211 protein-coding genes (2 of these 211 cut by a window edge) are annotated in these 227,919 nt (G+C 62.4%); 100 read left to right on the forward strand and 111 right to left on the reverse strand.

The genetic code is table 11. From position 1 onward, the window contains the following. The 8 genes from ACWTU8_RS19290 to ACWTU8_RS19325 all read left to right on the forward strand — a co-directional run. Window positions 1-468, forward strand: partial view of a cupin domain-containing protein gene (locus tag ACWTU8_RS19290; RefSeq protein WP_455849416.1) — the 3' portion only. It extends 144 nt beyond the left edge of the window; only the last 468 of its 612 coding nucleotides appear in the window; the start codon falls outside the window, past its left edge; its stop codon occupies window positions 466-468. A gap of 119 nt (window positions 469-587) precedes the next feature. Next, window positions 588-1,526: an ABC transporter substrate-binding protein gene (locus ACWTU8_RS19295; protein ID WP_029355684.1), complete on the forward strand. Its 939-nt coding sequence runs from the start codon at window positions 588-590 to the stop codon at window positions 1,524-1,526. A gap of 75 nt (window positions 1,527-1,601) precedes the next feature. Continuing rightward, on the forward strand, window positions 1,602-2,399 hold the full coding sequence (locus ACWTU8_RS19300; RefSeq protein WP_455839137.1) for an ATP-binding cassette domain-containing protein: 798 nt from the start codon (window positions 1,602-1,604) through the stop codon (window positions 2,397-2,399). Next, the gene (locus tag ACWTU8_RS19305) at window positions 2,396-3,406 is read left to right on the forward strand and encodes an ABC transporter permease (protein ID WP_029355682.1); all 1,011 of its coding nucleotides are present in this window, start codon (window positions 2,396-2,398) and stop codon (window positions 3,404-3,406) included. Before ACWTU8_RS19300 ends, ACWTU8_RS19305 begins: the two co-directional genes overlap by 4 nt. A 4-nt stretch (window positions 3,407-3,410) precedes the next feature. Then, the gene (locus tag ACWTU8_RS19310; protein ID WP_455839135.1) at window positions 3,411-4,502 is read left to right on the forward strand and encodes a phosphotriesterase family protein; all 1,092 of its coding nucleotides are present in this window, start codon (window positions 3,411-3,413) and stop codon (window positions 4,500-4,502) included. Window positions 4,503-4,519: 17 nt separating this feature from the next. Further along, on the forward strand, window positions 4,520-5,290 hold the full coding sequence (locus ACWTU8_RS19315; protein ID WP_455849417.1) for a glutamine amidotransferase: 771 nt from the start codon (window positions 4,520-4,522) through the stop codon (window positions 5,288-5,290). Window positions 5,291-5,293: 3 nt separating this feature from the next. Continuing rightward, window positions 5,294-6,202 (forward strand): PfkB family carbohydrate kinase, encoded by a 909-nt coding sequence (locus ACWTU8_RS19320; RefSeq protein WP_455849418.1) that lies wholly within the window; start codon window positions 5,294-5,296, stop codon window positions 6,200-6,202. Next, entirely contained in the window at window positions 6,199-7,029 is an 831-nt protein-coding gene (locus ACWTU8_RS19325) for a BtpA/SgcQ family protein (protein WP_287330909.1), read from the forward strand. The genes ACWTU8_RS19320 and ACWTU8_RS19325 overlap by 4 nt, the downstream gene beginning before the upstream one ends. 96 nt (window positions 7,030-7,125) lie before the next feature. Here ACWTU8_RS19325 and ACWTU8_RS19330 read toward each other — a convergent pair whose 3' ends face one another. From ACWTU8_RS19330 to ACWTU8_RS19345, 4 genes are all read right to left on the reverse strand, one after another. Then, entirely contained in the window at window positions 7,126-8,112 is a 987-nt protein-coding gene (locus ACWTU8_RS19330) for an NAD-dependent epimerase/dehydratase family protein (RefSeq protein ID WP_455849419.1), read from the reverse strand. Window positions 8,113-8,259: 147 nt separating this feature from the next. After that, window positions 8,260-11,718, reverse strand: coding sequence for a chromosome segregation protein SMC (smc, locus tag ACWTU8_RS19335; RefSeq protein ID WP_455849420.1), 3,459 nt, complete (start codon window positions 11,716-11,718; stop codon window positions 8,260-8,262). A 114-nt stretch (window positions 11,719-11,832) separates the two neighbouring features. Next, window positions 11,833-12,561, reverse strand: coding sequence for a DsbA family protein (locus ACWTU8_RS19340; protein WP_029355674.1), 729 nt, complete (start codon window positions 12,559-12,561; stop codon window positions 11,833-11,835). Window positions 12,562-12,748: 187 nt separating this feature from the next. Beyond that, window positions 12,749-13,249, reverse strand: coding sequence for a DUF721 domain-containing protein (locus ACWTU8_RS19345; RefSeq protein WP_455849421.1), 501 nt, complete (start codon window positions 13,247-13,249; stop codon window positions 12,749-12,751). A gap of 55 nt (window positions 13,250-13,304) precedes the next feature. Here ACWTU8_RS19345 and mutY point away from each other — a divergent pair, with 55 nt between their 5' ends. Further along, complete coding sequence (gene mutY, locus ACWTU8_RS19350) at window positions 13,305-14,441, forward strand: A/G-specific adenine glycosylase (RefSeq protein ID WP_455849422.1); 1,137 nt, start codon at window positions 13,305-13,307, stop codon at window positions 14,439-14,441. 45 nt (window positions 14,442-14,486) lie between these two features. Then, window positions 14,487-15,098 (forward strand): HAD family hydrolase, encoded by a 612-nt coding sequence (locus ACWTU8_RS19355; protein WP_029355668.1) that lies wholly within the window; start codon window positions 14,487-14,489, stop codon window positions 15,096-15,098. Window positions 15,099-15,164: 66 nt separating this feature from the next. On the opposite strand, the gene ACWTU8_RS19360 is transcribed toward ACWTU8_RS19355, so the two are convergent. After that, entirely contained in the window at window positions 15,165-16,298 is a 1,134-nt protein-coding gene (locus ACWTU8_RS19360; protein ID WP_455849423.1) for a DNA methyltransferase, read from the reverse strand. Between the two features lie 174 nt (window positions 16,299-16,472). Here ACWTU8_RS19360 and ACWTU8_RS19365 point away from each other — a divergent pair, with 174 nt between their 5' ends. Continuing rightward, window positions 16,473-17,162 (forward strand): HAD family hydrolase, encoded by a 690-nt coding sequence (locus ACWTU8_RS19365; protein WP_029355665.1) that lies wholly within the window; start codon window positions 16,473-16,475, stop codon window positions 17,160-17,162. Window positions 17,163-17,201: 39 nt separating this feature from the next. Here the strand turns inward: ACWTU8_RS19365 and ACWTU8_RS19370 are convergent, their stop codons facing one another. Beyond that, the gene (locus ACWTU8_RS19370; RefSeq protein WP_455849424.1) at window positions 17,202-17,876 is read right to left on the reverse strand and encodes a hypothetical protein; all 675 of its coding nucleotides are present in this window, start codon (window positions 17,874-17,876) and stop codon (window positions 17,202-17,204) included. 127 nt (window positions 17,877-18,003) lie between these two features. Here ACWTU8_RS19370 and thrC point away from each other — a divergent pair, with 127 nt between their 5' ends. From thrC to ACWTU8_RS19390, 4 genes are read left to right on the forward strand one after another with little or no spacing between them, the layout of a single operon-like run. After that, window positions 18,004-19,401, forward strand: a complete 1,398-nt coding sequence (thrC, locus tag ACWTU8_RS19375) for a threonine synthase (RefSeq protein WP_455849425.1) — start codon at window positions 18,004-18,006, stop codon at window positions 19,399-19,401. Between the two features lie 14 nt (window positions 19,402-19,415). Then, window positions 19,416-20,708, forward strand: a complete 1,293-nt coding sequence (locus ACWTU8_RS19380) for a M16 family metallopeptidase (protein WP_029355661.1) — start codon at window positions 19,416-19,418, stop codon at window positions 20,706-20,708. A 16-nt stretch (window positions 20,709-20,724) separates the two neighbouring features. Next, window positions 20,725-21,321 carry a GNAT family N-acetyltransferase gene (locus ACWTU8_RS19385; protein WP_029355659.1) on the forward strand — a complete coding sequence of 199 codons (597 nt, stop codon included), beginning with the start codon at window positions 20,725-20,727 and terminating at the stop codon, window positions 21,319-21,321. A gap of 2 nt (window positions 21,322-21,323) precedes the next feature. Beyond that, complete coding sequence (locus tag ACWTU8_RS19390) at window positions 21,324-24,212, forward strand: EAL domain-containing protein (protein WP_455849426.1); 2,889 nt, start codon at window positions 21,324-21,326, stop codon at window positions 24,210-24,212. Window positions 24,213-24,379: 167 nt separating this feature from the next. Here the strand turns inward: ACWTU8_RS19390 and ACWTU8_RS19395 are convergent, their stop codons facing one another. Further along, entirely contained in the window at window positions 24,380-25,306 is a 927-nt protein-coding gene (locus ACWTU8_RS19395) for an oxygenase MpaB family protein (protein ID WP_455849427.1), read from the reverse strand. A 174-nt stretch (window positions 25,307-25,480) separates the two neighbouring features. Next, window positions 25,481-25,813, reverse strand: a complete 333-nt coding sequence (locus ACWTU8_RS19400) for a DUF4242 domain-containing protein (RefSeq protein ID WP_455849428.1) — start codon at window positions 25,811-25,813, stop codon at window positions 25,481-25,483. An 82-nt stretch (window positions 25,814-25,895) separates the two neighbouring features. On the opposite strand from ACWTU8_RS19400, the gene ACWTU8_RS19405 reads away from it, so the two are divergent. Then, on the forward strand, window positions 25,896-26,774 hold the full coding sequence (locus ACWTU8_RS19405) for a LysR family transcriptional regulator (protein WP_165778383.1): 879 nt from the start codon (window positions 25,896-25,898) through the stop codon (window positions 26,772-26,774). Window positions 26,775-26,852: 78 nt separating this feature from the next. On the opposite strand, the gene ACWTU8_RS19410 is transcribed toward ACWTU8_RS19405, so the two are convergent. After that, window positions 26,853-27,107 (reverse strand): helix-turn-helix domain-containing protein, encoded by a 255-nt coding sequence (locus tag ACWTU8_RS19410; protein WP_455849429.1) that lies wholly within the window; start codon window positions 27,105-27,107, stop codon window positions 26,853-26,855. A gap of 110 nt (window positions 27,108-27,217) precedes the next feature. Here ACWTU8_RS19410 and ACWTU8_RS19415 point away from each other — a divergent pair, with 110 nt between their 5' ends. Both ACWTU8_RS19415 and ACWTU8_RS19420 read left to right on the forward strand, forming a co-directional pair. Next, entirely contained in the window at window positions 27,218-28,027 is an 810-nt protein-coding gene (locus ACWTU8_RS19415) for a class I SAM-dependent methyltransferase (RefSeq protein WP_455849430.1), read from the forward strand. Between the two features lie 326 nt (window positions 28,028-28,353). Further along, a complete protein-coding gene (locus tag ACWTU8_RS19420) occupies window positions 28,354-29,352 on the forward strand; it encodes a transglycosylase SLT domain-containing protein (protein WP_455849431.1) in 999 nt (332 codons plus the stop codon). Window positions 29,353-29,377: 25 nt separating this feature from the next. On the opposite strand, the gene ACWTU8_RS19425 is transcribed toward ACWTU8_RS19420, so the two are convergent. Further along, window positions 29,378-29,986 (reverse strand): YqgE/AlgH family protein, encoded by a 609-nt coding sequence (locus ACWTU8_RS19425; protein WP_023799312.1) that lies wholly within the window; start codon window positions 29,984-29,986, stop codon window positions 29,378-29,380. Between the two features lie 170 nt (window positions 29,987-30,156). Here ACWTU8_RS19425 and ACWTU8_RS19430 point away from each other — a divergent pair, with 170 nt between their 5' ends. From ACWTU8_RS19430 to ACWTU8_RS19440, 3 genes are all read left to right on the forward strand, one after another. Continuing rightward, window positions 30,157-30,963, forward strand: a complete 807-nt coding sequence (locus ACWTU8_RS19430; RefSeq protein WP_455849432.1) for a protein-disulfide reductase DsbD domain-containing protein — start codon at window positions 30,157-30,159, stop codon at window positions 30,961-30,963. A 120-nt stretch (window positions 30,964-31,083) separates the two neighbouring features. Then, on the forward strand, window positions 31,084-31,584 hold the full coding sequence (locus ACWTU8_RS19435) for a redoxin family protein (protein ID WP_455849433.1): 501 nt from the start codon (window positions 31,084-31,086) through the stop codon (window positions 31,582-31,584). Between the two features lie 178 nt (window positions 31,585-31,762). Next, entirely contained in the window at window positions 31,763-32,242 is a 480-nt protein-coding gene (locus tag ACWTU8_RS19440; protein WP_455849625.1) for a DUF2938 domain-containing protein, read from the forward strand. A gap of 19 nt (window positions 32,243-32,261) precedes the next feature. On the opposite strand, the gene rnhA is transcribed toward ACWTU8_RS19440, so the two are convergent. The 11 genes from rnhA to coxB form a co-directional block, all read right to left on the reverse strand. Further along, on the reverse strand, window positions 32,262-32,795 hold the full coding sequence (gene rnhA, locus ACWTU8_RS19445) for a ribonuclease HI (protein WP_455849434.1): 534 nt from the start codon (window positions 32,793-32,795) through the stop codon (window positions 32,262-32,264). After that, window positions 32,792-33,754: a homoserine kinase gene (locus tag ACWTU8_RS19450; RefSeq protein WP_455849435.1), complete on the reverse strand. Its 963-nt coding sequence runs from the start codon at window positions 33,752-33,754 to the stop codon at window positions 32,792-32,794. Before ACWTU8_RS19450 ends, rnhA begins: the two co-directional genes overlap by 4 nt. Window positions 33,755-33,761: 7 nt before the next feature. Continuing rightward, window positions 33,762-34,772, reverse strand: coding sequence for a 4-hydroxy-3-methylbut-2-enyl diphosphate reductase (gene ispH, locus ACWTU8_RS19455; protein ID WP_029355631.1), 1,011 nt, complete (start codon window positions 34,770-34,772; stop codon window positions 33,762-33,764). 154 nt (window positions 34,773-34,926) lie between these two features. Beyond that, the gene (locus ACWTU8_RS19460; RefSeq protein WP_455849436.1) at window positions 34,927-35,724 is read right to left on the reverse strand and encodes an SURF1 family protein; all 798 of its coding nucleotides are present in this window, start codon (window positions 35,722-35,724) and stop codon (window positions 34,927-34,929) included. Continuing rightward, entirely contained in the window at window positions 35,721-36,107 is a 387-nt protein-coding gene (locus tag ACWTU8_RS19465; protein WP_455849437.1) for a DUF983 domain-containing protein, read from the reverse strand. Before ACWTU8_RS19465 ends, ACWTU8_RS19460 begins: the two co-directional genes overlap by 4 nt. A gap of 82 nt (window positions 36,108-36,189) precedes the next feature. Continuing rightward, complete coding sequence (locus ACWTU8_RS19470; protein ID WP_029355624.1) at window positions 36,190-37,071, reverse strand: cytochrome c oxidase subunit 3; 882 nt, start codon at window positions 37,069-37,071, stop codon at window positions 36,190-36,192. Between the two features lies 1 nt (window position 37,072). Further along, on the reverse strand, window positions 37,073-37,714 hold the full coding sequence (locus ACWTU8_RS19475; protein ID WP_455849438.1) for a cytochrome c oxidase assembly protein: 642 nt from the start codon (window positions 37,712-37,714) through the stop codon (window positions 37,073-37,075). Window positions 37,715-37,722: 8 nt separating this feature from the next. Next, window positions 37,723-37,884 carry a hypothetical protein gene (locus ACWTU8_RS19480; RefSeq protein WP_077381685.1) on the reverse strand — a complete coding sequence of 54 codons (162 nt, stop codon included), beginning with the start codon at window positions 37,882-37,884 and terminating at the stop codon, window positions 37,723-37,725. 2 nt (window positions 37,885-37,886) lie between these two features. After that, on the reverse strand, window positions 37,887-38,831 hold the full coding sequence (locus tag ACWTU8_RS19485) for a heme o synthase (RefSeq protein ID WP_287350499.1): 945 nt from the start codon (window positions 38,829-38,831) through the stop codon (window positions 37,887-37,889). Between the two features lie 77 nt (window positions 38,832-38,908). Next, entirely contained in the window at window positions 38,909-40,561 is a 1,653-nt protein-coding gene (gene ctaD, locus ACWTU8_RS19490) for a cytochrome c oxidase subunit I (protein WP_455849439.1), read from the reverse strand. 37 nt (window positions 40,562-40,598) lie between these two features. Continuing rightward, entirely contained in the window at window positions 40,599-41,483 is an 885-nt protein-coding gene (gene coxB / locus ACWTU8_RS19495; RefSeq protein WP_029355617.1) for a cytochrome c oxidase subunit II, read from the reverse strand. A 374-nt stretch (window positions 41,484-41,857) separates the two neighbouring features. Here coxB and ACWTU8_RS19500 point away from each other — a divergent pair, with 374 nt between their 5' ends. After that, window positions 41,858-42,442, forward strand: coding sequence for an invasion associated locus B family protein (locus ACWTU8_RS19500; protein WP_455849440.1), 585 nt, complete (start codon window positions 41,858-41,860; stop codon window positions 42,440-42,442). A 143-nt stretch (window positions 42,443-42,585) separates the two neighbouring features. Continuing rightward, the gene (gene tldD / locus ACWTU8_RS19505) at window positions 42,586-43,998 is read left to right on the forward strand and encodes a metalloprotease TldD (RefSeq protein WP_287368807.1); all 1,413 of its coding nucleotides are present in this window, start codon (window positions 42,586-42,588) and stop codon (window positions 43,996-43,998) included. Window positions 43,999-44,150: 152 nt separating this feature from the next. Here tldD and ACWTU8_RS19510 read toward each other — a convergent pair whose 3' ends face one another. The 4 genes from ACWTU8_RS19510 to ACWTU8_RS19525 all read right to left on the reverse strand — a co-directional run bounded on the left by ACWTU8_RS19510 (window position 44,151) and on the right by ACWTU8_RS19525 (window position 47,140). Beyond that, the gene (locus ACWTU8_RS19510; protein ID WP_455849441.1) at window positions 44,151-44,657 is read right to left on the reverse strand and encodes an RES family NAD+ phosphorylase; all 507 of its coding nucleotides are present in this window, start codon (window positions 44,655-44,657) and stop codon (window positions 44,151-44,153) included. Further along, complete coding sequence (locus ACWTU8_RS19515; RefSeq protein WP_029355607.1) at window positions 44,650-45,021, reverse strand: antitoxin Xre/MbcA/ParS toxin-binding domain-containing protein; 372 nt, start codon at window positions 45,019-45,021, stop codon at window positions 44,650-44,652. Before ACWTU8_RS19515 ends, ACWTU8_RS19510 begins: the two co-directional genes overlap by 8 nt. A gap of 86 nt (window positions 45,022-45,107) precedes the next feature. Then, complete coding sequence (locus ACWTU8_RS19520) at window positions 45,108-46,349, reverse strand: class I SAM-dependent RNA methyltransferase (RefSeq protein WP_455849442.1); 1,242 nt, start codon at window positions 46,347-46,349, stop codon at window positions 45,108-45,110. Beyond that, complete coding sequence (locus ACWTU8_RS19525; RefSeq protein WP_455849443.1) at window positions 46,346-47,140, reverse strand: TlyA family RNA methyltransferase; 795 nt, start codon at window positions 47,138-47,140, stop codon at window positions 46,346-46,348. The genes ACWTU8_RS19520 and ACWTU8_RS19525 overlap by 4 nt, the downstream gene beginning before the upstream one ends. Window positions 47,141-47,301: 161 nt before the next feature. Here ACWTU8_RS19525 and ACWTU8_RS19530 point away from each other — a divergent pair, with 161 nt between their 5' ends. Together ACWTU8_RS19530 and ACWTU8_RS19535 are read left to right on the forward strand one after the other, a co-directional pair. Then, complete coding sequence (locus tag ACWTU8_RS19530) at window positions 47,302-47,703, forward strand: GFA family protein (RefSeq protein WP_455849626.1); 402 nt, start codon at window positions 47,302-47,304, stop codon at window positions 47,701-47,703. A gap of 280 nt (window positions 47,704-47,983) precedes the next feature. Next, the gene (locus ACWTU8_RS19535; RefSeq protein WP_455849444.1) at window positions 47,984-50,173 is read left to right on the forward strand and encodes an adenylate/guanylate cyclase domain-containing protein; all 2,190 of its coding nucleotides are present in this window, start codon (window positions 47,984-47,986) and stop codon (window positions 50,171-50,173) included. Window positions 50,174-50,311: 138 nt separating this feature from the next. On the opposite strand, the gene ACWTU8_RS19540 is transcribed toward ACWTU8_RS19535, so the two are convergent. The 7 genes from ACWTU8_RS19540 to ACWTU8_RS19570 form a co-directional block, all read right to left on the reverse strand. Continuing rightward, the gene (locus ACWTU8_RS19540) at window positions 50,312-51,910 is read right to left on the reverse strand and encodes an ABC transporter substrate-binding protein (protein WP_455849445.1); all 1,599 of its coding nucleotides are present in this window, start codon (window positions 51,908-51,910) and stop codon (window positions 50,312-50,314) included. A gap of 609 nt (window positions 51,911-52,519) precedes the next feature. Continuing rightward, entirely contained in the window at window positions 52,520-54,433 is a 1,914-nt protein-coding gene (gene dxs / locus ACWTU8_RS19545; RefSeq protein ID WP_455849446.1) for a 1-deoxy-D-xylulose-5-phosphate synthase, read from the reverse strand. 132 nt (window positions 54,434-54,565) lie between these two features. Next, the gene (locus tag ACWTU8_RS19550) at window positions 54,566-55,486 is read right to left on the reverse strand and encodes a pirin family protein (protein ID WP_455849447.1); all 921 of its coding nucleotides are present in this window, start codon (window positions 55,484-55,486) and stop codon (window positions 54,566-54,568) included. Between the two features lie 10 nt (window positions 55,487-55,496). After that, window positions 55,497-55,763: a DUF2277 domain-containing protein gene (locus ACWTU8_RS19555; RefSeq protein ID WP_023716908.1), complete on the reverse strand. Its 267-nt coding sequence runs from the start codon at window positions 55,761-55,763 to the stop codon at window positions 55,497-55,499. Between the two features lie 111 nt (window positions 55,764-55,874). Then, a complete protein-coding gene (locus ACWTU8_RS19560; RefSeq protein ID WP_455849448.1) occupies window positions 55,875-56,126 on the reverse strand; it encodes an exodeoxyribonuclease VII small subunit in 252 nt (83 codons plus the stop codon). Window positions 56,127-56,129: 3 nt separating this feature from the next. After that, window positions 56,130-57,056: a histone deacetylase family protein gene (locus tag ACWTU8_RS19565; RefSeq protein ID WP_029355589.1), complete on the reverse strand. Its 927-nt coding sequence runs from the start codon at window positions 57,054-57,056 to the stop codon at window positions 56,130-56,132. Between the two features lie 148 nt (window positions 57,057-57,204). Next, entirely contained in the window at window positions 57,205-57,849 is a 645-nt protein-coding gene (locus ACWTU8_RS19570) for a TetR/AcrR family transcriptional regulator (protein ID WP_455849449.1), read from the reverse strand. A gap of 118 nt (window positions 57,850-57,967) precedes the next feature. Between ACWTU8_RS19570 and ACWTU8_RS19575 the strand changes: the two genes are divergently transcribed. Then, the gene (locus ACWTU8_RS19575; protein ID WP_095518287.1) at window positions 57,968-59,191 is read left to right on the forward strand and encodes an MFS transporter; all 1,224 of its coding nucleotides are present in this window, start codon (window positions 57,968-57,970) and stop codon (window positions 59,189-59,191) included. A gap of 56 nt (window positions 59,192-59,247) precedes the next feature. Here the strand turns inward: ACWTU8_RS19575 and ribB are convergent, their stop codons facing one another. Together ribB and aroC are read right to left on the reverse strand one after the other, a co-directional pair. After that, a complete protein-coding gene (gene ribB, locus ACWTU8_RS19580) occupies window positions 59,248-60,348 on the reverse strand; it encodes a 3,4-dihydroxy-2-butanone-4-phosphate synthase (protein WP_455849450.1) in 1,101 nt (366 codons plus the stop codon). Window positions 60,349-60,461: 113 nt separating this feature from the next. Continuing rightward, window positions 60,462-61,562, reverse strand: coding sequence for a chorismate synthase (aroC, locus tag ACWTU8_RS19585; RefSeq protein WP_455849451.1), 1,101 nt, complete (start codon window positions 61,560-61,562; stop codon window positions 60,462-60,464). 278 nt (window positions 61,563-61,840) lie between these two features. Here aroC and ACWTU8_RS19590 point away from each other — a divergent pair, with 278 nt between their 5' ends. Beyond that, a complete protein-coding gene (locus ACWTU8_RS19590) occupies window positions 61,841-62,098 on the forward strand; it encodes a DUF1344 domain-containing protein (protein ID WP_029355578.1) in 258 nt (85 codons plus the stop codon). 420 nt (window positions 62,099-62,518) lie between these two features. Here ACWTU8_RS19590 and ACWTU8_RS19595 read toward each other — a convergent pair whose 3' ends face one another. The 4 genes from ACWTU8_RS19595 to ACWTU8_RS19610 all read right to left on the reverse strand — a co-directional run bounded on the left by ACWTU8_RS19595 (window position 62,519) and on the right by ACWTU8_RS19610 (window position 65,662). Continuing rightward, a complete protein-coding gene (locus ACWTU8_RS19595; protein ID WP_455849452.1) occupies window positions 62,519-63,106 on the reverse strand; it encodes a histidine phosphatase family protein in 588 nt (195 codons plus the stop codon). 57 nt (window positions 63,107-63,163) lie between these two features. Beyond that, a complete protein-coding gene (fabI, locus tag ACWTU8_RS19600; RefSeq protein WP_455849453.1) occupies window positions 63,164-63,982 on the reverse strand; it encodes an enoyl-ACP reductase FabI in 819 nt (272 codons plus the stop codon). 186 nt (window positions 63,983-64,168) lie between these two features. Then, on the reverse strand, window positions 64,169-65,089 hold the full coding sequence (locus ACWTU8_RS19605) for a DnaJ C-terminal domain-containing protein (protein WP_455849454.1): 921 nt from the start codon (window positions 65,087-65,089) through the stop codon (window positions 64,169-64,171). A 99-nt stretch (window positions 65,090-65,188) separates the two neighbouring features. After that, window positions 65,189-65,662, reverse strand: coding sequence for an RT0821/Lpp0805 family surface protein (locus tag ACWTU8_RS19610; protein ID WP_455849455.1), 474 nt, complete (start codon window positions 65,660-65,662; stop codon window positions 65,189-65,191). 40 nt (window positions 65,663-65,702) lie between these two features. Between ACWTU8_RS19610 and pdxH the strand changes: the two genes are divergently transcribed. Further along, window positions 65,703-66,320: a pyridoxamine 5'-phosphate oxidase gene (gene pdxH, locus ACWTU8_RS19615; protein ID WP_029355567.1), complete on the forward strand. Its 618-nt coding sequence runs from the start codon at window positions 65,703-65,705 to the stop codon at window positions 66,318-66,320. 86 nt (window positions 66,321-66,406) lie between these two features. Here pdxH and ACWTU8_RS19620 read toward each other — a convergent pair whose 3' ends face one another. Continuing rightward, window positions 66,407-67,156 (reverse strand): crotonase/enoyl-CoA hydratase family protein, encoded by a 750-nt coding sequence (locus ACWTU8_RS19620; RefSeq protein ID WP_455849456.1) that lies wholly within the window; start codon window positions 67,154-67,156, stop codon window positions 66,407-66,409. A 53-nt stretch (window positions 67,157-67,209) separates the two neighbouring features. Then, a complete protein-coding gene (locus ACWTU8_RS19625) occupies window positions 67,210-68,979 on the reverse strand; it encodes an acyl-CoA dehydrogenase (protein WP_455849457.1) in 1,770 nt (589 codons plus the stop codon). Between the two features lie 210 nt (window positions 68,980-69,189). Between ACWTU8_RS19625 and ACWTU8_RS19630 the strand changes: the two genes are divergently transcribed. Together ACWTU8_RS19630 and ACWTU8_RS19635 are read left to right on the forward strand one after the other, a co-directional pair. Beyond that, the gene (locus ACWTU8_RS19630; protein ID WP_127210006.1) at window positions 69,190-69,426 is read left to right on the forward strand and encodes a hypothetical protein; all 237 of its coding nucleotides are present in this window, start codon (window positions 69,190-69,192) and stop codon (window positions 69,424-69,426) included. Window positions 69,427-69,598: 172 nt separating this feature from the next. Next, the gene (locus ACWTU8_RS19635) at window positions 69,599-70,696 is read left to right on the forward strand and encodes a glycoside hydrolase family 25 protein (protein ID WP_455849458.1); all 1,098 of its coding nucleotides are present in this window, start codon (window positions 69,599-69,601) and stop codon (window positions 70,694-70,696) included. A gap of 20 nt (window positions 70,697-70,716) precedes the next feature. On the opposite strand, the gene purD is transcribed toward ACWTU8_RS19635, so the two are convergent. Continuing rightward, complete coding sequence (purD, locus tag ACWTU8_RS19640) at window positions 70,717-71,994, reverse strand: phosphoribosylamine--glycine ligase (RefSeq protein WP_455849459.1); 1,278 nt, start codon at window positions 71,992-71,994, stop codon at window positions 70,717-70,719. A gap of 160 nt (window positions 71,995-72,154) precedes the next feature. Between purD and ubiA the strand changes: the two genes are divergently transcribed. Then, a complete protein-coding gene (gene ubiA, locus ACWTU8_RS19645; protein WP_455849627.1) occupies window positions 72,155-73,138 on the forward strand; it encodes a 4-hydroxybenzoate octaprenyltransferase in 984 nt (327 codons plus the stop codon). On the opposite strand, the gene ACWTU8_RS19650 is transcribed toward ubiA, so the two are convergent. The 3 genes from ACWTU8_RS19650 to ACWTU8_RS19660 form a co-directional block, all read right to left on the reverse strand. After that, entirely contained in the window at window positions 73,139-73,705 is a 567-nt protein-coding gene (locus tag ACWTU8_RS19650) for a DUF6101 family protein (RefSeq protein ID WP_455849460.1), read from the reverse strand. It lies immediately after the preceding gene. Between the two features lie 184 nt (window positions 73,706-73,889). Further along, on the reverse strand, window positions 73,890-75,320 hold the full coding sequence (locus ACWTU8_RS19655; RefSeq protein WP_455849461.1) for an FAD-binding oxidoreductase: 1,431 nt from the start codon (window positions 75,318-75,320) through the stop codon (window positions 73,890-73,892). 9 nt (window positions 75,321-75,329) lie between these two features. Beyond that, window positions 75,330-76,301, reverse strand: coding sequence for an L-threonylcarbamoyladenylate synthase (locus tag ACWTU8_RS19660; protein WP_455849462.1), 972 nt, complete (start codon window positions 76,299-76,301; stop codon window positions 75,330-75,332). 191 nt (window positions 76,302-76,492) lie between these two features. Here ACWTU8_RS19660 and ACWTU8_RS19665 point away from each other — a divergent pair, with 191 nt between their 5' ends. Next, window positions 76,493-76,948 carry a hypothetical protein gene (locus ACWTU8_RS19665; protein WP_455849463.1) on the forward strand — a complete coding sequence of 152 codons (456 nt, stop codon included), beginning with the start codon at window positions 76,493-76,495 and terminating at the stop codon, window positions 76,946-76,948. A gap of 28 nt (window positions 76,949-76,976) precedes the next feature. Here ACWTU8_RS19665 and glyS read toward each other — a convergent pair whose 3' ends face one another. The 5 genes from glyS to ACWTU8_RS19690 form a co-directional block, all read right to left on the reverse strand. Beyond that, on the reverse strand, window positions 76,977-79,562 hold the full coding sequence (glyS, locus tag ACWTU8_RS19670) for a glycine--tRNA ligase subunit beta (protein WP_455849464.1): 2,586 nt from the start codon (window positions 79,560-79,562) through the stop codon (window positions 76,977-76,979). A 196-nt stretch (window positions 79,563-79,758) separates the two neighbouring features. Then, on the reverse strand, window positions 79,759-80,034 hold the full coding sequence (locus tag ACWTU8_RS19675) for an endonuclease domain-containing protein (RefSeq protein WP_455849465.1): 276 nt from the start codon (window positions 80,032-80,034) through the stop codon (window positions 79,759-79,761). A 431-nt stretch (window positions 80,035-80,465) separates the two neighbouring features. After that, window positions 80,466-81,413, reverse strand: coding sequence for a glycine--tRNA ligase subunit alpha (locus ACWTU8_RS19680; protein ID WP_455849466.1), 948 nt, complete (start codon window positions 81,411-81,413; stop codon window positions 80,466-80,468). Window positions 81,414-81,538: 125 nt separating this feature from the next. Continuing rightward, window positions 81,539-83,314: a tetratricopeptide repeat protein gene (locus tag ACWTU8_RS19685; protein ID WP_455849628.1), complete on the reverse strand. Its 1,776-nt coding sequence runs from the start codon at window positions 83,312-83,314 to the stop codon at window positions 81,539-81,541. 273 nt (window positions 83,315-83,587) lie between these two features. Further along, window positions 83,588-84,193 (reverse strand): TetR/AcrR family transcriptional regulator, encoded by a 606-nt coding sequence (locus ACWTU8_RS19690; protein WP_455849467.1) that lies wholly within the window; start codon window positions 84,191-84,193, stop codon window positions 83,588-83,590. A gap of 103 nt (window positions 84,194-84,296) precedes the next feature. Here ACWTU8_RS19690 and ACWTU8_RS19695 point away from each other — a divergent pair, with 103 nt between their 5' ends. Beyond that, window positions 84,297-85,730, forward strand: a complete 1,434-nt coding sequence (locus ACWTU8_RS19695; RefSeq protein ID WP_455849468.1) for an MFS transporter — start codon at window positions 84,297-84,299, stop codon at window positions 85,728-85,730. Window positions 85,731-85,769: 39 nt separating this feature from the next. On the opposite strand, the gene ACWTU8_RS19700 is transcribed toward ACWTU8_RS19695, so the two are convergent. Next, window positions 85,770-86,786 carry a polyprenyl synthetase family protein gene (locus ACWTU8_RS19700; protein WP_029355543.1) on the reverse strand — a complete coding sequence of 339 codons (1,017 nt, stop codon included), beginning with the start codon at window positions 86,784-86,786 and terminating at the stop codon, window positions 85,770-85,772. A gap of 166 nt (window positions 86,787-86,952) precedes the next feature. Here ACWTU8_RS19700 and ACWTU8_RS19705 point away from each other — a divergent pair, with 166 nt between their 5' ends. The 6 genes from ACWTU8_RS19705 to moaB all read left to right on the forward strand — a co-directional run bounded on the left by ACWTU8_RS19705 (window position 86,953) and on the right by moaB (window position 90,668). Then, window positions 86,953-87,177: a putative signal transducing protein gene (locus ACWTU8_RS19705; protein ID WP_029355541.1), complete on the forward strand. Its 225-nt coding sequence runs from the start codon at window positions 86,953-86,955 to the stop codon at window positions 87,175-87,177. Next, a complete protein-coding gene (locus ACWTU8_RS19710; RefSeq protein ID WP_455849469.1) occupies window positions 87,177-87,977 on the forward strand; it encodes a tRNA1(Val) (adenine(37)-N6)-methyltransferase in 801 nt (266 codons plus the stop codon). Before ACWTU8_RS19705 ends, ACWTU8_RS19710 begins: the two co-directional genes overlap by 1 nt. Before the next feature lie 84 nt (window positions 87,978-88,061). Then, window positions 88,062-88,928, forward strand: a complete 867-nt coding sequence (locus ACWTU8_RS19715; RefSeq protein ID WP_065006299.1) for a S49 family peptidase — start codon at window positions 88,062-88,064, stop codon at window positions 88,926-88,928. A gap of 82 nt (window positions 88,929-89,010) precedes the next feature. Further along, window positions 89,011-89,196, forward strand: a complete 186-nt coding sequence (locus ACWTU8_RS19720) for a hypothetical protein (RefSeq protein WP_065006190.1) — start codon at window positions 89,011-89,013, stop codon at window positions 89,194-89,196. A 25-nt stretch (window positions 89,197-89,221) separates the two neighbouring features. Continuing rightward, complete coding sequence (locus ACWTU8_RS19725) at window positions 89,222-90,124, forward strand: 4-(cytidine 5'-diphospho)-2-C-methyl-D-erythritol kinase (protein WP_455849470.1); 903 nt, start codon at window positions 89,222-89,224, stop codon at window positions 90,122-90,124. Further along, the gene (moaB, locus tag ACWTU8_RS19730) at window positions 90,111-90,668 is read left to right on the forward strand and encodes a molybdenum cofactor biosynthesis protein B (protein WP_455849471.1); all 558 of its coding nucleotides are present in this window, start codon (window positions 90,111-90,113) and stop codon (window positions 90,666-90,668) included. The genes ACWTU8_RS19725 and moaB overlap by 14 nt, the downstream gene beginning before the upstream one ends. Before the next feature lie 32 nt (window positions 90,669-90,700). Here moaB and ACWTU8_RS19735 read toward each other — a convergent pair whose 3' ends face one another. The 4 genes from ACWTU8_RS19735 to ACWTU8_RS19750 form a co-directional block, all read right to left on the reverse strand. After that, window positions 90,701-91,675 (reverse strand): phytanoyl-CoA dioxygenase family protein, encoded by a 975-nt coding sequence (locus tag ACWTU8_RS19735; protein ID WP_128344930.1) that lies wholly within the window; start codon window positions 91,673-91,675, stop codon window positions 90,701-90,703. A gap of 257 nt (window positions 91,676-91,932) precedes the next feature. After that, the gene (locus tag ACWTU8_RS19740; protein ID WP_455849472.1) at window positions 91,933-92,751 is read right to left on the reverse strand and encodes an MBL fold metallo-hydrolase; all 819 of its coding nucleotides are present in this window, start codon (window positions 92,749-92,751) and stop codon (window positions 91,933-91,935) included. A 194-nt stretch (window positions 92,752-92,945) separates the two neighbouring features. After that, window positions 92,946-93,881, reverse strand: a complete 936-nt coding sequence (locus tag ACWTU8_RS19745; protein ID WP_455849473.1) for a cyclase family protein — start codon at window positions 93,879-93,881, stop codon at window positions 92,946-92,948. A 189-nt stretch (window positions 93,882-94,070) separates the two neighbouring features. Beyond that, on the reverse strand, window positions 94,071-94,577 hold the full coding sequence (locus tag ACWTU8_RS19750; RefSeq protein WP_455849629.1) for a glycosyltransferase: 507 nt from the start codon (window positions 94,575-94,577) through the stop codon (window positions 94,071-94,073). Between the two features lie 151 nt (window positions 94,578-94,728). On the opposite strand from ACWTU8_RS19750, the gene ACWTU8_RS19755 reads away from it, so the two are divergent. Both ACWTU8_RS19755 and ACWTU8_RS19760 read left to right on the forward strand, forming a co-directional pair. Next, window positions 94,729-95,883 (forward strand): PA0069 family radical SAM protein, encoded by a 1,155-nt coding sequence (locus ACWTU8_RS19755; protein WP_455849474.1) that lies wholly within the window; start codon window positions 94,729-94,731, stop codon window positions 95,881-95,883. 153 nt (window positions 95,884-96,036) lie between these two features. After that, window positions 96,037-96,732, forward strand: a complete 696-nt coding sequence (locus ACWTU8_RS19760; RefSeq protein ID WP_029355520.1) for a ribonuclease HII — start codon at window positions 96,037-96,039, stop codon at window positions 96,730-96,732. Window positions 96,733-96,995: 263 nt separating this feature from the next. Here the strand turns inward: ACWTU8_RS19760 and ACWTU8_RS19765 are convergent, their stop codons facing one another. The 13 genes from ACWTU8_RS19765 to ACWTU8_RS19825 form a co-directional block, all read right to left on the reverse strand. Next, complete coding sequence (locus ACWTU8_RS19765) at window positions 96,996-97,487, reverse strand: F0F1 ATP synthase subunit B (RefSeq protein WP_127314363.1); 492 nt, start codon at window positions 97,485-97,487, stop codon at window positions 96,996-96,998. Between the two features lie 10 nt (window positions 97,488-97,497). Then, the gene (locus ACWTU8_RS19770) at window positions 97,498-98,097 is read right to left on the reverse strand and encodes a F0F1 ATP synthase subunit B (protein ID WP_287336425.1); all 600 of its coding nucleotides are present in this window, start codon (window positions 98,095-98,097) and stop codon (window positions 97,498-97,500) included. 76 nt (window positions 98,098-98,173) lie between these two features. Then, entirely contained in the window at window positions 98,174-98,398 is a 225-nt protein-coding gene (locus ACWTU8_RS19775; RefSeq protein WP_023799397.1) for a F0F1 ATP synthase subunit C, read from the reverse strand. Window positions 98,399-98,476: 78 nt separating this feature from the next. Beyond that, window positions 98,477-99,235, reverse strand: coding sequence for a F0F1 ATP synthase subunit A (locus tag ACWTU8_RS19780; protein ID WP_029355511.1), 759 nt, complete (start codon window positions 99,233-99,235; stop codon window positions 98,477-98,479). A gap of 71 nt (window positions 99,236-99,306) precedes the next feature. Then, window positions 99,307-99,705, reverse strand: coding sequence for an AtpZ/AtpI family protein (locus ACWTU8_RS19785; RefSeq protein ID WP_455849475.1), 399 nt, complete (start codon window positions 99,703-99,705; stop codon window positions 99,307-99,309). Window positions 99,706-99,947: 242 nt separating this feature from the next. Next, complete coding sequence (locus tag ACWTU8_RS19790; RefSeq protein ID WP_455849476.1) at window positions 99,948-101,132, reverse strand: cell wall hydrolase; 1,185 nt, start codon at window positions 101,130-101,132, stop codon at window positions 99,948-99,950. Window positions 101,133-101,411: 279 nt separating this feature from the next. After that, the gene (locus tag ACWTU8_RS19795; protein ID WP_455849477.1) at window positions 101,412-101,750 is read right to left on the reverse strand and encodes a hypothetical protein; all 339 of its coding nucleotides are present in this window, start codon (window positions 101,748-101,750) and stop codon (window positions 101,412-101,414) included. Further along, the gene (locus ACWTU8_RS19800) at window positions 101,660-102,550 is read right to left on the reverse strand and encodes an SDR family NAD(P)-dependent oxidoreductase (protein ID WP_455849478.1); all 891 of its coding nucleotides are present in this window, start codon (window positions 102,548-102,550) and stop codon (window positions 101,660-101,662) included. Before ACWTU8_RS19800 ends, ACWTU8_RS19795 begins: the two co-directional genes overlap by 91 nt. Beyond that, window positions 102,547-103,326, reverse strand: a complete 780-nt coding sequence (locus ACWTU8_RS19805; RefSeq protein WP_455849479.1) for a hypothetical protein — start codon at window positions 103,324-103,326, stop codon at window positions 102,547-102,549. The genes ACWTU8_RS19800 and ACWTU8_RS19805 overlap by 4 nt, the downstream gene beginning before the upstream one ends. A gap of 10 nt (window positions 103,327-103,336) precedes the next feature. After that, on the reverse strand, window positions 103,337-103,924 hold the full coding sequence (locus tag ACWTU8_RS19810; protein WP_455849630.1) for a protein-S-isoprenylcysteine O-methyltransferase: 588 nt from the start codon (window positions 103,922-103,924) through the stop codon (window positions 103,337-103,339). A gap of 159 nt (window positions 103,925-104,083) precedes the next feature. After that, window positions 104,084-104,668: a hypothetical protein gene (locus tag ACWTU8_RS19815; RefSeq protein WP_455849480.1), complete on the reverse strand. Its 585-nt coding sequence runs from the start codon at window positions 104,666-104,668 to the stop codon at window positions 104,084-104,086. Between the two features lie 142 nt (window positions 104,669-104,810). Further along, complete coding sequence (locus ACWTU8_RS19820; RefSeq protein ID WP_084831507.1) at window positions 104,811-104,948, reverse strand: ABC transporter; 138 nt, start codon at window positions 104,946-104,948, stop codon at window positions 104,811-104,813. 200 nt (window positions 104,949-105,148) lie between these two features. After that, entirely contained in the window at window positions 105,149-105,745 is a 597-nt protein-coding gene (locus tag ACWTU8_RS19825; RefSeq protein ID WP_455849481.1) for a L,D-transpeptidase, read from the reverse strand. A gap of 188 nt (window positions 105,746-105,933) precedes the next feature. Between ACWTU8_RS19825 and ACWTU8_RS19830 the strand changes: the two genes are divergently transcribed. Further along, window positions 105,934-106,689, forward strand: coding sequence for an SDR family NAD(P)-dependent oxidoreductase (locus tag ACWTU8_RS19830; protein WP_455849482.1), 756 nt, complete (start codon window positions 105,934-105,936; stop codon window positions 106,687-106,689). A gap of 252 nt (window positions 106,690-106,941) precedes the next feature. Here the strand turns inward: ACWTU8_RS19830 and der are convergent, their stop codons facing one another. Next, on the reverse strand, window positions 106,942-108,375 hold the full coding sequence (gene der, locus ACWTU8_RS19835; RefSeq protein WP_455849483.1) for a ribosome biogenesis GTPase Der: 1,434 nt from the start codon (window positions 108,373-108,375) through the stop codon (window positions 106,942-106,944). Between the two features lie 3 nt (window positions 108,376-108,378). Beyond that, window positions 108,379-109,044, reverse strand: a complete 666-nt coding sequence (locus ACWTU8_RS19840; protein ID WP_455849484.1) for a tetratricopeptide repeat protein — start codon at window positions 109,042-109,044, stop codon at window positions 108,379-108,381. A 206-nt stretch (window positions 109,045-109,250) separates the two neighbouring features. Between ACWTU8_RS19840 and ACWTU8_RS19845 the strand changes: the two genes are divergently transcribed. Beyond that, the gene (locus ACWTU8_RS19845) at window positions 109,251-110,255 is read left to right on the forward strand and encodes a polysaccharide deacetylase (protein WP_455849485.1); all 1,005 of its coding nucleotides are present in this window, start codon (window positions 109,251-109,253) and stop codon (window positions 110,253-110,255) included. Between the two features lie 27 nt (window positions 110,256-110,282). On the opposite strand, the gene sbmA is transcribed toward ACWTU8_RS19845, so the two are convergent. From sbmA to ACWTU8_RS19860, 3 genes are all read right to left on the reverse strand, one after another. Next, on the reverse strand, window positions 110,283-111,560 hold the full coding sequence (gene sbmA, locus ACWTU8_RS19850; protein ID WP_455849631.1) for a peptide antibiotic transporter SbmA: 1,278 nt from the start codon (window positions 111,558-111,560) through the stop codon (window positions 110,283-110,285). Window positions 111,561-111,681: 121 nt separating this feature from the next. Continuing rightward, window positions 111,682-112,797 (reverse strand): YbfB/YjiJ family MFS transporter, encoded by a 1,116-nt coding sequence (locus ACWTU8_RS19855; protein WP_455849632.1) that lies wholly within the window; start codon window positions 112,795-112,797, stop codon window positions 111,682-111,684. A gap of 150 nt (window positions 112,798-112,947) precedes the next feature. Then, window positions 112,948-113,172, reverse strand: a complete 225-nt coding sequence (locus ACWTU8_RS19860) for a hypothetical protein (RefSeq protein ID WP_095518247.1) — start codon at window positions 113,170-113,172, stop codon at window positions 112,948-112,950. 97 nt (window positions 113,173-113,269) lie between these two features. On the opposite strand from ACWTU8_RS19860, the gene ACWTU8_RS19865 reads away from it, so the two are divergent. From ACWTU8_RS19865 to ACWTU8_RS19875, 3 genes are all read left to right on the forward strand, one after another. Continuing rightward, complete coding sequence (locus tag ACWTU8_RS19865) at window positions 113,270-114,184, forward strand: LysR substrate-binding domain-containing protein (protein ID WP_455849486.1); 915 nt, start codon at window positions 113,270-113,272, stop codon at window positions 114,182-114,184. An 83-nt stretch (window positions 114,185-114,267) separates the two neighbouring features. After that, a complete protein-coding gene (locus tag ACWTU8_RS19870; RefSeq protein WP_455849487.1) occupies window positions 114,268-115,524 on the forward strand; it encodes an aminopeptidase in 1,257 nt (418 codons plus the stop codon). Window positions 115,525-115,569: 45 nt separating this feature from the next. Beyond that, on the forward strand, window positions 115,570-115,926 hold the full coding sequence (locus tag ACWTU8_RS19875; RefSeq protein ID WP_127209595.1) for a DUF488 domain-containing protein: 357 nt from the start codon (window positions 115,570-115,572) through the stop codon (window positions 115,924-115,926). Window positions 115,927-115,975: 49 nt separating this feature from the next. Here ACWTU8_RS19875 and ACWTU8_RS19880 read toward each other — a convergent pair whose 3' ends face one another. The 5 genes from ACWTU8_RS19880 to ACWTU8_RS19900 form a co-directional block, all read right to left on the reverse strand. Beyond that, on the reverse strand, window positions 115,976-117,043 hold the full coding sequence (locus ACWTU8_RS19880) for an ABC transporter ATP-binding protein (protein ID WP_455849488.1): 1,068 nt from the start codon (window positions 117,041-117,043) through the stop codon (window positions 115,976-115,978). Window positions 117,044-117,074: 31 nt separating this feature from the next. Next, complete coding sequence (locus ACWTU8_RS19885; RefSeq protein ID WP_455849489.1) at window positions 117,075-117,800, reverse strand: SDR family oxidoreductase; 726 nt, start codon at window positions 117,798-117,800, stop codon at window positions 117,075-117,077. Window positions 117,801-117,864: 64 nt separating this feature from the next. After that, window positions 117,865-119,370, reverse strand: a complete 1,506-nt coding sequence (locus ACWTU8_RS19890; protein WP_029355472.1) for an ABC transporter substrate-binding protein — start codon at window positions 119,368-119,370, stop codon at window positions 117,865-117,867. A gap of 59 nt (window positions 119,371-119,429) precedes the next feature. Next, window positions 119,430-120,302 (reverse strand): carbohydrate ABC transporter permease, encoded by an 873-nt coding sequence (locus ACWTU8_RS19895; protein ID WP_029355470.1) that lies wholly within the window; start codon window positions 120,300-120,302, stop codon window positions 119,430-119,432. Between the two features lies 1 nt (window position 120,303). Next, window positions 120,304-121,191: an ABC transporter permease subunit gene (locus ACWTU8_RS19900; RefSeq protein ID WP_192362545.1), complete on the reverse strand. Its 888-nt coding sequence runs from the start codon at window positions 121,189-121,191 to the stop codon at window positions 120,304-120,306. A gap of 155 nt (window positions 121,192-121,346) precedes the next feature. Between ACWTU8_RS19900 and ACWTU8_RS19905 the strand changes: the two genes are divergently transcribed. Next, complete coding sequence (locus ACWTU8_RS19905; protein ID WP_455849490.1) at window positions 121,347-122,267, forward strand: sugar-binding transcriptional regulator; 921 nt, start codon at window positions 121,347-121,349, stop codon at window positions 122,265-122,267. A 182-nt stretch (window positions 122,268-122,449) separates the two neighbouring features. On the opposite strand, the gene ACWTU8_RS19910 is transcribed toward ACWTU8_RS19905, so the two are convergent. Next, window positions 122,450-123,259 (reverse strand): HAD-IIB family hydrolase, encoded by an 810-nt coding sequence (locus tag ACWTU8_RS19910; protein ID WP_455849633.1) that lies wholly within the window; start codon window positions 123,257-123,259, stop codon window positions 122,450-122,452. Between the two features lie 4 nt (window positions 123,260-123,263). After that, entirely contained in the window at window positions 123,264-124,592 is a 1,329-nt protein-coding gene (locus ACWTU8_RS19915) for a sn-glycerol-1-phosphate dehydrogenase (protein ID WP_455849491.1), read from the reverse strand. 140 nt (window positions 124,593-124,732) lie between these two features. Here ACWTU8_RS19915 and ACWTU8_RS19920 point away from each other — a divergent pair, with 140 nt between their 5' ends. Together ACWTU8_RS19920 and ACWTU8_RS19925 are read left to right on the forward strand one after the other, a co-directional pair. Continuing rightward, on the forward strand, window positions 124,733-125,716 hold the full coding sequence (locus ACWTU8_RS19920) for a sugar-binding transcriptional regulator (RefSeq protein WP_065010108.1): 984 nt from the start codon (window positions 124,733-124,735) through the stop codon (window positions 125,714-125,716). Between the two features lie 54 nt (window positions 125,717-125,770). Continuing rightward, window positions 125,771-127,267, forward strand: coding sequence for a xylulokinase (locus tag ACWTU8_RS19925; protein ID WP_455849492.1), 1,497 nt, complete (start codon window positions 125,771-125,773; stop codon window positions 127,265-127,267). A gap of 54 nt (window positions 127,268-127,321) precedes the next feature. Here ACWTU8_RS19925 and ACWTU8_RS19930 read toward each other — a convergent pair whose 3' ends face one another. After that, window positions 127,322-127,678, reverse strand: a complete 357-nt coding sequence (locus ACWTU8_RS19930) for an ArsC family reductase (RefSeq protein ID WP_455849493.1) — start codon at window positions 127,676-127,678, stop codon at window positions 127,322-127,324. Window positions 127,679-127,854: 176 nt separating this feature from the next. Between ACWTU8_RS19930 and ACWTU8_RS19935 the strand changes: the two genes are divergently transcribed. The 3 genes from ACWTU8_RS19935 (at window position 127,855) to ACWTU8_RS19945 (ending at window position 129,001) form a co-directional block, all read left to right on the forward strand. Continuing rightward, window positions 127,855-128,220 carry an ArsR/SmtB family transcription factor gene (locus ACWTU8_RS19935; RefSeq protein WP_095518237.1) on the forward strand — a complete coding sequence of 122 codons (366 nt, stop codon included), beginning with the start codon at window positions 127,855-127,857 and terminating at the stop codon, window positions 128,218-128,220. Then, complete coding sequence (locus ACWTU8_RS19940) at window positions 128,217-128,702, forward strand: SRPBCC family protein (protein ID WP_287350477.1); 486 nt, start codon at window positions 128,217-128,219, stop codon at window positions 128,700-128,702. Before ACWTU8_RS19935 ends, ACWTU8_RS19940 begins: the two co-directional genes overlap by 4 nt. Window positions 128,703-128,824: 122 nt before the next feature. Then, window positions 128,825-129,001, forward strand: coding sequence for a hypothetical protein (locus ACWTU8_RS19945; protein WP_455849494.1), 177 nt, complete (start codon window positions 128,825-128,827; stop codon window positions 128,999-129,001). A gap of 210 nt (window positions 129,002-129,211) precedes the next feature. Here ACWTU8_RS19945 and ACWTU8_RS19950 read toward each other — a convergent pair whose 3' ends face one another. Genes ACWTU8_RS19950 through ACWTU8_RS19980 form a run of 7 tightly spaced genes read right to left on the reverse strand, consistent with a single transcriptional unit; the run spans window position 129,212 to window position 135,838 of the window. Next, window positions 129,212-130,195, reverse strand: a complete 984-nt coding sequence (locus tag ACWTU8_RS19950) for a 2-dehydropantoate 2-reductase (protein WP_455849495.1) — start codon at window positions 130,193-130,195, stop codon at window positions 129,212-129,214. Further along, entirely contained in the window at window positions 130,192-131,742 is a 1,551-nt protein-coding gene (locus ACWTU8_RS19955; protein WP_455849496.1) for an acyl--CoA ligase, read from the reverse strand. The genes ACWTU8_RS19950 and ACWTU8_RS19955 overlap by 4 nt, the downstream gene beginning before the upstream one ends. Next, a complete protein-coding gene (locus tag ACWTU8_RS19960; protein ID WP_455849634.1) occupies window positions 131,735-132,433 on the reverse strand; it encodes a fumarylacetoacetate hydrolase family protein in 699 nt (232 codons plus the stop codon). Before ACWTU8_RS19960 ends, ACWTU8_RS19955 begins: the two co-directional genes overlap by 8 nt. 2 nt (window positions 132,434-132,435) lie before the next feature. Next, window positions 132,436-133,191 (reverse strand): ABC transporter permease, encoded by a 756-nt coding sequence (locus ACWTU8_RS19965; RefSeq protein ID WP_065010101.1) that lies wholly within the window; start codon window positions 133,189-133,191, stop codon window positions 132,436-132,438. 6 nt (window positions 133,192-133,197) lie between these two features. Then, complete coding sequence (locus ACWTU8_RS19970; RefSeq protein ID WP_455849635.1) at window positions 133,198-134,001, reverse strand: ABC transporter ATP-binding protein; 804 nt, start codon at window positions 133,999-134,001, stop codon at window positions 133,198-133,200. Window position 134,002: 1 nt separating this feature from the next. Beyond that, window positions 134,003-134,830, reverse strand: coding sequence for an ABC transporter permease (locus ACWTU8_RS19975; protein ID WP_455849497.1), 828 nt, complete (start codon window positions 134,828-134,830; stop codon window positions 134,003-134,005). Between the two features lie 12 nt (window positions 134,831-134,842). Further along, window positions 134,843-135,838 carry an ABC transporter substrate-binding protein gene (locus tag ACWTU8_RS19980; protein WP_455849498.1) on the reverse strand — a complete coding sequence of 332 codons (996 nt, stop codon included), beginning with the start codon at window positions 135,836-135,838 and terminating at the stop codon, window positions 134,843-134,845. Between the two features lie 176 nt (window positions 135,839-136,014). Here ACWTU8_RS19980 and ACWTU8_RS19985 point away from each other — a divergent pair, with 176 nt between their 5' ends. Continuing rightward, complete coding sequence (locus ACWTU8_RS19985; RefSeq protein WP_065010097.1) at window positions 136,015-136,707, forward strand: FadR/GntR family transcriptional regulator; 693 nt, start codon at window positions 136,015-136,017, stop codon at window positions 136,705-136,707. 66 nt (window positions 136,708-136,773) lie between these two features. Here the strand turns inward: ACWTU8_RS19985 and ACWTU8_RS19990 are convergent, their stop codons facing one another. The 7 genes from ACWTU8_RS19990 to ACWTU8_RS20020 all read right to left on the reverse strand — a co-directional run bounded on the left by ACWTU8_RS19990 (window position 136,774) and on the right by ACWTU8_RS20020 (window position 144,288). Then, complete coding sequence (locus ACWTU8_RS19990) at window positions 136,774-138,201, reverse strand: aldehyde dehydrogenase family protein (protein WP_455849499.1); 1,428 nt, start codon at window positions 138,199-138,201, stop codon at window positions 136,774-136,776. A 37-nt stretch (window positions 138,202-138,238) separates the two neighbouring features. Then, window positions 138,239-139,324 (reverse strand): ABC transporter ATP-binding protein, encoded by a 1,086-nt coding sequence (locus ACWTU8_RS19995; protein WP_455849500.1) that lies wholly within the window; start codon window positions 139,322-139,324, stop codon window positions 138,239-138,241. After that, the gene (locus tag ACWTU8_RS20000) at window positions 139,314-139,922 is read right to left on the reverse strand and encodes a cupin domain-containing protein (RefSeq protein ID WP_095518226.1); all 609 of its coding nucleotides are present in this window, start codon (window positions 139,920-139,922) and stop codon (window positions 139,314-139,316) included. The genes ACWTU8_RS19995 and ACWTU8_RS20000 overlap by 11 nt, the downstream gene beginning before the upstream one ends. A gap of 186 nt (window positions 139,923-140,108) precedes the next feature. Further along, entirely contained in the window at window positions 140,109-141,179 is a 1,071-nt protein-coding gene (locus tag ACWTU8_RS20005) for an ABC transporter substrate-binding protein (RefSeq protein WP_455849501.1), read from the reverse strand. Then, the gene (locus ACWTU8_RS20010) at window positions 141,164-142,039 is read right to left on the reverse strand and encodes an ABC transporter permease (RefSeq protein ID WP_455849502.1); all 876 of its coding nucleotides are present in this window, start codon (window positions 142,037-142,039) and stop codon (window positions 141,164-141,166) included. The genes ACWTU8_RS20005 and ACWTU8_RS20010 overlap by 16 nt, the downstream gene beginning before the upstream one ends. Beyond that, entirely contained in the window at window positions 142,036-142,923 is an 888-nt protein-coding gene (locus ACWTU8_RS20015) for an ABC transporter permease (RefSeq protein WP_455849503.1), read from the reverse strand. The genes ACWTU8_RS20010 and ACWTU8_RS20015 overlap by 4 nt, the downstream gene beginning before the upstream one ends. 84 nt (window positions 142,924-143,007) lie before the next feature. Further along, on the reverse strand, window positions 143,008-144,288 hold the full coding sequence (locus ACWTU8_RS20020; RefSeq protein WP_455849504.1) for an NAD(P)/FAD-dependent oxidoreductase: 1,281 nt from the start codon (window positions 144,286-144,288) through the stop codon (window positions 143,008-143,010). A 276-nt stretch (window positions 144,289-144,564) separates the two neighbouring features. Here ACWTU8_RS20020 and ACWTU8_RS20025 point away from each other — a divergent pair, with 276 nt between their 5' ends. The 5 genes from ACWTU8_RS20025 to ACWTU8_RS20045 all read left to right on the forward strand — a co-directional run bounded on the left by ACWTU8_RS20025 (window position 144,565) and on the right by ACWTU8_RS20045 (window position 149,916). Then, complete coding sequence (locus ACWTU8_RS20025) at window positions 144,565-145,722, forward strand: fumarylacetoacetate hydrolase family protein (protein ID WP_455849505.1); 1,158 nt, start codon at window positions 144,565-144,567, stop codon at window positions 145,720-145,722. A gap of 265 nt (window positions 145,723-145,987) precedes the next feature. Then, window positions 145,988-146,920 (forward strand): substrate-binding domain-containing protein, encoded by a 933-nt coding sequence (locus ACWTU8_RS20030; protein ID WP_065010089.1) that lies wholly within the window; start codon window positions 145,988-145,990, stop codon window positions 146,918-146,920. A 119-nt stretch (window positions 146,921-147,039) separates the two neighbouring features. Further along, window positions 147,040-148,026 (forward strand): ABC transporter permease, encoded by a 987-nt coding sequence (locus ACWTU8_RS20035; protein ID WP_027152255.1) that lies wholly within the window; start codon window positions 147,040-147,042, stop codon window positions 148,024-148,026. Between the two features lie 3 nt (window positions 148,027-148,029). Continuing rightward, window positions 148,030-148,824, forward strand: coding sequence for an ATP-binding cassette domain-containing protein (locus ACWTU8_RS20040; protein ID WP_029355412.1), 795 nt, complete (start codon window positions 148,030-148,032; stop codon window positions 148,822-148,824). A 69-nt stretch (window positions 148,825-148,893) separates the two neighbouring features. Next, entirely contained in the window at window positions 148,894-149,916 is a 1,023-nt protein-coding gene (locus tag ACWTU8_RS20045) for a LacI family DNA-binding transcriptional regulator (RefSeq protein WP_455849506.1), read from the forward strand. 620 nt (window positions 149,917-150,536) lie between these two features. Here ACWTU8_RS20045 and ACWTU8_RS20050 read toward each other — a convergent pair. Beyond that, a complete protein-coding gene (locus tag ACWTU8_RS20050) occupies window positions 150,537-151,127 on the reverse strand; it encodes a TetR/AcrR family transcriptional regulator (RefSeq protein WP_065010087.1) in 591 nt (196 codons plus the stop codon). 257 nt (window positions 151,128-151,384) lie between these two features. Here ACWTU8_RS20050 and ACWTU8_RS20055 point away from each other — a divergent pair, with 257 nt between their 5' ends. The 8 genes from ACWTU8_RS20055 (at window position 151,385) to ACWTU8_RS20090 (ending at window position 161,319) form a co-directional block, all read left to right on the forward strand. After that, on the forward strand, window positions 151,385-151,642 hold the full coding sequence (locus ACWTU8_RS20055; RefSeq protein ID WP_065010086.1) for a hypothetical protein: 258 nt from the start codon (window positions 151,385-151,387) through the stop codon (window positions 151,640-151,642). Continuing rightward, entirely contained in the window at window positions 151,636-154,812 is a 3,177-nt protein-coding gene (locus ACWTU8_RS20060; RefSeq protein WP_455849507.1) for an efflux RND transporter permease subunit, read from the forward strand. Before ACWTU8_RS20055 ends, ACWTU8_RS20060 begins: the two co-directional genes overlap by 7 nt. A gap of 16 nt (window positions 154,813-154,828) precedes the next feature. After that, complete coding sequence (locus ACWTU8_RS20065) at window positions 154,829-155,983, forward strand: efflux RND transporter periplasmic adaptor subunit (protein ID WP_455849508.1); 1,155 nt, start codon at window positions 154,829-154,831, stop codon at window positions 155,981-155,983. A 237-nt stretch (window positions 155,984-156,220) separates the two neighbouring features. Beyond that, window positions 156,221-156,958 (forward strand): GntR family transcriptional regulator, encoded by a 738-nt coding sequence (locus ACWTU8_RS20070; RefSeq protein WP_455849509.1) that lies wholly within the window; start codon window positions 156,221-156,223, stop codon window positions 156,956-156,958. Between the two features lie 60 nt (window positions 156,959-157,018). Beyond that, window positions 157,019-158,125, forward strand: a complete 1,107-nt coding sequence (locus tag ACWTU8_RS20075) for a mandelate racemase/muconate lactonizing enzyme family protein (RefSeq protein WP_455849510.1) — start codon at window positions 157,019-157,021, stop codon at window positions 158,123-158,125. Window positions 158,126-158,216: 91 nt separating this feature from the next. Next, window positions 158,217-158,534 carry a hypothetical protein gene (locus ACWTU8_RS20080; protein ID WP_455849511.1) on the forward strand — a complete coding sequence of 106 codons (318 nt, stop codon included), beginning with the start codon at window positions 158,217-158,219 and terminating at the stop codon, window positions 158,532-158,534. Continuing rightward, window positions 158,474-159,796: an NAD(P)H-dependent oxidoreductase gene (locus ACWTU8_RS20085; protein ID WP_455849512.1), complete on the forward strand. Its 1,323-nt coding sequence runs from the start codon at window positions 158,474-158,476 to the stop codon at window positions 159,794-159,796. Before ACWTU8_RS20080 ends, ACWTU8_RS20085 begins: the two co-directional genes overlap by 61 nt. Window positions 159,797-159,816: 20 nt before the next feature. After that, window positions 159,817-161,319, forward strand: coding sequence for a xylulokinase (locus ACWTU8_RS20090; protein WP_455849513.1), 1,503 nt, complete (start codon window positions 159,817-159,819; stop codon window positions 161,317-161,319). Here ACWTU8_RS20090 and ACWTU8_RS20095 read toward each other — a convergent pair. After that, window positions 161,309-162,271, reverse strand: a complete 963-nt coding sequence (locus tag ACWTU8_RS20095; protein WP_455849514.1) for a sugar-binding transcriptional regulator — start codon at window positions 162,269-162,271, stop codon at window positions 161,309-161,311. The two genes, ACWTU8_RS20090 and ACWTU8_RS20095, sit on opposite strands and share 11 nt — an antisense overlap. A 433-nt stretch (window positions 162,272-162,704) precedes the next feature. On the opposite strand from ACWTU8_RS20095, the gene ACWTU8_RS20100 reads away from it, so the two are divergent. From ACWTU8_RS20100 to ACWTU8_RS20140, 9 genes are all read left to right on the forward strand, one after another. Further along, window positions 162,705-163,715 (forward strand): ABC transporter permease, encoded by a 1,011-nt coding sequence (locus ACWTU8_RS20100; protein WP_455849515.1) that lies wholly within the window; start codon window positions 162,705-162,707, stop codon window positions 163,713-163,715. A gap of 117 nt (window positions 163,716-163,832) precedes the next feature. Next, a complete protein-coding gene (locus ACWTU8_RS20105) occupies window positions 163,833-164,771 on the forward strand; it encodes a sugar ABC transporter substrate-binding protein (protein ID WP_095518213.1) in 939 nt (312 codons plus the stop codon). A 23-nt stretch (window positions 164,772-164,794) separates the two neighbouring features. After that, a complete protein-coding gene (locus ACWTU8_RS20110) occupies window positions 164,795-166,297 on the forward strand; it encodes a sugar ABC transporter ATP-binding protein (protein ID WP_455849516.1) in 1,503 nt (500 codons plus the stop codon). Window positions 166,298-166,436: 139 nt separating this feature from the next. Continuing rightward, the gene (locus tag ACWTU8_RS20115) at window positions 166,437-167,201 is read left to right on the forward strand and encodes an SDR family oxidoreductase (protein ID WP_455849517.1); all 765 of its coding nucleotides are present in this window, start codon (window positions 166,437-166,439) and stop codon (window positions 167,199-167,201) included. An 8-nt stretch (window positions 167,202-167,209) separates the two neighbouring features. Then, window positions 167,210-167,995 (forward strand): SDR family oxidoreductase, encoded by a 786-nt coding sequence (locus ACWTU8_RS20120; RefSeq protein WP_455849518.1) that lies wholly within the window; start codon window positions 167,210-167,212, stop codon window positions 167,993-167,995. Window positions 167,996-168,514: 519 nt separating this feature from the next. After that, entirely contained in the window at window positions 168,515-169,489 is a 975-nt protein-coding gene (locus ACWTU8_RS20125) for an ABC transporter substrate-binding protein (RefSeq protein ID WP_455849519.1), read from the forward strand. Between the two features lie 75 nt (window positions 169,490-169,564). After that, window positions 169,565-170,650, forward strand: coding sequence for a quaternary amine ABC transporter ATP-binding protein (locus tag ACWTU8_RS20130; protein ID WP_455849520.1), 1,086 nt, complete (start codon window positions 169,565-169,567; stop codon window positions 170,648-170,650). Next, window positions 170,647-172,629, forward strand: coding sequence for an ABC transporter permease (locus ACWTU8_RS20135; RefSeq protein WP_455849521.1), 1,983 nt, complete (start codon window positions 170,647-170,649; stop codon window positions 172,627-172,629). Before ACWTU8_RS20130 ends, ACWTU8_RS20135 begins: the two co-directional genes overlap by 4 nt. 735 nt (window positions 172,630-173,364) lie before the next feature. After that, window positions 173,365-174,318 carry a hypothetical protein gene (locus tag ACWTU8_RS20140; RefSeq protein WP_455849522.1) on the forward strand — a complete coding sequence of 318 codons (954 nt, stop codon included), beginning with the start codon at window positions 173,365-173,367 and terminating at the stop codon, window positions 174,316-174,318. 35 nt (window positions 174,319-174,353) lie between these two features. On the opposite strand, the gene ACWTU8_RS20145 is transcribed toward ACWTU8_RS20140, so the two are convergent. Then, window positions 174,354-177,491 (reverse strand): ATP-binding protein, encoded by a 3,138-nt coding sequence (locus tag ACWTU8_RS20145; RefSeq protein WP_455849523.1) that lies wholly within the window; start codon window positions 177,489-177,491, stop codon window positions 174,354-174,356. 339 nt (window positions 177,492-177,830) lie between these two features. On the opposite strand from ACWTU8_RS20145, the gene ACWTU8_RS20150 reads away from it, so the two are divergent. Together ACWTU8_RS20150 and ACWTU8_RS20155 are read left to right on the forward strand one after the other, a co-directional pair. Next, window positions 177,831-178,907: a vanadium-dependent haloperoxidase gene (locus tag ACWTU8_RS20150; protein ID WP_455849524.1), complete on the forward strand. Its 1,077-nt coding sequence runs from the start codon at window positions 177,831-177,833 to the stop codon at window positions 178,905-178,907. 563 nt (window positions 178,908-179,470) lie between these two features. Beyond that, window positions 179,471-180,496 carry a serine hydrolase domain-containing protein gene (locus tag ACWTU8_RS20155; RefSeq protein ID WP_455849525.1) on the forward strand — a complete coding sequence of 342 codons (1,026 nt, stop codon included), beginning with the start codon at window positions 179,471-179,473 and terminating at the stop codon, window positions 180,494-180,496. Between the two features lie 185 nt (window positions 180,497-180,681). Here ACWTU8_RS20155 and ACWTU8_RS20160 read toward each other — a convergent pair whose 3' ends face one another. Continuing rightward, window positions 180,682-182,040 carry an NAD(P)-binding domain-containing protein gene (locus ACWTU8_RS20160; protein WP_455849526.1) on the reverse strand — a complete coding sequence of 453 codons (1,359 nt, stop codon included), beginning with the start codon at window positions 182,038-182,040 and terminating at the stop codon, window positions 180,682-180,684. A 256-nt stretch (window positions 182,041-182,296) separates the two neighbouring features. Here ACWTU8_RS20160 and ACWTU8_RS20165 point away from each other — a divergent pair, with 256 nt between their 5' ends. After that, entirely contained in the window at window positions 182,297-183,004 is a 708-nt protein-coding gene (locus ACWTU8_RS20165; protein ID WP_455849527.1) for a helix-turn-helix domain-containing protein, read from the forward strand. A gap of 90 nt (window positions 183,005-183,094) precedes the next feature. Here ACWTU8_RS20165 and ACWTU8_RS20170 read toward each other — a convergent pair whose 3' ends face one another. Genes ACWTU8_RS20170 through ACWTU8_RS20185 form a run of 4 tightly spaced genes read right to left on the reverse strand, consistent with a single transcriptional unit; the run spans window position 183,095 to window position 186,851 of the window. Continuing rightward, window positions 183,095-184,135, reverse strand: a complete 1,041-nt coding sequence (locus tag ACWTU8_RS20170) for a heme-dependent oxidative N-demethylase family protein (protein ID WP_292074552.1) — start codon at window positions 184,133-184,135, stop codon at window positions 183,095-183,097. Between the two features lie 9 nt (window positions 184,136-184,144). Continuing rightward, window positions 184,145-185,110 carry a PDR/VanB family oxidoreductase gene (locus tag ACWTU8_RS20175; RefSeq protein ID WP_455849528.1) on the reverse strand — a complete coding sequence of 322 codons (966 nt, stop codon included), beginning with the start codon at window positions 185,108-185,110 and terminating at the stop codon, window positions 184,145-184,147. Continuing rightward, window positions 185,107-185,703, reverse strand: coding sequence for a dimethylamine monooxygenase subunit DmmA family protein (locus ACWTU8_RS20180; RefSeq protein ID WP_455849529.1), 597 nt, complete (start codon window positions 185,701-185,703; stop codon window positions 185,107-185,109). Before ACWTU8_RS20180 ends, ACWTU8_RS20175 begins: the two co-directional genes overlap by 4 nt. A 14-nt stretch (window positions 185,704-185,717) precedes the next feature. Further along, window positions 185,718-186,851: an aminomethyltransferase family protein gene (locus tag ACWTU8_RS20185; RefSeq protein WP_455849530.1), complete on the reverse strand. Its 1,134-nt coding sequence runs from the start codon at window positions 186,849-186,851 to the stop codon at window positions 185,718-185,720. 167 nt (window positions 186,852-187,018) lie between these two features. On the opposite strand from ACWTU8_RS20185, the gene ACWTU8_RS20190 reads away from it, so the two are divergent. The 12 genes from ACWTU8_RS20190 (at window position 187,019) to ACWTU8_RS20245 (ending at window position 202,936) form a co-directional block, all read left to right on the forward strand. Continuing rightward, the gene (locus tag ACWTU8_RS20190; RefSeq protein WP_455849531.1) at window positions 187,019-188,416 is read left to right on the forward strand and encodes an ammonium transporter; all 1,398 of its coding nucleotides are present in this window, start codon (window positions 187,019-187,021) and stop codon (window positions 188,414-188,416) included. A gap of 22 nt (window positions 188,417-188,438) precedes the next feature. Then, window positions 188,439-188,657 (forward strand): hypothetical protein, encoded by a 219-nt coding sequence (locus ACWTU8_RS20195; protein WP_455849532.1) that lies wholly within the window; start codon window positions 188,439-188,441, stop codon window positions 188,655-188,657. A 131-nt stretch (window positions 188,658-188,788) separates the two neighbouring features. Beyond that, on the forward strand, window positions 188,789-189,685 hold the full coding sequence (locus tag ACWTU8_RS20200) for a class II glutamine amidotransferase (protein WP_029355349.1): 897 nt from the start codon (window positions 188,789-188,791) through the stop codon (window positions 189,683-189,685). 4 nt (window positions 189,686-189,689) lie between these two features. Then, complete coding sequence (locus ACWTU8_RS20205; RefSeq protein ID WP_455849533.1) at window positions 189,690-190,436, forward strand: GltB/FmdC/FwdC-like GXGXG domain-containing protein; 747 nt, start codon at window positions 189,690-189,692, stop codon at window positions 190,434-190,436. A 6-nt stretch (window positions 190,437-190,442) separates the two neighbouring features. Continuing rightward, on the forward strand, window positions 190,443-191,771 hold the full coding sequence (locus ACWTU8_RS20210) for an FMN-binding glutamate synthase family protein (RefSeq protein WP_455849534.1): 1,329 nt from the start codon (window positions 190,443-190,445) through the stop codon (window positions 191,769-191,771). A 42-nt stretch (window positions 191,772-191,813) separates the two neighbouring features. Further along, on the forward strand, window positions 191,814-193,121 hold the full coding sequence (gene glnT, locus ACWTU8_RS20215; RefSeq protein ID WP_455849535.1) for a type III glutamate--ammonia ligase: 1,308 nt from the start codon (window positions 191,814-191,816) through the stop codon (window positions 193,119-193,121). Between the two features lie 92 nt (window positions 193,122-193,213). Then, entirely contained in the window at window positions 193,214-194,467 is a 1,254-nt protein-coding gene (locus ACWTU8_RS20220) for a sarcosine oxidase subunit beta family protein (RefSeq protein ID WP_455849536.1), read from the forward strand. Between the two features lie 16 nt (window positions 194,468-194,483). Next, window positions 194,484-194,759: a sarcosine oxidase subunit delta gene (locus ACWTU8_RS20225; RefSeq protein WP_455849537.1), complete on the forward strand. Its 276-nt coding sequence runs from the start codon at window positions 194,484-194,486 to the stop codon at window positions 194,757-194,759. After that, window positions 194,759-197,743, forward strand: coding sequence for a sarcosine oxidase subunit alpha (locus tag ACWTU8_RS20230; RefSeq protein WP_455849538.1), 2,985 nt, complete (start codon window positions 194,759-194,761; stop codon window positions 197,741-197,743). Before ACWTU8_RS20225 ends, ACWTU8_RS20230 begins: the two co-directional genes overlap by 1 nt. After that, on the forward strand, window positions 197,736-198,365 hold the full coding sequence (locus ACWTU8_RS20235; RefSeq protein ID WP_455849539.1) for a sarcosine oxidase subunit gamma: 630 nt from the start codon (window positions 197,736-197,738) through the stop codon (window positions 198,363-198,365). The genes ACWTU8_RS20230 and ACWTU8_RS20235 overlap by 8 nt, the downstream gene beginning before the upstream one ends. 126 nt (window positions 198,366-198,491) lie before the next feature. Continuing rightward, on the forward strand, window positions 198,492-200,861 hold the full coding sequence (locus tag ACWTU8_RS20240; protein WP_455849540.1) for a DUF1989 domain-containing protein: 2,370 nt from the start codon (window positions 198,492-198,494) through the stop codon (window positions 200,859-200,861). A 365-nt stretch (window positions 200,862-201,226) separates the two neighbouring features. After that, complete coding sequence (locus ACWTU8_RS20245; protein WP_455849541.1) at window positions 201,227-202,936, forward strand: APC family permease; 1,710 nt, start codon at window positions 201,227-201,229, stop codon at window positions 202,934-202,936. Window positions 202,937-203,102: 166 nt separating this feature from the next. Here the strand turns inward: ACWTU8_RS20245 and ACWTU8_RS20250 are convergent, their stop codons facing one another. From ACWTU8_RS20250 to ACWTU8_RS20265, 4 genes are all read right to left on the reverse strand, one after another. Next, the gene (locus ACWTU8_RS20250) at window positions 203,103-204,596 is read right to left on the reverse strand and encodes an aldehyde dehydrogenase family protein (protein ID WP_455849542.1); all 1,494 of its coding nucleotides are present in this window, start codon (window positions 204,594-204,596) and stop codon (window positions 203,103-203,105) included. A 67-nt stretch (window positions 204,597-204,663) separates the two neighbouring features. Beyond that, on the reverse strand, window positions 204,664-207,810 hold the full coding sequence (locus ACWTU8_RS20255; RefSeq protein WP_455849543.1) for an efflux RND transporter permease subunit: 3,147 nt from the start codon (window positions 207,808-207,810) through the stop codon (window positions 204,664-204,666). Window positions 207,811-208,058: 248 nt separating this feature from the next. Then, entirely contained in the window at window positions 208,059-209,198 is a 1,140-nt protein-coding gene (locus tag ACWTU8_RS20260) for an efflux RND transporter periplasmic adaptor subunit (RefSeq protein ID WP_455849636.1), read from the reverse strand. A 74-nt stretch (window positions 209,199-209,272) separates the two neighbouring features. After that, window positions 209,273-209,878: a TetR family transcriptional regulator gene (locus tag ACWTU8_RS20265; RefSeq protein ID WP_287380659.1), complete on the reverse strand. Its 606-nt coding sequence runs from the start codon at window positions 209,876-209,878 to the stop codon at window positions 209,273-209,275. Between the two features lie 272 nt (window positions 209,879-210,150). Here ACWTU8_RS20265 and ACWTU8_RS20270 point away from each other — a divergent pair, with 272 nt between their 5' ends. Further along, window positions 210,151-210,504 (forward strand): VOC family protein, encoded by a 354-nt coding sequence (locus tag ACWTU8_RS20270; protein WP_287092117.1) that lies wholly within the window; start codon window positions 210,151-210,153, stop codon window positions 210,502-210,504. A gap of 185 nt (window positions 210,505-210,689) precedes the next feature. Then, window positions 210,690-211,583 (forward strand): PhzF family phenazine biosynthesis protein, encoded by an 894-nt coding sequence (locus tag ACWTU8_RS20275; protein ID WP_455849544.1) that lies wholly within the window; start codon window positions 210,690-210,692, stop codon window positions 211,581-211,583. 123 nt (window positions 211,584-211,706) lie between these two features. On the opposite strand, the gene ACWTU8_RS20280 is transcribed toward ACWTU8_RS20275, so the two are convergent. Together ACWTU8_RS20280 and ACWTU8_RS20285 are read right to left on the reverse strand one after the other, a co-directional pair. Next, window positions 211,707-212,162 carry a DUF417 family protein gene (locus tag ACWTU8_RS20280; protein WP_455849545.1) on the reverse strand — a complete coding sequence of 152 codons (456 nt, stop codon included), beginning with the start codon at window positions 212,160-212,162 and terminating at the stop codon, window positions 211,707-211,709. A 160-nt stretch (window positions 212,163-212,322) separates the two neighbouring features. Beyond that, a complete protein-coding gene (locus ACWTU8_RS20285; protein WP_455849546.1) occupies window positions 212,323-213,960 on the reverse strand; it encodes an acyl-CoA synthetase in 1,638 nt (545 codons plus the stop codon). A 188-nt stretch (window positions 213,961-214,148) separates the two neighbouring features. Here ACWTU8_RS20285 and ACWTU8_RS20290 point away from each other — a divergent pair, with 188 nt between their 5' ends. After that, window positions 214,149-215,114, forward strand: a complete 966-nt coding sequence (locus ACWTU8_RS20290) for a sugar-binding transcriptional regulator (RefSeq protein WP_029355313.1) — start codon at window positions 214,149-214,151, stop codon at window positions 215,112-215,114. A gap of 87 nt (window positions 215,115-215,201) precedes the next feature. Next, a complete protein-coding gene (locus ACWTU8_RS20295; RefSeq protein WP_455849547.1) occupies window positions 215,202-217,256 on the forward strand; it encodes a bifunctional aldolase/short-chain dehydrogenase in 2,055 nt (684 codons plus the stop codon). A 69-nt stretch (window positions 217,257-217,325) separates the two neighbouring features. Here ACWTU8_RS20295 and ACWTU8_RS20300 read toward each other — a convergent pair whose 3' ends face one another. The 3 genes from ACWTU8_RS20300 to ACWTU8_RS20310 form a co-directional block, all read right to left on the reverse strand. After that, window positions 217,326-218,381 carry a substrate-binding domain-containing protein gene (locus tag ACWTU8_RS20300; protein ID WP_065008346.1) on the reverse strand — a complete coding sequence of 352 codons (1,056 nt, stop codon included), beginning with the start codon at window positions 218,379-218,381 and terminating at the stop codon, window positions 217,326-217,328. A gap of 61 nt (window positions 218,382-218,442) precedes the next feature. Further along, window positions 218,443-219,462: an ABC transporter permease gene (locus tag ACWTU8_RS20305; RefSeq protein ID WP_455849548.1), complete on the reverse strand. Its 1,020-nt coding sequence runs from the start codon at window positions 219,460-219,462 to the stop codon at window positions 218,443-218,445. A gap of 36 nt (window positions 219,463-219,498) precedes the next feature. Further along, entirely contained in the window at window positions 219,499-221,025 is a 1,527-nt protein-coding gene (locus ACWTU8_RS20310) for a sugar ABC transporter ATP-binding protein (RefSeq protein WP_455849549.1), read from the reverse strand. Window positions 221,026-221,161: 136 nt separating this feature from the next. On the opposite strand from ACWTU8_RS20310, the gene mtnK reads away from it, so the two are divergent. The 6 genes from mtnK to ACWTU8_RS20340 all read left to right on the forward strand — a co-directional run. After that, window positions 221,162-222,433, forward strand: a complete 1,272-nt coding sequence (gene mtnK, locus ACWTU8_RS20315; RefSeq protein WP_455849550.1) for an S-methyl-5-thioribose kinase — start codon at window positions 221,162-221,164, stop codon at window positions 222,431-222,433. Further along, window positions 222,430-223,521 (forward strand): S-methyl-5-thioribose-1-phosphate isomerase, encoded by a 1,092-nt coding sequence (mtnA, locus tag ACWTU8_RS20320; RefSeq protein ID WP_095518180.1) that lies wholly within the window; start codon window positions 222,430-222,432, stop codon window positions 223,519-223,521. Before mtnK ends, mtnA begins: the two co-directional genes overlap by 4 nt. 363 nt (window positions 223,522-223,884) lie before the next feature. Continuing rightward, window positions 223,885-224,712, forward strand: a complete 828-nt coding sequence (locus ACWTU8_RS20325; protein WP_127209653.1) for a phosphogluconate dehydrogenase C-terminal domain-containing protein — start codon at window positions 223,885-223,887, stop codon at window positions 224,710-224,712. A 268-nt stretch (window positions 224,713-224,980) separates the two neighbouring features. After that, complete coding sequence (locus ACWTU8_RS20330; protein ID WP_455849551.1) at window positions 224,981-225,922, forward strand: substrate-binding domain-containing protein; 942 nt, start codon at window positions 224,981-224,983, stop codon at window positions 225,920-225,922. Window positions 225,923-225,998: 76 nt separating this feature from the next. Further along, window positions 225,999-226,658, forward strand: coding sequence for a DUF2291 family protein (locus ACWTU8_RS20335; protein ID WP_036267447.1), 660 nt, complete (start codon window positions 225,999-226,001; stop codon window positions 226,656-226,658). Continuing rightward, window positions 226,655-227,919: the 5' portion of a sugar ABC transporter ATP-binding protein gene (locus ACWTU8_RS20340; RefSeq protein WP_455849552.1), read on the forward strand. The gene runs 292 nt beyond the window's last position; only the first 1,265 of its 1,557 coding nucleotides appear in the window; its start codon is at window positions 226,655-226,657; its stop codon lies off the right edge, out of view. Before ACWTU8_RS20335 ends, ACWTU8_RS20340 begins: the two co-directional genes overlap by 4 nt.

Below are 227,919 nucleotides of genomic sequence, written 5' to 3' on the forward strand. Positions count from 1 at the left end.
AGCCTTTTGTCCAAGATCGAGAACGGCAAGGCTTCGCCATCCCTGCCCATGCTTCACCGCCTGGTCGAAGTTCTAGGGACCAATATCGGCTGGATGTTCGAACAGGTCGACGACGACGAGGCGATCGTGTTCCGCGCCGGCGCGCGGCCATTGATCTCGCTCGACGCGCTGAGGCGCGGCGAGGGCATTTCGCTTGAGCGCATCATTCCGTATTCGCCCGGTCACCTGCTGCAGTGCAATATCCATCATATCGAGGCGGAGGGCGAGAGCGAAGGTCCCATCCAGCATGTCGGCGAGGAAGTCGGCTATGTGCTCGCTGGCCGGATCAAGCTGATCGTCGATGGCAAGAGCCATGATCTCGCCACTGGCGATGCGTTCGTGTTCAGGTCGGAGCTGCCGCACCATTACCGCAACATCGGCAAGGAGAGAGCCAGCATTTTCTGGGTCAACACGCCGGCGACGTTCTGACGGCGCTCAGAGATCAAATTCGTTGACAAATATTCAAGTCTCTTGAATGTTTGCCTCGTGCCTGTAGCACCAATGGGACCAGCCGAACAGGTTTGGCCCGCAAGCAAGGGGAACCGTAAATGCGTCCGTTCAAACTTCTCTTCCGTTGCGCCGCCGTCATCGCCATTTGCTCGACCGCGATGGGATCGGCGTTCGCCGATACGTTCGCTCTCGTAAACATCAACCAGCAGGCCCTGTTCTTCAACCAGATCAATGAGGGCGCGCAGAAGGCCGCCGACGCCGCAGGCGCCAAGCTGGTCATCTTCAATGCCAACAACGTGCCGAGCGCGCAAAATGACGCGATCGAGAACTACATCACACAGAAAGTCGACGGCATCATTTTAGTCGCCATCGACGTGAACGGCGTCAAGCCTGCAATCACCGCCGCGAAGGCGGCCGGCATCCCCGTGATCGCCATCGACGCGCAGATTCCCGACGGCGACAACGTTGCGTTCATCGGTGTCGACAACGCCAAGGCTGGCGAGGATATCGGCAAATTCTACGCGGACTATGTCAAGTCGGAGATGGGCGGCACTGCCAAGATCGGCATTGTCGGCGCGCTTAATTCGTTCATCCAGAACCAGCGGCTCGACGGTTTCAAGAAGGCGGTCACTGACAGCGGCTTGGCGATCACCTTCCTCGACACGGTCGACGGCCAGAATGTTCAGGAGACCGCAATGAGCGCTTCGGAGAATTTGATGACCGCCAATCCGGACATGACGACGCTATATGCGACCGGCGAGCCGGCGTTGCTCGGGGCTGTTTCGGCCGTAACCAGCCAAGGCCGCACCGGCGACGTCAAGGTGTTCGGCTGGGACCTGACCAAGCAGGTCATTCAGGGCATTGACGATGGTTGGGTGGTGGCGGTCGTCCAGCAGGACCCTGCCGGCGAAGGCAAGGCCGCTGTCGAAGCATTGACCAAGCTCAAGAAGGGCGAAACGGTCGAGCCGATCATCAATATTCCGGTGACGATCGTGACCAAGGAGAATGTCGAGCAATACCGCGCGATGTTCCAGTAAACGGCGTCGATGACCGGTCCGCGGCGCCGCTTGAGGCTGCGCCGCGGACGCTTTGCAAATCCCGTGGGATCCAAGATGAGCAGTAGCGAGACCTATCGGGTGCGGATGAGCGGCATCTCAAAGCGCTACAACGCCATCCAGACGCTCGATGATGTGTCGCTGGTGCTGAAGCCGGGCGAGGTCCTGGGACTGGTCGGCGACAATGGCGCGGGAAAGTCGACATTGAGCAAGGTGCTGTCGGGGGCGGTGGTTCCCGATGCCGGCACGATCGAGATCGATGGCATGCCGGTGACCTTCAACTCGCCGGCGGATTCGCGTGCAGCGCGCGTCGAGATGGTCTATCAGGATCTGTCGCTCTGCGACACGGTCGATGTCGCCGGCAATCTCTTTCTCGGCCGCGAGCCGCGCCGCCGCATCGCCGGCATTTCCTTTCTCGACAAGAAGCGCATGCACGAACAGACGCGCCAGATGCTCGATCGACTCGGCATCGTTATCGCCGACACGCGGCTCAAGGTCGAGAACCTGTCCGGCGGACAGCGGCAGTCGATCGCGATCGGCCGCGCCGCCTCGTTCGAGCCGTCCGTGCTGATTATGGATGAGCCGACGGCAGCGCTTGCCGTCGCCGAGGTCGAGGCTGTGCTCGATCTGATCCGCGCAGTGAGCGCCCGCGGCGTCAGCGTTATTCTGATCACCCACCGCCTTCAGGATCTGTTCCTCGTATGCGACCGCATTCAGGTCATGTACGAAGGACGCAACGTCGCCGAGCGGCTGATCGGCGAAACCAATATCGAAGATGTCGTCAACCTGATCGTGGGCCGCAAATTCAGCGCTCGTTCGGCCACCAGCGCCTATCGCGATGGAGCGCCAGCATGAGCGACGTGAGTTCGACCCACTCCGCTCAGTCTCGAAGGGTTCGCGAAGGCACATGGCGAGATGCGGTGCTCGCCAATGGCAGTGTCGTGTCGATCGCGTTGTTCTTTCTTGTGGTTTGCGTCATCTTCTCGGTGACGACGGACGCCTTTCTGACGTCGCCCAACCTGCTGAACATCCTGCGGCAGTCGGCCCCGCTGCTGATCGTCGCCGCAGCGATGACCTTCGTCATCACCACGGGCGGCATCGACCTTTCTGTCGGCTCCGTGCTGGCGCTGGTGGCAACGTTGTCGGCGACACTGCTGCAGCTGGGCCTGCCATGGCCGGCGGTCATCCTGGCCATGCTTGCGCTGGGTGCCTTGCTTGGCGCGGTGCAAGGCTATTTCGTTGCTTATGAGGGCATCCCGGCCTTCATCGTCACGCTTGCCGGGCTTTCGGTGATCCGTGGCGTGGCGCTGCTGATCACCGGCGGCTACTCGATCCCCATCGAGCCGGGAAGCCCTTTCACGGTGCTGGGCCGCGCCTGGTTTCTTGGCGTGCCGGCGCCTGCGCTGATCGCGCTGGCGATCCTTGCGATCGCCTATATCGCCTTCAACGAGACGCCGTTCGGCCGCTACGTGACCGGCATCGGAGCCAACGCCGAAGCGGTCAGGCGCGCCGGCGTCAACACGCGGCTGACGACGCTTTTCGTTTACGTGATTTCCGCCGCCGCGGCAGCACTTGCGGGGATCATCATTGCGGCCCGGCTCGGATCCGGATCGTCGAATGCCGGGCAAGGCTTTGAGCTCGAAGTGATCGCTGCGGTCGTGCTTGGCGGCACCAGCCTGTTCGGCGGCCGCGGAACGATTATCGGCACGGTGCTCGGCGCGCTTACCGTGGCCGTCATCGGCAACGGCCTGATCCTGGCGCATCTGTCGCCCTTCCTGACGCCGATCGTGACCGGAACGATCATCCTGGTCGCCATCTGGCTGAACTTCCGCCTGTTCCGCGGCGCCGTACGGAGCCGTTGAGCCTATGAGTGATCTCTTCGATGACGCAGCTCCCAGGCAGCGGCTGGCGATCGGGGTCGAAACCGGCCAGGTGATGACCGTGCTCGGCCCCGTTCCGGTCGAAGAAATGGGCGTGACGCTGATGCACGAGCACATCCTGCTCGACGGCGCGCGCACCTGGAAATGCCCCTGTCATCCCGACGACATGGCGCTCGCCGAGCAGCCCGTGAACATCGAGATCATCGGCGAACTGCGCATGAACCCTTACGTCAACCGCGACAATGTTTCGCTCGACGACAGCGACCTGGCGCTGTCTGAGCTGCAACGCTATCGCGCGCTCGGCGGCCACACCGTCGTCGACGCGACCAATATCGGCATCGGCCGTGAAGCGGAAAAGCTCGCCCGCATCAGCCGCATGTCCGGCCTGAAGATCGTCATGGGCACCGGCTTCTATCTGGAGCACACCCATCCCGAATGGCTGAAGACCATGGATGTCGATGCGGTGACCGAATTCATCGTCAACGATGTCGGCGGCGGCGAGATGCAGCCGACGATCCTGGCCGGTCTGATCGGCGAGGTCGGCGTCAGCAAGGACTTCACCTCCGAGGAACGAAAGTCACTGCGAGCTTCGGCGCGGGCCTCGCGCATCACGGGCGTGCCGCTGTCGATCCATTTGCCCGGCTGGGAGCGGCTGGCGCACGAGGTGCTCGATGTAGTCGAGGCAGAGGGCGCCGATCTTCGCCACACCGTGCTCTGCCATATGAACCCCAGCCACAACGATCTCGACTATCAGACAAGCCTCGCCCGGCGCGGCGCTTTCCTGGAATACGACATGATCGGCATGGACTATTATTATGCCGATCAGGACGCGCAATCGCCTTCCGATGAAGAGAATGCACGGGCAATTGCGGCACTTATCGACGCCGGCTTCGGCGACCGCCTGCTGCTGTCGCAGGATGTGTTCCTCAAGATCATGCTGACCCGCTTCGGCGGTTTCGGCTACGGCTATATCCTCAAGCATTTCGTACCGCGCCTGAAACGGCATGGCGTCGAGCAACCGGCCATCGACCGCATGCTGGTCGCCAATCCGAGGGCTGTGTTCTCGCGGCGGAACTGACTTACGACGGAGTTCAAATGTCCAAGAAAAAGATTCTGCTAGCCGGTGAATCCTGGGTGTCGACCGCGACCCACATCAAAGGCTTCGATCAGTTTCCGACGGTCACCTACCACACCGGCGCCGACGAATTGCTGACGGCGCTGAAGGCGACCGACTTGGATGTGACCTTCATGCCGGCGCATGAGGCGCAGCGCAGCTTTCCGCAAACAATGGAGGCGCTTTCGGCCTATGATGCGGTGGTGCTCTCCGACATCGGCGCCAACACGCTGCTTCTGCATCCCGACACTTGGGTTCACTCGAAGCCGACGCCGAACCGTTTGCGCCTGCTGCGCGATTATGTGCGCGACGGCGGCGGGCTTTTGATGTTTGGCGGCTATTATAGCTTCCAGGGCATTAATGGCGGCGCGCGCTATCGCAAGACGCCGGTCGAGGAGGTGCTGCCGGTGAACTGCCTCGCCTTCGACGACCGCGTCGAGGTGCCGGAAGGGTTTTCGCCTGTTCTGAAAGGCTCCTCGGACCACCCGATCTTGAAGGGTCTCGGTTCGGCTTGGCCAATCCTGCTCGGCTTCAACGAGGTGACGCTGAAAGACGGGGCGGAAGTTCTGGCAACCGTGTCATCGGATTACGGATCGCTGCCGCTGCTCGTCGCCGGCCACTATGGCAAGGGCCGCACTGTGGCCTGGACATCCGATGTCGGGCCGCATTGGCTGCCACCGGAGTTCATCGCCTGGAAAGGCTACAAAACCCTGTTCGAACAGATGCTGAGCTGGGCGACCGGTGAGAGCTGAGCGATGCATGTCCATGTCGTGGGCAATGCCTGCGTAGACACGATGTTTCGCGTCGGCCGCTTCCCCGCCGCCGGCGAGACTTTGAACGCCAGCAGCTACGCCGACGGCCTCGGCGGCAAAGGCGCAAACCAGGCCGTTGCGGCCGCGCGCACGGGTGCTGCGGTGACGTTTTGGACGGCGCTCGGCAAGGACCGCGCAGGCGCATGGATCCGAGCCTCTCTCGACAGGGAGTTGTCCAACCTCGAGGTGAGCGAATTCGACCTGCCGAGCGACCGCTCGACCATCGTCATTGAGGCCGGCGGCGAGAACTTCATCGTCAGCGGTGTCGCCTGCAGCGAAGCGTTCGATCCGATCGCGCAAACGGCACTTGCGCGACGGATCGCGTTCGGCGACATCGTCGTCTGTCAGGGAAACCTGCGAGGCGCCGCGATAAATGCCTGCCTGCGGGCAGCACAGGAAAATGGCGCGCGCACCGTCCTGAACGCCAGTCCTATCAATGCGGCGGCTTTGCCTGACTTCGGTCTGGCGCAGCTGTTGGTCGTGAACCAATCCGAGGCGAAAGCACTGACCGGCGAGGGTGATATGGCAGCTGCGGCCGACGCGCTCGCGGCCAAAGGCGCCGGAACAGTCGTGATCACACTTGGCGCGGAAGGTTGTCTCGTGCTTGGCCCGGACCAGGAAGCAGCGCTTCGTTTGCCGGCGCCCCGCGTCGAAGCGCTCGACACCAGCGGCGCCGGCGATGTGTTTTGCGGCTGTCTGGCCGGCGGGCTTTCCAAAGGAATGTCGGTTACCTCAGCGCTGAAGTTCGCGCTCGCGGCCGCGGCAATTGCGGTGACTCGCCCGGGCACATTGATATCCTGTCCTTCCGCGCCTGAAATGGCGGCGCTCATCGATGAAACGGAGCTCTTATGACCCAACTCGGCCAATCAGGCGCCGACGCGCTCGTAGAACTTTTCGGCCGCACCAAGGTGGTGATCGGTGTCGTTCATCTTGCGCCGCTTCCTGGCTCGCCGCGCTTTGACGGCGAGGCGGTCGAGGCGATCTATCAGCGGGGTCTCGATGATGCGAGGTCCTATCTCGACGGCGGATGTGACGGCGTGATCGTCGAGAATCATGGCGACATCCCCTTTGCAAAACCTGACGATATCGGACCGGAGACAGCGGCCTATATGGCGGTCGTTTCCGACCGTATCCGCCGCGAACTCGGCAAGCCGGTCGGCATCAATGTGCTCGCTAACGCCGCGATCCCTGCCCTTGCGATCGCCAGTGCCGCCGGCGCGGGTTTCATCCGCGTCAATCAATGGGCGAATGCCTATGTCGCCAACGAGGGTTTTGTCGAGGGCGAGTCGGGTCGCGCGGCGCGCTACCGCGCCAAGCTTCGCGCCAACGGCATCCGCGTTTTCGCCGATGCTCATGTCAAGCATGGCGCACACGCCATCGTTGCCGACCGGCCAGTGGAGGAACTCGTCAAGGATCTGGTCTTCTTCGACGCCGACGCCATCATTGCGACCGGTCAGCGCACCGGGCACGCTGCGGATCTGAGCTACATCCGCATGATCAAGGAGGCCGCCGGCCTACCGACGCTGGTCGGCAGCGGCGTGACGCCCGACAATGCTAACGATATCCTTGGCATCGTCGATGGCGTCATCATCGCCAGCGCACTGAAGCATGACGGCGTCTGGTGGAACCAGGTCGACCCTGCCAGAGTAAAGACCTTCATGGCCGGGCTGAGGCGATGATCGAGCGGCAATGATGCCATTCTGTTTGTGGCCGGAGCGAAGTCGCGGGGCCGCAAACGCGGATGCCAACAGGCAACGATGACACTCAGGCCGCAGTCACCTTGTCGTTGATCCTGCAACCCATTCGGACCGGTACCAGTCGACGAATTTCTTCAGACCATCTTCGATCGAAACGCTCGGCTTGAAGCCGAAATCGCGCTCCAGTGCCGTCATGTCGGCATAGGTCCGCTCGACGTCGCTGCTCTGCATCGGCTCGCTGTGGCGGATCGCCTTTACACCGAGCAGTCTTTCCAGAGTGTCGATGAAATCGCCCAGCCGCACCGGCCGGTTGTTGCCGACATTGTAAATCCTGCTGGGTGGGGCCTCGGCCATGGGCGGCTTGTCGAGCACGGCAACGACCGCCCGCACCACATCGTCGACATACGTGAAATCCCGCCACATCTCGCCATTGTTGAATACCCGGATCGGCTTGCCCTCGAGGATCGCCTTGGTGAATATCCAATAGGCCATGTCGGGCCGGCCCCAAGGGCCGTAGACGGTGAAAAACCGCAAGCCGGTTTGCGGCACCCCGAAGAGATGGGCATAGGTGTGGCTCATCAATTCATCTGACTTCTTGGTAGCAGCGTAGAGCGAGACGGGCCTGTCGACCTGATCGGTCTCGCTGAACGGCACCTTGCGGTTGCCGCCATAGACCGAGCTCGACGAGGCATAGACCAGATGCTCGAATGCGGGCTGCGCGCGACAGAATTCGAGCACTTCGAGATGGCCGACGACATTGGAACGGACATAGAGCCTCGGATTGTCGAGTGAATGGCGCACACCCGCCTGCGCGGCGAGATGGACAATCCTGGTTATGCCTTGTCCGGCCAAAGCGGTAGCGAGCGCGCCCTGTTCGGCGATCTCGATCTCATGAAATGAAAAATTCTTGTGGGGCTGAAGGCGGGCGAGCCGCCCCTCTTTAAGCGCCAGGTCGTAATAGTCGTTCATATTGTCGACGCCGACGACTGCTTCCCCCCTGCTCAAGAGGTGGTGGCAAACGTAGCTGCCAATGAATCCCGCGGCTCCAGTGACAAGTATAGGCAACAAGGTTCTCCATGCACATGATCGCGAAATCGAGATCGATTTCCGAAACGACCATGTGCAACATCAAAATGCTACATCCGAATGAAGGACCGTCTCAGCTCGTGCTATAGCCGATAGGCGCTACCGACAAGCTGTGCTGTCGACGCGTCAGCTCGCCTCGCGCAGAGCCTCGGCCGCCTGCAGATCGACCGACACGAGCTGGCTAACGCCCTGCTCAGCCATGGTCACCCCGAACAGCCGGTTCATGCGGGCCATGGTGATCGGGTTGTGCGTGATGATGACGAAGCGCGTCTCGGTGGTGGCGGCCATTTCGTCCATCAGATTGCAGAAACGCTCGACATTGTGATCGTCGAGCGGTGCGTCGACTTCGTCGAGCACGCAGATCGGCGCGGGATTGGTCAGGAACACGGCGAAGATCAGAGACATCGCCGTCAACGCCTGTTCGCCGCCGGAAAGCAGCGTCATCGTCTGCGGCTTCTTGCCGGGCGGCCGCGCAAGGATTTCGAGACCGGCCTCGAGCGGATCGTCGGACTCGATCAGTTGCAGTTCCGCCGTCCCGCCGCCGAACAGATGCGAAAACAGCCGCTGGAAATGACCGTTTACCACGTCGAAGGCAGCCAGCAGCCGTTCGCGGCCTTCGCGGTTCAGGCTCTGGATCGCCTGCCGCAGCTTGCGGATGGCCTCGATGATGTCCTCGCGTTCGGAAACGATGGTCTCGAGCCGATCGGACAGTTCCTTCTGCTCTTCCTCGGCGCGCAGATTGACGGCGCCCAGGCGCTCGCGCTCGATCTTCAGCCGGTCGAGTTGACGCTCGATCTCAGTCATCTCCGGCATCGGGCTGTCGGCCTCCAGGCCGGTGTGGCGGATGACCAGATGCGGCGGCGTGTTGAGCGTTTCCTGAATGCGCGCCTCGACCTCCAGCCGTCTTTCGTCGGCAGCGGTCAGCCGCTCTTCGGCGCGGACGCGCGTTTCGCGCGCCTCGGCCAACGACTGGATTGCTGATGTCGCGGCCTTGTCCAGTTCGGACTGCTTGTTCTCCGCCTCCTGCAACCGGTCGCCGGCTGCCTGGCGCAGGCTTTCGGCTTCGGCAAGCTGCGACAGCAAGGCGCGCCGCTTGGCGTCGATCTCGTCGGGTGCGTCGGCCAGTCTTTCGCGCTCGGCCTCGGCCTCGGCCTTGCGTTCGCCGAGTGCCGCGATCTGCGTCGAGGCGTTTTCGGCGCGCTCCAGCCAGTTGCGGCGTTCCTGGCCGATGGCGTCGAGGCGGCGCGTTCGCGCTTCGGCTTCCCGCCTCAAGCCTTCGTGGACGGCGCGGGCATCGGCAAGGGTGGCGCGGTCGCGAGCGACGTTGGCGGCCGACTGTTCGAGCTGCAACTGCAGATCACCGAGGTCGGGAGCGCTTTGCAGCAGCATCTCCGCCTCGACGAATGCCGCCGCCGTCTCTTCATGGCTGTCGACGATACGCGCGCGGGCCTCGTCAAGTGCGGCGCGTCGGCTCGACAGCTCGCCGCCGGCCTTCTCGGCCTCGGCCAGCGCGTTGCGGGCGGCGTCCAGCCCATGCTGGGCATCACGCCCGGCTTGACGGGCGTAGCGCTCGGCCTCGCTCGCCCGGGCAAGCGCCTGCTCGGCATGGGCAAGAGCCTCTTCGGCCTGGCGCAGGATGCGGGTCGCGTGGACCGCCTCGGCGTCGAGCTCGGCCAGCCGGTTTTTCTGCGCCAGCCGCTGCGCGGCCGCGGTCGGCGCGTCGGCGCTGGCGGTGAACCCGTCCCAACGCCACAGCGCCCCTTCGCGGCTGACCAGCCGCTGCCCGGGAGCAAGCAGCGCCTGCAGCCGCTTTCCGTCGCCGGCCTCGACGATGCCGATCTGCGCCAATCGGCGGGCCAGTTGCGCCGGCGCTCGGACCACGCTGGCAAGGCTCGCGATGCCTTCGGGTAGAGCGGCGTCGCCGGGCTGGACCTCGCTTTGGCCCCAATGAACCGGCGCGCTGCGGTCGAGTGGGACGTCGAGATCCTCGCCAAGGGCCGCGCCCAGCGCCGTCTCGTAGCCGCGTTCGACGCTGATCTGCTCCAGGACAGAGGGGAAGAGGTCGCCGCTCGCGGCATTCAGGATCTTGGCCAGTGTACGGGCCTCAGTTTCAATCCGCGCCAGCTCGGCCTTTGCATCCTGAACCGGCGGGCGGGCAGCGCTTTCCGCCGCGCGCGCATCGACGACAGCCTGTTCGGCGGCAATCGCTGCGGCTTCGGTCTCCTCCAGCAGCGCCAGCGCCTGTTCGACCAGCAGCCGCTTCTCGGCGGGATCGGGCAGGCCGGCGACCCTCGAAACGATGTCGGACAATTCCCGGTCGACATCGGCGAGCTGGCGGGCGAAACGGTCGCGGCGCTCGGCGGTATCGCGCAGCGTTCGTTCGATCTGGTTGCGGGAGGCGGCGGCCTCCGCCCGTTCGGCCGTGAGGCCAGCGAGTTTGGCTTCACTCGCGGCAAGCGTCGACGCCGCCTGTTCGAACGCCGCTCGGGTGCTGGCCTCGCGCTCGGCGGCGCCGGCGTTCTCAGTGTTGAGCACGGCTTCTTCGGCGGCGAGGCGCTCAAGAATATCCGCATTGTCGCGGACCATCCGCTCCTCGCGGGCGATGTCGCCGTCGAGCTGCTGGAGCCGGCGGTCGAGTTCCGCTTGGCGGGCGTGGATGCGGCCCGCTTCCTCTTCGATCTGCGTCTTGGCGATCGACAGGCGCTGGAAGGCGGCAGCAGCGGCGGCTTCCGCATCGCGCAGTTCCGGCAACCGATGCGCGCTGATCCCTTGCTCCCTGGCGGCAGCCATCTGGGCGGCGGCGCGGTCGCCAACCAGTGCCGTAGCAATCGCCAGCGCCGAGCGCGCCTCGCCTTCTTGTGTTTTGGCCAACGTCCAGCGCAGATGCAGCAGCGTCGCCTCGGCCTTGCGGATGTCGGCCGACAGGTTCTTGAAGCGCGACGCCTGGCGGGCCTGGCGCTTCAGGCTTTCGATCTGGCTTTCCAGCTCGCCGACGACGTCGTCCAGCCGTTCCAGATTCTGTTCGGCCGCCTTCAGACGCAGCTCCGCCTCGTGGCGCCGTGTGTGCAGACCCGAAATTCCGGCCGCCTCTTCCAGCAGCGCGCGGCGCGCCTGCGGCTTTGCCTGAATCAGCTCGCCGATGCGGCCTTGCCCGACCATCGAGGGCGAGCGCGCGCCGGTCGACTGGTCGGCGAAAAGCAGTTGCACGTCCTTGGCGCGGGCTTCCTTTCCGTTGATACGGTAGAGCGAACCCGCCTCGCGCTCGATGCGCCGTGAAACCTGCAGTTCGTCTGCGTCGTTGAAGGCGGAGGGCGCGCTACGGTCGCTGTTGTCGAGGAAAAGCGTGACTTCGGCGGTGTTGCGGGCAGGACGCGTTCCCGAACCGGAAAAAATCACGTCGTCCATGCCGGACGCACGCATGTTCTTGTACGAGCTTTCGCCCATCACCCAGCGCAGCGCCTCGACAAGGTTCGACTTGCCGCAGCCGTTCGGCCCGACGATGCCGGTCAGGCCGCGTTCGATGACGAACTCGCCGGGTTCGACGAAGGACTTGAAACCGAGCAGGCGAAGGCGCGAAAACTTCATTCGCGCCCCATAGCCAAGTTCTGCAAAAGTGTTCCGCGGTGTTGCGAACAGAATCCGCGGCACAACAAAAAATCGCGCACGCCGAAGCGCAGCCGCTTCGGCGCCGCCGAAATGTCAGAGCAGAGGGTCGATAATGGCCGAGATTTCCTCAATCGACAGCGCCCCCTTGTAGGTCTTCCCGTTGATAAAGAAGGTCGGCGTCGAGTCGACCTTGAATTCATCGGCGCCGCGCTTTTGGACCGATCTCACATCGTCCAGAAGTTTCTGGTCCGTCAAGCAGGCCTCGAACGACTCCTGTGTAAAACCGGCCATCTTGGAGATTTGCAGCAGGGCGTCCTTGGTATTGGCAACACCTGCCCAGTTCGCCTGCTGCCTGAACAGAACGTCCACCATCGGGAAATAATTGTCCTTGGAGCAGCGTGCCAGCATGAAACCGGCCTCGGCGCTGGGGTCGAACGGAAATTCGCGCAGGATAAGGCGGGCCTTGCCGGTGTCGATATATTTCGTTTTCAGCTCAGGCAGGGTAGTTTCGTGGAAATGCGCGCAGTGCGGGCAGGTCATCGAGGCATATTCGACAATGGTGACCTTCGCGTCATCCTTGCCCAGTTGCTCGTCGGGCAGTGCGCCGGGTTTCAGCAGAGCCGCCATGTCCACCGTGCCCTGGGCCTCAGGCGCCTTGGCCGCGGCAGGAGTGGCCGGCTTCATCGCATCGGCGGGAGCCGCAGGCTTTGCATCCTGCGCCACGGCTTTCTCGCCCGAGTCGCTGCATGCGGCGAGCAGAGCCACGGCCGGAATGGCGGCCAGCGACGACAAGAGGTTTCTGCGGGACAAAAGACGGGCCATACGAATCACCTGACAATGGTTGGATTTTGCAATGCAAAGGCTAGAAAAGGCGAGAGTTGGCGCGAATTAAGGCATCGCCGTCCCCATTCCAATCGCCAAATCTTGTGTGCGCGATCACGAAAGCGCGAGATCAATGCTGGTCGCCCAAAAGTGCGCAGCGGTTTTGGGAGGACGACATGCATAAAAATCAAGTCTTCCTTTGACCGAGAATGGTGGCGCCGAGCCGCTCCAGCGCAGCGCGCAGTCCGTCATCCTCGATCATCCCGACCGTGCCTGACAACTTCGCCTTCTCGGCCGGGGTCAGCGGTCGGAAGCTTGGTTTAGGCCGCCCTTTGTCCGCCGTCACCGGCTTTTGCACGATTCTGATCCGGCCGATAGCATTGAAGCCGAGGAAGGCGTTGACCCTGTTAATGATCTCGCCGGTCTCGTGCTGCAGATGGAGCGCGGCCACGCCTTCGCAGGCGATGACCAGAACCGCCGGCTCGAACGGATCATCTTCATGCATGCGGCGCGGCCACTGGATCTTTTCAGGGCGCGAACGGCTGGCGAGCCGCGGCCCGGCAATCTCCTCCCAGGACTGGACGAGCCCGATCGACATGCCGGCCCGCTTCCGCAACACCGGATCGAGAATCTGGGTTGCGAGATCACTCACCGGAACGGGATTGCCGAAGGGCCTTTTCCCTGCCATGTGCGTTCTCCAGTCACGACCTTCACCACGCATCGGTTAGGCCAGTCCTCGATCAATGGCACTGCACGACCAGACCCGCAAGACCGCATCCGGAGACACCGGCAGAGCCGCCTCTGGAGAAAGCGGCGAGATCGCGTCCCGCCTGCTCGCCTGGTACGACGCGTATCACCGCGACTTGCCGTGGCGCGTTGCGCCGCGCGAGTTGGCAAGCGGCATACGGCCCGATCCATACCGCGTCTGGCTTTCCGAAGTCATGCTGCAGCAGACCACGGTCGAAGCGGTAAAATCCTATTTCCGGGCCTTTGTCCAGAAATGGCCTGATGTTGAGGCGTTGGCTGCGGCACAGGCCGAAGATGTCATGAAAGCCTGGGCCGGGCTCGGCTATTATTCCCGCGCGCGCAATCTCAAGGCCTGCGCCGATCTCGTCGCACGTCAAGGCGGCAGGTTTCCGGACACGCAGACTGCCTTGAGAGAGCTGCCCGGCATCGGCGCCTACACGGCGGCGGCGATCGCGGCGATCGCCTTCGACCAGCCGGCCGCGGTCGTCGACGGCAATGTCGAGCGGGTCGTTTCCCGGCTGTTCTCGATTGCCACGCCGCTGAGCGAAGCCAAGGGAGACATACGCGCCTATGTCGAGCGCATGGTTCCAGCGACCAGACCGGGCGATTTCGCCCAGGCGATGATGGATTTGGGCGCGACGATCTGCACGCCGCGCCGGCCCGGTTGCATGCTGTGCCCGCTGCGAGAGGATTGCAGCGCCACTGTTTCAAGCGATCCCGAGCGCTTTCCTGTCCGCCTGCCGAAGGGCGAGAAACCGTTGCGGCGCGGGGCTGCCTTCGTTGCCGTACGTGACGATGGCGCCATTCTTTTGCGCAAACGTGCGGATAAAGGCCTGCTCGGCGGCATGACCGAAGTACCGACGACCGGCTGGACCGCGCGGATCGACGGCGCCATCACGGACGCGGCAGCGCCCTTCCCCGGCAACTGGCGGCCAGCCGGCCGGATTGGCCATGTCTTCACCCATTTCGCGCTCGAACTCGACGTCTTCAAAGCGATGACCGATGGCACCGCCCCGGCGGGGCATTTCTGGTCGCTGGCCCACGAAATTTCCGGCGAAGCGCTGCCCACCGTCATGAAAAAGGTAATCGAAGCGGCGATACCGGGGGCGACGAAGAAGCAGCGCGCACATTGAATGGCCTACATCACCCCACATAAATTGCATTGAACGAGGACTGGAATGACCGAAATCCGCCACATCGTTTTCGACATCGGCAAAGTGCTGATCCACTACGATCCGAACTTGCCCTTCAGCCGATTGATCCCCGACGCCGACGAGCGGAAATGGTTCTTCGACAATGTCTGCACGCATGACTGGAACATCGAGCAGGACCGGGGCCGGACCTGGGAAGAGGCCGAGGCGCTGCTGATCGCCGAACACCCGGACCACGCCGAAAACATCCGCAACTTCCGCCGCCTCTGGCACGAGATGGTGCCGCACGCTTATGACGACAGCGTCCAGATCATGGAGAAGCTGATCGAGAGCGGCCACGACGTCACCATGCTGACCAATTTCGCCGCCGACACGCTGGCTGAAGCCCGGCAGCGTTTCGACTTTCTCAACCGTCCGCGCGGTGTGACCATTTCGGGCGAGATCGGCATGATCAAGCCGGATCGCGGCATTTACGACCATCATGTGACCGCGTTCGGCCTCGAGCCCGCGGCCACGCTGTTCATCGACGACAGCCCGAAAAACGTCGACGGTGCCAAGGCGGCCGGCTGGCAGTCGGTGCTGTTCACTGATGCAAAGACGCTCGAGGCGGACCTCAGAGGGCTGGGGGTCAGAGTGTGATTTGAATCACTTCGGCAAGCCGATTGATAATCCGCTTTAACATGGCAGACACATACGATCCGTTCGTCAGGCCCCTGCCCGCTCCATGCCGAGTCGGGCGATACGGCGAAGCTCGTCGATCGGGGTCAGGCCGCCGCTGCGCTCATAATGCCAGAAGGTCCAGCCGTTGCAGGCATCCAGCCCCTGAACTTCCGCGCCGATCTTGTGGATCGATCCGGCGCTGTCGCCGACCGCCACCGTGCCGTCGGCGCGCACCCTGGCGGCCCAGCGCTTCTTGGCGTCATAGAGTGTGGCACCCGGCAGCATCAGCCCGGTGTCGATGAGGCTGACGAAAGCAACGCGCGGCTCGGCGCGCTTGCCGGTGAGCACGGTGAGATCAGCGCGGTCCAGCGGCCGGATTGCATCGATGCGCTCGTTGGCGGCGTCGATATAGGCCTGCTCACGCTCGATGCCGACGAAATGGCGGCCGAGGCGCTTGGCCACCGCGCCGGTGGTGCCGGAGCCGAAGAAGGGATCGAGCACGATATCGCCGGGCTTCGTCGATGCCATCATGATGCGGGCGAGCAGCGCTTCGGGCTTCTGCGTCGGATGCAGCTTGTCGCCATTTTCGTTCTTCAGGCGCTCGCCGCCGGTGCAGATCGGAAACAGCCAGTCGGAACGCATCTGGATGTCGTCGTTCGACGCCTTCAGCGCTTCGTAGTTGAAGGTGTAGCCCTTGCCCTTCTGGTCGCGCGAGGCCCAGATCATCGTCTCATGGGCATTCTGGAAGCGGCGCCCGCGGAAATTCGGCATCGGATTGGTCTTGCGCCACACGACATCGTTGAGGATCCAGAACCCCAGATCCTGCATCTTGGCGCCGACCCTGAAAATGTTGTGGTAGGAGCCGATGACCCAGATGGTGCCGTTGGGCTTCAGCACGCGGCGCGCCGCCAGCAGCCAGGCCCGGGTGAAGGCGTCGTAGACCTCAAAACTGGCGAACTGGTCCCAGTCGTCGTCGACGGCATCGACCTTGGACTGGTCGGGACGATGCAGATCGCCGTCGAGCTGCAGATTGTAGGGCGGATCGGCAAAGATCACGTCGATGGATTTTTCGGGCAGCCGGTCGAGCGCGGCGACGCAATCGCCCTTCAGGATCGTATCCAGCCATTCGGATTGCTGGGGAGCATGGGAAAGCTCGTCGAGAAGACGCACGGCAGACATTGTGACACCCAAAGCACGCGTTACTGTTTACTCCCTGTTATGGTTACCGATCAGCGTAAATATTCGATGAAGGCCGACGGTGCGGAGCCCAGGTAATTTGCGAAAAACGGTCTGTTGGTGTATGCCGCGCCGCCTGAACCGTCTCAGCCCCTCCCTCCCGCTTTCCGGATCGCTATGCCCCAGCCAGACCTTGTCATCTTCGATTGCGACGGCGTGCTCGTCGATTCCGAAATCATTGCCGCGCGCATCGAAGCCGAGCTTTTGACGTCGGCCGGTTACGAGATATCGGCCGAGGAGCTTTCTGAAACCTATGCCGGGCTGACCTTCAAGGACATCATGATGCGTGTCGAAGAGAAGTCTCGCATCCCGTTCCAGGCCTCGCTGATCGATCGTGCCGAAGAGCTGGTCGACCGCCGGCTGCGCGCCGACGTGCGCGCCGTCGACGGGGTGCACGAGGCAGTCGCCGCGGTGACAGCCCCGCGCTGCATCTGCTCGAATTCGCGCACCGAGCGGATCGAATTCATGTTGGAGAAGGTGCGTCTGCTGCCGTTTTTCACTGGGCACATTTTTTCCTCGCTGGAAACGCCGAGCGGAAAATCCAAGCCGGCGCCCGACGTGTTTCTCTTTGCCGCGGAAAAACTCAAGGCCGACCCGGCGAACACCTTCGTCATCGAGGATTCCGTGCACGGTGTGACCGGCGCCAGGACAGCCGGCATGCGTGTGATCGGCTTCACCGGAGCGGCGCACAGCTATCCCGGACATGCCGACGCGCTGACCGAGGCCGGCGCCGAAACGGTCATCCGCCGCTGGGCGGAGCTGAAAAGCGTGATCGCCGCCCTGTCGGAATGGTCGGCGGATGCGTGATGCATGCGCCTCCGACCGTAGGCGGCTCCAACGCCGCCGCTATTCGGCCGCGGCAATCCTTTTGTCGGTCTTCTTCGGCGGGCCTTCGTCATAGCCGGCGAACGCCTGATAGTCCCGCGCGGTGGGCTCGGGAACGACAACGTTCGAATCGGTGAAGACGAACTGGGTGGCACTCGAGGGATTGGTAACCTGGACCTGATGTTGGTGAAGCTGCGAGTAAAGGACCTCGGTGCCATGCATCACAGCGATACGGATCGGCATGGTGATGGTACCCGGGCTGAACATCGGTCCCGGAACGACCTTGCCGGCGACGGCTATCTTCATCGTCAGCGAGCCGTTGGCACGGTTGCAGTCGCGGGTCACATCGGTGATCGAGGCCTGATAGATGATCTTCGCGGAATCGTCCTGCTGGTCGCTGCTCGCGTCAAGCGCGGCAGCTTCGGCGTCCTGAGCGGCGGCTTTTTTCTTGGGCTTTTGGCTGCCCTTGGCATAGGTGTTGAAGAAGGCGGTGCCGTCGCGCAGCGTCACTTTCGGACAATAGGCCTGCAATTGGCTGGCGAGAACCTTGGGGTCCGGCGGTGGTGGCGGTGTTGTGTCCGTCTTTCCGAAGCCCAGGATGCCATTGCCGCCTGATTGGCAGCCGGCGGCGGTAAGCATAAAGCCAGTGAGCGCCAGACCCGCGACAAAACGACTGTTGAACGTATGAAACGCCATGAACTGCACTTCCCTCTCGCAAAGCGGGTGACGTATATCAACCGCGCGGCAAAAATGCGACTGAACAAGTACGGAAATTAACCACTTTGCCGCGGACGAAACCGCCCGGCAGCAATGGAACATGACGATGCAATATGTGAGTACCCGCGGGGAAGCGCCCGTGCTTGGATTTTCCGACGCGGTGCTGGCGGGCTTGGCGCGCGATGGCGGTCTTTATGTGCCTGATACCTGGCCGCAGTTTTCGGCGGCAGAGATCCGCGCCATGCGCGGCCTTGCCTATCCCGACCTCGCCATCCGCGTGCTGTCGCCGTTTGTCGGCGGCGAGATCGCGATGCCGGTGTTCGAACGCCTGGTGCGCGAAGCCTATGCGACCTTCCGTCACGAGGCGGTCTGCCCGCTGTTGCAGACCGGCTCGAACATGTTCGTACTGGAACTCTTCCATGGCCCGACGCTTGCCTTCAAGGACGTGGCCATGCAGCTTCTCGCCCGGCTGATGGACCATGTGCTTGCCGAACGCGACCAGCGCGCCACCATTGTCGGCGCCACGTCCGGCGACACCGGCGGGGCCGCCATCGATGCCTTCGCCGGGCGCAACCGCACCGACATCTTCGTTCTTTTCCCGCACGGCCGGGTCTCGCCGGTGCAGCAGCGGCAGATGACGACGTCCTCTGCCGCAAATGTCCATGCAATCGCGGTCGAAGGCAATTTCGACGATTGCCAGGGGCTGGTGAAGGACATGTTCAACGATCACGCTTTTCGCGACCGGGTATCGCTGTCCGGGGTCAATTCGATCAACTGGGCCCGCATCATGGCCCAGATCGTCTATTATTTCTCATCAGCGCTGTCGCTCGGCGCGCCCGACCGGCCGGTTTCCTACACTGTACCAACCGGCAATTTCGGCGACATCTTCGCCGGCTACGCCGCCAAGAAGATGGGGCTGCCGATCGAGCGGCTGATCATCGCGACCAACGACAACGACATTCTGGCGCGCACGCTGTCGAGCGGCGAATATCGCACGAAAGGCGTCTTTTCGACCACGTCGCCGTCTATGGACATCCAGGTTTCTTCGAATTTCGAGCGCTTGCTGTTCGAGGCGGCCGGCCGCGACGCCTCGACCGTGCGGCGCTACATGAGCGGCCTCAAGCAGTCCGGCGCCTTCACCATCGAAGCGGGCGAGATCGCCAGGATCCGCTCCGAATTCGATGCCGGCCGTTCGACCGTGGACGAAGTCGCCGCTACGATCCGCTCGACGCTCGCAGCCAGCGACTATCTGCTCGACCCGCATACGGCCGCGGCCATGCATGTTGCGGCTGCGAAGGCAACCAATGCCGTGCCGATGGTGGTGCTGGGCACCGCCCATCCGGCAAAGTTCCCGGCCGCCGTCGAAGCCGCCAGCGGCGTGTCGCCGACCCTGCCCGCATGGCTAGGCGGGTTGATGACATCAGCGGAAAAATACACGGTACTTCCATCCGACCTGAAAATGGTGGAAGATTATGTTAGCCGCCACACGCGGGCGGCAAGTTAGGGAGTATCAGCTATATGGGTGTTGAGGTAAGCCGTCTGTCGAACGGCCTGACAGTCGCCACCGAAACCCTTCCAAGCCTCGAATCCGTCGCTCTTGGTGCCTGGCTCAAATCAGGCGCCCGCAACGAGCGTAGCGAAGAGCACGGAATGGCCCACTTGCTTGAACATATGGCGTTCAAGGGAACCAGAAGGCGAAGCGCCTTCGAGATCGCCTCGGAAATCGAGGATGTCGGCGGCGAGATCAATGCCGCTACCAGTGTCGAGACCACCTCCTATTATGCCAGGGTGCTGAGCGACGACGTGCCCCTGGCCGTCGATATCCTCTCCGACATCTTGCAGGAATCCGAGTTCGACCCGCAGGAGCTGGAGCGCGAACAGCATGTGATCCTGCAGGAGATCGGCGCCGCTCACGATACGCCCGACGACATCGTCTTCGACCGCTTCACCGAGACGGCTTTCCGCCACCAGACGATCGGCCGCTCAATCCTCGGCACGCCGGAAACCGTCAAATCCTTCACCTCGAAGCAATTGCACAAATTCATCGAACGGCAATATGGCGCCGAGCGCATGGTGGTCGTCGCCGCCGGCGACATCAAGCACGACAATTTCGTGCGCGAGGTCGAGAAGCACCTTGGCGGTTTCCGCAGCAAGTCCGACAACACGATGCCGCAATTTGCGCAATATGTCGGCGGCGATTTCCGCGAGGACCGCGACCTGATGGACGCGCAGATCGTGCTGGGGTTCGAGGGCCGCGCCTATCATGTACGCGACTTCTACGCCTCGCAGGTCCTGTCGATGATCCTTGGCGGCGGCATGTCGTCGCGTCTTTTCCAGGAGGTCCGCGAAAAGCGCGGGCTGTGCTATTCGGTCTATGCCTTCCACTGGGGTTTTTCCGATACCGGCATATTCGGCGTCCATGCCGCGACCGGGCAGAGCGACATCGCCGAGTTGGTGCCGGTAGTCATCGACGAGTTGCAGAAGGTCGGCGAGAACATCCTGCAGGAGGAACTCGACCGGGCACGCGCCCAGTACCGTGCAGGCCTGATCATGTCCGCCGAAAGCCCGGCCAGCCGCGCCTCCCAGATCGCCCGGCAAATGCTGCTGTTCGGCCGGCCGATCGCCAAAGAAGAGCTGATGGAACGGCTGTCGGCGCTAACGGTCGAGCGGCTGACGGACCTGTCGTCACGGCTGTTTTCGACCAAGCCGACGCTGACTGCCGTCGGACCAGTGGGTACGCTCGCTCCCTATGAGGCGGTCCTCGAATCGCTTTCGGGCACGCAGACCACGGCCCGAAAGCTCGCCGGCTAAAGTCCATCAAAGCGTCATGTTCGCGCTCCCTTTCTTTCGCCGTGACCTGCCGGCACTGAAGGGTGACCGGGTCACGCTGCGCGTGCCGCTGACCAACGACTACCGCGAATGGTCGGTGCTGCGCGGGGAAAGCCGCGCCTTCCTGGAGCCGTGGGAGCCGCGGTGGAACCCCGACGAGCTCGACCGCACGGCCTGGCGGCATCGCCTCAGCCGCTATCGCGAAGACTATGCGCAGGGAACGGCGATAGCCTTCTTCATCTTCGAGAAAGGCAGCGGCAAGCTTGTCGGAGGAATCACCCTCGGCAACATCCGCCACGGCGTCGCGCAAAGCGGCCATATCGGCTACTGGATCGGCGAGCGCTACAGCGGCCGTGGTCTGATGACCGACGCGGTCAAGGTCGTGACGCGCTTCGCCTTCGATACGCTGAGGTTGCACCGGATCGAAGCTGCCTGTATTCCCGACAATGCCCGGTCGATCCGCGTGCTTGAAAAAGCCGGATTCCGGCGCGAAGGACTTCTGCGATCCTATCTCAGGATCAATGGCATCTGGCAGGACCACTACCTCTACGCCCGGATCGAAGACGATCCGCCGGGCGCGGGAACGAAGGACTAATTTTGACGAATTTCCTGCGAATCGGGTCGTTGTTCGCCTTTGTGCTGACGGCAATCGTCATGCTCTGCGCGGCGTCCTCGGCCTTCGCCGTCGAGCCGATCAAGATCGCCCGCGACGACGTGGCGCTCGACCTTTCGGGCGCCGTCGAAATCTACCGCAACCAGGGCGAGAACTTTCAGGTGTCGACCGCTCCAGGCCCGGACGGCATCGTGCGGCGCATCGAGGTCGAGGCCAATGATGCGCGCTCGACCGGCGACTGGGCGGTGTTCGCGCTTGCCAACACCACCGACCAGCAGCTCGACAGGCTGATTGTCGCACCGCATTTCCGGCTGGTGAATTCCGGCATCTTCTGGCCGGATCTCGGCTCGACCCGCATTGCCGCGATCACGCCCAGCGAGGGCTTCGCGCTTGACCGCCAGAGCAGCCCCGACGCCGATGTGTTCCGGGTGACGCTGAACCCCGGAACGGTGATCACCTTTATTGCCGAACTTGCCTCGCCCAAACTGCCGCAGGTCTATCTATGGGATCCGGAATCCTACAAGGACTCGGTCAATTCCTACACGCTGTTTCGCGGCATCGTCATCGGCATCGCCGGCCTTCTGGCGCTGTTCCTGACCATCCTTTTCGTGGTCAAGGGGACCTCGATGTTCCCGGCAACCGCAGCACTCGCCTGGGCGGTGCTCGCCTATATCTGCATCGATTTCGGCTTTCTCAACAAGGTCCTGGAAATATCGCCCGGCAACGAGCAGATGTGGCGAGCCGGAACGGAGGTGGCGCTTGCGGCGACCTTCGTGGTGTTCCTGTTCGCCTATCTCAACCTCAACCGATGGCACGGCCATTTCAGTTACGGCGCGCTGGTTTGGATTCTGGGGCTGCTGCTGATCGCTGGCGTTGCGATCGTCGATCCGGCGGTCGCCGCCGGCATCGCCAGGCTGTCCTTCGCCGCCACCGCGCTGACCGGCCTCGGCCTGATCATCTTCCTCGGCATACGCGGCTACGACCGTGCCATCATGCTGGTGCCCAGTTGGGTCATGGTCCTGTTGTGGTTATGCGGGTCGTGGATGGCGATCACCGGCATGCTCGACAACGACATCGCCCAGCCGGCACTGGGCGGCGGGCTGATCCTCATCATCCTGCTGATCGGCTTCACCGTCATGCAGCACGCCTTTGCCGGCGGCGCACTGCATCAGGGCCTGTTCTCCGATCTCGAACGGCAGGCGCTGGCCGTCGCCGGATCGGGCGACACGGTGTGGGACTGGGACGTGATGCGCGACCGCGTCGTCACCAAGCCGGATGTCAGCATCCAGCTTGGCCTTGCGCCCGACAGCCTGGGCGGAGCTGCTCGCAACTGGCTGCCGGTACTTCATGCCGACGACCGCGACACGTTCCGTACCACGCTCGACGTGGTGCTCGAACACCGGCGCGGCCGGGTGTCGCAGAATTTCCGCCTGCGCGGCGCCGACGGGCACTATCACTGGTTTTCGCTGCGCGCACGGCCGGTGATCGGATCGGACGGCGAGGTCATCCGCTGCGTCGGCACCATGGTCGACGTGACGGAGCAGAAAAAGTCCGAGGAGAGGCTGCTGCACGATGCCGTGCATGACAATCTGACTGGCCTGCCGAACCGGGAATTGCTGATGAATCGGCTGGAGGCGATCATTTCGATCGCGCGCACGGAAGAGAAAGTGCGTCCGACCGTCTTCGTGATCGACATCGACCGGTTCAAGCAGGTCAATGACGGGCTCGGCATCTCGGCCGGCGATACCATCCTGCTGACCGTTGCGCGCCGGCTGCACCGGTTGCTCAAGCCGAAGGATTCGCTGTCGCGCTTTGCCGGCGACCAGTTCGCGCTGATGCTGCTTTCCGAACAGGACCCGGCCCGCATCGCAGCCGTTGCCGACGCCATCAAGCATGCGATCAACAATCCGATCACCTTTGCCAAGCGCGAGATCGTGCTGACCGCCTCGATCGGGCTGGTCACCTGGACCTCGGCGCAGAGTTCGGCCGAGGACATGGTCAAGGACGCCGAGCTTGCCATGCACCAGGCCAAACGTTTTGGCGGCGACAGGATCGAGCCGTTCCGCCCCGCCTTCCGGACCGTCGGCACCGACCGGCTGCAGTTCGAGTCCGACCTGCGCCGCGCCATCGAACGGCGCGAATTCACACTCGCCTACCAGCCCATCGTGCGGCTGGAAGACGGCAGTGTTGCCGGCTTCGAGGCGCTTTTGCGCTGGGACCATCCGCGCCGCGGCATGATCCCGCCGGGCGATTTCATCCCGGTCGCCGAGAGCTGCGGCCTGATCGTGCAGCTTGGCCTGTTCGCTATGCAACAGGCCGCCGAAGATTTGGCGGGATGGCAAAAGCAGATCGGCGACGCGCCGCTGTCGGTTTCGGTCAATCTGTCCAGCCGTCAGCTCATCCGCCGCGATCTGGTCAGCGACGTCCGCTCGGTGATCGCGCGGGCCAACCTGAAGCCGCGCTGCTTCCGGCTCGAACTCACCGAATCGCTGGTGATGGACAATCCCGAGCAGACAGCCCATGTGCTGAACAAGCTGAAGAAGCTTGGCATCGGCCTGTCGCTGGACGATTTCGGCACCGGCTATTCCTCGCTGGCCTATCTGACGCGTTTTCCCTTCGACACGATCAAAATCGACAAGAGCTTTGTCGACGACGCGACACCGAAGCGCGCAGTGCTGCTCAAATCCATGGTCAACATGGCGCATGAACTCGGCCTTTCGGTCGTGGCCGAGGGCATTTCGGATGAAAGCGATGCGCTCGAACTGCGCCAGATGGGCTGCGAATATGTGCAGAGCTTCATGTTCGGCGCGCCGATGCCCGGCGATCAGGTGCTGAAGACGCTGAAGGAACAGTATCCGCTGGCTCAGGCTTGATTTTGTGCATGTCGGTTGTCCCAAGACCGCTGCGCACCTTTGGGCGACGTGCCGGGGGGTCCGCTTCCCGGCGCTCGGAGGTCGCAAGTCAACCGTCCTGGTCACCAAGTATTGAAAGTTTTAGTCTCCTCCCCGTGGCGGGCCCCATCAATGTTGGAAAGCCTGAATCAACGGCGGCGATAGAGATAGCTCTCGGAAAGGCCGAGGCGACGGCACGATTGAACGGCCGGGGATGAAGGAAGCACGATGCTCTCGCAGATTGCCGCCGTAGTCTTCACAAAAGCACGCTCCCACGGCGTCAGGGTCCAGCGGTCGCCGAGTGCCAAGCGCTTGCGCACCCAGCGCGGTAGGATCTCGACGGCCGCCTTCAGAAATGGCCGCTGAAGCGGTTGAGCCACTCCCGGCAAGGCGGGAACGTCTTCCATGATCTCCAGGAATTCCAAGACGATCGGCGACGCGACGAGTCTTTGCCTCATCGCGTCGAACAGCGCGTAAAGCTCGGCCTGTGACGTGGGCGAGCCGGCCGCACCATAGAGAAGTGCGACGGGGCGAGCCTCAGCAAACACCGCGTCCCGTTCGAAAAAATGCAGACGATGCACATAGACGTGATACGCCTCCATGAAACCAAACCCGGCCGTAGCTTGCACCCAGTCCAGCAACTCCGGGTCGGTGGCGTGGTATGGCTCACCTTCGCTGGTTCGACCTGAAACGCGCCCATGCATCCTGACCACACCTTCAATCATGGCCTTAGCCTTGGTTCGAGGGCCGTAGACCGTAACCAAGGCAGCGAGGCCCGTACGCTGTAATCGTCGGAGCGCGTGCGAGCGGAATGTGCTGTGCTGCCAAATGGCGTCGCGAACCCGCGGCTCCGCCAATTCGAGCAGCACCGCAGTAACCCCGCCGATGAAGAGCGCAACAGGGTTCTTGAAAATACGCCAGGACATCGAGGTGGGCGGTAACAGCGCCGGCTCGCCTTCCGGGGTCGAGAAGTCCATCTGAGATCCGAGCCGCTGGCGCATGAACGACTGCGCAAGAGTATCCACACGACGCTCAAGTGGGCGAGGCAGAGGGATGATGCCCGAATTGCCAAACATGGGTACGCCTCCGATTCCTGGGAACAACAAGTGTCGAACCAGTGCCTAGCGGATGCAGTATGCACACGAACGTCTTGGTCTTTCCGTCGTTCCAAATGATCAGCCTGGCGCGCTGCGCATGATCCGCAAGAACACCGGGCCCGGATGGTCATCACGAGCCCGGTCGTGCTGGCCTTATGGCGTAAGATCGAGCGCCGGCACGATTCTGTGGTAGGGCAGGCCTGCATCGTCGTTTAGACGCTTCACGTCGGCATCGGAGACAGCATCAAACAGGCACATGCAGCGCCCGTCCTCCGGGGCGAAGGTCGAGCGCAGATAGCTGATGTCGGTGCCCTTGGACGTCATCTCGGCGGCCTGGCTGATCGCCGCCTTCTGCGCATCTCCCAGAGCTTCCATGCTGATGCCCTTGAGGTCGCGTTCCACCATGTAGACAGTCATTTCCAGATCTCCTCCTGTGAACAGTGACCACAGGAGTTGAATGCAGCGGCGGGCGAAAGAGAACGACATTTTTTCTATCGATCGATAGCCGACAGTTATCGATGAAAGGGCTACAATGTCGTTTCGTGGAACCGCCTCGGGAGGGCTCGCCATGGAGATGTTTCAGGTCCGCTACGTGCTTGCTGCCGCGAAGATGCTGAATTTCACCAAGGCCGCCACCGATTGCAATGTGTCTCAGCCGGCGCTCACCAAAGCGGTCAAGACGCTTGAGGATGAGCTTGGCGCGCCCTTGTTCCACCGCGAGGGAAAGCGCGTCCTCCTGAGTGAGTTCGGGCGCTCCATTCTGCCGCATCTTCAGCAGATCATGCAGGAGGCCCACGCAACCAGGACGCTTGCCGACAATTTCAGGCTGCTCAACCAGGTGCCGATCCGCCTCGGCGTCATGTCGACCATCGGCCATGTGAAGCTCGCCCGGTTCCTGGCAAAGTTCCAGCGCGACTATCATGGCGTCGAGCTTGAAGTCAGCGAGGCGAGCGTTCAGGAACTGAAAAACAGGCTTGAGCAAGGCGATCTCGATCTGGCCGTCCTCAATCCGCTGGAGGGACTGGGAGCGGCTTTCCGCGTCCATGATCTCTACAGTGAGCGCTACGTCGTCGTATTCGCGCCGGATCACCGGCTTGCGAGCCTCAATGCAATCAAGTTGGTCGATCTCTCTCAAGAACCCTATGTCGATCGTCTGTCCTGCGAAATGCGGGACCTGGTGATGGGTGTGTGCCGGGAAAGAAACGTCAGCCTTTATGCCCGCTTTCGTTCCGAGCGCGAGGATTGGGTCCAATCAATGGTGCTGGCGCGGATCGGCTTCGCCTTCATGCCTGAATATTCGGTGACATCGCCTGAACTTCTGCAGCGTCCGCTGATCGAACCCGCGGTGGCACGCACCGTGTCCCTGGCTAGCGTTCCGGGCCGGCCCTATAGCCCGGCGACGGCGGCGATGGTCCGAGCTGCCCAGAGCTTCGATTGGCCAGGCTAGGCGTTTGTTGCTGAGCCTGATTTTAGATGCGTTCTGCCGCCCTGGCGGTCCTTGGACCGGTACCGACCCTATCCAGGATTACCGACACTCAATCGCTGCGCATTTTGGGCGATGTGGCTGCATGAGACGCGCAAAGTCGGTGAGATGGCCATGGCTATGCTCGCGGTGGGAGAGATGCCCTCCAAGCTCGGCCTCAAGCTTCTGGATAGCGCGGGTCAGCGCCGGCTGGGTCACGCAGCAGCGACGCTGCCCGGAATTAGCGGATTTCGTGTATCTCCATGGATCGCCCTTTCCCGATGACAGCCTTGCATCGGCGCGATGAAATATTAGCATTCTTTTTCTCCGAAACGACTGCAACTTTCTTGCTTCGTTGGAATCCGTTCGCCGAAGGAGCGCGGGAGAAGGCTCACAATGGCCGGATGGAAATTTGAGGGAGGACAATCATGACCTTGCCCAGTTACGCAATGAACCAGGCAAGTTTCCCGCAGATGTACGAGCGGTGGCTGGTCGGCCCTCTCTTCCGTCCATGGGCCGAGATGGCTCTTGACGAGCTGGAATTGTCTTCGGGCGATCGCCTACTCGATATCGCCTGTGGAACAGGAATAGTGGCGCGCGTTGCAAGAGAGCGGCTCGGTGAAGCCGGATATATCGTCGGCGTCGACATCAGCCCGGACATGCTTGCCGTGGCGCGGGCTGTAGAACCAGCCATTGACTGGCGCCAGGGCAATGCCGGCGAGCTGCCTCTGCGTAACGGTGAGACGTTCGACGTGGTCGTCTGCCAGCAAGGGCTGCAGTTCTTTCCTGACAGACCCGCGGCGGTGGCGCAGATGCGTCGCGCGCTGGCGAAGGGTGGCAGGCTGGCGATCGCCATGTGGCGCCCGGACGACGAAATCCCGTTCTTTCGCGAACTGCGCCGCGTCGCGGAGCGCCATCTGGGCGCCATCGCCGATCAACGGTACAGCTTCGGGGAAGCGGCTCCACTTGAGGCGCTGCTGCGAGACGCCGGCTTCCACGAGGTCCGATCAAGGATTATTTCGCGCACCATCCACTTCGGGGAAGGCGCACCTTTCCTGCATTTGAATACGATGGCACTGGTCGGAATGAGTTCTTTAGCCAAGGAAATGGGCGATCAGGAACGCAAGCGCGTCGTGGAGGAGATCGTGAGCGAGAGTGCGCCCGTGCTGCAACCGTATGGCAATGGATCGGGATTAGCCTTCGAGCTCAGCGCCAATCTGGCGACGGCCAAAGGCTAAAAGATCTCTCTTCACAAGCAACGCATCGCCTACGCAACGCTCGATAAAATCATCTTATTGTACATTACGAACTGCCCTCGCCGCATTGCGGCCATTGTGCCGCCACGATCCATGACTAGCTAGAGCAAGCACTGACCGTTCTTCTTGTCTTTTTCGACGTTGACGGCTCAACGTTGAAATAGATCTGCCCCAAAGCTATCTGGGCGGCTAGACAAGGAACGGAGGGGGACCTGGCGTCACTCCAAAGAACACGTGAATTCTTTGCTTGCGCAGACGTCATCCTTTCGGGCGGACGGCCTTTGTCGAAAAGGATCGCGGGGATTGGCTTGGCGGCGACAGTGGCGGCCATGCCATGGCCGGTCTATTCGGGAGTCTTGGTCAACGGAGTGACCGAAGCCGCGGTTGCCACTGCTGTTCCGTCCTCCGCTCTGAGTTTCCCCTCGGCTGCGCCCGAGTTCGACATCATCGATCCGGGCACCACGTTGACCTCCCGACACAAGGGAGAAGGCATACTGGCCGACGTATTGAAGGGTACCGTGGCCATCCTTTCCGAAGGCGCGGAACAGATCGTCATCGGCATGTCGGTGCACGAGTTCGGCGAATACAAGGTGTCGCAGTACATTGCCAGCGAGATTCTGCGTGCCGCCAAGGACACCCAATTTCCTGCCGACACCCTTTTCGCGATCGCCGAGAAGGAGTCCTCCTTCGACCTCAACAATCGCCCGCCTAAAGGGTCGGCACTTGGTCTTATGCAGTTCCTCGACCAGACATGGCTCGAGGCGGTGAAGAAGTACGGTGCAGAGTTCGGTCTGGGCGACGAAGCGGAACTGATCCGGATCCGCTTAGAGGGCAAGCGCAAACACCATTTCGTCGACGACAAGGCCGATGAACAGCGCATTCTTGAATTCAGGCGCGATCCCTATCTGTCGGCAGCACTTGCGGCCAAGAACCTTCTCGCGGCCAAGGAACGCATCGAAGCCCGTCTCGAGAAGGCCATGGACGAAAGGGATCTTTACCTCCCCCATTTCCTTGGCACCAGCGGCGCAGCACAGCTCCTGTCAAACGCCGACGAGACGCCCAATGCCACGGCCAGCAAAATCTTCCCCAAGGCGGCGCGCTTCAATACCGCGATGTTCAGGGCCGAGGGAAAACAGCTCACCGTCGGCCAGTTCCACCAGCGCCTGCGCTCCTTCTTAGAAGCCCGCATCGGCAAATACAGCGATGTCGAAAGCCGCGTGAAAGAGGCTGACCTGTCCTGGACAGCCGGTATCGAGAATCTCGTCTACGATTTGGGCAAACGGCTGGCGTCGGCAATGCAGCGGTAGCCAGCCAGATATCGGGTTTTCACCACTAGGCGTGACCGGCCGCCAGGCTGAGATGCGCGAGGTCGATACCGATCGAGGCGAGAATCCGGTCGTATTTGCGCTCGATGTCGGTATCGAACAGAAGCTCCGCATTTGCCGGGCAGGTCAGCCAACCGTTCTCGGCGATTTCGCTTTCCAGCTGACCGGCGCCCCAGCCCGAATAGCCGAGCGCCATCAGCGCGTGTCGGGGCCCACGGCCCGACGAAATGGCGCGCAATATGTCGACGGTCGCGGTCAGGCAAATGTCGTCGGAGACGGCGAGCGACGATTCCACGCGGTAGTCGCCCGAATGCAGGACGAAGCCGCGGCTGCGGTCCACCGGTCCGCCGTTGCGCACGACGAAGTCGCGGGCCTGCGCGGGCAAGCGGATCGCCTCCTGTTCGTTCATGATGCCGAGCTGCACGAGCAGATCCGGAAACAGCATCTGCTGCGTCTGGTTGATGACCAGGCCCATCGCGCCTTCGTCGCTGTGCGCGCAAATGTAGATGACGGAGCGCGTAAAGCGGTCGTCCTTCATGCCGGGCATGGCAATCAGGAACTGGTCGTCGAGAAAGCCGCGTCCCGCAGCCATCTTCTTGTGGCGCAACAAGTCCATGAGAGGAGCGTAACGCGTTTCTGAAGCGCCGAAAAGATGCGCCGCGCGCGATTTGGTCGCGGATGTGCAGCTAAGGTCACGCAAAAGCTGTGCCCGAGGTCACGCAAATATGATAACAGCGACGCCATGAAGTCATTGCGCAGCCATGAACGGACGCTCAAATCACCGTCATGCAAAGCTTGAAAGTCCTGCTGCTCAGCGCCGCTGTTGGATGTGGAACCGGCCTCACTGCCGCAGCCTCCTCGTCGGCCTGGTACAATAGCGAAGGCGGCAGAGTGCGGCTTGTGACCAGCGGCAAGCCCGACGAAGCCGGGCGCATCCATGGCGTCCTCGATATTGCGCTCAAGCCTGGCTGGAAAACCTACTGGCGCGATCCGGGCGACGCGGGCGTGCCGCCGCAAATCGATATCTCGGCCAGCACCAACATTGCCAACGCGACGTTTTCGTTTCCGCCGCCCCAGCGCCACGACGACGGTTACGGCAAATGGGCCGGCTACGACCATCCGGTTTCGCTGCCGGTGACATTCACGCTGTCGGCGCCGAACGAGCCGGCCGTCATCAATGCCGATATCTTTCTCGGCATTTGCGAGACGATCTGCATCCCGGTGCAGACGAAGCTGACCATCGATCCGGGCTCCGATCCGGACAATGCCGAAGACGCCGCTTTGGTGAAGGCGGCCCTTGCAACGCTGCCTGCGCCCGCAAGACCCGATTTCGGCGTCAATATCCTGCCGGGCGACCGCGAGACACTGATTGTCGAGGCGAGCTTTCCGGGCAGTCCCGAAGCGGCGGATTTCTTCGTCGCCGGTGAGCGGGATTACATGTTCGGCGTGCCGGCCCGCAGCGAAAAGAATGGCAAGCTGGTGTTTGCCGTGCCGATCCTCGACAGGCCGACGACGACACCGACGGATGGCGGACTTTACTACACGCTGACAACCGGGGCCGGCGCCGTCGAAGGCCTGCTGCCGTTTCCTTGATCCCGAGCAAAGGATGTTCAGGTCGAACATCCTTTGCCCAGCCTCCCCAACGGTTGCGGGGAACGGCTGAATTCGCTATCGCAAGGACACTTCCCTTCCATCTCTCAAGTGAGGACCTCGATGATGATTGCCGTTGGCGACAAGCTGCCCCAAGCGACCTTCAAGACGATGACTGCCGACGGCGCAAAAGCGATCACGACGGCCGAGATCTTCTCGGGAAAGAAGGTGGTGCTGTTCGCCGTTCCCGGCGCTTTCACGCCGACCTGCTCCAACAATCATCTGCCCGGCTATCTGGACAATTACGACGCCATCCTGGCGCGCGGCGTCGACACCATCGCCGTCGTCGCCGTCAACGACGTTCATGTGATGGGCGCCTGGGCCCGCTTCAGCGGCGGTGAAGGCAAGCTCCTCTATCTAGCCGACGGCAATGGCGATTTCGTCAAGTCGATCGGCCTTGACGCCGATCTTTCCAGCGGCGGCATGGGGCTGCGCTCGAAGCGGTTTTCGATGATCGTCGACGACGGCAAGGTCACCGCGCTCAATGTCGAGACAAAGCCTGGCGTCGATGAATCCGGTGCGGCTCACATTCTCGGACAGCTTTCCGTTTTGGCGACAACATAGGCCAAGGTTTGCCACGGTTCTTTTGGCCTGACGATCACGCTTAGTCGAGCGCTGAGTGTCCAACTGGGCGGACGCTCCAAGACTTCTGGGCCGCATGATCCCCAAACAAAAACCGGTACCGGTTTTCGGGCTCGTGCGCTAGCTGTTCGGAGTTGCTTGCTTTTGGGGGACCTCAATGATGTTTGACCACTTCTGGCGCGCTGTGGTGATCGGCATCGGCGCCACGGCGCTCATGGACCTCTGGGCGATTTTCCTGAACATGGTATTTGCTCAGCCGCGGCCGAACTGGGGACTGGTTGGCCGCTGGGTCTGGCATCTCAAAGACGGCAAGGTATTCCACGACGATATCGGCGAGGCAGCACCCTACGCGCATGAATCGGCGCTGGGCTGGGCCTTCCACTACTTTGTCGGCGTCGTCTACGGCATCATTCTGGCCGTTTTGGCGGGAGCGGCGTGGCTGGCCGCGCCGACCTTCCTGCCGGCCTTGATCCTCGGCATCGTCACCGTGGGCGCCGGCTGGTTCCTGCTGGCGCCCGGCATGGGCGCCGGCTGGGCCGCATCAAAGCGCCCCAACCCGATGCAGATCCGCGCCCTCAACCTCGTGTCGCATACTGTGTTCGCGCTCGGACTTTTCGGCACGGCGCTGCTGATCCGTTGAATACGGCGGACCAGACTGGTTAGTAGCTCTGGGTCGAGCGGCGCACTTTCTTGCCAGCCGGCTGCTTAGCTTGAGTGCTTTCCCTAGATGAAACGGGCGCGGGCCTGGCCATCTTGTTCTTGAACGGCGCCATGCCGAGCCGCGCCAGTTCGTCGGCACGTTCGTTCTCCGGATGGCCGGCGTGGCCCTTGACCCAGTGCCAGACGACCTGATGGCGGTTGCGCGCCTCGTCGAGTGCCTGCCACAGTTCGGAATTCTTCACTGGTTGCCTGGCAGCGGTCTTCCAGCCGTTGCGCTTCCAGCCGTCGATCCAGCTGAAAATGCCGTCCTTGACATAGTTGCTGTCGGTATAAAGATCGACGGCACAGGGTTCTTTCAGCGCATTGAGCGCCGAGATGGCCGCCAAAAGTTCCATGCGGTTGTTGGTGGTAGCAGCCTCGCCGCCCGACAGTTCTTTCGTGACGCCGTTGAAGCGCAGGACCGCCCCCCAGCCGCCAGGCCCCGGATTGCCCGAACAGGCACCATCGGTGAAGATTTCAACGCGCTTGGTCATGTCAGTCCATATTCGGAAGGAGATTTGATCGCCCGGTGAAAACGCATCCGCCTGATATATTCGGTCGGATCGCGTTTCACGACCAGCCCGCCATTGGCAACGGTCAGCCAGTCGTAAAGCCGGGTCAGCATGAAACGCAGCGCCGAGCCGCGTGCCAGGATAGGCAGCGCAGCTCTCTCCTCGCCGCTCAAGGGCCGCACGCTTTGGTAGCCGGCAAGTAGCGCCGTGCCCTTGGTCAGGTTGAAGGAAAAATCCTTCTCGAAACACCAGGCGTTGAGGCAGGTAGCGACATCATAGGCGTAGAGATCGTTGCAGGCGAAATAGAAGTCGATCAGCCCGGACAGTTTCTCGCCGAGGAAGAAGACATTGTCCGGGAAAAGATCGGCATGGATGATGCCCTCCGGCAGGTCTTTGGGCCAGTTCCGCTCGAAATCGGCGAAGTCGGCATCGACCTCGGCCGCCAGTCCCGGCTCGACCTCGTCGGCGCGAAGGCGAGCGGCGCTCCACAGCTTGCGCCAGCCATCGATTGCAAGGGCATTCGGACGGGTCATAGGAAAGTCGGCGCCGGCAAGATGCAGTGCCGCCAGCGCCTTGCCGACCTCGCCGCAATGCGCTGATGTCGGCCGCCGCAGCGAAAGGCCTTCGAGGAAGGTGATGATGACCGCCGGCCGGCCGGCAAGCGTTCCGATGACGTCGCCATCATGCGCGGTCACCGGAAGCGGGCAGGAAATGCCCTTTCTGGCGAGATGGCCCATGAGCCCCAGGAAGAACGGCAAGTCGGCCTTGTCGACGCGCTTTTCGTAGAGCGTCAGGATGTAAGAGCCGCTGGTTGTATGCAGCAGGAAATTCGAGTTCTCGGTGCCTTCGGCGATGCCCTTGTAGGACAAGAGATCGCCGACCGGATAGGCCTTCAGGAACGCGCCGAGCTCGCCTTCGTTGACGTCGGTGTAGACCGCCATGGGCTCTTCACGCGGCTCCGTTGACGAAGGCCATGTCGGCCGCCGTCAGTTCGACATCACGCAGGACCCGCATCACCGGAAAATCCTCGGTCTCTGTCGCCGTCACCGCCAGCTCGATCGTCACGTTGAAGCGCTGCCGGAATGCATCGATGATCTCGTCGACGATGATTTCCGGCGCCGACGCGCCTGCCGACAGACCGAGCGTCGAGATGCCGGCAATGTCAGTCCACGGGATTTCGGAGGCGCGCTGCACGAGAAGCGACATCGAGGCGCCGGCGCGCTCGGCCACTTCGACGAGACGCCGCGAATTGGAGGAGTTCGGGGCGCCGACGATCAGGAAGAGATCGGAGCCCGCGGCGGTCTCCTTGACCGCTTCCTGGCGATTGGTGGTGGCGTAGCAGATCGATTCCGCTGCCGCCGCATGCAAATCGGGAAAACGATCCTTAAGCACCCGAATAATGCCGGCTGTGTCCTCGACCGACAGCGTCGTCTGGGTGACGAAACCGAGCGCCTGCGCGTCTGCGGGCACCAAATTCGCCGCGTCGGCTTCGGTCTCGATCAAGGTGACGGCGCCGTCCGGCAATTGCCCCATCGTGCCGATCACTTCCGGGTGGCCGGCATGGCCGATCAGAAGCACATGGCGGCCGAGCCGCTGGTGGCGCATCGCTTGCTTGTGGACCTTCGACACCAACGGGCAGGTGGCGTCGAGATAGAAGAGGTTGCGGGCCTGGGCGTCCGCCGGTACCGACTTCGGCACGCCATGGGCCGAAAAGACGACCGGGCTCTGGCGATGCTCCGCCGGTATCTCGGAGAGCTCCTCGATGAACACCGCACCGAGGCTTTGCAGCCCCTCGACGACGTAGCGATTGTGTACGATCTCGTGGCGGACATAGACCGGCGCGCCGTATTTCTTCAGCGCCAGCACGACAATCTGAATGGCGCGGTCGACGCCAGCGCAGAAGCCCCGCGGCTGGCAGAGCCTTATCGTCAGCGGTGGCTTTGTGGTCGTGTGAAGCATGATTACCGGCCGGTTGGTCGTAGCATGAACTCAAGTCTTGAACTCAAGGCGCGAAATGAGGTGCGCACCCCTGCCCTGTCAAGGGCGCCGGTGCCGATCATTAGAGCGACGTGCGTCGATTTGGACGCACAAAGTACGCTCTAACACTTTTTATCTACGCATCGTGCTTTCCGAAAATCGATTCCGATTTTCGGGCCGATGCGTCTTTCGCCGGGCGGCGAAGCATGAAGATGAGGACGCCGGCAAGGGCAGCGGCAAGGCCGTACCAGGTTACGGCATATTGCAAATGGCTGTTCGGCAGGTCGATGATGGTAACGCCGCCGACCGGCAGCCCACCCGGGTTCGGCGTGGCGTCCGCGTCGATGAAGAATGGCACCAGCCCCGCGCCAGCCGGCAGACCGGCGCTGGCCGCCATGGCGTCGCGATCCTTCCAGTAGAAGATGTTCTTCTGCGGATCATTGTCGGGAAGCATCATCGAGGGCTTTGCCGGCAACGGATTGCGGGCGAGCCCCGTCACCGTCACCTGGCCCGCACCCTGGCTTTGCGGGCGCTTGGCCGCGTCCTTGAGATCGTACGGTACGAAGCCGCGATTGATCAGAACAACGCGGCCGTCCTCCAGTTGCAAGGGCGTGAAAACATCGAAACCCGACTGGCCTTCCCAGGTCGCGAAGAAATGTCGCTCGCCTTGATGCAGGAAAGTGCCTGATACCGTCACCGGCGTGTAGTCGACGTCGCCGGTGGAGGTGAACCGCTTTTCGACCTCGGCCAAAGGCACAGGTGCAAAGTGCGTGCGCTGGTCGATAGTCTGAATAAGACCCTCTTTCCAGTAGAGGCGCTGCACCTGCCAGGTGCCTAGCCCAAGCAAAATGAAGAACAGCACGAGGCCTAGGCCAAGCAGCAATGCCGTCTTTGGTCGCGAAAGGCCTGCCACTGAACCGGATGTCGTGCTCATTCGCCGAGGTCCAGCCTGCCCTCCGCCGCCTTGTTGCGGTATTGCAGCGTCAAGAGCACACCCTTGATCAGCCTGAGCGCGCCCAGGCAAAGCACCAGCGTTAGCGGTATCCACAACACGAGATGCAGCCAGAGCGGCGGGTTCAGCGTCACCTCCATCCACAGCGCCAGCCCGACGACGATGAAGCCGATGATCAGGATGACGAACACCGCCGGCCCGTCGCCGGCATCGGCGTAGGAATAGTCGAGGCCGCAATTGGCGCAGCGTTTGCCGACCGTGAGGAAGCCGGAAAACAGCGGTCCCTTGCCACAGCGCGGGCAGCGGCCGTGCAGGCCAGCCGAAATCGGATCGGTTAGTGGCCAGATCGCCTTGTCGTCGCTCATTGCGATACCTTATTGCCCTTCGCCCCAAAAGATAAGGCGGCCACGTCGCCGCAGCCGCCTCGTCGATTTCCTCAAGAAGATGTCAGTGGCCTTCAATGACCGCGCCGCTCGAGGCCCAGACATAGATCGACGCGAACAGGAACAACCAGACCACGTCGACGAAGTGCCAGTACCAGGCGGCCGCCTCGAAGCCGAAATGCTGCTTGGGCGTGAAATCGCCCTTCATCGCACGGACCAGGCAGACCAGCAGGAAGATCGTGCCGATGATGACATGGAAGCCGTGGAAGCCGGTCGCCATGAAGAAAGTGGCGCCGTAGATCGAATCCCTGAAGCCGAACGGGGCGTGAATGTACTCGTAAGCCTGCACCATGGTGAACAGCATGCCGAGACCGACGGTCAGCACCAGGCCGTTGATCAGCCCCTTGCGGTCGCCATGAATGAGCGCGTGGTGCGCCCAGGTCACCGTAGTGCCCGACAAAAGCAGGATGACGGTGTTGTAGAGCGGCAGGTGGAAGGGGTCGAGAACCTCGAGGCCCTTCGGCGGCCATACACCGCCGGTGAAGGCGGCGCGGGCGTATTGCTGTGCCTCGCCGGGAAACAGGCTGGCGTCGAAGAAAGCCCAGAACCAGGCGACGAAGAACATCACCTCGGAAGCGATGAACATGATCATGCCGTAGCGTAGATGCAGCGACACGACACGCGTGTGGTGGCCTTCATGCGCTTCCTTGATGGTATCCGACCACCAGGCGTACATCGTGTAGATAACGATCAAAAGGCCGATGAAGAACAGCCACGGATTGGCGATGTTGAAGCCGAAAATCGGGAAATCGCCGCCCTTGAGATACTGCATGTAACAGACGCCGCCGATCGCGGTGACCAGCGCGCCGACTGAGCCAAGGAACGGCCACGGGCTCGGGTCGACGAGATGGTAGTCATGTTGTGGTTTTGCGTGCGCGTCTGCCATATCAACCCCCGAGGCTTCGTTCGGTATGTGAAACTTTGTTGCTTGTGCCTTCGGCCGACGCCGACGACGCGACCGGTTTGTTCTTCTCATTCTTCTCGACCGGGAACATCGTGTAGGACAGGGTAATCGTCTTCAGGTCCTTCAGCTCCGGCGCGTTGACGATGTCGGGATCTACATAGAACACGACCGGCATGTCCAGCGTCTCGCCAGGCTTCAACGTCGTGTCGGTAAAGCAGAAACACTCGACCTTGTTGAAATAAGATCCCGCCAGTTCCGGCTGCACGTTGAAGGTCGCGCGGCCGGTAGTCGCCCGGACGAACTTGTTGGTCGCGCTATAATGCGCCTGCGCCGTCTCGCCTATCTTGATGGTGATCGAGCGGTCGACTGGCTCAAACTGCCATGGCACGCCGACTGTGTTGGCGTCGAAGCGGATGGTGATATCGCGATCGAGCACGCGGTCGGCATATTGCTGCGTTGCGCGTTTCACGGTGCCGCCGTAACCGGTCGCCTGGCAGAACATCGCGTAGAGCGGCACCGCAGCATATGCCATGCCGATCATGCCGCCGAAAAAGGCGATGCAGACGCCGGCGACGATGCGGTTGGTGTTCCTCTTTTGAGGATGGGTTACTGTTTTGCGGTTCATCTTGAGCCTCACATCGTTCCGGTGAGGTTGTGACCGAACTTCACGACGGTAGCGATATAGAAGATGACGACAAGCACCGCCAGCGCCAGGCCGATGGCTACCGAACGGTTGCGCCGGGCCTTCTGCTGGCGCTCGGTCAGCGTGACGAGTTCAAGTTTCTTATCGGCCATGGTCATGCTCCGCCCATGGCCAGCACGCGCGCGACAACGCAGTCGGCAAGGTAGATGGCGAAGATGGCGAAGAGGTAGAGCAGTGAGTAGCCGAACAATGCCTTGGCCGGCTTCATCACATGGTCGTCGTCCGCCATCTGCAGCACCTTCCACGCATACCAGACAAAGCCGGCACCGAGCAGCACCGCAAAGACCCCATAGGCGGGCGTGGTGAACCCGAGCGCCCATGGCAGCACGCCAACCGGCGCGAGGATCAGCGCGTAGGCAAAGATCTGGCGTCGGGTCGAAGCCTGGCCGGCGACATTCGGCATCATCGGGATGCCGGCCCTGGCATAGTCCTCGGACTTGAAGAGAGCGAGCGCCCAGAAATGCGGCGGCGTCCACAGGAAGATGATCAGGAACAGGACGACGCTTTCCAGGCTGACCGTTCCGGTCACCGCGGCCCAGCCGATCACCGGCGGAATGGCGCCGGCAGCACCGCCGATGACAATGTTCTGCGGCGTCCAGCGCTTCAGCCACATCGTGTAGACGACCGCATAGAAGAAGATGGTGAAGGCCAGCAGTGTCGCCGACAGCCAGTTGACAAGCACGCCGAGCGTCATCACCGACAGCACCGACAGCACCAGGCCAAAACTCAACGCCTCGCCGGGCCGGATGCGGCCGGCCGGCACAGGACGGCCGGCGGTCCTGGTCATCACCGCATCGATATCGGCGTCATACCACATGTTGAGCGCGCCGGACGCGCCAGCACCAATGGCAATAGCCAGGATGGCGATCACCGCCAGAAGCGGGTTGATGGTCACGGGGGCCGCGACCAGACCGACAAAGGCGGTGAACACCACCAGCGACATGACACGCGGCTTCAACAGGGCGAAGAAATCGCCCGCCGTTGCTTCCGACATGCGAAAGCCCGGTTCGTCAGTCAATGTGTCGTCGACAAGGGCCATGCGTACTTAAAGTCCATCATTCCGTTGGCCAAAACCGCCGGGCGGACCGGCGGTTCCGTATTCGCCCAGGCAGCCGCCTATTTGATCTTCGGCAGCTGTTCCCACTGGTGGAAGGGCGGCGGCGAAGGCAGCTGCCATTCGAGCGTCGTTGCACCCTCGCCCCATGGATTGGCGCCAGCTACCCGCTTCTTCTGGAACGCCTCGAACACGCCGTAGAGGAAGATGACCACGCCGACGGCGGAAATATACGAGCCGTAGGACGACACCATGTTCCAGCCGGCAAACGCATCCGGATAGTCGATGTAGCGGCGCGGCATGCCGGACAGGCCGAGGAAATGCTGCGGGAAGAAGACGAGGTTGACGCCGACGAAGGTGATCCAGAAGTGGGTGTTGGCGATGACAGGCGAATACATGTAGCCGGTCATCTTCGGGAACCAGTAGTACCAGCCGGCGAAGATGGCAAAGACCGCGCCCAGCGACAGCACATAATGGAAATGCGCGACCACGTAGTAGGTGTCATGCAGCGGGCGGTCGAGACCGGCATTGGCGAGCTGGACGCCGGTAACGCCGCCGACAGTGAACAGGAAGATGAAGCCAATCGCCCATAGCATCGGGGTTTTGAGCGAAATCGACCCGCCCCACATGGTGGCAATCCACGAGAATATCTTCACCCCCGTCGGCACCGCGATAACCATGGTGGCGAAGACGAAATAGCGCTGCGTGTCGAGCGACAGGCCGGTCGTGTACATGTGATGCGCCCAGACGACGAAGCCGACCGCACCGATCGCGACCATGGCATAGGCCATGCCGAGATAGCCGAAGATGGGCTTCTTCGAGAAAGTCGAGACGATGTGGCTGACGATGCCGAAGCCCGGCAGGATCAGGATGTAGACTTCCGGATGCCCGAAGAACCAGAACAGGTGCTGGAACAGGATCGGGTCGCCGCCGCCATCCGGCGCGAAGAAGGTGGTGCCGAAGTTGCGATCGGTCAAAAGCATGGTGATGCCGCCGGCCAGAACCGGAAGCGACAACAGCAGCAGGAAAGCGGTGATCAGCACCGACCAGGCGAACAGCGGCATCTTGTGCAGCGTCATGCCAGGCGCGCGCATGTTGAAAATCGTGGTGATGAAATTGATGGCGCCGAGGATCGAGGACGCGCCGGCGATGTGCAGCGACAGGATCGCAAGGTCCATCGCCGGTCCCGGCTGGCCCGACGTCGATAGCGGCGGATAGATCGTCCAGCCGCCGCCGACGCCGTAGGCGCCAGGCGCGCTCGGCACGAAGGCCGAAATGATCAACAGGATGAAAGCCGGTGGCAGCAGCCAGAACGAGACGTTGTTCATGCGCGGGAAAGCCATGTCGGGCGCACCGATCATGATCGGCACCATCCAGTTGGCGAAACCGCCGATCAGCGCCGGCATGACCATAAAGAAGATCATGATCAGCGCATGCGCAGTGGTGAAGGCATTGTACATGCTCTTGCCGCCATCGAGCGCGGCGTCGGCATTCAAGCCGTAGACCATCTGCGCCAGGCCGGTGAAAATCTGGATTCCCGGCTCCTGCAGTTCCATGCGCATGACGACCGAAAGGGCACCGCCAACGCAGCCCGCCATGATCGCGAAGATCAGATAGAGCGTACCGATATCCTTGTGGTTGGTCGAATACACCCACCGGACCCAGCCATGATACGGCTTATGGTCGTGATCGTCGTGAGCTGCAGCGTCTGCCATGTTCGGCTCCGTTCCCTGATCTTTTCTGGTCGCGGCATCAGTTGCCGGCGGCCGCTACCTTGTCTTTGCTGTCGACCTCGGCCATCAGCGCCTTGTTGGCGCCGGGAAGGTCGGTGCCGGCTGCCGCCAGCCAGGTCTTGTACTGGGCGTCGGAGACGACGCGGATCGCGATGGGCATGAAGGCGTGGTCCTTGCCGCAGAGCTCCGAACACTGGCCGTAATAGAGGCCTTCCTTTTCCGCCTTGAACCAGACCTCGTTGATGCGGCCCGGAACCGCGTCGGTCTTGATGCCGAAGGATGGCATGGCAAAGGCGTGGATCACGTCCGCCGCCGTCACCAGCACCCGGGTCATGGTGTTGACCGGCACCACCATCTCGTTGTCGACGGCGAGCAGGCGCGGATAAACGCCGCGATCCTCCTTGCCAGCCGCCGCGCGGTCAGAATCCGCCAGGATCGCGGAGTTGAAGGAAAGCGTGTTTTCGGTCTGGTATTCGTAGTCCCAGTTCCACTGGTTGCCGGTCGCTTTAATGGTCAGCTTGGCTTCTTCCGGCGGTGTGTATTGCGCGGTCAGGAGCTGAAACGAAGGGATGGCGAGACAGAGCAGCACGACGACCGGCCCAACCGTCCAGATCACCTCGATCAGCGTGTTATGGCTGGTGCGCGACGGGATCGAGTTGACGCTGGCACGGAATTTCAAGATGCAATAGGCGATAAGAGCGAGCACGAATAGGGTGATCGGCACGATGAACCATAGCGTGTAGTGCTCGAACCAGGCGATCTGCCGCATCATGTCGGTGGCGGCGGGCTGGAAGGTCATTTCCCACGGCGCAGGCTGGGCCGCATGGGCGGATGCGCCGGTGAACAATGTGGCGGCAGCCCAAGCGCTCGCTAGGAGTTTGGCGCCTGCTAGGAATTTTCTCATTGCCGTCATTATCTCCCAGTTCCTCGCGATCGGACCGCAAGAATATCGAACAACGCCGGGACGGGAATCCCGGACAGTCCCGAGGCTGGTTCAAACCATACTCTATTTGCCTCCGCAAGAAAGGAGCGGAGGAAACCGTGCGGCATTTTTGCGCGCAAGCGCGGCTGCGCATTTTGGCGGCGGCCGCGGCGGTGGCGGATCGCGGAAGCCCGAGCGGCGGACTGTCCTGGCAAAATGCGCCGGGCTGTCGCAATTCGGGCGAATTTGGCACGGAAAAGCGCACAATTGCCTTGGTCGAGGCAGGCCGGCAGTGGTCTCATCCTTTACTTGCCCTTGGCGCGGCTTAAAGTGCCGTGATTCGCATTGGAGCCGTCATGAACTATTGGCTTTGGGAACTTGGGCTTTCGAGACTTCGGGTTTCGCGATTGGGGCTTTCGAGAACCTTGGCGAACGTCATCTTTCTCGCCGCGGTGTCTAGCGTTGGCTTGTCTGGCGTTGGCCTGTCCAGCCAGGCCAATGCTGCACAGCCAAGCGGCAAGGTGCGGTCGACGCATGGCGCGTGGTCGATCATCTGCGACACGCCGGCCGGCGCCACATCGGAACAATGCGTGATGATGCAGAACGTCGTCGCCGAGGACCGTCCAGAGATGGGGCTTTCCGTCGTCGTGCTGCGCACCGCCGACAATAAGGCCGAAATCCTGCGCGTGCTGGCGCCGCTCGGCGTGCTGCTGCCCAACGGGCTCGGCCTCAATGTCGACGGCAAGGATATCGGCCGGGCCTATTTCGTGCGCTGCTTCCAGGACGGCTGCTATGCCGAGGTCATTCTCGAAAAGCCGCTGCTCGACACGCTGAAGACCGGAACGTCAGCCACCTTCATCGTTTTCCAGACGCCGGAGGAAGGCATCGGCATTCCGGTCGAGCTCAAGGGGTTCGCCGACGGTTTCGCCGCCCTGCCTTGAAACCGGGTCAGAATCCCAAAATCCTACTGACGAAAAAGCGATTGTGACTGGCCTTTGGCGATGACAATGGCCATTGCCGATTGTCTGGGCGCACCTTCGCGCCTACATCGTGAGGACAATCTCTTTCCACGGACGGACCTGCCATGAACAGCCTGATCGGCCAATTCGATATTTCCGACGATCGCATCAAGCAGATCGTCGCCGAGACCATCAACGGCGCCGACGATGGCGAGTTGTTCCTCGAATACAGCGAAAGCGAAGCGCTGATGTTCGACAATGGCCGGCTGAAGACCGCCAATTTCAATACCGACCAGGGTTTTGGTCTGCGTGCCGTCGCCGGGGAAGCGAGCGGCTACGCGCATTCCAGCGATCTTTCCGAAGCGTCGCTGCTGCGCGCGGCCGACGCCGTCTCGACGGTGAAGGGAGGTTATTCCGGCACGCTTGCCGCGGCACCCGCCCGCACCAACCGCCACCTCTATGGCGACGAGAATCCGATCCCCTCGCCCTCCTTCGAGGCCAAGGCCAAGCTGCTTCAGGAAATCGATGCGTGGCTACGAGCCGAGGATCCGCGCGTGCGACAGGTGACGGCTTCGCTCGCCGCCTCCTGGCAGCATGTCGAGATCGTGCGTGCCGACGGCCAGATGGTGCGCGACATCCGCCCGCTGGTCAGGATCAACGTGTCGGTGGTGGTCGGCAACGGCGACCGCCAGGAGAGCGGCTCCTACGGCATGGGCGGACGCAAGGCGTTTGGCGAATTCCTGGTCGAGGAGAGCTGGAAGCACGCGGCCAAGGAGGCGCTGCGGCAGGCGCTGGTCAACCTCGAAGCGGTCCCGGCGCCCGCCGGCACCTTTGACATCGTGCTGTCGAGCGGCTGGCCGGGCGTCATGCTGCACGAAGCCGTCGGCCACGGGCTGGAAGGCGACTTCAACCGCAAGAAGACATCGGCCTTCGCCGGACTGATGGGCCAGCAGGTGGCCGCGAAGGGTGTCACCGTCGTCGACGACGGCACCATGGCCGAACGGCGTGGGTCGCTGACCGTCGATGACGAAGGCACGCCGTCGGCCCGCAACGTGCTGATCGACGACGGCAAGCTTGTCGGCTATATGCAGGACCGCCAGAACGCCCGGCTGATGGGCATGGAGGCCACCGGCAACGGACGGCGCGAAGGCTATGCGCACCAGCCGATGCCGCGCATGACCAACACCTACATGACCTCAGGCGATATGCAGCCGGACGAAATCATCGCGTCGGTCAAGAACGGCATCTATGCCGTCTCCTTCGGCGGCGGCCAGGTCGACATCACTTCGGGCAAGTTCGTGTTCGGCTGCACCGAGGCCTACATGATCGAGAATGGTAAGGTAACGCAGCCGATCAAGGGCGCCATGCTGATCGGCAACGGGCCGGATGCCATGCATCGGGTTTCGATGATCGGCAACGACATGAAGCTCGACACCGGCATCGGCATGTGCGGCAAGGCCGGCCAGGGCGTGCCGGTCGGCGTCGGCCAGCCGCATCTCAGGATGAACCAGATGACGGTCGGTGGCACACGGGTTTGATAGACCGGCCGCGCCAGCTATTGTGGTCGCGAAAACCGGTCCCTCTCAGCCGCTGCCGCCCGCGATCCTTGGCAAGTGACTGTAAGGGTGGCGGGAACCGCCAGAGCGGCGTGCAAGAAGCATAGCCGTCTGCCGGCCAGTTTCGAACTGCCCTACAGCCACGAAGCCGGGGTTTTCGGCAAACGATGGTCGGGATCGATGACCTTCAGACGCGGTGCGTTGTTCTCGTTCCATCGCCAGAGGGCGACGCATGTGCCCCCCGGCGACATGAAGGACGGGTAGATCACGCCGTGCTGCCCATCGGCAATCAGGCGATCTCTCAGCGTGTGCGTCTCAGGCACCAGGCCTTGATCCATGATGTCGCGCCATTCGCATCGGTGAATGTCTGCCGTCACGCCGAGCTTGGTCAGCACATCAGCGTCCGTCAGGTCGGCCAGCCGCGCGCCTGAAAGTTCGAGCTGCGCAATCACCGCCGGATGCTGGACAAAGCCCTGGTTGTACTCCGCCCAAGCGGTGGATAATTCCCGCGCAGCATAGATGGTCGGGGTGCCCATCGGATTCCAGCGCCCGCCAAAGCGGGCCGCTCCTTCGCCGGAAAGCGGGAGATGCGCCCAACGCGGCACGAAGGCACGCCATAGGCTCAGCCTGCTGTCAGGCATAGATGCCGGAGCGGACTGCCTCCAGATAGGCAAGCACCTTGTCCGTCTTGCCCTCTCGAACGAGATCGTAGGCGGTCTTTCCAGCCCAGCCGGGGATCGGCTGATGCTTGAACCAGATCGCCGCACGCTGTTCATCGCCGGCCATCTCGCCTGCCATCGCCAGGATACGGACAATCGGACTCAATGCGGCGTCCACCTTGCGCGCGCCGGTCTTGGCGGCAAGCGTGTTGCGCGCGACGCCGATCAGGCCCGCCAGTTCGGTCAGATTGACGCCCAGCAATTCAGCCACCCGTCTTGCCGAAAGAAATGGCGTCCGTTCCTCGCCAAAGCGCGATGCTCGAATTTCGAGAGCTGCGGCATTCATAGCATCATCCTAGCACGTTTTGAACAGCGTGTGATAAAAATATGCTCATTTTACGCACAATTCAAGCTCAAACAAATGCAAACCTGTTACCGCCGTCGTTTCGGCTTCTCCAAAAGCGCAACGGCTTCGACATGCGGCGACCACAGGAACTGATCGATCGGCGTCACGCTTTTCAGGGCGTAGCCGCCATCGATGAGGATGCGCAGGTCGCGTGCCAACGTCACCGGATTGCAGGAAATCGCGGCGACAAGCGGCACGTCGGACCGGGCAATCTGCTTCGACTGGTCTTCGGCGCCGGCGCGAGGCGGATCGAACACAACGCCGTCGAACGTATTCAACTCCTTGAATGTAAGCGGCCGCCGGAACAGATCGCGGCGTTCGCTGGTGACCCGCTTCAGACCGCTGGCGAAACGGAACGCGCGGTCTAGCGCCGAAAGCGCTGCCGCATCGCCCTCCACCGCATGGACTTCCGACTTTGCGGCGAGACGTAGCGCAAAGCTGCCGCAGCCGGCGAAGAGATCGGCGACCTTTTTGGCGCGCACCAAATGCCGGCCGACGATGTCCGCCATCGCCTGCTCGGCCGCCTCGGTGGCCTGCAGGAAAGCACCCGGCGGCACCGCGACAGCCACGCCGCCGAACATGACAACAGGCTTTTTGGGCTCGATGATGACTTCGCCGTCGATCGAAAGCCTTGCCAGCCCCCGAGCGATGACGAAGTTGGAGGCGACGCGGCGCTGGTTTTCGCCGAGCTTGCCGGAATCGTGAACCGCGACATCGAGGCCGGAACCGGTCACCGTGACCGTCATGCGGAACGATTTCGTCGTTGCGCAAACCAGTTCGGCGAGTGCTTTCAGACGGTCGAGCTTTGCGACGATCTCCGGCAGCGAGATCGGGCATTCCTCGATGGAAATGATTTCGGACGACAGCGCGCGAACAAAGCCGAGCCGCATGCCGGCCTCGCTCCGTCGGGCGGTGAACACGACGCGCCGACGCGTCTGCGGCGCGCACGGCACCAGCGCGTCAATGTCGCAGGTGATGCCCTTGCTGTTCAGCGCATGCGCAACCTTGTCGCGCTTCCACCGATGATAAGCTTCGGCCTCAAGATGCTGGATGGCGCAGCCGCCGCATTCGGTGAAATGCCGGCAGGCGGGATCGATACGAAGCGGCGAAGCCTCCAGCACGGACATAAGCGTGGCGCGATCTTTTTCGCGCGCGGCGGTGACGGTTTCACCGGGCAACGTGAACGGAATGAAAAGCTCGCCGGTTTGCGTCTCGGCGATGCCGTCGCCCTGGGATCCCAGTCGTGTGATCGTGAAGCGCGCGTTCATCGGCTTCCGATCCCCCTGTTCTCGACTCCGGCATCCTTGATCCCGGCGAGCAGGAACTCGCGGTTGCCGTCGCTGCCTTCGATCGGCGACAGATGCAATCCCAGCGAGCGCCAACCGGGGACGCCGTCGAGCCAGTCCTGCAGAAGGCCGGCAACCCGCGCCGCATCGTATGGGTCCTTCAGCAAGCCGCCCTTGCCGATCGCCTCGCGGCCCGCCTCGAATTGCGGCTTGACCAGAAATACTGCTCTGGCGCCGCTGCTGGCAATGGCGAGCGCCGGCGGCAGCGCCAGTTTCAACGAGATGAAGCTGACATCAGAGACGATAAAATCCGGAATGCGGTCGGCAAGATCGGCGGCGGAAAGATCACGGGCGTTCAATCCCTCGATCACCGTCACACGCGGATCGCCAGCGATATCCGGATGTATCTGGCCATGCCCGACATCGATAGCCGTGACATGTGCCGCGCCGCGTTCAAGCAAGACCTGAGTGAAGCCTCCGGTCGAGGCGCCGACGTCCAGCGCTTCGCTGCCGGCGGGATCGAGACCGAAATGATCGAGCCCGGCGATCAGCTTCAGCGCAGCACGCGACACGTAACCCAGCGCCGGATCATCGACGGCTATGAGGCAATCAGCCAGGACGGTCTGGCCGGGCTTGCGGGCGATGACGCCATCGGCCGTCACCGTACCGCGCTCGATCGCGTCGCGGGCGCGAGAGCGGCTGGGAAACAGGCCGCGCGCGACGAGAAGTTCGTCGAGCCGCTGGCGTCGGCTGGCTGGCAAAGGGGAGTTCATCGGCCTTCATGGCGAAAGCCCGTCACGAAGGCAAGGATATTGGCAAGAACAACGAACATCTTGGGGGAAAGCAGGCCGCGCCACAACTTGTTGAATATCGCACCAGGTCCGGCACAATGTTGGGATATGCCGTTTTGCTGCCAAAACGTGAAGGAGGACGGATGCTGACCGGAACCTGCCATTGTGGCGCGGCCCACTGGACGTTGGAGGGCGATCCCGGCTCGATCACAGCCTGCAATTGCACGCTGTGCCGCCGCTATGGCGCACTGTGGGCTTACGATTATGTGGACGAACGCATTCGCGTTGCGGGATCGACAAGGTCTTATACGCGCGCCGGAAAAGATACCCCGTCGCTCGAGATTCTGTTCTGTCCGACATGCGCCTGCGTTCTGGCCTGGCGTGGTTTGCGATCCAGTGCCGACGGTCCCACTCGGATCGCCGTCAATGTGAGGCTTGCGCCGCCTGACGCCGTCGCTAACCTCCCAATCGACCATTTCGATGGTCTCCATACTTTCGAGGACCTGCCGCGCGATGGTCGCTGCGTGCGCGATATGTGGTTCTAGTGGAAAAATCTGACACTCAGTACCGGTGCGGAAGGGCAGAAGATGACCCTTGGCGGTGGTTCGTTCGCGACCGGCCGCATTTACGCCCATGACCCTGAGCTGACCTTCATCAGCCCATTTCGCTGCCCCATGGCCGACGCTCACCCCAACCAGCGTTCCTGCCCCATGGCCGACGCTCGCCCCAACCAGCGTTCCTGACCCAAAGCAGACCAGAGCAGGTCTAGGCTCCGAAGCGATACTCTATTATCATGGAAACAGTTGCCCAGCGCCGGAAACCTCCATGGAGCGCAGGCTTGCGGCGATACTTGCCGCCGATATCGTTGGCTACAGCCGCCTTATGGAAGCCGATGAGGCGGATACCCTCGCGCGCCTGAAGAGTACCCGCGAGAACTTGATCGATCCGAAGATCGCCGCTCATAAGGGGCGCATCGTGAAGCTCATGGGCGACGGCGCCCTGATAGAATTCTCCAGCGTGGTCGACGCGGTCGGTTGCGCCGTGGAAATCCAGCGGACCATGGCGGAGTGCAACGCCGAACTGCCGAAGGAAAGACAGCTCGAATTCCGCATTGGCGTAAACCTTGGCGATGTGATTGTCGAAGGGCAGGACATCTATGGCGACGGCGTGAATGTCGCGGGGAGACTGGAAGGATTGGCCGAACCCGGGGGCGTCCTGATTTCTGGAACGGCATTCGATCAGGTCGAGAGAAAGCTGGATTTTGAGTTCGAGTTTTTGGGTGAACAACAACTCAAGAACATCGAAAAACCTGTTCGCCTGTATCGGGTGAGCCCGCGGACACGCGCCGCGTCCGGGGCAGTTCCAGCAAAACGCAAACGTCATATCGAATGGCGCCGGCTGACAGTCGCGGCGACGGCGCTGATCCTGATCGCCGGAGGTGTAGCGATTTGGAACGTGCTCGGCGACGGTTCAGGTCCGCCGGTCGAAGTGGCCTCGAAGGCAAGAATGGTGCTCCCGCTGCCTGAGAAGCCATCCATCGCTGTGTTGCCGTTCACCAATATGTCCAACGAGGCGGGGCAAGAGACCTTTACTGATGGCATGACCGATGACCTGATTACCGACCTTTCCAAGGTTTCCGGCCTCTTCGTAATCGCGCGAAACTCGACATTCGCTTATCGCGGCAAGCCGGTGAAAATCAGCCAGGTCGCCGAGGAACTTGGCGTGCGCTACGTTCTCGAGGGGAGCGTACGGCGCGCCGGCGAGCAGGTGCGAGTCAACGCCCAGCTCATCGATACCCTCTCCGGCGGGCATGTGTGGGCGGACAGGTTCGATGGAAACGTCGCCGATATTTTTGCGGTCCAGGACGTTTTTGTCGCAAAGATCGTCGAAGCGTTGAAGGTCAATCTCACCACCACCGAAAAAACGGAAATTGCCCGCGCCAAGCCGGACAACATTGCAGCCAAGGAAGCTTTCGAAGAGGGCTGGAGCCTTTATCTCCGTTACAACGCAAAGGACACAGCTGCCGCCATCACTTCCTTGAAAAAAGCAACCGAAATTGATCCCGAATATGGGCGAGCTTATGCCGCCCTGGCGCTGGCCTATTTCCGCGTCGTTGACTCACTTTGGGGTAAAGAACTCGGTAGGGACGAACCATATTTCTGGTGGGGAGCTCACGATTACGTAGAGCTGGCCAAGAAATATCCAACGTCACTGTCCTATACAGTCGAGGCATTGCGGGACGTTTTTCAAGGTCTGGCCGAAGACGCACGCAGGAATGCCGGTCGAGCGATTGCATTGGACCCCAACGACCCCGAGGCACACATCGCAACGGCTTGGGCGCTGACGATCTCAGGCGAACCTGCAGAGGCGCTGAATTTCGTCGCGACCGCCATGCGGCTCAACCCGAACTATCCAAGCCACTACGTTCTCGCGCGTGGATTGGCGCTTTTTGCAATGGGCGATCTGAAACAAGCGGCTGAGGTGTTCGGAGAAGGCGTCAGGCGAAACCCAGACGCAACTGCGCTCTTTCTACCTTTCAGTTCCGTCCTGGCGCAACTCGGTCGCCGGGAAGAAGCGAGACAGATGCTACTGAGGTTCCGACCGGGTTTAGACCAGAAAGGGCTCGAAAACCTTCCCGACACTTTACACCTCTCGTTCAAATGGGATTATGAACACGCAAGTGTCCGGGAGCGCCTGAATGACGGTGTCCGTGTCGCTGCGCTGCCGCTGGACGTCACCGTGATGAGCCTGGAAGCAGAGCTTGAGACCGGAAATCCCTTTTCCCAGCAATATGCAGCAAAGCGACTAGGCTGGTTTGGCGCAGCGGCAGCACAAGCCGTTCCGGCTCTGGTTGAAGCGCTCCAGGTTGAATATCTCCGCCGGGAAGCCATCGCGGCACTGGGAAAGATCGGGCCTTCGGCACGAACTGCGATTCCTGCGCTCGTGGCACTCCAAAATGAGGCTCTGGTTGGCGCTTACGCAAAGGACGCGCTGTTCAAAATCAGAGGCAATTGATGGACCTGGACGCGCGCCAGGGATTTCCGCTTGTGGCCCCAACTCGGACCTGCTGCGATGTCCGCTCCGGAGCCGCTGTTGGGGGACAAGGAGACATCAAACGCGTCCGGTCCGCCATCCCAATTATGAGTACACGGCCTAGGCGAACCACCAGCGTTCGGCGATCTTCTGCCCGTCCATCGGCCAGTTCGAGGCCACCTCGCCATGGGCGAGAGCCTTGGTGTGAGCATCGACATAGGAGTTGAAGACCAGGTTCACCAGCCCGCCGTCGTCATGCAGCAATTGCTGCATTTCAGCATACATGCCGGCACGCTTGGTATCGTCGGTCTCCGAGCGGGCGGCGACGAGCAGCTCATTAAAGCGCGGATTTTTCCAGAACGTTTCGTTCCACACCGCTTCCGCCGCATAGGCGACGGTGAACATCCAGTCGCACGTCGGCCGGCCGGCCCAGTAAGAGGCGAGGAACGGCTTCTTGAGCCAGACATTGTCCCAGTAGCCGTCATTGGGCTCCCTGATCACATTCAGGTTGAGCCCGGCCGCCTGGGCATGCTCCTGCCAGAGGAGAGCGGAGTCGGTCGCACCCGTGAAGGCGGCATCCGCGACCGACAGGTCGAACTGGGTGTTCTCGGCCCCCGCCTTCTTGAGGAGGCTCTTGACCATGTCGGGGTCGTAGACGTGCTTCGGCTGCGGATCGGTCGCGAACTTGACGGTCGGTGAGATCGGATTGTCGTTGCCGACTGCCCCGTGGCCAAGGAACACCTTCTGCACGATCTCGTCGCGATTGAGCGAGTACTTGATCGCATTGCGCACATCGGGATTGTCGAAGGGCGCTTTCTGGGCGTTCATGACATAGACGTAGTGGCCGTAGCCCGTCGTCTCCGAGATCACGAGATCGGGGTTCTGCTTCAGAATGTCGAGCGTCTTCAGATCGCAGCGATCCATGTAGTGGACCTCGCCGGTGTAGAGCGCATTGGTGCGCGCCGTTACATCATTGATCGCCAGGCATTCGACACGGTCGAACCAGCCCTTGTCGGATTTGAAGTAGTTCGGGTTCTTGTTAAAGGTGGCGATGACGCCGGGCTCGAATTTCTCGAGCATATAGGGGCCGGTGCGGATGCCCGACTCCCAGTCGACGCCGCCCTCTTTCGCCGGCATTACCGGGATGTCCGACATGATGTAGGGGAAGTCGGCATTGCCGCCGTCGAGCTCAAAGACGACCGTCTCGGCGCCATCGGTGACGACGTTCTTGACCGAACCCAAGAGCGATTTCACCACCGATTTCGAGCCCTCGACGTTGTGATGCCTGACCGAGGCCACGACATCGTCGGCGGTGACCGTCTTGCCATTGTGAAAGGTGGCGCCTTTCCTCAGTTTGAACACCCACTTCTTGGCGCCGTCTGACGGCTCAAAGCTCTCGGCGAGGTCGGGGACCACGTTGCCCTTGGAATCGATCTCGGTCAGGCTGTTCGACAAGGTTCCAAATAGCGCGGTGCCGGTGAACGGGTTGGCATTGGTACTACCCGGGTCCAGTGAATCGGTGGCGGCGGCTTCGCCGATGCCGATCTTCAAGGTGCCGCCCTTCTTGGGTTCGGCGCGCACCGCCTGCACGAACATCGCATTGGCGGCCGTGGCGGTAAGGCCGGCGGCGAGCGCCAGCTGAACAAACTCACGGCGCGAAACCCTGCCTTTCGCGGCAAGCTTGGCGGCCGACTGCAGTTTCGTTTCAAATTCCGTCACAGATGCTCTCTCCCTCGAACGGAAGATCATGCGAGACCCTCGGCGGCCCGAGAGACTTTAGGACGTTAGCACAACAGGCATTCCCGAGCTAACGAGGACCTCCGGCAGCGCACGGTCGGACTCGTGTCCTCTCGCTTGCTCCCGCGCGGACTTGGGCCTCGCCCGGGGCGGATGGATCGGTCGATATCCAGTTCGTTGGCTGTGACGGAAAGATTGCCAACTGTATTTCGATTACACCAGGCTGGAGTTACTGGGTCCGCTTCTATCACCCGCGCACGCAAATTTCAGATCGCACGTGGGTATTCCCGGAGCCGAAGCTGATGAATTGATATGAGGATATCGAATGTCCGCTCTTCCAAAGCTGCCCTGGAATCGCTTTCGCTAATGTCCGTTTCTGGCGCTGGTTGCTCATTTCCAGTCGACAATCGAACGGCACGAAACCACCCATTTCTGCCCTTCACACACGGTAGCAAGCGTCAGGATTTCACTCTGCTTCTGAGAAGATTGGCCGCGAGACCAGAGACACCGTAGGCGAATGCCAAATAACAACACAAGTAGTCAGTTACGACCGCGCGTCGGGAAGCTGATCCAAGCCGTTGAGACTTTGATTCAGGCGCTTTGCGCGCTGGCGGTGCGTCCTAGCGCCACGAAGACGGTGCGCACGATGCCTGCGGCGTCCAGCCCGGCGTCGGCGTACATCTTTTCGGGCTTGGCGTGATCTGTGAATGCGTCCGGCAACACAAGCGGGCGTACCTTCAGGCCGTTTTCCAGCAGCCCTTCATGGGCCAGGAATTGCAGCACATGGCTGGCGAAGCCTCCGATCGCGCCCTCTTCTACCGTCACCAGCACCTCGTGCGAGCGCGCCAGCCGCCTGATCAGGTCCTCGTCGAGCGGCTTGGCGAAACGAGCATCGGCGACCGTGGTGGAAAGCCCTGCCGCGCCGAGCTCCTCGGCCGCAGCCAGGCAATCCTGCAACCGCGTGCCGAAGGAAAGCAGCGCAACCTTGCTGCCCTCCCTGACGATACGGCCCTTGCCGATTTCGAGAACCGAGCCACGCTCCGGCAGGTCGACGCCGACACCGTTGCCGCGCGGGTAGCGGAAGGCAATGGGGCCTTCATCGTAGCTTGCCGCCGTGCGCACCATATGGCGCAGTTCCGCCTCGTCCGCCGCGGCCATGACGACGAAACCGGGCAGCGTCGCCAAAAAAGTCGTATCGAAGGCGCCGCAATGGGTCGCCCCATCGGCACCGACGAAGCCGGCGCGATCGATCGGAAAGCGCACCGGCAGTTTTTGGATCGCGACGTCATGAACGACCTGGTCGTAGGCGCGCTGCAGGAAGGTCGAATAGATCGCAGCGAAAGGTTTGAAGCCTTCCGTGGCAAGGCCGGCGGCAAAAGTCACCGCATGTTGCTCGGCGATACCCACATCGAAGGTTCTCGACGGGAACGCCTCGCCGAAGAGGTCGAGGCCGGTGCCGTTCGGCATGGCGGCGGTGATGGCGACGATGCGATCATCTTCGCGGCCTTCCTGGATCAGGCTTTCGGCAAAGACCTTCGTGTAGCTCGGCGCGTTGGCCGGCGCCTTGGCCTGCGCGCCGGTGATGACGTCGAATTTGTTGACGCCGTGATATTTGTCGGCGGCGGCCTCGGCCGGTCCATAGCCCTTGCCCTTCTGGGTTACGACATGGATCAGCACCGGGCCGTCGGCATTGTCGCGGACGTTCTTCAGCACCGGGATCAGGTGCTCGAGATTATGACCGTCGATCGGGCCGATGTGATAGAAACCCATTTCCTCGAACAGCGTGCCGCCGGTGACGTAGCCGCGCGCATGCTCGACCGCCCGCTTGATGGCGCGATCTGCGCGTTCGCCGAGATAGGACGTCAGCTTCTTGCCGAAATCACGCAAGCCCAGATAGGCCTTGCCCGACGCAAGGCGGGCCAGATAGGCGCTCATTGCGCCGGTCGGCGGAGCGATCGACATGTCGTTGTCGTTGAGGATGACGATCAGACGGGCATCGAGCGCGCCAGCATTGTTCATCGCCTCATAGGCCATGCCGGCCGACATGGCGCCGTCGCCGATAACGGCAATGACATTGTTGCGGCCACCGGAGAGATCGCGTGCCATTGCCATGCCGAGGCCGGCGGAAATAGAGGTCGAGGAGTGGGCGGCGCCGAACGGATCGTATTCGCTCTCGGCGCGCTGGGTGAAACCGGACAGGCCGCCCTCTTGCCGCAGCGTGCGGATACGGTCGCGGCGGCCGGTCAGGATCTTGTGCGGATAGGCCTGGTGGCCGACGTCCCAGATCAGCCGGTCGTCTGGCGTGTTGAAGACATAGTGCAATGCCACCGTCAGTTCGACCACGCCAAGGCCAGCACCGAGATGTCCGCCGGTGTGGGACACGGCGTCGATCAACTCGGTGCGAAGCTCCGACGCCAACTGCGGCAGATCACCTGCGTCAAGCGTCCTGAGGTCGGCCGGGATGCGGACCTTGTCGAGAAGTGGCGTGTGGAGCTTTGCGTTCACTGGTGCTAGGGCCTGCTTTTATCCACGTGCGAAATAGGCCGCTGGCCGGCGAATGTAAATGCGTGCGAGTGACGCGGCGTAGATTCAAAGTGTTAGGGTTTCCTTTACGCGTCCAAAAGGACGCGCGGCGGTCTAATTGTCCGGCAGCGGAATGAACTCTTCTTCATCTCCAGGAACGATATCGAAGCGGCCTGTCTTCCACTCTTCTTTCGCCTGTTCGATGCGTTCCTTCGACGATGACACGAAATTCCACCAGATGTAGCGCTTGGAGCCGAGCGAGGCGCCGCCGAACAGCATGAAATGCGCTCCACCTTCCGAGGACACGACGATCTCGTCGCCGGGCCGGAACACCAGCAGCCGCTCTGCCGGAAAGCGGTCGCCGGAGATCGAAACCTCGCCTTCCAACGTATAGATGGCGCGCTCCTCGGCATCGGCAGGGATTTTCACGCTGGCCCCGGGCGCCAGGCTGAGGTCAGCATAGAGCGTGTCCGAAGCAGTCGCGACCGGAGACCGCAGCCCGGAAAACGCACCGATGACGACGCGCCCGCTGACGCCTTCGGCGTCGATCTCGGGCAGACGCATGGCCGCCGTATTCTCGAAGATCGGATCGACCTCCTCCTTGTCGTCGGGCAGCGCCAGCCATGTCTGCAGGCCGGACACCGACATCGGTGCGCCGCGCAGCTCCTGTGGCGTACGCTCGGAATGGACGATACCGCGGCCGGCGGTCATCAAATTCACGTCACCGGGCTGGATTACCATTTCGGTGCCGAGCGAATCGCGATGCCTGATCTTGCCGTCGAACAGGTAAGTGACCGTCGACAGGCCGATATGCGGATGCGGACGGACATCGAGCGCCTGGCCGGCCCGCAAAATCGCCGGGCCCATGCGATCGAAGAAGATGAAGGGACCTACCAGCCGGCGCCTGGCGGTTGGCAAGGCACGGTGAACCTGAAAGCCGCCAATATCCTTGGCGTTCGGAATGACCATCAGTTCGATCTGGTCGCTGGCGAAGGCGTCACCGGGCAGAGGGTCGTTTGCGGGGAAGAAGCTCATGCGGTCTTCCTCAGGCGAAGCGGAGTGCAGACTTGGCTTTCGCCTTGGCCGCCACCTCTTCGCGATTGCGCGGATGCTGTGTCGTCTCGAGGCTGTCTAGCAATTCGCGCGCCGACGCGGCTATGGCCTCGACGGCGTGGTCGAACGCATGCTGGTTCTGTTTCGACGGCCGCGTCGTTCCGCTCAGCTTGCGGACAAACTGGAGCGCGGCATCGCGGACCTCGTCATTGGTTGCCGGCGGATCGAAATTGAACAGGGTCTTGATGTTTCTGCACATCGTTCGCGATCTCCTCTCGTCCTGGAGCCGTTTTCAAACGGGATGAATTTTATCCTCAATCATGATCATATCCAAAAGCCGCGAGGCGAAATTGTCGTTCGAGATTGTGCTTTACTCCGCGTCCAGCGGCTCTGTCCCCACCGGCTTACCGTCGCGCGAAACCCTGATCTTTTCGACCTTGTCCTCGGCCGCCTTGAGCAGCCGATCGCAATGGACCTTCAGTGCCTCGCCGCGCTCATAGATGCGGATCGACTGGTCGAGCGGCACGTCACCGCGCTCCAGATCATCGACGATTTTCTCCAGCGCGTCGAGCGCCTGCTCGAAGCTCATTGCCTTAACGTCTTCGTTGGTCTCACCAGCCATCGTCTATCCTTTCATCAGTCGTCCGACATGGGCGGCGACCGAAAATGCCAATCCCTGCAGATCGTAGCCGCCCTCGAGCAGGCTGACGAGCCGGTTGTCGCTGTGGCGACCGGCGCGCTGCATCAACTGGCCGGTTGCCCAGTCGAAATCGCCCTCGGTCAGGTTGATCTCGGCCAGCGGATCGCGGTGGTGCGCATCGAAGCCGGCGGAAATTATGATGAGGTCGGGCGCGAAACTGTCGAGCGCCGGCAAGATGCGCGACAGGAAAGCGTCGCGGAAAACCTCGCTGCCGGTTTGCGGCGCCAGCGGCGCGTTGACAATGTTGCCGGCGCCGGTTTCGCTCACGGCCCCGGTCCCTGGGTAAAGCGGCATCTGGTGCGTCGAGCAGTAGAGCACCGACGGATCGTCCCAGAAAATATCCTGTGTGCCATTGCCGTGGTGGACGTCCCAGTCGACGATAGCGACGCGCTCGGCCTGGTGCTGCCTTTGCGCGTGGCGCGCCGCGATCGCCGCGGTGTTGAACAGGCAGAAGCCCATGGACGTCGTCTTTTCGGCATGATGGCCGGGCGGCCGGGCGGCGACGAAGACATTGGTGGCGTTGCCCCGAAAAACATCGTCGACGGCCGCGTTGGCGGCACCGATCGCCGTCACAGCCGCCTGCCAGCTTTTCGGGCTGGCGGTGGTGTCGGCATCGACGCGAGCGATACCGGTGTCCGGTATCGTAGCGCGGACCCGCTCGACGAATTCCTGCGGATGTGCGTAGAGGATTGTGGCCTCGTCGCCTTCCGGCGCCTCGGCACGATCAAGGGCCGCAAAGGCCTCGTCGTCGAGCGCGCGTTCGATGGCGCGCAGGCGGTCGGGCCGCTCCGGATGACCGGGCGGCGTTATGTGTTCGAGAAAGACCGGGTGGGTATAAAGCCTTGTGACCATGCCCCCGATATAGGCGCGTCCGGCGGCTTTGACCATGTTCTGGCACCACCAAAGCAAGACGTTCAACAGGGTTTAGATGTTGGGGTGCTGGTTGGGTCCAGCGCGAGCCATTGCCGCGCGCCTTGGCTTCGAAGGTCTTGAAACAGACTCAGGCCAGCGATTTGTCAATCTCAGCCGGTGCTTGCGGACGGCCAATCCTGCGGCCTTGCTTGAGCAGCCCCTCCAAAAGCACGTTGAATGCCTGCACCGCCTTTTTCGACGTCGCTTCGGGATCCTCCGAATTTGCGATCCACTGCGCGGCATGTAGCGAGGCGCCGCTGATCAACCTTGCTGCGGCTTCGGGATTAACAGCAACGATGGTTCCCTCGTCCCTTAGCTTTTGAAGGTTCTCGCTCATCGAGCGGATGCACTCATTCTGGCTCGGCCATTGCGAAGGATCGCCGAGCACCGCCGGTCCATCGCGAAGGACAATACGCTGGATCTCCGGCTCCAGCGCCATCTCGATATACGCGGTGCATTCGTCGACAAAGCCCTGCCAGAGAGTGTCCGCCCTGGCCGAAACGATCTTCAGCCGGGCCAACATTTCCGCGTCGATCTCGGCGATGACCGCTTGGAGAAGGCCCTTCTTGTCGCCGAAGTGATGATAAAGCGCGCCACGCGTCAGCCCGGCCGATGCGGTGAAGTCGTCCATCGACGCTTCGGCATAGCCGACAGTGCCAAAGGCATGGCGCGCGGCCGCGACCAATTTGGCGCGGGTCTCGGCGATCATCTCCTTGCGTGGTTTGTGCCCCATTCGCTCATTCCTTCACATACGTCTCGTATATTAATTGACATACGCGTCGTATGTCATTATCTGATTGCATACGCCACGTATATAAGTGGCTCGACCTCAAGAATCCAGGAGTGTTCTCATGCCCAATCCCTATCGCGAAATCTTCAAGGCAAGGGGAGCCAAGGGCTTCGCCGCAGCCGGCTTCGTTGCCCGGATGCCGATGGCCATGGCTCCGATCGGGATCGTCGCGATGCTGTCGCAGACGCACGGCGAGTACTGGCTGGCCGGCGCCGTCTCAGCGACATATGCGCTGGCCAATGCTTTCGTCGCGCCGCAGATATCGCGGCTGGTGGACCGCCTCGGCCAGGCGCGGATTGTGGTGCCCACCACTGTGATTTCCGTGCTCGCTTTCGTGGTGCTGGTTGCGGCGGCCAATCAGGACTGGCCGATATGGACACTGTTCGTGTCAGCGCTGCTGGCCGCCGCAATGCCCAGCATCCCCGCAATGGTGCGCGCGCGCTGGACAGAGCTCTTCCGGGATCGCCCCGAGATGAACACCGCGTTCGCCTTCGAGTCGGCGGCCGACGAGCTGGTCTACATCGCCGGGGCATCGCTATCGGTGGGCCTGAGCGTGGCCCTTTTCCCGGAAGCGGGAATGTTGGCGAGCACGTTGTTCCTCGCCTTCGGCTCGACAGCATTCATCCTGCAGCGCTCGACCGAGCCGCGAGTGCGACCGGTCGACCAGGGCTCGCGCGGCTCGGCAATCCGCCTGCGGCCGGTCCAAATCATCACCTTGGCCCTGATCTTCATTGGCGCGACCTTCGCAACCACGGAGGTGAGCACCGTGGCAATCACCAAAGAGCTCGGCCAGCCGGGCGCCGCCAGCCTCGTCATCGGCGTCTACGCCCTCGGATCGTTCGTCGTCGGCATCATCATCGGCGCCCTGAACCTGAAAACACCGCTGCAAATTCAGCTTGCCATCGCGATCGCCATCATCGCGCTTACCACGCTGCCGCTGCTCGTCGCCGACACGGTGCCTCTTCTGGCGCTGGCCGTCTTCGTTAGCGGTGTGGCGATCTCGCCGACCTTCATCACGGCATTCGGCCTGATCGAGCGGCGCGTGCCGGAGGCGATGCTGACCGAGGGCGTTACCTGGGTCATGACCGGCATAGGCATCGGCATGGCGCTCGGCTCCTTCGCCGCCGGATGGGTGGTGGACGCCTTCGGCGCACAGAGCGGGTTCCTGGTGTCGGTGGCGGCGGGCGCAATCGCACTCGTCATCGTGCTGCTCGGCATGCGCAGCCTTGCCACGGCGGATTGCGACACCTCCGCATGCGACGCAGCCGCGGTTCCTGCCGAATAGGCTCCTATGCGTCCGGTCCTGAGCGGCCGGACCCATGCGAGCGCCGCTAGGCCAGGTTAAAGAATCTCGGTGTTGGCGATGTGGATGCCAAAACCTTCGAGGCCGACATAGTGGCGTTCCCGCGAGGCGATCAGGTTGATCGACGAAATGCCTAGGTCTTTGAGGATTTGCGCGCCAAGACCGATCTCGCGCCATTCGCTTTCGCGCCGGCGCGCCTCTTCATGGTCCTCGCGGTCGCCGGCAGGTGGCCGGTTGCGCTCCTGATGTGCGACGCCGACGGAGCCTTCGCGCAGATAGACAATGACGCCGCGCCGGCGCTCGCCCATCGATTTCATGATGCCGTCCAGCCTGTGGCTGGTACCGAAGACGTCCGTCACAACGTCCTCGGAATGCAGCCGCACCGGCACTTCCTCGCCGTCGCGGATGTCGCCGAAGACGATCGCCACATGGTGCATAGAATCCCACGGCAGCGTGTAGGTAAAGACCTGCGCCTTGCCGCCAGGCGTGTCGATGGCAGAACAGGCAACACGCTCGACCAGCGTTTCCTTGCGCTGGCGGTAGGCAATGAGGTCGGCGACCGAAATCTGCTTCAAACCGTTCTTTTCGGCGAAGGCCTGCACCTGGGGGCCACGCATCACGGTGCCGTCATCATTGACCAGCTCGGAAATCACGCCGACCGGCGGCAGGCCGGCAAGCTTGCACAAATCGACCGCGGCTTCGGTATGGCCCGAACGCATCAGCACGCCGCCTTCGCGCGCAATCAGCGGAAAGATGTGGCCGGGGCGGACGAAATCAGACGCGCCGACATTGCCATTGGCAAGATTGCGCACGGTCAATGTGCGGTCGTCGGCCGAAATGCCCGTCGTCGTGCCGTGCTTGAAATCGACGCTGACGGTGAAGGCGGTGGTGTGGGCCGAGTCATTGTCGGCGACCATCGGCGAAAGATTCAGGCGCTTGGCTTCCTCGCGTGGCATCGGCGTGCAGACGATGCCGGAGGTGTTGCGGACGATGAACGCCATCTTCTCCGGCGTGCAATGGACGGCGGCGACGATCAGGTCACCCTCGTTCTCGCGCCCGTCATCGTCCATGACGACGACGATTTCGCCGCGTTCGAACGCACGCAGGGCTTCTACGATCTTCTTCTGGTCGTAAGGCATAAGTGCTCGTTTCACTCGCAGGGGAGTAGGGGAATAGGGCAGTAAGGGAGTAGGGAAAAGGAAAATTTCTGTCGCGGGAGCTACATAACATACTCGCCTACTGCCTTACTCCCCTACTGCCTTCCCGTTTGTCCTCGATGACGCAGATAGTGATCGGCAATCGCGCAGGCAACCATCGCCTCGCCGATCGGTACCGCGCGGATACCGACACACGGATCGTGCCGGCCCTTGGTCATGATCTCGACGTCGTTGCCGTCCTTGTCGATTGACTTTCGCGGGGTCAGGATCGACGAGGTCGGCTTGACGGCAAAGCGCGCGACGATCGCCTGGCCGGTCGAGATGCCGCCGAGGATGCCACCCGCATTATTGGAGAGGAAGACCGGCTTGCCGTCATTGCCCACGCGAATCTCGTCGGCATTCTCTTCGCCGGTAATGCGGGCGGCCTCGAAGCCGTTGCCGATCTCGACACCCTTGACGGCATTGATCGACATCAGGCCCGAGGCAATGTCCTGGTCGAGCTTGGCGTAGATCGGCGCGCCGAGGCCTGCCGGAACGCCATCGGCGATGATCTCGATTACCGCGCCGACCGAGGAACCCGCCTTGCGGATGCCGTCAAGATACGCGGTGAAGGTGGCGACCGATGCCGGGTCGGGCGTGAAGAACGGATTTTCGGCGTCGCCAACGAAATTCCAGTTCCAGTTGGCGCGGTCGATCGATTTCTCTCCCATCGAGACCAGCGCACCGCGCACGACCATGCCGGGCACGACCTTGCGGGCCAAGGCTCCGGCCGCCACTCGCGCCGCCGTCTCACGGGCCGAAGACCGGCCGCCACCGCGATGATCTCGCAGGCCGTATTTGGCATGGTAGGTGTAATCGGCATGACCAGGCCGGTACTGGCGGGCGATCTCGCCATAGTCCTTGGAGCGCTGGTCGATATTCTCGATCAGCATCGACACCGGCGTTCCGGTGGTGATCATGGTCTCACCGTCCTCATCCAGGATGAAGCCGGACAAGATCTTGACCTCGTCGGGTTCGCGACGCTGCGTCACAAAACGCGATTGACCCGGACGGCGCTTGTCGAGGTCGGCCTGGACCTCCGCGCGCGTGAAGCGGATGCCGGGCGGACAGCCGTCGACCACGCAGCCGAGCGCTGCGCCATGGCTTTCGCCCCAGGTGGTGACGCGGAAAAGGTGGCCAAACGTATTGTGAGACATGAAAACCAGCCCTGCCGGCATCGGAGCCGGCTTAGCGTATGACCGCGAAAATCGGAGCGATTTTCGGGGTCATGCGCATAATCAAAGTGCTACAGCGTCCTGCGCGCGTCCAACGGGACGCGCGGCGCTGTAGCCTGCGTTCTATTGGCGTTTTCGGCAGCGGTCAAACTGTGATCTGGCGGATTTAGTTTTGACACATTCGGTTGGTTTCTGCTTCCTTCGATCCGTCTGTTGAACACCCGCCGCCACCGTGCCGGCGCAATGATAAGAGGACGATGATGCGTATCCTACTCGGCGCCGTTGCCGCCATGTTGCTGATTTCCACCGCCGCCTTCGCCGGCCAAACCGAAGGCCTGATCAAAGAGATCGATAAGGACACGCTGACGCTGACACTCGACGACGGCAAATCCTACAAGCTGAACGCCGAAACCGATCTCGAAGCGCTGAAACCCGGCATGGATATCGTGATCGCCTACGACGAGACAAACGGCGAGAACGTCATCACCGACATGCAATTGCCGGATTCAACCGAATAGTGTCTTTCCGGCTGACCTGTCCCGAAAGCCGGGATGAAGGTCGTGTGACCTACCATCTTGTCCGAACCCCCGGTTCGGGGTCACGGTCTTGGTCAAAACTCATTCAGCCGACTTCAGGCCTTCGTTCACGACACACTCTGTCGGACAGCGCACCACGCCTGCTCGGCAATGGGCGGCTCCATCGTCGAAATGGCCGGTGAAGAGTTCCGGCTAGATCTCGGTCTGACTCATGCCGGAGCTCCATCGAGCCAGAGCTTGTTCGCAGCCCTCGACCGGATCGGGGGCCGCGATGATCGTCGCCACGGCCTCAGGATCGGCAGGTGTCCTCAATGTCAGCATGTCGGACGGCTTTGCCGGCCGGTGTGAAGCGACGGCGAGAGGGGCTGAACACGGTCGTTCAGAGTGATTGGGTTTCGACCCTTAGAGCCACTCCAGGAGTCGTCCCTCTAGCCTGAGCAAGCGATCCTGCGGCACATTCAGGGTTGCGGCTTCTTTCTCGGGCATTCCCAGCACCATGCGGAACAGGGCGCGCACGACGCCGCCATGGGTCACGCAGACCGTCTGGCGGTCCAGCGCATCGAACCACGGCTTTATCCGTTCGAGCAGCATTTGATAGCTTTCGGCGCCCTCGCCGGGCGGCAGGAAATTCCATTTATCGAAGCGCCTCTCCCTGGCTGAGCCCAAATGCCGGGCCTCGAGTTCGGGAAAGGTGAAACCCTGCCAGTCGCCGAAACTCATTTCGACAAGGCGAGGATCGGTACGATAGGCATGCGGATCGAGCTTCATCGCCGCGCGCAGGCGCTCCATGGTCTCGCGCGTGCGCCGCATCGGGCTGGCGACAAAGTCGAAATCCTGGGGGTTATGGACAAATTCGGCCAGCCGGCGCCCGTTGCGGCTAGCCTGCTCGCGGCCGAGCGCATTGAGATCGGTGTCGGCCTGCCCCTGCAACCGCGACTCGGCGTTCCACTTCGTCTGGCCGTGGCGTGCGATGTAGACGAGCGGATACATCAGGTCTTCCGGAAGAGATCGGGAGCAGACAGGCAGGATTGGTGTTCGTGGAAGGAACTAGTCCTTGACGGTCGAAATGTCGGGTGCGTCGACGGCCTTCATGCCTACGACATGGTAACCGGAATCGACATGGTGGATCTCGCCGGTGACGCCGCGTGAAAGGTTGGACAGGAAATAGACGGCTGAATCGCCGACTTCCTCCTGAGTGACCGTCTGCTTCAGCGGCGAATTGTATTCGTTCCACTTCAGGATGTAGCGGAAATCGCCGATGCCGGAGGCCGCAAGCGTCTTGATCGGCCCGGCCGAGATGGCGTTGACGCGGATCTTCCTGGCGCCAAGGTCGACGGCCAGATAGCGCACGCTGGCTTCGAGCGCCGCCTTGGCGACGCCCATTACGTTGTAGTGCGGCATCACCTTTTCCGCGCCATAATAGGTCAGCGTCAGCAGCGAGCCGCCCTCGCTCATCAGCGCCTCGGCGCGCTTGGCGATGGTGGTGAAAGAATACACCGAAATGTCCATGGTGCGCAGGAAATTGTCGCGCGTCGTCTCGACATAGCGGCCTGTCAGTTCGTCCTTGTCGGAAAAGGCGATGGCGTGGACGAGGAAATCGAGCTTGCCCCAATGCTTTGCGATGTCGTCGAACACTGCATCCAGCGTTGCCGGATCGGTCACATCGCAATGGCCGGCGACATGGGCGTTGAGTTCCGCCGCCAGCGGCTCGACGCGCTTCTTGAACGCCTCACCCTGATAGGTCAGCGCAATCTCGGCGCCGTGGTCGACGCAAGCCTTGGCTATGCCATAGGCGATCGACCGATTGTTCGCGACGCCAAGGACAAGCCCGCGCTTGCCGGCCATCATGCCTTGTCCACCCGCCATGTGAGCGCTCTCCGCAATATCTTCTGCTTTGTGGAGTGGCTATCGCACAGGCACAGAGCCCCTTCAAGCGCTCAACACGGACAGTTCAGGGGACAAAAGCATCGCCCACAGCGCCGCGCGTCCCTTTGGACGCACAAAGGACGTTGTAGCACCTAACCTTGCGCATCGATTTTAGGGGGTCATGCGCTAGCGTTTCCGGTTGCGCATCAGCGCTTCGAGATCGCTGTCGCCCCCTTCGGGAAGCATCAGCCGCACATGCGCGTAGAGATCACCGTGTCCGCCAACTTTTTCCGGCAAGCCCCTGCCCTTCAGCCGCAGGACCTTGTCCGAGCTCGACCAGGCGGGAACATTGACCGCAACCTTGCCGGTCGGCGTTTCGACCGCCACCTTGGCTCCCAGCACGGCATCCGCCAGTGCAACCGGCAGGTCGGCGTGGAGGTCCCGGCCTTCGACACGATAGCGCGGGTGCCGCCGGAAGCGGATCTTGACCAGCGCGTCGCCCGGCTGCCCCGGCCCTTGCTCGCCCTGGCCTTTCAGCCGGATGGTCTGGCCGTCCTCGACATAGGCTGGCAGCTTGACGGCGACCTTGCGCCCGTCCGGGAACATCGCCGTTACCTTCTCCGCAGTCGCCGCTTCCTCGATGGTGATGTCGAGCGTCACGTTAAGGTCGGCGCCGGACGGCGCCTGCCGGCCGGCGCCCATGCCGGCACCGCGAGAGAAGGTCTCGCCGAATATCTGGCTGAAGATGTCGCTGTTGCCGTCGAACGGATCGCCGCCCGGACGGCTTGAGCGAAACTCGAAACGTGAGCCGCCCGGCCCTTGCTGCCGGCGAAAACCGGCGAACGGATCGGCGCCGCCGGCGGCACCCTCGAAACCTTGAAAGCGCGGCTTGCCCTCGGCGTCAATCTCGCCGCGATCGAAAGCCGTACGGTTCTTCTCGTCGCCGACGATTTCGTAAGCCTGGTTGGCTGCGGCAAACCGCTCCTTCGCCTTGGGATCCGGATTCTGGTCCGGATGGTACTTCTTGGCGAGTTTGCGGTATGCCGATTTTATGTCCTTGGCCGATGCGTTCTTGGCAACGCCCAGCACCTCATAGGGGTCGCGCATGCTTCCTGCCCTGGAGAAGAAGTGAGTCCACGATTGCCATCTATATGCGCTCGCATAGGAAGAAATTCCAGTGGCGCGCGGTCATATGATGGTGGAAAATCAGAGCGCTTTGAAGTCCTGCATCCGCCAGGCGCCGGCGCCGGCCAGGCACACCTCGCCCTTGAACAGGGCTACGCCGTCGAAGCTTTCGCGCGACGCGGTGAAGCGGCGGCAAAGCTGGCCGTTGTCTCTGGACTCCGCCAGTTCGGTGATCGAGCCGCGCGAACCGGTATCGGAATTCGCCCAGGGAACGGCCTGCCCGCCAAGTTCGTGGATATCGGCGGAAGACACCGCGTTGCGGATCGTCGCTTGGTCCGAGGCGCGATCCTGATCGATCGGCGAGGCAGCAGCAGGCGTGCTGCTGGTCAGGATCGTACGGTCGACCTCCGCCTGCTCCAAACTGAAGCCGCCGGCACCGCAGGCCGCAAGCGGCAAGGCGACCAGCACGATCGCGACCTTGACCGCAGCCTGGGCGCTGGCCGAAGCAATAAGGCTCCATTGCCTGCTGTCAAAAGGTTGCGCGATGCGCGACAATCGGCAATCTCCCCGGCCGGCAATAGAATTTGGGAAAACTATGAGCGAAACTGAGTTAACAAGCGGTGACTTTACCGAGGCTGCCGAGCCATTCCGCCTGTTTGCCGCATGGCTCGACGACGCGACGAAAAGTGAGATCAACGATCCCAACGGCGTGGCGCTGGCGACCGTCGATGCCGAGGGCATGCCGAATGTGCGGATGGTGTTGCTCAAGGGGTTCGATGAAAGCGGATTTGTCTTCTATACGAATTTCGAGAGCGCCAAAGGCCGCGAGATTCTTGGCAGCATGAAGGCGGCAATGTGCTTTCACTGGAAATCGCTGCGGCGGCAGGTGCGCGCACGCGGGCCGGTGGAAATCGTTACCGAGGCGGAAGCGGACGCCTATTACGCTACGCGTCCGCGCGGCAGCCGCATCGGCGCTTGGGCCTCGAAACAATCGCGGCCGCTGGAGAGCCGCTTCGCACTGGAAAAAGCCGTTGCCGAATACACGGCGCGCCATGCGATCGGCGAGATCCCACGGCCGAAACACTGGTCGGGCTTCCGTATCGTGCCGCAGACGATCGAGTTCTGGCACGATCGGCCTTTCCGGCTGCACGACCGCCTCGTCTTTTCCCGCAACGCGGAGGGCGGCTGGGACAAGACGAGGCTTTATCCCTAACATTCAGGCCATCAACTTCTTCGGGAAACGATCGGGATGAAAATGCCCATTATCGGATTGAAGAGTTTTGATCGCAGAACGCTAGGTTATTTCTTCCTGGTCATGAAGGCCATCAAGGCGGCGCGGGCCTCGTCGGACTTGAGCCGCTCGCGGAAATGCTCGCTTTCCTGGCCAATACGGGCAACAAGGTCTTCACGCGAGCCGCGCATTAGGTCACGCGCGATCTTCAGCGCTTGCGGCGGCTTGGCCGCGATTTGACTGGCCGCTGCCAGGACGGAGGCTTCGAGCTCGTTATCCTCGACCACCGCGTAGATCAGTCCGGCAGCTTTCGCCCGCTCGGCAGAAAAACCTTCACCGAGGCCAAGCAGCGCGAAGGCCCCTTGCCGGCCGAGAATCTGCGGCGCAAGCAGGCTCGACCCCGCCTCGGGGACCAAGCCGAGATCGACGAAGGGCGTGCGGAATAGTGTGCGCGGCGTGGCGAAGGTCAGGTCGCAATGCAGGTTGAGCGTGGTGCCGATGCCGACCGCGATGCCATCGACGCCGGAAACCATGGGCTTTTCCGTCCTGGCGAGTGCCATCAGGAAATCCCAGACCTCGGTGCCGCCCTCGCCGCCGGTGGCGACGACCATAAAATCGGCAAGGTCGTTGCCGGACGAGAAGGCGCCTGAAACACCGAAGAAGACATGGACGCGGATCGCCGGATCGGCGTCGCCCTCGGCAAGCGCCGCCGACATTCTCGCATACATGGCGCGCGTCAGCGCGTTCTTCTTGTCCGGACGGTTCATGCGGATGATCTGGATGGCGCCCTGGCGCTCGACGAGGATGTGGTCTGTCACGGGTGATCCTTTGTGAACGTCAGCCTTTTCGTGAAACGGCAACCTTGTGGATGTCAGGCAGAAATCAGTGTCTTGCCCGCAGCGGCAAGGCTTTCGGCGCCGCCGATGACGCGCTCCTTCAGCGCGCCCGCCTCGCCAAGCAGGTTTTCGGCGAAGAAACGGCAAAGGGCGACGCGGCTTTGGTCGGCAAGCGCGCCGCGTGCCAGATAGGCGCCGCCCGCCGCAAGCGAGATCAGCCGCAGATACGACGTAGCACCGGCCAGCGCCTCGTCCGAGCGCCCGTCGGCAAGCAGCCCTTGCAGGAAACGCGTCGCCTTGCCGAGGTCGTCGAGCGCCTGGTCGAGAGCATCGGCGGTGCGGCCAAAACCCTTGGGATTTGAGGTCCGCACTTCATTGGCAACCGCTTTTAGTTCGGCGATGTAACCATGCACATGCTCGCCACCGCCAAACGGCAGCTTACGCGCCACTAGGTCGATCGCCTGGATGCCGTTGGTGCCTTCGTAGATCGGCGCGATGCGCGCGTCGCGATAAAGTGCTGCCGCACCCGTCTCCTCGATGTATCCCATGCCGCCATGAACCTGCAGCCCGAGCGAGGCGACCTCGACGCCGACATCGGTGGAAAAGGCCTTGGCCAATGGCGTCAACAGATTGGCACGTTCCTGCCAATGGATGGCTTCATCGCCGACGGATACGCGCGCGTAGTCAATGGCATGCGCGCAGGAATAGCTGATGGCGCGTGCAATCTGGGTCAGCACCTTCATGGTCAGGAGGTTGCGCTGCACGTCGGGGTGATGGACGATCGGCGCCATGCCGTTGCCATCATAGCTCGCGGCCTTACCTTGCCGGCGGTCATTGGCATAGGCGAGCGCCTTCTGCGTGGCCGTTTCGGCGACCGCCACGCCCTGCATGCCGACGGCGAGCCGCGCATTGTTCATCATGGTGAACATGCAGGCGAGGCCCTTGTTTTCCTCGCCGATCAGCCAGCCGATCGCACCAGGCGCCATCCCTTCGAAACCGTCGCCATAGATCATGGTGCAGGTCGGCGAGGCGTGGATGCCCAATTTGTGCTCCAGCCCGGAACAGAAGACATCGTTGCGTGCGCCCAGCGCGCCATCCTCGCCGACAAGGAATTTCGGCACCAGGAACAACGAAAGGCCACGTGTGCCGGCCGGCGCATCCGGCAGCCGCGCCAGCACTAGGTGGACGATGTTGTCGGTGAAATCGTGCTCGCCATAGGTGATGAAGATTTTTTGCCCGAAGATGCGGTAGGTGCCGTCGCCGGACGGCTCGGCGCGGGCGCGCAACGCATTCAGGTCCGAGCCCGCCTGCGGCTCGGTCAGGTTCATCGTGCCCATCCATTGGCCGGAGACGAGCTTTTTCAAGTATTTGGCCTTCAGCGCCGGTGAGGCGTGCTTGTCGAGCGCTTCGACCGCGCCCATGGTCAGCGTCGGGCCGATGCCGAAGGCCATGGCGGCGGAGTTCCACATTTCGAGCGCAGCGACGCCCAGCATGGTCGGCAGCGCCTGGCCGCCGAATTCCTCCGGTGCCGACAGCGCGTTCCAGCCGCCGTCGATCCAGCGGCGGTAGAGCGCCTTCCAGCCGGGCGGCATGGTGACGGCAGCGCCGCTCAGCACCGCGCCTAGTTCATCGCCGATCTTGTAGAGCGGCGCGACCTCCTCTGTGGCGAAGCGGCCGGCTTCCGCCAGAATGGCGTCGACGAGGTCTTCGCCAAGCTCGCCAAAGGAGCCGGCGGCGAGCACCGGCTTCAGGCCGGCCACATACTTCAGCGTGAAGGCGATCTCCTCGACCGGTGCCCGATACATGCCGCTCGCTCCTCCTCTGTCCGGCAGGGAAACTTATGATCCGTGCGGACACAAAACCATTCGCTTTTGGGTCGCCGCTCCCGCCTTCTTTTTACGTAAACGTCAAATTTTGTCACGCGGATTTTGCATTTGGAGCTGTTCAGGCTAAAATCGGCAAAAAGCCGGACAAGCCGACCGGCGACAGACCAAGAATACTGGATCGGACCGCACGTGCTCGCCAGACCTGACGCCTATCGCTGCATCGAATGCGGCCTGCCCTATCGAGCGGCAGGTTTTTGGCACCATCGGGGCAAGATCGAGGTCGGCTCCGCCTATTGGTCGGATCGCGGCATTCTGTGTTCGCCGAAATGCTCGCTGGCCCATCATCGCAAACGCGAGGCTGAGGGAACGCTGCCGCAGGCGCCGGCGCCCGACCTGTTCCAGATCCAGCCGCTCTCCCCTCGTTGATGGCCAGCAAAACCATAACCGGCCGAATTGCGGCATCCGCCACGGACCGCCGAAAGCATTTCCTTAACCATGGCGGTTCAGGATCAGGCTTTGGCCAGCAAGGATCTGCTGTTTGAAGCCGCCGGCGCACCCTCTCCGCCGCCTAGGACTCCTCGTCGCGACCGCGATGATAATGGCGTTGGGGCCGGCACAAGCCTCGGATTTCTCCGAGCCGTGGAAGGCCGACCGGGCGCTGGTGATCGACGCCTACGAATACAATTCCATCGATTGGGCTGAACTTGCGACCGACAAGCGGATCGTCGGTTTCATCAACAAGGCGTCCGATGGGATGCCGCCAGCCTATTTCTGTTTCGGCGACGAGACCGAGACGCGGCTCTGCAAGGCGCTGTGGAAGCGCCATGCGGTGGCACAGGAACTGTTCCAGACGCGCAAGGTGGTGGCCAAGGCGCTCGGCCTGAAATGGGGCGCTTACCACCTCGCCCGCCCCGGCAATCCCGTGGGACAGGCCAATAATTTCATCAACTTCGCGAAACCTGGTCCGGATGACCTGCTCGCCCTCGACATCGAGGATGACGACCCCACGAAATGGATGTCGCTCGAGGATGCAGAGGAATTCGTCCGCCATGTGCATCGGCGGCTGGGCCGCTTTCCGGTGCTCTACACCAACGGCAAGACCGCCAGGCACATCGCCGACAACAAGTACAAATACCGGCTCCTGTCGCGGCTGCCGCTCTGGTATGCGCGCTACAAGCCGGACATCGGCGTGCATTTTCCGATGGGCAACTGGCAAGGCTACGCACTCTGGCAGTTCTCGGCAAAAGCCAATTGCGGCCGGTTCCGCTGTCCTTACCGGGTGGCCGGCACGCCGAACGATATCGACGTCAATGTCGCACCGATGGATGCCGCCACATTGCGCGCGCAATGGCCCTTCGGCGGCCTGATCGACGTGCAGCCGGACTACCTTGCCTCGATACCGGTGCCTCTCTCGCGCGAGGCCGGCCTTGCGGGCAATGCCATCACCTACGCCACCGTGGTGGCACCATCGACCTTCACCGAAATCACCGCCATGTTCAGCGCCCGCTGGGCCAAGTTCCGCAGCAGCTTTCAAATGCCTGCTGTGAAGACGTTGCTGCGCCTTCCGCGCGGGATTGCCGAATATGTGGCCTGGACGCGGAACGAAAAGCACTCGGCATCAGCGGTTGAAGCCACGCCCGCCGCCGGCGATCCGGTCAGCACCGCATCAACCGAGTTCGACCATGGCCAGCGCTAAAAGCTGAAAGCCGTTCGGCGTCAGCGCGCCTGCTCGCGCGCGACGGCCTGCCAGCCGATGTCGCGGCGGCAAAAACCTTGCGGCCAATCGATCTGGTCGAGTGTGGCATAGGCTCGTCTCTGCGCCTCTCCGACCGTACCGCCGACAGCCGTGACGTCGAGCACACGGCCGCCATTGGCGATCAGCGCGCCGCTGTTGATGGCGGTACCGGCGTGAAAGATCTCGACGCCATCGCCAGCGGCCTCTTCGAGGCCGCGGATCACCGAGCCCTTTTCCGGCGTGCCGGGGTAACCCCTTGCCGCCATCACCACGGTGAGCGCCGCCTCGTCGCGCCAGCGCACGGAGGTATGTGCAAGCTGGCCGTCGGCAGAAGCGTTGAGCAGGACCAGGAGATCGTCCTTCAGCCGCATCATCAGCACCTGGCATTCCGGGTCGCCGAAACGGGTGTTGTATTCGATCAGCTTCGGCCCCTCGCCTGATATCATCAGCCCGGCAAACAGCACGCCGGAAAACGGTGCGCCAAGTTCGGCCATGCCGCGCATGGTTGGCTCGACGATCTCGCGCATGGTCCGGTCGATGATCTCCGGCGTCATCACCGGAGCCGGCGAATAAGCCCCCATACCGCCGGTGTTCGGGCCGATGTCGCCGTCACTGAGGCGCTTGTGATCCTGTGCGGTGCCGAACGGCAACGCGGTGGCGCCGTCGCACAGGCAAAAGAAACTCGCCTCCTCGCCGGTGAGAAACTCCTCGACCACCACCTCGGCGCCGGCCTGTCCGAAGGACCCGTCGAAACAGGCATCGAGTGCGGCCAGCGCCTCGGCCAACGTCATGGCGACGGTGACGCCCTTGCCGGCGGCGAGGCCGTCGGCCTTGATGACGATCGGCGCGCCCATCTTTTCGACATAGGCCCTGGCCGAGGCCAAGTCGCCGAAGCGGCCATAGGCGGCGGTCGGGATATCGTATTTCGCACAGAGGTCCTTGGTGAAGCCTTTCGAACCTTCCAGCCGCGCCGCCGCCCGGGATGGGCCGAAGACGCGAATGTTCGCGGCGCGGAGGTCGTCGGCAATGCCGGCAACCAGCGGCCCTTCCGGCCCGACCACGACGAGGTCGATGTTTTTCTCCGTGCAGAACCGGGCCACCGCCGCATGATCGGCAATGTCTAACGTCACCAGTTCGGCTTCGTGGCCGATGCCCGGGTTGCCGGGGGCCGCGTAAAGCTTCGTCAGCAGCGGCGAGGCCGCGATCTTCCAGGCCAGCGCATGCTCGCGGCCGCCGGACCCGATCAACAAAACACGCATGCCCAGATCCCTTGCCATTCCACGATCAGGACTGCGCTATTGCGCCCCGGACGATGGGTCAAGACATTTGGGAGAGTTTGAAGCAATTCCACACGGGAACGAGAATGGGTCGGCCTGCTTGATGCTTGACGGCGTTCGCCACTGCTGCCACTCCAACACTATGGAACCCATCCAATCGAAAGCCAACCAGGGCCGCGTCGCCGATGCGCCGAGCGGCCACTGGGTCTACCGCATTCTGCCGCGCTGGCTGTGGCCTTATGCGCAGCTTGCCCGGTGGGACCGGCCGATCGGCTGGCAGTTGCTGCTGTGGCCGTGCTGGTGGTCGGCAGCCCTTGCCGCGAGTGCCTATTCACGCCCTACCGATACGCTGCTCTCGCTGCTGCCGACACCTTTGTACCTGCTGCTGTTCCTGATTGGCGCCATCGCCATGCGCGGCGCCGGCTGCACCTATAACGATCTGGTCGACCAGGATATCGACAACCAGGTGGAACGTACGCGCTCACGGCCGCTGCCGGCGGGAAAGGTCACGCGCCGGCAGGCCTGGGCGTTTCTCGTTATCCAGGCACTGATTGGACTCGCTGTGCTTGTGCAGTTCAACGGCTTTGCCATCCTGCTCGGCATCTGCTCGCTCGCCGTAGTCGCCATCTACCCATTCATGAAGCGGTACACCAACTGGCCGCAACTGGTTCTCGGCCTTGCTTTTTCCTGGGGTGCGCTGATGGGATGGGCGGTCGAGTTCGGCGATCTCGACGGCCCGCCCGTCATGCTCTATATCGGCTCGATCCTGTGGGTGATCGGCTATGATACGATCTATGCGCATCAGGACAAGGAGGACGACGCCATCGTCGGCGTGCGCTCGACCGCACGCCTGTTCGGCGACAACACCAAGACCTGGCTCGTCGGGCTTTATGGCGGGGCGCTGGTCTGCTTCGCCATCGCCTTCGCGTCGGCGCAGGCGCCCGTGCCGGCGCTGGCCGGACTGATCGCCGCCGGAGCGCATATGGCGCGGCAAATCGCAGTGCTGGACATCGACGATCCGGACCAGTGCATGCTCTTGTTCAGATCGAACAACCAGGTCGGCTGGCTGATCTTCCTTGGCCTGATCGGCGGCGCGCTGTGGGTGGCGTTGAAGCCGCTGGTGTAGCTATCCGCGCGAAATGATCTCCTGGCCGCCAATCACCAGCCTGAGGCCGAGATCGCCGGCCCTGCGACGGGCGAGGAAGCGCGGACGACGCGTGGTCGAAACCCGACCCTTGCGGCGGTTCTGCGCCGGCAATGTCTTGATGGCGGCGCCAAGCGATTCCTCCAGCGTGCGGGCGATGCCGTCTGATTCGATCAGAAGCATCGGCAGACGGTAGGCATCGGCCCAGGCACGCCAGTCGGCGGCGACATCCTCGAGATCGTCGGCCACTAGCAGCGGCACCGACAGCATCGGATCATTGTGCAGAAGCTCCAGCGTCACCGTGACATTGCCATCCGGATCCTCCATCGCGCGGGCGGCCACGCCACGAAACGCGTTGGCGGGCAGAGCGATGAACGCCGGCACGCCGCTCATCTCCAGCATGCGGCGAATGACGGCGCCACGGTGGTCGATGGTGAAGGTAACGTCGCCATAATCGTCGCGCGTGGCGTAGCTCACCACGTGCGGCAGGCGGAATGGGTCGAGGCGCATGTTGCGCCCGGCCCAGACTGGCTTCAGTCCAGTGTTCATATTGTGCCTTTCCTGTCTCTCCTGAGAGCCGGTCTTCCGGTTCTCCGGGCCGGTTTTTCCAGCCTCGTTGTGGAGAAACATTAGCGCGGGCTTCTTATCGCAGCGCTTAAGAAAGTCGGTTAAATTTTGCTGATCTCGAGGGGATGGTTATCGGAATGCAACCATTCACAAGACGTCGAAAGGATCAGATAACCTTACCGGGATTCATGATGCCGGCCGGGTCGAAGGCCGCCTTCACCCTGCGCATCAAATCGATCGCCATCGGCGGCGCTGTCGCGATCAATTCATCCCGCTTCAGCTGGCCAATACCGTGCTCGGCCGAGATCGAGCCGTGAAAGCTGCGCACGACATCGTGCACGGCCTTGTTCATGGCGTGATAGAGCCCGAGAAACGCTTCGTCATCGCCGCCGACCGGCCGGGAGATATTGTAGTGGAGATTGCCGTCGCCCATATGGCCGAAACACACCTCGCGCGCACCGGGGCTGACCGATTGAACGGCGCCGGCCGCTTTTTCGATGAATTGCGGGATGGCCGCCACCGGCACAGAGATGTCGTGCTTGATCGAGGCGCCTTCGGGCTTCTGCGCCTCGGGCAGCACCTCGCGGAAATTCCAGAAGGCATCGCCCTGCGCGATGCTCGCCGCAATCACTGCATCGCCGACGATCCCCTGCTCGAGGCCGGCTGAGAGCACCTCCTCGATCAGGGCCATCGCATCCTCCGCCGAGCGCCCCGACGAGATCTGCATCAGCACATACCACGGCCAATCCCCGGACAGCGGCCGCACGACGCCTGGCGCGTGCAGAAGCGTAAAATCGTAGGGTCTCTGGCCGATCAGTTCGAAAGCGGTGAGTGCAGCGCCGGCGCGATCCATCGCCAGGCTGAACAGGGACAGTGCCGCCTCCGGCGAGGACAGGCCGGCAAAGGCCACCTCGCGCCCCGTGGGCTTGGGGAAAAGCTTGAGCACGGCGGCGGTGATGACGCCGAGCGTGCCTTCAGCGCCGACAAACAGGTTCTTCAGATCGTAGCCGGTGTTGTCCTTCTTCAGCTTGCGCAGATCGTCGAACACCTCGCCGGTCGGCAGCACCACTTCCACGCCGAGGCAGAGCTCACGCGCATTGCCATAGGCAAGCACGCCGGTGCCACCGGCATTGGAAGAGAGATTGCCGCCGATCTGGCAGGAGCCCTGCGCGGCAAGCGACAGCGGAAACAGCCGGTCGGCGGCGTCGGCCGCTTCCTGCAGCGTCTGCAGGATGACACCGGCCTCGACGGTGACGGTGTTGGAGAGGAGGTCGATCTCACGGATGCGGTTCAGCCGCGACAGCGACAGCACGATCTCGCGGCCGGACATATCCGGCACCTGCGCGCCGACCAGCCCGGTGTTGCCGCTTTGCGGCACGACCGGCGTTCCCGTCTCGGTCGCCAGCCGCATGATGCGGCTAACCTCGTCGACGCTGCCCGGCCTCAGCACCAGCGCCGTTCGGCCATGCCAAAGGCCGCGCCTTTCTATGAGATAAGGCGCGATATCCTGCTGGTCCCGAAGCGCGTATTTGTCGCCGACGATTGCCGCAAAGCGGTCGATGAGGGCGAGGTCGATATCCCGGGATATGTCGTTCATAGGTGGAAACTATGGTGCCCAATCGATCTTGTCACGAGGGGCGGCAGCGCGCGAAAGCCGGTCGTTGATCGCCTCGCCCAGCCCGTCGAACGGAATCGGCTCGACGGCGATTGTCTTGGCGCCGCTGCGATCGAGATCCTGCATGTGGGAAAAGAGGTTGGCCGCGGCTTCGCGCAGGTCGCCGGTCTCCGAAAGGTTGCGCAAAGCGGCAGCACCTTGCCAGCCTTCGGCACGGCGGGGGCCGAACGCCAGCAAGGCTTCGCCCTTTGCGACTTTTGCGGCGTTGACCCGCACCGCAGCACCCGGCGCGTAATGCGAAGCGAGCATGCCCGGCGCCTCGATGCCCGTCGCACCGCGCGACAGCGTCGTGCCGGCGACCGCTTCAATCTCCTCGGCGGCAATGCCTCCCGGTCGCAGCAGCCGCAGCTTTCCGCCCTCGATCTTGACGATCGTCGATTCGAGCCCGACGGACGTTGCGCCGCCATCGACCACCAGCTTGATTTTTGCACCGAGATCCGCCGCCACTGCCTTGGCTGTCGTGGCGCTGATCTTGCCTGAGGAATTGGCGCTGGGCGCTGCGAGCGGGCGTCCGAGCCTGGCGATCAGTTCGCCGCCAAAGCCTTTCGGCATGCGCAGCGCGATCGTATCCAGCCCGGCGGTGACCAGCGGATGAATGCCGCTGCCGGGCCGCTGCGGCAGCACCATCGTCAGCGGTCCCGGCCAGAATGTCTGCGCCAGTCTTTTCGAGAGGAAATCGAACAGCGCGATGTCCTCGGCCATCGCCAGATCGGCAACATGGGCGATCAGCGGGTTGAAGCGCGGCCGGCCCTTGACCTCGAAGATGCGCGCCACGCCGACGCCATTGGTGGCGTCGGCGGCCAGCCCGTAGACGGTTTCCGTCGGAATGGCGACGACATCACCGCCTTCGACCAGCGCCAGCGCCCGCTCCATCGCCTCGCCGGCGGCAAGTATCTCAGCCACTCTCATCACCTTACAGAAGCAGGACCTCACAGATGTGGGACCTCACAGATGTGGGTGCGTAATACGGTGACGTTTACGGGGCAAGTCCGGGCGTTAGCGAATTACCAGATCGCTAAAATGCTAGCTTTCCTCGCAAGCCCGCATCAATTCCCGGACGGTATGTTGACTGCCTGTTGGGCAGGGGATCTATCATGGTCTGGGTGCGTATCCTGGGAGCGCTTGGTCTCACTCTGGCGGCGGGCGGAGCACACGCTTCGTCCTTCGTTGTTCTCGGTGCACCATCCTCGACGCCGTCCGTCGTCAAGCTCGGCGCGCCTGAACCGGTGAAGGTGGCTGGGATCTCCTCGACGCCATCGATCGTGGCGCTCGGCGAACCAGTGCCTGATGTCACCTATGAAAAAGTTGCTGCGATCCCGAGCCAGCCCAAGCCCAAGCATGATTTCATGCAAAGCCCGATGATCATTCGCGGCGGCATCGTCGGCGATGCCTTCGCAAAGCCGGCCCCGAGCGCCGTACCTGCCGCGACAACCGCTGCAGCACCTGGGGCGGCCACCAGATCCGACAAAAAGATAACGGCAACGAACAGCCCGCCTGAGCCGGCAACGCCGCAACCGACGCCCATTCCCGAGATCGAGCAGGCCAGATAGCCGTTCGAGGCTATGACGACGCTCGCGCTCAGCCGGCGATCTTCGAGAAATCCGCAACCTGGTCGGTCGCTGCCCGGATGCGCGCCAGCAGTGCCAGACGATTGGCACGAACGGCCTGGTCCTCATCATTCACAAGAACGCGTTCAAAGAATGAATCAACCGGTTCACGCAACGCGCTGAGCGCCAGCATGGCGGCGGAAAAGTCTTCATTGTGAATCGCTTGGCCGGCTTCCTTCTCGGCCTGATTCACCGCGGCAAACAGCGCTTTTTCGGCATCTTCCCGGAATAGACCCGGCTCAACACGTTCGGCAACCGTCGTTTTCTTCTTCTCCTCGGCGGCCAGGATGTTGGCCGCACGCTTGGTGCCGGCAAGCAGGTTTTTGCCGTCCTCGGTGTCGAGGAAGGAGCCAAGTGCTTGGACGCGGCGGACGATTTGGAGGAGATCGTCGTTGGACGATTGGCCAATCTCCCCCCTTGAGGGGGAGATGCCCGGCAGGGCAGAGGGGGTCGTCTCGCGTGGGTCGGCGACCCCCTCTGTCGCCTTCGGCGACATCTCCCCCTCAAGGGGGGAGATCAGGCGCGAGCCCGCTGACAACACCGCATCTATCAAATCATGCCGCGCACCCTGGTCGCGCAAATAGACTTTTAGGCGATCGTGGAAGAAGGAGATGAGGTCGGCAATTATTTCAACCGCAGAATGGTCTGGGGGTTCTACGCCACGTACCTCCGAGGACAACAAACCTGCTCGCTCACTGAGCAGATCATCGGCCGATCCAACGCCAGTAGTGAAATCACCGCCGTCATCCGCTCGCCAGACCACCGAAAAACGATTACCGCCATTGTAGGTAAGTCCGAACAGTGCGTTAAGAAACTGGCGCTGGACCGGTAGCCTCACGCCATTCTCGACCAAGATCCTGATCACCCCTAGCGCTGCTCTTCTCAGCGCATAGGGATCCTTTGACCCCGTCGGCTTTTCGTCAATCGCCCAGAAGCCGACCAGCGTGTCGAGCTTGTCGGCGAGCGCTACGGCCACCGATACCGGGTCGGTCGGAACACGGTCGGACGGGCCCTGCGGCCTATAATGTTCCTCAATCGCGGCGGCGACCGAGGGATGCTCTCCCTGTAGCAGCGCGTATTTGCGGCCCATGGCGCCCTGCAATTCCGGGAATTCGCCGACCACTTCGGTGGTGAGATCGGCCTTGGCCAAGACGGCAGCGCGACGTGCGAGCGCGGTAATCTCCCCCCTTGAGGGGGAGATGTCGCCGAAGGCGACAGAGGGGGTCGGCACGTCCTGACGCGACGCCCTATCGCGGACAGAGGATGCCGGCGTTTCACGCGCAGCCACCCCCTCTGGCCTGCCGGCCATCTCCCCCTCAAAAGGGGAGATTGAACTCGCTACGATCGGCGCCAACTCCTCAGCAAGCCGTACAATCCGCTCCACCCGCTCACCTTGGGTGCCGAGTTTGGCATGGAAGGTGACGCCGAGATGGTCGAGGCGGGCCATGCGCTGGTCGAGCGGCTTTTTGAGATCGAGCCCGAACATTTCCGCCGATGCCTGCAACTGGTCGAGATCAGGCAGGTCGCCCTGGTCGGTCTTCCAGAAATAGAGCGCGTCGGACAGCCGCGCGCGCACCACCTTGCCGTTGCCGTAGGCGATCTCCTTGCCGCCATCCTTGGCTTCGATATTGGCGGTCAGGATGAAGCGGTTGGAAAGCTCTTCACCGACGCCCTGCGGCCGCGCGACGAAACACTTCTGGTTGGCGCGGATGGTCAGCCGGATTACCTCGGCCGGAATGGCGAGAAAGTCTTGCTCGAACTCGCCCATCAGCACCACAGGCCACTCGACCAAGCCTGACACTTCCTCAAGCAGCCCCTCGTCCTCGACAAGGTCGAGCCTGTTGGCGAAAGCGAGATTCCTGGCGTCGGAAAGGATGATCTCCTTTCGCCGGTCGGCGTCGAGCACGACCTTCGCCGCCTCCAGCTTGGCGGCATAGTCGTCGAAGCGGCGCACGGTGATCGCGCCCGGGGCGTGAAAACGGTGGCCGTAGGTTACGTTGCCCGAGCGGATGCCGTCGATCTCGAAATCGACGACCACCGGCTCCTCGGTCTCAGGGCCGAAGGTGCAGAGGATGGATTGCAGCGGCCGCACCCAGCGCAACGATCCGGGTTTCGCCGAGGCCGGCCCCCAGCGCATCGATTTCGGCCATGGAAAATCGCGGATGACGCCTGGAACCAACTCGGCAATGATTTCCTCCGCCGCCCGGCCCGGCTTCGCAATATGGGCGACATAGAAGTCTCCCTTCTTCGGATCGGCATGGATATGCGCCTCGGCGATCGAGGAGAGACCGGCCTTGCGCAGAAAACCCTGGACCGCTTGTTCGGGAGCCTTGGTCGAAGGCCCCTTGATCTCCTCGCTGATGTCCTTCGAGCGCGCGGTCACGCCGCGAATGTCGAGCGCCAACCGGCGCGGCGTCCAATATTCGCGCGCCGCCTCATAGGTCAGTCCGGCCTCGACCAAACCGTCCGTCATCATCTTCTTCAGGTCGCCCGCCGCCTTGCGCTGCATGCGCGCGGGAATCTCTTCCGAACGGAGTTCTAAAAGCAGGTCGGGCATAAATTAGCTCCTCACCCTCCCCTTGATGGGGAGGGTCGGCGCGTCAGCGCCGGGGTGGGGTGGCGGCGTCTCGGTCACCAGCGTCCTCTGCGTTATCTCTCGGGGCGAAGGTGTGATTTCCGTTCTTCCACCGCCGCATAGATCGTATCAAGCACGGAATCCAGTTCGTTTTTTTCTTCATGGTTCCAGAAGCGGATCACGCGTTAGCACTGGATTCGAACCACTTCGTTCGAACCTCATCATGGCGCTGCTGGTCATCAAAGCTGTGGTGGGCACCGTCGACCTCGATGATCAATTTCAGCCGATGGGACATGAAGTCCGGAAAGTAAATCCCGACGGATGCTTGTTTACGGAAGTGCGTGCCTTCCATGGGGATTCGCCAGAGATGCCGCCACAAGATGCGTTCCTCATCGGTCATTGCCGCCCGAAGCCGTTGCGCAGACTGCAGCTTGAACCGGTCAAGCTTCGGCATTGGCAAATCGCCCCGGCACCCCACCCGCGGCGACCTCCCCCATCGAGGGGGAGGTAAAGAGGGCATAGCAACTCGGCTGGCTGCTGTCAGCCTTCCCCATGCAATCGGCATGTTTACCGACGATTTCCAAAAATATTCCGCTGCCTGTCGGGTCGAAGCGGGGCTATCCGTCCTTGGATCACAGATTTCCATGAACCGAACGCAGCGCTGAAGCGACCAACGCTCAGGCAGAGGACTATTGGCTGAACCACCATGAAGACGGCATCGACATTCCTGCAGATCCTCGCGCTCAGCGCCTGTTTCGCGGCGCAGGCTCATGGCACGTTCACGATGCCTGGTGTTAGACAGGCGTTGCGGACGATGGCTGGTTCCAGCGGCCAAGGCGTACTGCCAATCAGCGCTTCAGTCGAAATCGCAAATTGCCTCTGGAGCTAAGCCGCCAGCCCACCTGCCTGCGTCAGCAAAAACGCCTCGCCGCAGGCTTTCGCCAGATTGCGCACCCGCAAGATGTAGCTCTGCCGCTCGGTGACGGAAATCACGCCGCGCGCGTCGAGCAAGTTGAAGACGTGGCTGGCCTTGATGCACTGGTCGTAGGCGGGGAATACCATCCGGTGGTTCCCCTCCCCCTTGAGGGGGGAGAAAGGCGCGCCGGCTTCGAGCAACGCCTTGCACTCGGCTTCGGCGTCCTCGAAATGCCGAAGCAGCATCGCGGTGTTGGCGAATTCGAAATTGTGCCGCGAATATTCCTGCTCGGCCTGCAGGAAGACGTCGCCATAGGTCACCTTGTCGGCGCCGTCGCGGCCGTTGAAGTTGAGGTCGTAGACATTGTCGACGCCCTGTACATACATGGCCAGCCGCTCCAGCCCGTAGGTAAGCTCGCCCGCCACCGGCGCGCATTCGATGCCGCAGACCTGTTGGAAATAGGTGAACTGTGACACTTCCATGCCGTCGCACCAGCACTCCCAGCCCAGCCCCCAGGCGCCGAGCGTCGGGCTTTCCCAGTCGTCCTCGACGAAGCGGATGTCATGCAGAAGCGGATCGACGCCGATCGCCGCCAGCGAGCCGAGATAAAGCTCCTGCAGATTAGGCGGGTTCGGCTTCAGGATCACCTGGTATTGGTAATAGTGCTGCAGCCGGTTCGGGTTCTTGCCGTAGCGCCCGTCCTTGGGCCGGCGCGAAGGCTGCACATAGGCCGCGTTCCAGCGCTTTGGCCCGAGCGCGCGCAGTGTCGTCGCCGGGTGGAACGTGCCAGCGCCGACTTCCATGTCATAGGGCTGGAGAACGACGCAGCCATAGTCGGCCCAGTAGTTATGCAAGGTCAGGATCAGCCCCTGGAACGACCGGCTGGGATGCATATGGGCTGGGATATCAACGGTCACGGCGGCCTCACGGAGCGGCGGGATGCGGCACCTGTTGGATGAGACCGCATGATCTTGTCCGAAAAGTCTGCAACTTTTCGGGATCAGGCTCTAGAGCGCCGCCCGCCAAGCGTCAAGGCGAAGGCTCAGCCCTTCGGCGCGGGCGCCGGTTCGGGCTTGACCTTCGGGGTTTCCTGCGCCGTGTTGGATTCGATCGGCGGCAGGCCCTTCAGCAGTTTCTGCTGTAACGCGGCGAGCACGTCGGGATCCGGCTTCAGGTCGCGGGCCTGGTTCCACTGGAAGGTGGCTTCCAGCCTGCGGCCGACGCGCCAATAGGCATCGCCGAGGTGATCGTTCAGCACCGGATCTTCCGGCTTCAGCGACACGGCACGCTCCATTTCGCGCACAGCGTCTTCAAACCTGCCCAGGCGGAAATAGGCCCAGCCCAGCGAATCGACGATGTAGCCGTCGCTCGGCCTGAGGTCGACGGCCTTCTGGATCATCTGAAGGCCTTCCTCGAGGTTGATGTTCATGTCCACCCAGGAATAGCCGAGATAGTTCAGAACCTGCGGCTGGTCGGGGAACAATTCCAGCGCCTTGCGGAAATTCGGCTCGGCCTTCGGCCACTCCTTCAGCCGCTCATAGGCGATGCCGCGCTGGTAGAAAATGTTCCAGTCGGCGCGGGTCGGGGTCTTCAGCATCGCTACCGCCTTGTCATAGAGACCGGCCGCGGAGCGGAAATCCTCCTTCGAGGCATAGACGCCACCGAGCGCCTGATAGGCGCGCATGTCGTCGGGATGCGCTTCGACGAGGGCCTTCAGATGGGCGATGGCCTCGTCATAGCGGTCGAGATCGGCAAGGTTGAGACCTAGCTGCAGTTCCGAAAGCGGCTTCAGCGGCGAACTGGCCGGGATGCGGCGATAGAAGGCGATGGCGCCCTCGCCGTCCTTCAACTGCTCGGAAACGGCGGCGAGTTGGACAAGGGCCGCGTCGCTGTCGGGCCGCAGTGCCAGGGCATATTGCAGATAGAGGCGGACGAACGGCTCGCCGCCACCGCGATTGAGCGCGGTGGCGAGATCGAGCAGTATTTCCGAGGCGCCGTCGGACGGGCCGGCAACGAAGGGTTCGACCTTCTCGCCCTTGGTGATCCTGTCGCGAAGCGCTGATATCTCGACCTTGCCGGGTGCAAATGCCTCGGCCTGATCGAGCACGGACAGCGCCTTGTCCTTGTCGCCCTTGCGGGCAAGGAAGGAGGCATAGGCCTGCGCATTCCGCATCCAGGTTTCGGGCGCGGCGCTACCGGTCGCGGTGTCCTGCAAGGTGGCGGCGTAGATCGCGTCCGCCTTTTCGGGCAGGCCCGACGCATCGGCGATCAGCGCGCGATGGAAGGATTTGAAGAGGCCGAACCAGTCCGGACCCTGCAGCCTGTCGATGGAGGCTATGGCCTCGCTGGCGTCGCCGGCGCCCTGCTTGGCCCAGCCGGTCATAACGCCGGAGATCAGCCGGTCGAGGTCGGATTCGAGCGAAAGCTCGAGCCAGTACTCGGCCTTGGTGAAATCCTTTTTGTGAAAGGAACCGACGGCCAGCGCCAGGCGCGAGAACCGCTCGACGTCGGGAACCGTCTTGAGCTTGTCGGCATAGACCAGCGATTCTTCGAAGCGCCCTTGCGCGATCAGCGACAGCATCAGGCTTTGCTGCAACGAGGTATCACCGGGAGCGAAGGCGAGCGCCTGCTTGTAGTAGGCGATGGCACTGTCGAGATCATTGTCGCCTTCGGCGACCCGCGCGGCAAGATAGGCGCCCGAGAACGACGTGATATTGACTGGCTCGGTGGTCTCTTTGGCATAGGCAGGCAAACCGGAGATCGCCATGCCCGTCACAATTGCCAGCCCTGTCAGCCAGCGCGCACGTCCTTGCCGCATCGTATCCCTTTCAGTCAAAGCCATGCCCGCGTCAGCGGGATCGCCGTAGACTCGATCTTTTTCAGGCAAAGCATGGCCTTTTTGGGGTCATGCTTCAACCCGGCCGAATTCACAATCGGGTCATGCGATCAAAAACCACGCTAGGTGCACCAACTGCGACCGTCCAGCGCGCTTCGTTGAAGATTTCTGCGGCAGGCCGGATTTCTGTATACAGGCATCCCCATATCCGCTTGAACGCGCTGCACAGGCCGGCCCATCCACGATGCGTGAAATTCACGGTTTCCCCGAAGGTCTTGCCTCCAGCGACTGCATCGCCACGGTAATCAGAGCGTGCAGCCGCTCTTTAGGCACACCGTCGCGTGCCTGCACCGAGAGACCAAACAGAACCGTGGTGTAGTAATCACCCAGGACCTCCGGGTCCGTGTCCGGTTTGAGTTCCCCGTCCCGAATGCCCTTTCTCAGGCGTTCGACAATGAGTGTATTGCGCGCCCGGCGACGCTCAGCCAGCCAGCGCAGCACACCATCGTTTTCAACGGCACAGTTGGTCGCCGCCGAGACTACCATGCAGCCCCGCGGCAAATCCGGCCTGGTATAGACTTCGATTGCATCGCGCAGCAACCGCTCGACAAACCGCCGAGCGGTCGGCTCCTCGGCAAGCGCCCGGGTGGCGAAGCTTCCTTCCCTGGTTTCGTAAAGAACGACAGCTTCCCGAAACAGGTTCTCCTTCGAGCCGAAGGCGGCATAGATACGCGGCGAGGCCAGACCAAGCGCCGACACGAGATCGGCCATCGAGGTGCCCTCATAGCCGCGCGTCCAGAAGGCGTCGCGGGCCTTCTCGAGCGCCTGGTCCCGATCGAACTCCCTTGGCCTTCCCGCCATTGCGGCCTCCATTTTTTATCAATCAACAAATAATCCGCTTGACTTCGGATTGCAAACTTAATTCTTTGTCGATCGATAAAGAATCATCAGCATGGAGATTGACATGAGTTCACTCGATCAAGGCGCACCGTTCGGCGCCGCGGCAACAGGAGGAGTCGGCGCGAAGCGCGGCGCCACGCTGGCATTGCTCGCCTTCGCGCAGCTTATCATCGCGCTCGACCTCAACATCGTCTTCGTGGCGTTGCCGGAAATCGGCGCGGGGCTAGGCTTTTCGGGCCAGACCCTGCAATGGGTGGTCAGCGCCTACACCGTATTCACCGGCGGCTTCCTGCTGTTCGGCGGCCGCGCCGCCGACCTGATCGGCCAGCGCCGGATCTTTATCTTCGCGCTCTGGCTCTATGCGCTTTCGTCCCTGGTCGGCGGCTTCGCCTGGTCGCCGGAAATCGTCATCGCGGCCCGTGCGGTGCAAGGCATCGGCGCCGCGTTCCTGTTCCCGGCCACGCTCTCACTGATCAATCGCCTGTTTGCCGAGGGGCCGGAACGCAACCGGGCGCTTGCGGTCTGGGGCGGCGCCGGAGCGAGTGGCCTGACGCTCGGCTCGCTGGCGGGAGGGCTTCTCACCAGCGCGTTCGGCTGGCCATCCGTCTTCTATGTCAACGTGTTTTTGGCTGGGATCGCCATCATCGCGGCTTTCGCCATCATTCCGCGTGACGGCAAGCGGCATGAACATCGCAGCTTCGATCTGCCGGGCGCGCTAACCGTCACTGCCGGTGCGACCCTGCTTGTCTTCACGCTGGTTCAGGGGCCCGAATATGGCTGGGGGTCGGCCGCCATCGTCTTCAGCGCTGCACTGGCGGCATTCTTCCTGATCGCCTTCGCAGCGATAGAGGCAAGGAGCGCCGACCCGCTGATGCCGCTGCGCCTGTTCCACAACCGCAGCCTCGTCGCCGGCATGACGATCACCTTCCTCTTCATGGGGACTTTCGGTGCCCTGCCCTACTTCCTCACCGTGCTTTTACAGAACGTGCATGGCTTCACCGCCTTGCAGGCCGGCCTGGCGTTCCTGGTGCCATCAGTCGCCATCGCGGCCGGCACGCAGGTCGGCGAACGTCTGGCAACGCGTTTTTCGACGCGCGCCACGCTGGTTGGCGGCATGGTCATCGGCGCGATCGGGACGGCCTTGATGGTATCAGGTGCAAACGCCGACAGCAGCTATCTATCCCTCGTACCCGGCCTGATCATCTCCGGAGTCGGACAAGGCATCGTCTGGACCGCGATGTGGATCGCCGCCGCTTCGGGTGTTTCCCATGACGAGCAGGGTGTCGCGTCGGGGATGGCCTCCACCATGCTCAATGTCGGCAATGCGATCGGCATGGCGGTGTTGATCGCGATTGCCAACCGCAATGTCGGCGGATTGTCGGATGATGCCTTGAAGATCGCTGTCGCCGACGGCATCCAGGTCGCCTTCTGGCTCGCTGCGGCAGGCATCGTTTTCAGCCTGCTCGCTGGAATGGTCCTTCCGGGGAAACCAAAATGACGTGCGGACGCCGTGCCGGCCAAATATCGGCGATGCCTCTCAGTTCACCCGGCTGATGCAGAAATCGATGACGTCGATCAGCGCCGATTTCTGCGGCGTCGCTTCGAGCGGCGCCAGCGCGTCGCGGGCGATCTCGCCGAAATGGCCGGCGCGCCCGATCGTGTCGGCGATCGCGCCGTGGCGGGTCATCAATCCGATCGCCTTCTCCAGCCCGGTGTCGTCGGTGACATTGTCCTCGATGGCGCGCTTCCAGAAGGAGCGTTCCGCCTTGGTGCCGCGCCGGTAGGCGAGGATCACCGGCAGCGTCACCTTGCCTTCGCGAAAGTCGTCGCCGACATTCTTGCCCAGATCCTTGCTGGTGCCGCCATAATCCAGCGCATCGTCGATCAGCTGGAAGGCAAGGCCGAGATTCATGCCGTAGGAACGCAGCGCCGCGCGATCGTTGCGCGTCGCCTGGGCGATGACCGGACCGACCTCGGCGGCGGCCGAGAACAGGGCCGCGGTCTTGGCCTTGATCACCGCGAAATGCTCATCCTCCGTGGTTTCGAGGTTCTTGGCGGCGGCGAGCTGCATCACCTCGCCCTCAGCAATGATCGAGGCGGCGCTGGACAGGATGTCGAGCGCTTCCAGCGAACCGACATCGACCATCATGCGGAAAGCCTGGCCAAGCAGGAAATCGCCGACCAGGACGCTCGCCTGGTTGCCCCAGATCATACGGGCGGTCTTCTTGCCGCGCCGCATGCCGCTCTCGTCGACGACATCGTCGTGGAGGAGCGTGGCGGTGTGCATGAACTCGACTGATGTAGCGAGCTTGACGTGGCCCTCGCCGGAATAGCCGAACATCTGGGCCGAGGCGAGCGTCAGCATCGGCCTCAGCCGCTTGCCACCGGAAGAGATCAGGTGGTTGGCAATCTCCGGGATCATCTCGACGTCGGAACCGGCCTTCGACAGGATCAATTTGTTGACACGCCCCATATCGGTCGACGTCAGGTCGATGAGATCCTTTATGGAGGCGGCTTCGCGCTTCCCGTTTTCGATGTTGAGAACGACACCCACCACAAACACTCCCGTCCAGAAGTCACGCGCACGACGGCACCCCGATCCCGCGGCAGACTCTAGGGCGGTACCCACGGGCACGGCAAGAGGCGAATTGGCGCGGTCGAGGCTGGCGTCCGGAGCCACCCACATTTACATAAACGCTGCAACCTGCGAGTTTCGCCCGATGATAGAGCTTATCCGCACCAACGATGCCGTGATCATTTCCTTTGTCGAATCGCTGATGCGCGATGCCGGCATCGGCTGTTTCGTCGCCGACCAGAACATGAGCGTGCTCGACGGTTCGATCGGCATTCTGCCCAGGCGCATCCTGGTCGACGCCGACCAGGCCGATGCGGCGCGGCGCATCCTGACGGATGCCGGCATCGCCAACGAGATCCGCCAGACATAATGTCCGCGGCGCGCGCCACCCTTGTCCAGGACACGCCGGCCCATACGGTCGATGCCTTCCATCGCGGGCGGTTCTGGCTGGTGCAGCCGAAACAAGCCGGCCATCGCGCCGGCATGGACGCCATGATGCTGGCCGCTGCCGTGCCGTCCTCCTTCGCCGGGCGCCTTGCCGATTTCGGCGCGGGCGCTGGCGCCGCAGGCCTGGCCGTGCTGTCGCGCTGTCCTGATGCCGAGGCCGTGCTCATCGAACGGTCTCCGGAAATGGCAGGCTTCGCCGCAACGACGCTTGCCCATCCCGGCAATGCGCATCTCAACGACCGCGCCTCGGTGCTCGCCGCGGACGTTGCCCTGTCGGGCCAAGCGCGAACAGCCACTGGGCTTGCCGACAACTCCTTCGATTTCGTCATCATGAACCCGCCCTTCAACGCCGCCGAGGATCGCGCCACGCCCGACCCGCTCAGGAAGGCGGCGCATGTCATGGAGGATCGGCTGTTCGACAGCTGGATCCGAAGTGCGGCTGCCGTGGTCAGGCCGCGCGGCGGTCTTGCCGTGATTGCCAGGCCCGATCAGCTCGGCGCCATCCTCGATGCGATATCAGGCCGCTTCGGCGACGCCGAGATGCTGGCCGTCCACCCTCGCCCCGAAGCAGCGGCGATCCGCATCGTCGTCAGGGCAATACTCGGCTCACGCGGAAAACTGTCGATCCGCCCGCCGCTGATGCTGCATGCGCAATCGGGCGACGGACCAACGGAGCGGACCGAGATGATCAATAACGGGCTGGCTTCGCTGTTCGGCGACTGAGCCTTTTCTACCAGCAAGCGGCGCGGGCATTGCCGTTGGCCGGCGAATCCCTACATGCCTTCAAGCCAATTGACCGGAGACCCCGTGAAACGCTTCCTAAACCGCCTGCTGCCGAAATCCTGGCGCTCCGACATCGTCGTTATTCCTGTTATCCGGCTGCACGGTACGATCATGCCCGGCGGCGGCCAGTTCCGGCCGAGCCTGTCGCTCGCGTCCACTGCCGGCCCTATCGAGAAGGCGTTTTCCTTCGATGCGCCCGTGGTCGCCATTTCGATCAATTCGCCAGGCGGCTCGCCAGTGCAGTCGCGGCTGATCTTCAGACGCATCCGCGATCTGGCGACCGAGAAGAACAAAAAGGTTCTGGTCTTCGTCGAGGACGTGGCGGCTTCGGGCGGCTACATGATAGCGATTGCCGGCGACGAGATCTTTGCCGATCCATCCTCCATCGTCGGTTCGATCGGCGTGGTGTCGGCCTCGTTCGGCTTTCCCGAGCTGTTGAAGAAGATCGGCGTCGAGCGCCGCGTCCATACTGCCGGCCAGAACAAGGCGGTGCTCGATCCGTTCAAGCCCGAGAAGAAGGAAGATATCGAACGGCTGAAGGCGCTGCAGCTCGATGTCCACGAGACCTTCATCGATCTCGTCAAGGACCGGCGCGGCCCTAAGCTCAAGGACGACCCGGACCTGTTCACCGGCCTGTTCTGGACCGGTAAGAAGGGGCTGGAGCTCGGCCTTGTCGATGCGCTCGGCGATATGCGCAGCGTGCTGAAGACCCGTTTCGGGCCAAAGACCCAGCTCAAACTGATCACGGCGCCGCGCGGCCTGTTCGGCCGGTTCGGCTGGTTCGGCTCGAGCAGAGCGGGTTTTTCGGCGCCCGAGATCGCCGCGGCTGCCGCAAGCAGCGTGATCGATGCGGCGGAAGAGCGCGCATTATGGGCGCGCTTCGGGCTTTGAAAAGCCGGTAAAAGCGTTTAGCTTGAAAGCTTGACCGACCCGACCGGCCGCCGCAGTCGGCCTTGTGAGGGAGGAGTTTGACATGCCACAGATCATTTTCTTCATCACCGTCGGCCTGCTCGCCTATTTCGGCTATCGCTCCTTCGTCAGGGAAGCCGAGCGCGTGACGGCCAAGATACGGCGCACCGAAAAGCAGGCTACCAACGGCACAATGGGCACGTTGGTCAAGGATCCGAAGACCGGCGAATACCGGCTGGCCAAGGACTGACATCATCCCCCTCGCGACTGACCCCGTGGAATCCGGCATCACTGTCCGGGCGTGGCATGCGCACGCCAAGATAAATCTCGCGCTGCACGTCACCGGCAGGCGCGCCGACGGCTATCACATGATCGAGAGCCTAGCGGTGTTCACGCGCTTCGGCGACAGGATCGAGATCGAACTTGCCGACAGCGACGGGTTTTCCGCGTCGGGCCGATACGTCTCCGCGGTCCCGCTCGACGACAGCAACCTAGCCGTCAAAGCGCGCGACGCGCTGCGAAAGCAGGCCGGTCCGGCGCAAACGCCGCCGGTCGCCATCAGGCTCGAAAAGAACCTGCCGGTCGCATCCGGCGTCGGCGGCGGGTCGAGCGACGCCGCAACGGTGTTGCGCGGGCTCGCTGAGATATGGAGGCTGGATCTCGACGACGCCGAACTGGCGCGGATCGGCCTCTCGCTGGGCGCCGACGTTCCCATGTGCCTTGCGGCAAAGCCGCTGATCGCGCTCGGCATTGGCGAAGAGTTGTCGGCCGTGCCGGGCTTTCCGGCACTCGGGCTGGTCCTCGTCAATCCCGGCACCGCCGTCTCCACGGCCGAGGTGTTCAATGCCCTTTCTGATCGCCACAATGAGGGCCTGCCGCCGCTGCCGCGCGACCTCGACTTCCACAGCATCCGCAACTGGCTGGAGATTACGCGCAACGATCTCGAGCCCGCGGCGCGGGCAATCCAACCCGCCATCAGCAAGGCGCTTTCGGTGCTCAACAAGGCTGGAGCGGGTTTCACCCGGATGTCGGGTTCCGGCGCGACCTGCTTCGGGCTGTTTGAGACTGGCAATATCGCCAAGCGCGCGGCCGTCGATATCCGCAGCCGCCATCCCGACTGGTTCGTCGCCGCAACGCGAACCATGACATCTGAGGCTGACACGCATGGCCAGGATTGACGAGAGCCGTTCCTTCATCCCCGTGCGCATCGCGGTGCTGACCGTTTCCGATACGCGCAGCCTCGCCGACGACAAATCCGGCCAGACGCTGGCCGACCGCATCGTGGAGACCGGCCATTTACTCGCCGCTCGCGACATCGTCACCGACGACCGCGAGAAAATTCGAGACAAGGTTCTGGGCTGGTCGAGGGACAAAGCGATCGATGTCGTCATCACCACCGGCGGCACCGGCTTTACCGGTCGCGATGTGACGCCGGAGGCGCTGGAGCCGATCTTCGAAAAGCGCATGGACGGCTTTTCCGAAGTGTTCCACCGCATTTCCTACGACAAGATCGGCACTTCGACGATCCAGAGTCGGGCGACCGGCGGCGTCGTCAACGCGACCTTCGTTTTCGTGCTGCCGGGTTCGCCCGGCGCCTGCAAGGACGCCTGGGACGGCATTTTGAAGCCGCAGCTCGACTACCGGCACATGCCCTGCAACTTCGTCGAGATCATGCCGCGCTTGGACGAACATCTGCGGCGCGGCGGGACCAAGACAAGTTAGGCCAAGCTCCCAAGGCTGTTTCGGGGCCAAAATCAGCGAATAACCGGCTCGCCGTGGAACCGCCGGCGCGAGGGCGGCGAAACGCCGAAGCCGACTTCCATCATCAGCCGCGGCTTGCGCGTCGGCACTGTGCCCATGTGGAAGCCGAAGGGATCCTCGACAAAGCCCAAACCTGCCTCGCCGGTCAGCGTAATCGGGCTCTGCGCGCCGTAGACGTTCAGAACCTCTTCCGCGGGATGGCCGACGAGGAGCGTCAATTGGTGCCTGAGGGCGCGGCGGTTGTGGCTGCCGCGGACATAGACATGCGGACCAGTCTCGGCATCGACCGGATTGAGATAGAAGAAGAATTTCAGCATCCGCCAATCGTCGAGATCGAAGTGGTATTTGCCAAGCGACGCCAGGTTCTTTTCGGCGTCGGAGACGGAGCTCGTCGGAAAGCTCCACCAGACGCGCGTGGTGATCAGCTTCGCCTGGCTGCCGAGATAATGGGCGGCGATGTCGAGAAGCAGCGGGTCGCGCTGCACGGTAAGCGCAGCATTGCAGTCGAGGACCCGCTCGAAAAAGTGGCCGCTGAGCAAGGGACGGCCGAAGTGCTTCTCGGCGTCGGCGTGCTCGGCCGGCAGGAACTCCAGCCGTCGGTCGAAATTGCCGAAGCAAGGCGTGCGCTGCGCAAAGCTGGCGATCTCCTGGTAGACCGACGACGGCAGGGCAAGCCCGGAAAAGAGGCCGTCCGAGCGGAGCGCGCCGACCACGGCATCACGATCGACGCCGGTGAACATCGTCTCCTCAGCTTTTTGTGCCGGTCGAACCGGTTTTGCGCCACGCCAATGCAACCGCCGCCCTGGCATGGTGCGCGCCAGCATGAACATCGGCAGCCATGCCGGATTCTCGCGAAGATCCGACAGATAGGTTGGAATCCGCACGGCAATGCGGCGCAGCAGGCTGCCGTTTCGAGCGATCGACTCGAGGCTTGCAGCACCGGATTTGTCAGGGCTTGAAAGGGCCATCAGGATCCTCAGCTATGAGGGCAGCGTCGACGAAGCGTCGGCCGCTCACCGCTCAGGCGTTACCCATAACCGATCCGCCGCATCAAAGGAATGGTACCCCCCGGTCAGGTTTTGTGCAATGCACAATGAAAGGAGCTGTCGCAAACTTTCCGGCAAGCTTGACAGAGCATTAAGGCTCGTTGAATTTCGCGACAGCGAGTGTTTCGAGCGAGGTGGAACGGAGGCCGCGCGCGGCGGAGAAGATCGCGACGAAGCGATCAAACCCCGTCGAGAATGATGATCGTCGGCCGGTCGGGCAGGGTCTTCAGCGAAACCGTCAGCGACCGGCCGGAGAGGAACTCCACCGCGAAATCGTCGCCCATCCTGCCTGTGAATTCGCTGATCGCGGTGGCATGGCGATGCATCGGCAGGATCATCGAGGAATAGAGCCGCGCGGTGATTTCGGTCATCCGGTCAAGCGACAGCGTCATGCCGCCGTCGATAGGCACCATAAGGATATCGAGCCGGCCGATGGCGCCGTAATGCGCATCCTCCAGCCGGTGGTGCAGATGGCCGAGATGGCCGATGCAGAGTCCCGCCACTTCGAAAATGAATATGGAATTGCCGTCCTTGCCGAGATCGCCGCCATTGCGGATATCCGTGGGCACGTTGCGGATGTAGACATCGTCCACGACAACGGCGTGGCGCGCCGGACCGCCCTCTGGATTCCAACCGCGCAGCACATATTCGATGGCGGGATCCGGATGGTCCGAATAATGGGTGCGGTGGGCCTTGTTCATGGTCACCACGCGCGGCAGCGGGTCAGCGCCATAGACGCCGGAAAAGTCGGTGGCGATCCTGACGCCAGCGGGCGTCTCGATGATGTAGGTCGAATGGCCGGCATAGGTGATCGTAACGTCGCCGTCGACGAAAGCCTCGGCCAGCAGAGGCGTCTGCGCTGTGAAGCTGGCATAGGTGGCCGACGGCAGCGCTTCGGCGATCGCAACGCATCTCGATGGCGGCGGCTCTTCCTGGGCCGACGCGGCGAACGGCCAGAAAGCCAGGGTCAGCAGAACGGCAGCAGATGGGCGGAGCATGACTGCCTCCCGTGGCAGGATCGGCGCTCATGCTACGATAACGCTAGCAATTGTGATGGCTATCGTCGGGACAGTCACGTTTTCGCGAGCGCCGGAGGGGTTGGTAGTCCGGGCCTTTTGTCCCGACTTGCGCGACAAATCGCGCGGAATGGAACGCGCCATGGCCCCGGCCTCCCGACTGACATCGCCAGTGATCAGGGCGTCGGACGGAAGACGCCGTTCTCGTCGCGCTTGAGCGGTGCGGTTTGCCGGGAAAGCGGCACGCCGGGCGCTTCGATGACCGAAACGCCCTCCGTCCAGTCGGCGGGTGCAATCGCGACGTAACGCGCATATCCGCCTGACCCGCCGAGCGGCTTGGCAAAGCCGATTGTGACCAACGCCCCGGCCTCTGGCACCTTGTCGAGATTTGCAACGCCTTCTGCCTGAGTGAAATCGTTGTGAAGCAGCCAATGTTCGCCTTCGAGATTGGGCGTGGTGTCGGTGTCGAGCGGCTCATGACCATGAAACAGAATCCTCCGCTCCAGATGCAGGAACTTCAGCGCGTCCAAACTGACGCCTGGAAACGGCTTCTGGTTGAAACGGGCGGCATCGGACCATTTCTTGTGCCAATCCGAACGCACGAAGACGACCGAACCCTCCGGTATGCGGCCGTGCTCCTTTTCCCATTCTTCGATGTCAGCGACCTGGAGGTGATAGCCTTCGTCAGTCTGCACCTTGCCGCTGATGTCGATCACGACGAGCGGCCGCACGGCATAAGTGGCCGGCAGGTCGCTGATCGTTGCACCGAGTGGGTTCCAGTGGGAGGGCGGATCGAGCTGCGTGCCATACTGGTCTGTCGTCAACTCGTAGGCGCTCGCGACGAACAAATGCTTGTCGTAGGTGAACTCTTCGCCGGCCTTGACGTAGCCCTCGATATCCTTGCCGGCGACAGCCGGTTTGAACTTGGCATTTGCGAAGCCTGGCCATACGGGCTGCACCGGCTCGAAGGCATGGGTCAGATCGATGTACTTGGCCGATTTGAGCGTGTTCTCATAAACCGACCAAAGGGACGATTCCTGCGCCACCGCGATCGCCGGCACTGACCAAGCGGCTCCGAGTAAGGCGATACGAACGAATTGAGATACATTCATCTGCAATCTCCCCTAGACGTCGCCGAGTATCGCGAGTTTCCCGCAGGACGACAAGCATATGCATTCCTCGCAGGAGTGTCGCGCCAATACGGCTTCCACCAAGCCGCTTTCCGCCCACGGCTTGAGCGCCGCCTCATCCCAGCGGAGGACGCGCTATTCCCTCGCCCGCTTACCGGAGAGGGACGCCCTTCACTTCACCGGCGCCACCCAGATCTCGGCGTCGAGCCTCTTGGTCGCGAGGCGGCGCGCGATGGCTTCGGCGCTGCGGGCGTTTTTCGACATGGCCGCGGCCTGACGCTTGCTGATCACCAGTCCTTCGGCCAGTGCTCGGTTTTCCGAAAACACCCGCGACAGGAACGGCACGCGGCTGCCGCGCGCCCGCGAGAACCGCGCCGGCATGGTTTGCCTGGCGGTGTGGGCGACGACCTCGTCGATCCAGCCCTCCGCCAGCCGTGCGCCCGGCTCCAGCAGCAGCAGCCAGTCGCCCTTGGCCTGCCTGATGCCGGCAGCAATGCCACCGCTCGCCACATAAAGGCAACCGGCATGTTCGGCAACGCGGTGGGTCTGATCGGTCGAGCCGGTGTCGCAGACGATGACATCGCGCACCACGCCCTCGACCGCGCCGCCGATCAGCGAGGCGAGCGTGCGGGCAAGTCTTTCCTCGTCATTCAGGGTCTGGATGAGAACGCTGAGCATCGTTAGCCGAATAGCGGAAAGCCGGGCGCAGCGCCAGTTTTTGCGTCGCATCATAAAATTGTTCTTGATTTGTTCTAGAAAACGAAATAGGAATAATTTCATGAACAGAGCGATTCGACAGCCAGCCGACAGTCCCTGGGAGAGGGCGAAAATGGAACAGATCGTGCGTGCCGACATTGCAGCCTTTGGAGCAGGACGAGCCGAGATGGCCAATGCGATGATCGAACAGAGCGGGATGCGCGTGCGTCCGGAGCGCAATCGCGGTCGTTCCGCGGGCATCAATCCGTCCGGGCGGTTCGAGCCGGTCAGCCGGCATGTCTTCGACGACGGCTGGAATTCGCTGGAGGAGTTGCCGCCGTTCAAGACGGAGGTGCAGGTCGAGAAGCCGCGCACCATCATCACCCGCAACGAATCACCCGATATTTCCTTCGACCGCTCGATCAACCCCTATCGCGGCTGCGAACATGGCTGCGTCTACTGTTTCGCCAGGCCTACGCATGCCTTCATGGGCCTGTCGCCGGGGCTGGATTTCGAATCGAAGCTGTTCGCCAAGCCGGATGCGGCGCGCATGCTCGACAAGGAACTGTCGAAGGACGGCTACCAGCCGCGCACCATCGCCATCGGCACCAACACCGATCCCTATCAGCCCATCGAGAAGCAGTACCGGATCATGCGCGAGATCCTCGAAGTGCTGGAGGCGCGCGGCCACCCGGTCGGCATCGTCACCAAATCCGCGCTGGTGACGCGCGACATCGACATCCTGTCGCGCATGGCCGAGCGCGGACTGGCCAAGGTGGCGCTGTCGGTGACGACGCTCGAGCGCATGCTGGCGCGCACCATGGAACCCCGCGCCTCGACGCCCAGCAAGCGGCTGGAGGCGATCAGGCAGCTTTCGGATGCCGGCATTCCGGCCTCTGTCATGGTCGCACCGATCGTCCCTGGCCTGACAGACCAGGAGATGGAGCGCATCCTCGATTCGGCCTACGCGGCGGGCGCGCGTGAGGCGGGCTACGTCCTGCTGCGGCTACCGCTGGAGGTCGCGCCTATCTTCAAGGATTGGCTGCTGCGCCATTATCCCGACCGCTACCGTCACGTGATGTCGCTGATCCGCTCGATGCGCGACGGCAAGGATTACGATTCGGAATGGGGCAAGCGGATGAAAGGCTCTGGCCCGTATGCCTGGCAGATCGGCCGGCGCTTCGAGATCGCCGCCAAACGGCTTGGTCTCAATGCCGAGCGGCGGTCGCTCAGGACCGACCAGTTCGTCGCTGCGGCCAAGGCAACCGAGCAACTGATGCTGCTTTGAATACATCGTGTGCCGCCGCTGCCGGCGGCACATGGAAAAATCCGTCCGGCCTGTCCTGTCCCCGGGCTTGCAGACGGTGCCCTCCGGGTCCGGTGCCTCACCGACCCGGAGGGGCTTGCGGAGAATCGGAGCCGATGCGAACCTCGCCGCAACATGGCTCGCGCGCGTTCTGATTCTCCGCTTCTCTTCGAAATCGTCGAGAGACCCGATTTCTCCTTCGAGACGAAGGCGATGGCCGAAGGCCTGTGGCCGGTGGCGGGAATGGACGAGGCCGGCCGCGGCCCGCTCGCCGGGCCGGTCGTCGCGGCAGCGGTGGTACTCGATCCCGCCAACATTCCCGATGGTCTCGACGATTCCAAGCGCCTCAGCCATCTGCAGCGCGAGGCGCTGTTCCTGAAAATCCTCGGCTCCGCTCTTGGCGTGTCGATGGCCTCGGTCAGCGCGGAAGGCATCGATGGCAGCAATATTCTCAAGGCCAGCCTCGAGGCGATGCGCCGCGCTCTGGTCGGGCTCTCGGTGCAGCCAAAGCTGGCCTTGGCCGACGGCCGAGACGTGCCACCCGGACTGCCATGCGAAGGAAGAGCGCTGATCAAGGGCGATCAACGCTCGCAGTCGATCGCCGCCGCCTCGATCGTCGCCAAGGTGATGCGCGACCGCATGATGTGCGGCTGCGGCAGCCATCACGCGCATTACGGGTTCGAACTGCATATGGGCTACGCCACGGTCCGCCACCGCACCGCAATTGAGATGCATGGACCGGTGGCGCGGCTGCACCGCGCGTCCTTCGCACCGTTCCGGCTTGGCGGAACCGAAGTGCTCGATGAAGAGAGCCTTTCCGGCCTGGATTGAGCGATTCGGTCGATCCTCGCGGCGAATGCAGCTGAGCGCGTAATCTCCCTCCTTTGAGGGGGAGATGTCGCCGAAGGCGACAGAGGGGGGTCGCCTCGGCTGGCGCTACGCATGTAAGACGAAAAAAGAAGGTTGGCGATTCACGCGCAGCTACCCCCTCTGGCCTGCCGGCCATCTCCCCTCGAGGGGGAGATTATCCTCGCCATAACAAAAAAGCCGCCAGGTTTCCCGGGCGGCTTTCGATGACTTCTGGATGAAGTCGCTTAATTCAGCTTGGACTTCACGTCCTGAAGCGAGGCCTTGAACAGGTCGGCGCCGGCCTTTGCGTCAATCTTGCCGGCGAGCAGCGTGCGGGCGGCTTCGACGGCGATATCGACGGCGCTGGCGCGCACCTCGCTGATCGCCTCGCGCTCGGCCTGACCGATCTTCTGTTCGGCAAGCGCGGTGCGCCGGGCGACATAGTCCTCGGTCTTCTTGTGCGCCTCGGCAGCCAGCATGTCGGCCTCGCGCTTGGCGGCGGCGACGATGTCGGCGGCCTCCTGCTCGGCTTCCTTGCGCTTGCGCTGGTATTGACCGAGCAATTGCTGGGCCTCCTCGCGCAGCCGGCGCGCTTCTTCAAGCTCGTTGCTGATCTTGTCGGCGCGGGCGTCGAGCGCCTTGGCGATCAGCCTCGGCACCTTGATGTAGACGGCAATGGCCAGGAAAATGACGAGGGCAACGGTGGCCCAAAGCGTCGCGAGTGATGTGGCGTCCATGATGCGCTCCTCACCGGGCCACGGATTTGACGGCTGCCGCGATCTCGGCCTTGCTGGCCTTGCCGCCGACAAGCGCCTCGACGATGGCCGAAGCAGTGTCCTCGGCGATCGTGCCGACTTCCTTCATGGCATTGGCCTTGATGGACGAAATGCGAGCCTCGGCTTCGCCAAGCTTCTGGTCAAGCGCTGCCTCGACCTTCTTGCGGGCGGCTTCGACTTCCGCCTTGGCGGAATCGTTGGCCTGCTGACCGATCGCATTGGCCTTGGCCTTGGCCTCCGCCAGCTCCTGCTCATAAGCGGCAACGGCGGCATCGGCCTCGCCCTTCAGTCTGGCGGCATGATCGAGATCTTGGGTGATGCGGTCGTTGCGGACATCGATGATGCCGCCGACACGCGGCATCACCACCTTCTTCAGGAAGAGGTAGAACAGCCCGAAGGTGATCGCCAGCCACAGAAGCTGCGACGGGAATGTCGCCGGATCGAATGGCGGGAACACGCCGTGCGCCTCGGCAGGCACGCCGGTCCCGGAATGCGTATCGCCTTCCGTGCCGGTATGGCCGCCTTCGACGGCTGGTGCGGACTCTTGCGCAAAGGCAGATGTCACGAACATGGACTATCCCCTGATATCAGGCCTGCCGCCGATTGCGGCCGGCCCGTCCAATTCCCAATCTTAGCCGAACAGGGGCTCAGCCGAACAGGGCCAGAAGCGCGATGAGAAGGGAGAAGATGCCCAGCGCTTCAGTCACGGCGAAGCCGAAGATCAGGCGGCCGAACTGGCCATCCGCAGCCGACGGGTTGCGCAGCGCGCCCGCCAGATAGCTGCCGAAGATGTTGCCGAGGCCAATACCGGCGCCACCCATGCCGAGGCATGCGATGCCGGCGCCGATGAACTTTGCTGCTTCTGCTTCCATTTGTTCAACTCCTTTGGATCTAAAATTCCGTTGCAATTCCATCCGGCAGCAATGCCGGAAACTCTTGGCCAGCCTGGGTCAGTGCCCGGGATGCAGGGCGTCGTTCAAATACATGCAGGTCAGCACGGCAAAGACGTAGGCCTGCAGGAAGGCGACCAGCAATTCCAGCGCCGTCAGCGCCACGGCCATCGCCAGCGGCAGGACCGATCCGGCAACGCCGAGCGTGCCAAGCGCGCTCAAGCTCACCACGAAGCCCGAGAACACCTTCAGCGTGATGTGGCCGGCCAGCATATTGGCAAACAGACGAACCGAGAGGCTGACCGGGCGCGAGACGAAGGAAATCACCTCGATCAGCACCACCAGCGGCAGCAGATAAATCGGCACGCCATGAGGGACGAACAGTTTCAGGAAACCGAGGCCGTGCTTCATGAAGCCGTAGACGACGACGGTTCCGATCACCAGGGCGGCAAGGCCGAAAGTGACGATGATGTGGCTGGTGACGGTGAAGAAATACGGAAAAAGACCGAGCAGATTGGCAACGAGCACGAACATGAACAGCGAAAATACCAAGGGGAAGAACTTCATGCCTTGCGTTCCGGCCGCGTCCCTCAGCATGTTGCCGACGAATTCGTAGGCCATTTCCGAGACCGACTGAAGACGGGTGGGAACGAGGCTGCGGCTCGAGGTGGTGAGATAGAGGAACGCCGATGCGACGGCGACGGTCGCGACCATGAAGAGCGCCGAATTGGTGAAGGACAGGTCGTAGCCGCCGATCTCGATCGGAATCAGCTTGTTGATATGGAACTGGTGGATCGGATCGACCTTGTCAGCAGCCACTTTAAATCCCCATCAAAGCCGCACGCGGCTTTAGTGTCCTGTTCACTGCGCCGGCAAGCGGCGCCTCAAGTTCATTCTTTCGGATCGCGCGTTTTGTCGCCCTGTCCGAATTCCGCCATAAGCCCCGCGGAACGCAGGACGTTGAGCACGCCGGCGCCAAAACCCAGCAGCAAAAAAACGATCAGACCCCATGGCGAGGTTCCCGCCAGACGGTCGATGATCCAGCCGAGACCAGCGCCAACCACTATCCCGGCGATGAACTCGCTGGATAGCTTGAGCGCCTGGCCATATCCGGCTGCACTGCCCGCTTTCGCGTCGTCTTTCCCCTCGAGCCGGCCCGGCCGCCTTGTCGCAAGCGATGCTTCAAGGTTGCGCCGGCGGCGCTCAAGATCGTCGTCGCGGATGTCGGCTTGACGCTGTTTGCCGCGGCCGGTTTCTCCGGTTCCGTCTGGCCCGTTCTTGTCGGCCATCGCAACCCCCTTGCCCGGTCAGATCGTCGCCGTCCGTCCGCTCTTAAGTCGCCGGCAACATAGTTAGAGGGTCCGCGCCCGTCAAGCCACGGGCGGGACTTCAGCCTTAAGTATTTTCTCTATTTAAATCAAGCGCTTGCCAGGGTGCGACATCGTGCCCGCTACCGTCGTTGGCGTGCCGCGACCGAATCCCTCCGGCAACGGGTCGTCGATCGGCCGCGCCCGGGGCCTTGCCGGAGCGCTCAACTCCAGCCGCCGCCATAGGTGCGGTAAAAGATATGCAGGCCGATCTTGGTCATTTTTTTCATCGTTCGCGCCCAACCCGGGTTGACGTAGTTGGCGTAGTAATGGGTCGACGATCCGACTTCCGGGATGAAGATCTTGCCGGCAGTGACCGCCATGGCGATATCCTGCGCGGTCTTGTAGTGGGAGGGGCTCTGGATGCGCTTCTTCCTGCCGTCGCAAGCGAAGGAAAACTGGCAACGGTTGAACCATTTGTCGTTCTGATAGACGACGCCGCAGATCGAGTTCGGATAGGCCGGATTGCGAACGCGATTGAGGATGACCTGGGCGACGGCGGCCTGGCCGCGCACGGATTCACCGCGCGCCTCGAAATAGATGCCGTTGGCGAGGCAAGTCTGTTCCGGCTTGGAGAAGACGCTCGCCGGCAGCGGAGTTTGCATCCACGAATGATCGCCCTTGACCACCGGCGGAATGAAACGGCCATCGTTCGGCTTCTCGTCCTTAAGCAAGGCCTCGAAGGGCGAAGCCTGCGCATAGTCGGGCGCGGCCGCTGCGTAGGCGGTTGCCAAGACGTCGGGGCGGTCGTTGTTGACCAGTGCGGCCAGCATGGCCGGCACCCCAGGATCCGGCTTCTTGTCGACGCGCCTATGAAACGCGGCGGCAATCTGGATTTCCTTGCCTTTGATCTCGGGCTTGGCGAAAGCCATCTTCAGGCCGCTGTCCATGCTCGGGCGAAGCAGCGAGGAGGTGCGCTCGAAAATCGAGCCGGCGTTGAAGTTCTTCGGCGGCGCGACCGGCGAGACGATGATGATGCGGCCCTTCTTGCCGGCACGCATGATGCGGTCCTCGTCGGGCGTCGTGCTGGCCACGCTGCCCTTGCCGCGAAACGACACGGCGCCGACGCCGGGCAACCGTACGCCGGAACCGGAGATCGAGCCGGTGGTGTCGGAATCGAGGAAAGGCATTTCGGCGGCATGGACCGAGCCGGCGACGGATTTCTCGACATAGGCTTTCCAGCGGGCATTTGGCGCCTTGAGGCCCGAAATCAGGCTCGTCATGTCTTGGTAGGCAATGACATTGGGAAAGCCGACCCAGATGCCAAGTCCAATGACCAGAGGAGACAGAAAGGAACGTTTTTTCTCACCGGCGACAGCGACAAGCCGCTTCAGAACACGTCGATGCACGGAACTCTCCAGAAACGCAACTGACCCCACTGGAGAGGCACAATGATGCATTAACCTTGATGGGGCGTTAACAGGTTGGATCGTGTTTTCCCTGTCGATCCCCCTGTCGATCTGAAGTCAGGCGCTTTTGCGGCCATGTTCGGGCCGAAGAAAGATCGGCCAGGCGATCAGCGCGCAATAAGCCGCAGCCAGCCAGACGCCGGTCACGACCAGATGACGACAAGCCCGAAAATGCGAGGCATGAAAGCTGAAGAACGTGGCTTGAGGACGAGACAGCGCTCAGCGGCGTTTTTTCGCCTTGCCGGCGAACGGAATTTCCGAGGTGCGCAAGGCGATGCGGATCGGCACACCTGGCATGTCGAAGGCTTCGCGCAGGCTGTTCGAGAGATAGCGGACATAAGATTGCGGCATCGCGTCCGGCCGTGAGCAGGACACGACGAGGCTGGCGGGCGAGTCTTGGCCTGCGTGACATATTTGATCTTCAGCCGGCGCCCCGCCAATGCGGGGCGGATGATGCGCCAGGATGGTCAGGGGATAATTCCCCGAGGGCCGCGGCGTAGCTGGATCTGGCGGGTACCGCAGCATTTCTTGAACTTCATACCTGAACCGCAAGGACATGGATCATTGCCGCCGCGTTGCAGCCGGCCGACCAGGGGCAGCATCGCTGCGGAAGGCAGGAGCGCCGCCGCAAAGGCAGCCAACTTGGCCGAGATTCCCGGTACGACGAGACGACGACCGGATTTGAACCCTCGCCACGCACGTTCGGCCACATACTCCGGATCCACCTTGGGCAAGATGTTGAAGAGCACCGTCTGATAGGCGCCTGACCTTGCGAGAAACTTCGTCGACACCGGGCCCGGTGCCACGCATGTGACCGTCACGCCGGTTCGGTACAACTCCTGATGAAGCGCCTCTGAGAAGAAGCGAACGAAACCTTTGCTAGCGAAGTACAGAGCCATATAAGGCCCGGGAACGAACCCGGCGACGGAACTGAGATTGAGCACCCCACCCCGTCGGCGCGCCACCATTCCCGGCAGAAAATGGAGGGTCAGTTCTGTGAGGGAATGTATGTTGAGATCGATGATGCCGAGTTGACCATCAATAGGCAGCGCCGTCGCCGCGCCCCGCAGGCCATAGCCGGCGCTGTTGACCAGGACATCACAAACCAAGCCGTGTGCGGACAGAAAGTCCTCTAGGCGCGTTGGCGCATCGCCTGCCACGAGATCCAACTCGAGCGTGAATGCCTCGCCACCCCCCTCCCGAACCTCAGCCGCCGCGGCGGCCAAACCCTCGGGCGAGCGGGCAACCAGCACAACCGCACCGCGCTCCCGTGCAGCGACGCTCGCAATTGCCCGGCCAATTCCACCCGAGCCGCCAATCACGACGACGGCTGGCCGGAATTCACGGTGCGAAATCATGTCGCGTTCCTCTGTCTTGCAGGATCGGCAACATTTTGACCGAGCAGCATCACTTCATTGGCGACAGTGCCGTTCAGAATCTTTTCGAATCTCTCCAGTGCTCGTGCGACGTTCGCTCCATCCATGACCCGGTGATCGTAGTGGATGCGGACATTCACCGATCCGTCTTTTTCGATCGGACCGTAGTTTAGAAGCGTGGTCAATGGTGTCAGCGGGTTGAGTGATTCCGCACCGAGACCAGAATAGACGGACAGTTGGAAGGTACCGAAGTAATTTGCCCTTTGCCGGCCGATGTTCAACCCTAGCCACATAAGCAGCCATCTGACTGGCGCGGGCGCACCTGCCATCCGCAAGGCACGCCGGAACTCCGGGACCTCCAGGATCGGCCGTGATCGAGCCGCGTGGATGGATTCCTCAAGTTGCGTGATAGAGTAGCGCTCCGGGCACTTGATGCAGCTCAGCAGAACGGCCGGCTCGCCATTATATTCGCGCTCGTGGGCAATCGAGGCTACGCTTGCCGGATACTCGTAAAGCTGCGGCCAGGGTAACTTGACATAGGCACGTCGTAGCTCCGGCACCTCTTGGGCGAGAAGCGCATATCCTTTCAGGAAGATCGCGGTCCATGAGGGCCTGGTCTGCTGCGCCAATCTAGCCCTTACGAGTGGGCCGAGGTTCATCTGACGCTGCACCGCGACGCGTGGCACGCCGATCGAAAACCTCATCAGATCGCCAACAAGGCGCCGGGGCGCCGAAAGCTTGAGGGCTCGGCCTCGCATCAAACGACCTCTAGTAAAGATAAGGGAATATTCGCTTGGTCCTTTCCATATAGTCACGGTATTGCGAGCCTAAATTCTCCAGCATCATACGCTCTTCCTTATCCACTCTCAGCAGGAAAAGCACTGCGAAACCGATCAAACCGGATATGCCCGCAACCCAGTTCGGCAGCAGAAAGGCCTGGCCAAGCCCCATAAGCAGGAACGAGGTGTACATCGGGTGACGGACCAAGGCATATGGCCCGCCGCTGACCAGTTCATGCCGTTCGCGAATCTCGAGCGTAATCGACCAGTTACGGCCAAGTTCCTTGTGGGATAGACGAAAAATCCACAGCGCAGAGCAGAAGATGATGGTTCCGAGCGCCACGGACCACGCGCTGGCCGGATGGTCAGCCCCTGCGGGGATGCCGGTGGCGACATAGAAGCCAGGCAAGATCGCGAGGCCAAGGAGAGCCGATGCAAGCCCGACAGTGTCGGAACTTGAGCGGCCGCCAGCTACAATTCGAACGCGCCTTGCCCGGCGCTCGAAGGGATACCGGATCACGTACCAAGCGACGATGCCGATCACCCATATGATCTCGCCAAGTGAGGCTACAGCAATGGTCACTTCAGGTCACCGGAGCCTTTTCTCGATCTGGGACCACGACAAGCTGTCGCAACGATGTCACCGTCCGAATTGTCGACCGATTGACATTCAGAGCGCGTTCCTTTCGGACTTAACCGGGCAATGAGACGCGAAAGCGGTTTTGCCAATCGCATTTCAACCCCCGTTCATCTCCCGAAGCTTGGTTATGAATTGTTGCGGCCGGAGCCAGGTACCGGGGGTCTTATACCCCATGGATCTGGCGATGTCCGCTACGAATGCGTTGCAGTTGTAGAGCGAGGCGTGCCAAAGCGGAGAACTGGCCTGCAACTTTCGTATGCTCGCGACGACTTTGCTATATTCGGCTTCGGTAAGCAAAACTCGCCAGCTTGCCGACCGGTAGGCATCTTCCAGGTCGCCGTCCGTCCACCCGGTCGAGGCTGGCACGGGCGCCAAATGGCCGAGAACATAGACATTGGGATCATTGGACTTCGGAGCGAGCCCCGCGACTTCGGGGTTGACCATCCGTCCCGCCTGGTTCAATCGTCCAAAAATCACGTAGGAATGGCCGTAGGTAAGGGCGTATCGGGAGCGGAACTCAATGAAATGCCGTTGGGCCGCGCGCGCCGGCATCGCCGCGGTTTTCACTGCCCGATCATTGGACACAAAAGTCGGCTGGGGCTTGTTGTCCTGCGACTGACATGACGCTGCGACAAGCGCGAGCAGGGCCACAATTGTTGAACGGCCACTTACAAGCGTCATCTCATCCACAACTCCGAGGACCGCAGACCTAGTGCCAGCCTATGCCAGCCAACCGCAGGTAGGCTGCGAATCCGGCCTTGGCCCCTGCATATCGATGGGGAAGGGCCCAGCGGCCCTTCCCCAAATCACCGAAAGCCGGTGCTTATTTAATCACTGGCTCTTCTACGGCAGCGGGTTCCGGCGGAGGAGCCTTCCCCTTTCCTTTACCGATCACGTTCGCGCAGCCGCTCAGGCTGGTAACGGCGAGGGTGGCAACCATTACAATCAACATTCTGTTCATCAAGCAATCCTTTCCCCAGGGGCGGAACAGCCTATAGAATCGCCACAAATAAAAAATTATATGCAGCCCCGCCAAGTTAGCTGCGATCTACACCAACGCCTAGTGCATAAATGACACAGTCGGCGCCCGGTTGCAGGCGGCACCTTTGCGGTGACGTGCCGGCAGGGCTCACCATCCAACGGAGATCAGGCCTGCCACCATCAAACGACCACCACCGTCGTGCCCAAAGGAGTACGGTCGTAGAGGTCGATGATGTCGTCATTTGTCAAACGGATGCACCCGTTCGATACCGCTGTGCCTATCGTCCATGGCTCGTTTGTACCATGTATCCGGAAGTGGGTGTCGCGCCCGTTGCGATAGAGATAAAGGGCACGCGCACCAAGCGGGTTGTTTGGTCCGCCAGGGACCCCCCCTGCATACTTCACCAGGCGCGGCTTGCGCCTCATCATGCTGGCGGTGGGTGTCCACGACGGCCAGTCCGCCTTGCGGGCGACGGTCGCTGTACCCTTGAACGAAAGTCCCTGCTCGCCGACGCCGACGCCGTAGCGCGTCGCCCACCCGTCGCCCTCGACGGCATAGAGAAAACGTTGCGACGTATCAACGACGATCGTTCCAGCCGGCTCGTTTCCGTCGTACCGCACATGCTGCCGTCGGTAACGAGGACTGAGGCCACTTCTTGGTCCGAACGCGGATGAAATCGGCTCCGTCACCTGTCGTAATGTCGACGTACATCCGGAGACCATCAGAGCCAGACTACCCAGCACGAGCCCGCGGCGCGCAATGTGGTGTTCTTCCATTTTTACCTGCTAGGAAACTGGTCAATCTACCCCACCCTTGTCTCTACCATTCCAGGGCCTGCGGGCCAAGTCTCGCTGTGTGGTGGCGAAATGAATTCACAGGATTGACAAGCGAATTGGAGCGAAACTTCTTGCGATAACCGTCTGCCTCTGTTCGGTTATGTCACAATGGGCATAGGACAGAGACGATGAAGGCTGACTTCCATGGGAAAGTCGCGATTGTGACCGGTGCAGGCTCCGGAATAGGAGCGGCTGTTTCACGGCAACTCGCGCAAGAAGGAGCCGAGGTTGTTGTCGCCGACCTTGATGCCGAGGCCGCGCGCTGCATGGCCGCCGAAATAAACGCGCAAGGAGGCAGGGCCTACGACTTTGCGGTCGATGTCACGGATGCGGCAGCCGTCGAAAAGCTGATCGAGTTCACTGTCCAGAAATGCGGCGGACTGGATATGGCGGTAAACAATGCAGGTATCGACGGCATTCGAAAAGCAACGGCAGACTATCCGCTCGACCACTGGCACAAGCTGATAAACGTCAATCTAAATGGCGTTTTCTACAGCATGAAGTACGAAATCGCCGCCATGTTGGATCGAGGCGGAGGCGCCATCGTGAACATGTCCTCCGTTCTCGGTTCCGTCGGCTTGCCAACTGCGTCCGCCTACACGGCAGCGAAACACGGGGTCGTTGGATTGACCAAGGTTGCGGCGATTGAATATGCGAGGATGGGCATCCGGATCAATGTCGTCGGCCCCGGCTGGATCGAAACGCCTCTTTTATCGGAGCAAACGGAGGTATTAGCCAGCCGGCGCATGGCAGGTCTTCAGCCGATGGGCAGGCGCGGGAAACCGGAAGAGGTAGCGGCTCTTGTGTGCTTCCTCTTGTCCGATCAGGCCAGCTTTATCACTGGGAGCTACCATCTGGTGGACGGAGCTTACACCGCCCATTAGGTGCAGTGGCTGTCCCCACTCGTGCTGGCTACTGTCAGGGTGATGACGCCGCAGATCGCCGGGCTGCCCGCACTGCCCGAGATGGCGCTCTTCCCGCATCGCAAGGGAGGCCGAGCCAGACCCGGTGGCGGCGCGACTTGCCGACATCCTGCTGCAGGTGGCGGTGGAATCGCCTGCCCGAAATGTGCAGGCGCTGCCCGCGGGCCGCCTGCGAAGCGTAGCCTGATGCTGGCGCCCAGAAGACGGCGGCGCTCAGCGGCGTTTTTTTGCCTTGGTGGCGAACGGATTTTCCGAGGTGCGCAAGGCGATGCGGATCGGCACGCCTGGCATGTCGAAGGCTTCGCGCAGACTGTTCGAGAGATAGCGGACATAGGATTGCGGCATCGCGTCCGGCCGTGAGCAGGACACGACGAAGCCCGGCGGGCGCGTCTTGGCCTGGGTGACATATTTGATCTTCAGCCGACGGCCTGCCACGGCGGGTGGCGGATGATGCGCCAGGATGCCTTCCAGCCAGCGGTTGAGCTTGCCGGTCGAGACGCGGCTGTTCCACACTCTGTGCGTTCTGATGACGGCATCCATCAGCTTGTCGAGGCCGCGCCCGGTCTCGGCCGAGACCGGCACCGGCTGCATGCCGCGCGCCTGCGGCAACAGCCGCTCGGTCTTCTCGCGCAGTTCCGCCAAGAGTTCCTGGGGATGGTCGATCATATCCCATTTGTTGAAGGCGATCACCGGTGCGCGGCCCTCGCGGATGATCAGGTCGGCGATCTGCAGATCCTGCTTCTCGAAGGGAATGGTGGCGTCGAGCACGATGATGACGATCTCGGCAAAGCGGATGGCGCGCAAGCCGTCCTGCACCGACATCACTTCCAGCTTTTCGTGGATCCTGGCCTTGCGGCGCATGCCGGCGGTGTCGAACAGTTTCAGGCGGCGGCCATGCCAGTCCCAGTCAACGGAGATGGAATCGCGGGTGATGCCAGCTTCCGGCCCGGTCAAAAGCCGCTCCTCGCCGATCAGCGCGTTGATCAGCGTCGATTTGCCGGCATTCGGGCGGCCGACGACGGCGATGCGCATCGGTTTGGTATCGTCATAGCTCGGCTCGGCATCCGGATCGGTGATGTCCTCGCCGATCAGCACCTCGCTAGCGGCGGTCTCCTCGTCCGCAACCTCTTCTTCTTCGCCGAAGGCGCGCGCCTCGCCCAGTGCGGCGATCACTGCATCGCGCAAATCGGGCAGGCCCTGGCCGTGTTCGGCCGAGACCGGGATCGGCTCGCCAAGGCCGAGTTCCCACGCCTCCAGCATGCCGCCCTGGGCGCCGCGCGCCTCGGCCTTGTTGGCGACGACGACAACCGGCTTGCCGGACTTGCGCACGATCTCGGCGAAGGTCTTGTCGTCAGGCATCAGCCCGGACTTGGCGTCGATCGTGAAAAAGATCAGGTCGGCTTCGCGGATGGCGATCTCGGTCTGGGCGCGCATGCGGCCCGGCAGCGTCGAAGCAGCAGCATCCTCGAAGCCGGCGGTGTCGATGACGTCGAAATGCAGATCGTAGAGCTTGGCGGCATGGACGCGACGGTCACGGGTGACGCCCGGTGTGTCGTCGACAAGCGCCAGCTTCCTTCCCACCAGACGATTGAAAAGGGTCGATTTGCCGACGTTAGGCCGGCCGATGATGGCGACTTTGAACGTCATCCGTCACGACACGCCGCCCGACCCACGGATCAGCTCGGACATCAACGTCGCCCGCTCGCGCGCGTTGCGCGGGGCGCTGTCATCCGAGGCGATCTGGTCGAACAGTTTCAGTGCGTCCGTCGCCTTGCCTTCCTTCCAGGCGGCAAGGCCGAGCGCTTCGCGCGCCGTGTGGCGCAGCGGGTTGGTATCGGCGGTGAGCGCTTCGACGCGGCTCGAGACATCGGCGAACGAACCGTGGTCGACGAGCAGCAATGCTGCCCTGAGGCGCGCCATGTCGCGAAGGCCGGCGGGAATGTCCGGGTCGGCGGCGACCTCGTCGAAGTCCTTGACGGCGGCGGCGGCATCGCCCTTATCCGACTTGACGGTTGCCGCCCGCATGCGGGCGAGCAACGGATAGGCGCCGTAGCCATCCTTCTCCAGCTCAGCGAGGGCTGCCAGCGCTTCGTCGCTCTTGCCCTCATTGGCAAGCTTCAGAGCCTGCGAGAAGGCGTCGCCCGAGCGATTGGCGCGGGTCTCGTCCCAATAGCGATAGCCGACAAAGGCGGCGGTGCCAACCACCACCAGTATCGCGAGCGCAAGCAAGGCAGGGCCAAAACGGTCCCAAAGCGCATGCGCCTGATCGCGACGCATCTCTTCGTTGACTTCGCGGATAAAACTGTCGTCCGACATGGATCAAAACCATTCCTGCCCCTGAAGGGGGGTACATGAGCCCCGCGTTTTAGCGAAATTTTGTCGGCATGGAAGGGGTTCGACCGGAAAATCGGCTAATCGCCGGATAGACGACGTAAAGGGTGACTGAAAGGGGCGACCGCACCCGCGCCACATTTCGCCGATAGCCGGCGTTCGAACCCTCCTCAAATCCAGATCAGATGTCGATGCCTCGTTTGTCCCGCGTTGTTGCGTTCTCGATCGTGTCGCTTGCTGCCGCGGGCACTGCTGTCGCCGATCCGCCCGCGACGCCTGCGCCGACAAAGCCAAAGCAGGTCATCATCATCTCGTTCGACAGCGCTCGCGATATTTCGCAGTGGAGGCGTAGCCGGGCGCTGGCCGCGCGCACCGGCGCCCAATTCACTTATTTCGTGTCCTGCGTCTTCCTGCTCTCGCCGGAAACGCGCAAGGAATACAGGGCACCCGGCAAGACATCAGGCAAATCCAATATCGGCTTTGCCGCCTCGAAACAGGAAGTCGCTGACCGGCTCGAGCAGATTCAGCTTGCCGCCTTGGAGGGCCACGATATCGGCAGCCATGGCTGCGGCCATTTCGACGGCAAGGACTGGAGCAAGGCAGACTGGCTGAGCGAGTTCGGCTCTTTCTCGCACATTCTCGAAAACGCCTATTCGATCAACGGCATTGCCCCCGTACCGGCGGGCTGGCGCGAAGTCGCGCGCAAGGTGGTCGGCTTTCGCGCACCCTATCTGTCGACAAACACGGCGCTCTACGAGGCCCTGCCAAAGGCAGGCTACCTGTTCGACGCGAGCGGTGTGTCGCGTGGCCCCGCCCAACCGCGTACCTTGAGCGGCATCACGCGCTTTTCGCTGCCGCAAATTCCGGAAGGTCCCGACACAAGGCGGGTGATCGCGATGGATTACAATCTCTATGTCAGGCATTCCGGCGGCTTCGAGCGGCCAAGCAAGGCCGACGAATTCGCCAAACGGACCTATGACGCCTTTCGCGCCGCCTTCGACGCCCAACACCAGGGAAAACGCATTCCGCTGGAACTCGGCTTCCACTTCACGCTGATGAATGACGGCGCCTACTGGAATGCGCTGGAGCGCTTTGCCGGCGAGGTCTGCACCAAACCCGATGTCGAGTGCATCAGCTATCGCGACTATGTTTCGCGCCAACGTGGCGGCGAAAAGCAGGCGTCGGCAGGCGGCTGAGCCGGAAGCAATCGCCGCCCATCACTCTTAGCTTACCGGCTGATCCTCAGGGCGCAGGCCGGCTTGCTCACGCTCCAAATAATGCTGGTCGATGTCCGGAAGCGGTTCGCCGTGGATCGTTGCCTCGAAGGCGCGCAGACGCTTGTGCACCGACAGAAGCTCGACGATCGTCGACCATGAATTAACAAGATATTGGAACGAGCTAGTCACTTGGCTGAAGGCTGAACTGATCTGGTTGATGAGACCCAGCGTTATCGTTCCCGCGATGATCGAGGGCACCATCAGAAAGAGGGCGAAGATGTTGTTGGTTTGCAAATAGAGATAGCGGACCACGTTGAAATAGACGTAGTGGAAATAGAGGCGAAAGTAGTTTCTGCGCACATTTCCGAACAGTTCCGCAACTGTCGGCGGCTGCGCCCGATCTGGATTGTCCTCACCGTAGACGAGTTCCTTACGATAGGCCGCTTCGACGCGCTGGTTTCTGAATTGCAGGCCGGGAAGCTTTATGCCGGCGGTAGCAATGCAAACCGTGCCGAAAATTGCCCAGAAAATCGCAGCCACAACCAGCGGCTGCGGAACGTGACCAATGAACGGCAATACAGTGATGTGCTTAGAGTAAGCCAGCAAAATCGGCATGAAAGCGATCAGGGTCATGATGGAATCGACAAAGCTGGTACCAAGGTCTTCCATGATTTGGGAAAACCGCATCGTGTCTTCCTGTACACGCTGGGAAGCTCCTTCGATATGGCGCAGCTTAGGCCAATACGACATGTAATAATTGTTCATCGCAGTACGCCAGCGGAACACCCAATGGCTGACGAAGAAGTTCGTAATGACGAAAACTGTAACCGCCACGAGAGCGATGCCGAGGAAAGCCAATACCTGCGCGTAAAGATCAGCTTCTGTCGCCGTTACAGTTTTGCTGAGGATGGCTTGAATGAGATCCCAGAACGGCCCGTACCAGGCATTGATCGCTACACTCACCTGCACTTGAAAATAGGTCGTGAATAATATCAGCGAAGTACCTAGGATAGACCAGCGGTCCCACGGATGCGGGGAATACCAATGCCAGAAGGCGTAAAAGAGCAGCACGCCAAGGGCAAAGTAGATGTAGAACCAAAGGAATGGAGGCGACCAGAACACCGACACGCCAATTATTGGCGCCGCATCCGCTGCGAGGGGGGGCAATCCGATCAAAGCGCCTAGCTGGTCGCCACCGAGAAACCACACGGCCACCATGACCGCACTCCACAGGGCCGCCGAAATGAAAAAAAGCTTCGGCTGCGGGAAGAAGGATACGAACACGGTGGGAAATCCTCGGTCGATGCGCAAATCAGCGGCGTTGCTGTTCAGCGGGCATAAGGTCACACATCGATCGGAATGAAAATGGCCGGTGCGCGATGCCCGGCCCCGAGCAAGACCACAATCATGGCGATTTTGGCGCAGCCGACCAGGTGATCGCGCCTGAGACGAGCAGCACGGCGGCGGCCATGATCGATGCGAGGAAGAAGTCGCCCGAGGCTTGCGCAAGCAGCCCGGCAACGATCGGACCGATGATCTGACCGAGGCCGAACGAGGCCGTCATCAACGCTAGGACCCGGCGTGGCGCTTGCGAGGCAAGCTGCCTTCCAGTCTGCAGGCCGAGCGCGGTGATGGCGATAAAGGTCCCGCCAAGCAGAAACCCGCCGAGCAGCGGCCCAATGTGTCCGCCGATGGCGACGCTCGAGGTCACGCCGACGACCTCGACGAGGCACCCGAAGGCATAAGCCTGGTAGAGCCCGATCTTTCCCGCAATCTTCTGCCAAAGCCAGACCGAGGGTATCCCGGCAAGGCCGGTGACCATCCAGACCATGGCTTCGAAGACGCGGCTTCCGCCGCCCTGCCGGACGATGGCGACCAGAAATGTCGCCGTCACGATATAGCCGAAGCCGAACAGCCCATAGGCGACAATGATCTTCACCAGCGACCGATCCTTCGGCAGCGCCGGTTCGCGACCATCGGCGCCGTTGGCGGTCGCAGTGCTGCCGAGCAGCAGTGCCACGAGGGCAAAGGCGCCGGCTGAGATCACGGCGGACCAGAACCAGCCCGCCGGCCAACCGGCTTGTGCGGTGACGAGGATTGCCATCAGCGCCGAGGACGCCGCTATGCCGAGACCGACGCCGCCGAAATGCAGCGCCTGCAGGTCGTTTCGGCCGGCCGCGGCCAGATGGCCGAAAACGATGCTGGACATGAACACCAAGACAAAAGCGCTAGCCAGACCGGCAAGAAACCGGATGACGAGAAAAGCCGCCATCGTTTCGGCCAGGCCCATCAGCCCGGTGAGGACTGCGGTGGCGGCAAGACCAGCCAGCATCAGCAGGCGCTCACGACCGTGCGCCCAGCCGCCGACGGCCGCAAGTGCACCAATGAGATAGCCGAGATAGTTGGCGGATGCGATCCAGCCGGCATCCGCCGGCGACAGGCCTAGTTCCTCCATCATGCCGGGCAGGATCGGCGTGTAGACGAAGCGTCCGATGCCCATGGCAACGGCCAGGGCAATCATGCCGGCGAAGGCGAGACGCAAAGGGGATGGCAAGGCGGCTTTCATTGCAGTGCACAATAGGTGCACGAGCCTGTCAAACAATCCGCTTGTGTTGGGCCAGGACGGCTCGCAACGGCTGTTGGCAGGTGTCCGCCTCAGAGGGCCGGACCGCTAAATCTGTTTCATTAGCCGGAGGCGACCTGTGATGCCCGTCTCGTAGGCAGTGCGCCGGGCCGTCAGCCTGAACGGCACGTCGGCCAGTTCGCGCTCCGACATGGTGTCGAGCACAGGATGCGACAGCGGATCGGTCGCCCATCGGGTGGTCTCACTTTCATGCGACCGGCTTTGCCGCGCGCCGGCAACGGAAAAGCCCCTGAACAATGATAAAATCTTCATCGGATTTTCCTCGATAGGTCTGCCTATTCCCTTAAAATCTGCCCTTCCGCCGTATGTTTCAATTGAGATTTCAATCGTGTCGGTTTAGAAAAACTGTATGGCCATGCTGAACCGCGTCCACCTCAACGGCCTGCGCGCCGTGGAAACCGTCGCCCGTCTGGGATCGCTTTCGGCTGCGGCGAGCGAACTCAACGTGTCCGCCAGTGCCGTCAGCCAGCAGGTCAAGCGGACGGAAGAGCAACTCGGCCAGGCGCTGTTCGAGCGAACGGCAAGTGGTCTCGTGCTGACCGAATTCGGCGCCGTCTTCGCCGCCCGGCTCGGGGCAGGGTTTCGCGAACTCGCCCAGGCGATAGCGCTCGCCGACAAGGCATCGCAATGCACGCTGGTGGTTTCGGTCGCACCGGCTTTCGCCTCGAAATGGCTGCTGCCGAGGCTGTCCAGGCATTTCGCCCGCCATCCAAACGTGCTGCTGCGCATCGACGCCTCGGTGCGGATTGCCGATCTGGACCGCTCGGACATCGACATCGCCATCCGGCTTGGCGACGGGACATGGCCGGGCGCGCGGGCGGAACTGCTGCTGGCGCAGGAGGTCTTCCCGGTGTGCGCCCCGGTGATCGCCAACAAACTGAAATCGATCGAAGACCTCGCCTTGACGTGCGCGATCACCGACGAAAGGTCGATGATCACTTGGGAAAGCTGGTTTGAGGCCGCCGGGGTAAAGCCGGTCACCTTCCTCAAAGGCGCGCGCTTCACCGACCCGATGCTTTGCTTGGAATCGGCGATCGCCGGTCACGGCGTCATGCTCGGCTGGCAATTGCTGGCCGCCGACGCGCTTGCCGACGGCCGCCTTGTCGCGCCCTTCGGAGTCCGCGCCCAAAGCGGGCTGGGTTACTGGCTGGTGACCTCCGCCGCCAAGACCGAAAGCCGCAAGGTCAGGGATTTCAAAGTCTGGATCCGCGAGGAAACAGCGGCAACGATGGCGCAATTCGGGTCGCACACCAGCGTGAACTGAACCTGCCCCGTGCAATCGCGGTGGAAAGCTCAGGGGCGGCGATCTATGTAGGAACCAGACCCCACATCGCGACAGGCAGGATCATGACCACACATTCGCGCGGCGTTTCCGCAACGATCGACCCGGTGAAGCTCGATAGGCTGGCCGAAGTCGCCATCAAGGTTGGACTACAATTGCAGCCGGGGCAGGATCTGGTGCTGACATCGTCGATCGCAGCGCTGCCTTTGACGCGACGGATCGTCGAGCATGCCTACAGAGCCGGCGCTGGCCTGGTGACGCCCATTTTCAATGACGACGAGATGACGCTGGCGCGCTTCCGCTACGGGGCCGATGCCGGCTTCGACCACGCCGCCGGCTGGCTCTATGAGGGAATGGCGAAGGCCTTCGCCAACAATGCGGCGCGGCTTGCCGTGCGCGGCGAGGACCCCTCGCTGCTGTCGGCACAGGATCCGGCCAAAGTAGCGCGTGCCAACAAGGCGAATTCCATCGCCTACCAGCCGGCGCTGGAAAAGATCACCGGCTTCGACATCAACTGGAACATCGTCGCCTATCCCGACCTCGCCTGGGCCAAGCAGGTGTTTCCGGGCGATACCGACGACGTCGCCGTGGCAAAACTCGCCGACGCGATCTTTGCCGCCTCACGGGTTGATGTGGAAGACCCCATCGGCAACTGGGAGGCGCATAATGCGGCTCTTCGCAGCCGCACCGAATGGCTGAACGGCCATAATTTCCATGCGCTGCATTTTACCGGGCCGGGAACTGATCTCACCGTCGGGCTGGCGGACGGCCATGAATGGATGGGCGGCGCTTCGACCGCCAGGAACGGTATCACCTGCAACCCAAACATCCCGACCGAGGAGGTCTTCACCACGCCGCATGCCAGGCGCGTCGAAGGCCGTGTTTCGAGCACCAAGCCGCTGTCATATCAGGGCACGCTGATCGACGAGATCTCGGTGCGCTTCGAGGAAGGCAGGATCGTCGGGGCAAAGGCTTCGAAGGGCGAGGACGTGCTGAAGAAGGTGCTCGACACCGACGAGGGTGCGCGCCGGCTCGGCGAGGTCGCGCTGGTGCCGCATTCCTCGCCGGTCTCGGCGAGCGGCCTGCTGTTCTTCAACACGCTGTTCGACGAGAACGCCGCCTGCCACATCGCGCTCGGTCAGTGCTATTCGAAGTGCTTCGTCGACGGCGCCTCGCTCAGCCAGGAGGAGATCGGGACGCGTGGCGGCAACAAGAGCTTCATCCATATCGACTGGATGATCGGTTCGGACAGGATCGACATCGACGGCGTCGGCAAGGACGGCAGCCGCGTGCCGGTTATGCGTAAGGGCGAGTGGGCGTAAGGAGCCGCCGACGAACCGTCATGGCGATCAACCCCGGAGTTGGCAATGAAACTCGATATCAAGGTCAAGCGCATCTACGAGCCGCCCTCGCCTGGCGATGGCCAGCGGGTGCTCATAGACCGCGTATGGCCGCGCGGCGTCCGCAAAGAAGACGCCGCGCTGACGCTATGGCTGAAGACCGTCGCCCCAAGCGATGAATTGCGCAAATGGTTCGGCCACGAGCCGACGCGCTGGATGGAATTCCAGCAGCGATATCGCGGCGAGCTCGACAGGAACAGCGACGCGGTCGGCCAATTGCGCGCCCTCCTCGACAATGGCCGGGTGACGCTGCTCTACGGCGCCCAGGACGACATGCATAACAACGCAGTGGCCTTGGCCGACTATCTCCGCCTAAAGGGCTGAGCAGCGCGCACGCTGCCGGGTCACATCGACGCCTTTATCGCTGATCTCCTCAGGCGACACGCAGTTCCGTGGCCGCATCGAAGAGGTGCACCTTGCCCGGCAGTACCGAAAGATTGATCGCGGCGCCGGCGTTGCGGCGCTCGTCACGCGGCACCACGGCGACAGCGTCATATCCCGCCACGCGCAAATGGATCTGAACATCCGCGCCGGTCGTTTCGGACAGCACGACCTCGCCCTTGATCTCACCCGCATCCGAAATTCCGAGATCGTGCGGCCGGACGCCCATGATGACCTTTTGGCCTGGCTTCGCCTTGATCTCCGGTGAGAGGCCGATCGACACGCCTTCGGCGACGAAGCGAGGACTGCCGCCCGCGGTCTCGACAGCGCCAGCGATGAAATTCATCGACGGCGAGCCGATGAAATCAGCGACATATTTCGAGTTCGGGCGCTCATAGACCTCGTCGGGCGTGCCGATCTGCATGATCCTGCCGGCGTGCATCAGCACGATCTTGTCAGCCATCGTCATCGCCTCGATCTGGTCATGGGTGACGTAGATCGTGGTCGTGCCGAGACGATTGTGGAGTTGGCGGATTTCCACCCGCATATGCGTGCGCAGCTTCGCGTCGAGATTGGAGAGCGGTTCGTCGAAAAGGAAGACGGCGGCATTCCGCACCATGGCGCGGCCCATGGCGACGCGCTGGCGCTGGCCACCGGACAGTTCCTTGGGATAGCGCCCGAGATAAGGCGTGAGATTCAGGATTTCCGCCGCCCATTCGACCTTCTTCCTGATCTCCGCCTTTGGCGCTTTCGCCACTTCGAGACTGAAGCCGATATTGTCGAACACCTTCATTGTCGGATAAAGCGCGTAGTTCTGGAACACCATCGCGATATCGCGATCGCGCGGGTGAACGTCATTGACCCGCCTGTCGCCGATCAACAGATCGCCGTTGGTCACGCTCTCGAGTCCTGCTGTCATGCGCAGGAGCGTGGTCTTTCCGCAGCCCGACGGCCCAAGAAGCACGACGAATTCGCGGTCGGCAATGCCGAAGGAGACGTCCTTCATCACCTCGACATGCCCGAAATTCTTGGCGATGTTCTTATATTCTACGGTAGCCATTCGCTGTCTCCAGAAGCCCGGATTCGGGTCGTCAGTATTTCTGCCTTGTCGGCGTGATGACGATTTCCTGCACGAGGGCGTTCTGCGGCATCTGGTAGGTGTGCAGCATGAGGTCAGCGACGTGCTCGGGCCCGATCCCGCCACCGATCTTGAGCTTGTTGGCCTTGTAGTTGGCGAGCGTCTGCGGATCGAGGACGCCGCTCAGAACTTCGGTTTCGATCACCCCGGGCGAAAGCACGACCACGCGGACGTCATAGTCGGAAAGATAGTCGCGCAGCGACTCCGACACGGCGTGAACGAAGAATTTCGTCCCGCAGTAAACCGTATGATCCGGATAGACCTTCCGGCCAGCGATCGAACTCATCATGAACAGCGTTCCATGACGGCGCGCCATCATGCCCGCCATCACGGCCTGGACCGAATTCAGCACGCCCTTCGTGTTGATGTCGATCATCTCGTCCCATTCCTCGGGCGGCTGGCGGCCTATATCGGCAAGACGCGCGATGCCGGCATTGGCAAAGAGCATGTCGACCGGTCCGTATTCGGCTTCCGCCTCCTTCACGGCGGCCGCAATTGCGACGCGGTCCCGGACATCAACCTGCCGGGCCATACTGTCAGGCAGGTTCAGCGCCTCCATGCGCTCCAGACGGCGGGCCATCATGAGAACAGGATGGCCGGCGCGCGAAAACACCTTGGCGACCGCTTCGCCGATACCAGAACTGGCTCCTGTCACTGCTACGAGCTGTTTTCCAGCCATTGTTTTTCCTCATGGGAATTGTCGATACCCGGGGTGGCGGCCCAAGGCCGCCACCCCGGAACACTCAGCCCTTGGCGACGAGATCGTCGACCTGGGTTTTCAGGGCGTCGAGCGACTCCTTGGCCGAGCCCGACTGGCCGGCGAAGTATTTGCCCAGCGCAACCGGGATCATATCGCTCGAGAGTTCTGCCCACGCCGGCAGGTCGGGCTCGGATCCCATGTAGTTGGCGATGGTGTCGCGCACGACCGGCAAATGGCGGGTCGTACCGGCGCCGACACGCGCATTGGCCAGCACGCGCGGATCATCATAGACGCTGGTGCGCGTTGGCCCCGTACCGCCGCCAAGAACGGTTATCAGCGCCTGGGTATCGGCTGAGGTCGCCCACTGCATGAAGATCCAGGCAGCGTCTGGGCTCTTCGAGTATTTCGACACCGCGAGCGAAGAACCGCCCTGGTGACCAACGCCTGGAATTTCGCCGAATCCGGTCTGTTCGACCGTGCGCAGCGTAGCGGCAGGTTTCGGTGGAACCATCGCTTCCATCAGACCGGAGACCTTGGAAGCCTTGGGATCGTCGAAGAACGGGAAGAATTCGCCCCAAGACAGCATCGAGGCGGCGACGCCCTGGCCGACCGACTGGCCCTCGCCATCCCATGTCCAGCCGTCGACGCCGGGCGGCATCGTCGCCTTGAGCTTGTCCCAGTAGGCCATGGCGGCCAAGCCAGCTTCGTCATTGCCGGTGAATTTGCCGTCGGGGCCGAAAATCGAACCGCCATGGCCCCAAAGCCACGCCGTCCAATCGCATTCGAGGCTGTAATGGCCCGATTTCATCTGGCCGCTGGTGCCGTACATGTTCGGGCCCTTGGCGTCGGTGATCGCCGCAGACGCCTTCAGCAAATCGTCCAGCGTGGCCGGAGGCGGCAGCTTGAGCTCGTCCCAGACGTCCTTGCGGTACTGCATGATGAAGATCGGGATGTCATAGGGCACGCCGACCATGCGGTCCTCGTACATGGCGATACCGTCGACGAGCGGCTTCAGGAAGTCGTCGATGTTGTAGTTCGGCATTGCCAGATCAGCGTTCTTCAGCTGCTCGCGCGGATCGAAGACGTCCTGGCTGAAGCTCGCCGCCCAGCTCTGGTCGATATAGTAGAGGTCGTAAGTGCCGAGGCTCGACGCCACGTCGAGCGTCAGCTTCTGCAGCACCTGCTCAAGCGGCAGAACTTCGATCTCGACCTTGATGCCGGTAGCCTCCTCGAAATACTGCTTGAGCTGCGTGGCGATGGCATTCGACGGCGGCGTCGATTCGGTGGCGAGACGAAGGGTCGTTCCGGCAAAGGGCTTGCCGACATCCGAGAGCCACTTGGTGATTTCGGCGCTGGGCTTCAGTTCCTGTTCCTGAGCCGATGCCTGGCTGATGCCGTAGAACGGACGTCGTCCCAGGCCCATGCCGAGCGCGCCGGCGCCGAGGCCGAGAATGCTTGCTGCGCGAAGAAACGAGCGCCGGTCCATCTGTCCGCGAACGAAGCGATCGGTGACAGAGGCAAGATGCGCCTTTCTGATGCTGTCTTTCATTGTCTACTCCTCCGGTTTAATTCGCGATTTTCACAAGGCTGCGAATTCGAGCCTCCCATCTATTGTTTCAACGATCCCATCGTGAGACCGCGCACGAGGTGCTTTTGAACCAATAGAATGAAGATGAAAGCGGGAATGATGGATGCAGCGCCAAGCGCGGCCATGTTGCCCCAAGCGGTGCCGATCGAGGTGACGAAGGTCGACGAGACGACAGGCACGGTCTTGACAGACGTGGTGGTCAGGGTCAGCGCAAACAGGAATTCGGTCCAGCTGAAGATGAAGCAGAGGACCGCCGTCGCGGCGATGCCGCCCTTGGCCATCGGCAGCACGATCCGCCGGAAGATCATGAAGCGGCTGGCGCCATCGACAATGGCGCTCTCGTCGATCTCCGACGGAATGTCGTCGAAGAAGCTCTTCATCAGTAGGACGGCGAGCGGCAGGTTCATCAGCGCGTGGATCAGCACCATGCCGGTATAGGTGTCGATGAGACCGAAATTCTTGTAGATGAAGAACATCGGAACCGCGACCGCGACGGGTGGCATCATGCGCGTCGACAACACCCATCCGACAAAACTGTGCCGGCCGCGGAAGTTCATTCGCGATAGGGCATAGGCGGCAAGCGTGGCGATGGCTACGGCGAGCACGGTCGACAGCGTCGCGATCACGATCGAATCCCAGACGCGGGGCGCCATGTAGAAGTTGCCGCCGCCCGGCGTCACGGTGATGCCGCCGCTGCCCAGCGAAATCCCGAACACCTTCTGGAAATTGTCGAAGGTCGGCGTGAAGGCGATCAGTTTCGGCGGCCGGTTGAAGATGTCATTGCCGTGTTTGAACGCCACCGACGTCCAGTAGTAGATCGGAAAGAAGAAGACTGCGACCACAACCCAGGCGGCGATGGTGCGAAGCATGCGCGTTGAGAAGGAGCCGTTCATTTTACCATCTCACCTTGGCGATACGGATGAAGAGATTGGCAATGACCAGGATGATGACCAGGGTGACGAGACTGAGCGTGGCTCCATAGCCCCATTTTACGAAGCTGAACGTCTGCTGCCATGCATAGAGGGACAGCGAGTAGGTCGACGCTCCCGGCCCGCCGGACGTCATGACGAAAACATAATCGAAGACGCGGAAGAGATCGATGCCGCGGACCAGCACGGCGATCGCGATCACCTTCGACATCATCGGCAGGGTGATGCGCCGGAAAATCTGGAACGACGACGCGCCGTCGATCATCGCGGCCTCGTAAGGCTCCGGCGGCAGCGCCCTGAGACCGGCAAGGAAGATGAGGACCATGAACGGCGTCCACTGCCAGATTTCCGCGACGAGAACGCCGGCTAGCGCGGTCGACGCCGTGGCGAGGATAGGGTTGTTCGGATTGAGCAGGCCGATCGACTGCAGGAGGTAGCTGATCACCCCGAACTGCGGGTCCTCCATCAGCAGATACATCATGCCGACGATGGCCGGCGGGATGACAAGCGTCATTGTCAGGACGCCGCGCAAGAATCCGAAACCGAAGCCGTCGCTGTCGAGGAGCAGCGCGATCGCCATGCCGAGCACCAGTTCAAAGACCAGTGCGATGGCGAAATAGGTGAAGGTGATGACGAGCGACTGCCAGAACCGCGTGTCGTTCCAGAGCTGCACCCAGTTTTCCGTTCCGACGAATTCGAGCGCCCGTCGGCGCGGGACGAACTCATGGAAGCTCAGCCAGATGTTGTAGATCAGGGGGTAGACCGTGAAGACAAGCAGGATCGCCACCAGCGGCAGCAGCCAGGGCAGCGGGTGATCCGAAATGACGAAACGTCTGGCTTGGGCAACCCGCACGCGTTCCTCCCGAACCGCTTCGTTTTGCGATGCACAAATGTTCATATCTTGTGCATTTGTTCAAATGCTATATTGTCGTCCTGTCTGTGGCAAGCACTTGTTGGCCGGCTACAGCGGCATTCGGATGGGTGCGCCACCAGCATCGGAGGACCCTCATGACGTCGATCGGTCTCCTGGCACGGGTAGCCCATCAGTATTTCGTGTTGGGCGAAACGCAGCAGGCCATCGCCGAGCGGCTGCAGATCAACCGCACCAAGATCCACAGGTTGCTGGCCGAGGCGAAGGAGCGCGGCATCGTCTCGATCCGCATCAACGCCGGGACGTCCCAGGCGCTCGAAATGGAAGAACAGCTCAGGCGGAAGTACCGGCTCGACATATGCAGCGTCACACCGAACGATACCGGGTCGGAGCTCGGGCTCTCCGAAGTGATCGGCATCTATGCCGCGCAGACTGTCGAGACGCTGCTCAGGGACGACATGACGGTCGCCATGGCGTGGGGCCGAACCATGAGATGGCTCGCCTCCAACATCGAACCGGTGGCCCTCAGGGACGTTACCGTCGTACCGCTTCTCGGCTCTCTGTCGCGCCGGTCGTCGATCGACAAATACGACGCCGCCGCCGTCTTTGCCCAGCGCACCCAGGCCGAATCCTATTATCTCCCCGGACCCATCATCTGCGACAGCCGCGACAGCCGCGAGACGATCCTGCAGCAACCGAGCGCGCGCGAGGTTATCCAGAAGGCACTCAACGCCGACCTTGCGCTGATGAGCGTCGGCGGCACAACCAGCTCGACGCTTCGGAGCGTCGGTTATATGACCGACGAGGAATTCGACGATATCCTCAGAATGAAACCGATCGGGAACTTTCTCGGCTATTTCTTCGACCGGAACGCCGAACTCATCGACCATCCCGTCAATGAACGCATCGTTGGGGTTTACCCTCTCGACACAATGAATATTCCCAAACGCATCCTTGTTTCCGGCGGAAAGAATAAGGTCGGCATCATGGCCAAGCTCCTGGAAAAGGGATTCTTCACCGGCCTCATCACCGATCAGGAGACAGGGAGTTCGCTCTGACATCCACCGGCCGGGATTGCGGTAGCAACCAAAGGTGCTGTGCGATTTTGCCTGGTGCATCGCGCTCGCTTTCCTCTGAAAGCAGAATGGCATCGAATCTTTCCTAAGCCGTCCCTGGTTCGGTTCCATCGCCTGCAGCATCCTTTGCGTCGTTTGCGGGCGGCACATTTCGCGCCGGCCGATCAGACCACCCCCGACCTCCGGTTTGCCAGGATCATATCGGCAACCTCGACGAAGCCGCGTCCACCCCGCGACCTGGCGACGAAAGCGGGTTCGGCGTCGATTTGTCCCTGGAAGTCCATGACATTCGCGACCCCGAACGAGCTCGGAAAAAACCCGAACATCGGAGCGTCGTTCGGACTGTCTCCGACGAACGCGTAGGCCTGCCTTTCGCCATCGAGATCGGTTCCCAGCCTCTCGCTCGCAAAGCGGCGCGTCATCGACAGCTTGTCGTATCGGCCAAACCAGCCATTCACATGGATCGACGAAATCTTGGCCACAGCGCCGGCTTCCTCGAAAATCTGCTTGATGTGCATGGCGTCGGAGATCGGCAGAGCTGGAACATCTTCGCAAAAGTCGATGGCCAGATCGGCTTCGCGATATTGCTGGTCGGCGGATACGGCCGAACCCGGCACTTCCTGGACAATACGCTTTTCCAGTTCCGTGAGTCTGCGCCTGTTTTCCCGGCGTTCCTCAGCGCTCGCGGCGAAAACCCGGATCATCTTTCGCGTTGCCTGATCATAAGCGAAGTAAAAAGCGCCATTTTCGCCGACCACGCCGGTCACCGGCCAGAACCGGGCAATCATGTCGCACCAGCCTGCCGGTCTCCCGGTAATGGGAGCAACGACAAGGCCCGCCTCGTGCAGACTTTCGAGCGCACGGTAGGCGTCGGCTGGAAGACGACCCTCGGTCGTCAAGGTGTCGTCGATATCGCAGAAGACGCCGCGAATGCGCGCCGCAGCTTCGGGTCCGAATTCGGCGAGGTCGCGCATCCCGTCAAGCTTCCCCACGCGCAAAATCCTCCAGCATTCCTGCATCCGCAGCAATGTCGAGGAACGAGAAGCGATTGCGCATCTCCCGGCAATGAACGACGGCTTCGCGGTAGAAATCGGGTGGCGTGCCCAATTCGGCGGCTGAGATCGGCCCGCCGGTGGATTTCAGCAGGCGCTGCATCTCGTCGACAGGCACCATGAATTGCTTGAGCTCCTGCCTGAGTGTCGGCCAGAGCTCCTGCAGCCACTCGTTGAATGCGGCGGCGGCATTTTCGTCGAAGGCCTTCTTCTTCAGTTCGTCGAGACATTGTGCGGCGACAGCCGGGCTCATGCGGCGGACCATGTCGTCAGGATCGATCTTCGTCGCCTTCACTACCGGCGGCTTGTCGCTAGCAAGCATTGCTTGCTGCAATCGCGCCATGGTGAGCGAAGCGACGCCGACCTGGGTGCCGTGGAGCGTACCGGGGTGACGCTCGCCGGCGAAGCAGTCTATGTAGTGCGATATCTGATGCTCGCCCATGGAACCGTGATTGGAGACGCCGGTGAAGGAAATTCCGAGGCCGCAGAGCGTCAGCACGCGATAGAGATAGCCATTGGCCTCGATGTCGTGTTCGGCAAGCTTTGCCGCACGCTCGTTGAGCGCCGCCTCATCCTTTTCCTGGATGAGAAACGGGACCTGATGGTAGGCAGTGCCAAGCAGACGGTGCGACATCCACCAGTCGATCTGGGCGACCGAGCGGCAAAGGCAGTCACCGAACCCCGCCGCTGACAGATAGGTCGGGGCGGCAGCGGAGACGCCAAGGTCGACGAAAAAGCCTGATGGCGCGTGGGAAGGGAGCGATACCTTCAGGCCGCTTTCAAGTGTGATGGACGCGGTCGTCGATGTGTAGCCGTTCATCGAACCGGCCGTCCCGAACACGCAATAGCGCCGTTCGTTCCTTCCGGTGACGAACTTGCAGAGATCGTTGATCGTGCCGGAACCGACCGCGACCACGGCATCCGCATCCGCGAGTTTGACGGCCAGGCTTTCGACGTTGGCCATGTCGGCATGCGGGTGGTCCAATATCAGGACATCGACAGGGCCGAGCGTCTTCAGTTCGCGCGCAACGCGTTCGCCAAGCGCATCATAGGTCGCGGCATCCGCGACGACGGTGAACCGCTCACCCAGACCGAGCTCCGAAACGAGATCGGCCGCCCGCCCGTCGAGGCTTTCTTCGATGACGATCCGATCATAAGGCACCACGGCCTTTTTCCCGGTCTCCGGGCTGGTCCAGTTCCCGTCCAAAATGTCGTCGATTAAAGTCGTCCAGGATCCGGCTGCCGGATTCGTCATGGCGTCCTCCTGTGGGGGCAACTCTCTAGTCCAGACACAGGGGCGCTGCGCCATCGAACAATAGTCACCTATCACTGTCTTTTGTCAAGCATCTGCCCGCAACGCTTGACTTCGTTCTGCAAACCTGCGGAAAAAGGGACATGAATGCCAACGCCGACATCGACGTGGTCCGAACATCTGGGCTCTCGGCACTGCCGCCCGAATTCGACAGCGCGGTGGCGTGGGCTGCCTGGCTCTACTATGTCGACCAGCTCAACCAGAGCGATGTGGCGAAGGTCATGAATGTCTCCAGGGCGAGCGTGGTAAACTATCTGCAGGAGGCACGCGAAAGCGGACTTGTCGCCGTGCAGGTCGATCACGACGCTTTTGCCCGCACGTTGACCTCGCGGCGCCTCATGGAAAAATACGGCCTTCGCGGCGCGGCGGTTATCCCCGACCTCGATCCAAACGATGCCGACCGCCGCATCGGCGAAGCGGCAGGACGGTTGCTCGCATCCATGGTCGATCCGGGTGACACGATCGGCGTCGCCTGGGGAAAAACGGTGCTCGCTGCCGCCCGCTCGATTCCACGATTACGGCATGACCGGAACCTCACCGTCGTCCAGCTCTCGGGAAGCTCGATCGGCACCAGCGATTTCTCGCCGGAATTCTGCACCTCGCTGATGGCCAATCGGCTCGGAGCCCGCTGCATCAACCTGCTTGCCCCGGCGATCGTTTCCACCGACGAACTGCACGACGAACTCATGCAGGAGCCGATGCTCGTCAACCAGTTCCGTATGATCCGTGCCGCCGGCAAGGTCATCTTCGGGATCGGCGATATAGGGCCGGAGAGCACCTATGCCCGAGCCGGGATATCGGATGCCGACGCACTTGCAGGTATGATCGAGCAGGGAGCGCTCGGGGTCATCATCGGGCGGTTCATCGACGCTCGAGGCGCCCCTTTCGCTACTCCGCTCGACGGACGCACCGTCGGCATCACGCTCGATGAACTGAAAGCGGTGCCCATCCGTATCTGCGCCGCCGGCGGCGCCCGCAAGATGGGGGCGATCAGGGCTGGGCTCGGCGGCGGATATGCGACACATTTTGTCACCGACATGGCCACCGCGAACATTCTCTTGGAATAACCGGCACTCGACTAACCAGCACTCGGTGGAACTCATCGTCTCGGGAGGACAATCATGGGCAGCAGCGACGGACCCCTTGTCGTCGGCCTCGACAGTTCCACGCAATCCTGCAAGGCGATTGCCTGGAGCCGGGACGGACGAGCCGTGGCGGAAGGCCGCGCGCCGCTCGATCTGATGAAGCCGAGGCCGGACTATGTCGAGCAGGAGGTCACCGACTGGTGGCGGGCCGCAACAGTGGCGCTGCGACAGCTTGTCGGCGCGGTCGATGCGAAACGCATCGCCGGTATCGCGATCTCCAACCAACGCGAAACCGTTGCCCTCATCGACGGCGCCGGCGAGCCGATCGGACCCGCGAGCCTTTGGCTCGACGAACGCGCCGCCGGGCTGGTCGACCGTTTCGCGGCGGAAATCGGCCGTGAGCGGCTGCACGCGATCACCGGCAAGCCGATCGATGTGACGCCGGTGGTCTACCGCCTGAAGTGGCTGCGCGAGAACGAACCGAAACGGTTGGACCATGCGAAGAAAATCCTCGACGTGCACGGCTACCTGACGCTGAAACTGACGGGAACGCCGAGTGCGAGCTGGACGAGCGCCGATCCGTTCGGTCTCTTCGACATCTCGCGCAAGGCATGGTCGCAGCCGCTCCTCGATCATCTCGGCATCAAGCCGTCGCAACTTCCCAACGCGGTGCGGTCCGGCACGCGGGTCGGGACCGTCCATGCCGCGGCCGCCGCCGCAACAGGGCTAGCCGAAGGAACGCCGGTGATTGCCGCCGGCGGCGATGGGCAATGCGCCGGGCTCGGCGTCAATGCCATGCGCGACGGCGTCGTCTATCTCAATCTCGGAACTGCGATCATCGCGGGAATCTGGTCGCGGGAACCGGTGGTCGGCGCCTTCTGGCGCACCATGACCTCGCCGACAGGCGATGGCTATTTCCTCGAGGCGGTGCAGCGGGCAGGTGTCTATTTCGTCAACTGGTTCGTAGACATGTTTGCCGGCGGACGCTCCGATCCGGCGATCTTCGACCGCCTGGAAAGGGAAGCGGCGGCCGTCCCGATCGGCTCGGACGGACTTCTCGCCGGCACCACCCTGGTCGGTTGCATGGACCCGCATTGGGATCCGAGCGCACGCGCGAGCTTCATCGGCATGCACCCCTCGCACACGCTCGGTCATTTTTATCGTGCGGGGCTAGAGGCGATGACGCTGCAAACCGCCCGGGCTCTCGAAGAGATGCGCAGCCATGGTCTTTCACCGGCGCAAATGGTGGCGATCGGCGGCGGCGCCAACAGCAAACTTTGGACAAAGATGATCGCGGACGCGACCGGGATCTCGATCCATAAGGGTCACAACGCTGAAGCCTCCTCCCTCGGCGCAGCCATTAGCGCAGCGGTCGGCATCGGATGGTTCGAGAGTTTTGCTGAGGCCGCGGACGCCATGACGAGCATCGCCGAGACAATCGAGCCGGACCCACGCAGCCGCGAAGCATGGGACGCGCTGTCGGCCAAGCAGGCCAGGGTCTTCCCCGCGACCCAATTCGCCTGGCGGAATTGAGACCGGCGCGGCAAGCAGGCTCTCGAACTGGAGCGCGAAAAGCGTCCCGTCCCGCTACTTCAACCCGCCCACCGCCTGCTGGTAAACATCAGGCTTGAAGCCGACGAGGATGCGATCGCCAAGTTCGAGGACCGGCCGTTTGATCATCGTCGGGTTGGCCAACATCAGCGCCTTGGCCTTCGTCTCGTCGAGGCTCAGCTTGTCCTTGTCCGACAGTTCGCGAAACGTCGTGCTCGCCTTGTTAAGCAGGATTCCCCAGCCGACTTTGCGGGACCAGCCGTTCAGCCGGTCCGCGTCCAGTCCTTCGACCCTGTAGTCATGAAAGCGGTAGGCGACATCGTGGCTTTCCAGCCAGACACGCGCCTTCTTCATCGTATCGCAATTGGTGATGCCGTACATCGTGATGGTCAAAATTTTGGCCCCTCGGACTGATCGTTCGTCGAATCTGGCGGCACCCTAAACCACCCTTCAGACTTTGTCAGAGACCCCGCAGGCATCCTCAGAACTTTTGGGCTTGCCTATACTAAGGAATTTTCCTAAGTGTTTTCCGAACCATCTTTGGCCATGCGCAGTGGCGCGAGGAAGACATGACCGTCGCAACAAGCCCACAGACCTCGAGTCCTAGCGTCCCGCCGATCGACGGCATTTTCCGAGCGCTGGCCGATCCGACGCGGCGGCGCGTGGTCGAGCGGCTGAACCGAAGCCCGGCATCGGTCAGTGAGCTCGCCCAGCCGTTCGAGATGGCTCTGCCCTCCTTCATCGAACATCTCAGGGTTCTGGAAGGCTGCGGGCTGGTGCGTTCCGAAAAGGCCGGCCGCGTCAGGACCTACCGGCTCGCGCCGGAGCCGCTGAAGGTCGCGGAAAATTGGCTGGCCGAGCAGCGCGCACTGTGGGAACGCCGCCTCGACCAGTTCGATGCCTACGTGATGACACTCAAGGAGAAAGACAAATGAGTTCGACCCCGCTTTTCAAACCCGACCCGAAACTCGATCTCGTCCTCGAACGCGTCATCGAAGCGCCGCGCGAGCTTTTGTGGACAGCCTGGACGACGCCCGAGCATGTTCGGCAGTGGTTCACACCGAAGCCGTGGATCGTCACCGATTGCGAGATCGACCTCAGGCCCGGCGGCCTGTTCCGGACCCGCATGCAGTCGCCTGATGGCAAGGAGGTCAACGACCGGCATTGCTGCTACCTCGACATAGTGCCTAACGAGCGGCTGGTGTGGACCGATGCGTTGCTGCCCGGCTATCGGCCGTCAGGGGACCCGTTCATCACAGCGGTCATATCATTGCACCCGGAAGGCAAGGCGACACGCTACATCGCGACCGCCATCCACCGCGATGAAGCCACACGCAAGAACCATGAGGAGATGGGCTTTTTCGATGGCTGGGGCACCGTGGCCGACCAGCTTGCGGCATATGTCAGAACGATTTGAGGCGGAGTAGTGCCTCGACGAGCGGCGGCTGGCTTCTTTGCGATCTCAACGCGCCATTCGGGCGTCCTGTTCTCGGCGCGCTTCTTCCCGCCCTTCGCGACAAGAGATTTTGGCGGCAGGTCTTGCTAGATCCGGTGGGGTTAGTCCTCATCCTCACGGAGCAAGCGGTCGAAATTCTCTGGCGGCATCCGCCGCAGCCGTTTGCTCAATTCGGGATCGAAGTGTCGATCATTGGGGTCGAGACCATGTCGGTCACTGGATTTACGGCCTACAGCGGCAACGAACCCAGTTATCTCTGACGCTTTCCGCGCTCGCTTCTGACCAGAATTAAGACGGATGCGCAATTGCTCCGACATGAGGCCTCCGATGTTTTTCGCTAAGCCTATAGGCGCTTTCGCCAATTTTCAAACTACCTGAACCGACGATTCGAGCATCATGACAAAGAGAGAACATGCGAAACGAAAAAATAACCTGGCGAGGATGGTGGGACTGCCTGGCCCGCTCCTGTGTCAATAGCAGCCGCGCTCGATGGCGAGGCGGCGCACCAGCGCCAGCACGTTGTCGATGGCGGGCGTTGGCTGGCCAGTCAACCGGCCGAGTTCCTGAACCGCCGTCACCAGCGCATCGATCTCCATTGGTCGGCCGCGCTCCAGATCCTGCAGCATCGAGGTCTTGTGCTCGCCGACATCGCCGGCCCCCTTGATACGGCGGTCGACATTTATCGGGAAACGCACGCCGAGACTTTCGCCGATCGCCTGCGCCTCCAGCATCATGGTGCGGGCAAGCGTGCGGGTTGCCTCGTCGGCAGCGATTGCCGCAAGCGTGCTGCCGGTCAGCGCGGAAATGGGGTTGAAGGAGAGATTGCCCCAGAGCTTCACCCAGATCTCACTTCGGATGTCGTCGCGAACCGGCACCTGCAGCCCTGCCGCAACCATCTCCGCAGCAAGCCGCGTGACACGTTCGCTCTTCTCGCCCGAGGGCTCGCCGAGCGAAAAGCGTTTTCCCTCGATATGGCGGACCAGGCCGGGCGCATCCACCTCAGCCGCAGGATACACGACCGAGCCGATGACGCGATCCGGCCCAAGCCGATCCCAGATCACTCCACCGGGATCCACCGCTTGCAACCGCGTGCCTTCGAGCGAACCGCCGATCTTGTGGAAGTACCACCACGGCACGCCATTCTGCATGGTGACGACAGCCGTCCCCTCGCCCAGCAGCGGCGCGATCTGGTCGAGCGCCGGTGCGAGAGAATGGGCCTTGAGCGCCAGTACGACATAGTCCTGGACGCCTAGCTCCTGCGCTTGCCCGGCGGCCCTGACAGAGGCGACGGATTCATGGCCGTCTTCGATCAGGCGAAGTCCGGCCGCCTTGATCGCATCGAGATGAGCGCCGCGCGCCATGATCGACAGATCGACCCGGCCGGCCATGGCAAGTTTGGCCGCGAGATAGCCGCCGATCGCGCCGGCACCAAAAATGGTGATCCGCGTCATCATCCAGGCCCAGGTTTGGCAAGCCCGGGTTTGACAAGACCCAGTTTGGTCGCGAGACCGATGCGCTGCAGCTTGCCCGTCGCGCCCTTCGGGATTTCGTCCAGGATCAGGACAATGCGCGGCACCTTGAAGTCGGCAAGCCGCATCGCGGCGAAGCTGCGGATATCGCCTTCGGTAGCGGCCATGCCCTCGCGCAGCACGATGGCAGCCGCGACCTCCTCCCCGAGCTTGTCGTGTGGCGTGGCGAAAGTGACGACCTGCGCCACCGCCGGATGGTCCATCAGCACGTCATCGACCTCGAGCGGCGAGATCTTCTCGCCGCCGCGGTTGATGATCTCCTTGAGCCGGCCGGTGACGCGCAGATAGCCGTCGCCGTCGAGCACACCCTGGTCGCCGGTATGAAACCAGCCATGCGCGAAGGCAGTGGCATTGGCGTCCGGATTCTTCTCGTAGCCCGCGGTGACATTAGGCCCGCGAATGACGATCTCGCCGGTCTCACCGGGCTTCAGCAATTGCCCGTCCAGCGCCATCACCGCCACTTCCGGTCCGGCGGCGGCGCCGACGCTGCCCGGCTTGCGCAGGCCTGGCGGCAACCGGTTCGAGGCCATCTGGTGGGCGGCCTCGGTCATGCCGTAGGATTCGATCACCGGACAGCCGAAGGTCGCCTCAAGCTCGGCCATCACTTGCGGCGGCAGCGATGCCGAGGACGAGCGGATGAAGCGAAGAGGCGCCGCTGCCAGTGCATCGGCATTGCGTGCCGCCCGAGGCAGGATCGCCTGATGCATGGTCGGCACGGCCGTGTACCAGCTCGGCCGCGCCTCGCTTAGCCAATGGAAGAAGCGCAGCGCGTTGAAGCCCGGCGTGCAGAAGACGCTGCCGCCGGCGGCGAGCGAGGACAGCACCGCCGCGATCAGACCATGGATGTGGAACAGCGGCATGATGTTGAGGCAGCGATCGCCTGATGTCAGGCCGAGCGTCGCGCCGATATGGGCGGCCGAGGCGGCAAGATTGGCATGGCTGAGCGGCACCAGCTTTGGTCGTGACGTGGTGCCTGAAGTGTGCAGCAACAGCGCGATGTCGCCGTCCTCAGCCAGTTCGGGCGCAGCCGGCGGGCCGATCGGTTCGCCCTCGATCTTGAAGCTTCCGGCAGGCGCGTCGCGCAGTGCTGCGAGCCTGAGCACCGCTATGCCAAGGCGCTCGGCAACGGCAATCGCCGGGCCGCTTTCGTCTTCGGCAACCAGGATCGCCTTGGCGCCAATGTCGGTCAGGTAGAAGTCGAGCTCGTCGGCCCGGTAGGCCGGGTTGAGCGGCGCCGTGGACGCCGCCGCGGCCACCGCGACAAAGGCCGTCGCCATCTCCGGCCCGTTCGCCAGCACGATGGCCACCCGATCGCCGCGGCCCAGGCCCAGCGTGTGCAGTTGCGCTGCCGTTTCAGAGATCAGGCGGCGCAGTCCGCCATGGGTGAGCGTGATCCTGTCGGGTGCCGAAATCGCCGGCGCATCGTCCGCTCCGACAGCAAGCCGTTCAATGATCGACGCCGCTTCAGACAACGCGAACCTCTAGGTCGCCGACGCCATCGATATGACCGCGAAGAACATCACCGCGAACAACTGCCCCGACGCCCGCCGGCGTGCCGGAAAGAATGATGTCCCCCGGCATCAGCGTGAAGAGACCCGAGAGATAGCTGATCATTTCCGGAACTTTCCAAATCATCTGGTTGAGATCGCCGGTTTGTTTTCGCTCGCCATTGACGTCCAGCCAAATCGCTCCCTGGGTTGGATGACCGATCGAACTTGCCGGAACCAATGGCGTGCATGGCGCCGATGCCTCGAAGGCCTTGCCGACCTCCCATGGACGGCCCATGTCCTTCGCCTTACCTTGCAGGTCGCGCCGGGTCATGTCGAGACCTACGCCATAACCGAACACGCAGTCCAGAGCCTTTTCGGCCGCGATGTCCGTGCCGCCGCTCTTCAGCGCCACGACCATTTCGATCTCGTGATGGACATCGTTGGAGGCCGGAGGATACGGAAATTCTCCTGTCGTATCGAGGTTGTCGGGATTCTTCTGGAAGAAGAATGGCGGCTCCTTGTTGGGGTCGTGCCCCATCTCGACTGCGTGCGCGGCATAGTTCCGTCCGACGCAATAGACGCGGTGCACCGGAAACATCTTGTCAGTTCCCGCCACCGGGATGCTGGGGATTGCGTTCGGTTCGATGACGTAGCTTGAGATCGTGCCGTGCATGTTCACTGTCTTGCTCCTGCGTAGTATTCGACTTTGGCTTCGGCCCTTTCGATCAGTTCGGCAATCAGCAGGGCGAAGGCAAAAAGGATGATGGTCAAGGCCCAGAATTCGGCCATGCGGAAATTTCGCGAGAAGGTCTCGAACAGCGCGCCGTAGCCGACGATGGCGACGAGCAACTGGCCGATGACGACGCCCTTGACGCCGCGGATGAGGCCGAGGCGGATGCCGGCAAGGATCTCCGGAAGCGCCGCCCACAGGATGATCTTGGTATAAAGGGCCGGACGCGAGGCGCCATAGGAACGCGCCATTTCGATCAGCGACGGCGAGATGTGGCGGACCCCGGCGCGCGTGTCGAGTACGATGATCCAGATCGCAAACAGGAACACCGCCGCAACGATCGTCTGCTCGCCGAAGCCGAACAGGATCATCAGCACCGGGACGATCGCCGAGAGCGGTGCGCTTGAAAAGATATTGACCCACATGCCGAGCAGGTCGTCGGCGATCTTGACACGTCCCATCAGGATGCCCAGAGGCACGCCGATTACGATCGACAGGGCCATGCCCATGGCGAAGGCGCGAAGGGTCGTGACCGTCGCGCTCTGCCAGGACGGGGTCTGCACCAAACCGACCGCTGCAGCCAGCACGTCGCTAAACGGTGGCAGCAGAAAGACAAGGTCCAGCCGGCCGACGATTTCCCACACGACGCACCAGACGAGCAGGGACGCCATCATTGGTACTCGGTAGCCAAACAGGGTCATGACCGGTCACTCCACATACTGCTTCAGCCCCAGCCATATCTCCTCGACCGTATCGAGATAGTGCCTGTCGCGATGAATGCGCTCGGGGTCGCCGGAGCGATCGATTTCCGGTTCAATGATCTGCGACACCCGGCCGGGTCTCGGTGACAGCAAGACGATGCGGTCGGAGATGTAGACTGCCTCCTCGATCGAGTGCGTCACGAAGATGAAGGTCTTGTTCTGGTTGGTGCGCAGTCGGATTAGATCTTCCTGGAACTTCCGCCGGTTCTGCTCGTCGACCGCCGAAAACGGTTCATCGAGGAGCAGGACGTCGGCATCGACCGACAAGGCCCGCGCCAGGCCGACGCGTTGGCGCATGCCGCCCGACAACTCGTGCGGGTATTTGTCCTCGAAGCCGGCGAGACCCACCTCAGCTATATAGCGGCGGGCGATCTCCTCACGCTCGGCCTTGTTGGTGCCGCGCAATTCAAGTCCGAAGGCTACATTGCGCATCACGGTCGCCCAAGGCATCAGCGCAAAGTCCTGGAACACGAAAGCGCGTTCGGGGCCTGGGGCGCTGACGCGCTTGCCGTTGATCGCGACAGTGCCGCCATCGGCCCGTATCAGCCCCGCTATGATCTTCAACAGGGTCGTCTTTCCGCAACCGCTGGGTCCGAGAAGGCTGGTCAGCTTGCCCCTGGGAAAGTCGAGGTCGATGCCGCGCAACGCCTCGACATTGCCGTAGGTCTTTGAAATTCCTCTCACCTCCACGATTGAATCGATCGGTGCGGGAACCGGCGACGGTCCATTTCGCAATGCGGTCGCGCCCATCTTAAGCACCTCTACTCTCCGGCCTGAAAACACGGACTTCCACCCACTGCAGAAAGACGAGCGTCAGGGTGGAAAGCGCAATGATCGAGGCAATTGTTGCGTACATCTCGGCGTAGTCTGCGCGCGAGCGGTGAAAGGTTATGAGGTCGCCGATGCCGGTCGGGGTGATCAGCAGCTCGGCGAGCACCACGCCGACGAACCCGGCAGCGACGCCGAGGCGCAAACCGGCAAAAATCACTGGACTGGCGTCCGGAAGAATGATCTTGGCGACGGTCTGCCAACGTGTGCCCAGGAATGATCGGCACATGACCAGCAGCGACTCGTTGACGTTGCGCACGGCCTTGTAGGTATTGAGCACGATGACCGGCAGCGCCAGGATCATGACGGCGAGCGTTTTGGCGGTCATGCCTATTCCGTAGACGAAGGTGACCATTGGAATGAAGGCGGCGACAGGTGCTGCCTGAAGCACGATGAACACAGGGATCACCAGCCATTCGCCGGTGCGCCACAGGCCACAGATCGTGCCGAGGCCGACACCCAGGAACGCCGAGAGGACAACGCCGAGCAACAGCGGCTGCAGTGTCGAAAGATAGGCAGTTGCCAAGCTGCCGTCGGCGAGCAATCCGAAAAATGCGACGATGGTGTCGGAAAAAGTCGGAAAGGCGAAGCTGACGGGAATACGCCCGGCCACTTCCCAAATTCCCGCGAACAGAGCGATCGACACCAGCCTGAGCAGGATCGGCTGGTCCCACGATGCGCCCGTTGCGCTTCGAGTCGATGGAGAAGCGAGGCCGGCAGCCTCGACGTCGGTTCTGATGCTTACGGCCATCCGGCAGGCCGCCTATTTCTTGCCGAGCTTGGCGACGGCGCGGTCGATTGCGGAGACATCCCAGAAGTCCTCGACCTTGAGGCTCGCGGGATCGCCTTCGATCTGGCCGGCAAGGCTGAAGAAGGCAAAGTCGTCTTTGGCCGCATCCGCTCCGCCGCCATTCAGCGCAAGGCTGCCGGCTTCCGCGGTTTCCTTGTAGTATTCGGTGATTTCGCTATCAGCCTCCGCGCCGAGATCCGGCAGCAGTTTGTACTTGTTGCGGAGCTCGACCGCTACGGTTGGATTCTCAGTTATTTCACGCGCGGTCTTCATCAGTTCCTCGACCAGGATGTCGACGTCGGCGGCGTTGTTCTTCAGATAGTCTGCGGTCGCGAAAAGCGCTTCGTCCGAGGCGCCGAGATCCTCGACCGGCAGAACGATGAACTTGCCGGGGGCTTCGGCCTCAAGCGCGCGCCTGTTGGCGGCATCGACGATCGACGCCTTGATGGTCCCCTGCAGCAGCGCATTGCGGCGAACCTCGGAACCCGGGACATAGCTGATGTTGCCGAGCTTGATGCCGTGGTTTTTCGCCATCAGGAGCATGACCGCCTCTGTGCCGGAGCCGCGCGCCTGAACGGCGACTTCCTGCCCGTCCAAATCCTTCCATTCCTTGTAAAATTCGCTGTTGACGACAGGAAAGAAGCGCAGCGTCGATATCTGCGCAAAGATGCGGATCGGCACGCCAACCTTCTGGATCAAAGTATAGGGCGCGCCGATACCGACATCGGCCTGGCCGCCGACAATCGCCTGGGCAGCCAAATCCTCGTCATTGAGAACAATGAGCTCGACATTCACGCCGCGTTCCTTGGTGCGCTCTATCGCGGCGAGCGTCTGGATGGATTCTATACCGGGAAGGTCGCCGAATGCGATGCGCATGTCGCCCGCATTTGCGGCCGACAGGTGCGATGCAAATGCCAGAACCGCAGCGAAAGCGGTGGCAAGGACGGTACGTCCGGTCATGCTGGCCATTGTCATTCCTCCCGTTTTGTAACCATTACCTTAATTGGTTAAGGCTGTGGAGCAGATTGGTCAAGGAGAAACTGCGCGATGGCAGATGCGCGGGCCCAGAAAACTCGGCAGTTGACGGTTTCCGCTAATGGTTTTAACACCGGTAAAGGGAAATCTTATGCGGATTGGTTAAATTGATGGACGATCCCGGTAATGGCGGCCACGCCGCCCTGGTTCAGCTTCAGGCCTATCTTGCCCAGATGGACCATGCCGGCGAGACACGGCTGCCTGCCGAGCGGGAACTGTCGGAGAGCCTCGGCGTATCGCGCGGCGATCTGCGCAAGGCGCTGGCGGTGCTCGAGAAGGACGGCCGCATCTGGCGTCACGTCGGCAGGGGCACCTTCGTCGGCAGTGGACCGGTGGAGGAGACGATCGGGATTTCGGAAATCGCCGGGCGCACGAATCCGGCCGACGTGATGCGCGCGCGCCTCATCATCGAGCCCGAGATTGCGCGCGAAGCGGCGCTGCACGCCACGCTTTCCGATATCGCCTCGATGCGACAATCGCTGGTGCAGACGCGGGAAGCCGTCACATGGCGGCAATACGAGAATATCGACAATCTGCTCCACCGGCAGATTGCGCAGGCGAGCCGCAACAATGTGCTGCTCGGCCTGTTCGACGTCCTGAACGCCGTGCGCCGAACCGTGGTGTGGGGACGTCTTCGTTCAGAAGGCGCGCGCCCTCCGGCAGACCATCACAGCTTCGCGGACCATGAACGGATCGTCGAAGCGATAGCCGAGCGCGACCTCGGCGGCGCGGCCGCGGCGATGCGGCTGCATCTCCAACAGGTCGAGCGGCGTTTGATCCCCGTCCGCGAAGCCGCCGAATAGTTTGGCTTTGCCCACGCTACGCGCGCGCGTCCTTCTTGGACACGCGGCGCTGTTCGCAGTCATGAGCTAGGCGCCGTAGCCGACGATGCCCTTGATCTCGAGGAAGTCATGGATCGCCCAGTCGGCATATTCGCGGCCATTACCCGACTGCTTGTAGCCGCCGAAGGGCGCGAATGTGTCCCACTCCGGATAGTTGATCGAGACCTGCCCGGCGCGCAACCGGCCGGCGATCTTGCGTGCGTGGTCGATATCCCCTGACTGCACATAGGCGGCGAGGCCATAGACGGTGTCGTTGGCGATCTTCACCGCGTCGTCATCGTCATCGTAGGACATGACCGAAAGCACCGGCCCGAAGATTTCTTCCCGCTCGATTGTCATGCCTGGTGTGACGTGGCCGAAGACGGTCGGCCTGACATAGTAGCCGCGATTGAGGTGCTCCGGCCGGCCCGGACCTCCCGTGACCAGTGTCGCACCCTCGGCGATGCCGGCCTCGATCAGCCGCTGGATCTTGTCGAACTGGATGTTGCTGACCACCGGCCCGAGCTTGGTTTCTTCCGAGCGCGGATCGCCGACCTTGTGCGCCTCGGCTGTCTTCTTGGCGATCGCAAGCGCCTCGTCATGGCGGCCGGCCGGCACCAGCATGCGCGTCGGCGCATCGCAGGATTGGCCGCTATTGCCGAAACAGGCGTTGACGCCCTTGCGCACGGCCTTCTCGAAATCGGCATCGGGCAGCACGATGTTGGCCGACTTGCCGCCGAGCTCCTGCGCGACGCGCTTGACCGTCTCGGCCGCTGTTTTGGCGACGATGATGCCGGCCCGGGTCGAACCGGTGAACGAGACCATGTCGACGTCGGGATGGCCGGCCATGACCTGTCCGACATCCGGACCGGTGCCGTTGACCATGTTGTAGACGCCCTTCGGCGTGCCGGCCGCTTCCATCACTTCCGAAAAGATGACGCCGCTGATCGGCGCGATCTCGGAAGGCTTTAGCACGACCGTGCAGCCGGCGGCGATCGCCGGCGCCACCTTGCAGACGATCTGGTTGAGCGGCCAGTTCCACGGCGTGATCAGCGCGCAGACGCCGATCGGCTCCTTGACCACCATGGTGGTGCCGCGCTTCTCGCTGAATTCGTAATCCTCCAGCGCCTTGATGGTGGACTCCATATGCGCCCTGCCCGCCCAGGCCTGCGCCTCGCGCGCCCAGGTGATCGGCGCGCCCATCTCCTGGCTGACAGCCTGCGCGATGTCCTCGTAGCGCTCGTTGTAGACTTCCAGGATGCGCTTCAGCAGCTTCAGGCGCTCGGCCTTGCTGGTCTGCGAGAAGGTCGGAAAGGCCGCCTTCGCCGCTGCCACAGCGCGATCCACATCCGCCTTCCCACCGACGGAGATTTTCGTATAGGCCTCCTCGGTGGATGGATCGATCACGTCCAGCGTTGCCGGCACTACGGGCGCGACCCATTTTCCGTCGATGAAGAAGTTCAGGTGATTGCTCATGGGTGGTGCTCCGGTTTTTGGAAGGATGGGGATCAGATCAGCCGGGCAGCATAGGGCAGTTAGCGCCGCGGCGCAGGCTGATATGCGCCACATCGCCGACGCTGAATTGAAAACCTTCCGCCCGGCGTGGCGCATCGATCACCACTGGTATCCCCTGCGACAATTCGGCGTGCAGGCGAAGGGTGCGGCCGTGAAAGACGATGCTGCTCACCCGCACCGGCGCGGTGCCGGTCGCTGCTTCGGTCGTCGCTAAAAGATCCTCCGGACGCACACCGATGGTTCGCACCGCGCCTTCTCCGGGCGCTTCGCCGGTTTCCGACGTGGCTTCGAGCGGTAGGGCGCCGGCGCTGAAACGCAATCGATCGCCGTCACGGCCGACAAAGCGCGACTGCAGAAGATTCATCGTGCCGATAAAACTGGCGACGAATTTTGTGGCGGGCCTGTCGTAGAGCGTGGCCGGCGGTGCGATCTGCTCGATGCGGCCCTTGTTCATGACGACGATGCGGTCGGAGATCGACAGGGCCTCGGTCTGGTCGTGGGTGACCATGACGAAAGTGGTGCCGAGCCGCGACTGCAGCCGCTTCAATTCGACCTGCATCTGTTCGCGCAGATGCGCGTCGAGCGCCGACAGCGGCTCGTCGAGCAACAGCACGCGCGGTTCGCAGACAATCGCACGGGCGAGCGCGACGCGCTGGCGCTGGCCTCCCGACAATTCGAACACGCGGGCACCGAGCTTCTCGGCAAGGCCGACCATGTCGAGCGCTTCGCCGACGCGCTTTGCCTGTTCAGCCCCAGAAAGCTTGCGCAGCGACAGGCCAAAGCCGACATTTTCGGCGACGCCCATGTGCGGAAACAGCGCATAGTCCTGAAACACGGTGTTGACCGGCCGGTCGAACGGCCGCAGCGAAGTGATGTCACGGCCTTCGAGCAACACCCGTCCGCTCGATGGGCTTTCGAAACCGGCGATCACCCGCAGGCTGGTGGTTTTGCCGCAGCCGGAGGGCCCGAGCAAGGTCAGGAACTCGCCGCGGGCAATGTCGAGATCGACGGCGTCGAGACCGACGATGCCGCCGGGGAAAATCTTCGAGACCGCATCCAGCCGGACGAGAGGTTCAGGCGCCATCGCGAACCTCGGACGGCTTGGTCGTGTTGACCCAGAGAATCTGGCAGCGCTCGGCGCCCGGATTGCGGAAGGCATGCAATAAGGTGCTCTTGAAGGCGAAGCTGTCGCCGGTCTTCAGCCCATAGGTGGTTGAATCGACCACGAGTTCGACTTCGCCCGACAGGACGAAACCGAATTCGTGGCCGGGATGGGCGTAGGCTTCGACGGTGCCACCACCGGCTTCCACCGTCACCAGCATGCCGGTGAGCGTGGCGGCCGGCGGCGACAGCAGCGCCTTGGCGATGCCTTCAGATTTCACCGGGATCTGCCGACGGCTGTTGGCCCGCACGCAATAGAGATCGTTGCCGGCACCGTTGCCGTCGGCGATCAGCGCCGACGGCTCGATATCGAGAGCGGCGGCAAGCGGCCAGATCACTTTGACGCGAAGCGAGGACAGGCCACGCTCGATCTGGCTGAGCGCCCCGATCGAAACGCCGGCCTTGGCGGCAAGCTCGGCCAGCGAAAGATTGCGTTCCAGCCTAAGCGCCCGCACGCGCCGGCCGACCCGCACGTCGGCGTCGTCTTTCGGCTTTTCAGCCGCTTCGTTCAGCATGTCCATGCATACTTCCTCGTTTGCCAACGCTTTCCCTTCTCCCCGTTGTGGGAAAAGGTGGCCGAGCGAAGCTCGGTCGGATGAGGGGTGTTCCAGCTTTGCAAACCCCGCATTCCGTCGAGCACCCCTCAACCGTCTCGCTCGCTACGCGCCGATCCACCTTCTCCCACAAGGGGAGAAGGAAGAGCGAACTCAGCCGCCTGCCTTGACCTTCTCGAACATCTTGGCGAGTTCGTCATTCTGCTTCATCGGCCCGGTGAAGACGGTGGTCTTCAGCATCACTTCCGGATCGGACGGCAGCTGCAGCTTTTCCAGCTCCTCCTTCGGCACCGCGGCGAAGGCCGAGCTGTTGGAGCTGCCGTAACCGTAGGCCTGGATCAGGTATTTTCCCGAATCCGTCTCCAGCCGGCTGTTGATGAAGTCATAGGCGAGATCGACATTCTTGGCGTCCTTGAGCATGACGAAGCCGCACGCCCAGGTCAGCATGCCTTCCCTAGGCTTCATGAACTCGACAGGCACGCCCTGCTTCTTCAGCGAGGTGGCCGACGCGTTCCAGGTCATGGCGGCGACAAGCTGGCCGCTGGCCAGCGCCTGTTCGACCGAGGTCATGTCGGTGGTGTAGTTCGAGAGCAGCGGGCGCTGCTCGCGCAATTTTTCCGCGACCTTGTCCATCTGCTCTGGCGTCATGTCGAACGGATTGACGCCGGCGAGAAGCGCCGCCACCACCGGCGTGTCGTGGACGGCGTCGATCGTCGCCATGCGCCCGGCGTACTGCTTGTCCCACAAAAGGTTCCAGCTCGGTTCCGGGTTCTTCACCAGATCGGTGCGGTAGAGGATCGAGGTGTTGCCCCAGTCCCACGGCACCATCCAGACCTTGCCGTCGCCGGCCTGCAGGTCGGGCAGGTTCTTGAAGACCGGAAAGATCGAATCCCAGTTCTTGATACGCTTGGTGTCGATCGGCTGCAGCAGGCCTTCCTTGTTCCAGCGCGCCACCTTGTCGTAGCACGGATGCGCGACATCAGGGCGGAAGCCGGCCTTGACCTTGGTGAAGGCGTCATCGTCGTCGCCGAACATCGATGCCTCGACGCCATCGGGGTGTGCGGCGAGGAAGGTCTTGTTGAACTCGGGCAGTTCGTAGCCCGACCAGGTGAAATATTGCAACTTGTCGGCCGCAAGCGCGACGGTCGACGAAAGCGCCAACGCGAAGGCTGCCAATCCGGCTTGGACTGTCTTGCGATTTATCGATTTCAGGTCGAATGCCATTGCAGTTCTCCTCTTTCGGTTTCTTCTGGTTTGGACAGGTCGGCGGGCACCGGCCGTTGGGCGGCGAGCCCGCGATGGCGCAGGATTTCGGCAACTGCCGCGATGACGAATGACACGGCCAGGATGGCCGTGCCCAGCGCCATGACGGTCGGCAGCGACTTCGGGAATCGCAGCTGGCTCCAGATGTAAAGCGGCAGCGTCGGCTCGGTGCCGGCGAGGAAGAAGGCGACGATGAACTCGTCGAAGGAGGTCAGGAAGGCCAGCATGAACGCTGACACAATGGCGGGCAGGCTGAGCGGCAGCATGACCCGTCTGAATGTCGTCCAATCGGAAGCGCCGAGATCGAGCGCGGCTTCGCGGATCGTCTTCGGGATAGCAGCGAAGCGGCTTTTCATGATCACCACCGTCGTCGGCAGCGCCACCAATATGTGGCCGAGCACGATGGCAGTGCGTGACGGCCCGAAGCCAATGAGGTTGACCAAGATCAGCAGCGAGATGCCGACGATCACGCCGGGGATCAGGATCGGTAGCCGCGCGATGGCGCTGATCGTGGCGGCAAGCGGCGAGCGGCCGTAGAGGTCCATATAGGACACTGTGATGCCGCAGAGCGTCGCCCCGGTGGCGGCAGTCGCACCGATGACGAGGCTGTTCCCAAGCGCGCCGGACAGCGCCGAATTGCCGAACAGCGTCGCGTACCATTCGAACGTGAAGCCTTGCAGCGGAAACGCTGCCTGGATCGAATTGTTGAAGGAAAACAGTGGGATCAGCAGTATCGGCAAGTACAGGAACACCAGATAGGCAAGGACATAGGCGCGCAGCCAACCGCCGCCCTGCTTTGCGTCGATACGCGCCGTGTTCATGTCCGGCTGCCAAATCTGCGGTCGGCCGAACGCACCACCAGCACCACGGCAAGGATGACCAGCATGACGGCGACGGCGAGTGCGGCGCCGAACGGCCAGTCATTGGCTTTGCCGAACTGGGCTTGGATCAGCGAGCCGATCATGGTGCTGGCAGGGCCGCCGACTAGCGCCGGAGTGACATAGTCGCCGACCGTCGGCACGAAGACGACGAGAGCCGCCGCCAGCACCCCCGGCATCGAGTTCGGCAGCACGACGCGCCGGAAGCTGGTGAACGGTCTGGCGCCGAGATCGGAAGCGGCTTCGAGCAGCGATTTCGGGATCGTGTCCAGCGCCGCATAGATGGGCAGGATAGCGAACGGCGCATAGGCGTGAGCCAGCGTGACGACGACGGCGGCGGGCGTGTTGAGAAACGCCAGTGTCGGTTCGGACCAGATGCCGCTTTCGACGAGCGCCGAGTTCAGCACGCCATTATAGGCAAGCACGATCTTCCAGGCGAAGACGCGCAGGAGATAGCTGGTCCAGAACGGCAGCGTCACCAGAAACAACAGCAGCCCGCGCCGCCGTCCGGCATGGAAGGCAAGGTAGTAGGCGACGGGATAGGCGGTGACGACCGTTGCCAGCGTTACCAGGCCGGCAATGGCCAACGAGCGCAGCGTTACCGTCCAGTACAGAGGATCGGACGCCACCGTGATGAAATTCGCAAAGGTGAAACCGGCGCCGAGCAGCGAACCGTCATTGCCGCGAAAGGCGAGGAAAAGTACGAGACCAAGCGCAAACAGGATCAGGAAGAAGGTGACCAGCCCGCCCGGCAGCAGCATGGCCAACCGGAAACCCGTCGAGGACCGGGACTCCGGCAGTGGCTGCCTTGCAACGATGGTGGACATCGCATGCCCATCGGAATTTGAAATCCCCTAAAAGGTTTTTCATAATCATGAAACTGTCAAGGAGATTCCTACGCCGGTATGAAATCAGCGCTCGAATGCATCCAGCGTACGATACCAAGCGATCGTCGCGGCGACGCCGACCTGCCGAAAGACGTGGAACGGTATCGGCCGGATCGGCGAGACCGGGAACGGCAATTGCTTGGCGTCGCCACTCGCCAGATAGCCGGCAATGCGCTCGCCAAGCGCGGTCATCAGGCCGACGCCACGGCCCTGGCAGCCGACCACGGCCATCAGGCCCTGCTCGGGCTCGTGAATATGCGGGAGGTGATCCGGCGTCATCGCCACCCGGCCAAACCAGCGCTTTTCGATGCCGACGCCGGATAGCGCGGGATAGAGCCGGAGCAGCGCGCGCTCGAGATGCGCCCAGTCACCTTCGCTGGTCGGCAGCGCCATCCGGCCGCGCCCGCCAAGCACCAGCCGCCCGTCGGCACTCTTGCGGTAATAAACGAGGATGCGGCGCGAATCCGATACCGCCTGCCCCTCCGGCAGAATCCCGGCCGCCAGATCGGCCGGCAGCGGCGCTGTCGCGATCTGGAAGGAGTGCAGCGGAATGATCGTCTCGGCGAGACCGGGGAGCAGATCGCCGGTATAGGCGTTCGTCGCCAGAATGACCGCCTTCGCCTGCAATTCGGCGCCGCCCTCCGTCGAGATACGCCAAAGGCCGGCGTTCTTATCGAGGCGCACCACCTTCTGGTGCTCGGCGATCTTCACGCCCGCGGCCGAGGCAATTCGTGCCAGTTCCGACGTGTAGGCAAGCGGATCGATCACGCCGGCGCGGCGGTCGAGCCAGCCGCCGAGATAGCCCTGCGCGCCGGTCAACGCGGCGATCTCGGTCTGGCTCAGAAGCCGGACATCGGCGCCGCGGTTCCGCCACTGCCGGTCCCTGTTCGCCGCCGCCTTCAGCGCCGTCTCGGTGTGCGCTGCCTGGATCCAGCCGTTGCGAACGAACGGAACCGCCAGTTTCTCGTCGCGGATCAATTCGAAGACGGCGTCCGCCGTCGAGGCGGCAAAATTGACGAGGATCTCGCCGCGTTCGGGGCCAAAATGCTCCAGCAGCCATTCGGGATTATATTTCAGGCCGGGGATCACCTGGCCGCCATTCAGGCCCGATGCGCCTTGGCCGATCTCGCCGGCTTCCAGAACCTGCACGGCAAAGCTGACCCGGGCTGCATGCAAGGCAGTCGACAAGCCCATGATGCCACCGCCGATGATGACGACATCGACGGGTTTACCGCCGACAAGCGCCTGGGGTGCGGCGGCCGATTGCGGCTTCTGCCAGATCGGATCGGAAAACGGTGCGGGCAAGGATCACCTGGAGTGCAGTTCGTTGTGAAAATCCTAGTCACCATTTCATAATTTTGAAAGCTCGTTTCCGCTTCGCAATCGGGACACGCCAAGGGCAATCACCGTCAAGCAGCGCGGAGATCGCCCGGACAGATTGACAAAACTCGCCTTGAGGACGGGATAGACCTTTGGCCGGAATTTGTTGAAAGTGCCGCCGCCGCTGGCCAGGCTCTTGTGAACCATTGGTCCGGCGGCGACGACCGTCGCAGCAGAACCAGACAGCAGAGGACCGTAGCCATGACGAACACCACTCTCCTGCCCAACGAGGGCCTCTTCATCGGCCGCGCCCGGACAAGCGATAGGTCCCATCCGCTGGTGGTCACGGTGCGCGACGGCACGGTGTTCGACATCACGTTGAGCATGGCACCAACCGCGCGCGACGTCTGCGAGATGCCAGACCCGGCAGGGTACGTCCAGGCGGCCAGAGGCGAACCGATCGGATCACTTGATGCGATCGCCGCCAACAGTTTCCAGGCCGCGCGCGATTCGCAAAAACCGTACCTGCTTTCTCCGGTCGACCTGCAGGCGGTCAAGGCGTCGGGCGTCACCTTCGTCGTCAGCCTGCTCGAACGGGTCATCGAGGAGCAGGCGCGCGGCTCGGCGGAAAAAGCCGACGCCATTCGCGCCGACATTGCCGGGCTGATCGGTCACGATCTGTCGAAGCTCAAGCCCGGCTCGCCGGAGGCGATGGAGATCAAGGCAAAGCTCATCCAGCGAGGCGCCTGGTCGCAATATCTGGAAGTAGGCATCGGCCCTGATGCCGAAATCTTCACCAAATGCCAGCCGATGGCGTCGGTCGGCTTCGGCGCCGATGTCGGCCTGCATCCGGTTTCCACCTGGAACAATCCGGAGCCGGAGATCGCCATGATCGCCGCCAGCAGCGGCAAGATCGTCGGCGCGACGCTCGGCAACGACGTCAATCTGCGCGACGTCGAAGGGCGCTCGGCGTTGTTGCTCGGCAAGGCCAAGGACAACAACGCCTCGGCCGCGCTCGGCCCGTTCATCCGCTTGTTCGACGCGACATTTTCCATCGATGACGTGAAGCAGGCCATCGTGCGTCTAAAGGTCGAGGGCGAAGACGGTTTCTCGCTGGAGGGCGCCAGTTCGATGGCCGAGATCAGCCGCTCGCCGGAAGAGCTGGTCGCCGCCGCCATCGGTCCGCATCACCAATACCCGGACGGGCTGGCGCTTTATCTCGGCACCATGTTCGTGCCGTCGAAGGATCGCGGCGAAAAGGGCAAGGGCTTCACGCACCAGGTCGGCGACATCGTCACCATCTCTTCGGAGAAATTCGGCGCCCTGATCAACCGGGTGCGGCTGTCGCCCGACTGTCCGCACTGGAGTTACGGCGCCAGCCATCTGATGCGCGATCTCGCCAGCGCCAACCTCATCTAGGTTCCCGCCCCGCCTGCGACGTTAGAATTCTCGGCGCTCGAGTTGAGGGGCCTCGCTCGGAAAATATCAGCCAAACTGATGCAATCTGATGGGACCGCTGATGGCGCCTTGTCGCACGCCAACTACCACTGGCAAATGGAGGCTTGCCATATGTCGAAAAAGCGGATGCTCTGATGCATCCAGGTCGGCGCTGGCAAAAATACGATCAGGGTTTGCCGTGATCGTCTCGGAGGTGGAGGAAGTTTTCAAAATGGGAGGAAATCAAATGCTGACAAGGCTACGACTATTTGTATTCGGCTTGATCGTGGCGCTGGCCATTCCGGCGGCGGCACAGGCCAAGACCTTCTACTGGATTTCGCATGGCGGCCCGGCCGATCCGGTCTGGACCTACTTCCTCGCCGGCGCCAAGCAATGGGCGACGGACACCGGCAACACCGTCAACACCTCGTTCCACAATGGCGACGTGTCGTCCCAGCAGGAGGCGGTTCGCGCGGCCATCGCTGCAAAGGCCGACGGCATCACCACCACCAGCCCCGACCCGGGCAGCCTGATCGAGCTCGCTAGGGAAGCACGGGCGGCAAACATCCCGATCATCAACTTCAACACGCCCGATCCGAAGGCGGACTTCAACGCCTATGTTGGCGGCGACAACGTCACCTTCGGCAGGAACTGGGCGCAGTATCTGGTCGACAAGGGTCTGGTGAAAAAGGGCGATTTTGTCTGGATGCCGGTGGAAATCCCGGGCGCCACCTATGGCGTTCAGGAAGAAGAAGGCATCAAGAGCGTGTTCGAGCCGCTCGGCATCACCTATGAAATCACCGAAGCCACGCTCGACCAGGCCGAAGCGATCAACCGTATGGTCGACTACCTCACCGCTAACAGGACCAAGGTCAAGGCGATCATCGGCCTCGGCGATCTGGTGACCGGCTCGATAAAGCGGGTGTTCGACCAGGCCGGCATCAAGCCGGGCGAAATCCCGGTCGTCGGGTGGGGCAACTCGCTCGACACCACCCAGGAGGTGCTGACCGGCTACGTCAATGCCGCACAATGGCAGGATCCGCAGGCGACCAGCTATGTGGCGCTTTCGATCGCCAACATGGCCGCCAGCGGGATTCCGCCCGGCTTCGACGTGATCACCGGCGCACTCTACGAAAAGGACACCGCGCAGGTCTACGACGACATCCTGTCCGGAAAATAAAACCGCGATCGGGATGGTCGCGGCATGCCTGCCGCGGTCATCCCCATCATTCCGCCGAGCCTCGAACCGCCTTACGCGGTGCCGGGCTTGGCCAGTCCCAACCATGTCGCGGGTCCAACGTGGAAAACAGTTCCATCATCCAACGCTCGATCGCCAGGCCGGAATTCGGGCCCTTCGTGCTGCTCGTCGTCGAGCTCGCCGTGTTCTGGGGGTTCAACCACGACTTCCTGTCGCCGCAGAACATCAGCAACATATTGGCCTTCACGGTCGAGCTTGGCCTGATTGCGCTGGCGATGACGCTGTTGATGACTTCGGGCGAATTCGACCTCTCGGTCGGATCACTGTTCGGCTTCTCGCCCGTCTTGATGTGGACGCTCTTCAACAGCGGCCTCACCTCGCTGGAAGCTGGCTTCGTCGTGGCCCTGCTGGTTGCCGCCTTCATCGGGCTGGTCAATGGCTGGTTCGTGACGCAACTCAAGATTCCCTCCTTCCTGGTGACGCTCGGCATGCTGCTGGTCGTGCGCGGCACCGCTCTGTTCGTCACCAGCGGATTTCCGCAACGCACCTGGAGCGCCGAAGGCAGCTGGCTTGCCGAGGCGCTGGTCGGCGATTTCTTCATCGGGCCGTTCCGCATCTACATGTCGCTGTTCTGGTTCATCGCAGCAGCGATCGCACTCGGCTACGTGCTGACGCAGAGCCGGACCGGCAACTGGATCCAGGCGGCCGGCGGCAACCCCAATGCGGCAAGGGCGCGCGGCGTCAATGTCAGCGGCGTCAAGATCGGCCTGTTCATCCTGTCGTCGATCATGGCCTCGCTTGCTGGCGTCATCAGCTCGCTGCGCACCTCGGCGGCCAACCCGAACAGCGGCACCGGCTACGAGCTCGAAGTCATCGCCATGGTGGTGATCGGCGGCACGGCGCTGACCGGCGGACGCGGCACCATTATCGGTACCGTGCTCGGCATCCTGATCCTGCGCGTGATGCGCAACGGCATCGTGCTGATCGGCGTGCCAGGGCTTGCCTATAACATCTTCATCGGCGCGATCATCCTCGGCATGATGGCGCTCCACTCATGGCTGGAACGCCGGCATCAGGCGGGGACTTGAACCATGGCCGAACCGCTTGTCCGCATGGAAAACATCCGCAAGTCCTACGGGCGTGTGCAGGCGCTGGTAGACGCCAATTTCCATGTCAATGAAAGGGAGATCGTCGGTCTGCTCGGCGACAATGGCGCCGGCAAGTCGACGCTGATCAAGGTGCTGTCGGGTGCGGTTCCGCTGACCAGCGGCGACATCTTCATCCGCGGCAAGAAGGTGGACTTCCGCAGCACCAGCGACGCCATCGCCCACGGTATCGAGACGATCTACCAGGACTCGGCACTGGTCACGCAATTGTCGATCGCGCGCAATCTGTTTCTCGGGCGCGAGCCGATCAAGCCGCCGCGTTTCCTCAACCGCATGGACCAGGAAGCAATGAACGTGGTCGCCCGCGACCTGCTCAAGCAGGTCGGCATCTCGAAGAACATCCCGCCGACCACGCCGATCGGCTCGCTCTCCGGCGGTGAGCGGCAGGCCGTGGCGATCGCGCGCGCCATGCATTTCGACAGCGACTTGATCATCCTCGACGAGCCGACCAACAATCTCGGCGTCGCCGAGACGCAAGGTGTGCTGAGCTTCGTGCGCAGCGCCCGCGATTCGGGGCATTCCTGCATCTTCATCGCCCATAACATCCACCATGTCTTCCAGGTGGTCGACCGCATCGTCGTGATGCGCCGCGGCAAGGTGGTTGCCGACGATATCGATCCGAAGAACACCAACGTCGCGGAAGTCGAACGGATCATCACCGGCATGTCTGACAAGGAGATCCACGACGCCATCGTGCAGGGGAAGCAACCGCAGGGCTGAGTGGCCAGCTGGAAGCCGGGTTGGCCGTATCTCTGGCACAGGATCGCATCGGCTCCTATGACTGCGACAATGAAAGCCACCGTTGCGGACATCGCCAGAAGCTGCGGGCTGTCGACCGCGACGGTCGACCGGGTGCTGAACAACCGGCCAGGCGCCAGCGCGGCCAACCGGCAGCGCGTGATGGAGGCGGCCAAGCAGCTTGGCTATTTGCCGGTCGTGGATCAGGTCACGCTGCCCTCGCGGCCGGCGCATCTCGAGTTCTTCCTGCCGATCGGCACCAATGCCTTCATGATGGATCTGGCAAATCATATCGAGGATTATGCGGCACGCCTGCCGCTTGTCGCCTCCTGCCGGATCCACAAGCTCGCAGGCATCTCGCCGAACGCGTTGCAGGCGGCGGTCGAAAACCTCTCGCTCAAGGCAAACGGCGCCGGCGTCATCGCGATCGATCATCCGAGAACGCGCAACATCCTGCGCGAGATCGTCGAGGCCGGCATCCGCCTCGTCACGCTGGTGTCGGACGTTCCGGGCGCACCGCGATCGGCCTATGTCGGCATCGACAACCGTGTGGCCGGGCGCACCGCAGCGCTTTTGATGGGACGTTTCGTGGGCGGGCGCACGGGCCATCTGGCGATGGTCGTCGGCTCACGCTCCTATCGCGGGCATGAGGAACGTGAAATGGGCTTTCGCTCCGTGCTCAGCGAGGAGTTCCCCAATTTGACCGTGACCAGCGCCGTCGAGATCAACGACGAGCCTGACATCAGCTACACAGCGACGATGAAGGCGCTTCACAACGAGCCGGAACTGCTCGGCATCTATTGCGTCGGCGCCGGGCGTTCGGGCGTGGCGAAAGCGCTGCTGGAAGCCAAGCCGCAAAGGAAGCCGGTGTTCATTTGCCACGACCTGACGAGGGCGACGCGCGGCTATCTCGTCGACGATCTGGTCGATGTCGTCATCGACCAGAATGCACGACTGATCGCCGAGCAATCGGTCATTCGCCTGCTCGGATCGATCGCTTCCTCGGCGCCCTATCTGACGCGAAAATTCATCGAGCCGCGCCTGATCTTCAAGGAAAACGTTCCGGTCCAGTGATGCCGCGCAAACGGCCACCGTCAGTTGCCCGAATGGCTAAAATTCGGTTGATACCGCAAATCTGCACATCTGCTATGCATCTTTCGTAGTTGCCGAATCATTGGGCAACCGCTAGTTTCGCAGGTGTCGGCCATCTACTCCTCCCAGATGCGATGCCGACGCTGAGTGCGGTACACCTCCTCCCGTGCCGTATTCGAAATCAAGCCCGCTGCCACCTCCTCCCGGCAGCGGGCTTTTTTGTTCCGGCTCCGGATGTTGGGCAAAGGCTGAGGTCACGAAGATCACCGGACACGTTGATCGGCGTCGAATGACCAATACGGCGATGTTCACCGGCTTGTTCGGGAGCTGTCACCAGGGTTGATGCCGCCGGCATACTCGCCCGCAAGGGTGTTGCAGCCGCGATCAGCGGATCCGTCGGAATCCCGTCACACTTGTCACTCTCACCAATTCGCTATCGGTTCTATCCTGCCTCACCAACAAGCAACAGGTAGCGCCGGGAATGGTTCGGCGACAGACCGGCAAAGGAGAAGCGCGATGACGGCTCGTCCGAACGGACAAAAGAGCATTCGGCGGCGCGGCTCGCAATGAACACGCTACCGATCGTTTCGCCGCTTGCGAGACTATCTGGCCGCAGCGCCCCGGAAAGACGCGATCAGGCCTTCCGCCATGCGGACAAATTGCGCGCTGGGGCCTTCGGCTCCGACGCTTTGAAGGCTGACACGGGCGCCTTCAAGCAGCAGCGACAATGTATCGGCGAGAAGCTCTGCCTGGCCGATGCCGGCATCCCGGCACAGGCCGACCAAACGGTCGCGCTGGGCTTGCTTGAGTTCCTTGATCACCCGACGGGCCGGATGGTCGGTCTCGCTCAACTCGATGGCGGCGTTCGCCATGTCGCAACCGCGGCCGTCCACCATCAGGCAATCGGCCGCCATCCGAACCCAGGCGTGCAGCTGCGCAAGCTTGTCGCCCGGATGCTCGGCCTCGAACTTTTGCCACATCGCGTTGGCGCTGCATGCGGTCGCCCGCAGGCACTCGATGACCAGATCGTCCTTGGACTCAAAATGACGGTAGAGCGTCATCTTGTTGGTACCGGCGGCCTCAGTGATCGCGTCGACACCGACGCCCTTGATGCCATGCTTGTGGAACATATCCCGTGCCGTCTCCAGGATGCGATCCCGGGGGCGGATGCGTTCCGCAGTGCCGTCTTCCATCAAAACCTCCTTGGTTCCGGGGTTTCCGAAAAATCCCTCGGTACACCTCTTGACTAGGGTGTTACCGGTCTGTAACTTCTAGATGTTACTTACTGGTAACACCCCCATTGCCTCGTGTCAATCTCGCAGGCGCCTGTGAACAGCCTCCGCCGAATCGGCCCAGGCATCAAACTGCGCCCCAGGCGACTTTGGCCGCGAACAGTTAGACCACCCGATCTGCGGCGTCCGCCGCAGATCGCAAGCCAGGAGCCGCTACGATGTCGCAGCGCAAGGATTTGACGATCGACGAAGTTGTGAAGGATCCGATGATCCGGATGCTGATGAAGGCCGACCGTGTCGACCCGCGCTCTTTCGAGACAATGCTGCGTACCCTTGCGGATACGCAAGGCCGCAGCCGCAAGGCGCCGCCTCGTTTCCTGGAAGACCCGGGGCAAAGCCGCAGCCGACGGCTGTCCAGAGTGGCCAAGGCCTTCGGCCAGGCGAGAGCATCGGGCGAGGCGTACGTGTCATGGTAAACTTCTTCATCCACCGACCGATCTTCGCATCGTCGATCGCCATCATCATGGTGCTCGCCGGGGCGATCTGCTATTTCCTGCTGCCCGTCTCGCAATTTCCCGACATCACGCCGCCTCAGGTCGTGGTCAGCGCCAACTACCCGGGCGCCAGTGCGCAAGTCGTGGCCGACACCGTCACGACGCCGCTCGAACAGCAGATCAACGGCGTTCAAGGCATGACCTATATGTCGTCATCGAGTTCCAATGACGGCTCGTCGACGATCACCATCACCTTCGAGGTCGGCTACTCCCTGAGCACCGCAGCCGTCGACGTCCAGAACCGCGTGTCGCAGGCGGCCTCCTCGCTGCCGGCCATCGTCAACCAGGGCGGCGTGACGATCAAAAAGCAGAATCCGAATTTCGTCCTGATCGTCAACCTCACCTCGCCCGATGGCTCCGTCGACCCGGTCGCGCTCAGCAACCTCGCCTACCTGCAAGTGGTCGACCCGCTTAAGCGCCTGCCGGGCGTCGGCGACGTGCAGATCTTCGGCGAGCGGCGCTATTCGATGCGCGTATGGCTCGATCCCGACAAGCTCGCCAATCTCGGCATCACAGCCGTCGATGTCCAAAACGCCATCGCCGAGCAGAATGTCCAGGTTGCGGCCGGCAAGATCGGGCAGTCGCCTGCGCCGGCGGGTACTGCTTTCGAAATGCAGGTCAACGCAGTCGGCCGACTGAGCGATCCCAAGGAATTCGGCGATATCGTCGTGCGCGCCGATGCCGCGAACGGTTCGTTGGTTCGGTTGCGCGACGTCGCGCGCATCGAACTCGGCGCCCTGCAATATTCGTCGTCGGCGTTCTTCGGCGAGGATCCGACCGTGGTGCTTGCGGTCTACCAGATGCCGGGTTCGAACGCGCTCGATCTGCAGCAGCGCGTCAAGGACAAGATGCAGGAACTGTCGGCCCGTTTCCCGAAGGGCGTCAGCTACGCCATGCACTACGATACGACACGTTTCGTTTCGGCGTCGATGCACGACGTGCTGGTCACGCTCGGCGAGGCGTTGGTCCTGGTTGTCGCAGTGGTGTTCATCTTCCTGCAGAGCTGGCGCACCACGATCATCCCGACGATCGCGATTCCGGTGTCGCTGGTGGCCACGCTCATCGTCATGTACATGTTCGGCTTCTCGCTGAACATGCTCAGCCTGCTCGGCATGGTGCTGGCGATCGGTCTGGTCGTCGATGACGCGATCGTCGTCGTCGAGAACGTCGAGCGCCAGTTGGAGGCCGGCCTCAAACCGGTCGCTGCCACGCGCGCGGCGATGGCCGAGGTCACCGGCCCGATCATCGCCACGACCGCAGTGCTGATGGCCGTGTTCGTGCCGGTCGCCTTCATACCCGGCGTTTCCGGCCGGCTCTACAACCAGTTTGCGCTGACGGTGGCGATCTCCTTCGGCATCTCAGCCTTCGTCTCGCTGACGCTCACCCCGGCGCTCAGCGCCGCCTTCCTGCGCCACCGCCCGGCAACGCAGTTCGCGCCGTTCCGCTGGTTCAATGCGGGCTTCGAACGGCTGTCGCATGCCTATGCCCATGGTGTGCGCATCCTCATCCGCCTGCGCTGGATCATGCTCGGACTGTTCGCGGCCGGGCTTGTCGCCACCTATTTCGTCTGGCAGCGCCTGCCCTCGACCTTCCTTCCGGTCGAGGACCAGGGCTATTTCTTCGTGGTCATCCAGTTGCCGGATGGGGCGTCGCTGGAGCGCACCGACGCGGTGGCCCGGAAGGTACGCGATGTCCTGCAGAACACGCCCGGCGTCGATATCGTCGGCTCGATCAGCGGCTTGAACTTCCTCACCAGTGCCGCCCAGTCGAACTCGGCGGTGGAATTCGCCATTCTCAAGCCATGGGACGAACGCGGCCCTGACCAGAGCGCCTCGAAGCTCGTCGCCGACGTGCGCTCGAAGCTTATGGAAATTCCGGAGGCCTTCGCGCTGAGCTTCGATCCGCCTTCGATCCCTGGCATCGGCACGACCGGCGGTTTTGAATTCCAGGTGGAGGACCTGACCGGTCGTGGCAGCGCTGCGCTCAACGACGCGACGCAAGCCGTGCTCGCCGAAGCGCGCAAACAGCCCGAGCTCAACCCGCAGCAATTGTTCTCGTCGTTCTCGACCTCGACGCCGCAGTTCAACTACGACCTCGACCGCAACAAGGCGAAACTGCTCGGCCTCAGCCTGCCTGACGTGTTCAACACGCTGCAGATCTATCTGGGCTCGCTTTATGTGAACGACTTCAACCTGTTCGGCCGCACCTTCCGGGTGACGATCCAAGCCGACAAGGATGCGCGTGCGGGTGCCGCCGATATTTCGCGGCTCTATGTGCGCAATGCATCCGGCGGCATGGTGCCGTTGAGCACGCTCGGCAAGCTGGTGCCTATCGTCGGCCCGGAAACCGTCCCGCATTACAACAACAATGCGTCGGCCCTGATCAACGGCGGTGCCGCACCCGGCTTCTCCTCGGGCCAGGCGGTCGCCGCGATGGAACGGGCCGCTGCCACGGCACTGCCGAAGGATTTCGGCTACGAATGGACTGGCATCACCTATCAGGAGCTCAAGGCCGGATCGATCGCCTCGATTGTCTTCGGTCTCGCCATGGTCTTCGTCTTCCTGATCCTCGCCGCCCAATATGAGAGCTGGGCCATGCCCTTCATGGTGCTGCTCGCGGTCCCGCTTGCCCTGTTCGGTGCCTTTGTCGCCTTGTTGATGCGCGGCATGCAAATTGACGTCTATTCGCAGATCGGCTTCGTCATGCTGATCGGGCTGGCGGCGAAGAACGCCATTCTGATCGTGGAGTTTGCCCGGCGCCGGCGCGAGGAAGGTCTCAGCATCGTCGACGCCGCAATGGAAGCGGCGCGCCTGCGGCTGCGGCCCATCCTAATGACCGCCTTCGCGTTCATCCTCGGCGTGCTGCCGCTGATGTTCTCCACAGGTGCTGGTGCAGCGAGCCGCCAGTCGATCGGCACCACCGTCTTTGGCGGTATGGTCGCAGCGACGATCCTGTCGCTGGTGTTCGTGCCGGTCTTCTATGCGGTGATCGAGCAGCTGCGCGAGCGCGGCAGCAAGAGCGAACCCGTTGCCGAACCGACTGAACCAACTGCCGAACCCGCTTTCGAGCGATTGGCCGAAGCGGCCGAATAGGATTGGAGAATTGATCATGCGTAAATGGAAAATTGCATTGGGAGCGGCCGTTGCCGTTGGGGCGATCTCGGTGGCCAGCGTTCACTTGCTCGACATGGGCAATTTCGGGCTCAACGCCGGTACGGCAGGAGCGGCAACGCCCGAACCCGCGGCGTTTGTCATGCCGGTGCCGGTGGTGAGCGTTGTCAAGAAGACGATCCCGATCTATCTCGACTATGCCGCCCGCACAGAGCCGATCCGCAGCATCACGCTGCAGGCGCGCGTACCGGGTTATCTGCAGGAGCAGGTCGCGCCCGACGGCAGCGATGTCAAGAAGGGCGACCTTCTCTACAAGATCGCTCCCGAGGATTTCCAGGCCGCCCTCGACCAGGCGAAGGCTCAGGTCCAGCGCGACGAAGCAACGCTCGACTATGCGCGTTCCAACCTTGGTCGCGGCACCGAGCTCGCCAAGAGCGGATACATCGCCAAGGATGCGTTCGACCAGCGCACCAGCAGCTTGCGCGAGGCGCAGGCCTCGCTCGCCGTGAACCAGGCGGCTGTGCGGACCGCCGAGCTCAATCTGAGCTATTCCGAAATCAAGGCGCCGTTCGCCGGGCGCGTCGGCCGCAACCAGGCCTCGGTCGGAACGCTGGTCAGCGTCGCCGGCACTGTGCTCAACACGCTGGTGCAACTCGACCCGATCTATGTCACCTTCAATCCGAGTGAAACGGATCTGGTGCAGATCGAGGAAGCCCGCGCGGCGGGGCCCGTCGATGTCGACGTCCTGCTTCCCGGCGATACGGAGCCGCGCCAGAGAGGTCAGCTCACCTTCATCGACAACACGGTCGATCGTTCGACTGGCACCATCACCGCACGGGCGACGATCGGCAATGCCAAGTTCACACTGCTGCCGGGCCAATATGTTCGCGTCAGGCTGCACATCAAGCAGCAGCCCGATGCACTGATGGTGCCGCAGACGGCGTTGGGATCGAGCCAGCTCGGCAAATACCTCTACGTCGTCGGCAAGGACAACACTGTCGACCAGCGCATCGTTTCGCTCGGGCCGACCAATGGCGATCTGGTGGCCATCTCGAGCGGCGTATCGGAAGGCGACCAGGTGATAACAGGCAATCTGCAGAAGATCGGCCCTGGAATGCCTGTCTCGCCGCTGCCAGAGAAACCGGCCACCTGATACCCCCATCAGGCCCGGTCCAGCGGCGCCCCCGGCTATGCCGAGGGCGCCGTTTTGCTGAAGCAGTTCGACAAGGCCGGCGACCTCGGCGCGATCGGCCTTGGCCGCGGGCAAGAACGCGCGATAGGGATCGGAGAGCCGGACCGAAATCTGCCCGAAACCGGGAAATCCGTAGATACCTCTTGTTAGATTGTCGACAATCTGCTTCTATCTTCCGGCACCTTGTGGAGTGGAGGAATGGGGAAGCTGGATTTTGCTCCGATCGCGGACACGACAAGACGCGCCGAGATCGTGGCGTTGCTTCGGCGTGCAATCCTGACCGGCCAGCTGGAACCCGGGCAGAAACTCAACGAACTCAGGATTGCCGAGCAGATGCGGGTGAGCCGCGCACCGCTGCGCGAAGCGATGCGTGAGCTGGTCCAGGAAGGCATCCTGACCAGCATTCCTTACGCCGGAACCTTCGTCATTGATGTGACCGCCAAGGACATCGACGACGCCTATTCGCTCAACAAGGTTCTGGATGAGTTCGCCATCGAACTGACCTGGCCGCTTCGCGACCAGCGGTTCTTCGACGAGCTTGACCGGCGCCACGAGGCGGTGAAGCAGGCGACGCGCGACCGCGACACCACAAGGCAGATCGAAACGGCGCTGCAATTGCACGGCCTGATCCACGAATGGGCCGACAATTCGGTTCTGCTCGAGACCTGGCAGCGACTGACCAGCCGGCTGCAGATGTATTTCGCCCTGCATCAGCGGGCGCGCAAAGAGCCGGTGCCTGACGAAGACATCCACGAGACCTATGTGCGGTTGCTGAAAGGCGCCGACATGCGCGCCGCACAAAGCCACGCCCGCGAGCATATCGGCCTCGACTTCGAAGAACTGCTCGCCTATGCGCGCAACCTCGAACAGCACGCTCCCAAAGACACCAATCCCGATCGCGCCGGCTTGACGCGCAACCGGCCGGACGGCAGCTGAGCCGAAAGAAGCCGCCAATTGGCGGCGTCGTCACGACATCACAGACAACGGACAGAGAAATTGCAGATCAGAACCATCAAGGCCTACCATGTCGTGCAGCCCTTCGTGGACGGGCCCTATCGTATGTCCAAGGGTCGTGTCGCCGATGCGTTCGACGCGGTGATCGTCGCCATCACCTCCGACAGCGGGCTGATCGGGTGGGGCGAGATGGCGCCGCTCGGCAATTTCTACTCGCCGGCATTCGCGGCCGGCACTCGCGCCGGCGTCATCGAAATCGCGCCGCATCTGCTCGGCCACGATCCCCGAGCCTTGGCCAGTATCGGCAGGCTGATGGACACGGTGTTCAAGGGCCATCCCTACATCAAGTCGGCGCTCGACATGGCATGCTCGGATCTCGCGGCACGCGCCGCCGACATACCGCTGGTAACGCTGCTCGGCGGACGCGAGAGCGAAACGGCGGAGCTCTACAAGGTCGTCACCCATGGTCCGGTCGACGCGATGGCCGCACTTGCCAAGCGCATCGTCAAGGACGGGTTTCACCGGCTGCAGGTGAAGGTCGGCGGCAATGTCCATGACGACATCGAGCGCATCACCGCGGTCGCCGCTTCGGTGCCGAAGGGCACCGTCATCTTCTGCGACGCCAATGCCGGCTGGACGCCCTATCAAGCGCGCCAGTTCACTGACGCGACGCGTGCCATCGACTACACGTTCGAGCAGCCCTGCACCACGATCGATGAATGCATGTCGGTGCGCCGCTCGCTCGACAAGCCGATGGTGCTGGACGAATCCGTCGCCTCGCTGGACGACATGCTCGACATCCACCGCAAGGGCGCGGCCGACGGGCTGACGCTGAAGATCTCGCGGCTCGGCGGCGTGACCAAGACGCGCCAGATCCGCGACCTTGCCGTCGATCTCGGCTTCATGATCACGGTCGAGGACACCGGCGGCGCCGAGATCGACACATCAGCCATGGCGCATCTGTCGCTGTCGACGCCGGAGGAGCGCCGGCTGCACGCCATTGCATTCCACGAATGGGTGACAGTGCGCACCGCATCGAACATGCCGCCGGTCTCGGGAAGCCGCATGGGCATTCCGGACGGGCCGGGCCTCGGCATCGACGTCGTTCCCGACCTGCTTGGCGCGCCCTTCTTCGAGGTCGGCAGCTAAGATACTGGCATGCGCCGATCGGGCATGCCGGTTGGCGCTACCTGTCGCGCGCTTCGTCGTTAGCGATAGACGCACCGGCAGCTGAGCCGCCATGAAGCAGCTCATCGCCGCACTTGCTCGCTTGCGAGAAGCGATGTCTCGGTCATCGCCGTCTGCATCCCTAGAGATCACCGCCCTCTGCTCCCTAGCTGACCGCGCAGCCAAGCAGCATGCCAAGGGCGCACAAATCGAATCACACAATTTTGGAAAAGGGCTGCCGAATTGCAGGTTGAAATATTTTTCATTTAGAAATAGGAATGTTCAAAACGACTTCGACGCCGCGGCGCGGCAAGAGCTGGAGGAAGCGACATGGCCCATCCGCAATTTGCAGCGGAACTTTTGCAGCGCGCTGAAAAGCAGGGGCCGATAACCATCGGGCTTGCCGGCGCCGGGCAGATGGGCACCGACATCGTCGTCCAGGTGGCGTTGATGCCGGGCATGCGGATCGGCGCCATTTCCGAGGTCAGGCCGCAGGCGGCGATCGATGCAGCACTGCTCGCCGGCCACGACCGCTCCGATGTTGTGCAGGCGCCCAATGCGGCGGCGATCGACCGCGCCATCGAGGCCGGCAAGATCGCGGTGACCGAAGATTTACATGCGCTGGCTTCCGCCGGCCGCATCGACGTCATCATCGACGCGACAGGCAATCCCAACATCGGCACGCTGTTCGCGCTCGAAGTGATGAAGAACGGCAAGCATATCGTCATGCTCAACGTCGAAGCTGACATCACCATCGGCCGCTTTCTCAAGGAGGAGGCGCGCAAGGCGGGCGTCGTCTATACCGGTGCGGCCGGCGACGAGCCGGCCTGCACGCTGGAGATCATCGGCTTTGCCAAGAGCCTCGGTTTCAACATCATCGCCGCCGGCAAGGGCAAAAACAATCCGCTGAAGATCGACGCAATGCCGGCCGACTACGAGAAGGAGGCGGCCGAGCGCAACATGAATGCGCGCATGCTGGTCGAATTCGTCGACGGCTCGAAGACGGCGATCGAGATGGTGGCGATCGCCAATGCCACCGGCCTGGTGCCCGACGTGCCGGGCATGCACGGCCCGACCGCGACACTGGAGGAACTCGCCAGCGTGCTTTGCCCGCGCGAGGATGGCGGCGTGCTGCATCGCAAGGGGGTGGTCGACTATTCGATCGGCAAGGGCGTGGCGCCCGGCGTGTTCTGCATCATCGAGACCCGGCATCCGCGCGTGCTGGAGCGCATGATCGACCTCAAGGTCGGCAAGGGCCCCTATTTCACGATCTTCCGCCCCTATCATTTGACCAGCCTGGAAGTGCCGCTGTCGGCGGCGCGCGCCGTGGTCTACAAGCGCGCCGACATGGAGCCGCTCGACCATCCGGTCGCCGAGGCGGTGGCGGTTGCCAAGAGCGACCTTGCCCTTGGCCAGTCGCTCGGCATGATCGGCGAGAACGACTATCGCGGCTTCGCCATGACTTGGGAGGACGCGCGCGCCCGCGGCGCCCTGCCGCTCGGCCTCGCCGAGCGGGCCAAGGTGGTCAAGCCGGCCAAGATAGGCGATTTCCTCACCTACGAAAACTGTGTACCCGACGATTCGATGGTGATAACCCAGATCCGCCGTCGTCTCGACCAGTCGGACGGACGGTTCGTTACAAACGCCGCCTGAATCCGCTGGATTTCCACCTGATGGACGATGTCGTAATCGGGATCGACGCCTCGACGACGGCCGTGAAGGCGATCGCTTTCACGCGCGATGGCGAGGAACTGTTCCAGGCGCGCGAAGCCTATCCGCTTTCAAATCCCAAGCCCGGCCATTTCGAGCAGGATGCCGAACATTGGTGGACCGCGCTGCTCGGTGCATTGAAGCAGGTCACTGAGGCGGTGGGCGCTTCGCGAGTGGCGGCGATCTCCATCGCCCACCAGCGCGAGACCTTCACCCTGATCGATCACGCCGGTAAGCCGCTTATTCCGGCGATCCTGTGGCTGGACGAGCGCGCGCGCCCGCAAGTTATCAGGCTTTCGGCTGAGCTCGGCCGCGAGACGATCCGCGACCGGAGCGGCAAGCCGCCAGACCCGACGCCCGCGCTCTATGCGATCGCCTGGCTGGCCGAACACCAGCCGCAAACGCTCGACGACGCAGCCGCACTCGTCGACGTGCATGGCTTCTTCGTCCACCGGCTGACCGCACATCTGGTCACCAGCACGGCAAGTGCGGATCCGCTCGGGCTGCTCGACGTCAGGAATGGCACTTGGCACCCTGAGCTCGTTACCGCCGCAGGACTCCGGCCGGACCAGTTGCCGGAACTGGTCGCGCCGGGCGCAATCTGCGGCGGACTTGTCGAAAGTGCGGCACGGCTGACCGGCCTGAAGGCCGGCACGCCTGTTGTCGCCGGCGCCGGCGACGGCCAGGCGATGGGCCTCGGCATGGGCGTTCACGCCGAAGGCAAAAGCTATCTTTCACTCGGCTCGGGCGTCGTCAGCGGCTGCTATTCCGGTAAGATCACGACGTCGGATGCATTTCGAACGCTGGTCTCGCCGACCGGTTCGGGCTTCATGTTGGAGACCGTGCTGCGCTCGGGCATGCAACTGGTCGACTGGATCGTTCGCACGACCGGCTCGCCGTCGGCCGCAGCGCTGGAGAAGGCGGCGGTCGACGTTGCCGCCGGCAGCGAGGGCCTGCTCGTCATGCCGTATTGGGCCGGTGTCATGAGCCCCTACTGGGACGGCGCGGCGAGAGGCGCCATCGTCGGTCTGTCGCTGGACCATGAGCCGAAGCACCTTTTTCGAGCGGTTCTGGAAGGCATCGCCTTCGAGCAGGCCATCGCCAGCGAAGCAATGGAAACTCAAGCCGGCGGCAAACCGGCGGCGGTGATAGCTGCCGGCGGTGGCACCAACTGCGCCCTGCTGATGCGGATCATGGCAAGCGTGCTCGAGCGGCCGCTCTCCGTCTCGCCGGTCAACGAAGCCGCAGCGCTCGGCGCCGCCATGCTGGCGGCCTCCGCGATCGGATGGTTTCCCTCGCCGGAGACCGCGGCTGAGGCGATGGCCGCGCCGCCAACCAGGCATGTCGATCCGGCCGACGGGCTGGTCTCCGGTTACCGCGCGCGCAAAGCGATCTACCGCGACCTCTATCAGGCGACGCGCGACATCCATGCCCGCCTCGAGGCGCTAAGCGAGGTTAGCGGTTGAGCAGGCCCTTGGCCGCATCCTCGTCGGTGATCAGAACCGATATCTTGGTGTTGGCGAGCGCCGCCCGCATGATGGCAATTTTTTCCTGCCCTCCCGAGACCAGGATGATGGCCGGGATGTCCGACAGGTCCTGCAGCGGATAAGCGCAGACCCGGCGGTTGACATCATGGTCGACGAGCCGGCCCTCGGCGTCGATGAAATGGCATAAAATATCACCAACTGCGCCGGCCGCCTGCAATTCCTCGAGTTCGCTGGGCTTGATGAAGCCGTAATTGGCGATCGGGCTGTCGTTGGAAAATGATCCGACGCTGAGCACGGCGATGTTTGCCCGGCGCGCGCGGAAGACGACGTCCTGAACGCTGCGCTGGCTCATGAAAGCTTCGCGCTGCTCCGGCCTGTCAGCATAGACCGGCACCGGCAGCAGAAAGCACTCGGCGCCGATCTTTTCGGCGAATTCCCAGGCGCTCTCGGTGGGGTTGAGCGGCTGGGCATGGGTGAGGCCGCCCAGCATGGAAACCACCGTCGTCCTGGCGATCGGCCGCCGCGGCAATTCGTTGATGGCGAATTTCAGCGTCCTCCCCCAGCCAAGTGCGATGACATCGCCGGCATTCACATTGTCGGCCAGATAAGCGCCCGCGGCATGGCCGATCATCAGCGGCGTGTTGCTTCGGTCGGCGGCCGACGGCACCACAACCGCCTGGCTGAGGCCGAAACGCTGCTTCAGAGCCTCTTCCAGCACCAAGCATTCGACGACGCTGTCGCGGATGCGGAACTGGACGACGCCCTCCTCACGCGCGGCGGACAGGATGCGATGCACCTTGATGCGGCCGATGCCGAGGATCTCCGAAATCCTCTCCTGCGTCAGCCCCTCGACATAGTAGTGCCACGCGGCACGTGCCTTCAGTTCGGCATCCGGGAAGCGCGAGGCCTTGTCATTCTCCGTCAACGCCATCTTTTTGCCCTCCCGCGGTCGTCCGAATCCTTAAATGCCATTCAAGTGGCGTATCCCACCAAACGCCACGAAATCGTTCTGCGTGCCCAGGATTCAAGATTTATGACATCGACAGGATATCGTCTACAACGCGAGATGAAAGCCAAAATGGTGAACATTTACTTTGTCTTGACCGTCTCGGCCTGCTCAAGCAGCCGAAACGAAGTCGCGGGATGAGAGCGGACCTGAAACGCGGCATTTCATGCCCTTTCGTAAGGCAAACCGGCTGGCGGCGCAAACCGGCGTGGAATGATGCGGCGGGCCTTGACAATTTTCCGACGAACAGTTTAGCTGAACAAAATTGCATATCAAAGATAAATTGTTCACAGGGAGGTGCCTGGTGAGCAAGAGTGAGCCGACGACGCATCGCCGGATCGCTGATGGAGGAGACAAAATGGCTCTGAGCAACGGTGCAAGCGAGTTAAAGGCCGGCCCAGGTGCGCAGGCCGCGGCGGGCGCGAAGCTTTCGGCCCTGTTCGCCGGGACCATGGGACCGCTGATCGGGCTGGTGCTGCTGTGCCTTGCGCTGTCGCTGACCACCGACACGTTCCTGACCGTCCGCAACATCCTCAACGTGCTCGACCAGGTCACCGTGCTCGGCATCATGGCGATCGGCATGACGCTGGTCATCCTGATCGGCGGCATCGACCTGTCCGTCGGCTCCGTGCTGGCGCTCGCCGCCATGGTGATGGGGTTCGTCGCCCATCCCGACCATCTCAATCTCGGCATGCCCGCCGGCATCGTCACAGCGCTTGTCGTTGCTGGACTTTGCGGGCTGGTTTCAGGCCTGCTCGTGACCGTCACCAAGCTGCCGCCCTTCATCGCCACGCTGGCCATGATGTCGGTGGCCCGCGGTCTCGCCAACATGATCACCGACGGCTCGCAGATCATCGGCTTCCCCGACTGGTTCACTAGCCTGTCGATCATCCGCCATTTTGGCTTCCTGTCGGTCACCGTCGGCTTGATGATCGTTCTGGCGATCATCTTCGCAATCTTCCTCAACTATCGCGCGACCGGTCGCAGCCTCTACGCGATCGGCGGCAGCGCCGAAGTCGCCAGGCTGTCCGGCATACCGGTCAAATCGCTGACCAACTGGGTCTATGCGATCTGCGGCGTGCTGGCCGGACTTGCTGGCATCGTGCTTGCGGCACGGCTCGATTCCGTCCAGCCGAGCTCCGGCTTCGGCTACGAACTGGACACGATCGCGGCGGTGGTGATCGGCGGCGCCAGCCTGTCGGGCGGCGTCGGCTCGATCGGCGGCACCGCTATCGGCGTGCTCATCATTGGCGTGCTGCGCAACGGGCTGAACCTGCTCGGCGTGTCGCCCTTCATCCAGCAGGTGGTGATCGGCGTGGTGATCGCGCTGGCGGTGGCCACGGATACATGGCGGCGCAGGGCGCAATGAAGAATTCACCCGGATGTCCGGGCGAAAACGGATCGGTGATCCGAAACTGGGAGTTGTTCGGCCAAGGGGCGCCTTGATGCGCTGGCGGGACAGATTGAACATCAACGGAGGAAACACATGCTGACCAAACGTTCATTGCTGCTTGCTGCCGCAGCCGTCATTCCGCTGCTCGGACTGTCCGAGACGGCATCGGCTAAGGAGGCCAAGAAGCTTGGCCTTGCCGTCGCCAATCTGCAGGCCGATTTTTTCAACCAAATCAAGCAGTCCGTCGAAGCCTACGGCAAGGAAAAGGGCATCGAAATCATCACCGTCGACGCCAAGGGCGATTCGGCGACCCAGGTCAGCCAGGTGCAGGACCTGATCACGCAGAACATCGATGCGCTGATCTACATCCCGGCCGGCGCCACCGCCGCCACCGTGCCGACCAAGACGGCCAAGGCTGCCGGCATCCCGGTCATCAATGTCGACCGCAATGCCGAGGGCGCACCCGGCGACACCTTCATCGCCACCAACAGCGTGGCATCGGCCAAGGCGGTGTGCGACTACATCGCCAAGCAGGCCGGCGGCAAAGGCGAGCTGATCATCATCCATGGCCAGAAAGGCACGACGCCCGAGGTCGACCGGTCGAAGGGCTGCGGCGAAGCGCTGAGCGGCTATCCCGACATCAAGGTGGTCGGCGAGCTGTGGAGCGAAGGCTGGCATCAGGACGAAGGCTTCAAGCTGACGCAGGACCTGCTGCAGTCGCATCCCGACGTGTCGATCGTCATCGGCCAGGCCGATGCGCTGGCGCTCGGTGCCGCGCAGGCGGTCAAGGTCGCCAATCCCGGCCACAAGGTCTGGGTTGCCGGCTTCGACGGCGACGTGGCGGCGCTCAAGGCACTGAAGGGCGGCGTCTTCGACGTAACCGCGACGCAGCAGACACAAGGCATGGGCCGGCTTGCCGTCGACGCGGCGATCAAGCTGGTGGCCGGCGAAACCGTTCCCGCAGAACAGCTGCAGGACGCGACGCTGACCACCAAGGACAATGTCGACCAGTTCATCGCCAAGCATCCCTGACAATCGGTAACGGAACGATGGCCTTGGATCTCAGCCATACGCAGAACCCGCATCTGGGGCTCTTCGTCAGCGGCCTCTGCAAGAGCTATGGACCGGTCCAGGTCCTGGCCGATGCGAGCTTCGAGGTGCGGCCGGGAGAGGTCGTGGCGCTGCTTGGAGAAAATGGCGCGGGCAAGTCCACCGTTTCGAACATCATCGCCGGGTCGACCAAACCCGATGCCGGCAGCATCACATGGCGGGGGAAACCCTATTCCCCCGCCTCTCCCGCTGCGGCCATCGACGCCGGTGTCGGCATGATCCACCAAGAACTGAAGCTGCTGCCGGATCTTTCGGTCGCCGAGAACGTCTATGTCGGACGCCTGCCGATGCGCGGCGGCCGCATCGACCGCGCGGCTATGAATGCGCGGGCATCGGCCCAACTGAAGCGCCTCGGCCTCGATGTTTCGCCGGATCGCAAGGTGCGCACGCTGCGCATCGCCGCCCAGCAACAGGTCGAGACCGCCAAGGCACTGACGCTCAATGCCGAGCTTCTGATCTTCGACGAACCGACAGCAGCGCTTGGCAGCGAAGAAACGGAACTGTTGTTCCAGCAGATCCGCAAGCTCAAGGCGGAAGGCATGTCCTTCATCTATATCAGCCACCGGCTGGACGAGATCGCTGAGATCGCCGACCGCGTGGTGGTGATGCGCGACGGGCGCATCGTCGCCCGGCACGAGCGCGCCGACATTCCGGTGCGCACGGTAGTCGAGCAGATGGTCGGCCGCAGCGTCGAGCGGATGTTCCCGCCGCTCTCGGAACCGGGCAGCGAGACGTTGCTCGAAGTCGAGGACCTGTCCTCGCCGGAACGCAGTTTTCAGAATGTCAGCTTCTCGGTGCGGACCGGCGAAATCCTTGGCATCGCCGGCCTGATCGGCGCCGGCCGGACCGAACTGGTGCGGGCGATCGCCGGCGCCGATCCGATTTCATCGGGGTCGGTGCGCGTCGCCGGCAAACCGGTGCACCTCAATGGCCCGGCGGCGGCGATCAAGGCCGGCGTCGTGCTGGTGCCGGAAGACCGCAAGGCGCAAGGCGTGGTGCTCGACCAGACCATTGGCGAGAATCTGGCAATCGGCAATTTCGACCATGTCGCGCCGAATGGCTGGGTGTTTCCCAAGGCGGTGCAGAAATTCGCCGAGGCCGGCATAAGCCGGCTCGGCGTCAAGGGCCGGCCTAACCAGGCGATCAGCAAGCTCTCCGGCGGCAACCAGCAGAAGGTGATTATCGCCAAATGGATTTCACGGCCGCCCAAGGTGTTCATCCTGGACGAGCCGACACGCGGCATCGATGTCGGCGCCCGCGCCGCGATCTACGATGTCATCGCCGACCTCGCCCGCTCCGGAATGGCGGTGGTGGTGGTGAGCTCCGACCTCGAGGAAGTGCTCGGCCTGTCGCATCGCGTGCTGGTGCTGAGCCGTGGCCGCCAGCGCGGCATTCTCGATCGCAGCGAAGCAAGCAACGTCGCCGTCATGGAGCTCGCCACAAGCTAGGACGTAACCGGCGATCGGGGAATCGGAACAAAGCGCAGCAGGTGGTATTCTCCCAAGCACCGGACCGCGCGGGGCGCCAGCCGAGGCTGGCGCCCCTTCATTCCTAGGCAGCACCGGCGGCTCAACAGGAAACATTTCAATGAAACTATTCGATCTTCATGGGGACGTTGCCATCGTCACCGGCGCCGGCAGCGGCATCGGGCAAGCAATCGCCATCGGCCTGGCCGAGGCCGGCGCCAATATCGCCTGTTTCGGCCATGCCTCGAAAGGCGGGCTGGACGAGACGGCGCACAGGATCTCGGAGCTTGGCCGCAAGGCACTGGTGCTGACCGGCACGGTGACTTCAGAGGCCGATCTCGCGACGGCGATCGAACGCACTGAAACGGAACTGGGCGCGCTGACCATCGCCGTCAACAATGCCGGCGTCGCCGCGGCCGAGCCGGCCGAGACGCTTTCGCTCGAGAAATGGCAGAAGCTCTATGACGTCAATGTCAGCGGCGTGTTCCTGTCGTGCCAGGCCGAAGCGCGCGCAATGCTGACGCGGCGCAAGGGCTCGATCGTCAACATCGCGTCGATGTCGGGCTCGATCGTCAATCGCGGCCTGACCCAGGCGCATTACAATTCGTCGAAGGCCGCCGTCATCCATATGTCTAAGAGTCTCGCCATGGAATGGGCCGATCGCGGCCTGCGCGTCAACGTCGTCAGCCCCGGCTACACGCTGACGCCGATGAACAAGCGGCCGGAGGTCGCCGACCAGGTCAGGATCTTCGAGCGCGACACGCCGATGGGGCGCATGGCGGCGCCGGAAGAGATGGTCGGCCCGACCGTGTTCCTGGCCAGCCGGGCTTCGAGTTTCGTCACCGGCATCGATCTGATCGTCGATGGCGGCTTCGTCTGCTGGTAGGAGAAAAAATGCAGAAGCGATTCCAGGGTAAGACGGCGGTCATCACGGGCGCCAGCGGCGGCATCGGTGCGGCGATGGCCAGGCGCTTTGCGGCGGAAGGTGCTGCGGTCGTCGTCAGCGCCATCGACCCGCGCGTCGACGAAGTCGCCGCCGGAATGAAGGCGGAAGGCGCCAAGGTCGCGTCGCTGCGCATGGACGTGACGAAGAAGGACGAGGTCGCCGCCCTCTACGATCTGGCCGAGCAGCAGTTCGGCCGTGTCGACATCTCCGTGCAGAATGCCGGCGTCATCACCATCGCCAGGATCGAGGCGATGACCGAGGCCGAATGGGACAAGGTGATGGCGGTCAACACCAAGGGCGTGTTCCTGTGCTGCCAGGAGGCGATCGCGCGCATCCGCACGCATGGCGACGGTGGCAGGCTGATCAACACCGCATCCGGCCAGGCTCGCCAGGGCTTCATCTACACGCCGCACTACGCCGCCTCGAAATTCGGCGTAATCGGCATCACCCAGAGCCTCGCCAAGGAAGTGGCGAAGGAGAAGATCACCGTCAACGCGATCTGCCCCGGCATCATCGACACCGACATGTGGGCCTACAACGACGCGGCATGGGGCAGACTGATGGGCGACTACAAGCCGGGCGAACTGATGGCCGAATGGGTCAGGAATATCCCGATGGGCCGCGCCGGCAGCGGCGAGGATGTTTCCGGGCTGGTCAGCTTTCTGGCCAGCAACGACGCCGCCTACATCACCGGCCAGACCATCAATGTCGATGGCGGCCTGATCATGTCGTGAGGATACTCGGGCGACCGTGCGCCCGTTCGAATTTCACAATTGCTTGAGCATCGGATTATCCGAAAACCGCTTCACACTTTTCGGTCCGATGCTCTGGATTCCTTTGCTTGAGCATCCGATTATCCGAAAACCGCTTCACACTTTTCGGTCCGATGCTCTGGCCGCATTAGTCGTTGCGCGACATGAACGTTGGTATATATAATTTCATCCCATGAAAATGGCTTCGGTGACTGCCGACAGCCGACATCATGGGACCTTGATGGCTCGCAAGCTTGAGGGCGCCGCAAAACCGGCGATCGATCCGCGGATCACTGCTTCGGCAGCACGGCAGCCATGACGCGGTCCCGTCCCGCACGACATCTTCATGAATTGGGCATCATTCCGTCTGCGCCTACTTAGCGCCGACAGCAATTTGGTGCCAATGGACTTGCGCAACGACCAGCTTTTCCAACACAATCAAAAAAGACGCAAGAAGGGAACGAACGATAACTTCCACCAGAGCTTGACAGGAGAACAGGCATGTCACTGCGGAGTATGATTTCGAGACTATCAATGGGAGCCTTAACACTTGCCGCGGCAAGTGCACTCGCGCCTTCGGCCCAGGCTGCGGCACCAGAATCCAATGATCCGATCAAGATCGCGCTGTTCGACTGGACCAGCGTCAATCTGAACGCAAAGATCCTCGGCGGCATTCTTGAAAAGCTCGGATATACGGTGGAGTACCCGACCGCCGACTATCTCTCCAGCCTGACCACCGGCCTCACCAATGGCGATCTCGCTGTCGCTCTGGAATTCTGGGAGACGACTGCCGGCGAAGCCATGAAGGCCTCGGATGCGACCGGGCAGACCGAACGGCTCGGTAAGCTCGGGCCCAAGGCCAAGGAAGAATGGTGGTATCCCGAATACATGAAGGAGAAATGCCCGGGCCTGCCGAACTGGGAGGCGCTGAAGGACCCGAAATGCGCCGAAGCCTTCTCGACGGCGGAAACGGCGCCGAACGGCCGCTACCTCGGTGGCCCGGTGACGTGGGAGGGTTTTGACGACGAGCGTGCCGCGGCGCTGAAGCTGCCCTTCACCGTCATCCATGCCGGCACCGACGCCGCGATGTTCGCCGAGCTGGATTCGGCCTACCAGCGCAAGGCGCCGATCATGCTGTGGGTCTATTCGCCACATTGGGCGCCGGCCAAATACAAGGGCGAATGGGTCGAATTCCCCGCCTATACGCCGGAGTGCTACAACGACCCGAAGTGGGGCGTAAACCCTGAAGCGAAATATGACTGCGGCAAGCCGCATGGCGAGATCTGGAAATATTCCTGGGCCGGCATGAAGGACAAGTGGCCGGTCGCCTACAAGGTCGCGAAAAACTACACGGTCGACACGGACGAGCTCAACAAGATGAGCGGCGAGATCGATCTCGAAGGCAAGACGCCGGAAGACGTCGCCGCTGCCTGGATCGCCGCCCACGAAGCCGACTGGAGAGCCTGGGCCGAGTGATCGCTCCAACTGGAAACTGCGAGACCCGGTCATTCATGGCCGGGTCTCTATTCCATATTCCAGAAGGACGACTGCATGGCCGATACGACTGAACAGGTGCTAAAAGCAGCAGGCACGCCAAAGGATGCCCGCCCGATAAAACTTGCCTGCTACAATGTCTGGAAGCTGTTCGGGGCGAACGCGGCCAATTTTATCCGCCAGCGTGACGGCAAGGCCAGCATGGCGGAAGTCGCCGCGGCCGGGCTGGTCGGCGCGGTGCGCGCGGTCGACCTCGAAATCCGCCAGGGCGAGATCTTCATCATCATGGGCCTGTCCGGCTCCGGCAAATCGACGCTGGTGCGCTGCATGTCGCGGCTGGTCGAGCCGACGCATGGCAAGGTCGAATTCGAGGGCAAGAACCTTCTCAAGATTTCCGATGCCGCGCTGATCGAGCTGCGACGTCACCGCATGGGCATGGTGTTTCAGAATTTTGCCCTGCTGCCGCATCTGAACGTGCTGGAGAACATCGCCTTTCCCCTGGGCATCCAGGGACAGGACCGGCCGACGCGCGAAGCACGTGCACGCGAAGTCATCGAGCTTGTCGGCTTGCGCGGTCGCGAGCATTTCTATCCGCGCGAGCTTTCCGGCGGCCAGCAGCAGCGTGTCGGCATCGCCCGCAGCCTCGCCACCAAGCCGGAAATCTGGTTTCTCGATGAGCCGTTCTCAGCGCTCGATCCGCTGATCCGCCGTGAGATGCAGGACGAGCTGATGCGGCTGCAGACCATGCTGCACAAGACCATCGTCTTCATCACCCATGATTTCGATGAGGCCATCCGGCTGGCCGACCGCATCGCCATAATGAAGGACGGCGAGGTCATCCAGATCGGCACGCCGGAAGAGCTGGTGGTCAATCCGGCGACCGACTATGTCGCCGAATTCACCCGCGACGTCGACCGCGCCAAGGTGATCTCGGCGCGAAGCCTGATGCGCGCCTGCGATGGCACCGAGCATGGCGGCGTGGTCGCGCCGGACGCCAAGATATCAAGTTTTTCGGCAAGCATTGTGTCGGCCGGCAAGCCGTTCGCGGTGGTCAACGGCACCGGCAAGCCGATCGGCGAGGTCACGCCGCAAGCCGTGATCGATCTTCTGGCCGGGATCGAGCGTCGCGGGGCAAGCGCATGACGGTGACGGCAAGCACCATCGAGGCGAGATCGCGGCCGGTTCAGATCCGGCTGGTGGTCTGGGCCTGCGCCTTTGCCGCCGTGCTTGCCGTGTTCCTGCTGCAGGACAGGCTGCCCTGGGCAGTCAACTATCCGGCCGGCGCAATCGTTTCCGTCGCCGACTGGGTCAGCGCGCTGATGAACCTGATAAAGTCGAACTTCTCCTGGCTGACGCGGTCGATCACCGCGGCGCTCGGCGTGCCGCTCGATTTCGCGCTCAATCTGCTTGCCAAGAATTTCAAGATCGGCCGTGGCGCGGATATGGTCGTCCTGCCGCGCCTGTCATGGGTCGGCGTCTGCATTGCTGCATTCCTGGCCGGCCGCGCCGCCGGCGGCTGGAAGCTCGGCGCGCTGGTCGGCGGCTGTTTCCTCTACATCGCGCTGTTCGGCCAATGGACCAGCGCAATGCTTACGCTCGGGCTGATCTCCATCGCCGTGCCGTTCTGCATCGTCACCGGATTGTTCGTCGGCATCTGGGCGTGGCGCAAGCCATGGGCTGAGAGGCTGTTGATCTCTCCTGCCCTCGATCTGATGCAGACCATCCCAACCTTCGCCTATCTGATCCCGATGCTTCTTTTGTTCGGCAACAGTCCGGTTTCGGCGATGATCGCGACGGCCATTTTCGCGACGCCGCCAATGGTGCGCGCGACGATGCTGGGACTGTCGCGGGTGCCGTCCGAGATCGACGATTTCAGCGAGATGGCCGGCTGCACGGCGCGCCAGAAACTGTGGCGCGTGCTTTTGCCGTCGGCGCGTCCAGCGCTGATGGTCGGCGTCAACCAGGTCATCATGCTGGCGCTCAATATGGTGATTATCGCTTCGATGATCGGCGCCGGCGGCCTCGGCTATGACGTGCTTTTGGCGCTGCGCGCGCTGAAGGTCGGCGAGGCAATGGAAGCCGGCCTTGCCATCGTCGCGCTGGCAATCGCGCTCGACCGGCTGAGCCAGGCGATCGCGCGCAATCACGCGCAAGGCCATGTTTATCAGGAGGTGAGCCCGAGCTTCTGGCGCCGCTACCCCAATCTGACGCTGGCCATCGCCGTCCTTGCCGTCACGACGCTGCTTGGCCTGTTTGTGCCGGCCTTCGCGGCGGTGCCGAAAGCGATCACTTTCACCACCGCCCCGATGTGGAAGACAGCGGTGAGCTGGATCACGATCAACTTCTTCGACACGATCGAAGCGTTTCGCGTGGCGCTGATCCTCAATGTGCTGAACCCGGTGCGCGCCTTCTGCGAGGGCTTCCCGTGGCTGGGCGCGGTGTTCCTGCTTGGCCTTGCCGGTTACCAACTCGGCGGCCTGCGCCTCGCCGTCCTGGTCGCCGCGCTGACCATCTTCTGCGCGGTGACCGGCCTGTGGGAAAAGACCATGGCGACGGTCTACCTGTGCGGCATCTCGGCCTTCATCGCTTGCCTGATCGGCATCCCGATCGGGCTGATGGCTTCGCGCAGCGACCGCGTCGAGAAGGTCGTCACGCCGGTCATCGACACGCTGCAGGTGTTGCCGTCGTTCTGCTTCATCATTCCAGTGGTGATGCTGTTTCGAGTCGGCGACGTGACGGCGATGATCGCCACGGTCGCCTTCGCCGTGGTGCCTGCCATTCGCTACACCAATTACGGCCTCCGGCAGGTGCCGCCGGCACTGATCGAGGCGGCAAAGGTGTCGGGCTGCACCAAGCGCCAGACGTTCCTGCGCGTGCAGCTGCCGCTGGCGTTGCCCGAGATCATGCTTGGCGTCAACCAGACGATCCTGATGGCGCTGGCGATGATCATCATCTGCGCCATGGTTGGCACGCGCGATCTCGGCCAGGAAGTGTTCATTGCGCTGTCCAAGGCCGATTCCGGCCGCGGCATCGTCGCCGGATTGGCTATCGCCTTCATCGGCATCATCGCCGACCGGCTGTTCAACGCCTGGACGGCGAAGGCACGGGCAAGGCTGGGATAGCCGGAAAACAGAGGATCGCGCGCCCCGCGAAACGGCAGCTTGCACAGAAGCTGTCCTTGCCAAGCTGATCGCAAAAATGTCTGCATCAGGGGCCGACACCGGACCGGCAGCTTCCAGGCCCGGAATGTCAGAAGCGGACCTTCAGGCCGCCGTGTGCATCGGCTTGAACTCACCCAATCTGGACTTGCTAGCCTGATTCCCCTTCCCGAAAGCGGACGCCTGGCTCCTGGGGGTGCGCTATTTGAGCCGACTGCCTCGAGAGAATGAAAGTCAGCAACGCCGACCGGCAAAACATTAGTGAGGCCCTGCTTACCGTTATAATTCACCGGCTCGCTTTAAGCGCAGACGGCTGGGAGAAGAGCCATGCCAATTCATCTTGGACACCGCGGTGGCGGCCACACCCGTCCGACGCGTCTCGGACTTCAGGGCCGACTATCACGTCTCCACAGGCTGTCGGGGTGTGATAACGAGTGTCCGTTTTGCTGAGCTTCGTCTGCTCCCACTTTCACTTGTGGGTTCAACTACGCGTGTAGTTGTAGGATTGTTTGCTTAAATTCTCTCTACGTCTTGCCAAATGTCTTGAGGAAACAAAGAAGAATCCAGTGAAAATTGACGCTCCTTTCCTGAATTGTTATGCTAGAGCCTTGCGTGAAGGGGGCCAGCGCTTTGCAAGAGTGCTTTCCTGCCCGGGCTAGCGTCTCTCTCTCGTTGCCATGGGTTTTAGGAGGATACACCATGTGGCCCAACCAGCTGCTGCTCCTGCTCGGGCTGACTACTATGGCCGCGCTGGCTGCTTCGGCGGTTGCTGCCCAGAACGGCTATTACGAACCGACCCGCCTGATGACGGGGGACGTCGAGCCGATGTCCCCGCAGGCCGGGCAGGCAGCGCAGGCGGAGAAGCTGCCGACGCCGTTACCCATGTACAGTTTTCAGCAGGCAATCGACGACGAAACAAAACTTCGCCAAATCCTAAGGAGCATGCGCGACGACTTGATCGAGGAACTCCCGATCGGACAGTTGATCGATCAGATCCGGCAAGGCGATGGGAGGAGCCGAGAGAACATGTCGCGGGGCCTCACCGGTCTCGGCGGCATCTTCGGGCATGCCTTGCTCAAGGCCGCAGAAGCCAAGTCGCCCGCCGGCATGTTCGAGCCTGACCTCAAGATCATCATAGACGCGCGTGGTCACATCGACGGTTATTTCTTCGACCATCAAGACAAGGGCGGTTACCTCAACGTTACGACCCAGATCACCATCGGGATGCCCAACGGCACCGTCGACATCGACCGTTTCAGATACGAAGTTGGGATCGGCGACAACGTGTTCCAAGTGCTCGGAAAGAACACCGCGGATCCAAACAACGTGTTCCCCGGCGGTGACATTCCGGTCAACGCTCAGACGGCGGCTCCTTTCAACTACAAGCTTTGGGCCAAGGGGGTGCTGATCAAGGTGGAAAGGCTGTGGGTAGACCACGATCATGACGGCTTCTTTGAGCCGAACGAGCGCGTCATGATGCGCGATCATGGCGATTGGAGAGACAACTACCGACATCTTCTGCTGCCGGACCCGGAAGCCTGCATCGACATGATGTTCTTGTTCTATCCCCCAGAGACCCTGCCGCCCGGGGCCGCGCCGCCCTACTACTGTCTCGGCCGCTGCAAGAATCCGCCGCTGATCAACACCAAGTAACGCGACCTGCCAAGTTGGCGGCCTCTTCCGTGGTTTCACGCGCCGGCCGCGGGTCGCAGCGCCTCGGCTACCCTCAACCGCTCGGCGTCGAAGAATCGGACCTCGTTGGCCGCGTCCTCTTGCTCAAGCTGTTCGATCACCGCCAGTCCATCCTGGATCCGCCCCGCCTTGAGGAAGGCGTCGGCGAGGAGCGTCCGGCCGTAGGGAAGCATCTGACGGGCGCCGGTGCGGGCGTAGGCCGCAAGTCCGTCGCGCAGCGTGGCCAGCCCCTGATCAACGTCGCCGGTCGCCGTCATCGCCCATCCGCGCACCACGTCAGCCCAGGCCTCCCAGTACGGCACCCGCTCCTCATGCGCCATTTGCCAGGCGGCGGTGGCCAACTCTAGGGCCGCCCGGGCTTCGCCGCGGGTCTGCCGGATAGAGGCGATGATCGTCAGCCCGTAGATTCGGCTGAAGCTCTGCCCTTGCATCCCGATCAGCCGCTCTGCCTCGGCTATGCGCGCAGTTGCACCTGCGTCATCGCCTGAAAGCGTCAGAGCCCACGCCTGCATGACCCGAGCCACGATCGCGGGGTCGGCGATGTAGTGGCGCCGGATCCGGGCGGCGTGCTCAGGATGGAGAGCGGAGAGCTCGCGGTCGAAGCCGTCAACCGCCACCGCAAAGCGGCCGGAGAGGAACGCCAGGAGAGCCCGAGTATGGACGGTGAGAATGTCGTGGGCCGGATCCCCTGTCTCTTTGGAAAGCGCAGCCATGCGATCGGCGTCGGCCTCGGCCGCGCGGATGCGACCGGCGAGCAAATGCGTGCCGCAGCTGCCGTAGATTACCGAGAACAGTTCATCCCTGTCCCCATGCTCCTCGCGTAGCTCGTAGAGTCGCTGCAGGTTCAGCTCGATATCTTCGGACCCCCAGCCGCAGAGTTCAATCGGCTCGCGCTTCATTTCGCGCAGTGCAATCTCTGCCGCTGTGCGCTCCGGATTCTCAGCCAGTTTCGCATTCTCGGCCAGAGCCTGGTTCAGGTGGGCGCAGGCCTCGATGTGGGCCGAGCGGGCGATCGAAAGTACGGCCGCCTCCCTCCATCGATCGCGTGCCTCGGCGACGCGACCGGCGCGGCTCAGATGCTGAGCAACAACCTCAGGCCGCGCCTCCGCAACCTCGGCAAATTGGGTGTTGAACACATCTGCGATCCGAGCATGCAGTTTTCGCGCCCGGCTCGCCAGCATGGTCTCGTAGGCCGCCTCCTGGATTAGCCCGTGGCGGAAGGTGAAGGTTGCCTCGGGGTACTCGCCCCGACGCAAGAGGATCTGCGATTGTATCAGCTGGTCCAAGATCGGCCGGAGCGCCTTCTCCGACAGTTCCGAAACTGCAACCAGAAGCCGATACGAGAAGCTCCTACCAATCGCGGCGCAAAGCGGAACAACCTCCCGGGCGCTCGACAGGCTGTCGAGCTTGGCCATCAGTAACTCCTTGAGCGATGCGGGAAGCATGACTTCCGACGGAGCGCCGTCAACTGAAAGCTGTCTATGCTCGATAACCGACTTGGTCATCTCCTCAAGGAAGAGCGGCACGCCCTCCGTCCTGACGACAATCTGTTCGAGCAGGCCCTTTGGTATTTGCCCGTGCGAGGCGATCCGCATGACGAGCTCCAGCGAGCGCCTCCGGTCGAGCCGCGAGAGCGCCAGGTGCATCACCCCGGCGCGGCCGATCCAGGGCGCCTCATAGCCCGGCCGGAATGTGCACAGGAGCAGGACCGGGCTTCCACCGATCCGTTCGACCAGCACGTCGAGCAGCTCCTCGGTGGAGGGATCGACCCAGTGCAGGTCCTCAAAGCAGATCAAGACGGGTTGACGCGCCGCCAGCCCGAAAAGTTGTTCGAGCAGCGCCATCATCGTACGCTCCTTGATCGCTTCGGGCGGCTCATCAAGGGGCCCATAGCGGTGTTCGAACGGGATCGAAAGCAAGTGTGCGAACAGAGGCGCCACACTCACGACGTCTTGGGTCCCCTGCGCGAGGAGATGCTCAAGCTGGTCGAGCCGCTCGTCAACGCTGTCGTCTTCGCCAAGCCCAGCGGCTTGAGCAAGTTGCATCATGATCGGAAAGAGGGGGCTGCCGCTATGATTGGGCGAGCATTGATAGCTCAAGCGGTAATGAGCCTCAGGGGCAATAGCGTCGTGCAGCCACTCGCCCAGCCGCGATTTGCCGATCCCGGCCTCGCCGGAGATAAGCACCACCTGTCCTTCGCCCGCGCGCGCCGTGTCCCAGCGGTGCTGCAGGATTTCGCGTTCATCCTCCCGGCCAACCAACGGAGTCATCCGGCCCTGTGACCGCGCGGCAAAACGTGACGTACTCGCCTTCATTCCACGGACGAGCCAGACCTCCTGCGGCTTATCGAATCCCTTGATCCGCTGATTGCCGAGGAAGGAACAATCGAATTGGTTACCAAGCAGGCGCCGGGTGCTTCCAGCAACAATGACTTGGCCCGGCTTCGCCACAACCTGGAGCCGAGCGGCAAGATTGGGCGTGTCGCCGAGAACCGCGTCCTTAATCGTCAGCCGACCCGCGACGAGATCGCTCACCAGCACCTCCCCCGTGGCGATGCCGACATGGGCGGCGAGCGGCACATGATCGGCAAGCTCGAGCCGCGCCACGTCCCGGATTATTTGCAGCCCGGTTGCGACTGCACGCTCGGCGTCATCCTCCTCGGCGGTCGGGTAGCCAAAGTAGGCGAGCACACCATCGCCTCGGAATTGTGCGACGAAGCCGAAATTTGTGCGAACCAGGTCGGAGCAACAGAGATGATAACTGCGGATCGCGTCGCGGTAGCTCTCGAGGTCGAGGTTCTTGGCCAGCTGTGTCGAGCCCACGAGGTCGGCAAACAGCAAGCTCAGCTGACGCAATTCCTCTTTTGGATAGAGTAGGAGTTGTCCCGATCGAGCACATGCAAATTCGGTAGGCTCTGGTGATGCGGCCCTACGCAGAGGTGCAGGCGCTTCGCGCTGACGCAGCGCCCGGATGCCCCGCATCATGCGCTTGCGATCGCCAAGCGGCACGCCGAGGGCAGCGAGGTCTGCTTCGGTCAGGTCTGAGAGCACGTCGAGATCCACACGCTGCTCGACGAGTTTCTCACAATAATTCTCGAGCTGCAGCGAGACCAACCATTCCCTGAGGCCCGTCACATTCTCACACTCCAAAACTTGACAGCCGAGAAGGGTACCACCAATCGTACGGGGACTCTACGCACTGAAAAGCAACAATCGGTCTCTTCGGCCCTTGGAGAGCCGACTACAGGTCTGCGGGAGGTGGGCTTCTCTCAGCGGCGGTCGACAAATCTAGTCGGATAGTCCAAGCTTTCGTTGATTATTTATACTTCAACGGGTATGGGTACGCAGATGTCCATTCCAAGAAGCATCTCTGATGCTGCAAAGGGAGGCAGCAATAGTCTAGTTGGACGGTCCTGCGTTCGACGATTTTGTCTTGTCTCCGCTATTGGATTGTGGGTTCTGTGTGCCGCGATCGTGGCAGCAATCGCCCCCGCCCATGCGGATTCCCGTCTCGACCGATGCGGATGGAACGCCGTATTCCAGTTCGTTGCCCGCAACCGGCTCGACCCGCCCCTTGCGAGTCGTCTCTATGCGGCATTCGCCATCGGAAGCGACGCGATATATCGGCATGCGGCGTTGAAATTCGGGTCTGAAGAAGCGGCGAGAATAGTGCCCGATCTTTTCCTGGGATTGGCGCAAGAGCAGACCAGCCGCACGCTACTCTGGGCGCCTTATCCGGTCTTGGCGGTTTCGTGCGCGACAGGCGGACCAGAAGTTGAGCCGGATATGCTCGTAGTCCTGAAAGACGTCGCACGGCTCCTCGACGGACTGTGGAAGCGGAGCGGCGGGGGCGTCGGCCTCCCGCCGCCTTCAGGGCAGTGGTATCCTGATCGAGGATCAGACCCCTTGCGGCCCGATTGGGGCAATGTCCGCCCGCTTCTCATCGGAGACCCAGAGAAGTTTCAATCGAAGAAACCCGACGCTTACGGGAGGCTCGACCGCCAGGCCGAGCTGGTGTGGAATGCAGTCTCCAATCTATCGCCGGCAGAAAGAGCGCAAGTACTCTACTGGGCTGACGGCATCGGCACTTTTACGCCGCCAGGACATTGGGCTCAAATCGCGCTGGATGGGTTGGAAGCCAGCGATCTCGACCTCGATCAAAAGCTGTTCATCGTTGGGGCGACGATGATAGCCGTCAATGACGCTGTGATCGCCTGCTGGCGGGATAAATATACGTTCGGAGTGCCGCGACCGTCTCAGGTTTACAGCAAAATAGAGCCAGTAATTCCAAATCCCAACTTCCCATCTTACCCATCGGGTCACTCCGTCATTTCGACTGCAGCATCCCATGTGCTCGCGTCCTACCTGCCCAAGAGGGCAGCCACGCTCGAGTTGATGGCTCAGCAAGCGGGACGATCTCGCTTCCTGGCAGGTATCCATTATTTGGCCGACATTGAGGCGGGGATCGTTCAAGGAAAAGGCGTGGCAATTGAAGTCGTGCGCAAACTTGATCCGGAACGGTCTCTCATTAATCAGCTTGAACTCCCATAGGTAAGGCATTCTCAACCAGTCGTGTTGAGCACTGTTTAATCAATTTGCAAAAAAATCGCTGAAACGCGTATCTAGAATGTTGCCATCGTACATCTGCTTCGCTTCGGATTACTCTAGTACGTGTATTCTGTTTGCTGATGCGGAACGGACCTATGCCCCAATGCCTGCTTTGCAATGTCTCGAACATCTACCTTTGTCGGAGAATCCATTGCAAGAAGTTAAAAGGTCGTATCTGTCCGAAACGTGAACGCCAGGTTTGGAGAGGCTCCTTGAAAGTCAGCAAATGGTGCAACCGCGACCTCCAGCATTGTCACCGCGATCTCCGCTTTCGGGCGGAGGCAAGGCACCCCTCTACCGCCGATATGAGGCGCAAAGCAGTCGTTCATCAGATGTGGCGAGAACGACTGGAACGGGTCAGAAACTCCGGTTCGTGGAGCTGCTGATGCTCGAATAGTCGCTGCCTTGCCCCGGACGCGCCCTATCCGACTATCTTGTGCGAGGCAGACGTCTTTGCCAGCCCGCGTCACCTTTGTATTGCCAGAAATGCGTCCCAGGCTGGTTTCATGCTGAAGCGTCCCACCGTGAGTTTAGCCTTTCTCCTCATCTTTTCCGTCGCTGCTCACGGTGCGGACGGCTTGGGGGAGCGGCTTGAAAAGCTCTTTGATGAGGCCGAGCACTTGACGCCGCTGCGCACGGTTGTCATCGCGCATGAGGGCGCGTTGGTGGCGGAGCGTGGCTATCGCGGCCACTCTCCGGCACGTGCTGCCAACATAAAATCGGCCTCCAAGTCGATCATCTCCGCGCTCGTCGGCATCGCCATCGACAAGGGCGTGCTCCACGGCACTGACCAGAAGATCGCTCCGCTTCTTCAGGCCGACCTGCCCGCCGACGTGGATCCGCGGCTCCAGCAGGTTACGATCGGTCATCTGCTTTCCATGCAGGCAGGGCTGGGTCGGACCTCCGGCCCAAACTACGGACGCTGGGTGGCAAGCGATAACTGGGTGCGGGCAGCGCTCGCCATGCCCTTCGACGACGATCCGGGCGGTACCATGCTGTATTCCACCGGCTCGACCCATCTCCTTTCGGCGATCCTGACGCGGCGGACCGGCCGCTCAACCCTGGAACTGGCACGCGAATGGCTGGGGCCGCAGGAGGGCTTTTCCATCGCCGCCTGGGACCGCGACCCACAGGGCATCTATCTCGGCGGCAACCAGATGGCCATGAGCCCGCGCTCGCTGCTCGCCTTTGGCGAGCTCTACCGCAACGGCGGGGTGAGCCGCGGCGGACGGCAGCTCGTGCCGGCCGATTGGATCAAGCTCTCCTGGCAGCCACGCACCGCCTCCCGTTTCACCGGTGACGGTTATGGCTATGGTTGGTTCATCCGTCAGATCGCGGGCGAAGCGGTCTTCTACGGGTGGGGGTATGGCGGGCAGATGGTCTATGTTGTGCCCGGGCGCGCGTTGACCGTAGTCATGACATCCGATGAAAACGGCCCCGCCGGCCGCAGCGGCCACCGTGACGATCTCCATGCCTTGCTCGAGCGGATCATTGAGGCGACGAGAGACGTGCGCGAGGCTCGCAGCAAGTGATGCATGTCGCGCGAAAGCGCGCAGCGGTTTTTGCGATAACGACATGCATAAAAAGAACTTAAAGCGCGTCGCATGAACCCATCCAAACGCGACGCGCTTTAGACCCTCTGCACAGAGGATTTGACGGGTTCTATGGGTTGCGAGCTGGGCAGGCTGTCATGCAGCCCGGTGCGGCGAGGAAGTCGCTACTCCGCCGCCACCCCTTTCACTTCCAGATAGGATTCCATCGAATCGTCCATCGCCTGCAGCCACGGCGTATGGTGCAGCGGCGCCATCGTGCCGGTCATCAGCGAGCGATAGGCATTGTCGCGGAAGCCCATGATGTTTTCCATCTTGTGGTGTTCCCACTCCATGAAGGTCTGATTGACAGCCTCGACCTCGAAGCCGGGATAGTCGGTCTGATCCATCAATTCCTTGGTGTAGTCGCCCTGGAACCAGATCATCTGCTCGGCGTCCTCCAGCGTTTCCTCACGCGCCCGCCATTTCCTGCCGTGTTCCGCCATCACTTCTGCCGAAGGCAGCTTGATGCGGCCCATGATGACGTCGCGGGCGAACCAGGCCTGCGCGTCGAACATGTTGAAGGTGTAGAACTGGTCCTGCATGCCGATATAGAACAGCCGCGGGTTCTTCTCCCAGACGACGCCTTCGTAGAGCCCATCCGGCCACATGCGGTTGGCGGTCTTGAGCTTCAAATCCTCCGTGAGGAACGGGAAGGAGTGGAGGTAGCCGGTGCACAGGATTATGGCGTCGACATCCCTAGTGCTGCCGTCCTTGAAATGCGCGGTCTTGCCGACGACCTTCTGCAGCAGCGGCACTTCCTTCCAGTTGTCAGGCCATTTGAAGCCCATCGGCTTCGAGCGGTAACTGGAGGTGATCGATTTGGCGCCGTACTTGTAACATTGCGAGCCGATATCCTCGGCCGAATAGGAGCGGCCGATGATCAGGATGTCCTTGTCCTTGAATTCCATGGCGTCGCGGAAATCATGGCTGTGCAGGATGCGGCCGTTGAAGGTCGAAAAGCCCTCGAAATAGGGCACGTTGGGCACGGAAAAATGCCCCGAGGCGACGACGACGTTGTCGAACTCTTCCGAATAGGTGACGTCGTTGGTGCGGTCATGCGCGGTGACGGTGAACTTTTTCGTCGTGTCGGAGAAGGTCACCATGCGCACCGGGCTGTTGAAGCGCACCCATTGGCGCACGCCGGATTTTTCGACGCGGCCCTTGATGTAGTCCCACAGCACGGCGCGCGGCGGGTAGGAGCCGATCGGACGGCCAAAGTGCTCCTCGAACGTATAGTCGGCGAATTCGAGGCATTCCTTCGGTCCGTTCGACCAGAGGTAACGGTACATCGAGCCATGCACCGGGTCGCCATGCTCGTCGAGGCCGGTGCGCCAGGTGTAATTCCACAGGCCGCCCCAGTCGGACTGCTTTTCGAAGCAGACGATTTCCGGAATATCCGCGCCCTTGTCGGCAGCCGACTTGAAGGCTCGAAGCTGGGCCATGCCGGAAGGTCCGGCTCCAATGACGGCAACACGACTTTTCATTGCAAACCCTCCCGGTCTCATTTCCCTAACGAAACAAATTTCACTGACAGGACAGTAATTGCCCCTTCGATGCTGTCAACAGGCCTTGTGCTGAAACCACGTTTCCCCAGACCGGATTTTCGGCAAAACCGCCGACGGCCGAAATCCGGAGAGCACGCCGTTCGACATAAAGTGGGTTGCTGTCGCGGTTGCGCTCTGTATCCGCACCGAATATGTTCACCGTGAGTGAAATAAATCCGCAGAACCGGGTGGCGAGATGGCGAAGAAAGCTTCCAATTTCAGGAATGGGGCAGCCGCCAAGGCCAAGCCATCGCCGAAGGCGGTGGCAACGATCCGGACGCCACTGACCCAGGACCCGCACGCCGTTCGCGACACCCGCGAAAAGGTCCTGGAGGTCGCGATCGGCCGCGAGGTGCGGGCGTTTCGCAAAAAACTTGGCATCACCGTCGCCGATCTTGCGGCTGCCACAGACATTTCGCTTGGCATGCTGTCGAAGATCGAAAACGGCATCACTTCGCCGTCGCTGACCACTTTGCAGGCACTGTCGCGGGCGCTCGGTGTTCCGGTCACCGCTTTCTTCCGCCGTTTCGAGGAAGAGCGCAGCGCCGTCTTCGTCAAGGCCGGCGAAGGCCTCGACGTCGAGCGGCGCGGCACGCGTGCCGGCCACCAGTACAATCTGCTCGGCCATATCGGCTCCAACACCAGCGGCGTCGTCGTCGAACCCTATCTGATCACGCTGACCGAAGATTCCGATGTGTTTCCGACATTCCAGCACGAAGGCATGGAGTTCCTCTACATGCTTGAAGGCGAGGTTACCTACCGCCACGGCAACAATCTCTATCCGATGAAGCCCGGCGACAGCCTGTTCTTCGACGCCGATGCGCCGCACGGACCGGAAGTGCTGACAGTCCTGCCGATGCGCTATCTCTCGATCATCTGCTATCCGCAGAGTAGTGCGGGTTGAGAGTTCGTCTGCGAAGGACTGGGCCTCATTCCAGCGTGGGTTCCTCGCCCCCAGGGCTTGAGGGGCGGCACAAACATAGCAGGCAGAAACTTAGTCCGGCCCAAACCCCGGGCTCGTCGGGCTGCCATCATCCCGCTTCGATAACCACTCGACCAGCGTCGGCCGATAACGTGTCAGGCCTTTGTAATTGGCGAGCTCGTCGGGAAGGTCGCGGATGACGCGGTGCAGGCGCCGCGCCCATTTCGGCTGCGTCACCAGCTCATCCATCTTGATCAGGTAGCAGCGGATCGGGAAGACGATGCCGTTCGAGCGCGGCAGCCGCCAGAAGCTCTGCAATTCGACACGCAGATGGACCTTGTCGCCAACGTTTTCGGGCGTCACCGTCGCCCGGTCCGGGCCCCATTTGTGATAATTTTCCGGACTGGTGTCGAGGCGCGGATTGATCGTCATCGTCCAGTTCAGCCGCCGCGCCGGCTTGCCTTGCTGAATGTTGGTGAGGAATTTCAGCGCCCGGGTGAATATGCCCTTCTCATGCGCCAGCGGCACCGGTGCGTGCCACTCGAAGAAGTTCATGCCGATGTCGAAGTCGAGCGACCAGTCGGCCTGGGTGGTGACCATGCCGGCATCCATCCACAGATTGCCATCGCGCTGGTCGAGGATGCAGAAATCGCCTTGTGATTGCCGCGTGATGTATTCCATCGGCCCATAGGGCAGCGTCGACACGTCACCGAAGGTGAAGCTGTCGTCGATGCCGAGCGGCCGGTTGATCCAGCGCCAGCGGTCGCCGTCGCGCGTCAGCGTGAAATGCTCGGGATAGCCTGAAGCCTGCTGTTCCATTAGAAGCTCTAGCAGGTCCCAGCCGGCCAGCGTCATGTGCGGCAGCGACTGGCAGCGCAGTGGGTCTTCCGCCAGCACCAGCGCGCGGTCCTGCATCTCGGCGACATAGTGCTCGTCGACGTCGATCAGGTTTTCGAGCACACTGCCTTTCGGCCCCAGAACATGCGGCTCGATATTGACCGCATACATGTAGCTGTCTTCGTGGAACGGGAACGGAAACCGCCTGATGTGCTCCGGGCTGTTTTTGAACGTGAAGTCGTCGCGGAATGTTTCCTTGCGAAAGGTGATTCCCAAGCTCGCCTCCTATCTTTCCAGCACCAACGACCTGCCCTCGAAGCGCGAGACGCAGGGCATGATCTTCTTGCCGCAACGGTGCTCTTCCTCGCTCAGCCAATGGTCGTTGTGGATGAATTTGCCGTCATGCGCGATGACGTTGGTTTCGCACTGGCCGCAGACGCCGCCGCGGCAGAGATAGGGCGGATCGACGCCGGCGGCCTCGATCGCCTCGAGCAGGCTCTGCTGCTCGCCGACGCGGATTGTCTTGCCGCTGACCGCCAGCGTCACGTCGAAGGGGGCGCCGGGCTGCGGGGCGGCAAAATGCTCGAAATGCACGGTTTCCGTGGGCCAGCCCAGCGCAGCGGCGCGGTCGCGCACCCAGCCGATCATGCCGGACGGGCCGCAGACGTAGAGATGTGTGCCGAGCGGCTGTGACGACAGCAGCCGGTCTAACTCGATGCGCTCGTCGCGGTCGTCGTGATAGAGCCTGACGCGGCGGTCATAGCGCTCTCTGAGCACATCGGCATAGGTGCCAAGCGAGGCGGTGCGGCAGGTGTAGTGCAGCTCGAAATTGCCGCCTTCCGCTGCCAGCTGCGCGGTCTGCGCCATGAACGGCGTGATGCCGATGCCTCCCGCCAGCATCAGATGCTTCCTGGCGCGCAGATCGAGCGAAAACAGATTGACCGGGTAGCTGATCACCATCTCCATGCCGGGCCTGACATGCCTGTGCATGAACAGCGAGCCGCCGCGGCCGGCGTCGTCGCGGCGCACCGAGATCGTGTATTCGCGTGTGTCGAGCGGCGAGCCCATCAACGAATAGGGGTTGAGCCTCGTCCGCTCGCCGTCGCGCATCTCCACCACAACATGGGCGCCGCCGGAAAATGTCGGCAAAAGCTCCCCGTCGCGCCGGCGGAAATGGAAGCGCGTGACCAATTCGTTGACCGGGACGACATCGCTCACCACGACGTCAAGCTTGGTGGTGCCGGTGCTCATCGAAAGATCTCCTCCGGCGGAGGAATTTCGCTGCGGTCTTCCGCATTGATGCAGACGCCCTGGAATGCCGCGAGGCGCCTGGAATAGTGATCGCGTACCAGAAGAAGCAGGCCACAATGCGAACACGTTGCAGGCTGCGTCGTCACGTTTTCGGTGATGCCCTTGCAATGGACGCATTGGATGCGGCGCGCCAGCGAGCCGCGGTGCTCGGTCTGGATGGAGGTGTGGTCGATGCCGGCTTCGAGCGCCGCCTGCATGGCCTGGCCAATCAGCCCCTCGGTGCCGGCGAGATAGAGACGCAGGCCCATATGGGCGTTGGCCAGCGTCTGCTTCAGCCGCGGGAGGGCGCTGGCGAAGGAAGGCCCCTGGTAGAACTGCGCCGGCTTCAGCGCTTCGAGCGCGGCGACATGCTTGCTGTCATTGCCGGGGATGAAGATGATATGGGCATCGGCAAAGAAACCATCGGGCGCCTTGGCGGCCAGGTCTGTTATGGCCAGCGCTCCTTCTGCATCCGCCACGAAAAGATGGTGCTTGCCGGGCTGCGGGGACAGGGTTCCGTAGACCGGCCGGCTGATGATGCTTTTCGCTGCCATTCTCTCAGTATGCCTCAGCCTTTCGCCGTGCGCTTGGTCTTCTTCGGATCATCGAAGGGAAGCGGCTCAGCCGTCGCGCTGATGGCGCCGCTCTGGTTGCGGATCTCGAGCCTGGTGCCCTGGACGGCGCAGTCGACATCGAGCCGGGCAATGCCCATCGATTTCTTGACCAGCGGCGAATACATGGCGCAGGTTACCACACCGACCTTTTTGCCGTCGCGATAGACCGGCGCGCCCTCGTCTGCCGGCTCCTTGCCTTCGAGCAGCACGCCGAAGATCTTGAACCGCTCCTTGCCCTTGAGGCGGTAGTGCTCCTCGGCACCGCGAAAGCCTGTCTTGCCGGGGCTGACTGTGAAGTCGAGGCCGAGCTCCCACAGTGTGTCGCCGGGGCCTTCGTTCTCGAACGGATACTTCTGCGAATTGTCATAGGGATAGAACAAGAGATAGCTCTCGACGCGCAGCATGTCGAGCGTGGTGAACCGGCACGCGATGATGCCGGCGCTCTTGCCCTCGTCGAGGATGGTGTCCCAGATCGTGCCGGCATCCTGGCCACGGCAGAAGATCTCGTAGCCGCGTTCGCCGGTGTAGCCGGTGCGCGAGATCATCACCGGAAAACCGAACAGCCGGGTCTGCATGTGGTGGAAGTAGTTGAGGTCGCGAATGCCCGGCACATGCTTTGCCAGATAATCGACGGCTATCGGCCCCTGCAGCGAAAGGTCGTGCAGATTGTCGTCGAAACGCAGTGATACATCGCGGCCCATGGCGGCCCGCTGCAACTCCTCGTGGCCGGTGCCCGAACCGTGCACGACCATCCAGGCATTCGGGCCGGTGCGGTAGAGAATGCAGTCGTCGGTGAACTTGCCGGCCTCGTTCAGCATGCAGGCATAGGCCGACTTGCCGGGATAGATCTTCTCCACGTCGCGCGTCGTCGCGAGGTCGATCAGATGCGAGGCATGCGGCCCGGTGATGTGGACCTTCTTCAGGCCCGACACATCCATCAGCCCGGCCTTGGTGCGGATGGCGACATACTCCTCGTCGGCGTCCTTGTCGTAGGTCCAGGCGGTGCCCATCCCGCTCCAGTCTTCGAGCTTCGAACCGAGCGCACGATGGCGATCCGCCAAGGTCGAAAATCTCCAGGATGCGGTCATGGAATTGCTTCTCCTCACACGATTGCCGGTGTTTCGCCGCCCAAGGGCACTGAGGGCCCGGCGACGGTCCGCGCCATATTGACTCAAAACTCCAAAAGCGCGCAATACTAAGATGCAAAAAGTTTTACTCAGAGGCAAGGAACGCAACTGAACGGAGGGGACATGAAATGGAAGGGAATCTCAACGCTCTAACGACCATTTTCACGGAATTCTATTACTGGGTGACAATCGTCATGATGTTCCTGATCCATGTCGGGTTCTGCATGTACGAGGTCGGCGTGTCGCGCCGGCGAAATCATCTGAAAACGCTTATGAAGAACGCGATGGCGATCCCGCTCGTCACGATCACGTTCTATTTCTTCGGCTGGTGGATCTATTTCGGTTTCCCCAATGGGCCGGGCATCGCCGGCGGACTTGTCACCGCACCATTTGCCGAACCATGGAATCCGCTGATGGGCACCCACCTCTCCGGTGTCAATCCAGGCGAGACGGGGGTCACCCCTACCGATGCCGCGCTGTGGCATCGCCTCAATGGCGTGTTCTGGGGCGCCTTCCTGCTGTTCTCCATCACGACGGCGTCGATCATCTCGGGTTCGATCATAGAACGCGTGCGCTCGGGTGCGTTCTGGATCGTCGCGGTGCTGGTCGGTTCGGTCCTGTGGATCCTCGACGCGTCCTGGGGCTGGCATCCGCAAGGCTGGATGGTGAAGCTCTGGGGCTATCATGATGCCTATGCATCGGGCGTCGTGCACGCGATCGCGGGCGGAGCGGCACTCGCCTTTCTCATCGTGTTGGGTCCGCGCATCGGCAAGTTCAGGCCCGATGGCACGGCGCGCGACATCCCACCTCACAATGTGTGGCTGGTCACGATCGGCCTGTTCCTGATCTTCACCGGCTTCTGGGGCTTCTACGCCGCGTGCAACATTCCGCTGATCAGCCCGGCCACGATTGCCGGCCAGATCACCGGCGAGACCTGGACGGCGACCAACATCTATCTCGCGCCGACCACGCTCTCGGCGATCACCTTCAACTTCCTGATGTCGCTGTCGGGCGGTATGCTGGCCGGCTACATCGTCTCTAAAGGCGACCCCTTCTGGACATTCTCGATGGGGCTTTGCGGCATTATCTCGGCCTCAGCCGGCAATGACCTCTATCACCCGATCCAGGCACTGCTGATCGGCGCGATCGTCCCGACCATCTGCTACAACCTGCACTATTTCGTCGAACGCCGCTTCAAGATCGACGATGCGGTCGGCGCCGTCGCCGTGCACGGTTATGGCGGATTCCTCGGGGTCGTGGTGGCGGGCTTCATGCTGTGGGGACAGCCGTCCTCGCCCTATGAGGGCTTCGCGCACATCAACCCGCTCGGCAATTTCGCTGGTGCGGTGCTGATGTTCGTGCTCGGTTTCGTCCCCACTTTCGTGGTCTGCAAGATCCTCAACAGCATGAACCTCCTGCGCGTACCGGCGAAGGTGGAACTCGAGGGCGTCGACTTCGCCCTCAATCATGCTTTCGAGGCGTCGGTCCGCGAAGTGGGAACCGCCGAAAAAGCCATGATCAAATAGTCAACGGGCAAGGAGAACCGCAATGTCTACCAATGGAATGGAAAGCTGGGCCGTGGACCTCAAGGACGTCGGCGCGATCTACCCGTTTCAGGGTTCCGAAGTCGTGATGGTGATCATCGCCCTCGTCTTCTGGATCGGATGGCACGTCCTCCAGACGCGTCACGAGAGTGCTGAAATCGAGGCCGATATGGCTGCGGATCGCACTGGAGATGAGACGAGAAAGGCGATCGACCGCCATTAAGTCGCCGACGGTCGTCTGGCGCGTCATTTGCGCCAGACGACTTGTCCAAGATGAAAAAAACTTTCATACGAGTTGAATTCGACTCATGAAGCTGGTAGCAGCTAAATCATACCTCATCTCGGGAGCCTGACATGTGCGGAATCGTCGGACTGTTTTTGAAGGACAAGTCGCTCGAGCCCCGGCTCGGCTCGATGCTTTCGGAGATGCTGATCTCGCTCAGCGATCGCGGTCCCGACAGCGCCGGCATCGCCATCTATGGAGCGCCATCCGGCAACGAGGCCAAGATCACCATCCAGTCGGCCAAGCCGGAGCACGATTTCCGCAACCTTGACGCCGAACTCGCCAGGGCGATCGGAACGCCGGTGAACATCGCAGTGAAATCGACGCATGCGGTCGTCAGGACCACGCCCGACAAGATCGATGAAGTGCGCGAGGCCATCCAGGCGTTGCGCCCCGATATCCGCATCATGGGCGCCGGCGATGTCGTCGAAATCTACAAGGAGGTCGGCTTGCCCGAAGCGGTCGTCGATCGCTTCGACGTGCGCAGCATGACCGGTACGCACGGCATCGGCCACACCCGTATGGCGACGGAATCGGCGGTGACGACGATGGGCGCGCATCCGTTCTCGACCGGCGCCGACCAGTGTCTGGTGCACAACGGCTCCCTGTCCAATCACAACAATGTCCGTCGCGAGCTGATCCGCGAAGGCATGAAATTCGAGACCGAGAACGACACCGAAGTCGCGGCCGCCTATCTCTCCTCGCAGATGGCGCATGGCAAGAATCTCGGCGAGGCGCTGGAAGGCACGCTGAGCGACCTCGACGGCTTCTTCACCTTTGTCGTCGGCACCAAGAACGGCTTCGGCGTGGTGCGCGATCCGATCGCCTGCAAGCCTGCCGTCATGGCCGAGACCGACCAGTATGTCGCCTTCGGCTCGGAATATCGCGCGCTCACTAAGCTGCCCGGCATCGACAATGCGAGGGTCTGGGAGCCCGAGCCCGCAACCGTCTATTTCTGGGAGCATTGAGCTCATGCCGGCAATCAACGTCTCCAAGGCGACCCGCGAGCAAGACCATGAGCAGCGTCGGGCGTCGACGGTCTTCGACCTGGCCGAAATGCCGCTGCGCGAGCTCAACCAGGCGCTACACAATCTGACCCCTGGTTCGAACGAGACCGCCTGGGAAGTGCTGAACCCGAAAGGCAGCCATTCGGTCGCCGTCGGCGTCGACCAGCCGATCACGATCGATGTCCGCGGCAGCGTCGGCTATTATTGCGGCGGCATGAACGACGGCAGCGCCATTACCGTGCATGGCTCGGCGGGACCCGGCGTCGGCGAAAACATGATGTCGGGTTCGATAACGGTCAAAGGCGATGCCAGCCAGTATGCCGGCGCCACCGGCAGGGGCGGGCTGCTGGTCATCGAGGGCAATGCGTCGTCGCGCTGCGGCATCTCGATGAAGGGCATCGACATCGTCGTCCACGGCAATATCGGCCACATGTCGGCCTTCATGGCGCAATCCGGCAATCTGGTGGTGCTGGGCGATGCCGGCGACGCGCTCGGCGATTCCATCTACGAGGCGCGGCTGTTCGTGCGCGGCAAGGTCGAAAGCCTCGGCGCCGACTGCATCGCCAAGGAGATGCGGCCAGAGCATCTGGAACTCCTGCAGGGCCTTCTCGACCGTGCCGGCGCGACCGGCGTCAAGGCGGCGGAGTTCAAGCGTTACGGCTCGGCGCGCACGCTCTACAATTTCAACATCGACAACGCCGACGCGTATTGAGGCTCAATGACCTATCGCAACCCGCCGACGACGCCGCGCAAATCCGCGACTTTCGACGACTACACGCTCTCCGAGATCCGCCGCGCGGCGGCGACCGGCATCTATGATATTCGCGGCGCCGGCGCCAAGCGCAAGCTTCCGCATTTCGACGACCTGCTGGTGCTCGGCGCCTCGATCTCGCGCTATCCGCTCGAAGGCTATCGCGAGCGCTGCGACACCAGCGTGGTGCTGGGTTCGCGCCATGCGAAAAAGCCGATCGAGCTGAAAATCCCGATTACCATCGCCGGCATGAGTTTCGGGTCGCTGTCCGGCCCGGCGAAGGAAGCGCTCGGCCGCGGCGCGACGCTGTCGGGCACCTCGACGACCACCGGCGACGGCGGCATGACCGAGGAAGAGCGTGGCCATTCCAAGACGCTGGTCTACCAGTATCTGCCATCGCGTTACGGCATGAACCCGCGCGATTTGCGGCGGGCGGATGCTATCGAGATCGTGGTCGGCCAGGGCGCCAAGCCCGGCGGCGGCGGCATGCTGCTTGGCCAAAAGATCTCCGACCGCGTCGCCGAAATGCGCACGCTGCCGAAGGGTATCGACCAGCGCTCGGCTTCGCGCCATCCCGACTGGACCGGGCCTGACGATCTGGAAATCAAGATCCTTGAACTGCGCGAAATCACCGACTGGGAAAAGCCGATCTACGTCAAGGTCGGCGGCGCGCGGCCCTATTACGACACAGCCCTTGCGGTTAAGTCAGGCGCCGACGTCGTCGTGATCGACGGCATGCAGGGCGGCACCGCCGCCACCCAGGAAGTGTTCATCGAGAATGTCGGCCAGCCGACGCTTGCCTGCATCAGGCCGGCGGTGCAGGCACTGCAGGATCTCGGCATGCACCGCAAGGTGCAGCTGATCGTCTCCGGCGGCATCCGCAATGGCGCCGACGTCGCCAAGGCGCTGGCGCTCGGCGTCGACGCGGTGTCGATCGGCACGGCCGCACTTGTCGCACTCGGCGACAACGATCCGCGCTGGGAGGCGGACTATAACGAGCTCGGCACTACCGCCGGCGCCTATGACGACTGGCATGAGGGGCGCGACCCGGCCGGCATCACCACGCAAGACCCCCAACTAATGAAACGGGTCGATCCGATAGCGGCCGGCCGACGGCTGGCGAATTATCTTAAGGTGATGACGCTGGAGGCGCAGACGATCGCGCGTGCCTGCGGCAAGAACAGCCTGCACAATCTCGAGCCCGAGGATCTTGTCGCGCTGACGATCGAAGCCGCCGCCATGGCCGGCGTGCCGCTGGCCGGCACCAACTGGATACCGGGGAAGAACGGCTTCTAAGATATATCAAACCACCAAGAATGCCATAAGCGAGGAACTACAATGGGGAACGATCTCGCCGCCTTTGCCAAAGAGAACGGCGTCAAATATTTCATGATTTCCTACACCGACCTGTTCGGTGGGCAGCGCGCCAAGCTGGTGCCGGCGCAAGCCATCGCCGACATGCAGAAGGACGGTGCCGGCTTTGCCGGCTTTGCCACCTGGCTCGACCTGACGCCGGCGCATCCAGACATGCTGGCGGTGCCGGATCCGGATTCGGTCATCCAGCTGCCGTGGAAGCCGGAAGTCGCCTGGATTGCTGCCAATTGCATTATGGACGAAAAATCGGTCGAGCAAGCGCCGCGCAACACGCTGAGGCGGCTGATTGACGAGGCGGCCGGCGACGGTATGCATGTCAAGACCGGCGTCGAGGCCGAGTTCTTCCTGATCTCGCCGGACGGCAAGACGATTTCCGACGAATACGACACGGCGTCAAAGCCCTGCTACGACCAGCAGGCGGTGATGCGCCGCTACGATGTCATCGCCGAGATCTGCGACCACATGCTGGCACTCGGCTGGGGCCCCTACCAGAACGACCATGAGGACGCCAACGGCCAGTTCGAGATGAACTGGGCCTTCGACGACGCGCTGGCGACCGCCGACAAGCATTCCTTCTTCAAGTTCATGGTGAAATCCGTTGCCGAAAAGCACGGCCTGCGCGCGACCTTCATGCCAAAACCGTTCCCCGGCCTGACCGGCAATGGCTGCCATGCCCATATCTCGGTGTGGGACAAGGACGGCAAGACCAATGTCTTTGCCGACAACGCCATGGAGCTCGGCCTGTCGGCGAAGGGCAAGAATTTTCTCGGCGGCATCATGAAACATGCCTCCGCACTTGCTGCGATCACCAACCCGACGGTCAATTCCTACAAGCGCATCAATGCGCCGCGCACCATTTCGGGCGCCACCTGGGCGCCGAACTCGGTGACCTGGACCGGCAACAACCGCACCCACATGGTGCGCGTGCCCGGCCCCGGCCGTTTCGAGCTGCGCCTGCCCGACGGCGCGGCAAACCCTTATCTGCTGCAGGCCGTCATCATCGCCGCCGGCCTCGACGGCATCCGCTCGAAGGCCGATCCGGGCAGGCGCTACGACATCGACATGTACCAGTTCGGCCATACGGTGGAGGGCGCGCCGAAGCTGCCGCTCAACCTGCTCGATGCTTTGCGCGAGTTCGACAATGACAAATCGCTCAAGGCGGCGCTGGGTGAGGAATTCTCGTCGGCTTATCTAAAGCTCAAGCACCAGGAATGGAATTCCTATGCTTCCCACTTCACCCAGTGGGAGCGTGACCACACGCTGGATATCTAGAGCATCGGACCGAAAAGTGTGAAGCGGTTTTCGGATGATTCCGATGCGCCAAGAAAGGTCCTGCGTGGCGCGAGCGATCTCGGAATAGATTTATGAAATACTCGATCTTCTCCCTCGCCCGCGCCGCGTTTTCCGGCCACAAGACCTGGCAGCGCACCTGGCGCGACGCCAGCCCGAAGGATCACTACGACGTGGTGATCATCGGCGGTGGCGGCCACGGCCTGGCGACGGCGTGGTTCCTGGCCAGCGAGTACGGCATCAGGAATGTCGCCGTGCTGGAAAAAGGCTGGATCGGCTCCGGCAATGCCGGCCGCAACACCACCATCATCCGCTCCAATTACGGGCTGCCCGGCAACACCGGCTTCTACGAACTGTCGATGAAGCTGTGGGAGCGCATGGAGCAGGATCTCAACTACAACACGATGGTCAGCCAGCGCGGCGTCATCAACCTCTACCACTCCGATGCGCAGCGCGACGCCTATGCGCGGCGCGGCAACACGATGCGCATCAACGGCATCGACGCCGAGCTGCTCGACCTGGCGGCGGTCAAGAAGATGATGCCGTTCCTGAACTTCGACAATGCACGCTTTCCCGTGCAAGGCGGGCTGCTGCAGCGGCGCGGCGGCACGGCGCGCCACGACGCGGTGGTCTGGGGCTACGCCCATGCGGCGAGCGCGCTCGGCGTCGACATCATCCAGAACTGCGAGGTGACAGGTTTTTCGCGCGACGCCAACGGCAAAGTGACCGGCGTCGAGACTTCCCGCGGCACAATCGGCGCCGGCAAGGTCGGCATGGCCGTCGCCGGCAGTTCGTCGCGTGTCGCGGCTATGGCGGGCCTGCGCCTGCCGATCGAAAGCCATGTGCTGCAGGCCTTCGTCTCCGAGGCGATCAAGCCGCTGATCCCCAACGTCATGACCTTCGGCGCCGGCCATTTCTATGTCAGCCAGTCCGACAAGGGCGGGCTGGTCTTCGGCGGCGACATAGACGGCTACAATTCCTATGCCCAGCGCGGCAACATGCCGGTCATGGAAGACGTCTGCGAGGGCGGCATGGCGCTGATGCCGATGATCGGCCGCGTGCGCCTCTTGCGCCAGTGGGGCGGCATTATGGACATGTCGATGGACGGTTCGCCGATCATCGACAAGACGCCGGTGGACGGGCTCTACCTCAATGCCGGCTGGTGCTATGGCGGCTTCAAGGCGACGCCCGGCTCCGGCCTCGTCTTTGCCCATCTTCTGGCCCGCGACGAACTGCACACAGAAGCGGCGCGGTTCCGCCTCGACCGGTTCCGGCGGGGTGCTGTGATCGATGAAAAGGGCGTCGGCGCCCAACCGAACCTGCACTGAGGACGGTCCAAAAAGCATGCGTATTGTCTGTCCCTTCTGCGGCGAACGCGAACTCGGCGAGTTCAGCTATCTCGGCGACGCCAAGCCGGTGCGTCCGGCAGCCGGCGCCCCGGAGGACGACGTGTTCGACTATGTCTACCTGCGCGACAACATTGCCGGTGCGATGAGCGAACATTGGTACCATGCTGGCGGCTGCCGGGCCTGGCTGAAGATCACCCGCAACACGCTGACACACGAGATTTCGTCGGTTGAGCCGGCGGCGGGCGTTGGCGCTGCAAAGGTTGGCGCCTGATGGTTAGTCACGCGCAGACGCACCGGCTGGAGAGCGGCGGCCTCATCGACCGCTCGGCGCCGCTGAACTTTCGCTTCGACGGCAAAACCTTTGCCGGCTTCCAGGGCGACACCCTTGCCTCGGCGCTGATCGCCAATGGCGTCAAGCTGGTCGGCCGATCGTTCAAATACCACCGGCCGCGCGGCATCCTGACATCAGGCTCGGAAGAACCCACCGCGCTGGTCGAGCTGCGCACGGGCGCGCGGCGCGAGCCGAACACCAAGGCGACCACGGCAGAACTTTATGACGGTCTGGAAGCGGCCAGCCAGAACTGCTGGCCGTCGCTGCGCCACGACCTGATGGCGGTGAACCAGCTGTTCTCGCCGATCTTCGTCGCCGGCTTCTACTACAAGACCTTCATGTGGCCGGCGAAGTTCTGGGAAGCGATCTACGAGCCGGCGATCCGCCGCGCCGCAGGGCTTGGACGCGCACCTGGCGTCGCCGATCCCGACCATTACGACAAGGCCTGGGCGTATTGCGACGTGCTGATCGCCGGCTCCGGCCCAGCCGGGCTGGCGGCAGCGCTCGCCGCGGGGCGCTGCGGCGCCCGCGTCATCCTGTGCGAGGAAGATTTTGCGCTCGGCGGCCGCCTGCTTGCCGACGGCGGCACGATCGACGGAATGCCGGCGGCCGAATGGATTTCCCGCACCCTGGCCGAACTCGCCACGCTGCCCGATGTTCGCATCATGAACCGCACGACGCTGTTTGGCGTCTATGATGGCGGCACCTATGGCGCGATCGAACGGGTCAACGATCATCTGCCCTCGCCGCCCAAACACCAGGTGCGCCAGCGGCTGTGGCGGATCGTGGCCAAGCGCTGTGTCGTTGCCGCCGGCGCCATCGAACGGCCAATCGTCTTTGCCGGCAATGACACACCCGGCGTGATGATGGCTTCGGCGATGCGGACCTACGTCGCGCGCTATGCGGCGACCCCTGCGAAGAGGATCGCCCTGTTCACCAACAATGAGGATGGCTGGCGCACAGTCGAGACCGCGCTCAGTGCCGGATTGCAGATCGCGGCCGTCGTCGATGCTCGCCCAGATGTGTCCGCCGTGCATCGCGCGCTTGCCGCCAAAGCCGGCTTTCCCGTGCTGAACGGTTCGGTCGCCGGTGTCGAAGGCGGCAAGGACGGTGTCAGGAAAATCTCGATATCGCTGACCGGCGGCGCACGCGCGGAAGTCGAAGCCGACGGACTTGCCGTTTCCGGCGGCTGGAACCCGGCGGTCGGGCTGACCTCATACCATCGCGGCCGGCCGAAATGGCAGGACGATATATCAGCCTTCGTGCCGGACGGCGCCCCTCCGGGCATGGTGGCCGCCGGTGCTGCCAACGGCGCCTTCGGCCTCGGCGCATGCCTGAGCCAAGGGCTTTCCGCCGGTGCGGCAGCGGCACACAGTGCCGGACACAACGGCAATGCCGGCACGCCGCCAGTCGCCGACGACGAGACTTTTTCACTGACTCCGCTCTGGCATGTCGCCGGCAAAGGGAAGGCCTTTGTCGACTACCAGCATGATGTCACCGCTTCGGACATCGAACTGGCGCAGCGCGAAGGCTTTGAATCGGTCGAGCATCTCAAGCGCTATACGACGCTCGGCATGGCCACCGACCAGGGCAAGACCTCGAACGTCGCCGGCCTCGCCATCCTGGCGGCGGTATCAGGCAAGTCCATTCCCGAGACCGGCACGACGATCTACCGTCCGCCCTATGTGCCGGTCGCCATCGGCGCCTTTGCCGGCCATCATCGCGATGAGTACTTCCATGCGACAAGGCTGACGCCATCGCATCACTGGGCAGCCGAACAGGGCGCGGTGTTCGTCGACACCGGCCTGTGGAAGCGTGCGCAATGGTATCCACGCGCCGGCGAGAAGGACTGGCTGGAATCGGTCACCCGCGAGGTCAAGGCGGTGCGCTCTGGCGTCGGCTTCTGCGACGTCTCGACGCTTGGCAAGATCGACGTGCACGGACCGGATGCCGGCGCCTTCCTCGACCGCGTCTACATCAACACCTTCTCCAATCTTGCGGTGGGAAAAGCGCGCTACGGGCTGATGCTGCGGGAGGACGGCATGGTCTATGACGACGGCACCACGTCGCGGCTGGCCGAAGACCATTATTTTCTGACCACCACCACCGCCAAAGCCGGGCCGGTGATGCAGCATCTCGAATTCTGCCGGCAGGTGCTGTTTCCTCAACTCGACGTGCAGCTGACATCCGTCTCCGACCAGTGGGCGCAATTCTCGATCGCCGGGCCGAAGACCCGGGACCTGGTTCGCGAAATGATCGATCCAGCCGAGGATTTGTCGAATGAGGGCTTTCCGTTCTTGGGGGCGCGGGAAGTAGCGCTTCGCGGCGGCATCAAGGCACGGCTGTTCCGCATCTCGTTCTCCGGCGAGATGGCGTTCGAGATTTCCGTTCCCGCCCGCTACGGCGACGCGCTGGTGCGCAATCTGATGCTGGCCGGCAAACAATTCGGCGTGACGCCTTATGGCACCGAGGCGCTCGGCGTCATGCGCATCGAAAAGGGCCATGTCGCCGGACCGGAGCTGAATGGCACGACGACGGCCGCCGACCTCGGGCTTGGCAAGATGATGTCGACCAAGAAGGATTTTATCGGCCGCGTCATGGCCGGGCGCGAGGCGCTGGCGGCAGCGGATCGGCAGGTCGTGGTTGGCATCAAACCGACCGACAAGACGCGCCGCCTGCGCTCCGGCGCACATGTCATTCCGAAGGGCGAGATACCAGGTTTCGCCAACGATCAGGGCTATGTCACGTCGGTCTGCTTCTCGCCGACGCTCGACCAGTGGATTGGGCTGGCGCTTGTCGAGCGCGGCCGCGAGCGGATCGGCGAGATCGTCCATGCGCATGACCCGCTCCGCGGCGAGGATTACGATGTCGAGCTGTGCAATCCCGTCTTTTACGATCCGGATGGAGGGCGCCAGCGTGGCTGAATTTTCGTGGCTTCCCCGCAGTCCGCTGGAGCACGCGCTTGTTGCGGGCGCTTATGGCGCGCGCGAGGTCGCGCCTGGCATTTTCCTCACTGAAGTTCGTAATTTCGAGTTGATCCAGGTGATGGCGCGGCGCGGCAAAGGAGCGGAACTGGCAAGCGCCACCACAGCCCGTTTCGGCATGGCGGCTCCGGAAGTGCCGAAGGCGGTCAGCGCTTCGGACGTGATGCTCATCTGGTCGGGACCGGATCAGTTCCTCGTCTTATCGAAGGGCGGTAAGTACACGATAAACACATTGAGCCAGGCGTTTTCGCAATCCGCCTCGCTGTCGGACCAGTCGCATGCGCGCGCCTGGATCAGCCTCTCGGGAGCCAAGGCGCGCACCATGCTGGCGAAATTGTCGTCGATCGATCTGCACCCGACGGCGTTTCCGATCGGCGCCGCTGCCGCGACGTCGATCGACCATACCAGCGTCAATCTCTGGCGCGGCGATGACGGGCCGGATGGGCAGGCGGTGTTCAATCTTCTGCTGTTTGCAACCTTCGCCGAAAGCTTGTGGCACACAATGCTCGACGCGGCCGCCGAATACGGCGTCGACATCAGGCATTCCGAGGAATTCGCGTAAAATTTCATCCGCGTGTGTGCGGCCGGCACGAAGCCTCACCTTGCCAAGTCCGGCCTTGCTGCCTATTCTTTCTGCTAAAATAATTTCACGTACAGGCAAACTTGTTTCTCTAGGCATAAGGTCGAGATGAGCCAGTCGCCCTACCCCGCCGTCGCCGCCGGACCGCCCCGGCCGAGCCTGATCCTGCGGCCCGGCCAAATGGCGCTGCCGGCTGGCATGGAGCGCTATTTTGTTCACGGCAATGGCGCAGTGCTTATCGACGTCGAGGCCGGCGACACGATCAGCGTGCGCAATGTCGAAGGCGGGCAGGCCTGCGAGCTGTTGGCATGGGACAAGACCGGCGCGACCGATGCCGGCATTTTCGGCGAGAAATCGAACAGCAATGCCGCCGGCATCAAGGCGCTGCTGGCCGATGGCGACGACAGCCTCGCTTCCTTGCGCCGGGGGCTGGAGCGACGCCAGGTGCAGCTGGATCAGGCAAAGACGGTTCGCGTTTTCGGTGGCGCCACCCCTGCCGGCACCGAACAGAGTTTTACCGTAGCCCGCGACGGCTCGATGCTCATCGCCGCCCCGGGTGGTCCTATGCTGGTCGACGGCCATGACACGGCGACGCCGCTCAGCATCATTGTGCGGCGCGCCACCATTCGCCCGGCGGCGAAGTCGCAGCTTGGCGACCCACTCGCCGATCCAGTGCTCGATTTGCGCGTCCATTCCGCGACCGCCGAATCCTACTTCGTCAAAGCCGGCGACTATCTGCAGATCATCGATGTCGACGGGCGCCAATGCACGGACTTCCAGTGCTTTTCGGCGCGCAAGCTCGACAAGGGACGCGACCATCCGCTCGACGTGACGACGACCCGCACGCTGATGGGTTCGAGCTACCCGATGCCCGGCCTGCACTCGAAATATTACGACCAGGACATGGAGCCGCTGGTCGAGGTCGTGCAGGACACTTGCGGTCGGCACGATGCGTTCGCGCTCGCTTGCGCTGCCAAATATTACGACGACATCGGCTACCCCGGTCACCCCAACTGCTCGGAGAATTTCAACCGTGCGCTGTCGGACAAGGGTGTAAATCCTCGCGCCGGCTGGATGGCGATCAACTTCTTCTTCAACACGGCGATCGACGCGCATGGCGTCATGGTTTCCGACGAGCCGTGGTCGCGGCCGGGCGACTATGTGCTGCTGCGCGCCTTGACCGACATCGTCTGCGTCTCATCCGCCTGCCCCGACGACACGACGCCGGCCAATGGCTGGAACCTGACCGACATCCATGTGAGGACCTATTCCGGCCAGCACAAATTCTCGCGAGCGATCGCCAGACGCATGACGCCCGATTCGGAACCGAAAATGACCCGCGAGACATCATTTCATTCGAGCTTTGCCAGGCACACCCGCAACTTCGTCGAGTACAGGGGGTATTGGCTGGCCAACGCCTTCGCCAAGGAGGGGCCGATCGCCGAATACTGGGCCTGCCGGCAGGACGCGGTGATCATGGACCTTTCGCCGCTGCGCAAATTCGAGGTCACGGGCCCGGATTCGGAAGCGCTGCTGCAATACACGCTAACCCGCGACGTGAAAAAACTCGGCGTCGGCCAGGTGGTCTATTCCGCCATGTGCTACGAGCATGGCGGCATGATCGACGACGGCACGCTGCTGAGGCTCGGCAAGGATAATTTCCGCTGGGTCGGCGGCGACGATCTTTCCGGCGAATGGCTGCGCGACACCGCGACAAAACTCGGCCTCAACGTGCTGGTGCGCTCGTCCACCGACCAGATGCACAATGTCGCCGTGCAAGGACCGAAGAGCCGCGACATCCTGAAGGAGATCATCTGGACCTCGCCGCTGCAGCCGTCGATCGAGGAGCTCGAATGGTTCCGTTTCGCCGTCGCGCGGATCGGCGGCGGCAACGGCATTCCGGTCGTCGTCTCGCGCACCGGCTACACCGGCGAACTCGGTTACGAGATCTGGTGCCACCCGCGCGACGCCGAAAAGGTGTTCGACGTCATCTGGGAGGCCGGCCAGCCGCATGGCTTGAAGCCGATGGGATTGCAGGCACTAGACATGGTGCGCATCGAGGCCGGTCTGATCTTTGCCGGCTACGAATTTTCCGACCAGACGGATCCGTTCGAGGCCGGCATCGGCTTCACGGTGCCGCTGAAGACCAAGGCCGACGATTTCATCGGGCGCGAGGCGCTGATCCGGCGCAAGGAAAACCCGCAGAGGAAGCTGGTCGGCCTCGACATCGACGCCAATGTCGCGGTTGGGCATGGCGATTGCGTCCATGTCGGCCGCGCCCAGATCGGCGAAATCACTTCGAGCATGCGTTCGCCGGTGCTGAACAAGACCATCGCGCTGGCCAGGCTCGACGTCACCCATGCCGCGATCGGCACCGAGGTCGAGATCGGCAAGCTCGACGGCCACAGCAAGCGGCTGCCGGCGCGCGTCGTGCCCTTCGCCCATTACGATCCGCAAAAGAGCAGACCGCGCTCCTGACGGTGGCATCCCTTGCCTTCTCCCCCCGGTGAGAAGGTGGATCGGCGCGCAGCGCCGAGACGGAAGAGGGGTGCTGGACGGAGTGCCGTCGGTGCCAAGCTGGATCACCCCTCATCCGACCTCGCTTCGCGAGGCCACCTTCTCCCACAACAAGGGGAGAAGGTAAGAGCGTGTTCCGCATCTGCGATGTGCACAGCTTCACAAAACGCTTGACGTGAAAGCGTGACGGATCAATCTTCACTGCCAAGAAAAAAATACTACTGAGCGGAAACCGCCTGAGCTCGTTTCAACGCGTGCGTCGGTGACGCATCGCGAGGTGTCGGCTGTCGCCGATGGGGAACATCAAAAATGGGGAATCCACGTATATGAGCACAATAGTCTCTGCACTGGTGCCGCCTGCCGAAGGGCAGCTGCACCGCAATATCGATTGGCGCGGCGCCTTCTGGGTGGCGAGCGGCGTTCCCGCCCTTGTCCTGTTTTCGATCGGCGGCATTGCGGGCACGACCGGCAAGCTGGCCTTCCTGATCTGGACGGTGTCCATGATCATGGGCTTCCTGCAATCCTTCACCTATGCCGAGATCGCCGGCCTGTTTCCGAACAAGTCCGGCGGCGCCTCGATCTATGGCGCCACCGCCTGGCTGCGTTATTCCAAGTTCATCGCGCCGCTGTCGGTGTGGTGCAACTGGTTCGCCTGGTCGCCGGTGCTGTCGCTCGGCTGCTCGATCGCCGCCGCCTACATCCTCAACGCGCTGGCGCCGGTGCCGCTGTTTACCGACGCCTCGCCGGAAGTCGCCGCCTATATCGCGGCTAACGCCGGAACGAGTGCCGCCGATGCCATCACGGCGGTGACCGCGGCCGCCACACCGGCGATCCGCAACTGGACGCTCTACGGGCACACGCTGGGTCCGGTCTCCTTCACCTTCAACGCCACTTTCTTCATCGGCGCCGTGCTGATGCTGATCATCTTCTCCATCCAGCATCGCGGCATCCTGGGCACGGCAAACGTGCAGAAATATATCGGCCTGTTCGTCATCATTCCGATGCTGATCGTCGGCGTCGTGCCGATCGTCACCGGCCAGATCGACTGGGCGAATTTTTCGCCGCTGGTGCCGCTGGCGGCCGCCTACGCGCCGGAGCCCGGGGCGTGGAACATTGCCGGCTGGACGCTCGTTCTCGGCGGCATGTTCATTGCCGCCTGGTCAACCTACGGTTTCGAGACTGCCGTCTGCTACACGTCCGAGTTCAAGAATCCCGGCACCGACACCTTCAAGGCGATCTTCTATTCCGGCCTGCTATGCATGCTGCTGTTCATCCTGGTGCCGTTCACCTTCCAGGGCGTGCTCGGCTTGAATGGCATGCTGGCGACCCCGATCGTCGACGGCTCCGGCGTTGCCGACGCACTGGCCGGCATGGTCGGCGGCGGACAGCTGGTCCATAGCCTTCTGGTGATGCTGATGATCCTGGCCCTGGTGCTGTGCATCATGACGGCGATGGCGGGGTCCTCGCGTACGCTCTATCAGGGCTCAGTCGACGGCTGGCTGCCGCGCTATCTCAGCCATGTCAACGAACACGGCGCCCCGACCCGCGCCATGTGGACCGACCTGATCTTCAACCTGGCCGTGCTGGCCATCGCTTCGGCCGACGCGACCAGCTTCTTCTTCATCCTTGCCGTGTCGAATTGCGGCTACATCATCTTCAACTTCCTCAACCTCAATGCCGGCTGGATCCATCGCATCGACAACGGCCATATCGCGCGGCCGTGGAAGGCACCGAGCTGGCTGCTCGGCCTCGGCGCCATCCTTGCCTATGTCAACATGATCTTCATGGGCGCCGGTGCAAAGATCTGGAACCCGATGGCACTGTGGGCAGGGCTGATCACGGCTGGCCTCATCATCCCGGTGTTCTGCTTCCGGCATTACATTCAGGACAAGGGCAAATTCCCCGACCACATGCTGGCTGATCTCGGCATGACCTCATCCGATCTCGCCGTCAGAAAGGCGGGCATCCTGCCCTACCTGACTCTGATCGCCGGCGTCGTGGTGATGCTGCTCGCCAACTGGCTGTTCGTCATCTGACCTCCGCCTCAAAGATTGAGCTTACGATGCGCGCTCGATCCTCTTGCACGTTTGTTCTTGCTTTGTTCCGGCAGTTATGCTAGTGATTTAGCTGTAGTGCCGATTGGCACCGATAACCCGCCGCCGAGGCGGGTTTTTTCGTTTCATGCCATATCTCGCGTGAGACTCAATCGATCTTGATGAACACGCCCTTGGTGTTGAGATACTCGTCGAGGTGCTCGGCACCGCCCTCGCGGCCGTAGCCGCTCATCTTGTAGCCGCCGAAAGGCATGGCCGGATCGATGGCGTGATAGGTGTTCACCCAGACCGAGCCGGCGCGGATTTTCCTGGAAAGCTGGTGGGCGGTGGCGAGATTTTGGGTGAACACCCCTGCGGCAAGACCGTAGGGCGTGTTGTTGGCTCGCTCGACCGCCTCGTCGAGCGTATCGAACGGCAATGCCGAGATGATCGGCCCGAAGATTTCCTCACGCGCGATCCTCATGTCGTCCGAGACACCGGCAAAAACCGTCGGCGCGAGGAAATTGCCGGCGGCCAGCGCACCCTCCATAAGGCGTTCACCGCCGGTGACGAGGGTCGCGCCCTCCGCCGTGCCGGCCTCGAGATACGAGGCGACCCGTTGCAGCTGCTTTTCGGAGACGAGCGGGCCGATCTCGGTCGCCGGGTCGATGCCGTCGCCGATCCTGAGGCCCTTGGCATAGACCGCAAGGCGCTCGACGAACTCGTCATGGATGGAGCGTTCGACGAACAGGCGCGAGCCGGCGATGCAGATCTGGCCGGAATTGGCGAACACCGACATCGCCGCGACCGGCACCGCCCTGTCGAGATCGGCGTCGGCGCAGACGATGACCGGCGACTTGCCGCCAAGCTCAAGCGAGACGCGTTTGAGGTTGCCGGCCGAGGCGCGGACGATCGATTGGCCCGTTGCCGTCGAGCCGGTGAAGACGATCTTGTCGACGCCCATATGCTCGGAAAGAGCGGCACCTGCCTCCGCACCGGTGCCGGTTACGATGTTGACGACGCCTGGCGGAACGCCGGCCTCGTTCATGATGTCGGCGATCAGAAGCGGCGTCAGCGGCGCCTCTTCCGAAGGTTTCAGCACCACGGTGCAGCCCGCGGCAAGCGCTGGCCCGATCTTCCAGATCGAAGCGGCCGTCGGTGCGTTCCAGGGGATAATGGCGCCGACGACGCCGACCGGCTCCTTGCGCGTGAAGGAGACGATTTCGCCCGGCAGCGAGTTCTCAATCGTCTCGCCATGCAGGGACGTCGCCATGCCGGCGTAGTAGCGCAGCATACCGATGACGCGGTTGCGGTTGGCACGGGTACGCACGATCGGCATGCCCATGTCGGTCGTGTCCGAGCGACTGATCTCCTCCCAGTGCTTTTCGAAGAGGTCGGCGATCCTGAGGAGCAGCACCTGTCGCTCGTAAGGCTTATACCGGCTCCACGGCCCGTCGAAGGCCCGGCGCGCCGCGGCCACCGCCAGCTCGATATCACCGCGGTCGCCGCGCGGCACCGTGGCAATGACCGCGCCGGTGGCTGGATTGCGGGTCTCCATGGTGCGGCCCGAGCGGGCGTCGACCCAGGCGCCATCGACGAACATCTGACGGTGGCGTCCGTCGATCGGCTGGCGCAGCGCCACCGGTGTCTGAGCTACGGTCATGACGTCCTCCTCCAGAGCTCTGCCGGTGGGCGGATTTAACCCCTGGACGTCACATCTGCCAACAGCTCTATTCGGCGGCCAGAGCCAGTCGCGGCCTGTCGTCGCTTTCTGCCAGCTCCGGCTCGGCCGCCTGCTCCGCATCCTCGGCCTTCTTGCGCTCCCTGCCGAAGAACAAGGCATAGCCTGCCGGAAGGACGAGGATGGTGAGCACGGTGGCAACGAGGATGCCGCCCATCATGGCATAGGCGAGCGGACCCCAGAAGACGCCGCGCGAGATCGGGATCAGCGCCAGGACCGCCGTCAGCGCGGTCAGCATGATCGGCCGGAAACGGCGGACCGCCGAGCCGATAATGGCCTCCGAGCGCTCCATGCCGGCCGCTATATCCTGGTCGATCTGGTCGACCAGGATGATCGAGTTGCGCATGATGATGCCGAGCAGCGCGATCACGCCGAGGATGGCGACGAAGCCGAACGGCGCACCACTGATCAAAAGTGCCGCCGCAGCACCGATGATGCCGAGCGGACCGGTCGCCAGCACCAGCATCGCCTTGCCGAAATGCTGCAATTGGATCATCAGCAGCACGACGATGACGGCCAGCATGATTGGAGCTTTCGCAGCAATGGAGGCTTGGCTTTCGGCCGAATCCTCGGCGCCGCCCTGGATCTCGATGTTGTAGCCGGGCGCCAGACCGTCGCGCAGGCCTTGCATCTCGCTGTACATCTTCATCACGACATCGTTCGACTGCACGCCATCCGGCAACGTGGCACGCACGCTGATGGTCGGGAGGCGGTCGCGCCGCCACTCGACGCCTTGCTCCAGCACCGGTACGACCTTGGCCACCTGCGACAGCGGCACGAAGCCACCGAAATCCGTCGGGACAGAGACGGAGTCGACCGCCGACAGCAGGTGACGGCTTGCTTCCGGTTCGCGGGCGACGATCGAAACGGTCTCCTCGCCATCGCGGAAATCATCGAGCGGCGCGCCCGACATGGTCGCCTGCAGCATCTGGCGGATGCGCTGCGAGGTGACGCCGAGCGCACGGGCGCGATCCTGGTCGATCACCAGCTTCATCTCCGGCACCGGCTCCAGCCAGTCGTCGTGGACGGCGCCGAGCAGCGGATTTGCCTGGAACTTCGCCTTCACCTCGTCGGCGATGCGGCGCACCTCCTGGCGATCCGGACCCATGACGCGCATCTGCACCGGCCAGCCCGTGGGCGGCCCGAGGAACAGGCGGTCAACCTTGGCACGGACCGACGGGAAATCCTCGGCCAGAATGGTGCGCAGCTTGACGATCAGCCGTTCACGGGCCGGTTCGTCATTGGCCATCACCAGAAGCTGGGCGAAGTTCGGATTGCGAAGCTGCTGGTCGAGCGGCAGGAAGAAGCGCGGCGCGCCCTCACCGATATAGGTGGCGATGAAGCGCTTGTCCTTGTCGTCCATCATCCTGGTTTCGAGTGCCTTGGCCTGCGTCTCGACTTCCTTGATGCTGGTGCCTTCCGGCAGCCAGAGGTCGACGAGGATTTCCGGACGCGACGACTGCGGGAAGAAATTCTGCGGGATGAACTGGAACGCCCACAGGCTGGTGGCGAAGGTCACCAGCGTCATGACCAGCACGATGATGCGGTGGCGCACGGACCAGCCGACGGTGGCGCGAAGCCGGCGGTAGAAGCGCGTGTCGAAGACATCGTGATGGTTGCCGGCGTGTTTTCGCTGCTTGAGGATCATGTGACCGAGCCACGGCGTGAAGTAAACCGCCACGAACCAGGACACGACCAGCGCGATGCCGACGACGTAGAACAGCGTGCGTACGTATTCACCGGCCGTCGAGGCCGCGAAGCCGACCGGGATGAAGCCGGCGGTGGTGATCAGCGTGCCGCTCAGCATCGGGAAGGCCGTCGAGGTATAGGCGAAGCTCGCCGCCTCGATTTTGACCAGTCCTTCCTCGAGCTTGCGCTCCATCATTTCGACGACGATCATCGCGTCGTCGACGAGCAGACCGAGCGCGATGATCAGCGCGCCGAGCGAAATGCGCTGCAAATCGATGCCGATCTCGTACATGATGGCGAAGGTGGCGGCCAAAACGAGCGGAATGGTGATCGCGATCACCAGGCCCGAACGCCAGCCGATCGTCAAGAACGAGACGACAAGCACGATCAGCAGCGCCTCGCCAAGCGCCTTCATGAACTCGCTCACCGCTTCCCGCACGACTTCCGGCTGGTCGGCGATCTGATCGACCGAAACGCCGTAAGGCAACGCTTCTTCGAAGCGGTGATAGGTCGCCTCGACCTCCTTGCCGACATCGGTGACGTTGAAGCCCTTGGCCATGACGACGCCGACCTGGACACTGTCGTGGCCGTTGAAGCGGTATTTGCGCTGATAGGGGTCTTCGAGGCCTGTGGTCACGGTTGCGATGTCGCCGAGGCGCGTCACCTGGTTGCCGGCGCGCAGGCGAAGTTCGCGGATGTCGGCCGCCTCCGTCACGTTGCCTTCGACCGAGATGCGCACCGAACGCTGGCCGGTATCGACCGAGCCTGCCGGATCGACATTGTTCTGGCCCTTGATCGCGTTCTGCAGATCGGTGAGCGTCAGGCCACGCTCGGCAAGCACCTTGGACGAAACGTCGATGTAGAGTTTTTCCGGCTGGTCGCCGATGATCACGGCCTTCTCGACGCCGGGCGTCGTCAGCAGCATGTCACGCGCCTGGATGGCTAGTTTCTTCAGCTCGGGATAGCTGTAGCCGTCGCCGCTGATCGAATGCAGGGTGATGAAAGTGTCGCCGAACTCATCATTGAAGTAGGGCCCAAGCAGCCCTTGAGGCAGCTCATTGGCGATATCGCCGACCTTCTTGCGTACCTGGTAAAAGGCATCCGCGACCTGCGTGGGATTGGTGTCGCCTTCCACCTGCAAGGTGATGATGGCGCTGCCGGCGCGCGTGTAGGAACGGACGAAATCGAGATGCGGCGTTTCCTGCAGCTTGCGCTCGATCTTGTTGACGACCTGGTCCTCCATCTCCTGGATCGAGGCCCCCGGCCAGACAGCCTGGACGACCATGACGCGGAAGGTGAAGTCCGGGTCTTCCTTCTGGCCCATGCGCATCAGGCCGAGCGCGCCGGCAACGATGATCAGGCCGAACAGGAACCGCGCAATGCTCGGGTGCCCGATTGCCCAGCGCGAAAGATTGAAGGGCCGCTTCTCATTGGTGTCGGTGGTCATAGCGCCAGTCCATTTGTCTGATCGTCAGCGCACGCACATGGCATGCCCACTGAGCTTCTAATGCTGGCTTCCGGGCGGCGAGGCTTTCCGAGCGGAGAGACACTCATCGCGGTGGGACGCGGGGATCGATGTGGGGGGCTACATCGACCTGACGTCTCGACAATCGGGCACCTGCCGCCCGGAAACCATGAACCGCATGACCTCGCGGCTTGCGCCGATGCGAGGAAAAGCCGTTTTATTCTTGGCCGTCAGCGCACGCGCTTGGCGGCGTCGCTATCGTCGTCCGCCGATGCGGACTGCTGCACCGCATCGCCGGTCAGCTTGACCTTCAGATTCTCGGTCATGAATTGCGTGCCCGCCGCAACGACGACGTCGCCGGGGTTCAATCCTTCGGCAACATGCACGCCGTCGGCGGTGAATTCGGCTACCTTGATCGGACGCGCATGGACGGTCTCGCCGTTGCGGTCCACGGTCCAGACGATCTGCTGGCCTTCCTTTTGCGCCAGCGCGCTCAACGGGATCGATACGCTCCGCAGGCTGTTGTTGGCCGCCGAAGCCTCGATGTTGGCGGTCATGCCGAGAAGCACGCGCGGATCGTTGGGCAGGCTGACGCGAACGGCAAAGGTACGCGACTGCTGATCGGCGCTGCCGGCGACTTCACGGACCTTGCCATCGAGCGTCAGCGCATCGTCGGACCAGAAGCTTGCCTTGACGTTCTTGCCCGGCTTGAACTGGGCGATATCCATTTCCGGAACGGCGATCAGCACTTCCTTTTCGCCATCGACGGCAACGGTCACAACCGGCGTGCCGGACCCGACCACCTGACCGACATCGGCGGTGACTGATGTGACGATGCCGTCCCTGTCCGCCTTAAGATCGGTGTAGAGGACCTGGTTCTTCGCCTGGTCAAGCGATGAGCGCGCGGAATTCCGGGTGGCGACCGCCTGATCGTAGCTGAGCGTCGCCTGTTCGAGCTGCGATTTCGACGCGAAGGTCTTGGCAAACAGCTGTTCGGCACGACGGCGGGCAAGGCCCGTTGTCTCGACCTGCCGCTCGGCGGCCTCGAGGCTGGCCTCGGCACTCTTGACCGAAAGGGCGTAGTCGGCGAGATCGATGCGGGCCAGAACGTCGCCCGGCTTCACGCGCTGACCGATGTCGACCAGGCGCTCGGTGATCTTGCCGTTGATACGGAACCCGAGATTCATCTCGGTGCGGGCGCGCACCGATCCGGAGTAGGAGAGCTCACGGGTATCGTTTGCCTTGGCGATCTCGACGACCTTGACCGGCCGGACGATGTCCTTGACTTCCACTTTTTCTTGCGAGCAACCGGCGAGCCCAAGCGCCGCGACGACGACCAGTGCCGGTCCCATAGCCGGCAGCCTGTTCATGATGGATTTGGACAAAGGCACTTGCGTACTCCCGAACTGGAGATGGATTGTGGACGCCCTGCGGATGCCGCCGGTCATTTCTTCAAAGCCCTGATGGCAAACTCGATAAGTTCGTCCGGCATCGCCCGATTCTTCTTGGCAAGGCACTGGGCGACCATTTGCGGGTGACAGAGGGTGATGATAGCGGCGCCGAAACACCGCGAAGCGACTTCCGGGTCCTGGTCGGCAAACTCGCCTGCTGCGATTCCCTCGCGGATCACCTCCTCCACCAAGCCGCGGATCCTGTCGATATGCTTCTCGATGACGTGCCAATCGCGTTCGATGGCAACGACCACCATTTCGTGCACCTTCTCCTGGTCGAGCATGGTGTCGCGGGTCCACTGATAATGCGTTTGCACGTAGCGGCGAAGCCTTTCGCTGGCCGTTCCGGGACTATGGCAGGCGTCGTAGGTCAGTTGGTAGCAGGTAGCGAGCATACGGCCGCAAACGGCTTGGTGGATCTCAACCTTGGAGGCGAAGAAACGGTAGATGTTGGCCGTCGACATGCCGAGTTCACGCGCTATGTCGGCGACATTGGTTTTGCCGTAGCCGTAGTGGCGGAACAGTCGCTCTGCGCAATCGAGGATGCGCGCGACATTCTCCTGCCGGACCAGGTCGGCCGTATCGAGGGTATCATGCATCTTGTTTTGTTAACCCTTACGAATGACGAATTTTGAATTTCGTCACTCGTAATTCGAAATCGACCGGATGTCAACAGCGATGTTACCTTCGTTGGGCGACCGGTGACATCTGTTGACACAACTTGGGCGTGAACAGCGTTAATGAAGCCTGCTGCGGGCCGTGCACGGGCCACCCGCCAGGCTCAGGGGATCGGGCGCCTTATTTCATTCAAGACGTGCTCCGTAGCGCGCAGCAATGCGTTATCATCCAAGCCGCGGAAAGGAGAGTTGGGATGACCGTGCTGCGCATCGTCTCGAATATCGCAACAGACAGCATTCCGGATGTTCGGAAGTTCTATACCGACCTGTTCGGGCTCGATGTTGTCATGGATCACGGGTGGCTCGTCACGCTGGCGTCCCGGGAAACAACCATTCCCCAGATCAGCATCGCCAGCGAGGGTGGCTCAGGCACCCCCGTACCCGATCTGTCGATCGAGGTCGACAATGTCGACGAGGTATATCTTCGCGCAAACGAGATCGGTTGCAGAGTGGTCTATGATCTGACCGACGAACCGTGGGGCGTAAGACGTTTCTTCATTGCCGACCCGACTGGCAAGTTGCTCAACGTGCTCTCGCATCTTCGCTAAAGCGCGTCGCATTTGACCGACCTCACGCGACGCGCTTTAGGTCGTTGTTTTGTGCACGTCGTTATCGCAAAACCGCTGCACAGTTTTGCGCGACATGCATTAGGATTGTTCTGCAATTCGGGACATTGACGACCTTCCAAACATTAGCCGAATAACGGAAACGGGCGGCGGTCACCGGAGGAACCATGAGCAGAACAATTCCATTTCATTTCGTCGATGTCTTCGCGGTGGCGCCGCTGACGGGCAATTCACTTGCGGTTGTGGACGGCGGTGGCGAGCTGGCGCTCGAGCTCATGCAGAACATTGCACGTGAGTTCAACCAGTCCGAGACCACCTTTGTCCTGCCGGCGACCCGGGCGGACGCCGATTGGAAATTGCGCTCTTTCACGCCGAAAGGCGTAGAGGTTTTCGGTGCAGGCGGACACAACACGCTAGGGGCTTGGTGGTGGCTCGCTGCGGCGGGGCGGCTCGAGCTGGGCGATGGCCCAACATGGTTTCACCAACAGATCGGCGACTTGGTGTACCCATTGGCCATCTGGCAAAGCCAAGGGAAACTCGAAAAGATCATTATGCGGCAAGAAGCCCCAGTGGCCGGCCGGCAGCTCTCAAACCTTGGCGCTCTTGCCACGGCACTCGGCCTTAATGCTGAAGAAATAGCGGACGTTGTGCCTTGCCAGGTGGTCTCGACCGGTGCTGCCCATCTCCTGGTGCCAATCCGCGATCGCGAAGCCGTCGACCGGATTTCGCCTGATGCCAAACAGCTTTTCGACCTGCTCAAGGAGGTCGGCGGGGAAGGCTGCTACGTCTTCTCACTCGATCCGCTACAGCCCGGAACCACAGCGTATGCACGCTTTTTCAACCCGACTGTCGGCATTTCCGAGGATCCGGCAACCGGTACGGCTGCTGGTCCGCTCGCCGCACATCTCGTTGCACACGGTCTTGCACAGCCCGGCGTAATCAAGGTCGAGCAAGGCACTACTCTTGGACGTACCAGCATCATTGAGGTAGTTGTAGATGCCGGCTCAGTGAGCGTTTCCGGACGCGGCATCGTGGTGGCGAGCGGGGCTTTTTCGATCTAGTCGAATGTGTAGTCCGGTGGCCGCGGCGAACCTGTGCCCGTCCCACAAGTTCGCAGTAGCCCACCATTTGGCGCGGCTATGCGGATGACGTCATTCTGCCACTTGCCTTCGACTTGGATCCGCTTAGGTAGCCGATCTGTTCAGTCTGTTCAGGCTTTCGCCCAGTATGACAAGCGAGATGCCGAGCAGCGCAATGTCCTTGATCAGGAACTGACCGGCGGGACCGAGCGCGGGAAAGCCGAGCGCAGGCTCCCAGATCGGCAGGGCAACCATGATCGAACAGGTGACCAGGAAAATCAGCGCGGCCAATGCCCCACCGGCCACACCGGCGCGCGTCGACCAGGGAGAGGCAATCAGCAGAAGCGCGGTCGCGATCTCGACGACGCCAAGCACATAAGAGGCACCGGCTTCACCAAATACCGGATACATCCAGGCGAGCCAGGGCGTGCCGCTGATCAGCGGCCTCAATGCCTCGATCTCAACGGCCGTGAATTTCATCCCGCCGATCATGAGAAGCGGCAGTATGACCCCGATCAGGGCGAGGATCCGCCCCGCTTTGCTGACCGCGGTGTTCTCCATCGGAATGCTCCTCCTGCTAGATCTTCTTCCGTCGGCTTGGTTCTGTATCGAGGACGATCGGGAGGCACTCGATCCGACACTGAGGGATCTTTTTTGCTCCGTTCATGTTGGCTTAGCTGGGCCAACAATGATCTGACACGGATTATTGGTGCTGACCTGCCTACCCCTTCGCCATCTCCCTCAGCCTGAACTTCTGTATCTTGCCGGTCGAGGTCTTCGGGATTTCGGCGAAGATCACCGCTTTCGGCACCTTGAAGCGGGCGAGCAGCGCGCGGCAGTGATCGATGATCTCGGCTTCGGTCGCCGTCCTGCCCGGCTTCAGCTCGACATAGGCGACCGGCACCTCGCCCCATTTGTCATCGGGCCTGGCGACGACCCCGCAGGAGGCGACGGCGGGATGCTTGTAAAGCGCCTCCTCGACCTCGATCGATGAGATGTTCTCGCCGCCGGAAATGATGATGTCCTTGGAGCGGTCCTTGAGCTGGATGTAGCCGTCGGGATGCCTGACGCCGAGGTCGCCCGAGTGGAACCAGCCGCCGGCGAAGGCCTCGTCGCTCGCCTTGCGGTTCTTCAGATAGCCCTTCATGACGATGTTGCCCCGGAACATGACCTCGCCGATCGTCTCGCCGTCAGCCGGTGTCTCCTCCATCGTCTCGGGGTCCATCACCGTCAGATCCTCGAGCGCGGCATAGCGCACGCCTTGCCTGGCCTTCCTCGCCGCCCTGAGACCCTTCTCCAGCCCATCCCATTCGCCATGCCATTCGTTGACGACGGCCGGGCCATAGGTCTCGGTCAGGCCATAGAGGTGGATGACCGCAAAGCCCGCATCGGCCATGCCCGACAGCACCGCTTCCGGCGGCGGTGCTGCGGCCGTGCTGAAGGTGACCGTCTGCGGAAATTGCCGCTTGTCCTCGTCCCTGGCATTGATCAGCACCGACATGACGACCGGCGCGCCGCACAGATGAGTGACGCCGTAATCGGCGATGGCGTCGTAAATCGGCTTCGGCCGCACCCAGCGCAGACAGACATGGGTGCCGGCCTGCACGGCCAGCGTCCACGGAAAGCACCAGCCATTGCAGTGGAACATCGGCAGCGTCCACAGATACACCGCATGCTTGCCCATGCCGGCATGGATGGTGTTGGCGTAGGTCATCAGTGCCGCACCGCGATGGTGATAGACGACGCCCTTCGGATTGCCTGTGGTACCGGACGTGTAGTTGAGCGAGATCGCGTCCCATTCGTCGTCGGGCATCGACCAGGCGAAATCCTCGTCGCCGCCCGCGACGAAGTTCTCGTAGTCGAGCGTGCCGATCCGCTGGCCCTTGGGATATGGGGCGTCGGCGGCGTATTCGGGATCGTCGTAGTCGATGACCAGCGGTTCTACCTTAGCCAGCGCCAGCGCCTCGCTGACGACATTTGCGAATTCGCGATCGACGACAAGCACCTTGGTTTCGGCATGGTCGAGCTGGAAGGCGATGACCGCGGCGTCAAGGCGGGTGTTGAGCGAATGCAGTACCGCCTTGGTCATCGGCACGCCGAAATGCGCTTCCAACATCGGCGGCGTGTTGGACAACATCACGGTGACGGTGTCGCCCTTGCCGACGCCGCGCCTCTGCAGCGCCGAGGCAAGCTTCAGCGACCGCCGCCAGAAATCACGATAGGTCGTGCGCTGACTGCCATGGATGATCGCGACATGGTCGGGAAAGGTCTTTGCCGCCCGCTCCAGATAGCTGAGCGGCGTCAGCGGCTGGTGGTTGGCTGGATTCCTGTCGAGATCCTGTTCGTAGGGATTGGCCATCCCGTCCTCCCCAATATCGTTCTCGAACCTTCTAACCACAGGCCTCCGCCCCGTCACCATCAACGATGCCACGATAGAGCGCATTTGGCACAATGATGATCTAGATTCCGCGCGCGAAAGGGTATCGTTTACCCCCGCTCGATTTGACTTTTGTCGAGAGCCATGAATAATGTCAGCGAGGAGATGGCATGGCGATCCGACCGGCAGAACAGCTTATCCACAAGGCCGCCTGGCTCTACTATGCCCATGGCCTGCGTCAGGATCAGGTGGCCAGCCAGCTCAAGATTTCCCGAGCCTCGGTCGCCATGTATCTGCGCAAGGCGCGCGAGACCGGCATCGTGAACATCTCGACCTCAACCCAGCTTTTCACCGACGATGTCATGGCGCGCAAGCTCGAAGACGCATTGAAGCTCGATGCCGTCTGGATCGCGCCGGAAAACGGCCATGTGGCCGATCCGTCGACCGACATCGCGGTGTTGGCGGCCAGCGTCTTTCTCGAACTGATCAAGAAGGGCGACCGCATCGGCGTCGCGTGGGGAAGAACCATCTATACGATCGCCGACATCATGTCCTATGCCGATCTGCAGGATGTCACGGTGGTGCAGCTCTGCGGCAATCTGGGAGCCCCCTATTCCTACCGGCCCGATCAATGCACCATGGAAATCGCACGCCGGCTCAACGCCAAGGGGCTCAATTTCTACGCACCGCTGGTGCTGACGACAGAGGAACTGGCACGCGGCCTACGCGCCGAGCCGGTGATCCGCGAGCAGTTGTCGGGCATCAGTGCATGCAACCTGGCGCTTTACTCGGTCGGCACCGTCGACGCCGACAGCCATGTCGTCAAATGCGGCGCGCTGACTGCGAGCGAAATGGAGGTGCTGCGCCGTGCCGGGGCTGCCGGCGTCATCGCCGGGCAGATCATCGACGGGCAAGGCAAAGCGCTCGACTGCAGCTACAACCGGCGGATCATTTCGGCGGAGCTGTCATCGCTGCGCAAGATTGAAAAACGCCTGGTGGTGGTGCAGGAAGACAGCAAATTCGAGCCGCTGGTGGCGGCGATCGCAGGTGGGCTGTGCACGCATCTGGTGGTCGGCGCCCGGATGGCGCGACGGCTGCTCGACCATGCCGGACCGGCGGCGGAAAAGGTCGCCTAGATACGCAAAACGCCGCCGCGGGCGCATTGTCATCAAAGCGTCGCGGCGTTCCTGTTCACAAACAAAGAGAAATCGGACGAAGCGAACATGAAGAACCTGTGGAATGACGGCGACGCGGAGAAGCTGGTTGCCGACTATGCAACAAAGGGCGTTGCCCGCGACCTGGCGCTGCGCGTCTATACGACCAGGCTTCTGGGCGGCGAACCGCGGCTTGTCCTGCATGGCGGCGGCAACACATCCTGCAAGACAAAGGCCACCGACCTCGTTGGCGACGAATGGGACGTGCTCTGCGTCAAGGGCAGCGGCTGGGACATGGGCGTCATCGAGCCGCAGGGCCTGCCGGCGGTCAAGCTCGGCGCCCTGCTCAAGGCGCGGTCGCTCAAGAAACTCTCCGACGAGGATATGGTCGCCCTGCAGCGGGTGAACCTCATCGACCCGTCTTCGCCAAACCCCTCGGTCGAGACGCTGCTACACGCCTTCCTGCCGCATAAATTCGTCGACCATACGCACTCGACCGCCGTTCTGGCCATCGTCGACCAGGATGATAGCGAGGCACTGAGCAAGAAAGTCTTCGGCAACAAGATGGGGTTCGTGCCTTACATCATGCCGGGCTTCGACCTGGCGAAGGCGGCGGCCGATGTCTTTGACGCCGACCCGACGGTCGAGGGCCTGATCCTCGACAAGCATGGCATTTTCACGTTCGGCGACGATGCCAAACAGGCCTACGACCGGATGATCCACTATGTGAACGCCGCCGAGGAGTTCATCGCCAGCCACGGCAAGCCGCTTGCCGAAAAAGCCGCCTTGCCGGCCAGGCTGGCCAAGCCTGCGGACATTGCGCCGATGCTGCGCGGCTCAGTGGCGGTAGCGCGCGGCGAAGGCCGCTTCGACCGCATGATCAGCGATTTCCGCACCTCGGACGCGATCGTCGATTTCATCAATTCGGCAAAGATTGCCGATTATGCCGGGCGCGGCGTATCGACGCCCGACCTGTCGATCCGCATCAAGACCGGGCCGATGGCGCTGCCGGCGCCCGACGCAGACAAGATCGGCGACTACAAATCCGTCATCCGCCAACATGTCGAGAAATTCGCCAGGGACTATCGCGCCTACTTCGAAACCAACGACGCGCTCGATGATGTGAAGCGCACGATGCTCGACCAGATGCCGCGGCTGACGCTGGTGCCGGGCCTCGGCATGTTCGGCCATGGCCGCACGCTTAAGGATGCGAAGATTGCCTCCGACGTCGGTGAAATGTGGATCGAGGCGGTGCGCGGGGCCGAAGCGGTCGGCGATTTCCGCCCGCTGTCCAAAGCCGACCTGTTCCCGCTCGAATACTGGTCGCTGGAACAGGCCAAGCTCGCCTCCAACAAGCCGAAGCCGCTGACCGGGCAGGTTGTGCTGGTCACCGGCGGCGCCGGCGCAATCGGCGCCGCCACGGCAAAGCTGTTCGCCGACAACGGCGCCCATGCCGTCGTCGTCGATCTCGATGCGTCAAGGGCGGCGGAAGCGGCGAAGAAAGCCGGCAACAGTTCGATCGGCATCGGCGCCGACATCACCGATCCGGCGCAGATGCGCGCGGCATTCGACAAGGCGGTGGCCGTCTTCGGCGGCCTCGACATTCTCGTCTCGAATGCGGGGGCTGCCTGGGAAGGCCGGATCGGCGAACTCGACGACGCCACTTTGCGCAAGAGCTTCGAGCTAAATTTCTTCGCCCACCAGTCAGCGGCGCAGAACGCGGTGCGGATCATGCTCGAACAGGGCACCGGCGGCGTGCTCCTTTTCAACACCTCCAAGCAGGCGATCAATCCGGGTCCGAAGTTCGGCGCCTATGGCATCCCGAAGGCGGCGACGCTGTTCCTGTCCAGGCAGTATGCCCTCGACTATGGCGCCCATGGCATCCGCTCGAATGCCGTCAACGCCGATCGCATCCGTTCCGGATTGCTTACCGACGCCATGATCGCCAGCCGTTCGGGCGCGCGCGGCGTGTCGGAAAAGGAATATATGGCGGGCAATCTGCTTGGTCAGGAAGTGACGGCCGAAGACGTGGCCCAGGCTTTCCTGCATCAGGCGCTGGCCGAGCGGACCACCGCCAGTGTGACGACGGTCGACGGCGGCAATATCGCTGCGGCGCTGCGGTAGGCTCAAGAACAGTCCAGATGCAAAAGAGCGGCCCGCAAGCCGCTCTTTCCTTTTGCCTGCGATTAAAAGCTACTTGGCGTTCGGGTTCGGCATCCAGGCCGGCATCGCGACATCGGCATGGGCGAACTGCGGCAGCTTGGCCGAAAGGTCTTCCATGTTCTTGATGTCCTTGTCGATCAGATCCTTCTGGGTGATCAGCGTCGGCGGCACGATGACGTTGTGGCCCGGGTCTTCGCCGGCCAAAAGCTGCGCCAGCGCGCGCACCGAAACCTGGCCGACGACGGCCGGATTGGTGGCGGCGGTTGCCGCCCAGGCGCTGTCGGGCTCGCGCATCGCGGCGATGTCGGAGGTCGAGATATCGGCCGAATAGATCTTGATGTCCTTGTTGAACCCCGCCTCGTCGACTGCGATCTTCACGCCCTTGGCGAATTCATCATAGGGCGCGAACATCACCTTGATGTCGGGGTTGGCCGACAACACCGAGCGGGCCTGGTTGGCGACGGAATTGGCGATCGGATTGTCGAGCGTGCCGAACATCGCCGCCTCGTTGATCCCCGCATATTTCTTCTTGAAGTCAACCCAGGTCTCGTTGCGGCGGTCGAGCGGCGCGATGCCGGCGACATAGACATAGCCGGCCTTCCAGCTCTCGCCATTGTCCTTGATCGCCTGTTCGAGCGCGAGGCGTGCGAGGTCGCGGTCGGACTGTTCGATCTGCGGGATCTTGGGGTTTTCGACGTTGACGTCGAACGCTACGACCTTGATGCCGGCGTCGACCGCGCGCTGGGCGGCTTCCTTCATCGATTCCGTCAAGCCGTGCTGGATGATGATGCCCTGGACGCCAAGCGCGATGGCCTGGTCGACCATGTCTGCCTGGAGGGCGGCGTCCTGACGGCTGTCAAGGACGCGCAGATCGACGCCGAGCGCCTTGGCCTGTGCTTCGACACCGGACAGATAGGCCTGGAAGAAGTCACCGGTCGAGAGATAGCGGACCAGCGCGATCTTGACGGCGCCGGGCTTGTCGAACGGCGCCGGCCTGTCCTGCGCCATCGCCGGGACCTGCATCAGCAGCGCGGCGCCGGCAAGCCCGAGTGCTGCCTTCCCCAAAAGTCTTCTCGTGATCTTCATGTTGTCTCCTCCACTTGTTGAACTCAAATTTCAGCCGGTCGAAATCCTATCTGTCGAAACCCTACCTCTTGCCCCTGCCGGAAAGGGCAAAGGTGAAGACAAGGGCAACCACAAGAACCACGCCCTTGATGAAATCCTGCGTGTAGTAGGGCGCGTTCATCATCGTCAGGCCCTGCAGCAGCACGCCGACAAACACCGCACCGACGGCCGTGCCGAAGGCGTTCGGCTTGGCGGCCCCGAGGACCGCATAGCCGATGAGCGCCGCGGCGACAGCGTCGAGCAGGAGATTATTACCCGAGGCGATGTCGCCGCGTCCAAGCCGGGCAGCGAGCAAAATGCCGCCGATCGAGGCAAAAACCCCTGAAATAACGTAGGCCCAGATTTTGTATGCCTTGACAGGCGCGCCGGCGAGTTCGGCAGCCCGTTCGTTGCTGCCGACCGCATACATCATGCGTCCGAAACGGGTGTATTCGAGAAAAAACCAGATCAGCACCGCAAGCACGAGCAGGACGACTACCGAAACCGGGATGAGGTTGGGGATGAAGAAATCGAAGCGGTGGCGGCCAAGCGCCAGGAAGCCAGCGCCGAACGTGCCGTTGGCGACCGCGCCATCGGGCATCGTCATGCCGGTGGCGATCGAGCGGCCCTCGGTCGGAATGCGCTGCAGGCCGACGAGCAAGAACATCATGCCGAGCGTCGCCAGAAGGTCCGGTACGCGCATATAGACGATCAGCCAGCCATTGATGAGGCCGACAACGGCACCGATCAAGAGACAGGCGACAACCGCGACGACGGCGTTCTGCTCCAGCACCACCATGACATAGGCGGCTGCCATCATGGCGCTGGTGGCGACGGAGCCGATCGACAGGTCGAAGCCGCCGACGACCAGGGTGGCGGTGACGCCGAGCGCCAGCACGCCGGTGATGGCGACCGACTGGAAGATGAAGACGGCGCTCTGCGGCGAGATGAAGCCATCGGCGGCGATGGCGAAATATGCAATCAACCCGAACAGCAGAACGATGAAGCCATAGCGGATGGCATGGTCGCGCGCCGCTGCCATCCTTACCAAACCCGAACTCATGCCCTCTCCATTCCACGTTCCATTATCTGCCCGCCCTCACGCTGCGCTGTGCAACGGTCTGCCCGCCACTTCCGCCAACAAGCGCTCGAGGTCGATGTCGGCGTTGCGGTGTTCGCCAACGATTGTCTGCTCCGACATCACCAGGATGCGGTCGGCGGTCTCCAGCGCCTCGTCGAGTTCAGTGACGAACAGCAGCGTCGCACGGCCGTTCGCGCTCGCCCGCAGCTTGGCCGCGATGTCGCGCCTGGCCGAAATGTCGACGCCCTGAAACGGCTCGTCCAGAATGAACAGCTTTGCCGCCTGCGAGATCCAGCGGGCGACCATCACCTTCTGCTGGTTGCCGCCGGAAAGGGCTGACATTTCGTCCTTCTCCGAGCGGCAGACGATGCCCAGTTCCCGAATCTGCTGGCGGGCGGTGGCGCGCTCGATGCGGCGCTTGAGAACGCCCATACGCGACATCCGCCTGTGGAACGGCAGGCTGATATTTTCCTGGATGTTGAAGTCGCCGACGATCCCGTTTTCGCTCCGGTCCTTGGCGACGAGAAACACGCCGGCGGCGATCGCCTCGCCTGTCGAACCCGGAGCATAGGGTTTTCCGTTCAACGTCATGGTCCCGGTGAGCGGCTTGCGGACGCCAAACAGCGTCTCGGCGAGCGCGGTCTTGCCGACGCCGACGAGGCCGGTGATGGCAACGACTTCGCCATCGCCGAGCGTCAGCGAGATCGGCATGGAGCCTTCTGCAATGCGCAACCCGTCGATCGTCAGGATAGGCTTGGCCGAATTCCTGGCGACGATCCGGTCGAGGTGGATCTTGCGGCCGAGCATGGCGTTGACGGCGCCTTCATAATCGAGCGGCTTGCGGTCGAAAACACCTGAGATGACGCCGTCTCGCATCGAGACGATCCGGTCGGCAAGCCGCCTGATGTCGGACATGCGGTGCGAGATGTAGAGGATCGCGACGCCCTGCTCGCGTAGCCTGTCGACCAGCGCGAACAGCCGGTCGGCTTCGGCGCTGGACAAAGAGGAGGTCGGCTCATCGAGGATCAGGACCTTCGGCTGATGCGCCATGGCGCGGGCAATCGCCACCATCTGGCGGTCGGCCAGCGAGAGATCGCTGATCCGGGCCTTCAGGTCGATGGCCAGCCCCATGCGGTCGGCAACCGCTTTTGCCTCGCGACGCACCCGGCCCGGATTGAACAGGGTCGGCGCGCCGCTGCCGCTCAGCCTGTCGAGCGTCAAATTGGTGGCGACGTCGAGATCGGCGACGACACCGTCATTGATGTTTTGATGAACGGTGACGACGCCGGCGCGGATCGCCTCCGCCGGCGTTTTTGGCGCGAAGTCCTCCGGTGCGAAGTCGTGGCCGGCGAGGCTCATCGTGCCGCCGCCGCGCTCGTAGACGCCGCTGACGATTTTGACCAGGGTGGATTTGCCGGCGCCGTTGGCACCCATCAGCACGGTTACTTCGCCGGCATGCAAATCGAGCGAGACGCCGCCAAGCACCTCGATATGGCCAAAGGACTTCCTCAGGCCGTGCACGCGGAACACGGCATCATTGCCCATTCGTTCCTCCCTGACCATGACGCTAGGGGCTGCTTCGGCAATTGTCAACACGATTGACAATTGCCAGAGGGTTTCCTAGCTTGGACTAACCGCCTTGGCTCCACTATGATGGGAGCACATCAGCGGGAGGGTGAGGATGACCGGGAAATTGCCGTTCGAAGCACTGTCGGTCGAGACATTGGCGGCACGCCTTGGCGGCAACGAGGCGCTGTGTTCGCATATCGGCAAGGACACGGCCCGCTGGAAGGTCCGCGAGGTCGGCGACGGCAATCTGAACCTGGTCTTCATCGTCGAGGGCGCCACGGGTGCTGCCGTCGTCAAGCAGGCCCTGCCCTATGTTCGCCTGGTCGGCGACAGCTGGCCGCTGCCATTGAAGCGCTCCTTCTTCGAGTATCACGCGCTGACGCGGCAGGAAGCGAGAGCGCCCGGTTCGGTGCCGGCGATTTATCATTTCGACGAAGTCCAGGCGCTCATCATCATGGAATATCTGTCGCCGCACATCATCTTGCGGCGGGCGCTGATCGAGGGCCGCCAGTTGCCGAACATCGCCAGGGATATCGGCTTGTTCATGGCCCGCACGTTGTTTCGCGGCTCCGACCTCAGCATGGTGACCAAAGATCGCAAGGCGGATCTGGCGCTGTTCGCCGACAACGTCGAGCTCTGCGATATCACCGAGAATCTGGTGTTCTCCGATCCCTATTTCGACGCCAAGATGAACCGGCATACGAGCCCACAGCTCGACGGCATCGTCGCAGAATTGCGCGCGGACCGCCATCTCAAGGTCGAGGCGCAGCGGCTGAAGCATCTTTTTGCGGCCAACGCAGAAACGCTGCTGCACGGCGACCTGCATTCCGGCTCGATCATGGTCACCGACTCAGAAACGCGGATGATCGACCCCGAATTCGCCTTCTACGGGCCGATGGCCTTCGATGTCGGCATGCTGCTCGCCAATTTCTGGATGGCGTTCTTTTCGCAGCGCGGTCACGAACAGAAGGAAAAGCGCGACGCCATGCGCGGCTATTTGCTCGATGTGACGGTCGAGACGTGGTCGGTATTCCGCACCGAGTTTTCGCATCTGTGGCGAACCGAGCGCACCGGCATGCTCTACCAGAAGAGCCTGTTCGAGGATCAGGGCGACAGGCTTGGCGCCGAACAGGCGCTCGACCACATGCTGCATTCGATTTGGACCGACATGCTGGGCTTTGCCGGCGTCGAGGTGCACCGGCGTATTCTGGGCCTGGCGCACAACGCCGATTTCGAGACCATTGCCGACGAGGATCTGCGCGCCACATGTGAGGCGAAGGCACTGAAATTCGGCCGTCACATCGCCGTCAACCGGCGCCAGATTCACAGCATCGACGAGGTCAACACATTGGCCGCGCTGATCGAACAGGAGAACAGAATTTGAACGTCGGCGACCGTCACTACCGGACCATCTGGCTGAGCGACGACGGCCGTTCGGTGGACATCATCGACCAGCGCTGGCTGCCGCATGATTTCCGCGTGGAAAAAGTCGGCACGGTTGCCGGCATCGCGACGGCGATCCGCGACATGTGGGTACGCGGCGCGCCACTGATCGGCGTCACCGCCGCTTATGGCGTCGCCATGCAGATGGCCGACGATCCATCCGATGCAGCACTCGACGGCATCTGGGAGGTCTTGCACGAAACGCGCCCGACCGCGATCAATCTGCGTTGGGCGCTCGATGAGATGCGAGGTTTCCTGCGGCCGCTTCCATCTGGACAACGCGCCGAGGCTGCTTACCGGCGCGCCGGAGAAATCGCCGACGAGGATGTCGGCCTCAACCGAGCCATCGGCGTTAATGGACTTGAAATCATCAAGGAAATCGCGGTGCGCAAGCGGCCGGGAGAACCGGTCAACATCCTGACCCATTGCAATGCCGGCTGGCTCGCCACCGTCGACTACGGCACCGCCACGGCGCCGATCTATTTGGCAACGGAAGCGGGCATTCCCGTTCACGTCTATGTCGACGAAACACGCCCGCGCAACCAGGGCGCTCAGCTGACCGCATGGGAGATGGCCGGCCATGGCGTGCCGCATACGCTGATCGTCGACAATGCCGGCGGCCATCTGATGCAGCGCGGCCAGATCGACATGGTCATCGTTGGCACGGACCGCACCACCGCCGACGGCGATGTCTGCAACAAGATCGGCACCTATTTGAAAGCGCTGGCCGCGGCCGACAACGACGTGCCGTTCTACGTCGCGCTGCCGTCGCCAACCATCGACTGGACGGTGGGTGACGGGCTGGCCGAAATCCCGATCGAACAGCGTTCCAGCGACGAGGTCTCGCTGGTCTGGGGCAAGACCGCGAATGGCGAGATTGCGCAGGTCCGCATCTCGCCGGATACGACGCCCGCGGCAAACCCGGCCTTCGACGTGACGCCGGCGCGGCTGGTCACCGGATTGATCACGGAGCGCGGCGTCGCCAGGGCCTCGCGCGAAGGCTTGAAGGCGATGTTTCCCGGACGCTGATGATCCGGCTTCATTGACTTTTGAAAGCGGTATCAGCGGATAACCGAGAGTCCAGCCGTTGATTGCCCCATCCGCAGCAAGGGCGCGGCTTGCGTCTCATCCAGAGTAGCTCGTCTCTGACAGCCGGCATTTTTATGACGGCCGATTCTGCGTGTCATCCTGGTGCTCGCCTCGCCAGCACGCGGACAAGTTAAAGCGACGCGATCGTCCGTCGATGCGGTGGGCGATGCTAACAACCTACGACACTGACGAGCGGGCCGCATTCGATTCCTATCCAGTTGCCAAGCCGTGGTAGTGTGATTATACCAGTTGATTAGATGACGATTGGCCGGGCCATCGTTCGAGATCAGGAGTAACGGCTAGATGACAACGATAGCGCTGTTTGGTGCCGGCGGCAAAATGGGTTACCGCCTGTCGACCAATTTTCGCGGCTCTCACTACACGATACGCCATGTCGAGGTCAGCGACGTCGGCCGCGAGCGGCTAAAGACGGGGTTGGGCATCGACGCGGTCAGCGCCGACGAAGCCCTCGATGGCGCCGAGGTGGTCATCCTGGCGGTTCCCGACACCCATATCGGCAAGGTGGCGGCCAGCATCGAGGGCAAGCTTGCTGCCGGCACCATGGTCGTCGTGCTGGACGCCGCAGCACCTTTCGCCGGCCATTTGCCCAAGCGGCCGGACCTGACCTATTTCGTCACCCATCCCTGCCATCCGCCGATCTTCAACGACGAGACCGATATGGCGGCCAAGAAGGACTATTTCGGCGGCGTCAAGGCCAAGCAGCATATGGTCAGCGCGCTGATGCAGGGACCGGAGGAAGATTTCGCCAAGGGCGAAGCGATCGCCAAGATCATCTGGGCCCCGGTCATGCGGTCGCATCGCGTCACGGTCGACCAAATGGCCCTGCTCGAACCCGGCCTTTCGGAGACTGTCTGCGCCTCGTTGCTGGTCGTGATGAAGGAAGCGGTCGACGAGGTCGTCGCGCGCGGGGTCGACCAGCAGGCCGCACTCGACTTCCTGCTTGGCCACATGAACGTGCTCGGCGCCGTCATCTTCGGCGAGACCAAGGGCGTGTTCTCCGATGCCTGCAACAAGGCCATCGAGTTCGGCAAGCCGGTCTTGATGCGTGACGACTGGAAGCGGGTCTTCGAGCCGGAAGAGATTGCAGCGAGCATTCAGCGCATCACCTGAGGCGGGTACATATCATCTGAATTAGTGATTGACTCATCATACCAGTTGGCTTAGCTGTTCGTAAGCTCGGGCCAACCCGGGCCTCGCCAGGGAATTCGAGGCTTGGGCAAGCGGAGGAGGCCGGGACTGGAGGGCGCGACGATCCGTTCAGAGGAAGCCGGCAAACGGTTTTGAAACTGAGGCGATCCGCGATCTCTTGTGCCGCCTGGCGAATTGAAACGCAGACAGTGGCCTGAGTTGATCAGGGCTTTTTCAAACGGGAGGAATCATGAAACTCACTCGCAGAATAACACTTGTGACTTTTGCCGGCATGCTGGCGCTTGGCACCGCCGCACCCGCCTATGCGGCGGATCTCATTGCCATCATCACGCCCTCGCACGACAATCCGTTCTTCAAGGCGGAAGCTGTCGGTGCGGAAGCCAAGGCCAAGGAACTCGGCTACGAAGCGCTGGTGCTTGTCCACGACGACGACGCCAACAAACAGTCCGAGCTGATCGACACCGCGATCGGCCGCGGCGCCAAGGCGATCATCCTCGACAATGCCGGCGCCGACGCCACCGTCGCCGCCGTGCAGAAGGCCAAGGACGCGGGCGTTCCCTCCTTCCTGATTGATCGCGAGATCAACGCCACCGGCGTCGCCGTCGCGCAGATCGTCTCCAACAACTATCAGGGCGCCCAGCTCGGCGCGCAGGAGTTCGTCAAGCTGATGGGCGAGAAGGGCAATTTCGTCGAGCTGGTCGGCAAGGAATCCGACACCAATGCCGGCATTCGCTCGAAGGGCTATCACGACGTCATCGACGACTATCCGGACCTGAAGATGGTGGCGCAGCAGTCGGCCAACTGGAGCCAGACCGAAGCTTATTCCAAGATGGAATCCATTCTCCAAGCTAACCCGGACATCAAGGGCGTGATCTCCGGCAACGATACGATGGCGATGGGCGCCTATGCCGCCCTTGCCGCCGCCGGCCGCAAGGATGTCATCGTCGTCGGGTTCGACGGATCGAATGACGTGCGCGATTCGATCGCTTCAGGCGGCATCAAGGCCACAGTCCTGCAGCCGGCCTATGCGCAGGCGCAGATGGCAGTCGAGCAGGCCAACGACTTCATCAAGAACAAGAAGTCTCCGGCCGAGGAAAAGCAGCTGATGGACTGCGTCCTGATCAATGGCGACAATGCCGCCAAGCTGGAAACCTTCGCGCTGACCAACTGAGCCGGCGTAACATCAATCGCAAGGGACGAGCTTCCGGCTCGTCCCTTGCTTCCATTTACTGGGTGCCCTGACCGCCATGCCGAACAAGCCGACATGTTCGATCCTCGCCGCGCCGCTCCTTGCCGTGACCGTCGGCGTCAGCCTGACCGCCTGCAAGATCCTGCCGACACCGTCAGCGGAAAACGGCGGCAAACCTCCGGCCTTCAATGCGGACAAGATGGTCGGCGATATCTGGGCTGCCAAGGCGGTGCCCTATCTCCAGCAAAAGGCCGGGCCATTTCCCGAGGTTCACGCGCTGGCGAAAGCCGATCCAGCGGCTGCCGGCGCCAAGTATGGCAATCCGAAGAAACAGGCGAATTCGCCATGGACCTTCTCGGTTCGCCTCGAAGGCAAGATTGTTGCGGCGAATACACAGTCACGCGCGGCAACCATGGATGTCGATGCCGACGGCGACGGCAAGGCGGATGCGCGGGTGCAGATCGGACCCGCAATGCGTGGCACCGCGCTACGCGACAGTCTCGACTTCATCCAGTTCAACGATTTCACCAACCAGATCGACTTCGCCCAGTTCGGCAAGGCGTTCAACACTTACGCCGACAAGACAGTGCTTTCCAAGCTGCCGCGCGAAGCGCTGGAGGGCCGGAGCGTTAGGGTTGTCGGCGCCTATGTCATCGGCAGCGGCCAGGACCTGCCGCTGGTGACGCCGGCGGAGGCAGAGATCGGGCCGAAGCCATGACTGCCGCCACCGATCACGATGTCATCCTGACGCTGGAAGACGTCTCCAAGGTCTATTCGGGCACCGTCGCGGTCAAGCGCGCGAATTTCGAGGTGCGCAAGGGCGCGGTCAACGTGCTGGTCGGCGAAAACGGCGCCGGCAAATCGACGCTGATGAAGATCATCGCCGGCGTCGAACAGCCGACGCTCGGCCGCATAATCCTGGAGGGCGAAGAGGTTTCCTTCTCCTCATCCGGGGACGCGGTGAATCGCGGCATCGGCATGGTGTTTCAGGAGCTGAACCTGTTCGGCAACCTGACGGTCGCAGAAAATATTTTTGCCACCCGCGAGATCACCAACCGGCTCCGCAAGATCGATAGCCGAGAACAGGAGCGCCGCGCAGCGGAATTCCTCGAGCGGCTGGAAGCCGGCATCCGGCCGGACATACTGGTCGAGGATTTGCGTATCGGCCAGCAGCAGCTGGTCGAGATTGCCAAGGCGGTTTCGCTCGATGCGCGCATCCTGATCATGGACGAACCGACCTCGGCGCTGAGCGCGGCGGAAGTCGAGATCCTGTTCAAGGTGATTGCCGACCTCAAGGCGCGCGGCGTGGCGATCGTCTACATCTCGCACCGGCTCGAGGAACTGATCCGCATCGGCGACTACATCACCGTGCTGCGCGACGGGCGGATCACCGGCCAGGAGAAGATGAAGAACGTCGACACGCAATGGATCGTGCGGCAGATGATCGGTTCGGACGCCAAGGACTTCGCCAAGGCCGACGGCCATGTTCCGGGCGAAGAGATATTCCGCGCCGAGGACATCTGCCTGCCGCGCGTGACCGGCGGGCTTGCGGTCGATCACGTCTCGCTGTCGCTGCGCGCCGGCGAGATCCTCGGCATCTATGGCCTGATGGGCGCCGGACGCAGCGAATTGTTCGACTGCATCATGGGACGCCATGGCCATGCCACCGGAACGATCTTCATCGCCGGCAAAAAGATCAGAGAGCGCGACACGACACGGCGGATCCGGCGCGGGCTGGCGCTGATCCCCGAGGACCGCCAGCGCGAAGGGCTGGTGTCGATCCTCTCAGTCGCCAGCAACCTGACGCTGGCCAGCCTGTTGCGGTTTGTCCGCCTGTTCCATATCCGTGGCGCCAAGGAAAACCAGGCGGTGACGCAGATGGTGCGGGAGCTGGCGATCAAGGTCGCCAATCCGGCGCAAGAGGTCTCGTCGCTGTCGGGCGGCAACCAGCAGAAGGTGGTCATCGGCAAGGCGCTGCT

The sequence above is a fragment of the Mesorhizobium sp. BHbdii genome, from assembly GCF_053848045.1.

Coding starts and splice junctions, on each gene's coding strand:
- ACWTU8_RS19295 (WP_029355684.1), top strand. CDS start 588: ATGCGTCCGTTCAAACTTCTCTTCCGTTGCGCCGCCGTCATCGCCATT.
- ACWTU8_RS19300 (WP_455839137.1), top strand. CDS start 1,602: ATGAGCAGTAGCGAGACCTATCGGGTGCGGATGAGCGGCATCTCAAAG.
- ACWTU8_RS19305 (WP_029355682.1), top strand. CDS start 2,396: ATGAGCGACGTGAGTTCGACCCACTCCGCTCAGTCTCGAAGGGTTCGC.
- ACWTU8_RS19310 (WP_455839135.1), top strand. CDS start 3,411: ATGAGTGATCTCTTCGATGACGCAGCTCCCAGGCAGCGGCTGGCGATC.
- ACWTU8_RS19315 (WP_455849417.1), top strand. CDS start 4,520: ATGTCCAAGAAAAAGATTCTGCTAGCCGGTGAATCCTGGGTGTCGACC.
- ACWTU8_RS19320 (WP_455849418.1), top strand. CDS start 5,294: ATGCATGTCCATGTCGTGGGCAATGCCTGCGTAGACACGATGTTTCGC.
- ACWTU8_RS19325 (WP_287330909.1), top strand. CDS start 6,199: ATGACCCAACTCGGCCAATCAGGCGCCGACGCGCTCGTAGAACTTTTC.
- smc (WP_455849420.1), bottom strand. CDS start 11,718: ATGAAGTTTTCGCGCCTTCGCCTGCTCGGTTTCAAGTCCTTCGTCGAA.
- ACWTU8_RS19340 (WP_029355674.1), bottom strand. CDS start 12,561: ATGGCCCGTCTTTTGTCCCGCAGAAACCTCTTGTCGTCGCTGGCCGCC.
- ACWTU8_RS19345 (WP_455849421.1), bottom strand. CDS start 13,249: ATGGCAGGGAAAAGGCCCTTCGGCAATCCCGTTCCGGTGAGTGATCTC.
- mutY (WP_455849422.1), top strand. CDS start 13,305: ATGGCACTGCACGACCAGACCCGCAAGACCGCATCCGGAGACACCGGC.
- ACWTU8_RS19355 (WP_029355668.1), top strand. CDS start 14,487: ATGACCGAAATCCGCCACATCGTTTTCGACATCGGCAAAGTGCTGATC.
- ACWTU8_RS19360 (WP_455849423.1), bottom strand. CDS start 16,298: ATGTCTGCCGTGCGTCTTCTCGACGAGCTTTCCCATGCTCCCCAGCAA.
- ACWTU8_RS19365 (WP_029355665.1), top strand. CDS start 16,473: ATGCCCCAGCCAGACCTTGTCATCTTCGATTGCGACGGCGTGCTCGTC.
- ACWTU8_RS19370 (WP_455849424.1), bottom strand. CDS start 17,876: ATGGCGTTTCATACGTTCAACAGTCGTTTTGTCGCGGGTCTGGCGCTC.
- thrC (WP_455849425.1), top strand. CDS start 18,004: ATGCAATATGTGAGTACCCGCGGGGAAGCGCCCGTGCTTGGATTTTCC.
- ACWTU8_RS19380 (WP_029355661.1), top strand. CDS start 19,416: ATGGGTGTTGAGGTAAGCCGTCTGTCGAACGGCCTGACAGTCGCCACC.
- ACWTU8_RS19385 (WP_029355659.1), top strand. CDS start 20,725: ATGTTCGCGCTCCCTTTCTTTCGCCGTGACCTGCCGGCACTGAAGGGT.
- ACWTU8_RS19395 (WP_455849427.1), bottom strand. CDS start 25,306: ATGTTTGGCAATTCGGGCATCATCCCTCTGCCTCGCCCACTTGAGCGT.
- ACWTU8_RS19400 (WP_455849428.1), bottom strand. CDS start 25,813: ATGTCGTTCTCTTTCGCCCGCCGCTGCATTCAACTCCTGTGGTCACTG.
- ACWTU8_RS19405 (WP_165778383.1), top strand. CDS start 25,896: ATGGAGATGTTTCAGGTCCGCTACGTGCTTGCTGCCGCGAAGATGCTG.
- ACWTU8_RS19410 (WP_455849429.1), bottom strand. CDS start 27,107: ATGCTAATATTTCATCGCGCCGATGCAAGGCTGTCATCGGGAAAGGGC.
- ACWTU8_RS19415 (WP_455849430.1), top strand. CDS start 27,218: ATGACCTTGCCCAGTTACGCAATGAACCAGGCAAGTTTCCCGCAGATG.
- ACWTU8_RS19425 (WP_023799312.1), bottom strand. CDS start 29,986: ATGGACTTGTTGCGCCACAAGAAGATGGCTGCGGGACGCGGCTTTCTC.
- ACWTU8_RS19430 (WP_455849432.1), top strand. CDS start 30,157: ATGCAAAGCTTGAAAGTCCTGCTGCTCAGCGCCGCTGTTGGATGTGGA.
- ACWTU8_RS19435 (WP_455849433.1), top strand. CDS start 31,084: ATGATGATTGCCGTTGGCGACAAGCTGCCCCAAGCGACCTTCAAGACG.
- ACWTU8_RS19440 (WP_455849625.1), top strand. CDS start 31,763: ATGTTTGACCACTTCTGGCGCGCTGTGGTGATCGGCATCGGCGCCACG.
- rnhA (WP_455849434.1), bottom strand. CDS start 32,795: ATGACCAAGCGCGTTGAAATCTTCACCGATGGTGCCTGTTCGGGCAAT.
- ACWTU8_RS19450 (WP_455849435.1), bottom strand. CDS start 33,754: ATGGCGGTCTACACCGACGTCAACGAAGGCGAGCTCGGCGCGTTCCTG.
- ispH (WP_029355631.1), bottom strand. CDS start 34,772: ATGCTTCACACGACCACAAAGCCACCGCTGACGATAAGGCTCTGCCAG.
- ACWTU8_RS19460 (WP_455849436.1), bottom strand. CDS start 35,724: ATGAGCACGACATCCGGTTCAGTGGCAGGCCTTTCGCGACCAAAGACG.
- ACWTU8_RS19465 (WP_455849437.1), bottom strand. CDS start 36,107: ATGAGCGACGACAAGGCGATCTGGCCACTAACCGATCCGATTTCGGCT.
- ACWTU8_RS19470 (WP_029355624.1), bottom strand. CDS start 37,071: ATGGCAGACGCGCACGCAAAACCACAACATGACTACCATCTCGTCGAC.
- ACWTU8_RS19475 (WP_455849438.1), bottom strand. CDS start 37,714: ATGAACCGCAAAACAGTAACCCATCCTCAAAAGAGGAACACCAACCGC.
- ACWTU8_RS19480 (WP_077381685.1), bottom strand. CDS start 37,884: ATGGCCGATAAGAAACTTGAACTCGTCACGCTGACCGAGCGCCAGCAG.
- ACWTU8_RS19485 (WP_287350499.1), bottom strand. CDS start 38,831: ATGGCCCTTGTCGACGACACATTGACTGACGAACCGGGCTTTCGCATG.
- ctaD (WP_455849439.1), bottom strand. CDS start 40,561: ATGGCAGACGCTGCAGCTCACGACGATCACGACCATAAGCCGTATCAT.
- coxB (WP_029355617.1), bottom strand. CDS start 41,483: ATGAGAAAATTCCTAGCAGGCGCCAAACTCCTAGCGAGCGCTTGGGCT.
- ACWTU8_RS19500 (WP_455849440.1), top strand. CDS start 41,858: ATGAACTATTGGCTTTGGGAACTTGGGCTTTCGAGACTTCGGGTTTCG.
- tldD (WP_287368807.1), top strand. CDS start 42,586: ATGAACAGCCTGATCGGCCAATTCGATATTTCCGACGATCGCATCAAG.
- ACWTU8_RS19510 (WP_455849441.1), bottom strand. CDS start 44,657: ATGCCTGACAGCAGGCTGAGCCTATGGCGTGCCTTCGTGCCGCGTTGG.
- ACWTU8_RS19515 (WP_029355607.1), bottom strand. CDS start 45,021: ATGAATGCCGCAGCTCTCGAAATTCGAGCATCGCGCTTTGGCGAGGAA.
- ACWTU8_RS19520 (WP_455849442.1), bottom strand. CDS start 46,349: ATGAACGCGCGCTTCACGATCACACGACTGGGATCCCAGGGCGACGGC.
- ACWTU8_RS19525 (WP_455849443.1), bottom strand. CDS start 47,140: ATGAACTCCCCTTTGCCAGCCAGCCGACGCCAGCGGCTCGACGAACTT.
- ACWTU8_RS19530 (WP_455849626.1), top strand. CDS start 47,302: ATGCTGACCGGAACCTGCCATTGTGGCGCGGCCCACTGGACGTTGGAG.
- ACWTU8_RS19535 (WP_455849444.1), top strand. CDS start 47,984: ATGGAGCGCAGGCTTGCGGCGATACTTGCCGCCGATATCGTTGGCTAC.
- ACWTU8_RS19550 (WP_455849447.1), bottom strand. CDS start 55,486: ATGAGCTTCTTCCCCGCAAACGACCCTCTGCCCGGTGACGCCTTCGCC.
- ACWTU8_RS19555 (WP_023716908.1), bottom strand. CDS start 55,763: ATGTGCAGAAACATCAAGACCCTGTTCAATTTCGATCCGCCGGCAACC.
- ACWTU8_RS19560 (WP_455849448.1), bottom strand. CDS start 56,126: ATGGCTGGTGAGACCAACGAAGACGTTAAGGCAATGAGCTTCGAGCAG.
- ACWTU8_RS19565 (WP_029355589.1), bottom strand. CDS start 57,056: ATGGTCACAAGGCTTTATACCCACCCGGTCTTTCTCGAACACATAACG.
- ACWTU8_RS19570 (WP_455849449.1), bottom strand. CDS start 57,849: ATGGGGCACAAACCACGCAAGGAGATGATCGCCGAGACCCGCGCCAAA.
- ACWTU8_RS19575 (WP_095518287.1), top strand. CDS start 57,968: ATGCCCAATCCCTATCGCGAAATCTTCAAGGCAAGGGGAGCCAAGGGC.
- ribB (WP_455849450.1), bottom strand. CDS start 60,348: ATGCCTTACGACCAGAAGAAGATCGTAGAAGCCCTGCGTGCGTTCGAA.
- aroC (WP_455849451.1), bottom strand. CDS start 61,562: ATGTCTCACAATACGTTTGGCCACCTTTTCCGCGTCACCACCTGGGGC.
- ACWTU8_RS19590 (WP_029355578.1), top strand. CDS start 61,841: ATGCGTATCCTACTCGGCGCCGTTGCCGCCATGTTGCTGATTTCCACC.
- ACWTU8_RS19595 (WP_455849452.1), bottom strand. CDS start 63,106: ATGTATCCGCTCGTCTACATCGCACGCCACGGCCAGACGAAGTGGAAC.
- fabI (WP_455849453.1), bottom strand. CDS start 63,982: ATGGCGGGTGGACAAGGCATGATGGCCGGCAAGCGCGGGCTTGTCCTT.
- ACWTU8_RS19605 (WP_455849454.1), bottom strand. CDS start 65,089: ATGCGCGACCCCTATGAGGTGCTGGGCGTTGCCAAGAACGCATCGGCC.
- pdxH (WP_029355567.1), top strand. CDS start 65,703: ATGAGCGAAACTGAGTTAACAAGCGGTGACTTTACCGAGGCTGCCGAG.
- ACWTU8_RS19625 (WP_455849457.1), bottom strand. CDS start 68,979: ATGTATCGGGCACCGGTCGAGGAGATCGCCTTCACGCTGAAGTATGTG.
- ACWTU8_RS19635 (WP_455849458.1), top strand. CDS start 69,599: ATGGCGTTGGGGCCGGCACAAGCCTCGGATTTCTCCGAGCCGTGGAAG.
- purD (WP_455849459.1), bottom strand. CDS start 71,994: ATGCGTGTTTTGTTGATCGGGTCCGGCGGCCGCGAGCATGCGCTGGCC.
- ubiA (WP_455849627.1), top strand. CDS start 72,155: ATGGAACCCATCCAATCGAAAGCCAACCAGGGCCGCGTCGCCGATGCG.
- ACWTU8_RS19650 (WP_455849460.1), bottom strand. CDS start 73,705: ATGAACACTGGACTGAAGCCAGTCTGGGCCGGGCGCAACATGCGCCTC.
- ACWTU8_RS19655 (WP_455849461.1), bottom strand. CDS start 75,320: ATGAACGACATATCCCGGGATATCGACCTCGCCCTCATCGACCGCTTT.
- ACWTU8_RS19665 (WP_455849463.1), top strand. CDS start 76,493: ATGGTCTGGGTGCGTATCCTGGGAGCGCTTGGTCTCACTCTGGCGGCG.
- glyS (WP_455849464.1), bottom strand. CDS start 79,562: ATGCCCGACCTGCTTTTAGAACTCCGTTCGGAAGAGATTCCCGCGCGC.
- ACWTU8_RS19675 (WP_455849465.1), bottom strand. CDS start 80,034: ATGCCGAAGCTTGACCGGTTCAAGCTGCAGTCTGCGCAACGGCTTCGG.
- ACWTU8_RS19685 (WP_455849628.1), bottom strand. CDS start 83,314: ATGCGGCAAGGACGTGCGCGCTGGCTGACAGGGCTGGCAATTGTGACG.
- ACWTU8_RS19690 (WP_455849467.1), bottom strand. CDS start 84,193: ATGGCGGGAAGGCCAAGGGAGTTCGATCGGGACCAGGCGCTCGAGAAG.
- ACWTU8_RS19695 (WP_455849468.1), top strand. CDS start 84,297: ATGAGTTCACTCGATCAAGGCGCACCGTTCGGCGCCGCGGCAACAGGA.
- ACWTU8_RS19705 (WP_029355541.1), top strand. CDS start 86,953: ATGATAGAGCTTATCCGCACCAACGATGCCGTGATCATTTCCTTTGTC.
- ACWTU8_RS19710 (WP_455849469.1), top strand. CDS start 87,177: ATGTCCGCGGCGCGCGCCACCCTTGTCCAGGACACGCCGGCCCATACG.
- ACWTU8_RS19720 (WP_065006190.1), top strand. CDS start 89,011: ATGCCACAGATCATTTTCTTCATCACCGTCGGCCTGCTCGCCTATTTC.
- moaB (WP_455849471.1), top strand. CDS start 90,111: ATGGCCAGGATTGACGAGAGCCGTTCCTTCATCCCCGTGCGCATCGCG.
- ACWTU8_RS19735 (WP_128344930.1), bottom strand. CDS start 91,675: ATGGCCCTTTCAAGCCCTGACAAATCCGGTGCTGCAAGCCTCGAGTCG.
- ACWTU8_RS19740 (WP_455849472.1), bottom strand. CDS start 92,751: ATGCTCCGCCCATCTGCTGCCGTTCTGCTGACCCTGGCTTTCTGGCCG.
- ACWTU8_RS19745 (WP_455849473.1), bottom strand. CDS start 93,881: ATGAATGTATCTCAATTCGTTCGTATCGCCTTACTCGGAGCCGCTTGG.
- ACWTU8_RS19750 (WP_455849629.1), bottom strand. CDS start 94,577: ATGCTCAGCGTTCTCATCCAGACCCTGAATGACGAGGAAAGACTTGCC.
- ACWTU8_RS19755 (WP_455849474.1), top strand. CDS start 94,729: ATGGAACAGATCGTGCGTGCCGACATTGCAGCCTTTGGAGCAGGACGA.
- ACWTU8_RS19760 (WP_029355520.1), top strand. CDS start 96,037: ATGGCTCGCGCGCGTTCTGATTCTCCGCTTCTCTTCGAAATCGTCGAG.
- ACWTU8_RS19765 (WP_127314363.1), bottom strand. CDS start 97,487: ATGGACGCCACATCACTCGCGACGCTTTGGGCCACCGTTGCCCTCGTC.
- ACWTU8_RS19770 (WP_287336425.1), bottom strand. CDS start 98,097: ATGTTCGTGACATCTGCCTTTGCGCAAGAGTCCGCACCAGCCGTCGAA.
- ACWTU8_RS19775 (WP_023799397.1), bottom strand. CDS start 98,398: ATGGAAGCAGAAGCAGCAAAGTTCATCGGCGCCGGCATCGCATGCCTC.
- ACWTU8_RS19785 (WP_455849475.1), bottom strand. CDS start 99,705: ATGGCCGACAAGAACGGGCCAGACGGAACCGGAGAAACCGGCCGCGGC.
- ACWTU8_RS19795 (WP_455849477.1), bottom strand. CDS start 101,750: ATGTCCTTGCGGTTCAGGTATGAAGTTCAAGAAATGCTGCGGTACCCG.
- ACWTU8_RS19800 (WP_455849478.1), bottom strand. CDS start 102,550: ATGATTTCGCACCGTGAATTCCGGCCAGCCGTCGTCGTGATTGGCGGC.
- ACWTU8_RS19805 (WP_455849479.1), bottom strand. CDS start 103,326: ATGCGAGGCCGAGCCCTCAAGCTTTCGGCGCCCCGGCGCCTTGTTGGC.
- ACWTU8_RS19815 (WP_455849480.1), bottom strand. CDS start 104,668: ATGACGCTTGTAAGTGGCCGTTCAACAATTGTGGCCCTGCTCGCGCTT.
- ACWTU8_RS19820 (WP_084831507.1), bottom strand. CDS start 104,948: ATGAACAGAATGTTGATTGTAATGGTTGCCACCCTCGCCGTTACCAGC.
- ACWTU8_RS19825 (WP_455849481.1), bottom strand. CDS start 105,745: ATGGAAGAACACCACATTGCGCGCCGCGGGCTCGTGCTGGGTAGTCTG.
- ACWTU8_RS19830 (WP_455849482.1), top strand. CDS start 105,934: ATGAAGGCTGACTTCCATGGGAAAGTCGCGATTGTGACCGGTGCAGGC.
- der (WP_455849483.1), bottom strand. CDS start 108,375: ATGACGTTCAAAGTCGCCATCATCGGCCGGCCTAACGTCGGCAAATCG.
- ACWTU8_RS19840 (WP_455849484.1), bottom strand. CDS start 109,044: ATGTCGGACGACAGTTTTATCCGCGAAGTCAACGAAGAGATGCGTCGC.
- ACWTU8_RS19845 (WP_455849485.1), top strand. CDS start 109,251: ATGCCTCGTTTGTCCCGCGTTGTTGCGTTCTCGATCGTGTCGCTTGCT.
- ACWTU8_RS19855 (WP_455849632.1), bottom strand. CDS start 112,797: ATGATTGCCCTGGCCGTTGCCATGGGCATCGGACGCTTCGTCTACACG.
- ACWTU8_RS19860 (WP_095518247.1), bottom strand. CDS start 113,172: ATGAAGATTTTATCATTGTTCAGGGGCTTTTCCGTTGCCGGCGCGCGG.
- ACWTU8_RS19865 (WP_455849486.1), top strand. CDS start 113,270: ATGGCCATGCTGAACCGCGTCCACCTCAACGGCCTGCGCGCCGTGGAA.
- ACWTU8_RS19870 (WP_455849487.1), top strand. CDS start 114,268: ATGACCACACATTCGCGCGGCGTTTCCGCAACGATCGACCCGGTGAAG.
- ACWTU8_RS19875 (WP_127209595.1), top strand. CDS start 115,570: ATGAAACTCGATATCAAGGTCAAGCGCATCTACGAGCCGCCCTCGCCT.
- ACWTU8_RS19880 (WP_455849488.1), bottom strand. CDS start 117,043: ATGGCTACCGTAGAATATAAGAACATCGCCAAGAATTTCGGGCATGTC.
- ACWTU8_RS19885 (WP_455849489.1), bottom strand. CDS start 117,800: ATGGCTGGAAAACAGCTCGTAGCAGTGACAGGAGCCAGTTCTGGTATC.
- ACWTU8_RS19890 (WP_029355472.1), bottom strand. CDS start 119,370: ATGAAAGACAGCATCAGAAAGGCGCATCTTGCCTCTGTCACCGATCGC.
- ACWTU8_RS19895 (WP_029355470.1), bottom strand. CDS start 120,302: ATGAACGGCTCCTTCTCAACGCGCATGCTTCGCACCATCGCCGCCTGG.
- ACWTU8_RS19905 (WP_455849490.1), top strand. CDS start 121,347: ATGACGTCGATCGGTCTCCTGGCACGGGTAGCCCATCAGTATTTCGTG.
- ACWTU8_RS19910 (WP_455849633.1), bottom strand. CDS start 123,259: ATGCGCGACCTCGCCGAATTCGGACCCGAAGCTGCGGCGCGCATTCGC.
- ACWTU8_RS19915 (WP_455849491.1), bottom strand. CDS start 124,592: ATGACGAATCCGGCAGCCGGATCCTGGACGACTTTAATCGACGACATT.
- ACWTU8_RS19920 (WP_065010108.1), top strand. CDS start 124,733: ATGAATGCCAACGCCGACATCGACGTGGTCCGAACATCTGGGCTCTCG.
- ACWTU8_RS19925 (WP_455849492.1), top strand. CDS start 125,771: ATGGGCAGCAGCGACGGACCCCTTGTCGTCGGCCTCGACAGTTCCACG.
- ACWTU8_RS19935 (WP_095518237.1), top strand. CDS start 127,855: ATGACCGTCGCAACAAGCCCACAGACCTCGAGTCCTAGCGTCCCGCCG.
- ACWTU8_RS19940 (WP_287350477.1), top strand. CDS start 128,217: ATGAGTTCGACCCCGCTTTTCAAACCCGACCCGAAACTCGATCTCGTC.
- ACWTU8_RS19950 (WP_455849495.1), bottom strand. CDS start 130,195: ATGATGACGCGGATCACCATTTTTGGTGCCGGCGCGATCGGCGGCTAT.
- ACWTU8_RS19960 (WP_455849634.1), bottom strand. CDS start 132,433: ATGCACGGCACGATCTCAAGCTACGTCATCGAACCGAACGCAATCCCC.
- ACWTU8_RS19965 (WP_065010101.1), bottom strand. CDS start 133,191: ATGACCCTGTTTGGCTACCGAGTACCAATGATGGCGTCCCTGCTCGTC.
- ACWTU8_RS19970 (WP_455849635.1), bottom strand. CDS start 134,001: ATGGGCGCGACCGCATTGCGAAATGGACCGTCGCCGGTTCCCGCACCG.
- ACWTU8_RS19975 (WP_455849497.1), bottom strand. CDS start 134,830: ATGGCCGTAAGCATCAGAACCGACGTCGAGGCTGCCGGCCTCGCTTCT.
- ACWTU8_RS19980 (WP_455849498.1), bottom strand. CDS start 135,838: ATGGCCAGCATGACCGGACGTACCGTCCTTGCCACCGCTTTCGCTGCG.
- ACWTU8_RS19985 (WP_065010097.1), top strand. CDS start 136,015: ATGGACGATCCCGGTAATGGCGGCCACGCCGCCCTGGTTCAGCTTCAG.
- ACWTU8_RS19990 (WP_455849499.1), bottom strand. CDS start 138,201: ATGAGCAATCACCTGAACTTCTTCATCGACGGAAAATGGGTCGCGCCC.
- ACWTU8_RS19995 (WP_455849500.1), bottom strand. CDS start 139,324: ATGGCGCCTGAACCTCTCGTCCGGCTGGATGCGGTCTCGAAGATTTTC.
- ACWTU8_RS20000 (WP_095518226.1), bottom strand. CDS start 139,922: ATGGACATGCTGAACGAAGCGGCTGAAAAGCCGAAAGACGACGCCGAC.
- ACWTU8_RS20005 (WP_455849501.1), bottom strand. CDS start 141,179: ATGGCATTCGACCTGAAATCGATAAATCGCAAGACAGTCCAAGCCGGA.
- ACWTU8_RS20010 (WP_455849502.1), bottom strand. CDS start 142,039: ATGAACACGGCGCGTATCGACGCAAAGCAGGGCGGCGGTTGGCTGCGC.
- ACWTU8_RS20015 (WP_455849503.1), bottom strand. CDS start 142,923: ATGTCCACCATCGTTGCAAGGCAGCCACTGCCGGAGTCCCGGTCCTCG.
- ACWTU8_RS20025 (WP_455849505.1), top strand. CDS start 144,565: ATGACGAACACCACTCTCCTGCCCAACGAGGGCCTCTTCATCGGCCGC.
- ACWTU8_RS20030 (WP_065010089.1), top strand. CDS start 145,988: ATGCTGACAAGGCTACGACTATTTGTATTCGGCTTGATCGTGGCGCTG.
- ACWTU8_RS20040 (WP_029355412.1), top strand. CDS start 148,030: ATGGCCGAACCGCTTGTCCGCATGGAAAACATCCGCAAGTCCTACGGG.
- ACWTU8_RS20045 (WP_455849506.1), top strand. CDS start 148,894: ATGAAAGCCACCGTTGCGGACATCGCCAGAAGCTGCGGGCTGTCGACC.
- ACWTU8_RS20050 (WP_065010087.1), bottom strand. CDS start 151,127: ATGGAAGACGGCACTGCGGAACGCATCCGCCCCCGGGATCGCATCCTG.
- ACWTU8_RS20055 (WP_065010086.1), top strand. CDS start 151,385: ATGTCGCAGCGCAAGGATTTGACGATCGACGAAGTTGTGAAGGATCCG.
- ACWTU8_RS20060 (WP_455849507.1), top strand. CDS start 151,636: ATGGTAAACTTCTTCATCCACCGACCGATCTTCGCATCGTCGATCGCC.
- ACWTU8_RS20065 (WP_455849508.1), top strand. CDS start 154,829: ATGCGTAAATGGAAAATTGCATTGGGAGCGGCCGTTGCCGTTGGGGCG.
- ACWTU8_RS20070 (WP_455849509.1), top strand. CDS start 156,221: ATGGGGAAGCTGGATTTTGCTCCGATCGCGGACACGACAAGACGCGCC.
- ACWTU8_RS20080 (WP_455849511.1), top strand. CDS start 158,217: ATGAAGCAGCTCATCGCCGCACTTGCTCGCTTGCGAGAAGCGATGTCT.
- ACWTU8_RS20085 (WP_455849512.1), top strand. CDS start 158,474: ATGGCCCATCCGCAATTTGCAGCGGAACTTTTGCAGCGCGCTGAAAAG.
- ACWTU8_RS20090 (WP_455849513.1), top strand. CDS start 159,817: ATGGACGATGTCGTAATCGGGATCGACGCCTCGACGACGGCCGTGAAG.
- ACWTU8_RS20095 (WP_455849514.1), bottom strand. CDS start 162,271: ATGGCGTTGACGGAGAATGACAAGGCCTCGCGCTTCCCGGATGCCGAA.
- ACWTU8_RS20100 (WP_455849515.1), top strand. CDS start 162,705: ATGGCTCTGAGCAACGGTGCAAGCGAGTTAAAGGCCGGCCCAGGTGCG.
- ACWTU8_RS20105 (WP_095518213.1), top strand. CDS start 163,833: ATGCTGACCAAACGTTCATTGCTGCTTGCTGCCGCAGCCGTCATTCCG.
- ACWTU8_RS20115 (WP_455849517.1), top strand. CDS start 166,437: ATGAAACTATTCGATCTTCATGGGGACGTTGCCATCGTCACCGGCGCC.
- ACWTU8_RS20120 (WP_455849518.1), top strand. CDS start 167,210: ATGCAGAAGCGATTCCAGGGTAAGACGGCGGTCATCACGGGCGCCAGC.
- ACWTU8_RS20125 (WP_455849519.1), top strand. CDS start 168,515: ATGTCACTGCGGAGTATGATTTCGAGACTATCAATGGGAGCCTTAACA.
- ACWTU8_RS20130 (WP_455849520.1), top strand. CDS start 169,565: ATGGCCGATACGACTGAACAGGTGCTAAAAGCAGCAGGCACGCCAAAG.
- ACWTU8_RS20135 (WP_455849521.1), top strand. CDS start 170,647: ATGACGGTGACGGCAAGCACCATCGAGGCGAGATCGCGGCCGGTTCAG.
- ACWTU8_RS20140 (WP_455849522.1), top strand. CDS start 173,365: ATGTGGCCCAACCAGCTGCTGCTCCTGCTCGGGCTGACTACTATGGCC.
- ACWTU8_RS20155 (WP_455849525.1), top strand. CDS start 179,471: ATGCTGAAGCGTCCCACCGTGAGTTTAGCCTTTCTCCTCATCTTTTCC.
- ACWTU8_RS20160 (WP_455849526.1), bottom strand. CDS start 182,040: ATGAAAAGTCGTGTTGCCGTCATTGGAGCCGGACCTTCCGGCATGGCC.
- ACWTU8_RS20165 (WP_455849527.1), top strand. CDS start 182,297: ATGGCGAAGAAAGCTTCCAATTTCAGGAATGGGGCAGCCGCCAAGGCC.
- ACWTU8_RS20175 (WP_455849528.1), bottom strand. CDS start 185,110: ATGAGCACCGGCACCACCAAGCTTGACGTCGTGGTGAGCGATGTCGTC.
- ACWTU8_RS20180 (WP_455849529.1), bottom strand. CDS start 185,703: ATGGCAGCGAAAAGCATCATCAGCCGGCCGGTCTACGGAACCCTGTCC.
- ACWTU8_RS20185 (WP_455849530.1), bottom strand. CDS start 186,851: ATGACCGCATCCTGGAGATTTTCGACCTTGGCGGATCGCCATCGTGCG.
- ACWTU8_RS20190 (WP_455849531.1), top strand. CDS start 187,019: ATGGAAGGGAATCTCAACGCTCTAACGACCATTTTCACGGAATTCTAT.
- ACWTU8_RS20195 (WP_455849532.1), top strand. CDS start 188,439: ATGTCTACCAATGGAATGGAAAGCTGGGCCGTGGACCTCAAGGACGTC.
- ACWTU8_RS20200 (WP_029355349.1), top strand. CDS start 188,789: ATGTGCGGAATCGTCGGACTGTTTTTGAAGGACAAGTCGCTCGAGCCC.
- ACWTU8_RS20205 (WP_455849533.1), top strand. CDS start 189,690: ATGCCGGCAATCAACGTCTCCAAGGCGACCCGCGAGCAAGACCATGAG.
- ACWTU8_RS20210 (WP_455849534.1), top strand. CDS start 190,443: ATGACCTATCGCAACCCGCCGACGACGCCGCGCAAATCCGCGACTTTC.
- glnT (WP_455849535.1), top strand. CDS start 191,814: ATGGGGAACGATCTCGCCGCCTTTGCCAAAGAGAACGGCGTCAAATAT.
- ACWTU8_RS20220 (WP_455849536.1), top strand. CDS start 193,214: ATGAAATACTCGATCTTCTCCCTCGCCCGCGCCGCGTTTTCCGGCCAC.
- ACWTU8_RS20225 (WP_455849537.1), top strand. CDS start 194,484: ATGCGTATTGTCTGTCCCTTCTGCGGCGAACGCGAACTCGGCGAGTTC.
- ACWTU8_RS20230 (WP_455849538.1), top strand. CDS start 194,759: ATGGTTAGTCACGCGCAGACGCACCGGCTGGAGAGCGGCGGCCTCATC.
- ACWTU8_RS20240 (WP_455849540.1), top strand. CDS start 198,492: ATGAGCCAGTCGCCCTACCCCGCCGTCGCCGCCGGACCGCCCCGGCCG.
- ACWTU8_RS20245 (WP_455849541.1), top strand. CDS start 201,227: ATGAGCACAATAGTCTCTGCACTGGTGCCGCCTGCCGAAGGGCAGCTG.
- ACWTU8_RS20250 (WP_455849542.1), bottom strand. CDS start 204,596: ATGACCGTAGCTCAGACACCGGTGGCGCTGCGCCAGCCGATCGACGGA.
- ACWTU8_RS20255 (WP_455849543.1), bottom strand. CDS start 207,810: ATGACCACCGACACCAATGAGAAGCGGCCCTTCAATCTTTCGCGCTGG.
- ACWTU8_RS20260 (WP_455849636.1), bottom strand. CDS start 209,198: ATGAACAGGCTGCCGGCTATGGGACCGGCACTGGTCGTCGTCGCGGCG.
- ACWTU8_RS20265 (WP_287380659.1), bottom strand. CDS start 209,878: ATGCATGATACCCTCGATACGGCCGACCTGGTCCGGCAGGAGAATGTC.
- ACWTU8_RS20270 (WP_287092117.1), top strand. CDS start 210,151: ATGACCGTGCTGCGCATCGTCTCGAATATCGCAACAGACAGCATTCCG.
- ACWTU8_RS20275 (WP_455849544.1), top strand. CDS start 210,690: ATGAGCAGAACAATTCCATTTCATTTCGTCGATGTCTTCGCGGTGGCG.
- ACWTU8_RS20280 (WP_455849545.1), bottom strand. CDS start 212,162: ATGGAGAACACCGCGGTCAGCAAAGCGGGGCGGATCCTCGCCCTGATC.
- ACWTU8_RS20285 (WP_455849546.1), bottom strand. CDS start 213,960: ATGGCCAATCCCTACGAACAGGATCTCGACAGGAATCCAGCCAACCAC.
- ACWTU8_RS20290 (WP_029355313.1), top strand. CDS start 214,149: ATGGCGATCCGACCGGCAGAACAGCTTATCCACAAGGCCGCCTGGCTC.
- ACWTU8_RS20295 (WP_455849547.1), top strand. CDS start 215,202: ATGAAGAACCTGTGGAATGACGGCGACGCGGAGAAGCTGGTTGCCGAC.
- ACWTU8_RS20300 (WP_065008346.1), bottom strand. CDS start 218,381: ATGAAGATCACGAGAAGACTTTTGGGGAAGGCAGCACTCGGGCTTGCC.
- ACWTU8_RS20305 (WP_455849548.1), bottom strand. CDS start 219,462: ATGAGTTCGGGTTTGGTAAGGATGGCAGCGGCGCGCGACCATGCCATC.
- ACWTU8_RS20310 (WP_455849549.1), bottom strand. CDS start 221,025: ATGGGCAATGATGCCGTGTTCCGCGTGCACGGCCTGAGGAAGTCCTTT.
- mtnK (WP_455849550.1), top strand. CDS start 221,162: ATGACCGGGAAATTGCCGTTCGAAGCACTGTCGGTCGAGACATTGGCG.
- ACWTU8_RS20325 (WP_127209653.1), top strand. CDS start 223,885: ATGACAACGATAGCGCTGTTTGGTGCCGGCGGCAAAATGGGTTACCGC.
- ACWTU8_RS20330 (WP_455849551.1), top strand. CDS start 224,981: ATGAAACTCACTCGCAGAATAACACTTGTGACTTTTGCCGGCATGCTG.
- ACWTU8_RS20335 (WP_036267447.1), top strand. CDS start 225,999: ATGCCGAACAAGCCGACATGTTCGATCCTCGCCGCGCCGCTCCTTGCC.